Below are 230,686 nucleotides of genomic sequence, written 5' to 3' on the forward strand. Positions count from 1 at the left end.
CTGGGTGCTCTTGCGCGGGTTGGTGCCGAGGGCCTTGATACCGATGTCGAGCGTGCGCAGGATCGCGGAGTCGCGGACCGCGCCGTTGACGATGACCCCGGCCCAGCCGTTGTCGACACCGCGACCGGCGATGATGTCGCCGACGAGCGCGGTGTGGATGCTGCCACCGCCGTCGACGACGAGCACGCCGCCGTTGCCCGGCTCGGAGAGAGTCTGCTTGACGAGCAGGTTGTCCTGGAAGCAGCGGATGGTGGTGATGGGGCCGACGAACTCGGTGCGGCCGCCGAACTGGATGAACTGCGTGTCGCAGCTGCGGATGTCCGGGCCGATCTCGTCGGCGAGGTCTGCTGTGGCTGTGAAGGCAGGGGCGTCACTCATGGTGCGAGGATAAGCGGACGCGCTGCCCCGCACAGGGGGAGGCCCGATCAGGACGCGCGGCCGAAACGGCGCTCGTAGTCCTCTCGTTCGCGCGCGGCGCGGGCGCGTGCCTTCGCGCTGAGCAGCTCCGGATCGAGACCGTGCTGCTGGAGGCGGTGCCGTTGCCAGATGGGCATCAACGCCACCGAGAAGTAGACCCACGGCAGCAGCAGCAACAGCATCATCGCGATCGGGATCCACACCGGCCCCGGGATCAGCAGGAACAGCAGGAGCAGCGGGATGATCGGCAGATTCCATCGCAGCAGGTAGCGGCGTGTTCCGCCGGGGCCCAGGACGTCGTCGCGTACCCACTGCCGCATCTCGGGCGGTAGCGCGCGACCGAACATGTAGCCGATCCGCTGCAGAAAATTCGGTCGTGCACTACTCATCATGAGACCCAGGATAGGCCGTCACCCTTCGTAGAGGCCTGCCAGCCTGTCGGCGAAGTTGTCGACGACGACCTTCCTGCGCAACTTCATGCTCGGCGTCAGATCGCCCGATTCGATCGACAGTTCACGCTCGATGATCGTGAACTTCTTGATCTGCTCCCACCGATTGAGCTGCAGGTTCAGATCGTCGATGTAGCCGGAGACGAGTTCGTGGGTCTTGTCGTGCCGTGCGATGTCCTCGAACGACCCGCTCACACCGTTCTTGTTCGCCCATTCGCCGATGGATTCCGGATCGAGCGCCACCAGCGCCACGCAGTAGGGCCTGCCCTCGCCGTAGACGACGATCTCCGAGGCGTATGGGCACATGCCCTTGAAGGTCGCTGCCAGCGACGACGGGGCGACGTACTTGCCCTGCGACGTCTTGAACATGTCCTTCTTGCGGTCGGTGATGCGCAGATAGCCCTCGTCGTCGAGGCTGCCGATGTCGCCGGTGTGGAACCATCCGTCGTCGGAGAGCGACTCGGCGGTCGCGTCGGGCCGGTTGTGGTAGCCGGTCATCACACCGGGGCCGCGGACGAGCACCTCGCCGTCCTCCGCGATGCGGACCTCCGTGCCCGGGACGGGCCAGCCCACCGTGCCGATGCGGTTGGCGTAGGGACGGTTGACGAATGTCGCGGCAGAGGTTTCGGTGAGGCCGTAACCCTCGAGGACGGGGATGCCGACGGCGTCGAACCATTCGCCGACCTCGGGGTTGAGCGCCGCCGAACCGGAGATGAAGAACCGCAGGTGACCACCGAAGCGTTCGCGGATGGTGGAGAAGACCAGCTTGTCGGCGAGGCCGTGCTGCAGCTTGGCGAGCAGTCCGGGCGACCTGCCGGCCTGCTTCGCTTTCGAGACCTTCCGGCCCACGCCCACGGCCCAGTCGAAGATCTTCTTCTTGGCGCCGCCTTCCTCCTCCATCATTCCCTCGACGCGCGCGTGGGCCTTCTCGAAGATGCGAGGGGCCGCACCCATGAAGGTCGGGCGGACGACCGCGAGGTTCTCGACGATCTTGTCGACGCGCCCGTCCACCGCGGTGGGGAAGCCGATCTGCAGGGGGAGGGTGAGCAGCACCTTGCCGAAGACGTGCGACAGCGGCAGCCACAGATACTGCAGGTCGTCGGAGCTGAGCATGTGCAGCGCATCGATGGCGGCGGCCTCGTAGGTCCACGCCGAGTGCGGCAGGCGCACGCCCTTGGGCTTGCCGGTGGTGCCCGAGGTGTAGATGAGTGTGGCCAGGTGCTCGGCCCTGATGCTGTGGATGCGGTTGAGCACCGCTCCGGAGTCCTCGGCGAGCAGGCTGCGGCCCAGTTCGGCGAGCTCGTCGAAGTTGATGACCCAATCACCGTCGCCGGTGCCGTCGACGACCACGACCTTCGCCACGTCGGGCAGATCGCCGCGGTGGCTCACGAGCTTCTCGACCTGCCCGGCGTCCTCGGCGATGACGATGCGGCTGCCGGAGTCGGCGACGATGAACGCCACGTCGTCGGCGTGGGTGGTGGGGTAGACGGTGGTGGTCGCGGCGCCCGCGCACATGACGGCGAGGTCGGAGAGCACCCATTCGTACCGGGTGGACGATGCGAGGGCCACACGGTCCTCGGATTCGATGCCCAGGGAGATCAGGCCGGCCGCGAGCAGCCGCACCCGGTCTCCGGTCTGTTCCCAGGTGACCGAGGTCCAGCCGCCGGCCCCGTCGGGGAAGCGGAAGGCCTCGGCGTCGGGCGTGGTGGACACTCGGTCGAGCAACAGGCGGGCGACCGAGGGAGCCCGGTTGTCGATGACCGCTCGGTCGACCTTTTCCTCGGAGACGCGCGTTGTTGTCGTCATGCATCGAAGTCTAGGGAGCAGGACCGTGCTTCTGGCCAATATAAGTAGAAACTTATATAGTGGGGTCCATGCACGGGTTCGAGGTCCTCGCAGATCCGGTTCGCCGCCGCATTCTCGAACTGCTCGCGGGAGGCCCGCAGGCGGCCGGTGAGATCGCCGCGGCGATCGGCCGGGAGTTCTCCATCTCCCAGCCGGCGGTCTCGCAACATCTCAAGATCCTGCGCGACCAGCGGTTCGCAGCTGTCCACAAGGACGGCACCCGCCGCTACTACGAACTCGATCCCGCGGTCCTCGTCGAACTCGAGGACTGGCTGGCGGGTCTGCATCCCCCGGTCTTCGCGGCTCTGGACGCGCTGGAGACCGAGATCGCGCGCGGCAAGCGTGAGCGGCGGAGCTGCGACGCCGTCCCGCCCGCGCTCCCTGCTTCCGACGAGAGAAGGAAATCCTCATGAAGAACGTGATCACGAGCAACGAGACGAGTCGCCGCACGGTCGGGCGTCGCACCGTCGAGGGCCGCGAGGCCAAGGTCGTCACGATCTCGCGCAGCTACCGCACGAGCGCCGAGGACCTGTGGGAGGCGTGCACCGACCCGCGGCGCATCCCCCGCTGGTTCCTGCCCGTCGAGGGCGACCTCGAGGTCGGTGGCCGGTACCAGCTCCAGGGCAACGCCGGTGGCGAGGTCCTCACCTGCGAACCGCCCCGGACGTTCACGGCCACCTGGGAATTCGCGGGTCAGGTGAGTTGGATCGAGGTGTCGGTCCTGCCCGAACCGGGAGACCGTGCGCGCCTGGAACTGACACACATCGCCCGTCCCGACGAGCACTGGGAGCAGTACGGACCCGGCGCGGTCGGTATCGGTTGGGATCAGGCCCTTCTCGGACTCGGCCTGCACATCGAATCGGGAGAGGCGGTGGATCCGAAGGAATTCGAGACGTGGTCGATGTCCGAGGAAGGTCTGCAGTTCGTCCGCGACAGCAGCGCGGCCTGGTGCGAGGCCGACATCGCCGCGGGCGAGGACCCCGAACAGGCACGCGCCGCCGCCGAGCGGACGAGTGCGTTCTACACGGGCGGATAGAACGGACTCGGGCTGCGTCTCCGACGCACGTGGGTCAGGCGGGGGCTCCGACGCCGACCACGTCGAGGTCGTGGCCGATGACCAGGCGCCCGTCGAATCCGGCGCCGCATCCTTCCCAAGTGGAATCGGGGCGATTGCCCGGGACCATGTGCGAGAGCACCAAGGTTCCCACGCCGGCTTCCTGGGCGATCGGACCGAGATCCTCGATGAGGGTGTGGGATTGGATGAGGTGCTGGTAGAGCCCTTCCTGAGCATCCGTGCGGGGTTCGGGGAACAACGATTCCGGCCAGGCGGGGTCGATCACCTCATGCACCAGAACGTCCGCTCCCCGTGCGAGTTTCACGAGATTGGGGGTGGGGCCGGTGTCCCCGGAGAAGACGATCGACCCGTCGTCGCTGTCGAAACGGTAGGCGAGAGCGGGAAAGACGGGAGCGTGGTCGACCAGGATCGCGGACACCCGGACGCGGTCGTCCTCGAAGAAGGTGAACGGTTCCATGTCCGGGCAGGGATTACCGTTCGGATCGGCGAGATACTGCGCCGGTACCGGAACGTCGAAGGCCTCCCACAAGGCGTCGGGGGCGGGCTTACGGTTGTCGAACAGGCGGTCGTTGAAGTCGGTGGCGAACGCCTGCACGAGCAGGTCGGTCATCTCCCGGGTGCCCGGTGTGGGATTGCCCGGTGCCACGGGTTCCGGTGCGGGGCCCTCCCCGAACAGGGGTGGAAGTACTCCGCGATTGCCCGGGCCGTAGACGGGGATTTTCTCCACGTGCTGCAGTCCGTTGTAGATCCCCTCGGTGAGGATGTTGTTGAGGTCGACAACGTGATCGGAATGGAGATGCGTCAGGAAGATGCCGCCCAGCGCGTCGAGGGGGCCGTCGAGGTCGGTGGCGAAGTTGGGTCCGAGTTCCGCCCCGCGTAGGCGTCGCATGACACCGTGACCGGCGTCGACGAGGTAGTACCGGTCTCCAACCACGACGGCGGAGGAGATGCCTTCGCGTTCGCTCCCGGGCCAGTAGGGAGGACCACCCGAGGTGCCGAGCAGGACCAGGCGTGTCCGTTGCCCTCGATACGGCTCCGGCGCGAACCGGCGATCGGGTGTCGGAGCCGCAACGGCGGTGTCGGCACCGGGACTGCATGCGGTGGCCGCCACGGCCGTCGCGCCGACGGCGAAACTGGCCAACAACTTTCGCCGGGATACCCCGGCCGTGTGCAGTCGTCCCAGAACATCACACATGTGCACGCTCCCCTCCGGCCGCGTTGCCGCGAACCGTTCCGCGATCGAATGTGACGCAGACCATATGGGTGGGGTGTGTGGGTGTCGATCCGGTGAGCGCGGTCGCGATCCGGTGAGCGCGGTCGGGCCGAACGGTCCTCGATGTTCGTGCTCAGCAGACCGTGTTCAGTCGTCCGAGCGCCGCCGCTGCTGGGCGTTCGCGTGTGCGGCAGCCGAACGCAGCACCTGCGGCGTGCGTCGCGCCGCTCGGAGAACGGCGCGGTCGAAGGGGTTGAGCGAGACCCGCTTCCGTGGTGCCTGCAGGGACGGACGGCCGCCGGTCAGGGCGAAGAGGCGGACCTTGCCCGGCACACCGGCGAGCCGATGCGATCCCCTGTCGGCGAACTGCAGTCCCGACCCACCGGCCAGCTCACGCACGTGGCTCGAGACGAGCACCTCGCCGGGACGGGCCGCCGCGCCGATGCGCGCTCCCACGTGCACCGTCAGGCCGGTGACGTCCGTCCCGGTCGGCTCGACGGTGCCGGCGTGCACCCCGGCGCGCACCTCGAACCCGAGGCGGCGGGCCTCCGCGACGATCCGCGCCGCGCACTGCACGGCGGCCACGGGTCCGTCGAACAGGCTGAAGGTGCCGTCCCCGACGGTGCTCACCAGTTGCCCGCCCATTTCGGTCACGGCGAACCGCACGTCGCGTTCGTGACGTGCGAGCAGTGCCCGGTAGGAGGTGTCGCCGATGCGTGCGAGGAGCTTGGTCGACCCGACGATGTCGGTGAACAGGGTCGCCGCGAAGCGCCGGCCGGCGTCGACGGGTGGGACGGACCCGCGGACGAGTTCCTCGACCATCGTCTGGACCTGCGACCACGCTTCGCCGAGCGCGGCGCCACGCGGTGACGGCCGGGTGATCACGAGCTCTCCGTGAGGCACCAGATCGGCCAGATGTCTCGCCGGACCCACCGGTATCGAACCCCCGGCGACCAGCACCACCTTCGTCGGGCACTGCACCGAGCCGAGGGCGTGCGAATAGTCGATCCGCAGGCTCGCCTCGAGGTGCGCGCTCATCGTGCTCGGCGACGCGGAGCACCGCTCGAGCATGGCCATCAACCGGCGGTTGTAGGGACTGTCGACGTGGCCGTCGGTCAACGGAACCGTGCGTCCCTCACCCCAGTGCCGGACGGCGTCGCGCCACAGCTCGACGAACTCGGCGATCTCGGCCTCCGTCCACCCGTGCGGTGGCCGGTCGTGGTCGAGCAGCGGTTCGCAGTACGGCGCGATCAGCATCAACGCATTGACCCGTTCGGGGGCGGTCGCCGCGACGAGCACCTGGGGGCCGCACGTGCTGTGGATCCCGACGAGGGTGGCGTGCCGGATCTGCTCGGCGTCCATGACGGCGAGGACGTCCTCGGCCTGCTGTTCGATCGTGGGCACGTGGTCGACGGGATCGGAGAGCCCGAAACCGCGGCGCTGGAAGTAGACGGCGCGCGAATAGGTGGCGAGTCGTTCGAAGAGCGAGTGCATGTACGGATCGGTCCACAACAGGTCCAGATGCATCTGGACCTCGAAGAACCACACGACGTCGGTCGGGCCCGTTCCGACCACCCCGTAGGCCAGATTGTGACCGTCGCGGGGCAGATACCGGGTCACCGGCGGATCCATCAGTCCAGACTATCGGGGTAAAAACTGAAGAGGCCGTGTTCCGACGAGGAGTGCGGCGGTGTAGAACTCGCGGAATCGGGCAATCCGGTCTCGAATCTGCGGGCGACGAGTTCTGTGGAGAAGGGATGAAACGATGACACGTTCGTCGGAAGCGGGTGATATCGGACGCCGTATGGCGCAGCTCGCGCGCGGTTTCTACCACCCCACCGATCTCGACGAGACCCTGCGCGGCGTGACGGCGGCCGCGGTCGAATTGGTGGAGGGGGCCGATTGCGCCGACATCCTCATCGTGACCGGCCGCAAGCAGTTCCGTTCCCTCGCCGCGACCTCGGAACTCGCCGAACACCTCGACGACGTCCAGGAGCAGTTCGGTGAGGGTCCGTGCCTCGATGCGAGCTTCAAGTACCTGGTGGTGCGCTCGGAAGATCTTCGATCGGAGACGCGCTGGCCGCGTTTCGCGAAGGCCGCGGTGGATGCGGGTGTACTCAGCACGTTGTCGTTCCAGTTGTATCTCGAGCAGGAGAGCATGGGTGCGCTGAACATGTTCTCCTTCGAGGCCGATGCCTTCGATCCGCTCGCGGAGGCGACCGCCGAGGTCCTGGCCGCCCACGCGGCGATGGCGATGAGTGCGGCGCGCAGCCAGGGACAGTTCGCCTCCGCCCTGGCGACCCGCGACATCATCGGACAGGCCAAGGGCATGATCATGGAACGTTTCGGCATCGACGCCGTCGCGGCCTTCGAACTTCTGCGCAGGCTCTCGCAGGACAGCAACGTCCCCCTCGCCGAGGTAGCCCAGGGAGTCGTCCAGGCAGGGCCCGAGCGGCACGACGATCGGGAGACCGGACTCGACTCCTCGTCTGTGTGACAGCGCACACCCCACCCGGGTAGGTTTGGTGAAACCGCAAGTACTACTCACCGGTAGGGGTGCATCATGCCAGCTCCGAGCGCTGCGACCTTCCAGCGTCTTGCCGACCTCATAGCCATCCCCGACGCCGCCGAGCGGACCACCCGCCCGGTCGTCGAGGCATTCACCGGACGGGAGCTGGCCACCGTGCCGGTCGGCACGGCCGAGGATACGAAGGCCGCGATCGACCGGGCCCGCACCGCGCAGGTGGCGTGGGCGAAGCTGCCCGTGGAGAAGCGTGCCGCGATCATGCACCGCTACCGCGAACTCGTGCTCTCCCGGCGCGAGCAGCTCATGGACATGGCGCAGGCCGAGACCGGCAAGTCCCGCGTCTCCGCACAGGAAGAGGTTCTCGACATCTCGATGACCGCGCGGTTCTACGCGCGCATCGCACCGAAGCTGCTGCGTCCCCGCAAGGCCACGGGCATGCTGCCGGTCCTGACGAAGACCACCGTCCTGCACCATCCCAAAGGTGTCGTCGGCGTGATCGCGCCGTGGAACTACCCGATGACGCTGGCGGTCTCGGATGCGATCCCCGCCCTGCTCGCCGGCAACAGTGTGGTGCTCAAGCCCGACAGTCAGACGCCCTACTGCGCGCTCGCGGTCGTCGAACTCCTCTACGAGGCCGGTGTTCCCCGCGACGTCTTCGCCGTGGTCACCGGTCCCGGCACCGTGGTGGGCACCGCGATCGTCGAGAACACCGATTACCTGATGTTCACGGGTTCGTCGGAGACGGGACGTCTGCTCGCCGAGCAGGCCGGCCGGCGCCTCATCGGGTTCTCCGCCGAACTCGGCGGCAAGAACCCCATGATCGTCACCTCGGGGGTGAACCTACGCGAGGTCACCGACGCCGCCGTGCGGGCATGCTTCTCGAACTCCGGGCAGCTGTGCATCTCGATCGAGCGGATCTACGTCGAGAAGTCGATCGCCCCCGAGTTCATCCGGATGTTCGGGGCGCGGGTACGCGAGATGTCGCTCGGTCCCGACTACGACTTCGGCACCGAGATGGGCTGCCTCATCAGCGAGAGCCAGGTCAAGACGGTGACCCGGCACATCGAGGACGCCGTCGCCAAGGGCGCGACCGTCGTCGCGGGCGGCAAGGCCCGGCCCGATCTCGGCCCGCTGTTCTTCGAACCCACCGTGCTCACCGACGTGCCCGAGGACGCCGAGTGCTACCGGAACGAGACGTTCGGCCCGGTGGTGTCGATCTATCCGGTGGAGAACGTCGAGGAGGCGATCCGCGAGGCCAACGACACCGAGTACGGACTCAACGCGTCGGTGTGGGGCGCGACGAAGGCGCAGGGCGAGGCCATCGCGGCGCGGGTGCGTGCCGGCACGGTGAACGTCGACGAGGGATACGCTCCGGCGTGGGGTAGCACCGACGCGCCGATGGGCGGCATGGGCATCTCCGGCATGGGACGCCGCCACGGCGCGGAGGGTTTGTACAAGTACACCGAGGCACAGACCATCGCGACGACGCGACTGCTCAATCTCGATGGCCCGCGCGGACTTCCGCGACGGATGTGGACGAAGATGCTCGCCCCCTTCGTCAAGTCGATGCAGTGGCTGCCGGGTCGTTAGGAACCGGATCGTTCTTCCGCACGATGGTGGTCGCGAGGGGCTTCTCGACGACGAGACACAGCAGGACCCCCGCGACCACCACGAGTGGCGCGATGTACAGGTAGATCGGGACGAGCGCGTCGTTGTACGCCTCGAGAACCGGTTGCCGGAGCGCGTCGGGTAGTGCCCGGACCGCGCCGGGGGTCAGCGAATCCGGATTGTCGATGCCGGTTCCCGACAGTCCACCGGCCAGGCGCGTGGCGAAGACACTGCCGACGACGGCGGAACCGAGGGTCGCGCCGATCTGCCGGAAGTAGTTGTTGCCCGCCGTCGCGGTGCCGACCTCCTCGACGGGGAAGGAATTCTGCACGACCAGCACGAGAAGCTGCATGGACGTGCCGAATCCGATGCCGAGCACGGCGAACCAGCAGCCCAGCACCCAGATCGGGGTGTCCGCGCCGAGGGTCGACAGGAGCACCAGACCGGCCGTGACGAAGACCGACCCGATGATCGGGATCCTTTTGTAGCGGCCGGTTCTCGTGACGTACCGTCCCGCGAGCGTCGACGTCAGGAACAACGTCCCCATCATGGGGAGCATCAGCAGACCGGCGGCGGTGGCGCTCACACCCGCGACCATCTGGAGGTAGGTGGGCATGTAGGCGGCCACGCCGAACAGTGCGACGCTCATGACGAATCCGGCTGCGGTGACGAGATCGAAGTTGCGGTCGCAGAACAGGTGCAGGCCGATCACGGGTTCGGCGGCACGTCGTTCCACCGCGACGAACAACACCACACCGGCTGCCGTAGCGGCGATCAGCGCGATCACGACCGGCGACGACCACGGATAGCGTGAACCGCCCCAGGTCGCGACGAGCACGAGAAGCGTCGTGACGATGGACAGCACGGCCATGCCGAGCACGTCGATCCGCCGGCCCGAACCGGAGACGCGGGGCAGGCGCAGGAAGACCAGCGCCGCGACGACGGCGACAGCACCGAGCGGCACGTTCATCCAGAACACCCACCGCCAACCGGGACCCTCGGTGAACCATCCGCCGAGCAACGGACCGGCCACCGACGACAGGGCGAAGACGCTGCTCATGATGCCGAGATACTTCCCGCGCTGACGAGCGGGGATCACATCGGCGATGGTGGCCTGCGACAGCACCATCAGGCCACCGCCACCGGCGCCCTGGACGGCCCGGCCGACGATGAGCCACGTGATGTCCCCGGCGAGAGCGCCGATCGTCGATCCGACGACGAAGATCGTCAACGCGGTGAGCAGCAGCGGTTTTCGTCCGAAGAGATCCCCAAGTTTGCCGTAGGCGGGCATTGTGATCGTCGACGCGAGGATGTAGGCGGTGATGACCCAGAGCATCCGGTCCACGCCGTGGAGTTCGCCGACGATGGTCGGCAGTGCGGGATTCAGGACGGTCTGATTGAGCGACGCGGCCAGCATGGCGAGCATGAGGCCGGCAAAGACGAAGGTGACCCGCGGGGTGCTCTGTTCCGGTGCGGGCGTGGCTCCTTCGGACTCGTCTCGGAGTGGGTCCGTCACGGTCGCGTGACCTCCCGGAACAACTGGCAGGTGCGACGCAGGACCGAGTCGGCGTCGGCCTCCGTCTTCCCGGGGGCGGTGAGCAGCGGGCGCAACGCGGAGCGCATGAGGGCACCGGCGACGGTGACGATCATGTCGGCGGTGTCGTGCACGGTGTTCCCGGGCGTCGGTCCGCCGTCCGCGAGACGGGCGGTGACGAGCTCGGCGACGACGGCCTCGACGTCGTCGATGTGCTGGAAGCGTCTGCGCGCGAGTTCGGGATGGCGGTCCATGAGCGCGATGTACTCGTCGTAACCGATCTCGCGTCGGCTCGCTGCCGTGCGGAAGACCGCGAGGAGCAGGAAGGCGACCTTCTCGACGAGGTCGTCGCCCGGTGCGAAGTCGAAACCGTCGGCGATGGCGTCGTCGATGACGGGGGAGGACAGGCCGAGGACGGCGTCCTCCTTCGATCGGAAGTAGTTGAAGAAGGTGCGCGGTGAGACCTCCGCCTGCTCGGCGATGGCCTCGACGGTGATGTCGGCCAGGCGGGTGTGGCGTGCTGCGGCGTCGGCTGCGGCCAGGTGGATCGCCGTCCACGTGCGGGCGCGTTTGCGTTCGCGGTGAGAGATCGTCACGGTGCGGACGGCGTCCGACGTAGCTGCAGTCATGAAGTTTTACAGTAGCGCAAATTCTCGAAATCATAAATTCTGTTCTCTAGAAAGAGAGTGTGATTCTCAATCCGGTTCCCCTTGTTCGACCGCGCATACTGATCGCCATGTCCTCGACCGGGATGGTGAACGGAGTGCTGGGGATACCGCTCACCACTCCCACGGCGACCGCGGTGTTCGCGATCCTCGCGGTCATCGGCCTGATCGTGTTGCTCGTCCGCCGCTACCGGGCGTGGTTCGTACGCGGAGTGCCCCTCGCAGTAGCGGCCGCCCTCGGTATGACGGCGGTGGCCGCGCTCCTGATCGAGAAGGTGTGGAAGCCCTTCCCGGATCGACTGCCATGGGCGGTGTACGGGTGGGCGGCAGTGGCACTGCTCGCCGTCTCCCTGCTGATCGGACGATGGTTCGTGCGACATCGCGACCGGGCCCGGCCACTCGTCGCGACGGCACTCGTGGTGTCGGCGGTTCTCGTCGTGATCTCCGCCGCGGGCCGGATCGACGCGGTCTACGACGCCTATCCCACCGTTCGGGCTGTACTCGGCATCAGCGACTACCGGACCGTCCCCTTCGACGATCCCTCCCTCCGGGCATCGCGGACCGCGCCGGTGGAGGGCTGGTCGGCCCCGGACGACCTGCCTGCGGCCGGTGCGGTCACCTCTGTGACGATTCCCGGAGCGGTCTCCGGATTCCGGGCGCGGGAAGCCCACGTCTACCTCCCGCCGGCCTACTTCTCGGATCCACGACCGGAACTTCCGGTGCTGGTACTGCTCGCCGGACAGCCCGGCAGTCCGGAGGACTGGCTCGTGGGCGGACATCTTTCGTCCACCATGGACGCCTATGCCGCGCAGCATCACGGCCTGGCGCCGGTCGTCGTGCTCGCGGACGGCACCGGAGGTCAGTTCGACAACCCCTTGTGCGTCGACTCGCATCTCGGCAACGTGGCGACCTATCTGGCTGTCGACGTTCCGGCATGGGTACGGGACGACCTGCAGGTCGACGACGATCCCCAGGCACGGGCCGTGGGCGGTCTCTCGTACGGCGGAACGTGCGCACTGCAACTCGCGACCACCCGGCCGGACGTCTACCCGACCTTCCTGGACATGTCGGGGCAGGCCGAGCCGACCACAGGTGACCGCGCTTCGACGATCCGGGACGTGTTCGGCGGTGATGCGGAAGCATTCGCGCGCAACAATCCTGCCGACCTGCTCGCACGCAATCGGTATCCCGATTCCGCCGGTGCTTTCGTGGTGGGACTCGACGATTCCGAATACCGTGCCGGGGTGGAACAACTCGTCTCCGCAGCGCGGGATGCGGGGATGGACGTCCACCTCACCGAACTGCCGGGGACCCACAGTTTCGCCCTGTGGGCCGCAGGGCTCGAGAAGGAGTTGCCATGGCTCGCACAACGGCTCGGGCTCGGCAACTGATGTCCCGCGCTGGGGCGGCGATACTCCGGGCACCCGTGTCGTGCGGATTGCTCGTGCTGATCTGGTTCCTGGCGGTCACCACCGGTTCGACGCAGAGCGGCCCGCCGCGCGCGACGGCATCCGAGGTGTCGCTGGGGATCCCGAACATCGCGGACGGACATCTGTGGACGCTGTGGACTTCGGGGCTGTTCGCCTCCGGTCTCGGTGAGTACGTGCTCGGAAGCATTGCGATCCTCGCCGTCGCGGTGCCGGTCGAACGTCGCATCGGCAGTCGCAGGTTCACACTCGCCGCGCTCGTCGCGCAGGGCCTGGGTGCGACACTCGCGTTGCTCGTGGCCCACGTCGCCTCGCTGGTGCCGAACGTGTGGGGACGGGAACTGCACACCCACCTCACCGAGGACCCGGTGGCCTGGGTGCTCGGCGTCCTGCTCGCCTCCACCGCTGCGATGGGCACCTTGTGGCGTCGCCGCATCCGGACCCTCCTGCTGGTGTTCCTGGTGACCGCAGCACTGTTCGCCGGGCACCTGCAGGACGTGAACAGGGTGACGGTCGCGCTGGTCGGGTTGCTCGCCGGCCCGCTCCTGTTCGGCCGCGGTGTGCGCCGTCCGATGCTCGGCGGCACCATCCGGGAACGCCGCACGCTCGTCGCACTCGTCGTCGCCGCGAGCGTGCTCGGCCCGGTCTTCGCGGCGTTCTCCCCGCATTCGATCGGTCCGCTGTCCGCGCTACGCGAACTGTTCGAGCAGGTTCCCTACAGTCCACGAGAACTGGTCGACGTGTGCGCGGATCCGGCGCTGCACGACGAGTGCCGGAAAGGGCAGCAGGCCCTGCGCCTGTCGGGAGTCGGCCCACTGGTGGCCAACCTCCTGCCGTCGATTCTGCTGCTGATCGGTGCCGAAGGGTTGCGTCGAGGACGGCGGGCGGCATGGTTGCTCTCGGTGGGAGGACACACCGTGCTGGTCGCCGTGGCTGCCGCGAGCACGATCGTCCGCGTGACCCAACAGGACGAGACCCGTTCGCTGCTGTACGGCATCCACCGCCACAGTTCTCTGTCCATGGAACTCGCACCGCTGCTCGCACTGGTCACCGTGCTCGCTGTGTTGCTGCTGACTCGCACCCTGTTCGATGTCCGCGCACCCCAGGGAACCTATCGCCGGGTATGGGCCACAACCGCGGTGGCCGCAGGCATCGCGCTCGTGACGTACGTGGTGGTGAGCACGCTGGCGGCCGACGGATTCGACCGTGATCCCGGCCTCGGCACTGTGCTCCGCGACGCACCTCGGCGGCTCCTTCCGCCGGTCTACCTCCAGCTCTTCGAACCTCCCGTCATGCCACTCGACACCGCGGCCACCCTGCTGTTCGAGTGGACCGGCGTGATCATCTGGGTCGCATTCTGCGTCCTGATGCTGCGCAGCTTCCTTGTTCCGCCCCTCGGGGTCGACCTCGGTACCGAGCAACGGGTGCGAGAACTTCTGCGCGATCCGGGCGGCGGATCACTGTCGTGGATGACGACCTGGGCTGGGAACCGGTACTGGTTCACCGGTGACGGCCGGCACGCCGTGGCATATCGGGTGCATTCGGGGGTCGCGTTGACCACGGCCGATCCGATCGGTGAGCGCTCATTGCTGACCGAGACGGTCGACGAGTTCGCGGCCTACTGTCTCGGCAACGGATGGACACCCTGCTTCTATACGGTGGGGGAGGAAATCGCCGTGATCGCCCGGGACCACGGTTGGACCTGCCTGCAGGTCGCCGAGGAGACCGTTGTGGATCTCGAGAATCTCGCCTTCAAGGGCAAGAAGTTCCAGGACATCCGCACTGCGCTCAATCGCGCCGCGAAGGAGGGGATCGAGGCGAGGTGGACGACCTTCGCCGCCGCGCCGCTGTCGGTGACCGAGCAGATCGTCGACATCTCCGAGGAGTGGGTGGCCGACAAGGGACTGCCGGAGATGGGGTTCACGCTCGGAGGGCTCGCCGAACTGCGGGACCCCGAAGTCCGGTTGCTGCTCGCGCTCGATGCGAACGAACACGTCCATGCCGTCACCTCGTGGATGCCGGTCTACCGGGGCGGGAAAGTCGTCGGTCTGACACTGGATTTCATGCGACGACGCTCCGACGGTTTCCGACCCTCGATGGAATTCCTCATCGCCTCTGCGGCACGCTCTGCCGGGGAACAGGGACTCGAATTCCTGAGCCTGTCGGGTGCGCCGCTGGCGAGCGCGAACAACGGCTCGTCCGGACTCGACCGCGGCGCCCTCGATGCTCTGCTCGACCTGCTCGGTCGCACCCTCGAACCGGTCTACGGTTTCCGGTCGCTGCTGGCGTTCAAGGCGAAGTTCCAGCCCCGCTACCGTCCGCTCTACATGGTGTTCCCGGACCCGGCGGCGCTACCGGCGATCGGGATCGCGGTCGGTCGTGCCTACCTTCCGCACATGTCGCTCGAAGAGGGCGGCCGGCTGGTCACTCACCTGTTGCGCCGATGATCACTCCTCGACCATGATCTCCGCGGCGTCGTCGTAGAAGCACACGTACCCCTCGATGGACTCCATTCCGGGGAACGGCTCGGGATACGACCATGCGACGTTGTCCGCGGGCGGCGTGCCGGAGAACGACCAGTACCGGGCGACGCCCTTGTAGGGGCAGCTCGTCCGCCACTCGGATTCCTCGAGCACCGAGAAATCGACGTCCTCGGGAGGGAGGTAGTAGCGGGTCGGGAGGCCGGTCTCGAACACGAGCACGGGGTTGCGGGTCTCGGCGACCACGACGTCGCCGATGGTCACCCGCACGTGCCGGGAGCTGCGCAGGGCGTCGACGCGGTGATAGGGGTCGCGTGGATGGGTGAACACTTCGGTCTCCTCCTCGAACCACCGTTCGCCCTCGTCGACATCGTCGCCCGGCCCCGTCTCGCCCCACCGGAACCACTGGAAGACGAGACGGTCGTCGAGACCGTCGACGTCGAGCTGGCAGACCGGTGAATAGGCCCGATGGTCGCGGACGACGATGTCGTACCACTGCCAGACGTCCTGCCGGGAGCGGCTCGGCGACAGGGAAGCCGCGATCAGGTCGAGCCGGACGTCCTCGCGAGGGAAGGCATAGAACGGAACGGGCTTGCCGGGTGCCCACACCAGCACGGCCCGGGTGCTGTCGACGACCGTCCGGCCGAACCACTCACCTCTGATCCGGCGATCGACGGGTTCGTAGAGGTAGTCGTCGGTCTCCGACGGCCGTCGGAGCACAGCGGTCTTGCGGGCAGCCATACCTCGACCGTATCGCGCCCGTCCAGGGACGGGACGAATCCGCAGACCCGACCCATCCGCTCGACGACCGGCTCCGAATACGGGGAGAGACGGCGTGAGGGCCGTCACCCGAACCGACCGACACGAACCACTACGCACGCCCACGCGGCTCGAGCGACGACCGGAGGAAGACCGATCATGCCCAACTACGAAGCCCGGCAGAACGAGAATCGGCACCCGCACCCGTCCGTAGGTTTCCTCCAGCTGTTCATGGAAGCGCGCACGCGCACGGAGCAGACGACCCCGCGCGCGCAGGGAGGCAAGGCGTGAGGTCCGTGAGCGGCTCCGTCGAGTCCGTCGTCGTGGTGGGCGCGGGCCTCGCGGGACTGTCCGCGGCGCTCCACCTCACCGGCGCCGGCAAGCGCGTCACCGTCCTCGAACGCGAGGACACGGTCGGTGGTCGCGTCGGTACGTACCCGGTGTTCGAGGACGGGCGGCATCTCTACGACATCGACAACGGTGCCAGTGTGCTGACGATGCCGAATCTCATCGCCGACGCGCTCGCGGCCGTCGGGGAATCCTTCGACTCGACCACCCCGGCGCTCGACCTCACCCCGCTCGCCCCCGGCTACCACGCGCGCTTCGCCGACGGCACCGCCCTGAACGTGTACTCCGATCCGGACGAGATGACCGCCGAGATCGCGCGCGTGTGCGGTCCCGAGGAGGCCGGCGGATACCGGCGGCTGCGCCGCTGGCTCGCGTCGATCTTCGACGCCGAGTTCGACCGCTACATCGACTCCAACTTCGATTCGCCGCTCGACCTCGTGTCGACACCTGCGGCACTGCGCGACACCGCCAACCTCGTCCGGCTCGGCGGCTTCGGCCGACTCGGATCGCGCGTGGGGTCGTTCATCAAGGACGAGCGGCTCCGGCGCATCTTCACCTTCCAGGCCCTGTACGCGGGCACAGCGCCGTCGACGGCCCTGGCGGTCTACGGCGCCATCGCCCACATGGACACCTCGCTCGGCGTCTACTTCCCGAAGGGCGGCATGTCCGCCATCGCCGCCGCGATGGTCGATGCGCTCGTCCGGGGCGGCGGCACCGTGCACACCGGGGTCGAGGTGTCGGAACTCCGCGTCGACGGGGGCCGCGCGAGGAGCGTGCGTTCTGCGGACGGCCGGGAGTTCGCCGCCGACGCCGTCGTCCTCACCGTGGACCTGCCCGTGGTCGACGACCTGCTGCTGCGCGCCGGGGTCCCGCCGCGCCGCCGCGCCCGCAGCGCCACCGTCGCGTCGCCCTCGGCCGTCGTCTTCCACGGCACGGTGCCCACCGACGTGACGCAGGACTGGCCTGATTCCCACCACACCATCGATTTCGGTGCCGAGTGGGCGGAAACCTTCGCGCGGATCACCGCGCCGCGCGGCCGCGGCCGGTTGATGGCCGATCCGTCCCTGCTCATCACGCGACCCGCCGTGACCGATCCGTCCCTGCGGGTCGTGCGCGGCGGTGTCGAGTGCGAACCCGTCTCGGTGCTGGCTCCGTGCCCGAATCTCGCTGCCGCACCCCTCGATTGGGGCCGACTCGGCAGGCCGTACATGCGGGAGATCCAGCAGGTCCTCGAGCGGCGCGGCTATCGGGGATTCGCGAGTTCCATGTGGGTCGACCACCTCGACACCCCGCAGACCTGGGCCGACAAGGGCATGCTCGACGGCAGCCCCTTCTCGGCGGCACACCTGTTCCGGCAGACCGGGCCCTTCCGCCGCCCCAACCTCGTGCACGGCGTCGACAATCTCGTCCTCGCCGGGTCGGGCACCACGCCGGGTGTCGGCGTCCCGACCGTGCTCATCTCCGGACGTCTTGCCGCAGAACGTATCTCCGGTGGTGTGACTGCCGGATCCACGACGATGTCGATTCCGATGGAAGCAGGTGCGGTTGCTCATGCGTGAACTCGACGGGATCGATCCCGATCTGCACGAGGCGTATCAGCTGTGCCGTGAGCTCAACCGGCGACACGGCAAGACCTACTTCCTCGCGACCCGCATCTTCCCGGCGTCCAAACGGGCCGGGGTGCACGCCCTCTATGGTTTCGCGCGGATGGTCGACGACATCGTCGACGTGAAACCGGTCGACGCGGCACCTGTTCTCGACGCGCTCGAACGCCGTCTGTCCGACGCGCTCAGGGGCAGGCCGCCGACCTACGACGAATTCGGTCTCGTGCTGCGGGCCCTCGTCGACACTACGCAGCGGTACGACATCCCGCACGAGTACTACTACGCCTTCCTGCGGTCGATGCGGATGGACATCCCCGGCACCGAACTGTTCCGGTCGCGGTACCGCACGATGGACGAACTGTCGGAGTACATGTACGGCTCGGCCGCCGTCATCGGGCTGCAGATGCTGCCCATCCTCGGCATCGAGGCCGAACGCGAACGGGCCGAGGCCCCCGCCGCCGCGCTCGGTGAGGCCTTCCAGCTCACCAACTTCATCCGCGACATGGGTGAGGACCTCGACCGCGACCGCATCTACCTGCCCACCGACATCCTCGCCGCCTTCGACGTGGACGAGGACCTGCTGTGGCACTGCCGCCGGACCGGGCAGCGCGACATACGGCTCGAACGCGCCCTCGCGCACCTGATCGCGCACACCCGCTCGCTCTACCGTGTGGCCGAACCGGGCATCGACCTCCTCGACCCCACGGTGCGCCCCGCGATGCGGACTGCCTTCGTCCTCTACGGCGACATCCTGCGGGCGGTGGAGGAGAGCGGATACCGGGTACTCCACCAGCGCGCACGCGTGTCGCGGCGCCGGCGCCTGTCGGTGGCGGCACCGCGGCTGGCCTCGGCCGGTTGGACCACGCTGCGTTCACGGTCGAGACTGGGGACGCCCACCGCGCCGCTCGGCCGGTGAGGCCCGCCCGGCCGAGCCGGCATTCGGACACGAATACAGAACAGGACAACACATGGAACAGGTCGTGCTGCTCGACGACGCAGGCCGCGCGGTCGGGATCGAACCGAAAGCCACGGTGCACACCACCGACACCCCACTGCACCTCGCCTTCTCGTCGTACGTCTTCGACCCCCACGGCAACGTTCTGCTCACCCGGCGCGCCCTGGACAAGTCGACCTTCCCCGGAGTCCTGACGAACAGCTGCTGCGGTCATCCGGCGCCCGACGAACCGCTCACCGCGGCCGTGCGCCGCCGGCTGCGTCAGGAACTCGGGCTCGACGTGCACGACATCGAGGTCGTCCTGCCGTCCTTCCGCTACCGCGCGGTGATGGACAACGGCATCGTCGAGAACGAGATCTGCCCCGTCTTCCGCGTGCTCTACGACGGGCCGGCGCCCACTCCTGAGCCGTCGGAGGTGCACGACACCGAATGGGTCGACTGGACGGAGTTCTCCGAGGACGTCGTCGAGGGACGCCGTGAGGTGTCGGTGTGGTGCCGCGAACAGGTGGAGCAGCTCCGCACGCTCGGCCCCGATCCGCTGCACTGGCCGGTGGCGTCCGCCGCGGATCTGCCGCACGCCGCGCCCGAGCGCCGATAGGGCCTCACCCGGCGACCGGGGCATTAACGTCGACCCTGTGATCGACCCGACCGTCCTGATCCGCACGATCATCGGCATCCTCGCTCTCGCCGTGATCTCGACGGCGGTGCTGTGGGCGTTCCGGGTCCCGCACCGATTCGCGCCCGTCGGTGCCATCGCCCGCGGCGCGGTGCAACTCGCGCTCATCAGCGTCGTGCTCTCCGGCGTCATCACCGACGCCCGGTGGGTCGCGGTGGTGCTCGTCGTGATGTTCACCGTCGCGTGGTGGACGGCCTGCCGGCGGATCGGGAACGAGTCCGTCGTGCGCGGGGCGACGGCCGTCGCGATGTCGACCGGCGTACTCGTCGCGGCGGGCATCGTCTTCGCGACCGGCGCGGTGGAGGCCACCCCGCGCTACGCGCTCGCGCTCGGCGGCATCATCATCGGCAACACCATGACCGTCGCGGCCCTCGCCGGTCGCCGCTTCCACGAAACCGTCGACGACCACTGGCCCGAGGTGGAGGGCTGGCTCGCACTCGGCGCGACCATGCGACAGGCGACACTCTCACCTGCACGCTTCGCCGTGCACGCGGCGATGATCCCGTCGACCGACCAGACGAAGACGACCGGTCTGGTGACTCTGCCCGGGGCGTTCGTCGGCGCGATCTTCGGCGGGTTGTCGCCGGTGGAGGCCGGACGGTTCCAGGTGGTCGTGCTCGCCGCGATCATGGCGACGGCCTCGATCACGTCCGTGCTGATGGCGCTCGGTCTCGGTCGCGCCCTGCGTCACCGTCCCGTGGTCGTTGCGTGAGACGGCGGTCTGCGGTGCGGGTGCCGACCGGAGTAGGAGTGGATACAACCGCTGCCGAGGGAAGGATCGTCGATGCTGCTCGTAGCCAACCGGGGTGAGATCGCGTTGCGTGTCGTCCGCACGGCCGGGGACCTCGGACTCGACACCGTCGCCGTCCACGCCGCGGACGACGCCGACGCTCCGCACGTCCGCGCCGCCACGCGAGCCGAGGCCCTGCCGGGGTCCGGTCCCTCGGTCTATCTCGACCCCGGGGCGATCGTCGGTGTCGCCCGGGCGACCGGGTGCACGCTGGTGCATCCCGGTTACGGATTCCTCAGCGAGAACGCCGCCTTCGCGCAGGCCTGTGCGGACGCCGGGCTCACCTTCGTCGGGCCGTCCCCGGAAGCACTGCGTGTCCTCGGCGACAAGCGGGCCGCCCGCTCGGTGGCGGAGGAACTCGGCATCCCGGTGACCGCTGCCGTCGAGGCGACGGATCCGGAGTCCGTGCGGGCCTTCCTGCGCGACCATCCGGGCGGGATCGTCGTCAAGGCGCTGTCGGGTGGTGGCGGTCGCGGCATGCGCGTGGTCCGCGATGCCGCCGATCTCGACGAGGCGCTCCGGCTCGCCGCCGCCGAAGCGCACGCCGCTTTCGACGACGACCGGCTGTACGCCGAGGCGCTCGTCGAGCGTGCCCGGCACGTCGAGGTGCAGGTCGTGGCTGCCGAGTCGGGGTCGGGTACCCGCGCCGTCGCGTTGGGCGACCGCGACTGCAGCGTGCAGCGCCGGCACCAGAAACTCGTGGAGATCGCACCCGCGCCCGACCTGCCCGACGCCCTGCGGGAGGCGCTGCACGGCGCGGCCGTCCGGCTGATCGGGAACGTCGGATGCCACGGGCTGTCCACCGTCGAATTCCTCGTCCACGATGCCGGTTTCGTGTTTCTCGAGGTCAACCCCCGGATCCAGGTGGAACACACCGTCACCGAGGAGGTGACGGGCGTCGATCTCGTCGCGACCCAGATCGCGATCGCTCGCGGGGCCGGATTCGACGAACTCGGCCTCCCCGCAGGAATCACCTTCGACGGCAACGGGATCGGTGGCCGTCCTGTGGTGGCGCAGGGCGTCGCGGTGCAGGTGCGCGTCAACGCTGAGACACCGCGCGCCGACGGCATCGCCCTGCCCACCGCCGGGACGCTCACCGCGTTCACGCCTCCCACCGGACCGGGCATCCGCGTCGACACCCACGGCCGACCCGGCCTCGAGGTGACCGGACGTTACGACTCCCTGCTCGCCAAGGTCGTCGCGTACGTGCGCTCCGGCGACCGCGCGGCCGTGCTGCGCAAGGCGTCGACGGCACTCGGCGAGTTCGTCGTCGACGGTGTGGACACCAACCGCGATCTCCTGCAGAAGATCCTGGACGACAAGGAGTTCCGGTCCGGCAACGTCCACACCACGTGGCTGGGGGAGCGGCTCGCGGATTTCGTCGACACCGCCACGACCGCGCCGGTGGAGTACACGGATCTGCGCGCCGACGAACACGCGGTGCACGCCGAGATGGTCGGCACGGTCGTGGAGGTCGCCCGCGCAGGCGACACCCTTCCGGCCGGTGCGCCGCTCGCCGTGCTCGATGCGATGAAGATGCAGCACGAGATCCGGGCACTCGGCAGCGCCGTGGTCGAACGTGTGCTCGTCGAGCCGGGCCGCACCGTCGACCCGGGCACGGTGCTCGCGGTGGTCCGCGTGCTCGACGCGGACACCGCGACGGACGACATCGCCGCGGTCGACCTCGACGCCGACCGTGCCGACCTCGACGAGATCCGCCGCAGGCACGAGACCACCACCGACGCGGCGCGGCCCGAGGTCGTGGCGAAGCGGCACGGGCGGGGCCGGCGCACTGCGCGCGAGAACATCGCCGACCTCGTCGACGGCGGCAGCTTCGTCGAATACGGGCCGCTCGTCCTCGCTGCGCAGCGCGGCCGCCGCAGCGAGGAGGACCTGATCGCGAACACTCCCGCGGACGGACTCGTCGGCGGCACCGCCCGGATCGGAGGGGCCGAGGTGGTCGTGATGTCCTACGACTACACCGTCCTCGCAGGTACCCAGGGCCGCAACAACCACCGCAAGACCGATCGGCTGCTCGAACTCGCCGCCCGGCGGCGGGTGCCGCTCGTGCTGTTCGCCGAGGGTGGTGGCGGGCGACCCGGGGACGTCGACGCCGGTTCCGGTGCGGGCCTCGACCTGCCCACCTTCCGCTCGATGGCGTCGCTGCGCGGACGCGTGCCCACCGTCGCGGTCGTCTCCGGCCGCTGCTTCGCGGGCAACGCCGCGCTCGCCGGGGTGTGCGACGTGCTCATCGCAACCCCCGACGCCAACATCGGCATGGGCGGCCCCGCGATGATCGAGGGCGGAGGACTCGGCGTGCACCGCCCCGAGGACATCGGGCCGATCGACGTGCAACGCCGCAACGGCGTCGTGCACGTCGCAGCGCGCGACGAGGCACACGCCGTGGATGTCGCCCGGCGATATCTCGCCTACTTCACCGCGCCGCACGAGGACCGGCAGGCACCCGACCCGCGTCTCGCGCGACATGTGGTGCCGGAGAACCGGCTCCGCGCCTACGACGTGCGGTCGGCGATCGACGCGATCGCCGACCTCGGATCGGTGCTCGAACTGCGCCCGGACTACGGCGTCGGCATGGTCACCGCTCTGATGCGCGTCGAGGGCGCCTCCTACGGTGTGCTCGCCAACAGCAGCGCCCACCTCGGCGGGGCGATCGACGCCGAAGCCGCCGACAAGGCCGCGGACTTCCTGGAACTGTGCGAATCACACCGGCGTCCCGTGGTAAGTCTGTGCGACACACCGGGATTCATGGTCGGACCGGAATCGGAGAAGGACGCCACCGTGCGCCGCTTCGGGCGCTTCTTCGTCGCCGGCGCACGCCTGACCGTCCCGTTCGGCATGATCATCCTCCGCAAGGGCTACGGCCTCGGCGCGATGGCGATGGCCGGCGGATCCTTCCACGCACCCGAATTCACCGTCGCGTGGCCGACGGGGGAGATCGGCGGAATGGGACTCGAAGGGGCCGTGCGTCTCGGATTCCGCAAGGAACTCGACGCCGCAGAGACACCCCGGGAACGCGAGGAGCTGTTCGACCGGCTCGTCGCCCTCGCCTACCAGCAGGGCAAGGCCCTGCAGGCGGCGACGAGCTTCGAACTCGACGACGTCATCGACCCCGCCGACAGCCGCGCCTGGATCGCGCGACTGGTGCAACCGCGGTGAAGCCGGGTATGCGACAGCCATGGTGACCTATCCCGGCGCGCAGGAGTACGTACCCGACAGCCGCGACCTCGCCGAACTCGCGGCCGCATCCGCGGGATGCCGGGGATGCGATCTCTACAAGGCCGCCGAGCGGACGGTCTTCGGCGCAGGGGTACGCGACGCGCGCATGCTGTTCGTCGGCGAACAACCGGGTAACGAGGAGGACCTCGCGGGAGAACCGTTCGTCGGGCCCGCAGGGCACCTGTTCGACAAGGCCCTCGAACGCGCGGGTATCGATCGAGGGACGGTGTACGTGACCAACGCGGTCAAGCATTTCCGCTTCGACCGATCCGCCAACGGCCGCAGACGCATCCACAAGAAACCGTCGGGTGGGCAGGTCGCGGCGTGCCGGCCGTGGCTCGAGGCCGAACTCGACGCCGTCCGCCCCGACGTGGTGGTGTGCCTCGGAGCCACGGCCGCGCAGTCGCTGCTCGGTAAGGACTTCAAGCTCACGCAGCACCGCGGGGAGGTCCTGCACCTTCCCGAGGAGCTGTGCGGGTCGTGCGATCCGGCGGTGGTCGTCACCGTGCACCCGTCGGCGGTGCTGCGGGCGAAATCGCAGCGCGACGACATGTTCCGCTCGTTCGTGCAGGACCTGGAACGCGCGGCGTCCTTGTGACGGTTCAGCCGGTGGTTGCGAGCCCGGCCGCGAGCCCGAGCGCCACCGACATCGCGCACACCTCGAGGACGGCGTTGCGCAGCGACTCCTCCTCCGGCAGGCGGTGCGCCGAGGCTGCGGGGAGCCAGTTGCGCCGCCAGTTCCACGCGAGCCCCAGCAGCGCGCACAGCACGATCGCCTTCGCGAGCACGACGCGTCCGTAGCCCGTGCCCAGAAGCGCGGAGACCGAACCGAGCCGCACCGCCGCGTCGACCATCCCCGTGATCACCAACGCCACGACGCACCGAAGGGCCAGCTGCGAATAGCGCGGCAGCAGTTCCGCCCATCCTCCGCGGCCCCGCACGGTGACGGCCAGCGCCACGAGCACCCCGAACCACACTGCGGCCGCGAGCACGTGCACGGCGTTGAACAGCGATCCCAGTGGTTGCTGCGCCATGTGGCCGGTGACCGGGCGGGCGATCAACGCGAGTGCCGCGGCGACGAGCACCGGGAGGGTGGACCACGACGCCGACCGGCGGTACGCCACCGCGGCGACGACGACGATCGCGGCAATGCACACCCATGCCGCCGCATCCACGCGTCCCGTGGTGGTGCCGACGAACTGCCCGAACCGCCCCACGTCCAGGTCCGCGGCGGGAACGTCGGCCGCGGTGGACGCGGCCCAGGCGAGGTCGACGCTCGCGAGCGCGAGCCAGACACCGCCGAGCGCGGCGATCGTCCGCCACAGCGTGTCGGAGGAGACGGCGGGACGGCGTTGCCGCTGCACCATGACGGCCAGGACCGCGAGTCCGAGCACGGTCGAGCCGACGCACAGCCCGATCGCCCGCACCGAACTCGAGGGAGCGGGCAGGGCGAGGGAACCGGCCACGGCGATGCCCGCGACGGTTCCGAAGGCAACGCCGGCAGCGGCCACGACGAGCCACTGCCGGCGTTCCGGGATCATGTGGGTCAGGCCTTCGGCTTGCGCAGCGCGAAAGCGAGACCTGCGGCGACCACGACGACACCTGCGACGACGAACCACCACACGGCAGGTCCGCTGCTGTCGCTCTCGCCCGACTCCGCGCCGGTCTCACCGGTCGCGGTGTCACCGGACGCCGCCTCGCCGGGCGTGCCGGTTCCCTCCTGGGTGAGCGTGAAGGTGCGGGTTCCGCTGACGGGATGCCCGTCGGCAGAGGTCACCCGGTAGGCGATCGTGTACTCGCCCACGGGGCCGAGACCGTCGAGTTCGACGGATGCGTTCGCACCCTCGATGATCGGGTCGCTCTTCGACCACAGGTTGCCGTCCGGCCCGACGACGGTCAGGGCCGCGAACTGCTCCTGCAGGTTCTCGTTGAACGTCACGGTCACCCGATCGGGTGCCTCGGCGATCTGCTCGCCGTCCTCGGGCGAGCTCGACAGCACCACCGAGTGGGCGGCCGCGGAACCGACGGACAGGGTCAGCGCCGCGATCAGCGCGGTGAGGAGAACGAGGATGCGCTTCATGCCCGCCGCCCCCGGATCACGGCGCCGAGACCGAGTGCGGCACCGAGCGCGCCCAGCACCAGACCGATACCGCCGAGCCAGCGCGCGGTGCTGTCGGTCGTCGTGCCCTCCGACGCCGCAGCGGTCTGCCCGGTGTCGGTGACGTGCGCGTCGCCGCTGCCGCCGTGCCCGTCGCCGCTACTCGTCGCGAGCGTCAGGCTGGGGGCGGGACGCTCGGGCTCCTCGTCGCCGGTCGTGATCTCGTCCCACGCCACGACCTCGCCGTCGCTGTAGGTCTGGATTGCGGGGAAGGCGACCTCGTCCTCCTGGGGCAGCGGCCCGACGGACAGGACGAACTGCTGGAACTGCCCCGGCCCGACCTGCACGTCCGGCTCGGCGGTCCACGTCACGGAGGTCGCGAGCTGCGACTCGGGATCCTTCTCGACGGTCGCCGTCCAGCCGGGCAGCGGCTCGGTGCGCGCCGAGCGCAGGCCCGGAAGCTCGACGGTGAGTGCCGTCGTGCCGGCGGTCTCGGACTCGGTGGGGACCCGGAAGGTCAGGACGGTGTAGCCGCCCTGCTCGGCTCCGGGTGCGACGACGGTGACGTGGGCCGAAGCGATGCCGGCGCCCGCGACCATCAGCGCAGCGGTTGCTGTCGCGCCCACGAGGGCGCGACGGGAGAACTCGAACATATGTGGTCTTTCTCGTGGTTGGAGGATCGATCGTCACAGCACAGCCGTGGCGAGCGGTGGTCCTCTCCGCGAGATGGCCGGGGGTGCACGTCCCCACACCAGCCGGTCGGTCGACGAGGTAGGGGCGAGCACGGCGGGTGCGGCGACCCACGGGCCGCGCAGCAGCACGACCCGCAGCGCGGTGCCGCATGCCGCGTACACGTGGGCCGCGGCGCTGAGCAGCACCGCGCACACCGCCACGGCCAGCGTGTGGGCGCCCAGCATGGACACCGACAGGTGCTCGTGGCCGGGCACCAGCACGGTGAGCGCGACGTGCGTGGCCGCCTGCCCCCCGGCGAGGAGCACGAGCGGAGACAGCGACGGCTGGTGCGCGCCGAGGATCCCGACGATCGCCGCGACCGCGACCAGCAATACCGCGACCGGTCCCGTCGGCACACCACCGCCGGCGGAGCCGTGGGCGGCCACCGCCAGCACCGCGGTGGCGATGCCCGCGGTGGTGCCGAGAACGGTCGGGTACCTGGTCACTGTCGGTCGTGCTCGTTCCTGATGTGCAGGCCGTGTCAGCGCACGCCGAGGCGTGCGAGAAGATCCGCTTCGATGCCGTCGAGTTCCGACGAGATCGCCGCATGCGCCGACTTCCGGCGCGCGGCCGGCATCTGCTCGGCCGTCTGCACGGCGGCGGTCAGATCGGTGAGGCGTTCGCGGGTCGCCGTGGCGAACTTCTGCGTCTCCGCGTCCTTGGGATTGCGCTGCTCGACCTTCGCGAGCGACTGCTCCGCACCCGCGATGCGGGCACTGAGCCGGGCACCGTGACCGGTGAACGAACCCAGTTCCTCGATCGGCACCCCGAGCTGCTGCGCGCGACGCGAGTCGAGCTGACCGCGCAGCGCCGTCACGGCCTGGTAGACGATCGGGACGAGCACCGGCGCGAGCAGACGCGCGACGCCGAGATAGCGGCGCACCTTCGCTGCGGTGAGGCCCTGATTCTCAGCGGCCTTCTTCTGTGCCTTGAGGGTCGCGATCTGTTCCTTCTCGACCTTGGCCTGCGACCTCACGAGTTCCTGGTCGAGCTTGACCTGCGACTTCGCGAGCTTCTTGTCGATCTTCGCCCGGGCCTTCGCTGCCCGCCGGTCGTTCTCGAGCCGATTCTTCGCGACCAGTCTGGCCTCGAGCTTCGCCTTGGTCCTCAGCGCCTTCGCTTCCGCCCTGCGAGTCGCGCGACGCTTCCGTGTGAACAACCCCATCGAACAGCACCCTCCATTCGGTACGACACGACGCTCCGGCGCCCCGCGTCAGCCTAACGTGACGGTGCTGCTGCGAGCCGTCGCCTGTGCAGGGAATACCCTGGAATGTCGTGGACGCAACCGGAGAACTACCGCGGCCCCCACGCGGAGTGTCACAGCGCACAGCCGTCTCCCTCGAGGCCGCTGCGCTGACGAGGTGCCGCCACCGGGTCTATCTCGACGCCACCTTCCCCGACGAACTCGCAGGTGCACCCGAGAATCCGGGTGCGCGGCAACGCCAGGAGGCGGCGGCTGCGCATCGCGAGGCGATCCGCCAGACGCTGTTCGACGCCGACCCGGACGGGTGGGCGCTCATCGCGCCGGAAGGACCGATGTCGCAGCGCGCCGAGCGCACACTCGACGCGTGCCGCGCGGGCGCCGACCGCATCTGGGGTGCGGTGCTGCCGAGCGAACCCGACACCGGACGCCGCGGCCGCTCGGAGATCCTGCTGCGCGATGCCGAACGCGGTGGCTACATCCCGGTGATCGTCGTCAACCACAAGGTCACCGATCCCGGACGTGGCGCGCTCACCACCGATCTGTTCGTGTGGGCACCCGCCGTCGACGAGACCCGCAAGGTGCGCAGTCAGGTGCGCGACCAGATGCGCCTCGCGCACCTGTACCGGATGCTCGAGCGTCACGGACTCGCGAGCCCTGCGAAGGTCGCCGGGGCGATCGGCTACGGCGGCGACTGCATCCTCGTGCACGATCTCGACCAGATCCTCGACGACTACGACGCCCGCCTGGCGGACCGTCTCGAGGTCGCGCGGGGTCTGGCTCCGACGGCGCCGTCGCAGATCGGCGAGTGCAAAACCTGCCCGTGGTGGGACCGCTGCCGCGCCGAGCTCACCGCCACCCGGGATGTGTCGCTCGTCGCGCCGGGGCAACGTGCCGTCGTGCTGCGCGAACTCGAGGTGCACACCATCGACGGGCTCGCCCGGTGGGAAGGGGAGGAACCCGAGGCGTGGCCGCAGGGTTCGTTCGAGGACGCGATCGTCACGGCGCGGGCGTGGATCGCCGGTGTGCCGCTCGTGCGTCGCTACCGGCACGTGCACGTCCACCGCGCCGACGTCGAGGTCGACATCGACATGGAGAGTTACCACGAGCACGGCGCCTATCTGTGGGGCACGCTCCTCAATTCGGGATCGTCCTCGGAGTACATCCCGTTCGCGACGTGGGAGCCCGTGCCGACCGACGACGAGGCACGCTCGTTCGCCGAGTTCTGGCGCTGGCTGTCGGACCAGCGGCGCGCGGCCGAACGTCGCGGGAAGACCTTTGCGGCCTACTGCTATTCGCGGTCGGCGGAGGACAAGTGGTTGTTGTCGTCGGCGCGGCGGTTCCACGGCTTCCCGGGTGTGCCGGAGCTCACGGAGGTCAAGGCGTTCATCGGTTCGAACGAGTGGGTCGACATCTTCCAGGCCGTCACCGACCAGTTCGTGTGCCCGAATGGCAAGGGGCTCAAGAAGATCGCGCCGATCGCGGGGCATCACTGGCGCGACGCCGAGGCCGGGGGTGAGGCGTCGATGAGCTGGTACCGCGAGGCCGTGGGCATGGCGGGCGAGCCCGATCCGGCGCAGCGTGTGCGGTTGCTCGAGTACAACGAGGACGACGTGATCGCCACGAAGGTCCTGCGCGAGTGGATGAGTGATCGCGCGGTGCTGGACATCCCGTTCATCGAGGACCTGTAGCGCAGGTCGTGCCCCGTGCATGGTTCCGGCGGCAAGCTGATGCCGGCACACGTGCCCCGGGGCGGCTCCGGACGCCGAGCTGCGCCGGCTGTCCCGATCCGCGACTCGTCGTCGTTCGTCGTCGGCGGCCTGTACCTGCACGGTTCGGCCGCGAAGATGCAACCCGACCCCGACCTGGTGAGATTCGACGGATCCGTGAGACTCACAGGCCTGCTCTGAGCCGGATCAGGGCGTCCACCACAGGCGCGCCGAACATCGGTGGATCGTTGTGTTCGAGACCGCCGAGCTCGACCCGCTCGTGCAACTGCCGGGCGGCATCGGCGACCGCCGCGCTCTGGGCAGGCGGGACGATGCTGTCGGCGGTGCCGTAGACGACCGTGATCGGCACGTCGATGCGGCCGACGAGATCGGCGACGGGGAACTCGTCCTTCAGTGCCGCGGCGGGGACGAACGGATAGTGGTGCCGGGCCACGGCGGCGAGATCGGTGAACGGCGAGCGCAGCAGCATCGCGGCGGGAGGGTTGTCGACGGCGAGCGCGGTGACCACGGCGCAGCCGAGGCTCTCTCCGAAGTACAGCAGCCGGGTGGGGTCGACGTCGTCGCGCGAACGGAGATAGCCGAGCGCCGCGCGGGCGTCGGCGGCGAGACCCTCCTCGGTGGGGGAGCCGGGATTGCCGCCGTACCCGCGGTAGTCGAACAGGAGCGTCGAGAAACCCGCCGCGGCGAGGTCGGCGGCGGTGTCGACGCGGCCGAGGCGGTTGCCGCCGTTACCGGGGGCGAGGAGGACGGTGAAGCCGGCTCCGGGTCCGTCGGGAGCGCGACCGGGCACGAACCAGGCGTCGAGCTCGAGACCGTCGGCGGTGGTGAGCACAACGTCCTCGGCGCCGGGCAGGACGGTCGCGGCGGACGGGGGAGCAGAGCTGTCGGGCAGGTAGATCAGGCGTCGTTGCAACGCCCAGCCGGCGACGCCGACGAGCGCGACGACGAGCACCACGGCGAGAACGATCCGCATGGGACCGGTCTAACGCACGTGCGCGTTCCCGGTGGCCGGAACCACCGGAAACGCGCACGGAAGGGACGTGATTACCGCGGCGCCATGCGCAGCGCACCGTCCATGCGGATGGTCTCGCCGTTGAGGTAGTCGTGCTCGACGATCATCTGCGCGAGCTGCGCATACTCGGCAGGCTGGGCGAGCCGCGACGGGAACGGCACACCGGCCTCGAGGCCCTTGCGGTACTCCTCGGTGACACCGGCGAGCATCGGGGTGTCGACGATGCCGGGGGCGATGGTGTTGACGCGGATGCCGAACTGCGCGAGGTCGCGTGCGGCGGGGACGGTCATGCCGTGCACGCCACCCTTCGACGCGGAGTACGCGATCTGGCCGATCTGGCCCTCGAACGCCGCCACCGAGGCGGTGTTGATGATGACGCCGCGCTGACCCGACTCGTCGACCGTCTCGGTCTTGGAGATCGCGTCGGCCGCGAGGCGCATGACGTTGAAGGTGCCGAGCAGGTTGACGGTGATGACCGTGCGGAACAGCTCGAGGTCGTGCGGGCCGTTCTTCGACAGGATGCGGCCGGCCCAGCCGACACCGGCGCAGTTGACGACGATGCGCAGCGGAACACCGGACTCGACGATGCGGTCGACGGCAGCCTGCACTTCGTCGCCGCTGGTCACATCGGTGGCGAGGAGCGTGACACCCGCGGGTGCGGCATCGCCGACGCGGTCGATGGACTGCTGCAGGTCGAGGCCGAAGACGGTCGCTCCGGCGTCGGCGAGGCGGCGTGCGGTTGCGGCGCCGAGACCGGATGCGGCACCGGTCACCAGTGCCGCGGATCCCTGAATCTCCACTGTTCGTATCTCCTGTCCCGTGTGAGTGTCGTTCGTCACGAACCCTAACCGGTGACGGCCGCGGGTTCCGCGGGGGTCGCGGTCCGGCGGCGCAGTGCGACGACTCCCATCGCCGCGGCCACGAGACACGCGACGGCACCGAGCAGCAGTCCGGCCCGACCACCCCACTGCTCGCACACCCATCCGGCGATGGGACCGCCGATGGCCGTGGAACCGAGGAAGGCGACCGACCACAGGGCCATCACCCGTCCGCGCATCGTCGGCGCGGAGGCGAGCTGCAGCGAACTGTTGGTGGTGGATGTGAACGTCACGCTCAGTGCACCGACGATCACCATGAGCACGATGAGCGTGGTCAGGTTCGGGGCCGCGGCGGCGACCGCCATGGCGATGCCGAACGCGAGGGAGGTGAGGATCAGCGGCCTGGTCCCGGTGCGGCCCCAGGTGGCGACGGCGAGCCCACCCACGACCGATCCCGCGCCCATCGCGGCGGTGAGGAAGCCGTAGGCCCCGGCACCGGCTGCGAAGGTGTGGTCGGCCAGGACCGGCAGGACCACCTGGAACTCGAAGGCCAGACATCCGACGAGCGCCATCATCAGCAGCGGGACGGCCAGGTCGGACGTGCGGCGGACGTAGGCGAAGCCCTCGCGCAGCTGTCCCTTGGCGCGGGCGGCGGCGGGGGAGCGCTGAAGCCGGGAGACGTCGAGTCGCAGCAGCGAGGTGACGACGGCGACGAAGCTCGCAGCATTGAGTAGGAAGCACACGCCGAGGCCGCCTGCGGCGATGACCAGGCCGGCGACGGCCGGGCCGATCATGCGCGAGCACGAGGCGAGGACCGACTGCAGGCTCACGGCGTTGCGCAGGTCCTCCGGGCCGACGAGTTCGAGCATGAACGACTGTCGCGCGGGGTTCTCGAAACACTGGTTGAGGCCGAGCGCGACCGCCAGGACGTAGACGTGCCACAGGGCGATGGTGTCGGTGACGACGAGCAGCCCCAGGATCAGGGCCTGCACACCCATGAGGGTCTGCAACCCGATCATGAGCCGGCGCTTGTCGGAACGGTCGGCGACCACCCCGCCATAGGGACCGAGCAGCAGCATCGGCACGGTCTGCAGCGCGAGCACGATGCCGATGGCGGTCGCGGAGCCGGTGAGCTGCAGGACGAGCCACGACTGCGCGACCGTCTGCATCCACGTGCCGATGAGCGAGACGGCCTGGCCGCTGATGTAGAGGCGGAAGTTGGGGCCGCGCAGGGCCGCGAAGGTCTGTCCTCTGAGGTCGGCGAGCATCGTCACGGGCGACCCCCCTCGGCGGAGGGGCGCGGTGAATCGGCGACGCGCTGCGAGAGTGCCTCCAGGGCGGGCAGTGCGTCGTGCAGAGCTTCGAGGTGCCGGTCGTTCAGTTCGGCGAGGTGACGGGCGAACAGGGCGGTGCGGCGGCCGCGCAGTTCTGCCGACAGTGCGGCACCGGCGGGAGTGATGTGGACGCGGACGACGCGCTTGTCGTCGGCGTCGGGGGACCGGGTGAGCAACCCGGCGTCTTCGAGTTTGCCCACCATGCGCGAACACATGGTGGGGTTGAGCCCTTCGATCTCCGCGAGTTCGCGGACTCCGATCGTCTCGTGGCGGGCGACGGTCGTGAGGAGAGTCGACTGCGAACGCGTCAGCCCTTCCTCCGAGGCGAACATGCCCATGCGGCGGGAGATCCGTCCGATCGCGATACGCAGACGGTGGACGTCTTCCGCGTCGAACGGAGGAGTTTCGGATCGAGGGGTGCTGTCCGTGAGTTCAGACATGGAACCACCTCCGAATTTATTTGCCTATCGGCAAGCATACTCCTGTCCGAAGCGGAAAGACACTGTTCGGAAGGGTGATCAGGAACGCATGAAGGCCGGGGAATCGTCCTCGGCGACACGGCGGGAGCGGCGGCGTACGACCACCATCGCGGCGACGGACAGCAGCAGGGCCACCGCGCCGGCGATCGGTCCCACGGCACCGGTCTCCGGGAACAGCCCGTCGCCGAGCATCCACGCGCCGAAGCCGAAGAACAACGCGGCGGCGCCGTAACGGATGGCGTTGTCGGGAAGGTGCCGGCCGAGCACGGCACCGATGACGATGGCCAGCGCGTCGGCGGCGACCATGCCGACGGTGGACCCGATCCACACCCCGGCCCAGTTGTTGTCGGTCGCGAGCGTGATGGTCGCGAGCATCGTCTTGTCGCCGAGCTCGGCGAGGAGGAACGCGGAGGTCACGGCGAGGAAGGCGGAGCGCGCCACGCGTCCGGCCTTGGACTGCTCGTCGTCGTCGAGGGAGTCGCCGCGCAGCGTCCACGCGCCGAAGATCAGGAAGGCGATGCCGCCGACGATGGAGATGGCGGTCGCGGGGATCGCGACACCCAGATAGTGCCCGACGGCGACCGACACGAGGTGAACCGCGGTGGTCGCGAACAGGATCCCCGAGAGGACGACCCACCAGCGATACCGCAGGGCGAAGGTCATCGCCATGAGCTGGGATTTGTCGCCGAGTTCGGCGACGAAGATGACTGCGAAGGACAGGACGAGCGCGGACCACATACGCGTTTCCTCCTTTCGTATGGAGGAAACGGGGCTTCCTCCGGACGCCGGACGCACGGTGCGACCAGCGGCCGAAGGTCTCGCCCACCGGAGGATGATCCGGTCCGCGGGGCCGGGCAGTGCCGTTGTCGGGCGCCGCCAGTATGTCGACCCTGCGATTGGGGGCTACTCCCCTTCGCCGACGACAACGTTAGCCCGGCGAACCGAATTCTGTAAAGGCAATGCTAACTTTCGGAGAACCGAACTTCCGTTTTCAGGGCGCCCTCACGAAGCGAGCAGCATGGCCAGAATCGCGGTGTCGGGGTCGTTGCCCGGATCCACTCCCACCTTGCTGACCAGCGCCGTCACCGTCCCATCCGGTTCGGCCTCGACCCACGCGGCGCGATGCTCGAGCCCGAGATGGGGGATGCCGGGGAGCAGCACACAGCCCGAGGCGGCGCCGGCATTCTCCGGTAGTGACGGCGTCGTCTCCGATGGTGGATGCAGCATGATCAGCGCCGGCGGCTGATGTTCGGCGAACCGCCCGGGCTGCACGGCACGCTCGCCGAGCACCGGACCCTCGGCGACCACGAGGCCGACGGTTCCGGGCTCGGGGTCGTCGGGCAGTTCTTCCTTGACCCCGAACACCGTCGAGGTGGGCAGCAGTCCCGGCAGTGACGCGATCCGCACCGTCATCGCCAGCACCTGGGCCCATTCACGGGTGGTCGCGGGCCATCTGCCCGAGACGACGAAGCCTCGAAGCGAACCGGCGGACTGGAATGCGGACAGCTCGATGCGGCTGTGTTCCTCGGCGTTCATCCCACTCCTCCCTCTCGGTCGGTAAGGGGAGAATGCCCGTTTTCTCCGTTGGCACACAAGAGGTGTCGAGTGCCAGCACTTCCGCTACACCTTTTGCCATCGGCTACAGCAATTCGCTGCGGCGGATGGCGATTCCTGTAGCGGATAGGAAAGACCAGGCCCGGAGACGACGAAGGGCGCCGGTCTCCCGGCGCCCTCGCTGTCGGTCTCGCGACCTGTGACCGATCCGTACTAGACGATCAGGCCCGAGGTGGCGGTGCGAGCGCGCTCGAAGCGAGCCTGCACGTCGGCCCAGTTGACGATGTTCCAGAAGGCCTTGACGTAATCGGCCTTGACGTTCTGGTACTGCAGGTAGAAGGCGTGCTCCCACATGTCGAGCATGAGCAGCGGGGTCAGGCCGATCGGGATGTTGCCCTGCTGGTCGTACAGCTGGACGATGATCAGACGCTGTCCGATCGAATCCCAGGCGAGGATCGACCAGCCGGAGCCCTGGATGGAGTTCGCGTTCGCGGAGAAGTGATCGCGGAACTTGTCGAACGAGCCGAAGGCGTCGTCGATCGCAGCAGCGAGCTCACCCTCGGGCTTGTCGCCACCCTCGGGGGAGAGGTTGTTCCAGAAGACGGAGTGGTTGGTGTGACCACCCAGGTGGAAGGCGAGGTCCTTCTCGAGCTTGGTCGCCTGGGCCGCCATGGTGCCGTTCTCGCGGGCCTCGGCCAGCTTCTCGAGAGCGGTGTTCGCACCGGCGACGTAGGTGGCGTGGTGCTTCGAGTGGTGCAGCTCCATGATCTTCGCCGAGATGTGCGGCTCGAGCGCTGCGTAGTCGTAGGGCAAGTCCGGAAGTGTGTATTCAGCCACGAAGGGTCCCTTCTTCACCGGGCCGTCCGGCCCGTGCAGTTATTCCGTACCTTTTCGGGTTTCCACCCAAGTCCATAACTACACCGTCCGCAACATTGGCCGTAATGCGGACACGATCGGACCCCGACTGTGTCGGAGAGCACCCGAAACCGTCCCTGCCTCCGGAAACGGCCCTCACCAGCGGGAACAGCCGGAGAACGGGACCATCGGCAACAGCTGCGTGAACGGGACCTTAACATTGGCGCGTGTTTCGGCCCTTCCTGAACGAACCGACACGCGGGGCCGATGCACCGCGTGTGGATCTGCCGGGCGTCGATGTCGTCCGGTTCGTCGCGGTCGCGGCCGTGCTCTACTCCCACATCGCCTTCTACCTGATCGACGACCTCGGGACGGGCTGGTGGGGCATCGACCTCACCTACGAGGTGCTCGTCAAGGGCGCCGGTCTCAACCAGCACCTGTCGTCCGTCGGGGTGACGGCGTTCATGATGCTCACGGGCATGCTCGTCACCCGGTCCGCGATCCGCCAGGACCGACGGAAGTTCCTCATCGCCCGGGCCGCGCGGCTCCTGCCGGCGTTCTGGGTGGCGATCCTCGCCGCGGTCGTGCTCGTGTGGCTCGGCATCAACGGCACCTTCAGCGGCCACACCACGGTGTCGGTCTCCGAGGCGTTCCTGTCCTTCTTCCTCGGTGCGTTCTTCCTGAAACCGCAGGTGATCGTGCTCGGCGTTGTGTGGACGCTCGCCGCGCAGATCTCGTTCTATCTGTGGTGCGTGGCGGGACGGTCGCTGCTACGGACGGCGCCGGTGGCGGTGCCGATGCTCGGCGCCGTGCTGTGCATGCTGGTGCTCCTCTACAACCTGTACGTGCCCGAGCCGTACACGGTGCCGTTCCTGTCGAAGATCGCGTCGACGCTGCCGACCCTGTTCCTCGGGCAGATCGTGTACTTCGGCTGGGCCGGACTGATCTCGCTGCGCGCCCTGCTGGCGGCGATGTTCGCGCAGATCGCGGTGATCGTGATGGCCACGGACATCAACGTCTACTGGTCGGGCAGCCGCTATCTGTGGACGGTGACGGTGGTCTTCGCGGCGGTCGTGCTGGTCGCGCGGTACGACGGGCGCCTCGCGCGCTCGACCGTCGTCTCCTGGGTCGCGACCCGCAGCTACTGCATCTACCTGACCCACACCCTCGTGATGTACCGGATCTACGAGAACACCGTGGGCCTCGTCGGCACGACCGCGGCGATCGTGCTGCTACTGATCGGCTGCGGTCTCGTCGCCGAGGTGCTGTACCGCAGCGTCGAGGTACCGGCTGCGCACTGGATCAAGAGCCGCTGGCTCGCGCCGAAGCAGGTCGCTTCCGACGAACGGACTGCCGCTCCGACCCGCGCGTAGCATCGGGTCATGTCCTGGTTCGACGAGATCCTCGCCCGTGCAGGTTCGAAGTCGCAGATGGTGACGCGCGAGGACGCGCTCCCCGGTCGCGCCGAACCGCTGCCCGTCCCCGAGACCCACTACGTCAACGGCAACCGCATCGTTCCCCCCTTCCCCGAGGGCCTGCAGGCCGCAGTCGTCGGCATGGGTTGCTTCTGGGGCGCCGAGAAGGAGTTCTGGCAACTCGACGGCGTCTACTCGACCGCGGTCGGCTATTCCGGCGGCTACACGCCCAACCCCACCTACGAGGAGGTGTGTTCCGGCCGGACCGGGCACACCGAGGTGGTGCTCGTCGTCTTCGACCCGAAGGTGATCGGCTACGAACACATCCTGCAGCAGTTCTGGGAGAACCACGACCCCACCCAGGGCATGCGGCAGGGCAACGACCACGGCACCCAGTACCGCTCGGCGATCTACACCCACGACGAGACGCAGATCGAGGTCGCCGAGGCCACGGCCGAAGCGTTCGGCAAGCGACTGGCCGACGCCGGATACGGGCAGATCACCACGGAGATCGCCCCGCTCACGCAGTTCTACTACGCGGAGGACTACCACCAGCAGTACCTCGCGAAGAACCCCAACGGCTACTGCCCCGTCCACGCCACAGGCGTGAGTTGCCCGGTGGGCCTCGGCGCCTGAAAGAGCGTCGGGCCTCAGGGGCCGACGGTGTCGCGCACCACATCTCCGCTCGCAGCGCGAGTGTGAGATGCGTTGGCGTTCCTTGAACTTCCCCGAAAGCGGACGCATCCTGGAAAAAGGGATCATTCCAGAGGGGGAAAGGGACGGCTTGCCGACATGACGACCAGAGCGGGGTATCTGCGGCGCACACGGCGAAGTCTGCGCAGGCGGGACCCGCTCGTGCGTCGCACCGACAAGCTCGAGGCGCGCTGCTTCACCCTCATGATCGCCGTGATGGCGCTCCTGATCCCCGTCGCGGTGTGGGTGTCCGCCACCATGTGGAGCTCCCAGCTCGAACTCTCCGAGAAGCAGAATGCCGAACGCGTCAGCGTCACGGCCGTCCTCGACGCCGACGCCCTGAGCGACTCCGCCGGATGGGGCGAGACCGTGAAGATCTCCTCGGCCCCCGCGACCTGGGGTTGGGGCGACGAGACGCGTCACGCTCTCGTCCAGGTCGACAGTCTCGCGACCGCGGGCAGCGAGGTGCCGGTCTGGGTCGACGCGAGCACGGGCGAATACACGCAGGCCCCGCTGACCAGTTCCGCCGCGAAGTTCACCGCCGTGCTGTCCGGGGTGTCGCTGTGGACGTTCTCGTCCGCCGCCGCGACCGGCCTGTTCGCCCTCGCGCACTGGCGTCTCGAGGTGCGGCGCAGCCGCGAGTGGAGCCGGGACATCGAAGCGTTCCTCGGCTCCACCAGCAGCCACTGACCCACTGGAGGCGCGTCAGAGATCCGCGACGGCGGGCATGACCTCGTCCGCCACCAGTTCGAGGTGCTCGAGATCGGCGAGATCGAGGACCTGCAGGTAGATGCGCTGCGTCCCGGCCTCGGCGAAGGTGCGGATCTTCTCGATCAACTCCTGCGGGGTACCCGCGAGTCCGTTCTCCCGCAGTTCGTCGACCTCACGGCCGATCCGTGCCGCGCGACGCGCGATCTCGTCCTCGTCCCGGCCGCAGCACAGCACGAGTGCGTTCGAGTAGGTCAGTTCCTCGGGGTCGCGTCCGGCGTCCCGGCAGGCCGAGCGCACCCGCTCGAACAGAACCTTCGTCTCGTCCAGCGACTTGAACGGCACGTTGAACTCGTCGGCGTAGCGCGCCGCCAGTGCCGGCGTGCGCTTCTTGCCCGCGCCGCCCATGACGATCGGCGGGTGGGGACGCTGGTACGGCTTCGGCAGCGCCGGGGAGTTCTCGATCCGCACGTGCTCGCCCTCGTACGAGAACGTCTCGCCCTCAGGGGTGTCCCACAGGCCGGTGATGACCGCGAGGGACTCCTCGAAGCGGTCGAACCGCTCCTTCAGCGTGGGGAAGGGGATGCCGTAGGCGAGGTGCTCCTCCTCGAACCAGCCGGCTCCGAAGCCGAAGTCGACGCGTCCGCCACTCATGGCGTCGACCTGCGCGACGGAGATCGCGAGCGGGCCGGGGTACCGGAAGGTCGCCGAGGTGACGAGCGTGCCGAGGCGGATCGTCGACGTGTCGCGGGCGAGACCGGCCAGGGTGATCCATGCGTCCGTCGGTCCGGGCAGGCCCTCGGCGTTCATGGCCAGATAGTGGTCGGAGCGGAAGAACGCGCCGTAGCCGAGTCGTTCCGCGGTCTGCGCGACGGCGAGGAGGTCGTCGTAGGTGGCGCCCTGCTGGGGTTCGGTGAAGATGCGTAATTCCATGACTCGATCATTTCAGCGCCGGAACCCGCACGGGGGATCGGCGGGCGCCTGTCCACTGTGAGATGTCTCGAGTGTGATTCCCCATGCGTGGATAGACCTGTTGATGAACCTGTGGAAACTGTGGATAACTCCAGCGGATGGGGTTGATGGGGAGTGTTGTGGAGGACCCACCGGCCCCACCTGCGCAACAAGATCGGTACGACCACACCCACATCCGTTCACGCCGCGTGCCACTATTGAGACGTGAGCTTTTCCGACGTGCCCACCGTGTCGGTCGACCTGGTACCCGAACTCGGCGACGAGGTCGTCCTCCTCGACGTCCGCGAGGACGACGAATGGGAACTCGGACACGCCCCCGGCGCGCTGCACATTCCGCTCGCCGACGTGCCCGCCCGCATCGAGGAACTCGACCCCGACGCCGAGATCTACGTGATCTGCAGGCAGGGCGGCCGCTCTCTCGGAGCGGTCGAGTACCTGGCCCGCATCGGGTACGACACCTTCCAGGTCGCCGGCGGCATGGTGGCGTGGCAGAAGCACGGACTCCCGCTCGTCTCCGAGCGCGACGAACCGGCAAAGATCTATTGATGTCGGCCTATCAGATCTGTGTGCGCTGTGAGAATCGCTGGCCGGTGACCTATCAGCCGCGGCAGTGGTGCCCGGCCTGCCGCGGTGTGCTGCTCTCACCCGTCGCCCCCGACGGGTCGGTTCCTCCGTCGCGCCGCAACTTTCGCTGGGTCGCGCGGCCGGCGGGTGGCCCTCCGACGACCGAACCGGCGTCGCCTCCGCGCGGGCGTCCGTCGGCCGAGACCCCGTCCTATCGCGAGATGCCCCGCTGGGGACTGCTCGATCCGCTCCCGGACGAGGACGTCGAACCGGATCGCGCCGAGACCGCCGCCGACCTCGCACCGACGCTGCTCGTCGGCACCGCCGTCGTCTTCGGTCTCGCGGCGGTCGCCGAGGCCGTCCGGTACGGAGTGTTGCTGTACAACCGCACCCGTCTCGTCGACCCGCTCGTGCTCGCGGTGTCGGACGCCGCGGTGTGGGCGACCCAGGTGGTCGGGCCGGTCGTGGCGCTGGCCGCGGCGGTCGCATCCGGGTTGCGGTTGATCGACCTGCGCCGGCGCATCTACGCCGAGCGTGGTCTCGCCGAGTCGCGGTCGCCGCTGTCCATCCTCGCGGGGCTGGTCGTTCCGGGCCTCAACCTCGCGATGCCCGGTGTCTTCCTCACCGAGATCGCCGACCGCGACCCGCGGTTGCTCCGCGCGATCCGCACCTGGTGGGTGCTGTGGGTGGTCAACGGCGTGCTCATGGTGGCGCTGCTCGCGTGGCGCCAGCGCGACACCCTGCAGGCCCGTGCCGACGGCGTCCTGCTCACCGCCGTCCTCGCGGCGCTCGGGGCGGTCGTCGCGCTGTCGACCCTGCACGTCCTGCGCCTGTTCGACGACGCCGACCTGTGGGGACGGCCGCTGCGCCGTCGCCGCTTCACCCATGCGACCGGTCCGGCCTCGTCGCCGATCGCGCCCATCGTCCCCGCCGCCGTGCGCGAACGGGAAGAGGCCCGCGAGGACCAGGACGACCCTCCGGAGGAGCCGGCCGGCGAACGAGCGGACGACGAGGAGCGCGCCGAGGCGGTGGCGCCGTGACCCGCAGCGCGCATCCCCGGGTCGTCGCGCATCGCGGTGCGTCCGCCGCGCTCCCGGAACACACGATCGGTGCCTACGAACTCGCGTTGAAGGAAGGCGCCGACGGCGTCGAATGCGACGTGCGGCTCACCCGCGACGGTCACCTCGTGTGCGTGCACGACCGCACGATCGACCGGACGTCGAACGGCACCGGTGTCGTCAGCGAGATGACCCTCGACGAGCTCGCGCAGTACGACTACGGACGTCCCGGCGAGCCCGCCGACCTGCTCACGCTGCGGCAACTGCTCGAACTCGTCATGGACTTCACGAGCGTCCCGGTGAAGGTCTTCGTCGAGACCAAGCATCCCGTCCGCTACGGCGGTCTCGTGGAGAGCAAACTGCTCGCTGAACTGGCCCGCTTCGGTCTCGCGACCCCGGCCTCCGCCGATTTCTCCCGGGTGGTGGTGATGTCGTTCGCGGCGGGGGCCGTCTGGCGCATCCGCCGGGCCGCGCCGCTGCTGCCCACCGTGCTGCTGGGGGAGACCTCGCGCTACCTGCGCGGCAGTGCCGCGACCACCGTCGGCGCGACCGCTGTCGGCCCGTCGATCGCGACGCTGCGCGAGCACCGCGATCTCGTCGACCGGGCCGCGCTGTCGGGCCGGGCCACCTACTGCTGGACCGTCGACGACCCCGCCGACGTCGAGCTGTGCCGTGAGCTGGGCGTCGAGTGGGTCGCCACCAACCATCCCGGGCGCACCAAGCTGCAGCTCGACGCCGCCTTCGATCGGTGAGCACCCCCACCTCGTCCCGCGACCTCGACATCGCGACACGGGTCGCCGTGTAGTTTGACGCCGTGGCCAAGAAGAGCAAGAGAAACAGCGGACCCAAGCCCGGCAGCAACCGCGCCGCGAAGCTCGAGCAGCGCCGGCTCGAGCGGGAAGCAGCGGCCGCCGCGACGTCCCGGCCCTTCGAAGGACTCGCCTTCGAATGCGATCTCGTGGCACTGCGCGAGTTCGTGCCGTCGGCCCTCGCGGAGCTGCCCGCGGCCGAGGACGGCCGTCGCGTCGTGGGTGCGACCATCCTTCCCGGTGGGGTCGCGGCCCTGGTCCGCGAGGAGAACGGTGCGCCGGTCGCGTACGTCGGCCTGCAGCTCGCCGCCGGCTTCGGACCGGACCCGGCGGGTGAACTGGCCGCGGCCCTGCACTGGGCGCACACGGCCGAGCCGGGCTCGTCGCTGCAGGTCGCGAGCGTCGACGACGACACCCCGCCGCTGGCCGAGCTGATCGACCCGGCAGCCGTGCCGGCGATCACCGTCCACAACGACTTCGACTGGTGGATCCCGGCCGGTGTCGAACCGAGCGCCGAGATCGCGCACACCGTCAAGCACGCGAACGAAGCCGTGCTGCCGTCGGCGCGTCTCGAGGGCGACGGTCTCCGCGGCGCGTGGTGGGTCGATCCGGGCGAGAAGGCGCACCTGCGCTGGGTGCGCCCCGAGGACGAGGACGCGCTGATGGCGGCGTTGTCGCGCGTGCACGCGGCGGGCGGTCTGCACCTCGGTGAGGGATCGCGGTTCGCCGGTTCGTTCCGCACCCACGGCCTGCTGGTGCCGGTCTTCGACCTCGACCGCGAGAAGCACCCCGACGAGTGGGTCGCCCCGACGATCGAGTTCGGGCAGCGTCTCGACGAGGCCCTGGCCGTGGACGAGCCGCTCACCGCCGCCGAGCGCCGGTCGCGCGACGGCCTGCGCAGCCGCCAGGTCACCCTGCGCTGACCTGCTCACGACAGCACGAAGGCCACCTCCTACGGGAGGTGGCCTTCGTCGTTCCGGGTGGGCTGTCCCCGGATGGAGGAACGATCAGATGGCGCCGCCGGCGGCGAGCGGGGCGTTGCCGCGCGGCTCGCGCACCTTCGAGTTGAGCTCGCGGGCCACGAAGTCCTCGAGGTTGAAGAGGTTGGAACCGGCACGGTCGGCCACGGTCAACAGGGTCGTCATCGTCGCGACCTCCTCGACCTGCTCCTGCAGGAACCACTGCATGAACTGCTCGCCGAGGTAGTCGCCCTCGTCGCGCGCGGTGCGGGCGAGCTCGACGATCTGGTCGGTGACCTTCTTCTCCTGGGCGAGGGCCAGCGCGATCGGCTCGCGAGCATCCTCGAACATCGACTGCACCGCGTCGACGCCGGTGAGGTCGACGGCCATGTCGCGGTCCAGGAAGTACTGGACGATCATCATGGCGTGGTTGCGCTCCTCGACGGCCTGCGCGTAGAAGTGCTTCGCCAGCTGCGGGAGATCGGTGTTGTCGTAGAAGACCGCGATGGCGATGTACTGATGCGACGCCGTGAACTCGTAACGGATCTGGTCGTGCAGCAGCGTGTGGAACTTGGTCTTGGTCATGTCGCCCATCGTCGTCATGATCACGACGTTAGTGCAGGTCAACGCGTTTTTCATCCAAGTGTTGGCTACCCTTCCACAAGGCAGCATCGGCTACCCTACGGAAGATTCGGACAGCCTTCCCCAAGATCGACGACGATTCGCGGCGTCCGTCAGGGGGCCGGAGCGAGCAGTTCCGGCGGGATCGGGTCGCCCTCCGAGATGGCTCCGAAGAACGGCACGGCGCGCTCACGATCCCACAGCAGGACGTTGCCGATGCCGTAGACGTCGTCGAATCCGCCCACCGGAACCGTCGTGGTGACCGTCTCGCCGCGCATCGCCCACGCGAGTCGCGCGAGGTTCCACAGATGGTCGCCGTCGTCGACCCGCAGTGACCCGGCCGCACCCGACATCAGCGACCACGCCCGGAAGGGGTTCAGGAAGGTGCCGGGGCTCGTGGCCTTGCTCAGCAGTGCCGACAGGAACAGGCGCTGGTTGTTCATCCGGTCCAGGTCGGCGAGCGGGGTGGCGCGCGTACGCACGAAGCCCAGGGCCTGCGCCCCGTCGAGCTCCTGGCATCCCGGTTCGAGCCTGAGCCCGGCGAGCGGGTCGTCGATCGGATAGGGCACGCAGATGTCGACCCCGCCGACCGCGTCGACGATCGACGCGAACCCGCCGAAGCCGATCTCGGCGTAGTGGTCGATGTGCACGCCCGTGGCGCCCTCGACCGTCTGCACGAGCAGCTGCGGCCCACCCAGCGCGAACGACGCGTTGAGCTTGTCCTGGCCGAAGCCCGGGACGCTCACGTAGGAGTCGCGGGGCAGGGAGACCATCGTGGTGGCGCCGCCACCGGGCGGGATGTGGACGAGGAGCACCGTGTCGGTGCGGTCGGCGCCGACCTCCCCGCCGGTCGCGAGTTCCTGTTCCTGCTCGGGGGTGAGGCCCACCCGGCTGTCGGAACCGACGAGCAGCCAGTTCGTGCCGGGGGTGTCGCCGACACGGCCGTCGTAATCGGCGAGCGCATCGACGCGCGCGAGTTTGCCGTCGAGGTAGACCATGCTCGCGCCCATCGCGACGACGAGCACGACCAGGACGATCGCGAGTCGCCGCAGAATGCGCCGGGCACCCAACGGGCGGCGCGGTGCGGGTCGGGAGGGCGGTGCCGCAGGGCGCCGCGGGGGTGCGGGCGGTGGGGTGTTCCCGCGCGGAGGACGCCGGTTCGGGGCGGGTTCGGCGAACCGTTCGGGTCGCTGCGTCGGCGCCCAGTCGCGTCGTTGCTGCTTCGGAGGCGGTTGCTGCCGGTCCTGCCGCGGAGCCTGCGCGGGTCGGTAGTTCGGCGCGGGCGCTTGCGACCACGCCTGCGGTGACTGCGGCCGTCCGTCGCGCCTCAGCACCTGGGTGCCCTCGGGGGACGGTGGGGGACCGCCGCGGCGCCGCGGAGGCGGTCCGGCGGGTCGCTGTGGGGGTACTCCTGTCTGCTGGTTCGGCAGTACTGCCCGCCGGGGAGGAGGGCCCTGCGGGGGAGGTCCCTGCGGAGGCCGCGGCCGGTTCCGAGGGTCGCGAGGGTCGCCGTTCACCCGGACAACTCTACGTTCAGGGCAGCCAGGACACGTGGCCCCTCAGTGCTTGGTAGCCGACGAAGGCGACGGTGTCGATGAGTGCGTGGGCGATCACGAGCGGCCACAACCGGCCGGTGCGCTGCCAGTAGCGTCCGAAGACCAGGCCCATGACGACGTTGCCGAACCCGCCGCCGATGCCCTGGTAGAGGTGGTAGCTGCCGCGCAGCAGGGCGGAGGCGAGCAACGACGAATTCTCCGACCAGCCGAGCTGCCGCAGGCGAGTGAGGAGATAGGCGACGACCAGGATCTCCTCCGCGCCGGAGTTGGCGATCGCCCACAGCACCTCGGTGGGCAGTCGCCACCAGTAGTCCTCGAGCAGGCTCGGCGCGACCGTCAGATTCAGGCCGGCGGCGCGCGCCACCAGGTACAACGCCAGGCCGGGGAGCCCGATCAGCGCGGCCAGCCCCACGCCGGGCAGCAGGTCCCGGCGCAGACGGGGCCGGGCGAGACCCGCGAGTCGCGGTCCGACGCCGCTGCGCCAGAGCAGGTACAGACCGAGGGCGCCCCAGGCGAGCAGACGCACGATGCCGAGGAGCTGACGGGCGAGATCGATGAACCCCTGCGACGAGCGCGGCGTGTTGAGGGCGACGGTCTGATCCGACAGTGGTTCCGGTGCCAGCGCCGCCTCGGCCAGCGACAGGATCGACGAGATCCCGCTCAGGCCGAAGGTGACGAGCAGGACGATGGTGATCTCGATCCACAGCGCGCGGCGCTCGGTGGGGTCGAGGGGCGGCTCGGGGTTGCGGGAGGCGGGCCGCAGCCAGTCGCGGAGGGTCGTCACCGGAGCGATTGTGCCGGACCCCGCGTGGCCGGTCCTTTCGCTGCGGGGAGGCGATCCCACCGGCTCGCGGTGATGTGTCCAATTTGACAGCAGTCCTTGTGACCCATCACACTTCACAACGCCCGACCGATCGATCGCTCGGGTGCGGATAGGGGCCCTGTGGGCCGAGGGGAATCTGCGACCCGGAAGTAGGGACATGAACATCGAAACACCTGAGAAGAATTCTGTTGCAACAACTTCGGTGACTCTCGCATCGAAGAAGAAGTCTCTTCTCGCCAGCTCCGTGGGCAACATCCTCGAGTGGTACGAGTGGAGCGCCTACGCGGTGTTCGCTCCGTTCATCGCCGCAGCGATGTTCAACAGCGACAATCCGGTCTCGGCACTGCTGTCCACACTCGCGGTCTTCGCCGTCGGATTCCTGATGCGACCGCTCGGTGGCATCGTGTTCGGCCGCATCGCCGACAAACGCGGCCGCAAGTTCGTGCTCGTCACGACCATGCTCATGATGGCCGGTGGCAGCCTCGTCATCGGGCTCATGCCCACCTACTCGTCGATCGGCGTGTGGGCGTCGGTGCTCCTGCTGCTCGCCCGTGTGGTGCAGGGCTTCGCGCACGGTGGCGAGTCGGCGACCGCCTACTCGTACGTCAGCGAGATCGCGCCGCCGCATCGCCGCGGCATGTGGGGCAGCGTCGCCTTCGTCGCGATCTTCGGCGGTTCCGTGCTCGCGTACACGATCGGCGGAGCGGTCACCTCGACACTCTCCGAGAGCGCCGTGGGTGAGTGGGGATGGCGCGTGCCGTTCCTCCTCGGCTTCTTCCTGGCGCTGTTCGCCCTCTACCTGCGACGCAGCATGGAGGAGAGCGAGGTCTTCGACCAGCAGGAGACCCGGGTCGACGAACCGCGCATCCCGCGCAAGGTGGTCGTGCGTGCGATCCTGCTGATGATCGGCATGACCTCGGGGGTCACGGCGGCGCACTACACGTGGACCTCGTACGTCTCGACGTACGCGATCACGCAGAAGGGCATGGACGCCGACACCGCCTACTGGATGCTCGTCATCGCCCAGGTCATCGCGCTGGTGTCGCTGCCCTTCTGGGGTCTGCTCTCCGACCGGATCGGCCGGCGCCCGATGCTCGGCGGCTTCGCGGTCCTCATGTTCGCGCTGCAGATCCCGCTGACGTCGATGATCACGTCGGCCGGGTGGACGCTGCTCGTGTCGACCACCCTCGCCCTGCTCATCGTGTCGATCCCGGGCGCGATCCTGTCGTGCACCCTCTCGGAGAGCTTCCCGACCCGCCTGCGTACTCAGGCCATCGGCTTCGCGTACTCCTTCTCGGTGGCGGTCTTCGGTGGCACCGCGCCCTACCTGAACCAGCTGCTCACCGGCTGGGACATCGGCTGGGTCTTCGGGGTCTACATCATGGTGCTGTGCGTCGCGACCGGCGTCGCCGCCCTGATCATGAAGGAAACGAAGGGTATCGACCTGCAGAAGGTCTGATCGATACAGCCCTGCAGAAGGTCTGATCGATACAGCCCTGCAGAAGGTCCGACCCTTCCAGTTCCGAATCCTGCCGCCGCGTACCGCTCAGGTGCGCGGCGGCAGTCCGTTGCGGAAGGGGCAGCCGACGAGCAGGCGCAGCGCGCGGCTCAGGGCGGCGGGATCGTCGACCGGTTCGTGGAAGGGGATCCGCACGTCGTGGTCGTCGCCTTCGGACTCGACGCGCAGGCGCAGTCCGTAACGGTCGAGACCGAGGGGGCGGATCCGTCCGCCGCGGTGCGCGGGCGGGATGCGTCGCGCGATCTGCCGCACGATGTCGGCGTGGTCCTCTTCGAGGTGCTGGAGCCACCCGGTCTCGAGAGCGGCGAACGGGTCGGGGGCGGCGTCGAGGACCTCGGTGACGTCGACGGCCTCGGCCCCGGTGGTGTCGGCGGCGACGACGGAGTCGAGCGTCAGGCACAGCAGTTCGGAGCGGTGTCCGACGTCGAGGAGTTCGGGGTGCGGAAGGATCTCCGCGATCTCGGCGGCGAGCCGGCGCGGATGCTCCACGGGACGCAGGGTGCCGCTGAGCCAGATGAGCGAACGGACCGGATTGCGCAGGGCGATCGGGGAGTGGTCGGTGAGCTCGAGCATGGCGGGGATGCCTGCGCTGCCGGCCTGCCAGGCGAGTGCGACGGGGAGGCTGTCCTCGGCGACGACCACCGCGACCTGCCCGTCGTCGAGGAGGTGATGAACCGAGGTGGGGAGCGGGTCGCAGCCGTCGATCGCGAGCTGCGTCGTGTCGGCGCGGATGAGGGCGGTGCGTACGCGTTCGGCCGTGGTCGGCGCGGGGATGACGGATGTGGTGGTCTGCATGCCAACCCTCCTTGTCGATGTAGGTGAGGCAAACCTAAGTCATTGTGATCGCGGTCGCAAGTGGTCCGTCGGTAGCCTGGATCGGTGCCGATCCCACTTCCCCTCGGAATGCCGCCGTCCCGCGACGAGCCCCGCGGACTGCTCGACGCGCTGCTCACGCACCGGCACGACAGCCTCACCGACGCCCTCGACACGGCCGGCCGCATGCTCGCCCCACCGGTCGTCCCGGCCGCTGCCGTCACCGGATCACCGACCCGCGAGCTCGTCGTCGAACTCGACGCCTCGGCCGAACTGCCCTCGCCCGCCGGGTGGCGTCCGGTCCGGTACCAGGTCGACTGCGCGGCCGAGGAACTCGAGGACGTTCTCGCGATCACCGCGCCGGCGCCCCTGGTCGTCTATCCGCACGTGCCCGACGCCGTGCTCGCCGACGCCGCCCGCGCTCTCACCGAGGCCGGCCACATCCCCGGCCTGACCGCAGGTCGCGGGGCCGACGCCGTCGCCGACTTCCTCTCCGTCCTCGCCCACGCCGACACCGGCTACGCCGCCCGTGCGACCGGCACCGACGAGGTCGTCGCCCTGCTCGCCGCCACCGTCGCGGCGCTGAGCGGTTTCGACGTCCGCGAAGCCCTCGCGACTCCCGACGTGGCGCGGCTCCGGCGGCTCGTGCCGGAGGCCGCCGCGGCCGTGCGGGAGATCCTGCTGGTCGTCGAGGTCGACGACACCGACGCCGTCGTCCGGGAGCTCGAAGCGCTCGACCTCACCACCGGCTGACACGGAGCCACCGCTCGGGTGTGGTTCACGCAGAGTCCGCTTTCCGGTCACGACCGATGCGTAACCTCGTACACGTGCCACGTATCGCCTATTTCGGACCGTCGGGAACGTTCACCGAGATGGCCCTCGACCGCTTCGAGAGCCTCGGTGCACTCGACGTGCTCGGCGACGAGTCCGCCGACGTCGAGCGCGTCTCGGCCGCCAGCCCGCCCGCTGCCCTGCAGCTCCTGCGCGACGGGAAGGTCGACGGTGCCGTCGTCCCCATCGAGAGCTCGGTCGAGGGTTCGGTGCCACCCACCATGGATGCCCTCGCTCTCGGGCCGCGCCTGCAGATCGTGTCCGAGGTCGAGCTCGACATCGCGTTCACGGTGGTCACCCGCGAAGGGATCACCCGCGATCGGGTCCGCACGATCGGCGCCTATCCAGTAGCCGCAGCGCAGGTGCGTCGCTGGATCGAGGACCACCTGCCCGACGCCGAGGTCGTGACCGCGGCCTCGAACGCGGGAGCCGCCGAGGACGTCGCGTCCGGCAAGGTCGACGCAGCGGTGTCCACCGCGCTCGCCGGACAGCGGCTCGGCCTGTCCGTGCTCGCCGACAAGGTCGCCGATTTCGAGGGCGCCCGCACCCGCTTCGTGCTCATCACGCCGCCGCGTCCGGTGCCGAAACGCACCGGTGTCGACCGCACCTCGGTCGTGCTGCAGCTCCCCAACGAGCCCGGCTCGCTGGTGCGCGCTATCACCGAGTTCTCCACGCGCGGAATCGATCTGTCGCGCATCGAGTCCCGGCCGACACGCAGGGAATACGGCACCTACTTCTTCCACTTGGACTGTGTGGGTCACATCGACGACGCGCTGGTCGCCGAGGCGCTGCAGGGACTGCACCGCTTCGCGCAGGTGCGCTTCCTCGGATCGTGGCCCGCTGTGTCCGAACACGGTGTCCCCCCCGTGTCGGACGACGAGGATGCGCGGTGGCTCGACCGACTGCGGCGCGGAGAGGACTGAGGGTGAGCGGCAGATTGATCCTGGCCCGGCACGGCCAGACGGTGGCGAACGTCGCCCGGAGGCTCGACACGAAACTCCCGGGTGCGGAGCTCACCGAGCTCGGCGTCGAACAGGCCCGCACGCTCGGGAAGAATCTCGTCGAGCGCGGGCCGTCGCTGCTCGTCGCGTCGCAGGCACTCCGTGCTCGGCAGACGGCCGAGCACGCGGCACCGGCGGTGTCGCTCGAGACGGTCGTCCACGAGGGCGTGCACGAGGTGCAGGTCGGCGAGCTCGAGGACCGCAGCGACGAGGAGTCGCACAAGCTGTTCATGAAGGTCTACGAGGAGTGGCACAACGGCGACCTGCGGGCGCGGGTCCCGGGTGGTGAGTCGGCGCTCGACGTGCTCGACCGGTACCTGCCCGTCCTCGAGTCGCTGCGCAGCGACTATCTCGACGCCGGTTCGGGCGACGTCGTGGTCGTCAGTCACGGCGCCGCCATCCGGCTCGTCGCCGCCTATCTCGGCAAGGTGCCGGCGGGTTTCGCCATCACCAACCACCTGGCCAACACCGAGACGGTCGAACTGGTGCCGGTGGCCGGTGGTGGATGGGAGTGCGCGCGCTGGGGTACCTTCTTCGCACCCTTCCACGACACCGCGCGTGGCGGTGCCGATGACCCCATGGGGTGATGCCGATGACCCCATGGTGTGATGCCGACGACCCAACGGAATGATGCCGTCCACCTTCCGATCTTTCGAGCGCAAAACATACGGGTATCCTCGGGTCGTCCGTATGAAGTAGCGATCGGTAGGTAGGTGCGGTTTCATGGGTGCTTCGAGCGACGAGACCGACACCCTCACCAACGGTGAGGCCATCCCGGACTGGCGCATCCTCGAACCGATGCAGCTCAGTCCCATCCTCACCGCTGCCCTCGACGCCTTCTACGAGACCGGTTTCCACGGCACTTCGGTGCGGGAGATCGCGCGCCGCGTCGGCGTCACCGTTCCGGCGCTCTACTACCACCACGAGAACAAGGAAGGGCTGCTCATCGCCCTTCTCGAACTCTCGACCAGCGACGTCCTCTCCCGTGCCCACGCCGCCGCCGAGGACGCCGACGGCGACCCGGTCCGCAGGCTGTCCAATGTCATCGAGGCGATCGTGCTGCGCATGACCCTGCGGGCCCGCCTCGCCGCGCTCGAAGGCGAGGCCCGCTACCTGAGCCCCGAGAACCGCCAGCGCTACCGCGCGGTGCGCAAGGGCGTCGAGCAGTTGGTGCGGAAGATCGTCGAGGAGGGTGTCGCCGCGGGCGTGTTCGACGTGGACGATCCCGCCGAGACCACGCGCGCCCTGCTCGGCATGTGCCAGTCGATCCCGCGCTGGTACCACGCGGAGGGCACGCTCAGCCCCGAGGCCGTCGCGCAGAAGTACGTCGGTATCGCGCTCAAGACCGTCGGGGTCTGACGGCCCGGAGTCGGTGTCGATCGAAGTTCAGCGTCGGTCGAAGTTCAGCGTCGGTCGAACCAGGTGACCTGTGTGCCGTTGCTGAACTCCTCCCGTGCGGTGACGTCGAATCGGGTGGGGACGAAGTTGCCCGACAGTGCCGGGATACCGTCGCCCGCGAGCACCGGATAGCTCTTGAACACCAGCCGGTCGATCTCGTCGACGAGCTGCCCCGCGATGTTGCCGCCGCCGCAGAGCCAGATATCCATTCCCTCTTCGGCTTTCAGCGCGCGGACGAGCTCGACCGGATCGGTGTCGACGATCCGGACCTGCGGGTCGTCGACCGGCGCGAGGGTGCGGGACACGACGTACTGCGTCATGTGGCTGTACGGGCTCGTGAGGCCCAGCGAGAGGCCGGGTTCGTAGGCGCCGCGCCCCATGATCACCGTGTCCCATTCCTTGTTCGGTGTGTCGACCGGCATGCCGACCTGTTCGCGGAAGGTCGTGGGAACGGCTTCCGGGTATCTCGCGCTCATCGCCGCTGTCATGTCGTCGCAGATCGGATAGAAGTCGTACTCCCCGTTCGGCCCGGCAATGTAGCCGTCGAGGGTCACTGCCACGTAGTAGACGAGCTTTCGCATGGTGGACCACCATTCGTAGTACTATGAGTGAAGTGGTTTGAACGTAGTACTACATATGGAGTGGTGTCAAGTGGTTCGGACGAATCCGGAACGGCGACAGGCCTTGTTGGATGCCTCGATCGAGGTGCTGGCGCGCGACGGCGCGCGCGGGCTCACCTTCCGCGCGGTGGACAAGGAGGCCGGGGTCCCGACGGGGACGGCGTCGAACTACTTCGCCAACCGCGACGACCTGCTCGTGCAGGTGGGTCACCGCTACTACGAGCGGCTCCTGCCCGCCGACGAGGTCATGGCGCAGTCGCAGGCGCCGCAGACCCGCGAATCCATGATCGAGCTGATGACGGAGGTCGTCGACCGGCTCGTCCGGTTCCGCGCCGGCTATCTCGCGCTCCTCGAACTACGCCTCGAAGCCACCCGGCGGCCCGAACTGCAGGCCCTGCTCACCGAGCGGGTGCGCGCCGACCTGGATTTCAACATCGCCAACTACCGGCACTCCGGCCTGCCGGGCGGTGAGGACGCCGTCGTGCTGCTCTATCTCGCGTTGAACTGGCTGGTGCTCGACCGGCTCACCCTCCCCGGGATCGTCGACGAGGACCGTGTCGCCGAACTGGTGCGGGCGGCCGTCGAACGCGTGATCCCCGACGCCTGAAACGACTTCGGTGGATCCGACCCCGCTCAGCGGGGCCGGATCCACCGAGATCACCGACCGTTCAGCGACGGAAGTTCGCGGTGCGCTTCTCCTGGAAGGCCGTCACACCTTCGGTGAAGTCGGCGCTGCCGAGCAGGACGAGCTGCCCTTCGCGCTCGCGGGCGAAGGCATGATCGAGCTCGGTGAGCGTCGCGTCGTTGATCGCATTCTTCGTCGAAGCGAAGGCGGTCGACGGACCGTCGGCGAGTCGCTGCACGAGAGTCTCCACCGCACCGTCGAATTCGTCGTCCGCGTAGACGTCCGCAATGAGTCCGGAGGCCAGCGCTTCACCGGCCGGAAGTCGCTCGGCGAGCAGAGCCATCTTCAGTGCCCGCGCGCGACCGATCGACGCGGCGACGAGCGCGGACGCCCCGCCGTCCGGCATCAGCCCGACCCGGGTGAAGGCCAGCAGGAAGTATCCCGACTCCTTCGCGACGGTGAGATCGCATGCGAGAGCCAGTGATACGCCCACGCCCGCGGCCGCACCGTTGACCGCTCCGACGACCGGCCGGGGGAGCGCCCGGATCGCGGCAACCGCACGGTTGGCGGCGTCGATCGTGTCGGCGGAAGGCGGAGCGCTCAGGTCGCGACCGGAAAGGTCGGCGCCGGAACAGAACGCGCGACCGACGCCGGTGAGCACCGCGACCCGGACGGAGGCATCGTCGGCGTACTTCTCGAAGGCATCGGCAATCGCGTCGAGCGTCTCGGTCTTCACGGCGTTCATCCGCGAGGGACGGTTCAGGGTGACGCGCAGGACGCCGTCGTCGACGGTCGTGTCGACACCGGGCAGGTCGTCGGTCATTACTGTTCTCCTAGGGTCGGGACGTCAGGTCGAGCGCGACCTTGCCGGTTGCGGAACGGTTCTCGAGCGAACGCAGTGCCGCCGGAGCCTCGTCGAGGGGATGGAGGGTGGGCTCGGGAACGACGAGCGTCCCGTCGCGCAGCAGCGGTTCGAGTGCGGCCCACTGCCGCGCCGGGTAACCGGGGTCGGTGCGGAGATACTCGCCCCACCCCGCGCCGACTACCGAGATGTTCTTGAGCAGAAGACGATTGACCTTCACGGTGGGGATGCTGCCGCCGGTGAAACCGAGAACGACGGCACGCCCGCCCGGCGCGAGGCTGCGCAGGCTGTCGGTGAACCGGTCGCCGCCCACGGGATCGAGCACGATGTCCACTCCGCGCCCACCGGTGAGTTCGAGGACGCGGTCCTTGAAACCCTCGGCGGGGACGGTGTGGGTCGCGCGGTTGGCCTTGGCCACTGCGGCCTTCTCCTCGCTGCTCACCACCGCGATCGTCTCGAGGCCGAGCGCCGCCGCGACCTGCAGTGACGCCACTCCGAGACCGCCCGCCGCACCGTGGACGAGGACGGTCTCGCCCGCCCGGTACCGGGCGCGCTCGTCGAGCGCGAAGTGCGCGGTGAAGTAGTTCATGAGCATCCCGGCACCCGCGGTCAGCGACACGCTGTCGGGCAGCGGGAAGACCAGCTCGCGCGGCAGTGCGACGGTCTGCTGCCACGATCCGGCGATGGACAGCACGGCGACGCGCTGTCCGGCGGTGAGGCCGCTGCCCTCGGGTGCGGTGCGGACGATGCCCGCTCCTTCGGCGCCGAGCACGCACGGCAGCGGTCGGACCATCTGGTAGCCGCCGGTCGTCTGCAGCAGGTCGGGAAAGGACACGCCGGCGGCGTGCAGGTCGACGAGGACGAGCGAATCGCCTGCCTCGGGTTCGGGGATGTCGGTCACGCGGACGGCGTCGGGGCCGGCGTGTTCGGTCAATTGCGCTGCGCGCACGGGCGTCTCCTCGACTCGGGTCGTGATCCATCACTATCAGAGTCGCTTAGCGTGCGCTAGCTCTCAGAGACCATTGACCGAGCGCTAAGTCCGTGGTAGAGCTTTTAGCGATCGATAAGTACGCCGCTGGGAACGTCTCCGGCCCGCACGCTGCACTTTCGAAAGGATCGTCATGAGCAACGCTGTCATCGTCGACGTCGTCCGTACCGCTGTCGGTAAGGGCAAGCCGGGTGGCGCCCTGTCCGGCACCCACCCCGTCGAACTCCTCGCCCACGTCCTGCGTTCGCTCGTCGAGCGCAACGGCATCGACCCCGCGCAGGTCGACGACGTGATCGGCGGCTGCGTCGCCCAGGTCGGCGAGCAGTCCCTCAACATCTCGCGCACCGCGTTGCTCGCCGCCGGCTTCCCCGATTCGGTGCCCGCGACCACCATCGACCGCCAGTGCGGGTCGAGCCAGCAGGCCGCGCACTTCGCCGCGCAGGGTGTCATCGCCGGCGCCTACGACATGGTCATCGCGTGCGGTGTCGAGTCGATGAGCCGCATCCCGATGGGCACCGCCACCCTCGGCAAGGACACCCACGGCCCGAGCATCCGTGCCCGCTACCCCGAGGGCCTGGTCAATCAGGGCATCTCGGCCGAACTCATCGCCGCGAAGTGGAAGTTCGACCGCGACGCCCTCGACGCCTACTCCGCGCAGTCGCACCAGCGTGCCGCTGCCGCCTACGAGGCCGGATACTTCGACAAGGAGATCGTCCCGATCACCGTCGAGAACGCCGCGGGCGAGCAGGTGCAGCACACCGTCGACGAGACGCTGCGTGCCTCCACCACCGCCGAGGGCCTCGCCGGCCTCAAGCCCTCCTTCTACACCGAGGAGTACGCCGCCCGGTTCCCCGAGGCGCAGTGGGTCATCACCCCCGGCAACTCGTCGCCGCTCACCGACGGTGCGTCGGCCGCGCTCATCATGAGCGAGGAGATGGCGACCAAGCTGGGCCTGACCCCGCGCGCCCGCTTCCACTCGTTCTCCGTCGCCGGCGACGACCCGGTCTTCATGCTCACCGCCCCGATCCCGGCCACGCAGAAGGTGCTCGCCCGCGCGGGTCTGGGCATCGACGACATCGACGCCTACGAGGTCAACGAGGCGTTCGCGCCCGTGCCGCTCGCCTGGGCGCACGAACTCGGTGCCGACCCGGCCAAGCTCAACCCGTGGGGTGGCGCGATCGCACTCGGCCACGCACTCGGCTCGTCGGGCACCCGTCTGCTGTCGACCCTCGTCAACCATCTCGAGGCCACCGGCGGTCGCTACGGCCTGCAGACCATGTGCGAGGGCGCGGGCATGGCCAACGCGACCATCATCGAACGTCTCTGACATCTCTGACGTCTCGAACATCTCCGAACCGCAACCACTCTCGAAAGGGTAATCAATGATCGTCAACGACAGCGTCGCCGTCGTCACCGGTGGTGCCTCCGGCCTCGGTCTCGCCACCGTCAAGGCCCTGCTGAACGACGGCGCGCAGATCGTCATCATCGATCTGCCGTCGTCCAACGGTGAGACCATCGCCAAGGAACTCGGCGACCGCGTCCGCTTCGTCGCCGCCGACGTCACCGACGAGGCCGCCGTCACCGAGGCCCTCGACGTCGCCGAGTCGCTCGGACCCGTGCGTGTCGCGGTGAACTGCGCCGGCATCGGCAACGCGATCAAGACCGTCAGCAAGAAGGGTGCCTTCCCGCTCGACGCGTTCAAGAAGGTCGTCGACGTCAACCTGTTCGGCACGTTCAACGTCATCCGTCTCGCCGCCGAGCGCATCGCGAAGACCGAGCCGATCGACGGCGAGCGCGGCGTCATCATCAACACCGCCTCCGTCGCCGCCTTCGACGGCCAGATCGGCCAGGCCGCCTACTCGGCGTCCAAGGGCGGTGTCGTCGGCATGACCCTGCCGATCGCCCGCGACCTCGCGTCGCTGCTCATCCGCGTCGTCACCATCGCACCGGGCCTGTTCAAGACCCCGCTGCTCGGCTCGCTGCCGGAGGAGGCCCAGGCCTCGCTCGGCGCGCAGGTGCCGCACCCGGCCCGCCTCGGCGATCCGTCCGAGTACGGTGCCCTCGCCGCGCACATCGTCTCGAACCCGATGCTCAACGGCGAGGTCATCCGCCTCGACGGCGCGATCCGCATGGCCCCGCGCTGACCCGAGCACCGACTGTGAGAGGAGGGGGTCGATGACCCCGGCATACGAGGCCGAGGAATCCGACACGCCCCACGCGGACGTGCAGTCCGCCGACTGGCGCGAGTTCCAGCCTCTGGGGCTCGACCCCATCCTCGAACACGCCCTGGAAGCGTTCAGCGAGAACGGTTTCCACGGCACCACCGTCCGCGACCTGGCCCGCCGGGTCGGCGTGACGGTGCCCGCGCTGTACTACCACTACGAGAACAAGGAAGCCGTTCTCGTCACGCTGCTCGACGCCGCCGTCCTCGACCTCATCGGCCGTGTCTCGGCCGCGGTCGCGGACGGCGGCGACGACCCGGTCGCCCGCTTCGTCAACGCCGTCGAGGCGATCGTGCTGAACATGACCCACCGCGCACAGCGTTCGGGCCTGGATTCCGAAGTGCGCCACATCTCCCCGGAGAACCGCCGGACCTACGCCGCGACCCGCAAGCGTCTCGAGCTGATGATGCTCGACCTGGTGCGCGAGGGCGTCGACCAGCGGGTGTTCGACGTCGACGACGTCGAGGAGGCCGTGCGCGCTCTCCTCGGGATGTTCCAGTCCATCGTCCGCTGGTACCAGCTCGGTGGTCCCCTCACTCCCGCTCAGGTTGCCCAGCGGTACATCGTGATCGCACTGCGGGTCGTGGGCCACCCGGCCGCCTGAGAGTCTTTCGAACCACCTCCACGCAAGGAGTCCATGCCGTGCTGACCACCGCCTTCACCGAAACCTTCGGCGTCCGCCATCCCATCGTGCAGGGAGGGATGCAGTGGGTCGGCCGCGCCGAACTCGTCGCTGCGGTCGCCAATGCCGGCGCGCTCGGAATGATCACCGCTCTGACGCAACCGACCCCCGAGGATCTCGCGAAGGAGATCGAGCGCACCCGCGAGCTCACCGACCAGCCGTTCGGCGTCAACCTCACGATCCTGCCGGCGATCAACCCGCCGCCCTACGAGGAGTACCGCCAGGTCATCATCGACTCCGGTGTGAAGATCGTGGAGACGGCCGGATCGAATCCCGCGCCGCACCTGCCCGACTTCCACGCCGCCGGAATCAAGGTGCTGCACAAGTGCACCAGCGTCCGGCACGCCGTCAAGGCGCAGGACATCGGTGTCGACGGCATCAGCATCGACGGCTTCGAATGCGCCGGCCACCCCGGTGAGGACGACGTCCCCGGCCTCGTGCTCATCGCCGCCGCCGCAGAGAAGATCACCATCCCGATGATCGCGTCCGGCGGCTTCGGCGACGGTCGCGGTCTCGTCGCCGCCCTGGCTCTCGGCGCCGATGGCATCAACATGGGTACCCGGTTCATGTGCACCGAGGAATCTCCGATCCACCAGAACATCAAGGAAGCGATCGTCGCGGCGAACGAGACCGACACCGAACTGATCTTCCGTCCGCTGCGCAACACTGCCCGCGTGGCGAGCAACACCGTCAGCCGTGAGGTCGTCGAAATCCTCGACCGCGGTGGACAGTTCGAGGACGTGCGTGAACTCGTCGCCGGTGCCCGCGGCCGTCTGGTCTACGAGAACGGTGATCCCGAGGCGGGAATCTGGACCGTCGGCACGGTGCAGGGCATCATCCACGACATTCCCCCCGCGGGCGAACTCGTCGAGCGCATCGTCGCCGACGCCGAAAGCCTCATCGCAGAGCGACTCACCGGCATGATGTCGCGCGTGAACGCCTGACCCTTTAGGAGAACCCCTTGAAGCGCACCCATTTCGACGACGATCACGAGGCGTACCGGGAGACCGTTCGCGAGTTCCTCGCCCGCGAGATCGAACCGAACTACGAGAAGTGGGAAGACGAACGGCTCGTCGACCGCTCGGCATGGATCGCCGCCGGTAAGTCCGGCATCGTCGGTCTGGGAGCGCCGGAGGAATTCGGTGGCTCGGGCGTGACCGACTACCGGTTCCGTCACGTCGTGCAGGAGGAGATCGCACGCACCGGAACGACCTCGTTCGGCGCCGGACTCGCACTGCAGGACGACATCACGATCCCGTACATCGTGCACCTCGGCACGGAGGAGCAGAAGGCCCGCTGGCTGCCGAAGATGGCCACCGGTGAGCGTATCGGCGCGATCGCGATGACCGAGCCCGGAGCCGGATCCGACCTGCAGGGCGTGAAGACCACCGCCGTACGCGACGGTGACGAGTGGGTGATCAACGGCCAGAAGACGTTCATCACCAACGGAATCCACTCCGATCTCGTCATCGTGGTGTGCCGCACCGACCCGAACGCGGGGTCGAAAGGTTTCTCGCTCATCGTCGTCGAGCGCGACACCCCCGGTTTCAGCAGAGGCCGCAAGCTCCACAAGGTCGGTCTCGCCGCGCAGGACACCGCCGAACTCGTCTTCGAGGACGCCCGTGTCCCCGCCGAGAACCTGCTCGGCACCGAGGGTCGCGGCTTCGTGCACCTGATGGAGAACCTGCCCCTCGAACGCATCGGTATCGCCGTCAGCGCGATCACCTCGGCGCGGGCCGCCTACGAGTGGACCGTGCAGTACGTCTTCGAGCGCAAGGCATTCGGCAAGCCCATCGGCGACCTGCAGAACACCCGCTTCGCGCTCGCCGAGATGCTCACCGAGATCGAGATCACCGAGTCGCACGTCGACCGGTGCGTACTCGCCCTCAACGCCGGGGAGCTCACACCGGTGGATGCGTCGAAGGCCAAGTGGTGGGCGACCGAACTGCAGAAGCGCGTCGTCGACCGCTGCGTGCAGCTGCACGGCGGGTACGGCTACATGATGGAGTACCCGATCGGGCGCGCCTACGTCGATGCACGCATCCAGACGATCTACGGTGGCACCACGGAGATCATGAAGGAGATCATCGGCCGCGACATCGCCGCCGGGTACGCGTAATCGTTTCAGGGAAGAGGGATTCGATGTTCGACCTCACAGGTAAGCGCGCTCTCGTCACGGGTGGTTCCGCGGGGATCGGTCTCGGCATGGCCCGGGGGCTCGCCCGTGCCGGCGCCGACGTCACCCTGTGGGGCCGGAGCGAGGACAAGCTCGCGAAGGCCGCGGCCGACATCGGGAGGTTCGCCGGCCGCGTGGCCACCCGCGCGGTCGACGTCTCCGACGAGCAGGCCGTGACCGACGGTGTCGCGGCGCTCGTCGACGACTTCGGTGGGCTCGACATCGTGGTGGTCAACGCCGGCATCGGGTCGTCGCTGCAGAAGTTCCACGAGTCGACGACCGAGCGGTACCGCGCCGTCATGGCGACGAACGTCGACGGCGCGTTCTTCACGATGCGGGAGACCTCGCGTGTGCTCGTCGAGCAGGGCGCCGGGGGTTCGATGATCGTCACGTCGAGCCTCGGTGCACTGCAGGGCGCCGGACGCAACCAGCCGTACGCGGCGAGCAAGGCCGCGGTGCTCGCGCTTGCGAACGGCTGTGCCGTCGAGTTCGCGCGTCACCGGATCCGGGTCAACAGCGTGCTGCCGGGCTGGATCGCCACCGACATGACCGGTCCGCTGCAGGAGTCCGACGTCTTCAACTCGAACGTCATCGGCCGCGTGCCGCTCGGCCGGTGGGGCACCCCGGAGGATTTCGAAGGCATCGCCGTCTATCTCGCGAGCGATGCGTCGTCCTTCCAGACGGGCAGCACGACGCTCATCGACGGTGGTTACAGCATGTTCTGACCGGTCCTAGGATGGTCCGGTGAACCAGCATCCCGCGATTCGTGACCGTGTGATCAGAGTGAGCGCCGTCGTTCTCCGCAACGCCGCCGGTGAGGTGCTCACCGTGCGGAAGCGGAACACGTCGCGGTTCATGCTGCCCGGAGGCAAGCCGGATCCGGGGGAGACCCCGGCCGAGACCGCCGTGCGCGAGTGCGCCGAGGAACTGGGCGCCGAACTGGATCTGTCGTCGTTGCGTCTCGTCGGGGTCTTCGACGCCGAGGCCGCCAACGAGCCCGGTTACCGGCTCGAAGGAACCGTCTACGAACACCCGCTCGTGGAGGTCGCCGGTGCCGCCGCGGAGATCGCGGAGACGCGCTGGCTCGACCCGGCCGTCCTTCCGCTCCCCGGCGATCTCGCGCCGCTGCTCGAGCACCACGTCCTTCCCGCTCTCGCGTCGGCCTCCCGATAATCCTGTTTTCACAGAGGTATTGCGCAGTTCTCATCCATGGGGAAATGTGGTGAGGGCAGTCACATCGCATATCACGGAAGGTCTCCCATGGCGCTCACCGCTCTGCTCGAACTCGAATTCAAGGCCGACTCCCTCGACGACGCGAAGAAGGTCATGACCCGCGTGCTCGACGAGACGCGACATTTCGACGGATGCGACGGCATCGAGATCCTCGTGGATCAGAAGAACGAGGCCCGCTGGGTGGTCGTGGAGAAGTGGCGCTCGGCCGAGCACGACGCCGCCTACCGCAAGTTCCGCGCCGGCGAGGGCGCCATCACCGACCTCGGACCCCTCCTGGCGGGAGCACCGAAGCTCGAGCACTTCACCACCCTCTGAGTCCCCACCGGAGCGCGGGCGGAGTCGGTCGTCACCCGGCGGAACGCGGACGGTAGGGTGACCCCCGGGGCGGACGTGTGCCGTTTGCCTCGAAGTGACATCGACTGTGGAGGTAACCGGGCATGTTGGAACTCTTCGGCGTCATCGTCGTGTGGCTCACCGTGGCCGTCGTCGCTGTCGGAACCGTCATCATGTTCGTCGTTTCGACGCTCAGCCCGCACTTCGGTCAGCGCAAGGCCAAGGGACCCCGCCTCGACAAGGCGACCGCGGCCCGCAACAAGTAGCACCCGGTACCGATCGCGAAGAGCGCCTCAGCCCCAGCCCAGCTGGTGGAGGCGCTCTTCGTCGATTCCGAAATAGTGCGCGATCTCGTGGACGACGGTGACGAGTACCTCGTGCACGACGTCGTCGTCGCTCTCGCAGATGTCGAGGATCGCGTCGCGGTAGATCGTGATCGTGTCCGGTAGCGATCCCGCGTAGTGGCTGTCGCGCTCGGTCAGCGCGACGCCCTGATACAGACCCAGCAGGTCGGGTTCTTCCTCGTGGCGCGGCTCGACGAGGACCACGACGTTGTCGATCGCCCGCGCGAGTTCGCGGGGGATCTCGTCGAGCGCTTCCGAGACGAGCTCTTCGAAGTGCTCGTCCTCCATGTGTACCGGCACGTCACGACCCCGGCAGGGGAACGGCGCCCGGCAACGGCGTCGGCAGCGACCGGCCTTCCGGCACGGGCGGCGGCGGCACGGGCGGCTGGCCGTCGATGAGGATGTCGCCCTTGGCGCTGCCGGTGATCGACGAGAAGCCGCCACCCTCGACCTGCTTGCCGATCGAGCAGTTCACCTTGCGGCTGCCCGCGAGCCAGCTGTCGTAGTCGAGGTTGTCCCAGAACAGCGTGAGGGTCTTGTTGCGCAGGGCCTCGGGGTCGCCGAGGTACTCGTTGACCAGGCGCGTGCAGGTCTCCTCGAGATAGCCGTCCTGGTCCTCGATGCTCGGCAGCCCGCCGGGGAACTGCCCACCGAGGTCGACGACCGCGACGACCTCGAAGGCGTGCGGCTTGGAACACTCCACCGGGTCGGCAGGCACACCGTTGTTGATGCCGATGCAGACACCGACGTCCCAGGCCCGCGACTGGTCCTGATCGGCGACCCGGCCCTTGATGGGCAGCAGGTTGCCGGTGGTCGACGAGAACTGCAGACCGCACCGCAGCGTGCGCTCGCCGGCCGCCCAGCCCGCCTCGCCGGGGTTGATGAGGCCGATGCTGAACTTGCCGTGCGGGTCGAACCGGCCGTCGAGATAGTCCATCGCGGCGGGTGCGCACTGCTCGTCGCGCAGCTCGGTGAAACGCGTGACCGACGGGAAGCGTGATCCCGGTCCCCATTCGGTGCCGGGATACAGGCTCAGGTCGATGTCGGCGACCACCTCGAACAGATGCGTCTCGGCGCAGTCGACCTTCGTGAGGTCGCTCGCGTCGAGAGCACTCCAGGTCAGGCAATCGCCGGCGGTGGCAGTACCGAACGCTTCCCCCGCGACCGCGCCGGTCGTGCTGATGCCGGCGCCGGCGCTGTCGTCCCCGCCGTCGGCGCCCTGGAACCCCGCGACGACGAACGTCGCGATCGCCGCCAGGACGGCACCGGCCGCGACGAGCACGAGGGCGCGTCGGGTCAACCGCGCCGAGGGCGGGCGCCGGTCGGGCTTGGGCTTGTTGTCTTCGGCCATCACTTCCATCATGCCTGTTCGAGTGGACGCAGGTAGTTTCGGCTCATGGCCGACGACCCGATCGATCCCGAGATTCTCGAGATCGCCAAGCAGACCTTCGATGCCGCCCGCCAGGGAGACGTCGAGACCCTCACCGCGTACGTCGATGCCGGGGTACCGGTGAACCTCACCAACGAGACCGGCGACACGCTGCTCATGCTGGCGTCCTACCACGGTCATGCCGACGCCGTACAGGCCCTGGTCGAGCGAGGAGCCGACGTGAACCGGCTCAACGACCGCGGCCAGTCGCCTCTCGCGGGCGCGGTCTTCAAGGGCGTCGAGGCAGTGGTGCGGGTGCTCGCCGAGGCCGGCGCCGACCCGCGTCACGGGCACCCCACCGCGGAGGACACAGCGAAGATGTTCGGGCGCGACGACTACCTGGAACTCTGGCAGCGGTAGGCTTCGATTCCGTGATCGACCTCAAGTTCCTCCGCGAGAATCCCGACGCCGTCCGCGAGTCGCAGCGTATGCGGGGGGAGGACCCGGGCCTCGTCGACGTGCTGCTCGAGGCCGACGCCTCCCGTCGCGCCGCGGTCCTCGCCGGCGACAACGCACGCGCCGAGCAGAAGGCCCTGGGCAAGAAGGTCGGCAAGGCGTCCCCCGAGGAGCGCCCCGCGCTGCTCGACGGTGCCAAGGAGCTGGCCGCGAAGGTCAAGGAACTCGAGGCCGAGCAGCACGCCGCGCAGGAGGCCTTCGATCGCGCGCACCTCGCGATCTCCAACGTCGTGCAGGACGGCGTGCCCGCCGGCGGTGAGGACGACTTCGTCACGCTCGAGACCGTCGGCGAGCTGCCCACCTTCGACTTCGAGCCGAAGGACCACCTCGCGCTCGGCGAGTCGCTCGGGCTCATCGACATGGAGCGCGGCGCCAAGGTCTCCGGTGCCCGGTTCTACTTCCTCACCGGTTACGGCGCGCTGCTCCAGCTGGGTCTGCTGCAGCTCGCCGCCCAGAAGGCCACCGCGAACGGGTTCACGATGATGATCCCGCCCGTACTCGTGCGTCCCGAGATCATGCAGGGCACCGGCTTCCTCGGCCGGCACGCCGACGAGGTGTACCGGCTCGAGGAGGACGACCTCTACCTCGTGGGCACCTCCGAGGTGCCGCTCGCGGGCTACCACTCGGGCGAGATCCTCGACCTGTCGAAGGGGCCGAAGCGCTATGCGGGCTGGTCGTCGTGCTTCCGTCGCGAGGCGGGCAGCTACGGCAAGGACACCCGCGGCATCATCCGCGTGCACCAGTTCGACAAGGTCGAGATGTTCGTCTACTGCCGGCCCGAGGAGGCCGCGGCGGAGCACGAGCGTCTGCTGGCCTGGGAGCGCGACATGCTCGCCGCCATCGACGTGCCGTACCGCGTCATCGACGTCGCCGCCGGCGATCTCGGGTCGTCGGCGTCCCGCAAGTTCGACTGCGAGGCCTGGGTGCCCACGCAGGAGCGCTACCGTGAACTCACGTCGACGTCGAACTGCACGACCTTCCAGGGGCGCCGCCTGAACGTCCGGTACCGCGACGAGAACGGCAAGCCGCAGACCGCCGCGACCCTCAACGGCACGCTCGCGACCACCCGCTGGCTCGTCGCGCTGCTCGAGAACCACCAGCAAGCCGACGGTTCGGTGAAGGTGCCCGAGGCTCTCGTCCCGTTCGTGGGACGCGAGGTGCTCGAACCCGCCGGCTGATCCTCTCCACGTCGTAGGACGGCTTCCCGCCACGCCGATTGCCGTGGCGGGAAGCCGTACTCGTACCCCGACCCCTCCTGCAGAGGACCCGCGACTCCGCGGGTCCTCGTTTTTGTTTCGGACTCGAAAACAAGTCTCCTCTCGTATTACGAGATAGTGTCACGCATTGCAGATCGCTGATAGCCGTCCTAGCTTCGAATCGACCAATCAGGATCGATCGGACGGAGTCGGATGCGCACACGATCGGTATCGATGCTTCTCGCCCTCGCCGGCACCGGAACCCTTCTGATCGCCTGGGCTCTCGCTGTGGCAAGCGGTTTCGTGTCCCGCGATTCGGTTCCCTATCCGTGGGAGGTGGCATCCCGGATCCCCGGGCTCGCCACAGATACCGAATTCCTGACCGGTCTCGGTGACACGATCTGGTCGTGGTTCGCGGCACTCGTCCTCGCGTCCCTCGCCGCGATCGTCTGTGGAACCGTTATCGGCACAGTCCGCCTGCTCTCGGCGCCCGCGATGATCGTGGTCGATGCATTTCGGTCCATCCCCGCCACCGCACTCATCCCGATCGCCATCCTCCTCTTCGGCCTCGGAATCGAGATGAAGGTCGCGGTCGCCGGCTTCGCCACCTTCTGGATCGTGCTGATCAACACGGTGTACGGTGTCGCCACCGTCGAGCCGATGCGCCTGGACGCCGCTCGTTCGATGCGGTGGAGCTGGATGCGGACCCGCATGCTCGTCACCCTGCCGAGTGCGCTGCCGTCCATCGTCACCGGGATCCGTATCGCCTCGGGCACAACGCTCGTCGTGATTCTCAGCACCGAGTTGCTCGGTGCGAAGTCCGGGGTGGGGACGCTGCTCGTGCAGTACCAGCAGGCGCTCCGGACGGACATCATGTTCGCGGGGACGCTGATCGTCGGAGTACTCGGTGTCGCTCTCTACTCGGCGGTGACCCACATCGAAAGGAAGGCCCTGACGTGGGTGTATCAGTGACCGACGTCGCCATCGTCCGCGATGCGACCGACGCCCGGGACGCAAACATGTCCAGGACTCGGCCACGCTTTCCGGCCGTTCGGATCCGGCGCGCGATGAACTCGCTCACCCGATTCTGGCTCCTCGCACTGGTCTTGATCCTGTGGGAGCTTCTGGCGCAGGCGAGTTCGAATGTATTCTTCCCGCCCCCGTCCCGAATCGCGGAGCAGTTCGTCGAAGACTGGCTCGCACCGACCCCGTCGACGGCCTTCCTCTCGGAGCACTTCTATGCCACGGCGGTGGTCAGTCTGAAGCGTCTCGCCGTCGGCTGGGTGCTCGCGGCCGTGGTCGGAATCGCCGTGGGCGTACTCCTCGCGCGCAGCACCGTCGCCGCCCGGATGTACGGCCCTGTGGTCCGATTCTGGCTCGCCGTCCCGAATGCGATCCTCATTCCGATCGCAGTGAAGGTCTTCGGGGTCACCGACGCCATGAACATCTTCATGATCGCCTTCGGAACGGTGTGGCTGATCATCGTCAGCACGGCCGATGGTGTTTCTACGGTGGACAATTCGTATCTGCGGAGCGCTAGGAGTCTCCATCTGCGCGGCGTGGAGTTGTACTCGAAGGTCGTCATTCCTGCGGCACTTCCGCGTATCACGGCCGGTCTGCGAGTCAGTATCGGTATCGGTCTGATCCTCATGATCGTATCCGAATTCTTCGCCACGACAGCAGGTCTCGGGTACGAGGTCCAGCTGAGTCAGCAGACCTTCCAGTACACACGCATGTGGTCGGCCTTCGTCCTGATCGCCGTGATCGGACTTGCAACGAATGCGGCGTTCGCAGTGGTCGAGCGCCGAATCCTGCACTGGCAGCGACGAGAAGGGTTGAAAGGACAATGATCGAACTCGAAACACGGATCGATCCGAACGGACACCGCGACATTGCGCTCGAGGCGATCAATCTCACGAAGTCGTACGGGGGAGGGGAAACCCGCAAACTCATCCTCGAACCGACCTCGCTGGTGCTGCACGAGAACGAACTCGTCTCCATCGTCGGCCCCTCGGGCTGTGGAAAATCCACCCTCCTCATGATGGTGGCCGGACTGCTCGCGCCGACCGACGGTTCGGTCCTTGTGAACGACAAGGAGATCGACGGACCGCCGATGGGGCTGGCCGTCGTCTTCCAGGACTACAGCCGGTCGCTGTTCCCCTGGATGACCGTGCGCAAGAATCTCAGGGCCGCCACCTACGCCTACGGTCTGTCCCGGGCGGAGACCGACGATCGGATCGATCATGCATTGAAGGCCGTCGGTCTCCCCGGTGCGGCCGACATGTATCCCTGGCAGATGTCCGGTGGAATGCAGCAGCGCGTTGCAATCGCACGGGCGCTCGTGGTGGAACCGAAGGTCATGCTCATGGACGAGCCCTTCGCCGCCGTCGACGCACAGACGCGGGCGGATCTCGAGGACCTGGTGCTGCAGCTGCGGGACGAATACGGCATGGCCGTCGCGTTCGTCACCCACGACATCGACGAGGCCGTCTACATCGGTGACCGTGTCGTCGTCCTGGCTGCCAACCCCGGTCGTATCGTCGCGGACATCGTCGTGGATCTCCCGTCCGAACGCGACCAGGTGGAAACCAAACAGCTGGCACGTTTCGCAGAGTTGCGCAGCGAGGTGTTCCGCATGGTGATGAGACCGAGAACCGACGGCTGACGTCGTGAATCACTCCGGTCGGCCGTCGACGTCGCCGCCGACCGTATCGCTTCTCGCCTTTTCTCGAACAGGAGAACCATATGCACATCCGTCCCCACTTGCTCTCGGGTACCGCCGCGCTGTCCGTCTGCGCCGCGGTGCTGACCGGATGTTCGAGCAACTCGGACGCAGCGGTCGTCGAGGCCACGGAGAACGGTCTCGTACCTCTGCGAGTCACCACTCTCGGACTCTGCAACGAGGCTCTGCCCTGGGGCGTCGAAGAGGGGGTGTTCGCCGAGCACGGGATCGATCTCGAACTGATCAACGTCCAGAGCGGCGCCGCCGGAATCTCGGCTCTGCAGGCCGGTGAGGTCGATATTGCCTTCGTGAACTCGTACAGCGCCATGCAGGCAGTGGCGCAGGGAATCGATCTCGTCGTGGCATCGGGTGGTGATCAGTCCACCGATGATGCGAACGCCGTCGTTGTCTCGTCGGGGGCGGGGGTAACTGAGCCGAAGCAACTCCAGGGGAAGAAGGTCGGCGTCAACCAGATCGGTGGACTGGGACACATCCTCACACAGGCGTGGATCGAAGCGGATGCCGGCGAGGCATCGACCACCGAATTCGTCGCACTGCCTTTCCCGGACCTGCTGCCCGGTGTGGTCGCGGGATCCGTCGACGGGGCGCAGGTGACCGCAGCACAAGCGGTGGCCGGCGAATCGGACGGCACCACGGTGTCGCTCGGTAACCCCTTCTTCGACGGAATCGGCAGTATCCCCACCACCGTCTACGCCTCCACCGGAGGCTTCGCGGAGGTGAACGCCGACACCCTGGCGTCCTTCGCCGACGCGATGACGGAACTCGCGGACCTGGCGAACGATCCGGCGAACGACGAACAACGGTGGGCGTACACCGCGGAGTTCTGCAAGTCCACGCCGGAAACACTGGCACAGACACCCGAGCCGGAGTTCGTAGGCCGAGTCGGCATCGCGTCCTTCGAATCCCTCGTATCCCTACTCGTCGCCCGTGACTCGCTCACGGATATCGACCTCGACAGTTTCGTCCCGGAAGGAGTTCGGCAGTGAGTCACGTCCTGAGTCCCGTGGAGGGACCCGCAGCATGGAGAGGTGATGTGCTGGGGCAGACCGACAGCTGGATCCATCACTTCACGGAGGAGGAACTCGACGAACTGGAAACCGTCGGAAAACGTTTCCTCCGTGACGACCCCGATCTTCGTTTCGTCTCCCGCGAGGATTATCCGCTACCGGTCTGCTCCGAGACCATCGCCGCGTGGGGGAACGAGCTCGATTACGGGCGAGGCTTCCTGCTGGCGCGCGGTCTGCGGGTCGAGGAGTATTCGCACGCCCTGTCGGCCTCCATTTACTTTCTGCTCGGGCTGTACCTGGGAACTCCGATGCGCCAGAACCAACTCGGTGATCTGATCGACCATATCCGGGCGACATCGAACAAGACCCAGGACGATCCCACCTCGCTGAGTTCGCGCATCCGCAGCCGGCTCGGCTACCACTCGGACTCGTCGGATGTCGTCGCTCTGATGTGCCTGCACCCGTCGATGGAGGGGGGTGCGAGCAGCCTGGTCAGCGGAATGACCATCTACAACGAAGTGCTCAGGGAGCGGCCGGATCTGGCGCCACTGATGTTCGAGAAGTGGTACTGGGACTGGTACAAACAGGACCACGACGCTCCTGCTCCCGTCTACGATTCGCCGATGTGCGCATACGAGGACGGCGTCTTCAGTTTCTACGGGGGCAATCGGATCCTCTACACCGCTCAGGACTATCCCGAGGTCCCCCGATTGACGCCGGAACAGATCGAACTGCTCGAACTGCTGGAGGACATCGCGGCCCGTCCCGGAATAGCTCTGCACATGGACTTCCGGCAGGGCGACATCCAGTGGCTGCTCAACTACTCGGCGCTGCATGCCCGTACGAATTTCGTCGATTTCCCGGAGCCCGATCGCCGCCGCCATCTCATGCGGTTGTGGTTGCAGCGCAAGTCCGGTCGTCCCGTTCCGGAAGGCTTCGGACGACACGTCGTCCGCGCGAGACACCATGTCGAGCCCGACGACGAGGTGACCGGAAAGTTCAGCATCCACACCGCGTCCATCCAGCGGCACGACTGGGGGCTGTAGACCTCCTCTGCAGGAAAGGATTCGATCATCGAGCGACGTCCGGCGTCGCGGTACCCGCAGGTTCGGTATCGCGACGCCGGACGTCTCTGCGTGTCGTCCATGTCGAATCCGGTTGTTGCTGTGTGATTTCCGCTGTCCGTTCGATGTCGTGGCGGCCAGGTTAACTCTGGAAGACGGCCCGCTGTCACGATTGACATGATGCTGTCCCGCATACCAATATCGATCTATGGTGCAGGTCGATCTGCAGTCCTCTTCTTCCTCCGATCCGGAGCTCCCGCGGTACCGTTGGGTCGTTCTCGCCACCGGAGTCTTTGCTCAGGCGTCGGCAGCGACAGTGCTGCAGGGCATGCCGAGTCTCGCTCCGGCCCTGCGTGCGCGGTTCGGGTTGTCGTTGGCGCAACTGGGCATGGTGCTCGCAGCGAGCACCGTCGGTCTGCTCATCGCCCTGGTGCCGTGGGGTGCACTCGCAGATCGGATCGGTGAACGACTGGTCATGACGCTCGGACTCGTCGCGACAGGCGGGGCGCTCGTCGCTGCAGCTGTTGCTCAGAGTGTCGTGGGACTGTCCGCCGCGCTGATCGCTGCGGGAGCTGCCTGTGCGAGCGTCAACGCGGCCAGTGGTCGAGCGGTGCTGATGTGGTTCTCGCAGAGGGAACGGGGGCTGGCGATGGGGGCGAGGCAGACGGCGATACCCGTCGGTGCCGGCCTGGCCGCGCTGGGGCTTCCTGCCGCAGAACGCGCCTGGGGACTCGATGGTGCGTTCGTCGCTGCAGCGGTGGCGGTGCTCATGGGTGCGGCGGCGGCCGGGGTGTTCATCAGGGAACCTCGGGTGCACGAGACGGTGGTCGCGCGGTCGGTGTCCTCCTCGGATCCCGGTGGGGTCCGGTCCGTGGCCTGGTTGTGCGCTGTGTCGCTACTGCTCGTGGTGCCTCAGCTCGCTGTCGTCTCCTTCATGGTCGTCTACCTTGTCGACGAGCATGCGATGGCTCCCGGTACGGCTGCTGCACTGCTCGCGGTGGTTCAGTTCGGCGGTGGTGCACTGCGGATCGGCCTGGGCGCATGGTCGGATCGCTCCGGCCGCCGTCTGCCCCCTTTGATGGTTGTCTCGGCAGTGACGAGTGCACTGTTCGCCGTGTTGGCGGTGGGAGCATGGCTCGGCGGACCGATCGTGATCCCGATCCTGATGATCGCCGGCCTGGCCGGGGTCGGATGGAACGGGTTGGCCTTCACCGCGGTGGGAGAGGCGGCCGATCCTCGCCGTATCGGACTCGTCCTGGGCATCCAGAATACCGCTGTCGCAGCGGGAATGGTTCTCACCCCACCCGTACTCGGAGCCGTCGTCGAATCGGCGGACTGGCCGTTCTCGTTCGTCGTGGCGGGAGTGGCGGCGGCGTCGGCGGCGACGATCCTTGCGGTCCTGGTGCGCGGCGGCGCGCGGCGGAGGTTACGTATGTGAATCGAGTCCGTTAAACCCCTCGTCCTGTGTTGACGGTATCCCCTCGGTTGGATAACCATCTCGTAGTACGAGATGTCGTCTTGCAATGAACAGCAACGTGATTGGGAGCGCTCATGACTGCAATTCTGCCTGGGGTGGGTGCGGCCCCGGACGCCGACCGATTGGAGGTCGGCAATTCCCTCGTGGTCCAGGACTGGGAAGCCTTCACCTTCCGGGTCCACAGGCGCGCCTACCGGGACGAGGAGATCTTCACGCGGGAGCGGGAGAAGATCTGGGGCCGGACCTGGCTGTACCTCGGTCACGAGAGTGAGATTCCCGAACCGGGAGACTTCAAGACCCGCAACCTGGGTGGGCGTCCCCTGATCTTCGTCCGTGACAGTAACGGCACCGTGCAGGTCTATCTGAATGCGTGTCCGCACCGTGGGACGATCCTCTGCAGGGAGCCGGAGGGAAGGGCGAAGAACTTCCAGTGCTTCTACCACGCCTGGACCTTCCGCAATTCCGGTGAACTCGCCGCGCTTCCGGACAAGGATGCCTATCCGCAGGGCAGTGCATTCGTGGAATCGCTTTCGTTGAGGCGGGTTCCGCGCCTGGGTATCCACGAGGGCTTCGTCTTCGTCGCCTTCACCGAGGACGTCCCCGACCTGCTCGACCATCTGGGCGCTGCAGCCGACTACATGTCGATGACAGCGTCCATCGGCCCCGAGGGCATGACGACACTGCCGGGCGTCCAGAAGTACAGCGTGAAGGGGAACTGGAAACTCGCCGTCGAGAATGCCATGGACGGCTACCATTTCGCTCCCACGCACAACACCTTCGTCGGTTATCTCCGTGAAACGGGCTTCGCCGTCACCGATCACGATCAGCACGCTCACGACCTCGGTAATGGACACGGTCTGCTCGTCCTCACCGGCCACAACGGCCGGATCGGCATGGTCTGGGAGCCCCGATTCGGAGAAACTGAGAAGGAGCGGATCGTCGATAAGCGGGCGGAGATGGAAGCCCGCCTCGGCACGGAGCGAGCTGCACAGATCGCGGACGCGTCCAAGATCCTCTTCGTCTTCCCCAATCTGCTGTTGTTCGATCTGGAGGCACTGACCATCCGCCAGCTCGAACCTGTGAGTGCAGGACAGACCGACGTGCGGGCATGGCAGTTCGTCGAGATCGGGGAACCGGACGAGGTGCGGGCACTACGTCTGAAGACGATGGCCAGCTTCGTCGGTCCCGGCGGCCTCGCGACACCCGACGACATCGAGGCGTACGAAGCCGTCCAGCGCGGCATCGTCGCGACCGCGGACGTCTCCGCATATGCCGAATTCGGTGACAGCGATCTGGATTGGAGCGACATGTCGCGCGGTATGGCCGACGATCTCAGGGGGCCCACGGGTCGCTCGGTCGACGAAGGCGCGATGCGCAGTTTCTGGCGCCACTGGAGCCGGCGCATCGGCCCGGTCGCGGGCACGGATACCGGCAATGCGGAAGGAACCACGGCATGACTCTCATGGAAACGACTCCCGGAACGGCACAATCCCCCGATGACGGCAGCACGCGTGCCGTATCGCGCGCCGAGGTGGAGGACTTCCTCATCGCCGAAGCCGCGCTTCTCGACGAGTGGATGCTCGATCGGTGGCTCGAGTTGTTCGTCCCGGGTGCCTCGATGCAGATCCCCACGACCGACCAATGGGCGCTGGGCCCCGATTCCGCAGGCTATTTCGTCGCAGACGACTGGGATCTGCTCCAGGCGCGCGTCAAACGTCTCAAGAGCAGGAAGGCGCACGCGGAGAACCCGCATTCGCGCACCACCCGGCTCGTCGGGAACGTGAGAGTGCTCGAACAGTCGGGTGACTCCGTGCGTGTCGCAGCGAACTTCGTCATCCACAGGTTCCGTGACGGACACGGTTTCACCTATGCGGGTCGCTACGACCACACCTTGGAGGTCGGCGAATCCGGGTTGCGATTCCTGCTCCGTCGTGCCGTCCTGACCAACGAGGCGATGGCTCCCGGAGCACGGCTCAGTTTCATCGTCTGATCCCGCCCGCACGATCCGGGCCGCACAGGCCGTCGACGACAACGGGGGTTCCCGGAGACACATCTCCGGGAACCCCCGTCGTTCACGTCCAGGCGGGGAAGTCCTTCTTGCGGATCAGGCAGTGCACGCCCTTGACGTCGTCGACGACCTGGCTCACGGCGAGATCGGCGGCGGCACTGAGATAGAGGTACGCGACCGACGGCGGAACCTCCGCCACCTCACCGAGGATCCGGATGGCCTCACGGACGCACTTCTTCACCGCTTCGTCCAGATCCCGGTCCATGCCGATTGCGATCCAATGCTCCGAGGTCTCACCGAACGGCCCGCTCAGAGCTCCTGTCGATGCAAAGGCCTCGTCCGGGGTGAGAACGGTGAGCCGTACCGTCGTGCGCAGGGATGCCTCCAGCGCCGTCAGGGAGACCTCACCGTTGCCCTGCGCGAAGTGCGGATCGCCCATGTAGTAGCCGGCTCCGTCGACCTGCACGGGAAGATAGAGGACCGAACCACCGGCGAGATCCCGCACGTCCATGTTCCCCCCGTGCGCACCCGGCGGGATCGTGTTCAGTGCTTCCTCGGTAGCTGCCGTGACACCGGACAATCCCATGAACGGCGCGATAGGGAACGAGGCGCTACCGCTGTTCCACTCCATGGTGGCTCGTGCGCTCACGAGGTCGACGGTGCAGAACTGACTGATGATCGGAACCGCTTCACCGGTGGTGTCGTCGGCAGGACGTTCACCTGCGAGACAACCGAGACCGTGACGGCTGGACACGACCCCGTAGGGAACGCGTGGCGTCAGTTCGAGGTATTCGACCTTGAGGATGTCGCCGGGCTGCGCCCCTTCGACATGGACCGGACCGGTGACGACGTGAGGGCCGTCCGGACCGCGGGTGTGGACCACGTCGGATGCAGCGAGGTCCACGAGGTCCGTCAGCACGTCGTCGCGTGCGACGCCACGTTGGCCGAAGTAGGTAAGGGGATCACGCCCCTGGTCCTCCATGAGGCCCTCGTGGGAGATGGTGTCGAAGGTGACGGTCTCGCCGGAGGCGATGGTGAGGACGGGTTTACGGGAGGGGGTGGGCAGTCTGCCCCAGGTCAGTGCTCCGCCCTCCGCGGGGACGTAGTGCTGTCCGGGGATCGGACCGGTATGGGGCTGCAGAACGGTCACGGGGAAGACCTTTCGGGTGGCCGCCACGATATGCGGACGGATTGCCGAATCGGACGGCAGGATACGGATTTTCGATTCAGACGCTAGGCTCCGAGAGTTCCGCCCACGTTACGAGCGTGTTGAATTATGAAACGTTGTCTCGTATAGCTTGACGCTCGCTGTTCCTGTTCCTAGGGTTCGACAACAAGGGCGACCGAGTGCCCTTGGAAGGAAGGCGAATTCGGTGATTGGGAAAACGCAGCGAAAGCCGGGTCCGTCGGGGGCGGCCTTCATACGCCTGTCCGTGCCGGACATGGAATCCACCATCGAGTTTCTCGAGTACCACGTCGGTTTCGCACTCGAGGAGCATGACGAGACGCACGCCTACCTTCGTGTCGGCACCGAGCATCACAGCCTCGAGCTGGTCCACGATCCTTCCCTCACGACGTTCCGGTACGACGGGGTGGGCTTCACGGTGGAAGACGAGGCCGTCCTGTCGGACCTGGAGGAACGCGTCCGCGCCGCCGGCCACGAGGTCCTTCCGCTCACCGAAGGCATGAAGGGCCTCTGCCAGCAGGGGTTCGCGGTGGTCGACCCGAACGGCACCGTCGTCGAATTGTTCACGGGCTTCCTCGAATATGCGGAGACCCCGTGGCCGGACCTCCGTCCCCAGCGCTTCGTGCATCCCTTCGTGGTCACCGACCGCTACGAGGAGACCCTGAACTTCTATATGAACGTCCTGGGATTCCTGGCTTCGGACTACGTCGAGGACTTCACCGCGTTCCTGCGTTGCGAGGATCGCTACCACCACAGCCTCGCCGTCCGCCGAGCGGACCGGTACGCACTCGAACACGCGTGCTTCATCATGGGTGATCTCGACGGAGTGATGCGACGCCGGGCTCGTGCCCAGCACAAGCGGGTGCGTATCCTCGGCGATGTCGTGAACCATTCGGCATCCACATCCATCGCCTTCTATCTCTACGACGAGCGGCACGGACCCCGCTGGGAACTGTGCGACGGGCACCGGGTCTTCACGCCGGAGGAACACGAGACGCACAGGCCGCGTCGGCTGAAGCGGGATCCCCGCAACATCGATGTGTGGCGCGCCGCTTCCGACGACCGCACCTGGGCACACTGACATCGGCGGCCACGACGAACCCGCCGTCGACCGTGCGGAGCTCCTCGACGTTCTGAGACTCCTGACCGGACGACCGGCCCCTCACGGCGAGGAACTCGCGTCGGCACACGCGGTGCAGGACTGGATCGCGGAGCATCTTCCGGAGGTGCCGGCCGTGGTCGACCCGGCAGGAACCACCGCAAATCTCGTCTGCAGTGTCGGCTCGGGTCCGGAATTGGTGCTGTACTCGCACCTCGACACCTCGTTGACCGGGCACGGTGACCGGGACGGTGGGGTCACGGGACACGACGACGACGCTCCGCTCGGACTGGAGGAGAACGGAGATCTCGTCTCCGGTTTCGGGGTCGGGGTGACACGAGGACCCGCGTCCGCTGCCGTCGCCGCGTTCGCGGCCGCCGTACGTGCCACGGCCGACCGGCAACGACGAGGTCGCCTGACGCTGTTGCTCGCCGGTGGAGGCACGCATCGGGACGGAACCGGTGAACACGGATCCGGTGTCCGCAGATTTCTGAAGGGCAGACCGCGTCCCGCTGCGGCGATCGTCGCCAAAGGAGGGCCGGACGGTGTGCTCTACGACGAGCCGGGAGCCGTCTACCTGCGGGTCCGGGTCGGGACCCGCCGCAGCGTCGTACTCGCCCGTGAGCACGCGACACCACCCGGCGGACTCGTCGTGCATGCCGGCACGGTGATCGCGGCCATCGAACGGTGGCGCGCCGAGGTGGTCCTCGCTCCCGGCGCGGCCACCGGTCCGACCGCACGCGAAGCAGGTATCGGTGCACTGCACAGTGGTTCTCCGGAGAAACCGGATCTGTTGCCTGCCGTCCTCGATGTACATCTCTACCTGGTCACCCTGCCGGGAGACGATGTCGCCGAACTCGTCGATGCCCTGCGCAGGGTCCTACACGACGATCTTGCGGCGTGCCCTTTGGCCGAGTGCACCGTCGAGGTCACCGCTGGGCCACATCAGCGAGGCGCAGGGACGCCACCGACGACCCTGATCGCTGTGCGGACACGGGCGGCATGGACGCGTCACAGTGGAGGAAGGATGCCGCCCGAGGTGCTCGCGTGGAGGGGGTCGACCGACGGTACCGTGTTCCGCGAGCATGGCATCGCTACGGTTCGTACGGGTCCGGCTGCAGCACCTGATCCGGCGGATTCCGACCGGGACTCGGTCGCCGCCGGAGAACTGGTGCGCTATGCGCGAATCTACGCTCAGGTCGGTGCGCACTGGCTCACCGATCCCGACAGGGAGGGATAGACCGTGGGAGACGAGGACAAGGGCGCACCAGCGATCCAGGCGGTCGAGCGCGCAGCAGGGATCCTGGCCGCCTTCTCGGGTGCGCGACCGCGCCTGACACTGAACGAGATCACCGCCGTGCTCGGGACGAGCAAGGCTACCGCGCACCGGTACACGAAAGCATTACGGGCGGTGAACCTCCTGCGATTCGACCCGGCCGAGAGCGTGTACACCCTCGGTCCTCAGGTGCTCGCACTTGCGGCCGCAGCGCGGGCCGGTCTACCGGTGGTGCGTATCGCGGAACCGTTCATGGACCAGCTCCTGCGCGACATTCAGGAGACCGTCGTCCTCTCGGTCTGGGACGGCGAGAGTCCGATCGTGGTCGCTGCAGCGGACCACACGGATGCGATCGCGCGGATCACCGTCAACGTGGGGACGAGACTCTCACCCACGGCGACCGCTCAGGGCCGGGTCTTCTGCGCGCTCCTTCCCGAGGACGAGGTGCCGATGCTGCGGCGGGAGATGAAGGCGAATCCGGACTTCGCCCGCGAACTGTCCGCTATCCGAGAGACCGGGATATCGTTGAAATCGCCTGTTGTCAACGGTATTCGGACGCTGGCAGCGCCTGTCTTCCAGGGTGGGAGAGTGGTGGCGGCGCTGGCGGTGCTGTCCATCGCCGTACCTGGAGAGGTCGACATCGACCTGCAGGCACGCGAACTGCTGAAGACCGCGGAGAACCTGTCGGCAGAACTCGGCCGCGTCTGACGGGGAGGACGCCGTCTGTTGCGCGGACGACGTTCTGCCGACAGGTGACGTCCTCATCGATCGGAGGAGTGCCCCGGTGTCGTCGACAGCGACGAATCGATCAGCGGGGCAATGTTGTTCACCGCTGCCGCCGCTTCTCCGAAACCGACGCTCATCAATCTCACCTTGCCGGGATACTCACTGATGTCACCGGCCGAGTAGACGCGCGGAAGCGAGGTCTGCTGATGGCGGTCGACGAGTATCCGCCGGCGTTCCTGGGCCAACCCCCACGTGTCGAGAGGGCCGAGATCGGCGATGAATCCGAGGGCTGCGACCACACTGCCGGCGGAGAGAGTGATCGGATCGGCGCCGCGTTCACGGACGGTGACCGAGTCGATGCGCTCCTCGCCGCCGATCGCGACCACTTCGTGTGGGGTGAGAATCCGGACGCTCGACTTCTGCAACGTTGCGACACTGCGTTCGTGGGCGCGGAACACCGGACGCCGATGGACGAGTGTGACCGACGCAGCGACGGGTTCGAGACTGAGGGCCCAGTCGATTGCGGAATCGCCGCCGCCGACGACCACGACGTCCTCGCCGGCGAGATCGTCCGGTCGCGGGACGAAGTACCGGAGCCCGCGCCCCAGGTAGTCCGATCCGACGGGGAGCTCGCGAGGAATGAAGCTTCCCACTCCACCGGTGAGCAGCAATGCCTTGGCTTCGATGCGGTGCCCGAGATCGGTGGTGACGACGATTCCGTCGTCGACGTGTTCGAGAGTGGTGGCCGTGTGACCGAGGAGCAGAACCGGTTCGGCCGACATTGCCTGTGCGCGGAGTCGTTCGACCAGTTCGCGGCCTTTCACCGAGGGGAAACCGGCAATGTCGTAGATCGGCTTCTCCGGGTACATGGCCGCGACCTGTCCGCCCACCTCGGGCAGGGAATCCACGAGAGCGACGCTCATCCCGCGGAAACCGGCATAGTAGGTGGCATAGAGTCCCGCGGGCCCTGCTCCGACGACGAGCAGGTCGGTAACGGTCGTGTTCGCCGTCGCCCCGACGGTGTGAGCGGGGTCAGTCATCGGACCAGGACGCGACGACGGGATGGTCCACTCCGACACGCCCGATCTTCCGGGCGCCTCCGGGAGAGCCGATGGACGAGAAGAACTCTGCGTTGATCTCTACGAACGCGCGGCGTTCGTCCGGTACGTCCTCCTCGTGGAAGATCGAGATCACCGGGCATGCCGGTTCGCAACGTCCGCATTCGACACACTCGTCGGGGTGGATGTACATCATCCTGTCGCCCTCGTAGATGCAGTCCACCGGACATTCCTCCATGCACGACTTGTCGGTCTCGTCGATGCACGAACTGGTGATGACGTAGGCCATGTTGCCCCTTCGTCTCGTATTGCAAGTTGCTCTGTCGTAATACGAGATGGTTTCTGGGTGCGGAACGTCTGTCAATCGGTGCGCGGCAGTCTTCACGGGAGTTCACGAAGTCGTAACGGTTGCGTAGATCGACCGAGCGCGCAGCGCATTCGGGCGAATCGAGTCCGCATCCACGCCTGTCGTGTGCTGTCGACGCATGCAGACGGAGCACCGAAATGAAAATATACTCCAGGTTGGTTTTATGGGCAGAAATCGGTCTATAGGTAGAAAAATGTCGCTACTATTGAGCAATGAAGAAGGTTTTGGTGGTCTACGGAACTCGTCCCGAGGCGATCAAGATGGCGCCGGTCGTCACCGCTCTGCAGAGATCGGAAGTACTCGAACCCGTTGTCGCAGTGACCGGCCAGCACCGCGAGATGCTGGACCAGGTCAACACCCTGTTCGGTATCGAACCGAGCCACGACCTCGACATCCTCACCCAACGGCAGGGGCTGGAGGCCATCACGGCCAAGGCCCTCGGTGGGGTGTCGGATGTGATAGCCCGGGAGGAACCCGGTGCGGTTCTCGTCCAAGGAGATACGACGACCTGCTTCGCCGCGGCCCTCGCGGCGTTCTACTGCAAGGTGCCGCTCGTGCACCTCGAGGCCGGACTCCGGACGGGGGATCGCTACAACCCCTTCCCCGAAGAACTCAACCGGCGCCTGACCTCGCAACTGGCGTCGCTGCACCTGGCACCCACCCCCACCTCCCGCGCCAATCTCCTGGCGGACGGGATCGATCCCGGCGACATCGTCGTCACCGGCAATACGGTGATCGACGCGCTCTACACGGTGACCTCGCAGCAACCCTCGCTCGACAACCCGGATCTCGCTCCGCTGCTGGATCGTCCGATGGTTCTCGTCACGGCACATCGACGCGAGTCCTGGGGCGAGCCGATGGCGTGCTCGGCGCGGGCCATCGCCCGTCTGGCCCGCGCGTTCCCGCACATGACCTTCCTGCTGCCGGCACATCTCAATCCGATCGTGCGGGAGGTCCTCCTCCCGCCCCTCGCCGATCTGGACAACGTGGTCGTGACGAATCCGCTGTCCTACAGCGACTTCGCACTCGCGATGGCGGCGTCGACGATCGTGCTGACCGACAGTGGCGGTGTGCAGGAAGAGGCACCGAGCCTCGGCAAGCCCGTCCTCGTGATGCGGGAGACCACCGAGCGGCCGGAAGCCGTCACGGCGGGAACCGTCCGGCTGGTGGGAACGGACGAGGAGCTCATCGTCGAATGGGTCACCCGGCTGCTCACCCAGCCCGCGGCCTACGACGAGATGGCCCGCGCGGTCAATCCGTACGGCGACGGGAGCGCCGCCCGGCGTTCGGTGGCGGCGATCGAGCACTTCTTCGGCCTCGGACCTCGCCCCTCGGAGTTCGCGCCCGTCGAGGCGGTCGGCTCCTACTGACAGGTCCGGATACCGCGTAGTCCGAAAGGAATACGGCCGGCAGGTGCGAGAACACCTACCGGCCGTATTTTCGCGGGTGCCGTATTCTCGTGGGTTCAGCGCCACACCCCGCGGGTGTCGTACACGACCTTGCCCGCCAGGAGGCTGCGCGACAGCGACCGGAACTGATCGTGGTCCACGAGCTCGACGACGATGTCCGCCGCGGCGATGGCGTCCCGGCACCGCGCGGTGCGCACGCTCTCGTATCCGAGGAGGGTGTCGGGAACCTCGTGCACGAACGGATCGGCGAGCAGGAGTTCGATGTCGGGCAGCGCCTTGGCGATGAGCTCGACGACGTGCAGGGCCGGACTCTCCCGGATGTCGTCGACGTTGGCCTTGAACGTCAACCCCAGACACGCGACCGTCGGATTCTTGAAACGCGAACAGGTTTCGATGACCTGCTGGGCCACGTAGTTCGGCTTGGAATCGTTGATCTCGCGTGCGGTACGGATCAACTTCGCCGAACCCGGCGACGCGCCGACGATGAACCACGGATCGACCGCGATGCAGTGCCCGCCGACACCGGGGCCGGGAGAGAGGATGTTCACCCGGGGATGGCGATTCGCCAGCCGGATGACCTCCCAGACGTCCAGTTCGAGTTCGTCCGAGACGTACGACAACTCGTTGGCGAAGGCGATGTTGATGTCGCGGTAGGCGTTCTCGACCAGTTTCGCCATCTCGGCGCTCGCGGCGTCGGTCAGGCAGATCTCACCCTGGCAGAAGACGCGGTAGATCGAGGCGGCGCGCTCGGCGCACAGCGGCGTGATCCCACCGACCACGCGGTCGTTCGTGATCATCTCGATCATGATGCGGCCCGGGAGCACCCGTTCGGGGCAGTGGGCGACGTGGATGTCCGGCAGACCCTCGTCGGCGTGGGGGAGATGGAGATCGGGTCGCAGTTCGGACAACCACCGGCTGACGCTCTCGGTGGTACCGGGCGGTGAGGTGGATTCGAGCACCACGATCTCCCCGCCGCGCAACTGGGGGGCGATCTGCTCGGTCGCCCGCCGCACGTACGACAGGTCGGCGGTGTGATCGGCGTTGAACGGTGTCGGCACGGCGATGATGTACGCGTCGGCGAGGGGAACCGTGTCGGTCGCGCTCAACGTCCCCATGGCCACGGCGCCGGCGAGGCTCACCGCGAGATCGGGTTCGGCGAACGGCACCTCGCCCCGCGAGACGGCCGACACGATACGGGGATCGATGTCCACGCCGATGACGTCGATGTCGCGGGTCGCGAGGACGACGGCCGTCGGCAGGCCGATGTAGCCGAGTCCTACGACGGCGACGGTGCCGCTGAATGTGTCAGCCATGATGCTTCCTCGGGGTCGGGAGTTTCTCGGGACGCGGATAGGGCGGGGTGGTGCGGAAACGCTCGCGGGCGAGCAGGATCAGGAACGCGGTGTTGGTCGTGAGATAGCGCCGCCACATCCGGCGCGGTTCCTGCAGGAGGCGGTAGGCCCACTCCATGCCGGCGCGCTGCCACCGCTCGGGTGCGCGCTTGGTGATCCCGGCGAGGACGTCGAACGAGCCACCCACACCGTGACGTATCGGGACGTCCAGCACGTCCTCCCAGCGCCGCAGGAAGTTCTCCTTGCGAGGAGAGGGCATGCCGAGGAACAGCATGTCCGCGCGGGACTCGCGGATGGCCCGGGCGATCGACTCCTCCTCGGATTCGTCGAAGTAGCCGTGGTGGGCACCGGCCATGCGGAGGCCGGGATACTTCGTGGTGAGGACGTCGACGAGGGCGTCGAGCACCGACTGCTCCGCGCCGAGCAGATAGACGGAGCGGTGTTCGGTGTCGGCCGTCGCGAGCAGCGAGGTGAACAGGTCGATTCCGGCGACGCGTTCGGGCAGCGGATACCCGAGGAGATTGCCCGCCCACACGACCGCCTGACCGTCGGCGAGGAGTATGTCGCACTCGAGCAGGGATTCGCGCAGGGCCGCGTCCTTGCGGAGGCGAACGGTCTTCGCGGCGTTGACGACTCCGACGGTCATCGGTTCTCGACGCTCGAGGGCGTCGCGGCACCGTGCCACGGCCTCGTCCATCGTGACGGCGTCGAGCGGCATCCCGAACAGGGTCGCCGACGTGCGGGTGCCGGTGGTGGGGTCGGCGGTCATCGGGTTCCTCCGAATTCGTTGCGCTGCAGCCACGCGTAGAGCATCCAGCCGAGTTCGTACGGGCGGCATTCGTAGTCCACGACTCCGGCGGGAAGGAGCCGATCGAGTCCCGGCAGTTCCGAACCCGGACGCAGGGCGGTGGCCGCGGCAGCCAGCGATCTCGCGGCCTTGCGCGGTTCACGCCGACCGACCTTGCGCCAGACGACGTCCTGGGACTCGCAGACGAGATCTGCCAGCGCCTCGGGATGGCTCTGCAGCCAGTCGATCCCGAGTTCGATTGCGGCGGTGTGGTCGTCGCCGCCGGCTGTGGCGAGATCGAACAGCACCATCGGCGCCATCGCGTGCTGGTGGACACTGTAGACGGGGAAGCGCTCGACCACGCTGTGCCCACGCGAGTCGTAGTGCCACCACCACTGACCGGCCTCGCCCTGCAGCGCGCAGATCCGGGTGGCGCACGCGTTCGCCGCGGCGAGCGCGACGTCGTCGTCCGTCGCCGCGGCCGTCCGGGCGAGTGCCTGGAGGGGATAGACCTGGTCGGCGAAGGACCCGATGTGCCGGCGCAGTCTGCTGCCCGTGCCCACGGGAATCATGTGGGGGAAGAGACCACCGGGACCCTGCGCGGCGAGGATCCGTCGCTTCAGCGTCTGCACGAGACCACCGGAATCGAATTGTGTGCGCGCGGCGAGTGCGGCAGTGAGGGCCCAGGACGCGTCGACCGTCGCCAGGGGGCTGCCGCTCTCGCACCGGCCCCGGAGTTCTTCGTAGAGCGCGGAATCGACCGAGCCGGTGATCTCGGCGCAGGCCCACACCGCGAGCGCGAGGGCGCCGGTGTCACGGTGGCCGAGGGCCCGGATCCCCGTCCGACGGGCGAGCTCGGCGGCCGTGTCCCCGTGGAGCACACTGCGCTGCACGTGTTCGGGCAGCAGGTGCAGTCCGAGGGCGGCGATCGAGGTGTAGCGCGTGCTCCGCCCCTCGAGCCGGAGTTCGGTACCGAACGATGTCCTCGTGCCGCGTGCGGTCTGGGGGAAGCCGTCCCCGTCGTACATCCGGGTGAGCCCGCGTACGGCGAGATCGGTCAACTGGATGACGCGTACGGCCGTCTTCGGTCGGGTGCCGCTCCGGGGCGGTACGTGGTCGCTACCGCTCTGCGGCGGTACAGGGTCGCTGCCGCTCTGCGGGGGTGCGTGATCTTTGTGCAGTCCTGCCGCAATCTTCATGGGGACTCCTTCGCGGGACGAATGCCGTGTCCGTGGAGTGGATGAAAGTCTGTGAATGGCGGAAATAACTGATGCAAGGATAGCTACTGAGCTAGAAAAAGTCCTAGAGTTTGTTTAAGCCTTGTTGGCGGACTTCGGATGTGTTTTAGTGGGAACCACGATCGAAATTTCGGACCCATCGACATTCCTCTGCGGGGTCTGCCGTCAGCCTGGGCTCCGTCGCCGAAGACAAGGTGTTGATCATGAAAGTGCTTCTGTCTCCCGTCGTTTGCGCACCCGGCCGCAGCACCGAGGGGGTGTGGGAGTCGTGATCGAACTGATGCCGCGCAACGTCCGCGAGGTCGCGCTGTTCGGCGCCCACTGCGACGACATCGCCATGGGGGTCGGCGGAACACTGCTGACCCTGTCGGCGGCGTGCCCGAACCTGCGCGTGCGTGCCTTCGTCCTCTCCGGCGGCGACACCCCGCGAGAGATCGAGGAGAACCACGCGCTCCGGGCCCTGTGTCCCGGAGCGGACGTGATGGTCCGCGTGCTGGACATCCCGGACGGGCGTGCCCCGGGGTACTGGGAGGGGATCAAGATCGCACTCCAGTCCTTCCGCTACCACACCGAACCCGACGTGGTGTTCGCTCCGCAGCGCGCCGACGCGCATCAGGACCATCGGTTGCTCGCCGAGATGGTGCCGACGGTCTTCCGCGACCATCTGGTCCTCGGCTACGAGATCCTCAAGTGGGAGGCGGACACGCCGTCCACCTCCGTGTACCACCCGCTCACGAGGGATGTCGCGGCGGAGAAGGCGCGTGTGCTGCTCAAGCACTATCCGTCGCAGACCGATCACGACTGGTTCGACGAGGAGTCGTTCCTGGGCCTGTCCCGTCTCCGCGGGGTGCAGTGCCGGTACCCGCACGCCGAGGCGTTCGTCCTGGAGAAGGCGGTCGTCCGGTTCGGCGGGCAGGGCGCCTGAGCATTCACCACAACACGTCGGCCGGGTTCTCCGAGGAGGGGAGCCCGGCCAACAGGTCCTTCCAGCTGCCGGCAGCGGCATCACGTGCGCTGATCGTCGTCACCGGCAGTGGCCAGACGATGCCGAGATCCGCGTCGTCGTGTGCCACCGCGAGATCCTCACGCGGATCGTGCGGCCGGTCGATGCGGTAACAGACGTCGGTGACGTCGGCCAGCGCCTGGAAACCGTGCAGGAATCCCGGCGGTACGAACAGGTGGGCGAACTCGACGTCGTCGAGCAGGAATGCCTGTGAGCGGCCGAAAGTGGGCGATCCGGGACGGATGTCGACCAGCACGTCGTGGATCGCTCCATGTGCACAGCGCACCAGTTTCGCCTCCCCGTCCCCGGAGCGGCCGTGCATGCCGCGCACGACGCCCCGGACAGAGCGGGACTGTGAGTCCTGCACGAAGTCGGATGCCCGGACGGCCGGCGAATCGGGACGGCTCCGGAGGTAGGCGTCGAATTCGGTCGCGTCGAACGTGCGGGTGAACAGGCCTCGCTCGTCATGGAACGGTTCGGGGCGGAGAACGAGAACACCGGCCAGGTCGGTGGTGTCGATACGCATCGCAGGTCTCCCTCGTGTCTACGGGATGGGAAAGTGCGTCAGACCGGCGCGTTCAGACGGACGGCCACCCGCCCGGCCGCGCTCGTCAGTCGTTGTTTCGCCGGGTACAACATCCGGACCGGGCCGGGAGCCACCGTGACGGACGCGAGCGCGACAGCGGCACGCAGGGAACGCCGGTGGGTGAAGGCGTCACGGGCCGCGATCCGGGCGGCGGGCAGATCGTTGCGGAGGAAGGCGGACCGGGCCCGACGCAGTGCCTGGTCGTAGCGGAGCCTGCGCACCGTCTCGTCCAGGGCCTCGTGCTCCTCGGGGGTCGTCGCCAACGCCGCGCCCGCCTGGAACGACCGGATCAGCTGCCGTTCGAAGGTCGAGACGGTGGCCTCGTCCCGCGAATCGGAGTCGCCGCGCAGGCGGTACCGGGCGAGCCGGTCGGGCAGCATCTGCACCTCGAAACGGTCGGCGAGGCGGAGCCAGACGATCACCGATTCGTCGACGTCCTCGATGCCCGACGCGTAGGCGTTCACCGCGGACCACGCCTCACGGCGGATCGCCGCCGTGTAGTAGGGGACCTCGCCGCCGAGGACGTCGAGCAGTGAGAGGCGTCCGCGCCCCCGCCGGTTCCCGCCGGCCCCGATCGACCGCATGTACCCGGTGGGCAGCAGTCCCTCGGCATCGGTGAACAGGTGGGCGTCCACCGCCACGGCGTCGATCTCCGGCCGGGCGTCGAGCACGGCACCGACCCGCGTGCAGAAGCCCGGCATCAGGTGGTCGTCGCTGTCGAGGACGCACAGGTACCGTCCGCGCGCCGCCTTCGCCGCCGCAGCGATCCCGCCCGCGTAGCCGCGATTCTCCTGGCGCACCAGAATGATCCGCGGGTCGTTCAGATACCGCCCGACCACGCGGGCCATGTCGTCCGACATGCCGTTGTCGACGATCACATGTTCCCAGTCGTCCCGTTTCTGCGCGAAGACGGATTCGATCGTCTCGGCGACGTAGTCCTCGGTGCGGTAGGCGGTGGTGAGGAAGCTGAAGGTCGGTTCCATGTTCGAACTCCTCGGAGAAACTGTGGGGAGCAGGCGGGTGATCAGGAAACGGGGTCGGCGACGTCCTCGCGCCGCACGTGTCCGGGCGGGTCGCCGCTCGGCAGGACGGTGTGGAGGTGGGCGCCGTCCTCGTCGTGCCACCGGACGGTGATCGCGTCGTCGCGCAGGGCGACGGCGAGTCCCGACAACGCCGGTTCTCCGGCGCTGCCCGGCGTCAATGTCGTCACCAGCGCGACCGGAGTCTGCGCGTGCACGACACTGCCGACGAGCCATGCGGGGACGCGGGATTCGAGCCGGTGCGACCACCAGCCCAGATTCGTGTCGGTGTCGCCGCGGATCTCGCTGCGGATCGGTTCTCCGGAGGACGCGGCGTAGGCGAGCTGCAGGGCGGGTGCGTCCTCTCGGAGGGCGAGATGGCCGCACCCGGCGGGTCGGACGTCGAGGGAGGGGTGCAGTGGCCAGGCTGTGCGGAACTCGTGGTGGCCGGCACCGGTGAACAGGTCCACCACCACCGCGGTGACACGGTCGGGCGGTGCGATGAGCCACCTGCGGTGTACGACGGGTTCGTCGAGTCGGAGGTAGCCGTCGTGCTCGGCGTCCACGAAGCCGGCTGCGGTGTCCACGGAATGCGTGTGCACCCGTGCGTGCTGCCGCCAGAGGAAGGCGCCGCCGATGACGGATTGGTCGAGTCCGTCCACCGAGGCGGTCGGGTGGGCTCGTGTGCCCCGATGTGCGGACCGCCAGTCGGGATGGCCGTAGTAGCTCGTCACACCCGGATGTCCCACGAGTTCGTGGCCGTCGGCACTCAGGGTGACCGCGAGTGCGTCGGCGTGGCCGTGCGCTGCGATCGACAGGTACCCGAGGGGGCCGACGTCCATCGTGATCCGGCGTCGCCCGGAGCGCAGCACCACGAGGCCGCCGTCGGGCGCGTGGAAGCTGCCGAAGGGTTCGCCACGAAGCACGTCCTCGGTGGCTTTCGTGGGGGCGTCGAGCCATCCGGCGGCCGGCGATCGAGTGCCGGCCCGTATCGCATCGGGTATGCCGAGGGCGGCCCCCACGAGACCGAGATGATCGCGGACGGTGCGCACGGGCGACGCGTCGAGGCGCAGGGCGAACCCTTCGTCGTCGTCCCCGTAACGCGGTGCCGGGTCGTGGTCTCCGACCACCGCCGCGAGGTACCGGGCGCTGCGCGTGATCGCGTTCGTGAGCAGGACGGGCGCGTATCCGTCGCGTCGCCGGAGCATCTCGGCGACGAGGAGCAGCAGTTCGGCGGTGAACATCTGATAGCCCACGGCCTGTTCGGCACCGCTGCCGTCGGGCAGGATCTGCCGGTCGGCCTCCGCGCACAACGCGGTGACGGCATCACGCTCCCATCGCGGAGAGGGCCGTAGATCGGGGAACAACAGTGCCACAGTGGCGAGGCCCGCGAGTTCACCGATCAGGTGATTGTTCGCCGAGCTGTACAACGAGCGTTCGGCCCAGCACCGGCGGGCGCTCTCCGCGAGCATGCACACGACGGCGCGAAAACGGGCGACGGTGAGACGCGGACTGTGCCGCAGCCCCTGCAGCGCGACGGCCACCGAGATCGCGCGGATGCCCGCCTCGAACGCTCCGCGCCAGGCGATGCCGCGTCCGGGGGGATTGGCGGCGATCCACGAGTCCAGCTGGTCGAACGCCTCGGCGGCGTAGCGATCGTCGCCGGTCAGGAGCCAGGCCTGCGCCATCCACGGAAGGTGCTGCAGCCGGTTCAGTTCCCAGATCCATTTCGGGTCGCCGGCCGCGGTGCGGTGATCGATGCGGTGACCGGGCAGCGCCGGCCAGTCGATCCCGCCGAGGGGGTCGTGATTCCAGTCGATCTCGGGCCCGAGTGCCGCCTCCGGATAGCCGAAGTAGGCAAAGCGGTGATCGAGAACCCGATCCGCGGCGACGAGCGTGGCGGTGGCGATCTCGGTTCCGGCGAGGGTGTCGGCCTGTTCGTGGCCGAGGAGCACGGGACGGCCCTCGGCTGCACGGAAACGGTCGAGGGTGCCACACCAGTCGAGGTCGGGTCCGACGAGCTGCGCGTCGGTGAACGATCGGGACGGAAGTCGTTGTCCGACCACGCGGCGGACCCGCCATTCGATCTCGGCGGGTTCCATCGCGCGGAGCCGATGTGCGTACCAGGTGAGTCGTTGCACGGGACCTCCGTTACGAGGTGGTTGCACGGGACCTCCGTTACGAGGTGATCGACAGGGGATCGGCACGGTGCGAATCCTCACCGTAGCAAAATCAAAGTCTGTAGATTGCCGCTTAATCAGACTACAGGTATGTTTAGCGCGAGCGCATCCGAACCGAAGGTGGGCCCATGGCACCTCCGAAGAAACTCGTCGCCGTCCAGCACCGCGTGCGGCGTATGCATCCACTCGCCGCCCCGATGAGCCGTGAACTCCGCAGGATCGCCGCGGCGGGCCCCGACGAGATCCGCGCCTTCCAGGAAGGTCGGCTCCGTGCGATGACGCGATGGGCGGCCGTCGCCTCGCCGTTCTACCGGCAGTGGTTCCGCCGCGAGAAGGTGGACCCGCGTGAGATCCGCACCCTCGACGACCTGCGGCGCCTGCCCGTCCTCCGCCGCAACGACCTGATGGACCGTCCCGAGACGTTCCGGGCCTATCCCGCGCGCGCGATGTGGGAGGCCCATTCGAGCGGAACGTCGGGCCGGGCCGTCACCGTCTACCGGACCCCGGGCTCGTCGGTCTACGAGATGCGGGTGCTCGAGCGGCAGTGGAGTTGGTTCGGCCTGCCGCGTGCCCCTCGCCGGGTGACGCTGGGCGGCAGCGACTTCGCCGCCGACCGTTCCGGAAACCCGACCGAGATCGTCCCCGGCGCACGACAGCTGCTGGTGTCGAGTTACCGGCTCACCCCCGACGATCTGCCCACGATCGTGTGGGACATCCGCAGGTTCGGTCCCGACGCGATCGACGGCTGGCCGTCGAGCATCTGTCTGCTCGCGGAACTGCTGTACGAGCAGGGGGAGCAACTCCCGGTCCGCGCCGTCCTCACGTCCTCCGAGACGATGCGGTCCGCCCAGCGCGCCCTGATCCGCGAGGTCTTCCGAGGCCCGATCGTCGATCACTACGGTCAGACGGAGCGCGTCGCGATGGCGGGCACGTGCGAGGCGGGCACGATGCATATCTTCCCCGACTACGGCATCGTCGAACTCGAACCCGTCCCCGGCGTCTCGGACAGATGGGAGATCATCGGAACACCCTTGCACAACTGGGGTTTCCCGATCTTCCGTTACCGGACGGGCGATCTGGTCGGACCGGCACCGGAAGACGGGTGCGCGTGCGGTCGGGCATTCCCCACCCTCGGAGCGCTCGACGGTCGGGTCGAGGACGCGTTCACCGCCGCGGACGGCAGGCCGCTTCCGTTGCCGTCCACCGTGATCGACAACGTCACCGGTGTCCGCGAAGCGCAGATCGCGCAACTTGCTCCCGGGCGGTTCGAGATCCGGATGGTTCCGGGCGTGGGCTTCGACGCCGAGCGTGTCGAGCAACAGTACAGACGCAATGTCGAGCGGTTGTTCGGCCCGGGACAGGAACTCCGCGTGGTGACCCTGGATGCCGTGCCGCGCACCGCCTCCGGAAAACTCAAGACGGCCGTGGTGGAGGGCGGGGGAGACCGTGCCGTTCCGGCGGCCGTGGCCGAGGCCTTCGCCGGCTATCGCCTGGGTCCGGGAGAGTGAGGCGTCATCCCGTGTACAGGAGAACGGGGCGCCGCCGCGGACCCGGAGGATCCCGGCACCGCTACCGATCCGGAGGATCGAAGGGCCGTACGGTGTCCCGCATCCTGCTCGTCGTGCTGGTGACGACGTCGTCGCTGTCCTGCGCGGCGCCCACCGCGCGCGACACCACCGCGAATGCGGCGTCGACAGCGATGTCCCTGCCGGGTATGCCCGCGACCGGTGAGCCGACCTTCCCGAGAACCGCCACCTACTATCTCGACCAGGATCGCCTCCCTCCGATGGAGGAGCTCGCCCGATACGATCTCGTGGTTCTCGATCACGAATGGGCGCATCGTGTTCCGGAGTCGTACTTCGACGGGCTCCGGTCACGGAACCCGCGTGTCCGTCTGCTCGCGTACATGAACCTCGTCGACCTTCCGGGAGCGTTGGGATCGCCGGGATACTGGGCCGATCGGTACGCCCTGTGGCAGTTCGACGGCCCGAACAGCAGCGCCTTCCCGGAGGAATGGCTCGCCACCACGGCATCGGGAGAGCCGGTCAGCGAATGGCCCCGGACGACGATGACCAACCTCACCGACGTGGCCCCGCGGATCGACGGCAGGATCTATGCCGAGTACGCCGCGGAGTGGGTCGCCGATCAGGTCTGGTCGACCGGGATCTGGGACGGTGTCCTCCTCGACGTCTGGGGGGATCGGATCTACTCGGCCGATGCGGACGCGTGGGACATCGACGGCGACGGTGTGGACGAACCGGATTCGCAGATCTACGGCCCCGACGGGCCGTGGGCGCGGGGACTCACCGTGGCCGAGCGGATCATGCGGGAGCGTATGCCCGACGCGATCATCGTCGCGAACGGCGATCGCAGCCCGGTCGACGGCCTGCTCGACGGGCGGGCCTGGGAGAGCTTCGCGGATCCGATGGTCGAGCGCGATCCGGGCATGGACCTCGACCGCTATCTCGAGACGAGTGCCGGAGGGGGACATCGATCACCGGGAGTGTGGATGACGATCGACCGCCTGGGAACGGGCCGGAGTGTGGCCGACACCTATCGACGAGCGCGCTTCTTTCTCACGGCCACGCTCCTGGGAGACGGTTACTGGGCGCCGATGCTCCTGCACTACGGCAGTACCGCCTACTACGACGAGATGGACGGGGCGGGACTCGGCCCCGGTTATCTGGGCCTGCCCGTCTCCGACGCCGGTCTGCAGGGCGACGCGGGACGGACCGTGCTCCGCCGGGACTTCGAGAACGGGATCGTCCTCGTGAACAGCGGGGACAATGCCGAACACGTGTACCTCGAGGGCCCCTACCGTCACCTGCAGGGGACGCAGGACCCGAGCGTCAACGACGGCAGCGTCACCGACGAGGTGGTGCTCGAACCGCTGGACGGCCTCATCCTCCTGCGGACGGACTGACCCGGTCGATCTGCCCGTCAGTTCGACCGGCCCGTCAGTTCGGTGAGCAGGGCCTCGAACGACCGTGCGGTCCGGGAGATCCGGTACTCGCGTTCCGCGCGTTCGCGGCCGTTCGCGCCGAGGCGGCGCGCGAGTGACCGGTCGGCGGCCAGCACGCACAGTCGTTCCGCGAGTGCCGCGGCGTCTCCGACCGGGACGAGGAAGCCGTCGGTCCCGTCGGTGACCATGTCGGGCAGGCAGCCGCATTCGGTGGCCACCACCGGAAGACCGGCGGCCATGGCCTCGATGACCGTGATGGGTGCACCTTCGTGGACGGACGACAGCGCCGACACGTCCAGTCCCGGCAGCAGTGCTCGGACGTCGCGGCGCACACCCGTGAACACGGTCCGGCCGGAGATACCGAGATCGCCGGCGAGCGAGCGTAGTTCGGATTCTCTCTCGCCACCTCCGATGACCAGCAGTCGCAGTTCGGGACGGGTGTGTGCGGCGATTCGTACCGCTTCGAACAGCACCTGGTGTGCCTTCTGATGGCTCAGCCGCGCGACGATACCGACGGCGAAGGCGTCAGGGGACAGCCCGAGTGCCGTGCGTGCCCGGTCGCGGTCCTCCTCGGTGGGTGGATCGCCGAGGTCGATCCCGTTGGTGATGACCACTTCTCGTGTGCGCGACCACGGCCGGCGGGCGACTCCCTCCTCGCGGCGCAGATAGTCGCCCTGGCGCGGTCCCAGCAGCACGAGGGCGTCGGAAAGGAAGAGGGTGGACACGGCCCACCGGGGAAGGCACCGCTTGCCGATGCTCGTCAGATCCATGTCGTGTGCGGCAACGAGATTCGCGGGTGTCCGGGCGAGTCGCGCGGCCGGCCTGCCGAGTGCCAGGGCAGCGTGGTGGTGGTGTGTCACGAGCACGGCGTCGGTGCGGTCGGTACGCAGCATGCGCACGAGCCGCGTCAACCGGCGCGGGTCGTAACGGCCGGATCGGGGGACGACCTCCACCTCGAATCCCGCGCGCCGGTACTCCTCGGCGAGCGGGCCGGCTTCGCGCAGGCACACCAGACGGGGGCGCACGACCGACGGATCGAGGTGCCGGAACACCTCGAGCATGAGGACCTCGACGCCCCCGACGAACGTCTGGTCCAGCACGAGCGTGAGGCGGACGGGATCCGTCCGATCGGCTCGCTCCGCCGGCCGTGCGGGTCGCACGATTCGAGACCGTGCGGGGCGCACGATTCCGGACCGTGCGGCTTCCACGAGGGCGGTCTGGGCGCCCTCGACACTTCGGAGGAGTGTGAACTCCGATTCCACGCGTTCCCGCGCGGCTCGCCCCATCTTGCGGGCGAGTTCGGGATCGTCGAGCAGTTCGAGCATTCCGTCGGCGAGTGCTCGTTCGTCGCGGGCAGGCACGAGTCGGCCGGTGACCCCGTCGACCAGCATCTCGGGGACGCCGCCGACGGCCGTGCACACCGCGGGGCGGCCGGAGGCCATGGCTTCGAGCAGGGCCATGGGGAAGCACTCGATGCTGTACGACGACAGGACGACGAGATCCAGTGCGTGGAGGATGCGGGGGATGTCGCTGCGCGCACCGGTGAAGACGACATTCGCGCGCAGACCGGCGGCGTCGGAGATCGCTTCGAGGTCCTCGCGGCACGGACCGTCGCCGATGACGAGGAAACGGACATCGGGTCGCAGGTCGACGACCCGCCGTGCGGCGCGGAGAAAACAGGCGTGGTCCTTCTCCGGACGCAGTGCCGCCACGATCCCGACGGTGGGAGCATCCGCGGGCACGCCGAGTTCGGGCAGCACGCTGCGATCGTCGGTGGTGTCGTACAGCGACGGATCGACCCCGTTGTACACGACGGTGATCTTCTCGGGTGGGTAGCCGAGATCGTCGGTCATGAATGCGCGCTGGGCTTCGGCCACACCGAAATAGGAGTCCGTGAGCGGATCGAGGCACCGGTCGATCTGTCGCCGGAGCCGGCCGCGGGGTTCGGGATCACCGCAGTGGTGGACCCACACCACGACGTGCGGAACCCGGGCGAGGAAGGCCGCAACCCGTCCCAGCGTCTCGGCGTTGTATCCCCGCGTGATCACGATGTCGGGACGGAACCGGCGCATCTCCCGCACCAGATCGACCAGGGCGCGCACCATCTGCCGCTTGGTCCTGCGCAGCGCCGTTGCGGGAATCGACGATTCGACCAGGTCGGAGAACAGCGCGCCGGGTTCTCCGATGCAGACGGCACACGAGGTGAAGCGCCGGGGGTCGAGTCGTGGGAGCAGGGTGGTGACGTGCCGTTCGGCGCCGCCCACACCGAGATCCGGCACGACATACATCAGTCGCAGCGGACGGGACATCTGCCGACCTCCCTGTAGAGGATGTCGAAACGCCGTGACACGACGTCGACGTCGAATTCCGTGCACACCCGGCGCCAGGCGCCGGCGCCGAGACGGGCCCGCTCCGCGTCGTCGGTGACGACCTTCCGGAGGGCGGCGGCGAGGGCGTCGGGATCATCGGGTGGGACGAGGATTCCCGAATCGGCGTCGACGAGATCAGGTATCCCGCCGACCGGACTGGCCACCACACACAATCCGGCCGCCATGGCTTCGAGGATCGCCATCGGTTGACCTTCGTTCCGGGACGGCAGCACGAGGATCCGGCTGTCCCGGAGCAGTCCGGAAACCTTCTCGGGTGCCGTCCATCCCGCGATGGTGACGGTGTCGTCGATACCGAGTTCGGCGACCTGCTGTGCGGCCGCGTCCACGGCACCGTCACCCGCGATCGTCAGATGCGCGCCGGAGACCGCTCCTTCGTGCGCGAGTCGCGCCCATGCCTCGAGCAGGACGAAGGTGCCCTTGCGTTCACCGACCTCGCCGAGGAAGAGCACGTTCACGGGTCGCCCGTCCGGCAGTTGGGAAACGGGCGTCCGGGGCCGGACGGCATTGGGCACGACGACGATCCGGGCGCGGGGCGCTATCTCCTGCAGGCGGCACGCCCACCTCTCCCCGAGTGCGATCACCGCGTCGGCCTCGGTGAGGGTCGCACGGATGACGGCCCGGGCGGGCTTGGGGCACAGGGAGTAGAAGCGGTGGAACTCGGCGCCGTGGACGTGGAGGATCACCGGGATGCGGGCGGCGCGTGCGATCCATGCCAGCGTGGCCTTCCGGACGAAGCTTCCGTACGAGGCGGTGTGGAGGTGTACGACGTCGGGTCGCCTCCGGATCACCGTGTAGGTGAACGAGACCAGCCCGACGGCGAAGGCGACGATCCGGAGGGGGATCGAACCGTTGCGATGGGTGCCGATGTGTTCGATGTGCCAGTCGCTCCACAGATCGGTTCCCTGCATCGTGCGGACGAACGAGGCGACACCGCCTCGGGTCGATGTGCTGGTGGAGACCCACAGCGCCCGTGGGGCATTCATGACGAGACCTCCTCCGGGGATCTCTCGGGATCCCGCTTCCGCGGGACGAACCGGTCGGACCATCCGATCGCCACACCGGCGATGAGCAGTGCCATCGCATTGGTGACATCGAAATTGCGGAGTTCGGCGGTGAACCCGGTGACGAGCAGGCACAGCACGGCGAGGACGGCCGCGATCGCGAGCGGTTGCCCGGTGAGCCGACCCGGTGGCAACCTGCGGTAGGCGCGGACGAGTTGGACGACGAGCAGCACGAGCACCGTGATCCACAACAGACCACCGACGATGCCGAGTTCGGCGAAGATCCCCAGTTCCGTGAAGTGGGCGTCGATACCGAATCCGCCCTCCCACGGGATGCTCGGTCCCCACGCCCGGTGGAAGAAGGTGTTGACGGACACGAAACGCGCGACACCCCACCCGGTGAGCGGTTCCTCGCGGATCGCCCAGAAGGCCGTCGCCATAGCGTTGAGCCGGTCGTGGATCTCGCTCGTCGAACCCACGCCGCCGGCCTTCCGGTCGGCGCTGGTGAAGGTCGACCAGTTCATCGCGACCGCGACCACCATCGCCGTGGCCGTCAGGGCGAAGGCGCGGCGGAAGCCGCGGGCGCACAGCAGTCCGACGAGGACGACGATCCCGAACGCCAGCCACACCGCGCGTGTGTAGGTGAGGAAGACGCCGTAGGCGCAGGCCACGGCGATCACGGCGGCGAGGCGCCGGAGCCAGACGGGTTCGGATCTCTGCGAGGCCAGGACGACCGTGACGATGAATCCGAAGATGAGGATCGTCCCGTTGCCGACGGGCTGATTGGTGACACCCACCGCGCGGCCCGGCCAGTGCTCGTTCTCGAGCATGTAGCGCGGCCACACCAGAGCGGTCGGGCCTTTGAGCTGGAAGATGCTCATCATCGCCGAGAACGCCGCGATGGCGGTGACGGTCCAGAGCATGCCCCGCACCGCACGCTCCCGGTCGAAACTCAGGCGTCCCATGACGAAGACGGCGAACGGGATGACCGTGCCGATGATGATGAAGCGGGACACCGAGGTGGGTTGACTCGTCAGGGGAACCACCGCGGGGAAGCGGTGCGAGGCGAACATCGACCAGAAGTTCCACAGGACGAACAGGCCCATGAAGATCTCGAGCATGCCCAGCTGCCGGATGCGATCGGGGCGCACGGTGATCCAGAGCCCGAACGACCCCAGCGCGACCGCGAAGAGGAAGACGAACAGATCGACGGGCAGCATGGGGATCTCGGGTGTGGGGAGCCGGAAGAACATTGCGACGATCAGCACGAGCACCGCGGTGGCCGGGTGGTAGACCGCCGCGGCGATGACGGCCAGTCCCACCGCCCCGGGCAGGATCAGCGCAAGCAGTTCGCCCGGGAGGACGAATGCGGCCAGGGCCGCGGCGACGAGCAGGCCCGCAGCCGTGGCGGCCGTGAGCGCCGCGCGTCCGAACCGGGCTCCCGACGATCGGATGCCCGGCCGGACGGTTCCTGCGGTGGTCATGGTGTTGCACCCGGCTTGCCGGACAGCAGTGTCGCGGCGTCCCGGTCGGGATGGTGGCCGTTGGACGAGATCGCCGTCGTGTCGGGGCCGAGGCTGTCGATCCGTTCGTAGCGCACCGTGGCGAGGGACTCGCCCCGCTTGTCGCGGCGGAAGAGACGGCGGACGAGCGAGCGTCCGGTGCGGGGGTCGACGAGGACCGCGCCGAGCAGTTCGGCGTCGGCGAGCAGTTCGACAGCCTCGCGGGTGGGACCGACCCGTCCCGAGCGCCGATCCAGGACGAGCACGGTGCGGTCGCTCACGACACACGCAGAGTGGGCGAAGGGGTCCTCGGTGAGCGGCGGGACCTCGACGATCACGAGGTCGGCATCGGCCCGGAGCCGTCGCAGGAGGTGGGTGAACCGTTCGCGGTTGAGCGGGGCGTCCGGGTCGTCGAGGAGATCCCGGACGAGTGCCGTGCGTACCGTGACGGCATCGTCGGCCGCGGTGCGTTCCTGCACCGTGACGGTGTGCATGTCGGCGTGGAGCAGGACGACGCGCTCGCCCTCACCGGCCCAGAACTCGGCGATCGCCCGTGCCACCTGGCCGGTCGCCGGTGTCCGGGTGGGCGAGGCGACGGCCAGGGTCCCCGGCCGCGGTACCTGGCGATGTCCGGCGCGGGTCGCGAGGCGGACGAAGCCGAGATGCCGGGCGCGGCCCTTGCGCCGGCTTCCCCCGCGAGGGATCTCGACGACCGGATTCACTCCCGTCCTCGTGTGCACGTCGTGGGAGGTGCCGAGGGTGGGGGAGAACAAGGCGGCGAGAACTGCGGCGACGGAGCCGAGGACGAGGCCGCCGAGGAGTCCGACCAGCACGTTGCGGGACATGCTCGGTTCGGACATCGCGATGCCGGCGTCGGGCTGCAGGATCTGGAGCTGGTTGGTCGAGTCGCCCTGCAACTGCTGGATCAGCGTCTCGAGCTCGATGATCCGCTGGGTGGTGTAGGCGGGATCCGCACCTTCGGTGAGCAGTCTGCGCCGCTCGTCCAGCTGGCTGCGGAGTGCATCGAGGGAGGCGTCCTTCTCGGCCCGCCGCACCGCGTCGACGTCCCACCGGAAGTTCGTGGCCAGGGCCAGGGCGGCGTCCTTGGCTCCCACATCGGTACCGGCCGTTGCCTCGACGAAGATCATCGAGCTCGCGGCGGCGGTGCGTGCCTCGAAGGTCGTGCCCGGCGGGAGGTCGGTCGAATCCCGAAGTCGCGCTTGGTAGGCGGGATCATTGAACAGATCGATGTAGCCCCGCACCATGACGGCGTCCTCCTCGGGGACACGTCCCGGCGAGGAGACGATCAGCACCGTCCGGCCGGTGTAGCTCGGCTCGGCGGTGTAGGTGCTCACGGCCGACGCGATCACGGCTCCGAGCGTGATGAGAAGGACGAGGGGCCAGAAGTGGCGGATGCGCTGAAGTTGGATCCCGACGGTCGTCGCCGTGTCGAGCGTATCGGCGTCGGTCGTGGTGTTCGTGTGTGTCATGGGGTACCCCAGGTCCTCGGGAGACGACGCTTCAAAACAATCTCAGAGTATCTTTTTACACGATAGAGCAGAGTTCTAGTTTGTTAAATCCCAAGTTTGGTGGATTATGGATTCGAACCGTACCCATGAGCCTGATTCTGAGTATGCTTCGCTACACCGCACCGCCGGGGACTCCCGGACCCTCTCTCATCGAGGATCGGATCATCGGATGATCGACAATCATTTCGGACTGCACTCGGACGAACCGGCCGCGCGGCCGGTCCGCATTCTCATCGAGAGCAGCGAGTACTGGCTTCGCAACAACGGCGACCTGGCGATGCTCGAGGTCACGATCACGCGCCTGCGTCGCAGATGGCCCGACGCGCAGATCGGCGTGCTCACCGACGTCCCGCTCCTGCTCCGCGCCTACCACCCGACGGCGAAGGGGATCACCGTCCTCTCGACCGACCCCTGGGCCGAGCCGACGGTCGCCGAGGACTTCTTCGCTGCACTGGGACCGCACATCGTCGGCCCGATCGCCCTCGGCATGGTCCGCTTCCGGGTGTGGTTCCCGCAGAAGGCACGCGGACTGCGCCGGCGGCTCGAGCGGCTCGTCCGCACGCGTCTCCCGTCCGAACAGGCCGTGGAAGCGCCCGTCTCCGCCAGTGAGGCGGCCGCTCGCCGGCCGGTGCACCCGGGCAGCGCGGCCGCCGTCGAGAAGGCCTCCCTCCTGCTCGTGCTCGGAGGCGGCTACATCACCGATTCCGATGCCGCCCAGGCCCACCGTGTCTTCACCCTCATCGAGCACGCCTGCGACCACGGTGTTCCCGTCACCATGGTCGGCCAGGGCCTCGGACCGCTCGACGACCCCCTCCTGCAGAAACGCGCGGCCGAGGTGATGCCGCGCGTCGACTTCGTCTCCCTGCGGGAGAACCTTCGCGGCCCGGCCATCCTCGAACGGGCCGGTGTGCCGGACGATCGAATCCTCGTCACCGGCGACGACGCGATCGAACTCGCCTACACCGAATGCGACACCGGCCCCGGAACCGACATCGGCGTGTGCCTGCGTCTCGCCGCCTACGCACCCGTCTCGGAGATCGCCCGCGACACCGTCCGCAGGGTCGTGCAGGCCGTGGCCACCGAGTACTCCTCGACGCTGGTGCCGCTGATCATCGCGGAATACCGCTCCCAGGACCGTCGTTCGACATTGCCCATCGTGCGCGGAGCGGACTCGGTGGCCGAACCGCCACCCCGGTACACCTCACCTGGACAGCTCGTCGAACAGGTGTCGAGGTGCCGCGTCCTCGTGACCGGCGCCTACCACCTCGCGGTGTTCGCGCTCTCGCGGGGAATCCCCGTGGTCGCCCTGTCGTCGACCCGCTACTACGACGACAAGTTCCGTGGCCTCGAGGACATGTTCGGCGGTGGCCTCACCCTGCTGCACCTCGACGATCCCGCGCTCGGAACCAAACTCGCAGATGCGATGCGCACCTCCTGGCAACAGGCGGACGAGGTCCGCGGTCGTCTGCGTGCCCGTGCCCGGGAGCAGATCCGCCTGGGACACGTGGCCTTCGAACACGTCTTCGCGCTCGCCGAACGGGCGCGGGTCGAGAACCACTGAGACCACTGGGATCACCGAGCAGTACAGGTCGGAAGGATGTCGCCGGAGTGAGCAGCACGACCCCCGAAGAGACGGACCCTGCGGGCCGGACGGTGGAGACCGGCCCCTCCGGGCGGTCGCTGATGTCCTCGATCGGACGGGTGGCCGGCGCGTCGACCGTCGCCTTGCTCTTCTGCGAACTGGTCTCGCTCGCTCAGACCGTCGCCCTCGCACGCCTGCTCACCCCGGCCGAGATCGGCATCTTCGTCGCGGGAACGGTTCTCACGACCTTCTTCGGCACATTCGTCGAAGGCGGACTGCGGTCGGGACTCATCCAGCGCGACACCGACGTCGCCGACGCGGCCGAGACCGTCTTCCGCGTGACCCTGCTGGCCGGGATCGTCATGAGCATCGGCGCGCTCGTGGCCGCACCCGTGATCGCGGCGATCTTCGACAACACCACCGCGGGGCTGGTCGCCGCCGCGACTTCCGGAGTACTGCTGGTCTATTCGGTCGCCAACGTGCCGGAAGCCATGCTGCAACGCGAGTTCAGCGTCAAGAGGCGGCTGATCGTCGGTCCCGCCGTCGCCGTCAGCTACGCAACGGTCGCGGTGTCGACGGCCGCTCTCGGCTGGGGTGTGTGGAGCATGGTGGCCGGCACCTACGTCTCGTACATCACCCTGGTGGTGTCGGTCTGGTCGATCACCAGCTGGCGGCCGGGTCGCGGTCGCGCCTCGTTCGCCCTCTGGCGCGAACTCGCCCGATACGGAGCACCTCTCGTGTTCGGAATGATCGGCTCGCGCGTACAGGCGGCGACGGAGGCGGTGGTGGTCGGCCGAGGACTCAGCGCCTCCGACCTCGGCTTCTTCCGGTACGGCCAGCGGATCGCCCGGATCCCGGCGATGGCGATCATCGAGATCGGCTCGGTCGCACTGTTTCCTGCCTTTTCACGGATCGCCAAGGACCCAGGCAGGCTCGTCTCGGCCTATCTGCGCGCCCTGCAGTGGGCGACCATCGGTGCCGCCGCGTGTTCCGGATTGATGATCGCCGCCGGCACACCCGCCGTCGTCGTCGTGCTGGGGGAGCCGTGGCGCGGAGCCGGACCGGTGGTCGTCGCCCTGGCCGGTCTCAGCCTCGGCAAGGCGTTCATCTGCGTGAGCGAGGAGATCATCAAGGGATGCGGCCGGACGGGCCTGCTGAACTGGTACACACTCACCGAGGTCGGTGTGGGTCTGGTGCTCCTGCTCGTGTTCGTCGGATTCTTCGGCCTCGTCGGAGCAGCACTGTCCGTGTCGATCACGGCCATCGTCGTGGGGATCGTCGTCATGGCCCTCGCGAAGAGATGCATCCCGGTGTCGCTCTCGCAGCTCGCGGGTGCGATTCTTCCCCCGCTGCCCGCCGCGGCAGTCGCGACGGTAGTGCTTTGGTTGTTCGAACACCATCTCGCACAGAGCGATACGCACCCCACCCTCGTCGCCGTCGCCTTGCTGGCACTCGACGCACTCGTCTTCGCAGCCGCCTATCTTCTGGCGCTCGGCGTGTTCGCGAGATCCGCCACGACCGACCTGGTCGGCACGGTCGGCCGACTTGCCGCAACCGCCGTCAGGACGAGGAGGGATACCCGTGTCGATTCCTAGAACCCATCCCGAGAAACACGGCTCCGCCGAGCTCGCCGCGGTCGCGCGGTCCGGGGAGGTGGTCCGGCTCCGGCCCCCGCGGTTCTCGGACCATCGGGAGTGGCGCCGGATCCGGCTGCGCGACCGGGCCATCATCGAACCGTTCTGGGCGGCCAGTGAGCTGTCCTGGGAGGCGCGGCACACCCAGGAGGAATGGGTGCAGGAGTGCCTGCACCTGCGATCCTGCCGCCGATCGCGCGGTTTCGTGATCGAGGTCGACGGGCGTTTCGCCGGACAGGTCAACCTGTTCGGCATCGATCACGTGAGCCGCTCCGCGGAGCTGGGTATCTGGATGGACTCGGCGGTGGGTGGCCGGGTCATCGGGCACCTGGCGATATCGATTTTGATGGACCACGCGTTCACCGCCCTGGGGCTGTACCGGCTCACCGCGCCGATCTGTGTCGACAACCTCCCGGCCGCCCGCGGCGCGGACCGGCTCGGGTTCGTCCGGGAGGCGACGATGAAGAAGTCCTTCGCGGCAGGGGGCCGTCGCAAGGACCACATCCTGTTCGCCATGACGGCCGATCGGGTGCCCGGCGAGGGACTGACCGCGCAGTGGTCCGATCCCTCGGTTCCCCTCGTCCTGCCGGTGTGCTCCGTCGACCGGCGCATCTCGCCGAGAAGTCTCGCGACCGGCTGCCGCTTCGTGCTCGGTACCGCGAAACGGCTGGCCCCCGGACGAGCAGCGCTGCAAGCGGCACCTGCTCACGTCGGTGGGCTGATCCTGCGACCGGTCCACGCCCTGTCCGCTCCTCTGTTGCGACAACACCGCCGGGAGGAGGACGCCGTCCTGGAAGGGATGTGGCAACCGAGCTCACCGTGGGCGGGCTGGTCGGGGCACGCCTTCGGATACCGCGTGGAGAAGGACGGCCGGCACCTCGGCACGGTCGGTTTCGAACCGATCGATCTCGTCCGGCACGACGCCACACTGCGTGTGGACGCGACCGGCGACGACAGTCACCGGGCGCTCCTGCAGGCAGCGGGATGGCTGCTCGACCGGGCGTTCGGGGTGCTGAACATCGAGCGGGTACAGACCGGGGTCGATTCCTGCAACGCGGTGGCAGCCGGTTTCGCGAAGGCGCTCGGGCTCACCCTCGAAGGACGGATGCGAGGCATCACCACACACGACGACCGGCTGCGTGATCTCGACCTGTGGGCCAAGGTCGCGGACGGCAGCGCAGACAGCGAGACATACAAACTCGATCACGCAACCCCCGCGGGAGAATGACGATGACCGAATCCGTCGACCTATCAGCAAAATTCGACAGATCCGCCCACCTCCAGCGGCGCCTCCACGAACTCGTGCCCGGAGGTGCCCACACCTATGCCCGCGGCCCGGACCAGTATCCCGAACACATGACGCCGATCCTCACCCACGGGGACGGCGCACACGTGTGGGACGTCGACGAGAACCGCTACGTCGAATACGGGATGGGACTGCGGTCGGTGACGCTGGGACACGGCTACCGCCCGGTCGTCGAGGCCGTCACCGAAGCCGTACGGAGAGGGACGAATTTCAGCCGTCCCACCCTCCTCGAAGTCGAAGCGGCCGAGGACTTCCTGTCGCTCGTGCCCGGCGCCGACATGGTCAAGTTCGCCAAGAACGGATCCGACGCCACCACCGCGGCGGTCCGTCTCGCGCGCGCCGTCACCGGGCGCGATCACATCGCGGTCTGCGACCACCCCTTCTTCTCCGTCGACGACTGGTTCATCGGAACCACGCCGATGAGCGCGGGCATCCCGGAGAGTTCGCGATCGCTCACGTTGCGCTTCCGCTACAACGACCTCGCATCGCTCGACGCTGCCCTCACGTCGCATCCGGTGGCGTGCGTAGTCCTCGAAGCGGCCACTGCTACAACAGAACCCGCATCCGGATTCCTCGAGGGAGTGCGCCGGCTGTGCGATCGCCACGGTGCGCTCATGGTGCTCGACGAGATGATCACCGGGTTCCGCTGGTCGGAGCACGGGGCGCAGTCGGTCTACGACGTGCGGCCCGACCTGTCGTGCTGGGGCAAGGCGATGGGGAACGGATTCCCCATCTCCGCGCTCGCCGGTCGCCGCGAGTACATGGAACTCGGCGGACTCGGGACCGACGCCGAACGGGTCTTCCTGCTCTCGACCACCCACGGACCGGAAGCGGCGTCGCTCGCAGCCTTCCGTGCAGTGGTACGTGCGTACGGGACCGAGCGGCCGATCGAACGGATGGAGGCTGCCGGAACGCGTCTGGCCACCGCGGTGAACGCGCTCTCGGCGGAGATGGGACTCGACGAGTACGTCCGGGTCGAGGGCAGACCGTCCTGCCTGGTGTTCTCGACGCGAGGACCCGACGGGACGCCCTCGCAGGAGTACCGGACGCTGTTCCTCGCGGAACTGCTCGACCGCGGGGTCCTGGGCCAGTCGTTCGTCGTGTCGGCGGCCCACACCGACGACGACATCGACCTCACCGTCGCCGCGGTGGAAGCGGCGCTCGTGGTGTACCGGAAGGCGATCGACGCCGGGAGCGTCCGGGGTCTCCTGCGCGGACGGCCGGTGGCGCCTGCGCTCCGCCGCTTCGCTGCCCCGCGCCGACTGCCGTAGCGGTCGGTGCAGGAAACGGTCAGCGCAGGATCAGGCAGGTGGTCGAGCCCGTCGCGAGCAGGCGGCCCTCCGAGTCACGGGCCTCGCCGCGCGCCGTCGCCGTGCGCCGTCCGGTGTGCTCGCAGAAGCCCTGCACACGGATGACACCCTTCCCGGTCTGCACCGGGCGGACGTAGCGGACCTGCAGGTCGAGGGTCGTGTACCCGACCCCGGCCTCGAGGGTGCTCGACACGCAGAAGCCCATCGCGGTGTCGAAGAGGGTGGCGAGCACACCGCCGTGGATGCTGCCCACCGCGTTGGCGTGGAACTCCTGCGGCTCGAGGGTGACCTCGGCGAAACCCTCGCCGGCATCGGTGACGGTGAAACCGAGCGTGCGGGAGGTGGGGTGGTGCGGGATCGTCCCGTCCATCAGCCCGCGCAGGAAGTCGAGTCCGTGCATGTCGCGGTTGGCCGCCGACGTCGGTGCCGGGTCCTCCCACGTGTAGGTACGCTGCCGCTGCTGTTGCTCGTCCGTGCTCACGATGACCGACCGTATCCCACCTCCGGAGGGGTGACATGTGGAGCCGGGCGTGCCATTCTCGTTGCATGCGCCGTCGATGTTGATCCGACCCGATGACCTCGCTGTCCGCGCGGGTGGTCGCGTACGCGTCCGTCCGTGAGTTCGTGCCGCTCTACGGCCTGTACGCGTTGCTGTTCGAGGATCACGGTCTCGACACCCGTTCCATCTCGTCGCTGTTCGTCCTGTGGTCGGTGGTCGCCTTCGTCTCCGAGGTGCCGTCGGGCGCGTGGGCCGACACCGTCTCCCGTCGCGGTCTGCTGTTCGGCAGCGGAGCCCTGCTCACCGCCGCGTTCACGATGTGGCTGGTGTGGCCCGGTTACTGGGGGTTCGCGCTCGGCTTCGTCCTGTGGGGCATCAGCGAGTCGATGAAATCCGGCACCTTCGAGGCCCTCGTCTACGACGAACTCGCCGCGCGCGGGTGCGAACACCGGTACGCGGCGATCATGGGATACGCCAACGCGGGTGAGATGACGTGCGTCTTCGTCGCGATCCTCACGGCGGCACCGCTGTTCGAACTCGGCGGTTACGCCCTGGTGGGCTGGGTGTCGGTCGCGATCACCGTCGTCGACATCGCGCTCGTGGGAACGCTTCCCGCCGCACCGAAGGTGGAGGAGGCCGACGAGATCGCCGGCAGCGGCGACACCGTCCTCGTCCGCTACATGTCGTCGCTGCGGGCCGGCACGTCCGAGATCCGCACCGACCGGGCCGTGCGACGATCGGTCGTCCTCGCGGCCGCCCTGCTCGCCTGTCTCGCCTTCGACGAGTACTTCGCTCTCCTCGCACGCGAATCGGGAGCGGAGACCGGATTCGTGCCGGTGCTGGTCGCGCTGACGGCCGTCGGACAGGTGGTCGGTGCCGCGACCGCCGGACGGACTGCGGCGATGAGCGGCCGCACCATGGGTGCCGTCGTGATCGTCGGATCGGCACTGATCGCCGGTGGTGCACTCGCCGGAGGGATCGCCGGATTCACGGCGATCGGTGTGGGTTACGGCGCGCTGCACAACACAGCGATCGTCGCCGAGGCGCGCCTGCAGGACACGATGTCCGGTCGCGCCCGGGCGACCGTCTCCTCCGTCGTCGGCCTGACGAGCGAGGTGCTGTCGGTGGCGATCTTCGCTGCCTACGCGCTCGGCTCGCTGTGGTTGCCGATGGCGGTGCTGGTCGCGGTGACGGTGCTCCCGCTGGTCGGGCTGGGCGTGGTCGCGCCGAGACTGTTGCCCGCAGCGCGCTCGGCTCCATTCTCCGGCCCATGAGGGTCGGGGAGCAGTTCGGCCACGAGGGCGGGAAGCCGCTCTCGCCACTGAACCCAGTCGTGGCCGCCGGCGAACCGCGCGGAACGGACGGGATGCCCGGCACGGCCGAGACGGCTCACAGCCGAGTCGATCTCGTCGAGCATCATCCATTCGAGTGAGCCGGCCTCGCAGAAGATGGGCACCCTGCCACCACGATCGGCCTCGGCGATCGTCGGAACGTCGCGCCCCCGGTCGTCGTGCCACCACATCGACGGTGAGAGACACGCCGCACCGGCGACGATGTCCGGGCGTGTCAATGCGAAGAACATCGACGCGAGACCACCGTAGGAGCAACCGCCGACGATCACCTGCTCGTCGACGAGGGCGAGCAGTTCGTCCCGGAAGCGCGGGTTGGCGGTCAGATCGGAGGCACGGACGTTGCGTGCCGGACCGTCGGCACCGACGTGCTCGACGGCCACGACACGTGCCGGTGAGGCGGTGCCGTCGAAGGCGGCGAGTACTCCGTGGGCGAGGATCTCGTCGCCGTCGAACAGCAGTACCGTGCCCCGTCCCGGTAGAGGCGGAAGATATGTGTGTACGCGGCGCGGGGTTCCGTCGAGCACGACGATCGAGGTGTGAAGATCTCCCGCAGGCGGCTCTCCCGTCCGGAAGCGTTGTGGTGGTGCATCGGGAGCTGCACCTTCTCGGGTCCCGGTTGCATTGCGACGGAACCGGATCCACCATTCGCGTTCGTTCTCTCCGTCCTCCGGTCCGTCGATCGGGCCGGCCGACGGAATGAAAGCGTAGGAACCACGCCAAGCGCTGGGTACCCGGACCGAATGCGTCCACGACCGACCGTCCGGATCGCGCCGCATCGTGCCCTCGGCGATGCGGCTGCGGTCGGTCACGCAGTTGACGTCGAGAAACACCTCGGCGGTGAAGGGCGGCATCCGGTCTGCGCTCACCGTGAAGGTCGCGATCCAGCCGTCGTCGTCGGCGGTGAACACCGGCGTACCGTCCCCGATCACGCGCGAGCGGTAGGCAGCCTCGGGAGGCGTGACGGCACTGCGATCCGGGGCGGGCAGCCGTTTCCGAGGAGATGGGGTAGGCACGCCGGTGTCGTCGGTCATGGCGTCAGGCGTCGCCGCGGACCGCAGCGGCGATCTTCTCGGGCAACTGCTCACCGAGCCACGCCATGCTCAGCAGGCTCGTCGAGCGGAAGGCGCGCCACTCCTCGTCGGTGGGCACGTAGTGACGACCCTCCCGAACGACGTCCAACGACGCGAAGACCGGCATGGCGGAGTAGCTTTCGCGGAACGACTCGTCCGGGAAATAGCCGATGAACACGTCCGCTTCGAACAGGTCGAAGTTCTCCGGGCTGATCTGGTTGTCCTTGCCCTGCGCGACGTACTGCTCGGTGGCAGGGGACGGTACGAGTCCGAGGTCACCGAAGAGCTGGCTCGTCGCCGAATCCGGCCCGGTCAGCAATCCGGCCCGGTCGGTGGAATGCAGGAGGGATACGACGTAGGTCGCGCCGTCGAGTTCGGGATGCTGCTCCTTGGCGGACGCCAATTCGGTCTCGACCGCTTCGATGCGCGCGTCGATCTCGTCGCGGACCCCGAACAGTTCGGCGACACGCTGCGTCTGCTGCGTCCAACTGTCGGCCTTCTTCTCGTCTGCACGCGCAAGGGTGGGGGCGACCGCCGAAAGCTGCTCGTACACCGAGTTCTCCAGCTCGATTCCCGTGGCGAGGATGAGGTCGGGTTCGTAGGAGGCGATCTCTTCGACGGGCACCTCGGTGAACTCGAGCAAGGGTGGGACAGTGCCTCCGAGTTCGGTGACCGCATCCTCGGTCCACGGCATGACGGGTCGGACCACCGAAGCGGTCATGGCCACCGGCACCACTCCGGCCGCCAGAGCGGCGTCGTTGTCGGAAACCGACAGGGTGACGACGCGTTCGGGTGTCTCGTCGAGCGTGACCTCGCCGAACCGGTCGGCGACACTGACGGTTCGGTTCTCTCCCGGAGGCTCGGTGGAGCCTGCGGGATCGGACGAACCCGAGCAGGCGACGGTCAGGGCCAAGGGGACGGCCAGTAGCGGCACGACACGACGGAGCGACTTCAAGACTCACCTTCCACAACGTAAGGGCTAGGTAAGCCTAAACTAATTAACTCGCGGGTTGTGCCGTCATCGTTGTCACAACTTGCTGCTGCGCAGTTCGTGCCCCTTCGAGGTCTTGCAGCGGCCCGATTCGAGATCCCACTGCCAGCCGTGCAGGTTGCAGGTCAGCGTGGTGCCGTCGACGACACCGAACTTCGACAGGTCCGCCTTCAGATGCGGGCAGCGACGCTGGATCTCGTAGCCGCCCAACTCGATCGACGCCGAGTCGTCGTGCGCCTCGGCGAACCAGCCGTCGGCGTACGCGATGCGCTCGTCGGTCAGGCACTTGAAGAAGGTGTAGAGGAACTCGTTGTAGCCGCCGATGCGCCAGGCCGTGAACCGGGTGGACAGGAAGATCGTGTTGACCCAGTCGGGCTCGTCGTCGCGCAGAACCGTGCGCACGAGCTCGGGGGCGATGCGGAAACCGTAGCGGTACTTGCCTTCTCCCTCGATGGGTTCGCGCACGACGCGCTTGGGGAAGTCGAGCACCACGGTCTCGTCGCCCATCACAAGACCCACCGGATAGCCGATGCCGTCGCAGATGAGATCGGACTGCGCCATGATCGGCTCGAACTTCGCCTTGAGCGCGGACAGCAGCGGCTCACCCTCGGCGGGAGCCCAGGTCGCCTTCTGCGCCGCGATCACCGGAGCGAAACGCTGCGCCATGTCCTCGATGTAGGCGGCCTTGTTCGTGAAGATCGCCTCGACTTGCTCGTCGGGGATCGGGTGCGTGAGCGTCATGTGCTCGCTGCCCTTCAGATCCACCACCGAACCCGGGATCATGAGCAGGCCGCCCTCGCGGCCGTGGATGCGCAGCTGCTCGAGGAAGACCTGCTGGTCGGGGAAGATGTTGCCCTCGTCGCCGTGGTCGTCGTTGAGGTCGCGCAGGTCGTCGTCGAGGAAGACCGGCGGACCGGCAGACGGCACGATCCACGTCGCGTCGACCTGGTCGATGTAACTGCGGCAACGGTCCATGCCGCGCTGGCGCTTCTGCTTGCCGAAGTTGGCCTTGGTCTTCTTCGGGATGTCGTAGACCATCGGGTACCAGATGGCGCCCGAGTACTGCAGCAGATGGATGTCGATCTTCCCGAACGCCTCGTGCATGACGTCCATGTCGATCGGCCGCGCGTCGTTCATGTTGAACACGGTCGACTCACCGTCGGAGACGATCAGGCCCGAGTCGCCGATCGGTCCGTCGGCCGGCGCGCGCAGCGCGATGATCATGATGTCGAGATCGCCCTCGGGACCACTTACCGTGTGCTTCACGGAATCGGTGGTCTCGAAGAACTTCGTGAAGCCGAGATTCTCGAGCTCGCGACGCAGGTCCGGCACCGGATAATCGGGCAACAGGACGGTCGCGTCCTTGTTGACGTGCTTGCTCAGCGTGTCGGGATCGAAGTGATCCTTGTGCAGATGCGAGACGTACAGGTAGTCGACGTTGCCGAGAGCGTCCCAGTCGAGACCGGTGTTGTCCGGGAAGGGCACCCACGAGGCGAAGTACGCGGGCGTGACCCACGGATCGCACAGGATGGACCCCGCTTCGGTCTGGATGTGGAAACCGGCGTGTCCGACGCTGGTGATCTGCACTTCGTACCCTCCTGACGTGCTGACCGACGCCTACCAGGGTAGGCGCCGCCAGTCGGTCCACTGCGCCCAGGCAGTACCCGTTGCTACCCGTCGTGAGCAGGACCACCAGGTCACGGGGTGTACCGGCCTCGACGATCGGAATCGTCACACTCGTGTACACCTCCGAGATCGGGGTGACGGAGGCGGCCGCGGCATCGAAGGATTCGAGGTCGCCGCGCACAGCATCGCCTTTCGACGATGATCACGGTCGTTCCTCCACCGGGCCCCGCTAGGCTGACCGGCGTGGAACCCTTCTATCGGACCATCATCGGTGTCGCCCGCACGCTCTTCGCAGCGCAAGGGCTGAAATTCGCGATCACCGGGGCGGAGAACATCCCGGCGACGGGTGGTGCGGTCATCGCGATCAACCACACCGGCTACATGGACTTCACCTACGCCGGGATCCCCGCCCGGGTCACCAAGCGGTACATCCGCTTCATGGCGAAGAAGGAAGTCTTCGACCACAAGATCTCCGGCCCCATGATGCGCGCGATGAAGCACATCCCCGTCGACCGCGGCGACGCCGGCGAGTCCTACCGTCTCGCCGTCGAGGCGCTGCGTGCCGGGCAGCTCGTGGGTGTGTTCCCGGAGGAGACGATCAGCCGCAGCTTCGAGCTCAAGGCGTTCCGGTCCGGCGCGGCGCGGATGGCGAACGAAGCCGGTGTCCCCGTGGTCCCCATGGTCATCTGGGGGTCGCAGAGGGTGTGGACGAAGGGCCACCCCAAGCGGCTCGGACGTACGAACACCCCGATCACCATCGAGGTGGGCGCCCCCATCCAACCGTTCGAGCCGGCAGCGGAGATGACCGCGCAGCTCCACGCGACCATGGAAAAGATGCTCCACCGGGTCCAGGACGGTTACACCCACGAGGCCGGCGCCTACTGGGTGCCCCGCCGGCTGGGCGGATCCGCGCCGACCCTCGAGGAGGCGACCGCCCTGGACGAGGCCGCGGCCGCCGAGCGCCGCGCGCGGAAGGCACGCGAACGTGCCGCCCGTGAAGGTGCTGCCGGTAGCGGCAACGACGACGCAGGCGGCGACCGCGGTACTTCGGCACAATGACGGAGTGAACGCAGAGTCGAGTCGAGAGCCGTATCGGGACCACATCACGGACGCGTCGCGTCCCGGATTGGTGGCCACGGACGTGGACGGCACCCTGATCGACGACACCGAGAAGGTGTCCGATCGGACCCGCGCCGCGGTGCATGCGGTGGTCGACTCCGGTGTTCCGTTCGTTCTGGCCACCGGCCGCCCGCCGCGCTGGATCGCGCCGGTGGTCGAGGAACTGGGCTACGCGCCGATGGCGGTGTGCGCGAACGGTGCCGTGCTCTACGACAGTTCCACCGACCGTGTGCTCAGCGCCGCGGTGCTCGAGGTCGACGAACTGGCGTGGCTCGCCGAGGTTGCCTCGTCGGTGCTTCCCGGTTGCGGTCTGGCCGCGGAGCGGGTGGGGGAGCGGGCCCACGACGCGGCGACGCCGCAGTTCGTCAGCGCTCCCGGTTACGAACACGCCTGGCTGAATCCGGACAACACCGAACTCGCCGAGCACGAGGTGATCGGTGAGCCCGCCATCAAATTGCTCGTCCGGCTCCCCGGCGCGACCAGCCGGGAGATGGCGGAGGCTCTCGTGCCGAAACTGCACGGGCTGGTCGACGTGACCTATTCGACGACCCACGGGCTCATCGAGATCTCCGCGGCGGGGGTCACGAAGGCGTCCGGTCTCCAGGAGATGGCCCGGATGCTCGGTGTCTCCCACGAGAATCTCGTGGCCTTCGGCGACATGCCCAACGACATCCCGATGCTGTCGATGGCGCGTCACGGCGTGGCGATGGAGAACGCGCATCCGGACGCGAAGTCGGTCGCAGACGAAGTCACCGCCACCAACGTCGAGGACGGGGTGGCCCGCGTTCTCGAACGGTGGTGGCGGTGACTCGTTCCTACCGGTGCGCTGCGGGTCAGCCCGCGGGCGCCGGTGCGGGTGCCGGTTCCGGCGCAGGTGCCGGTTCGGGTCCGGGTTCGGGCGCAGGAGCACCCTCGGGTGCGGGTCCTGCGACGTCGGCCGGCTGATCCTGCATCGCCTGGTCGTAGGCGTCGTCGTAGGCGCGCAGCACCTTGGTGACGACACCCGTGACCTCGTTGAAGATCAGCGAGCCGAACTCGAAGTCCGAACGCCAACCGTCCGGCACCCGGTACTCGTCGCTGGTGGGCAACCCCAGCTCACCAGCGTCGAGTCCGTTCTTCTCCCACGCCTTGTAGATCTCGCCGAGTACCGTCCACGTGCCGCCGTTCGGTGACGTGTAGATGGCACCGTTGACGAAATTCACTCGTTCGAAACCGCTCTTGACCGCGGGAAGGATCGAGGTCACCGCCTGACCGAGCCGTCCGAGTTCGCCGCCCTCGGCGAGCCACTTCTGGACCAGCGGGTGACCGCTGAGGCGGATCAGTTCGTCGACGACACCTTCGGCGGTGTCGGCCGAGCCCGAGGCGAGCGCTCCGACGTTGACGTCCGGCACGTTCGGCGACGGGTTCGACGGTGACGGATTCGAGGGCTGCGGGTTCGACGGCTTCGGGTTCGAGGGCTGCGGGTTCGACGGTTGCGGGCTGCCACCGCCACCCTTCGCCGCGGCTGCGGCGATGTCGCGGATCTTCCCCATCTGCGCGTAACCGGCGTCGCCCGGGCAACTGGTGTTGCCCACGTCGCGGTGCGCGAAGATGATCGGCAGGTCGACCGCCGTGCCGCGCGGGTACGGAGTGAACGACGTGCCCTCGGAGTACATGGTGGTGCGACCCTTGGGGTCGAGCCCCGCCCGTGCCAGTCGCCAGCCGAGGAACTTGCCGACCGACTCCACTGCGGCCTGCGGCGGGGCCTGGGTCGAGAAGTCGCCCATCATCGCGATGCCGTGGGTGTTCTCGTTGAAACCACCCGAGTGGGCGCCCTGCACGTTGCGCTCGAGACCACCGGCGCGACCCTCGAAGATCTGGCCGTACTTGTCGACGAGCGTGTTGTATCCGATGTCGCACCAGCCGAGCGTGCGTGCGTGGTACGCGTAGATCGCGCGCACGATCTCGGCCGATTCGGCCTTCGAGTAGTTGTTGCTGCCCGCGGTGTGGTGCACGGTCGCGCCCCCGAGGGAGTCGTCGTAGGTCGGGGTCTGGCAGCGCATCGACTCGTCGGCGCCCCACTGCTGGCGGGTGATCACCTTCAGGCCGGAGTTGCCGAGCGGGCTCGCGATGTCCTCGAGTCGCGCGTCCGCCTCGCTGCTGCCGGGCGAGATGAGCACGGCACTGACCGCTTCGGCGGCTGCCTGCAGCGGGTTCTCGCGCAGCGGCTTGGACGAGGACGCGGGCACGTATCCGAGGTCGGGCGCATCGGCTGCGGGTGCAGCGACCGGCGCGGGTGCCTCGTCGACGGGGACCGGGGCCTCCACCGGTGCTGCAGGAGCGGGAGCTCCGGGCGCCGGTGCCTCAGGGGCGGGTGCCTCGGGAGCGGGAGCAGGAGCTTCGGGCGCCGGCGGGGCCTCCGCGCCGGCAAGATTCGGTTCGGGGCCGGGACGCGGCGTCAGCAGCACCTGCACCGCACGCGTGGCACCGACGTAGATCGGCTCCGTGCCCGTGCGTCCTTCGGCGGTGGCGTCGTCGGCGCGCGTCTCGATCGGCTCGGTCGCGGTCCAGGGACCCCAGCTGCCGTCGTCCTTCTGCGCGCGGATGAGCGCGTCGGTGGCGGCGACGTCCTCGGCGGCGAGCGCGACGAGGCTGAACGGGGTGTCGCGGGTGAGTTCCTTGACGGTCGCACCGACGCGCTGGACGAGTCCGCCGTTCGGGTCGGGAGCAGTCGTGATCTGCGGGAGGCCGTCGACGATCTCCTTCAGGCTGAGGTCCGGCAGGTTGAGACCGGTCAGTTCCTCGAGCGGGATGATCAGGTCGGGCACCGAGGCGAGCACGACTTCCGCGATATCGGGTGCCACTGCCTCGACGGTGTCGTTGGCATTCCGGATCTCGGGAGCGGTGCTGGTCAGCCCGGTGACGGCGAAGGGCGTCGCGACGGCCAGGGCGGCGACGGCACCCAGGACGATCGACGGCTTGGGGCGGCGATGCGGCACTGTTTGCTACTCCCTGTCGTTGGTGCTCCAGCGGACGGTTCCGACTTCGAATCGTCCCTTACGTGTCGCTTCCGTAGTCCGGTTCGGACACGAAAGTTCTGTAACTCGTGATTCTTGTGTTGCTTCTGTGACATTTGTTGCCTAGCTCCGTCACTCTTGTCACACTAGACGCAGCAAACCTTAAGCCTCAACCTGAGCTTGAGGATCGGTCGAAATTGTCCGATATCGCGGATCACGAGTTCGCGCCCAGAGCGACAACGAGGGAGCAATGTCATGTCACGACAGTCCATCGGGCGCAGAGGCAAGATCCGGAGGCGGCGCATCATCCTCGGCAGGCCGTTGCGCAACGGATGGCGTCCCTCCGTCGCCCGTGCTGCCGCGATCGGGGTCGCTCCCGCGCTGCTCGTCGGAGCCGGCGTCGGCGCGCTCGTCCAGAGCAACCAGTCGGCACCGGGTGTCGTGCAAGCGGTTTCGGCCGACACGCCCTTCACGTTCAGCGGCTTCGGTCACGGCCACGGTCGCGGCATGGGGCAGTGGGGTGCCTACGGCTACGCCCAGGACGGATGGACCGCCGAACGGATCATCGGCCATTACTACGGCGGCACCGAACTCGGCACGGTCGACGACGCGATGATCGCGGTCCGTCTCATGGCGCGCGACGACCACACCCTCGACGTCTACTCCGACACCGGCATGATCGTCGCCGGTAAGCAGCTCGCGCCCGGCGAGGCCGCGCACCTGACACCCACCCCGGACGGCGGTGCGAACGTCGTCGTCACCGAGGGCTGCAGCGGCGACGTGCTGTGGCAAGCCGCCACCGACCTGCCGTGGGTCGACCCGATCGACCTCGCCGAGGACCGTCCCGTGAACGAGCACCTCACCATGTGCTCGGACGACAAGACCTACCGCGGTGCCCTCGGTGTGGTGCTCGACGGCACCGCCCCGCGCACCGTCAACCGCCTCCACGTCGAGGACTACCTGCGCAGCGTGGTCCCCGCCGAGGCGCTGCCCGCCTGGGCCGACACCGGTGGTGCCGAGGCGCTGCGGGCGCAGGCCATCGCCGCGCGGTCCTACGCCCTCGCCGAGAAGCGTCACGAGAAGTGGCAGACCTGCGACACCACGGACTGTCAGGTCTACGGCGGGTCGGGCGTCGAGGATCCGCGCACGGACGACGGTGTGCGCACCACCCGCGGAACCGTCCTGATGAAGGACGGCGAGGTCGTGCGCAGCGAGTTCTCCGCCTCCACCGGTGGCTACTCGGCCGGCGGCACCTTCCCGCCCGTCGAGGACGAGGGCGACAAGGTCGCCCCGAACCGCGAATGGGCCAAGACCTTCACCGCGGCCGAGATCGGCAGCAAGTTCGGCGTCGGCGACCTCCAGGCCTTCGAGGTGCTCTCCCGCAACAATCTCGGACCCGAGGGTGGTCGAGTGACCCGGGTCCGTGTGGTCGGCTCCGACCGCACCATCGAGACCACGGGTGCCGAGGCACGGACCAAGCTGGGACTGCGTTCCGACTGGTTCACCGTCAAGGAAGGCATCGACGAGGACGCCCCGGAGATCACTCCGGCGCCCGAACCCGGCCCCGAGACCGGCACCGATCCCTTCGGCAGCGGCACCGGCACCTCACCCATCGAGCAGGCTTATCTGGACCTCGGCGGCGTCGACAGCGTGCTCGGCTCGCCCATCGGCCCCGAGCTGATGCTGCCCGACGAGATCGGTAAGTTCCGGATCTTCACCGGCGGCGCGATCGTGTGGACACCGGACCTCGGTGCGCAGGTGATCGATGCGAGCTTCCTCGAGGACTGGTTCCCCAGCACGGGTAGCGCCGAGTAACCCGACGGCACACCTCGACCGGCCGGTCGCCCGAACAGGGCGGCCGGCCGGTGGCGTTCCGGCACCGCGACGACGAGTGTTGACGTTGACGCAACGTCAAGATGCACGCTGGTCGTAGCCGGAAAGAAGGAGGTGGGCACGTGCGGGAATGGTCGATCCAGCAACTGGCACGCGCCGCCGGTGTCACCAGCCGCACCCTGCGGCACTACGGCGACGTGGGGGTGCTGCGTCCGAGTCGCACCGGCAGCAACGGCATGCGGTTCTACGACGAGGACGCACTCGTGCGTCTCCAGCGCATCCTGCTGCTCCGCGATCTGGGGCTGGCCCTGCCCGCCATCCGCGACGTGCTCGGCGGTCACGACGACACCGCGAACGCACTGCGTACCCACCTCGACCTGCTCGAACACGAGCGCCGGCAGTTGGACCGTCGTATCGCGGCGGTGCGCACCACCTTGGCGAAGACGGAGAGAGGGGAGGAACTCGTGGCAGACGAAGTGTTCGACGGGTTCGACCACACGCAGTACCGGGACGAAGTGATCGAACGGTGGGGCAAGGACGCCTACGACTCGGGCGACCGTTGGTGGCGGGGCATGGACGACGCCGCCAGGCACGACTGGATGAGGCAGGTCGAGCAACTGAACCACGACTGGATCGCGGCGGCCCGGGCCGGGCTCGACCCGGCCGGACCCGAGGCGCAGGACCTCGCACGGCGGCATGTCGCCTGGTTGTCGTCGGTTCCGGGCACCCCGGGATGCGGCACTGCGGAGGGCAGTCCGCGCGAGTACGTGCTCGGTCTCGCCGACATGTACGTCGAGGACGAGCGTTTCGCAGCGAACTACGGAGGACGGGAGGGCGCCGAATTCGTCCGTGACGCGCTCACCTACTACATGTGAGTGTGACGGCCCTCTCGGCCCGCCCGGACCGAGAGGGCACCTCCGCGACGGAGTCGCATACCCTGGTCTCCCGTGACTGCTGCATCAGCGCCCCAGCCCTCCACCGGTGAGTACGACCTGATCGTCGTCGGCTCCGGATTCTTCGGACTGACGATCGCCGAGCGCGCGGCCACGCAGCTCGGCAAGCGAGTGCTCGTGATCGAGCGTCGCCACCACCTCGGTGGCAACGCGTACTCCGAGCCCGAGCCGGAAACCGGGATCGAGATCCACAAGTACGGTGCCCACCTGTTCCACACCTCCAACAAGAGGGTGTGGGACTACGTGAACCAGTTCACCGATTTCACCGGCTACCAGCACCGCGTGTTCGCGATGCACAAGGGCCAGGCCTACCAGTTCCCGATGGGTCTCGGACTGGTGTCGCAGTTCTTCGGCCGGTACTTCAGCCCCGACGAGGCACGCGCCCTCATCAAGGAGCAGGCCGCCGAGATCGACACCGCCGAGGCGAAGAACCTCGAGGAGAAGGCCATCTCCCTGATCGGCCGCCCCCTCTACGAGGCGTTCGTCCGCGACTACACGGCCAAGCAGTGGCAGACCGACCCCAAGGAACTGCCCGCCGGCAACATCGCCCGGCTGCCCGTCCGCTACACCTTCGACAACCGCTACTTCAACGACACCTACGAGGGCCTGCCGGTCGACGGTTACACGGCGTGGCTCGAGAACATGGCGAAGGACGAGCGGATCGAGGTCCGGCTCGACACCGACTGGTTCGCGGTGCGCGACGAGATCCGGGCGGCCAGCCCCGACGCTCCCGTCGTCTACACCGGCCCGCTCGACCGCTACTTCGACTACTCCGAGGGGCGCCTCGGATGGCGCACCCTCGACTTCGAGACCGAGGTGCTGCCCACGGGTGACTTCCAGGGCACCCCGGTCATGAACTACAACGACGCCGACGTGCCCTACACCCGGATCCACGAGTTCCGGCACTTCCACCCCGAGCGCGACACCTACCCGGCCGACAAGACGGTCATCATGCGGGAGTACTCGCGGTTCGCCGAGAACGACGACGAGCCGTACTACCCGATCAACACCTCGGAGGACCGCGAGAAGCTGGGCGCCTACCGCGCCCTCGCGAAGCAGGAAGCGGCCGAGAACAAGGTGCTCTTCGGTGGCCGTCTCGGCACCTACCAGTACCTCGACATGCACATGGCGATCGCCAGCGCGCTGTCGATGTTCGACAACGTCCTGGCCCCGCACTTCGAATCGGGAGCGCCCATCGCCGGGGACGCCTCGTGAGCGCCGCGAAGCACGCCGCTGCCGCGACCGCCGGCAAGCACGAGGCGGCCGTGAGTGCTTTCGCTGCGGAGCAGGACGACCTGCTCGGGCGGTCGCTGCTGCAGCGCATCATCCTGCCGCGACCGGGCGAGCCGCTCGACGTGCGCACCCTCTACCTCGAGGAGTCGCCCACCAACGCGCGTCGCGCCCACGCGACGAGCCGGACGACGCTGGCGATCGGCGCGGAGTCCGAGGTGTCGCTGTGCACCTACTTCAACGCCTTCCCGGCGAGCTACTGGCGTCGCTGGAGCACGCTCGGTTCGGTGGTGCTGCGTCTCGAGCTCACTGGCCACGGCCGCGTCGACCTGTACCGCAGCAAGGCCGACTCGAGCCGCATCCACGTCACCGGCCGTGAGTTCCGCGGCGACGGGGTGGTCGTCGAGATCGACACCGACCTCGGTCCGTTCGAGGACGGTGGCTGGCTGTGGTTCGACGTCACCACCGACAGCGACGTCACCCTGCACGCCGCCGGCTGGTACGCACCCGTCGAGGCGCCCGGACGCGGCTCGGTCGCCGTGGGTATCCCGACCTTCAACCGTCCCGCCGACTGCGTGAAGGCGCTGCGTGCGCTCGCGTCCGACCCGCTGGTGATGGACGTCGTCGACGCCGTCATCATCCCGGACCAGGGCACCCGCAAGGTGAAGGACGAGGCCGACTTCGCGGAGGCCGCCGAACCCTTCGGTGATCGCCTCGTCATCCACGACCAGGGCAACCTCGGTGGCTCGGGTGGTTACAGCCGCATCATGTACGAGGCGCTGAAGACCACCTCCAGTCCCTACATCCTGTTCATGGACGACGACATCGAGATCGAGCCCGACTCGATCCTGCGCGCCCTCGCCCTGTCGCGGTTCGCGCGGACCCCGATGCTCGTCGGCGGGCAGATGCTCAACCTGCAGGAACGCAGCCACCTGCACACCATGGGTGAGGTCATCCACCGCGCGAACTTCATGTGGGGTGCCGCCCCGAACGTCGAGTACGACCACGACTTCTCCACCAAGCCGCTGCGCGACCGGGAGAACTCGAAGCTGCTGCACCGCCGCATCGACGTCGACTTCAACGGCTGGTGGATGTGCATGATCCCGCGCGTCGTCGCGGAGGAGATCGGTCAGCCCCTGCCGCTGTTCATCAAGTGGGACGACGCCGAGTACGGCCTGCGGGCCCGCGAGGCCGGCTACCCGACGGTGACGATGCCGGGCGCCGCGATCTGGCACATGGCGTGGAGCGACAAGGACGACGCCATCGACTGGCAGGCGTACTTCCACCTGCGCAACCGGCTCGTCGTGGCCGCGCTGCACCAGCACGGCGACCCCAAGGCGATGGTGCTCGACACCATCAAGGCCACGATCAAGCACCTCGTGTGCCTCGAGTACTCGACGGTCGCGATCCAGAACAAGGCCATCGAGGACTTCCTCGCCGGCCCGGAGAACCTGTTCGACCTGCTGCCGCGCGCCCTCGGTGAGGTGCACGCGCTGCGGAAGAACTTCCCCGACGCGGTGGTGCTGCCGTCGTCGACCGAACTGCCGATGGCATCCGGCGCCGAGGTCGGCGCCGTGGGACTGCCCGAGGGTGCGGTCGCGAAGGTCAAGCGTCTGGCCAAGGGCGCGCTGCACAATCTGCGTCCCGAGAACCGCGAGCACCACGAGCGGCCCCAGCTGAACGTGCCGACCATCGACGCGCGGTGGTTCCTGCTCTCGCAGGTCGACGGCGTGACGGTCACCACGGCGGACGGTCGGGGTGTCGTCTACCGTAAGCGCGATCGTGCGCAGGCCCAGGCTCTGCTCACGGAGGCGCTCCGGTTGCGACGCGAACTCGCGCGCCGGTTCCCCGAGATGAAGAAGCGGTACCGGGACGCGGTTCCCGCCCTGACCAGCAAGGAGGAGTGGGAGCGTGTCTTCGGTATCGGCAACTGACAGCAGCGCTGCGTCCACGGCCGCAGACGGTGTGACCGCAGACAGTGTGACCGCAGACGGTGTGGCCGCACGTCATTGGAGAAGTACCGACACCGAGGTCCGGATCCTGCAGACCGTCCAGGCGACCGCAGGTGCGGTGCCCGCCGCGACGAAGATCGCCCGCGGCATGTCGCACTTCGGTGAGCACGCTCTCGGCTGGATCGCGATCGGCGCCGCCGGCGCCCTCGTCGACCGCCCCCGTCGCCGCAAGTGGGCGAGTGTGGCGGTCGGTGCGTTCGGTGCCCACGCGGCGTCCGTCGTCATCAAGCGGGTCGTGCGCCGTCCGCGGCCGGTGGACCCGACGGTGCAGGTCAACGTGTCCACGCCGAGCCGGCTGAGCTTCCCGTCGTCGCATGTGACGTCCACGACTGCGGCGGCCGTGCTGCTCGCCCGCACCACCGGGCTACCCTTTCCCGCGGTGCTCGTGCCGCCCATGATGCTGTCCCGCCTGGTGCTGGGCGTGCACTATCCGACGGATGTGCTGGCGGGTGCGGCACTCGGTGCGGCGTCCGCGGCCGTCGTGGCGCGGGCAGAGACGAAGTGGGGAGATCGATGAGCGAGGAACCGGCGCCCGTCAAGGAGGCGCCCAAGAGCCTGGGCGCCGGGATCGTCAAGGCGGTCCGTCCCCGACAGTGGGTGAAGAACGTCCTGGTGCTCGCGGCCCCGATGGCGGCCGGCTCGGTCACCCAGGTCGACGTGCTGCTGCCCGTCGCGCTCGCCTTCGTCGTCTTCTGCATGGCCGCCTCGGGCATCTACCTCGTCAACGACGCGATGGACGTCGAGGCCGACCGTGCACACCCCACCAAGCGTTTCCGGCCCATCGCGGCCGGTGTGCTCCCGGTGCGACTCGCGTACATCCTCGCGACGGTGCTGCTCGTCGGCTCGATCGCGCTGTCGTTCATCGCGAACTGGCAGCTCGCCGTCGTCATGGCGGTGTACATCGGCATCCAGCTCGCGTACTGCTTCGGGCTCAAGCACCAGGCCGTGCTCGACATCTGCATCGTCTCGTCGGGCTTCTTGATCCGTGCCATCGCCGGTGGTGTGGCCGCCGAGATCCCGCTGTCGCAGTGGTTCCTGCTGATCATGGCGTTCGGGTCGCTGTTCATGGCGGCCGGCAAGCGGTACGCCGAGCTGCGCCTCGCGACCCGCACCGGCGCGAAGATCCGCAAGTCGCTCGAGTACTACACCGAGACCTACCTGCGGTTCGTGTGGACGGTCGCGGCGACGGCGGTCGTGCTCTGCTACGGCCTGTGGGCGTTCGAGCAGGACAACGTGGCCGGTTCCAACTGGTACGCGATCTCGATGATCCCGTTCGTCGTCGCCATCCTGCGCTACGCGGTCGACGTCGACGGCGGTGAAGCCGGCGAACCCGAGGAGATCGCCCTGAAGGACCGGGTGCTGCAGTTGCTCGCAGTGGTGTGGATCCTGGTGGTCGGCGGTGCTGTCTACCTCTTCTGACGTCGTGCGCGGCGTCCACGACACCGAGGCCGGACCGTCCAGTACGGTCCGGCCCGTTCGGCGTGACCGCCTCGCCGGCGGTGTGTTCGCCGCCGGTGTGGTCGTCTCCGCGTTCCTGATGTTCTGGGGAGCGTGGGAGCGGCGCTGGATCGCCGACGACGGTCTCATCGTCCTGCGGACCGTGCGCAACCTCCTCGCCGGCAACGGGCCGGTCTTCAACGCGGGGGAGCGTGTGGAGGCCAACACCTCCACCGCGTGGACGTACATCGTCTACGCGGGCGGATGGCTCACCGGCCTCCGCCTCGAATACGTGGTGCTCACGATCGCGCTCGTGTTGTCGACGGGCGCGATCGTCCTCGCCATGTTCGGTGCCGCACGCCTGTACCGGTGGCGCCTGCGCGCCACCACGGGCACCGTGCTGCTCCTTCCCGCCGGTGTCCTCGTCTACATCGCGGTGCCCCCGGCCCGCGACTTCGCCACCTCGGGCCTCGAGTCCTGCCTGGTGATCTGCTGGCTCGGCCTGCTGTGGCTGCTCATGGCCCGGTGGGCGACCCCCACGCCGGGAGGGGACGGATCGCTCCCGGGTACGGGGCAGATCCTCGCCACGGCGTTCGTCGCCGGACTCGGCCCGCTCGTGCGACCCGAACTCGCGCTGGTCGCGGTGCTCGCGCTCGCGATGCTGTTCCTCGCGCCCGGCCTCGACCTGCGCATCCGGGTCGCGATGGTCGCGGTCGCCGGGGTGATCCCGGTCGGCTACCAGATCTGGCGCATGGGCTACTACGGACTTCCCTATCCCAACACCGCGGTCGCCAAGGACGCCGGTGGCGCCAAGTGGTCGCAGGGCCTCGAATATCTCGGCAACCTCGTCTCGCCGTACCTGCTGTGGCTGCCGCTGCTGTTCCTCGCGGTCCTCGCCGCGCTCGTCCTCGCGACCAGCCGTGACGCCGTGGGCCTCACCGCAGCGGTGGCGCGTCCCGATCCGCGCGACGTGCGGGCCACACTGACCTGGGCGCAGAAACTGTTGCGCACGCCGACCGCCGTCGTCGTGCTGTTCCTCGGCTCCGGTGTGCTGCTCGCGCTGTACTCGCTGCGTGTGGGCGGCGACTTCATGCACGGCCGCGTCCTCCTGCCGCCGCTGTTCTGCCTGCTCCTGCCCGTCGCCGTCGTCCCGCTGCGGATCCCGGACCGGGCGGAGCTCGGCAACAACCGGCCGACGCAGGTCGCGGGTGCGCTGGCCGTGCTGTGGCTGGGCACCGTCGTGTGGACGGCCGCCGCGGCCAACACGACCGGCATGACCGAGGGCGCCGTGGTGGGCCGATCCGGCATCGTCGACGAGCGAGCCTTCTACGCCCTCAACACCGGGCATCTGCATCCCATCCTGGCCGAGGACTACCTCGACTACCCGCGCATGCGGGCCATGGTCGAGGCCATCGCGAACACCCCGAACGGTGGGCTGCTGCTGCCGACCCCCTCCTTCGACGCGTGGGACGTCGTGCCGCCACCCGAGCCCATCCCACCGGGCGGTGCCGGGCACACGGTGTTCTTCCTGAACCTGGGCATGACCAGCATGAACACGGGTCTGGACGTGCGGGTCGTCGACCAGATGGGCCTGGCCTACCCGCTCGCCGCGCACACCGAGCGTCTCGAGGACGGCCGGATCGGCCATGACAAGATCCTGTTCCCCGACTGGGTAGTCGCCGATTCGGGCATGGTCGACGTCCATCCGTGGATGCCGGGCTATCTCGACGAGGACTGGGTCGCGATGGCGAAGACCGCGCTGACCTGTCCCGAGACCCGGGAGATGATCGACTCCTCGAGCGCCGAACTCACGTGGGCACTGTTCAAGAGGAACCTGCGCAACGCGTTCGACTACGCCTCGTACCGGATCGAACGGGTGCCGAAGTACGAGATCCAGCGTTGTGACCTGCCTATGCCACCGCCGCGGGGGTGACGGCCGGACACCGAGATCAACTTGGCCCGCTTCGACTGTCTCGATAGGATCACGGCGCATCACGGATGGGTAACTTTCCGGCAGCGCGTGCTTGACCTACAGGTCAAGAGGTGCCCAAGAGCTGTTGAAACCAGGGTTTGTCAGAGATCACGCGGTCCTTTACAGTTTTGACCGCAGTGTGACTTGGGGCGGCCTTCCGCGGTCGTCATCGCCGGAATCCGGGGGACGCGAACGCGGACGCCGCAGACGAGAAAGAGAGCATTGTTCATGCGTTTTGTCCCGAGGTTGAGGCAGGGCCTTCGACGGCGACTGCTCGGCACCGCCGCCGCAGCTCTGGTCCTCCCCGTGGCTGCCGGCCTCGTCGGAACCACCGCCGCCGTCGCCGCGCCGGCGCAGGGAGCGTCGGTCTCGCACCGCGCGCCTGCAGGGGGCTTCGAAGAGGTCTTCGTCGAGTCCGACATGGGCCCGATCAAGGTTCAGATCCAGTGGGCCGCGCGCGGTGGCGACGCGGCGCTCTACATGCTCGACGGCCTTCGCGCTCGGGACGACGCGAACGCCTGGACGTTCGAGACGAACGCCCTGCAGCAGTTCGCGAACGACAACGTCAGCCTGATCATGCCGGTCGGCGGACAGTCGAGCTTTTACACCGACTGGTACGCGCCGTCCAACCTGAACGGCCAGGACATCACCTACAAGTGGGAGACGTTCCTGACGGAGCAGCTGCCCGACTACCTCGCCACCCGTGGCGTCTCGCGCAACAACAACGGCATCCTCGGCCTGTCGATGGGTGGCTCCGCCGCCCTGACCCTGGCCGCCTACCACCGCGACCAGTTCAAGTTCGCGTCGTCGCTGTCCGGCTACCTGAACCTGTCGGCTCCCGGCATGCGTGAGGCCATCCGCGTGGCGATGCTCGACGCCGGCCGCTTCAACGTCGACTCGATGTGGGGCCCGCCGTGGAGCCCGGCCTGGCTGCGCAACGACCCGTTCGTCTTCGCTCCGAAGCTCGAGGGTCTGTCGCTGTACATCTCGGCCGCCAGCGGTCTGCCCGGTGAGCACGACAACCCGCAGGGCTTCGTCGGCTACTACAACACCGCCAACGGCATGGCGCTCGAGGCGCTGTCCCTCGCCCAGACCCGCGCGTTCCAGATCAAGCTGGCCACGCTCGGCATCCCGGCCACCTTCGACTTCCCGGCGCGCGGCACGCACGCATGGAAGTACTGGGAGGATCAGCTGTGGAAGGCACGCCCGCAGATCCTCGAGGCGCTGAACGCGTTCTGATCTCCGGTACGCACTGCTGGCAACGACGCCGCCCGCTCACCCTCCGGTGAGTGGGCGGCGTCGTAACTTTCTGCAACAATTTTCTCACCTGTCACAGCGCGGCACCCGCGATTCCGAGTGCCGCCGGTGTAGAAACAACATCCGGGACTCCGGTATCCCGAGTCGGCACACCCAGCCGGGGCGCCCTGCCACTGCCGCCGTCGCGGTCCACCCGAAGCCGCACTTCGGCAGGAAATCCGGCAACGCAGAAAGTGAGCGATGCAGATGCGAACTGAGCTCGAGCACGGTGAGCGACGGACGGGGCCGAGCAGGAGAGCGGCTCGCGTTGCGGGTGCGCGGAGCAGAAGATCCCGTGCGCTCGCACTGATCGCCGCAGCCCTCGTCGCGCCCGTCGCCGCAGGTCTGACCACTGTCTCGGTGGCCACAGCCGATCCGCTCATCGCCCAGTCCGGCCCGACGAGCACCGCCGGTGCGACCGTCCGCTCCGTCGACTGGCTCACCGATCGTCGTGTCGCCCTGTGGATCGATTCGCCGTCGATGGGGACGCCGATCCAGGTGCAGCTGCTGCTCGCGCGCGACTGGAACAGCAAGCCCGACGCGAAGTTCCCGTCGGTGTTCATGCTCGACGGCATGCGCGCGCGCGACGACGAGAACGGGTGGACGCTCGAGACCGACGCGGAAGCCTTCTTCGCCGACAAGAACGTCAACGTCGTGCTGCCGGTGGGTGGCCAGTCGAGCTTCTACTCCGACTGGATCGACCAGAACAACGGACAGAACTACAAGTGGGAGACCTTCCTGACGAAGGAACTTCCCCCACTCCTCGAGCGCGACTGGCGTACCACCGACAAGCGTGGCGTCGTCGGGCTGTCGATGGGCGGTACCGCCGCGATGTTCCTGCCCGCCCGCAATCCGGGCTTCGCGCAGTTCGCGGCGTCGCTGTCCGGCATCCTCACCACGACCACCCTCGGCATGCCCGAGGCCATCCACTACGCGATGCAGGACGCCGGCGGTTTCGATTCCGAGGCGATGTGGGGTGCGCCCGGCTCCGAGGGCTGGGAGTCGCACGATCCGTACCTGCTCGCCGACAAGCTCAAGGGTGTGAGCCTGTACGTCTCGAGCGGCAGCGGCACCACCGGCCCGTACGACGATCCGTCGGGCATCCCCGGTGTCAGCACCAACTACGCCGGCATGGGCCTCGAGATCCTCTCGCGCCTCACTTCGCAGGCGTTCGCGACGAAGCTCAAGAAGCAGGGCATCCCCGCGCAGATCGTGTACCGGCCGTCGGGCACCCACACGTGGAAGTACTGGGAGTTCGAACTGCACCAGTTGTGGCCGCAGCTCGCCAACACCCTCGGGGTCGGTGTCGAGAAGCCCGAGTGCAATCCGACCGGTGCCTTCGGTGACGTCGCGAACGCGAACGCCTGGCTCGGTGACTGCCTCACCTCCGAATACGACGTCGCAGGCGGCAAGGTGCAGGACTTCCGCTTCGGCCGTGTCTTCTCGTCCGACGGCACGACGGTGCCGGTCGCGGGTGCGATCGGCGGCGCCTACCAGGGTGTCGGCGGTCCGGCCGGGCAGCTCGGCTATCCGACCACCGAGGAACGCGTAGCTCCCGACGGACGCGGACGGTTCAACCACTTCCGGAACGGCGCGATCTACTGGACGCCCGAGCACGGCGCCCACGCGGTCCGCGGCAAGATCTTCGAGGAATGGAAGAACCAGGGCTGGGAGGGCGGCCCCCTCGGCTACCCGATCCTCGACGAGGCGGCGACCCCCGACGGTCGCGGCGCGGTCCAGGGCTTCGAAATCGGCGCCATGTACTGGAGCGAGGACACCGGTGCCCACGGGGTACAGGGCATGATCCTCGACAAGTACTCCCAGCTCGGCTACGAGACGGGTGTCCTGGGCTACCCGACGACCAGTGAGCAGCCCGCCGGGCGCGACGGTCGCTTCAACGAATTCCAGCACGGCCACATCTACTGGAGCCCGCTCACCGGCGCCTGGCCGGTCCGCGGCAAGATCCTCGAGGCATGGCTCGCCGAGAAGGGTGCCGAAGGACGTCTGGGTCTGCCGATCAGCGACGAGTTCCCGGCCGCCGACGGCAAGGGTGTCCAGCAGAACTTCCAGAACGGCTTCATCACGCTCGACGGCGACGAGGTGAAGCTGCAGCCGTAACCGAACGACAGCAGGGTCGGCCCGTGTGAACCGGGGGAGGCGGGACGCTCCTACCGGCCGCACGGGCCGCTCTGTAGCCTGGGGCGCATCTGACCAAGTTCGACCGACATCCCGGATGTGAGGACCCCACCACATGCCTTCACGGACCCGCTCGCGCTCGACCCGAGTCCTCGGCGCCCTCGCCGCGGCACTGACCGCCACGGCCGTTCTCTCCGCATGCGGAAGCGACGACTCCACCGCGACGAACACGCCGACCACGTCTGCCGCCACGGAGACCTCGACGTCGACATCGACCTCCGCGGCCGAGACGTCCCCCGGCGCCGCCGGGGCCGAGACCACGGGCGAGACCGAGACGAGCGAGGCGTCCCCGGCTCCGTCCTCGCCCGCTGCCGGAGACGACGATGCCGGAGAGGACACGGGAGCCGGCACGGGCGCGGCACCCGCTCCCACGCCCGGCGCACAGGCCTTCCTCGACGGCCTCCGCGCCGAGGGTGTCGAGCCCAGCGACGAGACCGGCGCGGTGAACATCGCCGACTACATCTGCAGCGCCCAGGCGCAGGGCGGGTCGCCGGAGGAGATCAAGGTGTTCGTGACCGCGCTCGTGGGTAGTGATGCTGCAGCCGGTGGTGTCGAATTGTCGGAGGAGCAGGCCTCCTCGACGGCCGACACGTACATCGCCGTCGCCGGCGAGACGTACTGCAACTAGGGAACGCGGGGACAGCACGAATGGTCAGGACGAAGCAGCGTCGCGGACGCAGGATCGTGGTCGTGGGGGCGCTGCTCGTCCTGGCGATCGTGCTGGTGCTCTGGTACATGCTCGCGGGGCGGCTGGACATCCCGTCACCGATTCCCACCCCGCCGGGGCCGGAGGAGCCGCAGTCGCAGCCGGCCTCGTGCCCCGACGTGCAGGTCGTCGCGGTGCCGGGCACCTGGGAGTCCGCGGTGGGCGACGATCCGTACGCCCCGGCCGCGAACCCGTACTCGCTCATGCTCAACGTGACGAGGCCGTTGCAGGAGCGTTTCGACGCCCAGCGCGCCGACGTCTACACGGTGCCGTACGTCGCGCAGTTCTCGAACCCCATCGCGATCCCGCCGGACGGCCAGCAGTCCTACAACAACAGCCGCAGCGAGGGATTCGCGGCCACCACCGACATCCTCGCGCGACGCTCGGCCGAGTGCCCGCTGACCACCTACGTGCTCACCGGCTTCTCGCAGGGCGCTGTGATCGTGGGCGACGTCGCCGCGCAGATCGGTGCCGGCAACGGCCCGGTCCCCGCCGACCGGGTGCTCGGTGTCGCGCTCGTCGCCGACGGTCGCCGCGACGGGGTCTCGGGCACCGACATCGGTGCGCCCGTCGCCGGAGTGGGCGCCGAACTGTCGCTCGACGGCCTGCGGTTGCCGGGGATCACGATGACCGGCGCGCGTCCCGGTGGCTTCGGGGAGCTCGACGACCGCACGATCCAGATCTGCGCACCCACCGACAGCATCTGCGACGCGCCGCCGAACGCGCTGAATCCCGCCAACTGGATGTCGGCCGCTCCGCGTCTGCTCGAGTACGTCAACAACCCGATCCACGCGATGTACAACACTTACGTCGTGGACGAGAACGGCACGACCGCGACGCAGTGGATCGCGAACTGGGCGGCGGAGAAGATCGACGCCGCACCGGAACCCGCAGAAGAATGAGGTGCGGCCGTCGCTACACGCGGGGGCGGTTCGGGTCCGAGTGAACCCTCCCACATATTACTCGCCGGTAGTGTCCGATCTCACCACCCGGTACACTCGAAAGACGGGCTGCCTTTAGACTCATCCCTCGGCTGCGTGCCCGGCCGTCCGGGATCGTGGCGCACGACGACTGCCACAGGAGAAGAGGTTCATGGTGCCAGCGACGGCACGGCGAACGGCCGGCGCCCTCCGGGGGCGTAGCGACGGCCCGCGACCGGGAATGATCCTTGTCACGAGCTCTCGCGTCGGTCGGGCGTACGTACCGGGGCGCCGATCCTGGGCAGCAGAGGACGGCGGGTTGCATCGTCGGCTGGTGCCGGCGTCGAAAAACCGTCGCACACAATCGGATCGTGTGCTCTTCTCCTTCGACGGGCGCGGAATGTGTGTGTGAAGACGACCATGTCGTATCTTTGTGTTTCCCGTGTGCGAGGGGAAGCGTTCCTCCCGGCGACCGCACTTTGCGAGGGTGCGCGTGATGCCGATCTGTAACATATTCGTGATCTGGGGTCGATGGACACGTTCGAGGAACGGACCGCCGGAAGCCGTGGGGGGCGGTATCGGTACGACGATCCGCCGGCGCGGAGGAAAAGTTAGTGGCGCAACCATGTCGAGTGGTTGTGGGATCGCTTCGACAGGGAGAAGGAATTGAGCGTCGGGTTCGAAGAGTTCATCGATGAGAACGGGCGGATCAGGCTGCCGGAAGGGCAGACCCTGCTCGATCACCTCGAGGGGAACTTCGCTTCAAACGGTGACGACCTCGCCTACCGGTACATCGACTACTCGCGGGAACGCGACGGCGAGGTGCACGAGCTGACCTGGGATCAGTTCGGTGTGCGCATCAAGGCCATCGCCGCGCGCCTGCAGCAGGTCACCGCTCCCGGCGACCGTGTCGCGATCCTCGCTCCGCAGGGCCTCGACTACGTCGTGTCCTTCTTCGCCGCGATCTACGCCGGTACCATCGCCGTGCCGCTGTTCGATCCCGATGAGCCCGGCCACACCGATCGTCTGCACGCCGTTCTCGGCGACTGCACCCCCAGCGCGATCCTCACCGCCACCTCGTCCGCGGCCGGCGTGCGGCAGTTCTTCCGCCCGCTCCCCGCTGCGCAGCGTCCCCGCGTGATCGCCGTCGACGCCATCCCCGACTCGGTCGCCGAGTCCTGGAACCGGCCGCCCATCGGCACCGACGACATCGCGTACCTGCAGTACACCTCCGGCTCGACCCGCGTTCCCGCCGGCGTCGAGATCACCCACCGCTCGGTGCTCACCAACGTCATCCAGATGGCCGACTCGATCGAGCTCAACGAGTCGTCGCGCGGCGTGACCTGGCTGCCGCTGTTCCACGACATGGGCCTGCTCACGGTGATCCTGCCCGCGGTCGGCGGCAAGTACATCACCATCATGAGCCCGCGCGCCTTCGTGGCCCGGCCGAGCCGCTGGATCCGCGAGCTCGCCGCCGTCTCCGACGGTGCCGGCACCTTCGCCGCCGCCCCGAACTTCGCGTTCGAGCATGCTGCGGCACGCGCGGTCCCCAAGCCCGGCGAAGAACTCGACCTGAGCAACGTCATCGGCCTGATCAACGGCAGCGAGCCGGTCACCACGTCGTCGATGCGCAAGTTCAACGAGGCCTTCGGCCCCTACGGTCTGCCCCGCACGGCGATCAAGCCGTCCTACGGCATGGCCGAGGCCACCCTGTTCGTCTCCTCCACCCGTCACAGCGACGAGGCGAAGGTCATCTACGTCGACCGCACCGCACTCAACGCGGGCCGGGTCGTGCGCGTCGAGCCCGACGCCGAGAACGCCATCCCGCAGGTCTCCTGCGGTTACGTCGCGCGCAGCCAGTGGGCCGCGATCGTCGACGCCGAGACCGGCACCGAGATGCCCGACGAGCAGGTCGGCGAGATCTGGCTGCACGGCGAGAACATGGGCATCGGCTACTGGGGTCGCAAGGAAGAGACCGACAACACCTTCCACAACCGCATCACCAAGCGCCTGGCCGAGGGCAGCCACGCCGAGGGCACCCCGGACGACAGCAAGTGGCTGCGCACCGGCGACTACGGCGTCTACATCGACGGTGAGCTCTACATCACCGGTCGCGTCAAGGACCTCGTGATCGTCGACGGCCGCAACCACTACCCGCAGGACCTCGAGTTCTCGGCGCAGGAGGCCAGCTCCGCGCTGCGCCCCGGCTTCGTCGCAGCCTTCGCGGTGCCGGCCAACCAGCTGCCGCGCGAGGTGTTCGACAACGACGCCTCCGGCCTGCAGTTCGATGCCGACGATTCGTCGGAGCAGCTCGTGATCGTCGCCGAGCGCGCTCCCGGCGCCGGCAAGGCCGATCCGCAGCCGATCGCCGACGCGGTGCGTGCCGCGATCTCGTCCCGGCACGGTGTCACCGCCCGCGACGTGCTGCTCGTGCCGGCCGGTTCCATCCCCCGTACGTCCAGCGGAAAGATCGCGCGTCGGGCGTGCAAGACCGCATATGTCGAGGGAACGCTGCGCGGTGGTTACCAGCAGCAGGCCTTCCCGGACAGCGTGTAAGAACGAATGTCCTCTTTCCCGGGTAGCGTGGTGGGTTGATGTCTGACACTGAAATGACGGTTGCGCAGCTGCGCGAATGGCTGCGCAACTGGATCGCCGACGCGACCGGACAGCCGGTCTCCCAGATCTCGGACGATCGTCCGATGGAGGAGTTCGGACTGTCCTCCCGGGACGCCGTCGCCATGGCGGGCGAGATCGAGGAACTCCTCGGTGTCACCCTCAACGCGACGATCGCCTACCAGCACCCGACGATCGCGTCGCTCGCGACGCGCATCATCGAAGGTGAGCCCGAGGCACCCGCCGAGGACGACTCCGCCCTGTACACGGTCGGTGCCGCGGCGGGTTCGAAGGACGTCGCCATCGTCGGTCTGTCCACCCGTTTGCCGGGCCACGTCGACACCCCCGAACAGATGTGGGAGCTGCTCGCGTCCGGACGCGACGGCATCTCCGATCTGCCCGAGGGCCGCTGGTCGGAGTTCGAGAACGACCCCGCCGTGTGGGAGTCGATCCGCAACGCCAACACCAGGGGCGGCTACCTCGACGACGTGAAGGGCTTCGACGCCGAGTTCTTCGCGATGTCGCCGCGCGAGGTCGAGATGGTCGACCCGCAGCAGCGCCTCGCGCTGGAGCTGACCTGGGAAGCACTCGAGCATGCGCACATCCCGCCGAGCGACCTCAAGGGCGGCTCGGTCGGTGTGTTCATCGGCAGCTCGGCCAGCGACTACATGCTCCTCGCGGTCGGCGATCCGTCCGCAGCGCATCCCTACGCGCTCACCGGCACCTCCACCGCGGTCATCGCCAACCGCGTGTCGTACTTCTACGACTTCCACGGCCCGTCCGTCACGCTCGACACGGCGTGCTCGTCGTCGCTGGTCGCCGTGCACCAGGCCGTGCGCGCACTGCGCAACGGCGAAGCCGACGTCGCCCTCGCCGGTGGCGTCAACATGCTGCTCGCCCCGGCCGGCACCCTCGGCTTCGACGAACTCGGCGTCATGGCACCCGACGGCCGCATCAAGGCGTTTTCCGCCGACGCCGACGGCATGATCCGCGCCGAGGGTGGCGGTCTCGTCGTGCTCAAGCGTCTCGAGGACGCCGAGCGCGACGGCGACGACATCCTCGCGGTGATCGCCGGTTCGGCCGTCAACCAGGACGGCCGCTCCAACGGTCTGGCCGCTCCCAACCCCGAAGCGCAGGTCGACGTGCTGCGCCGCGCCTACCGCGACGCGCAGATCCTGCCGTCCGGTGTCGACTACATCGAGGCGCACGGCACCGGCACGGTGCTCGGCGACCCGATCGAGGCCGACGCGCTCGGCCGTGTCGTCGGTCGTGGGCGTGAGGACGACAAGCCGGTCCTGCTCGGTTCGGCCAAGACCAACTTCGGTCACCTCGAGTCCGCCGCCGGTGCGGCCGGTCTCATCAAGGTCGTTCTCGCGATGCAGAACGATCAGCTTCCGCCGACGCTCAACTACACCGCGCCCAACCCGTACATCCCGTTCGACAGCGCGCACCTGAAGGTCATCCCCGAGGGTGCGAAGTGGCCGCGCTACACCGGTCGCGCTGTCGCCGGTGTGTCCGGATTCGGTTTCGGTGGCACGAACGCGCACGTCGTCGTGCGCGAGTACACCGGCCCCGAGGGGCTCGAAGCGTCCGAGGCCGAGGTCGAGGTCCTGCCGGAGGAGATTCCCGCCGCCGCGGAGACCACCGAGCAGGCCCGTGAGCTGCCCGTCCTGCTCGCCGTCTCCGCTGCGATGCCGTCGCGTCGCCGCCGTGCCGCCGCAGATCTTGCCGACTGGCTCGAGACCGAGAAGGGCAGCACGACGCCGCTCGCCGACGTCGCCCGCACGCTCGCTCGTCGCAACCACGGCCGGTCCCGCGCGATCGTCGTGGCGAGCAACCACGGTGAGGCGATCGCCGGTCTGCGTGCCGTCGCCGCCGGCAAGCCCGCGCAGGGCGTGTTCACCGCCGACGCTCCCGCCTCCAAGGGCGCGGTGTGGGTGCTGTCCGGCTTCGGTGCCCAGCACCGCAAGATGGCCAAGCAGCTGTACCTGGAGAACCCGGTCTTCGCGGCGGCCGTCGACGAGGTCGACGAGCTGATCTACGACGAGTCGGGCTACTCCATGAAGGAGAAGTTCCTCGACGACGCGCAGGACTACGACGTCGAGACCGCGCAGGTCGGCATCTTCACGATCCAGATCGGTCTCGCCGCGCTGCTGCGCCACCACGGCGCCGAGCCCGCCGCGGTCGTCGGTCACTCGATGGGTGAGGCCGCCGGTGCCTACATCTCGGGCGGACTCTCGCTCGAGGACGCCGTGCGCGTCATCTGCTCGCGCTCGCGTCTGATGGGTGAGGCCGAATCCGGCCTGACCGGCGACGACATCCGCCTCATGGCGCTCGTCGAGTACAGCGCCGCCGAGATCACCGACGTGCTGCCCGACTTCCCGCAGCTCGAGGTCTGCGTCTATGCGGCGCCGACGCACACCGTCATCGGTGGCCCGCAGGAACAGGTCAACGCGATCGTCGCGCGTGCCGAGGCCGAGGAGAAGTTCGCCCGGGTCCTGCAGACCAAGGGTGCGAGCCACACCTCGCAGGTCGATCCGATCCTCGGCGAGCTCGCGGCCGAGCTCGCCGGCATCGAACCGCACCGCCTGAAGGTCGACCTGTACTCGTCGGTCGACCAGGAGACGCTCTACCGCGCAGGTCACGACGGCATCCACGACGTCGAGTACTGGACCAAGGGCATGCGCCACAGCGTGTACTTCACGCAGGCGATCCGGCAGGCCCTGTCCGACGGGCACACCACCTTCGTCGAGCTCAACGCCAACCCCGCGACGCTCATGTCGGTCGCGGCGACGGCCTTCGACGCCGGTGTGCAGGACGGCCAGTTCATCCAGACGCTCAAGCGCAAGGAGGACGAGTCCCTCGGGGTGCTGACCGCCCTCGCGCAGCTGTACGTGCACGGGCAGTCGGTCGACCTGAAGACCCTGCTGCCGGAAGGCGGCTACGTCGACCTGCCGCGCACCGCCTTCATCCGCAAGCCGTACTGGGTCGAAGCCAACATCGGCACCTCCGGCAACGGCCGCGCGCCCGGCGCCCGCGTCGCACTCCCGGACGGCCGCTACGTCTGGGAGGTGCAGGCCTCCGCCGTCACCGACGCCGCCGAGCTGGTCGTCGCGGCGGCCTCGCAGGTGCTGTCGGATGTCACGCTCACCGCGTCCATCCCGCACACCGGCGTCCCCGCGACCGGCACCCTCACCACGACGCTCACCCGGCACCCGGGCGGCGCGTCGCTGCAGGTGCACGCGAACGCCGGCGACGCTTTCACGCTCGTCCACGAGGGTGTCGTCACCTCCGGTGAGCCGCTGCCCGCGCCCGTCGCGGTGGCCGCGAAGCCGGCCGTGCAGGCCGAGGAGATGCCCGAGGTCGTCGAGTCGTTCGGCGACAAGTGGGATCCGAGCGGATCGCAGAGCCTCGACGACCGCCTGACGCTGATCGTCGCCGAGTCCATGGGCTACGCGCCCGAGGATCTGCCGGCCGAGATCCCGCTCATCGAGCTGGGCCTCGACTCGCTCATGGCGGTCCGCATCAAGAACCGCGTCGAGTACGAGTTCGACATCCCGCAGCTGCAGCTGTCGGCGGTCAAGGACGCGAGCCTGCGCGACGTCGCGAAGTACCTGCGGTACGCCGTGGAGAACCGCGAGGAGGTTGCGCAGCTCGCCGAGCAGCAGGCCGCCGAGAAGGCAGCCGAGCGCGCCGCCGCTGCGAACGGGGACGAGCTTCCCCAGGCCGCCGAGCAGGTCGAGCTTCCCGAGCGCGAGGACACCACCGCGGTCGGCGAGGCCGAGCAGATCCTCGCCGAGGCCGACGAGCAGACCGCGGCCGAGAAGGCCGAGCCCGAGCAGGAGTCGAGCGGGGTCGACGTGCCGCCGCGCGACGCCGCGGAACGGTTGACCTTCGCCTCCTGGGCCGTGGTCACGGGCAAGTCGGCCAAGGGCATCTTCAATCCGCTGCCGAGGCTCGAGCGTGATGTCGCCGAGAAGCTCGCGGCACGGCTGACCGAGCGGGCCGAGGGCGAGATCACCGTCGACGACGTGCTCGCCGCCTCGACCGTCGAGCAGCTCGCCGAGACCGTCCGTCAGCATCTCGAATCCGCCGATCGCATCGACGGACTCGTGCGCACGCTGCGGCCCCGCGCGGAGGGATCGGACGCCGTGCCGGTCTTCGTCTTCCACCCGGCGGGTGGTTCGACGGTCGCGTACGAGCCGCTGCTGCGCCGCCTGCCCGCGCACACCCCGGTGTTCGGTTTCGAGCGCACCGAGGGCCCCATCGACACCCGCGCCCAGGCGTACCTGCCGCTCATCGAGGAGATCCAGGGCGACGGCCCGTACGTGCTGTGCGGCTGGTCGCTCGGCGGTGTCCTCGCCTACGCGGTGGCCCGTCTGCTCCGCGAGAAGGGCAAGGACGTGCGTCTTGTCGGCCTCATCGACACCGTCATGGCCGGTGAGAAGGTCGAGGACACGCCCGACGAGATCCGTAAGCGCTGGCAGCGCTACTCGGCGTTCGCGAAGAAGACCTACGGGATCGACGCGCCGCTGCCCTACGACCTCCTGGCCGAGGCCGGCAGCGACGAGGAGCAGATCGGCATCCTGATGGGGCTGCTCGAGCTGAGCGGGGCGCAGATCCCCGGCGGCATCATCGAGCACCAGCGCACGTCGTGGCTCGACAACCGCGCCATCCAGACCGCGGAACTCGCGCCCTACGGCGGCAAGGTCGTGCTGTACATGGCCGACAAGTACCACGACGACGCGATCGATCTCGAGCCGGCCTTCGGCACCCGCCGACCCGATGGGGGTTGGGGCGAGGTCGTCGAAGATCTCGAGGTCGTACACGTCGGCGGCGATCACCTGCAGATCGTCGACGAACCGTACATCTCGAAGGTGGGGGAAGACCTGACCCGCAAGCTGGCCGACATCGAGGCCTCGAGGAGCTGAACGAACAAGTGAGCACCACGGCACAGAAGCTGGCCGAGCTGCGCGAGAAGCTGGAGATCGCGAAGGAGCCTGCCGGCGAACTCGCGATCGCCAAGCGCGCGAAGAAGGGCATCCCGAGCGCTCGCGAGCGCATCGACATGCTGCTCGACAGGGGCAGCTTCGTCGAGATCGGCGCGCTGATGAAGACGCCCGGCCGCGACGATGCGATGTACGGCGACGCCGTCGTCGTCGGGCACGGCACGGTCGACGGCCGCCCGGTCGCGGTGTTCTCCCACGACCAGACCGTCTTCGGCGGCAGCGTCGGTGAGATGTTCGGCCGCAAGGTCGCCGCGGTCCTCGACTTCGCCCTCAAGATCGGTTGCCCGGTCGTCGGCATCAACGACTCCGGTGGTGCCCGCGTGCAGGACGCCGTCACCTCGCTCGCCTGGTACGGCGAGATCGGCAAGCGCCACGAGCCACTGTCGGGTCTGTGCCCGCAGATCTCGGTGATCGTCGGCAACTGCGCCGGTGGTGCGGTCTACGCGCCGATCAACACCGACGTCGTGGTCGCCACCGAGGGCTCGCACATGTTCGTCACCGGCCCCGACGTCATCAAGGCCGTCACCGGTGAGAGCGTGAGCCTCGAGGAACTCGGCGGTGCCCGTCAGCAGGCCGAGTACGGCAACGTGCACCACGTCGCGCCCGACGAGAAGGCCGCCTTCGAGTGGGTGCGGCAGTACCTGAGCTACATGCCGTCCAACGCGCAGGAGAAGCCGCCGGTCATCAATCCCGGTCTCGAACCGGAGGTCACCCCCGACGATCTCGAACTCGACACGTTCATGCCCGACGCCGACAACTCCGGCTACGACATGCACGACATCCTGCTGAAGATCTTCGACGACGGCGAGTTCCTCGAGGTCCGCTCGCAGACCGCGCCGAACATCATCACCGGCTACGCGCGCGTCGACGGTCACGCTGTGGGTGTCGTGGCGAACCAGCCGCTGTACCTGTCGGGTGCGCTCGACGCGGCCGCTGCAGACAAGGCCGCGCACTTCGTGCGTGTCTGCGACGCCTACGACATCCCGCTCGTGTTCGTCGTCGACACCCCGGGCTTCCTGCCCGGTGTCGAGCAGGAGAAGATCGGCGTCATCAAGCGTGGCGGCCGCTTCCTGTTCTCGTATGTCGAGGCGTCGGTCCCGAAGGTGACCGTCGTGGTGCGCAAGGCCTACGGCGGCGGCTACGCCGTGATGGGTTCGAAGCAGCTCGGCGCCGACATCAACTTCGCGTGGCCCACCGCGCGTATCGCCGTGATGGGTGCCGAGTCGGCTGTCGCGGTGATCGGCCGTCGGCAGATCGAGGCCGCGGGGGAGAACGCTCCGGCGGTGCGTCAGCAGCTCATCAACTTCTACAACGAGCACGTCGCGACGCCGTACATTGCGGCCGAGCGCGGATACGTCGACGCGGTGATCGAGCCGTCGACGACCCGCCTCGAGATCCGCAAGGCGCTCACTCTCCTTCGCGACAAGGAAGTGTTCAAGAACCCGCGGAAGCATCACCTGCTGCCGCTGTAGAACAGCCGGAGAACCCGCGCCGACGGGGTCTGTGCACTAGGACGTGCGCAGGCCCCGTCGCGCGTATCCGGCGATCTGCTCGACCTCTGCGTCGGCGTCGAAGGTGGACGCGTCCCGCCACAACAGATGCTCCATCACCGCGAGCAGTAGGATCGAGGTGGTGAGCGAATCCCGTTGCGGGTCGGCCGATCCCAGATCGGCGATGGGGCCGGCGAGTACCTCCGCGACCGCCTTCTCCAGATCCTCGCGCACCTTCGGTGCATGCGACCGCCCGCCGGCGGAGGATACGACGTTGCGGGTGGCGGCGGCGATCTCGGGATCGACGGCCTGGTTCAGGACGGCCGCGATGCCGGCACGCAGGGCGGCCTCGGGGTCGGCGGCCTTGTCGATCTTGTGGCGCAGATACCGGACGAGGCGGTGTCCGCCCTCCTCGACGACGGCGTCGACGAAATCGCCCTTGCTCTTGAAGTAGCGGTAGAAGGCGTCGTTGGAGAGCCCCGCGGCGGCCACGATGTCGGCGACGCGCGCAGGTTCGCCCCGGGTGAGCAGTTCGCGTCCGCACCGGATCAGGGTGTCGACGTCGCGGCTCGCGGCCTCCTGTCGGGGCGTCAGGCTTCGCTTCACGGCCTCGGAGGCGCGGGGCGACAGGGCCGACCCGGCTGAATTCTCGGTGGTCACCCGCTCATTCTAGATAACCGAAACCCGATTCTGGGATGCTCCGACCCGGACGCGGCCGGAAGATCAGGGAACCGTCCAGCTGCCGACACCGGGCAAGTACGTGAAGCCCGGGGCGGTCACACCACGGCGACGATGCGACCGGTCCCCGTCACTCGTAGACGCGCATCGGCGCGGGCTTCCACAGACCCGACCTCGTCACCTCGGTGGTGGTCAGTTCGGCCGGCTGCGCATTCGGGTAGAAGCGCACGTACCGCTCCACCGAACCCCAATCGCGACCCCAGTCGTTCTCCAGGTAGGTGGGCACCTGCTCGGGTCGCGCCAGGACCTCCGCGAAGCCGAGCGGGCCACCGTTGTCGGCGGACTGCCAGGTGTCGGTCGACGACACCGCGAGCGGACGGTCGGGGAGGACCCGGTAGTTCGGCATCTCGGCGACACCGGCCCAGTGGTCGAACGGCCGCTGGCACGGGAACTGCAGACCCACGGCCCAGTCCAGCAGGAGCGGCTGCTCGGAACCGAGCTGGGCGTCGAGCCGCTCGAGGGTCGGGACGCGCGGCGGCGTGAACGCCAGCCACTGATCGCCGGTGAGATTGGGATCGTTGGCGACGATGCGGACGGCGTCGACATCGTCGGGCAGGTCGGCGAGCGGCACACGCAGGTTCCGCCACGACGGTGCGGGGCCGATGTCGCGAGGCAGGTAGGTGCCCTTCGCCTCGACGCTGCCGTCGGCCTGGCGGGTGCCGTACTCGACGAGCAGCGACTGGCCGTAGGTCAGTGCACCGGTGTCGTCGTACGACCAGATACGACCGGCCGCGGAGATGATCACCAGCGGCATCTCGTCGGTGATCTCGGGCAAGGCGTACCAGCTCGACGTGAGCGCGGCGGGTTCCTGCACACCCTCCTGGTAGCTGCCGAGCACCGGGGTGACGGCCGGGTCGAGCCCGAAGGGCAGGCGCACGGTGCTGCCGTTGACGGTCTGCGCACCGGAGCCACCCGTGGTGCCGCCGCCCGCGCCGGTCTCGAAGGTCGGGCCGACACTCTGGTTGTCGGTGTTGCCCTGGCCCGGTTTGACCTCGACGTAGTCGGCGGTCAGGTCGGACGGCACGCCGTCGGGAGTGAAACCGCGCGGCGCCGCACCGGCGAGCGGGTCGTCGTTCGCCGGCGGGTTGGCGGGATCGATGATCGGTTCGAGACGTCCCTCGTTGGGGTCGGCCTCGACGAGCACGTCGTTCGCAAGACCGCAGGTCTGCCCGGCGACCGCCCCGATGTTGGAACGGGCGAGCGAGTACGCCGGGTACTGCGACACCGCTCCCTTGAGCAGCGACAGCACCTCGAACAGCACCATCACCGCGGCGACGACCGTGAGCGGCGCAGCCGCGAGGGCACGGATCCGCCGGCCCTTCTTCGTCTCGGGCGACTCCGGTGGCGGTGCGTACCCCTCGCGGAGGTACTGCCACGCGACGAGCACGAGGGCGAGACCGAACAGGATCAGGAACAGCGAGCTGGACTGGTAGCCGCTCAGCGAGACGGTCTTGTCGAACCACGGCACGCCGTAGCTCGAGACGTACCACCAGCCGTTGATGCCGGCGAACGACACCGCCAGGACGAACAGCAGTCCGGCGAGGAAGATCGTGCGGTTGCGCCGCGACCGCAATGCGCTCGCGGAGACCACGACGGCCGTGACCGTCGCGAGCGATCCGGCGATGCCCGCGTACGCCCCGAAGTGGTGGGTCCACTTCGTGGGGTTGAACATCATGAAGAAGATCGTGCCGAAGACGATGCCGAGCAGACGCCAGGTCGGGCTCACGGCGACGCCGGGGATCCGGCGGCGGCGCAGCAGCACGAACAACGTCGTGAACAGGCACAGCAGCATCGTGAGGAACGCGAAGCGGCGCGGCAGCGACCCGTCGACGGTCTGCACCATCAGGTAGTAGTAGCGGAGGAAGTCGTTCCACCACTCCTCGTTGGGTCCGATGATGGTGCGCACGCGGGTCGCCTCGAGGACCGCGGCGAGGGTCTGGTCGGAGAACACCACGACGAGCACGAGCAACCCGGCGGCACCGATCGGTGCGAGCAGTGGCAGGGTGCCCACCTCGCGGTGGCGGCGCACGATGATCCGCGTCATCGGCCGGATACCGGCGATGAGGGCGGCCACACACATCAGGCCGGTCGGTGCCGCGGCGAGCGTGAACGCGCCGATGATCACCGCGGTCGCGGCGGGCAGCAGACGACCGGTCGCGATGGCGCGCTCGATCGAGCACCAGGTCAGCAGCGCACCGAGAGCGACGATCGGCTCGGGCCGCAGACCGTTGTTGTAGGGGAGCCAGAAGGCGAGGAAGACCAGTCCGCCGGTCCACAGTGCGATGCGGTTGTGCCGCACGGCCCGGCCGAGACGCGGCACCACCTCACGGCTGATGACCATCCAGCACAGGATTCCGGCGATCAGTGCCGGGATGCGCATCCACGGGCTGGCCGTGGAGATCTTCGCGAACGCCGCCAGCACGTCGTAGTACCAGCCGAAGGGCGCTTCGGGGACACCGAACCAGCGGAAGTAGTTGGCCATGTAGCCGGAGTTCTCCGACACCCGGGCCATGGTCAGCAGGTAACCGTCGTCCGAGGTGTTCGCGCCGAAGAAGTGCCAGCCGACGAGCGTGAGGACCACGACGACGTCGACGCCGGTGAACTTCCACCAGCGGGCAGGCAGGAAGCGGCGGTGACCGCGACCGTCCGTGCCGTCGAGCTTGGCCAGCGCGCCGAGCGCGAGTGCCGTCGACAGCACCGCCAGGACCATCGCGAGGGACTTGACCAGCGTCGGCGACGACGTGAACCGGGAATCGACATCGACGATGACGTCGAGGCCGGGAACCGCGGTGGGCAGGTCGCTGAACACGCCCACGACGAGCGGCCGCAGGTCGCCGGTGAGCTCACCGGACCGCGGGTTGCCGTTCTCGTCCGAGAGGCCGACGAACTCGGCGGTGGTGCGTTCGGAGTCGGAGAAGATCTGCAGTTCGCTGCACGCACCCGACTCGACGTCGGCGCGCGGCGCGGTCGCGACCACCACGTTGCGGTCGAGCACGTCGACGTTCTCGGCGCCGACCCGCACGAACATCGCGTTGAGCGCCGCGTCCTGCCCGTTGGTGGGGGCCGTCGCGAGCAGCATCCCGCCGTCGCCGGGCATCTCCGCGACGGCACTGCACGGCACGGTGGCCCGGAACTGGAGGGGAACCTGCGACATCAACGGCAGTTCGACGTCGGTCGCCGCCGCGTCCTGCGGCCACGACATCGTCGCCTCGGTCACGCGGACCGGGAGGAACGGTGTGGCCAGCGCCAAGATCATGCCGAGCAACCCGGCGACGACGGCGACGAGTCGCGCGGTCCGGTACCGAGTGCGAAGGTCCTCGCCCATCGACCGTGGGGCGGTCGGAGCGGGCGCGGGTGAGGTCGTCACGTCGTCGGGCACGGGAGTCGATGGTATCCGGCGACGTGGTGTGACGGCACTCGCCCTTACTCGAGCAGGACCGGGACCCCGTCACGGATGCGGCCCGGCGACCACAGGCCGGAGCGGGTCGTCACGTCGGTGGTGACCTCCGCTGGGGAGGCATCCGGGTCGATCGGACGGTACTGCTCGAGCGATCCCCAGTCGCGATCCCAGTCGTGGTTCAGATAGGTGGGGACGGCCTCGGCGTTCAGCAGAAGCGGGATCCAGCCGAGCGGTCCGCCGCCGATGTCGTCCTGCCAGCCGTTCGTCGCGTCGGCCCCGACACGGTCCGGCAGGATGCGGTACTCGGGGACCTCGGCGACACCGTTGCGGTGCCCGAAGGGTCGCTGGCACGGGAAGGCGAGACCCACCGACCAGTCGATGAGGACCGGGGCGTCGGATCCGACGACCTCCTGCAGGGTCTGCATGCGCGGCATCCGCGGCGGCGTGACCGCGACCCACTGGTCGGGGGAGAGGTCACCGTCGTCGACGACGATCCGCACGGCGTCGGCGTCGGCCGGGATCGCGTCACTCGGCACGCGCAGGTTGCGCCAGGACGGCGACGGGCCGATGTCGATCGGGGCGAGCGTCGCCAGCGGCGTCACGTCGTCCCCGGACGACGAACCGAACTCCAGCAGCACGTCCTGACCCGGGGTGATGACACCGTCCGGGTCGACATAGCGGACGCGTCCCGCCGCGGTCACGACCAGCAGCGGCGTCTCGTCGGTGCGCTCCGGCAGCGCGTACCAGCCGGATTCGAGCTCGGCCGACTGCTGCACGCCCGAGCGGTAGCTACCGAGGACGGGCGTGGTCTGCGGGTCGAGGCCGAAGGGCAGCTTCACGGTGCTGCCGTTGATGCCCTCGTCGCTGGTGCGACCGCCCTCGGTGCCGGCGCTGGTGGAGGTGGTGGTGCCGCCTTCCTCACTGTCGACGGTGTTGGCGCCACCGGTCGTGGTGGTCTCCGCGTCGGCGGTGAGGTCGAGGGCCACGCCGTTCGGGGTGAAACCGACGGCTGTGCCCGCACCCAGGGCCTCGCCCGCATCACCGTCGAGAGGCTGCAGCATCGTCGCGTTCGGGTCGGACTCGACGAGCACCTCGTTGGCGAGTCCGCAGGAGTTGCCCGTGAGGGCCGCCGCGTTCGACTTGGCGATCGAATAGGCCGGGTACTGCGAGACCGCGCCCTTGAGCAGCGACAGCACCTCGAACAGCACCACCGCCGCCGCGACCAGCGTCAGCGGCGCCGACGCCAGAGTGCGCACCCTGCCGTTGCGGTCGGGCCGCGGCGTCGTGAACGGCTCGCGCAGGTGGAACCACGCGGCGAGGAGCAGGGCGAGCACCGTCAGGCCCAGCAGTGCCGTGGAGAAGGCGTAACCGGAGATCGACGGCGGCTTGTCCCACCACGGGATGCCGTAGCTCGAGACGTACCACCAGCCGTTCGAACCCGTGAAGGCCATCGCCAGGACGAACAGCACCCCGGCGGTGAACAGCGCCCGGTTGCGGGCCGATCGGATGCCCACCGAGCCCACCCCGATCGCGGCGAGCGCAGCCACCGACGCGGCCAGGCCCGCGTACACACCGAAGTGGTGCGTCCACTTCGTCGGCGTGAGCATCATGAGCAGCAACGACGCGAAGACGATGCCGAGGATGCGGCGCGACGGTCCGATCGCGGTGCCCGGGATGCGGCCCTTGCGCAGGATCAGCATGACGCACACGACCAGGCACAACAGCATCACGAACACGCCGAACCGGCGAGCCAGCGAACCGTCGGGGGAGACGGTGAGCAGCGCGTCCCAGCGCAGCCGCTCGTCGAACCACGGCACGTTCGGGCCCACGGCCGAACGCACGCGGGTCGCTTCGAGGACCGACGCGAGGGTCTGGTCGGCGAAGACCGCGATGAGCACGACGGTGCCCGACGCGAGGATCGGCGCGAGGGGCGCGACGACACCGACGAGATGCCGACGCGCGACCAGCACCTTCACCAGCGGGCGCATCCCCGCGACGAGCGCGGCCACCGCGATCAGACCGGTCGGGCCGGCGGCGAGCGAGAAGGCCGCGATGAGGACCGCGATCGCGGCCGGCAACATGCGGCCGGTCGCGATGGCGCGTTCGATCGAACACCAGGTCAGCAGTGCACCGACCGCGATGATCGGCTCGGGGCGCAGACCGTTGTTGTAGGGGAGCCAGAACGCGAGGAAGACCAGCCCGGCCGTCCACAGCGACACCCGGCTGTGCCGGACGGCGACACCGAGCCGGGGGATGACCTCACGGCTGATGACCATCCAGCACAGGATCGCCGCGATCAGCGTGGGTACGCGCATCCACACGCTCGCCGTCGACACCTGCGCGAACACGACGAGCACGTCGTAGAACCAGCCGAACGGCGCCTCGGGCACACCGAACCAGCGGAAGTAGTTCGCCATGTATCCGGCGTCGCCGGACACTCGCGCCATATTGAGGATGTAGCCGTCGTCCGAGGTGTTCGCGCCGAGGACGTGCCAGAGCAGCAGAGTGGCCACGACGATCGCGTCCACAAGGGTGAACCGCCACCAGCGGGCCGGCAGGAACCGGCGCGCGCGGCGCCCGTCGATCCCGTCCAGGCGATGCAGGGCGACGAGGGAGACCAGCGTCGCGAGCGCGCACACGATCATCGCGAGGAGCTTGAGCACCGTGGGGGTCGAGGTGAACCGCGAGTCGAGCTCGGCGCGCACCGACAACCGTTCCGTGGAGTCGTCACCGCCGGGTTCGAAGGCGCCCGCGGGGCCGGTGAGGTCGCTGAAGACACCGACCATCTGCGGTCGCTCGTCGCCTTCGAGCTCGATCGCGACCGGCGGGTCGGAGCCCACGATCTCGGCGGCGGTGCGTTCGGAGTTCGATGCGACGGTCACCGCCGTGCACGGTTCGTCGAGCGGCGCCGAGACGAGCACCGAGTTGCGCAGGACGGCCTCGACGGTGCCGGGGGCGCCGTCCTCACCGGGTACCGCGCGGATCACCAGGCCCTCCGCCGTGGCGTCGGGGGAGCCGGACGGGATGGTCGAGACGAGCGTGCCGCCGTCGGAACCGAGCTGCGCTGCTGCCGCGCACGGCACGCTGGCCCGCAGCGTGAGCGGGGCGTAGGTGACGAGCGGCGCCTCGACACTGTCGATGCTGCCGTTCTGCGGCCATTGCAGTTCGCCGGTCTCCTGCCGGACCGGCAGGAACGGAAGGGTCAGAGCCAGCACGAACCCGAGCAGTCCCGACACGATCGCGACGATCCGCGCTGTGCGGACGCGCGATGTCGGGTCGGACGAATCGGTTTTCCCGGGCGAAGCGGTATCGGCTGGCACAAGCGTCGATGCTAGGCGAGTCCCGTCACGGTCCGGGCTCGTGCCGCTCTGCTCGCACTACTCGTGGGTACTCCGCGGTTCTGTCCGACCACGTCCGGAGCCGTACCTCCCGCCACTAGCATCGCTGTCTATGAAGACCTCCACCCCGATCGGGCGCGCTCTGCGCGCGGCGGGCACCGGGGAGGTCTGCGACGACTCGACCACGCGCGCGCTGTACTCGTCCGACGCCTCTCTCTATCGCGTCCCACCACAGGCCGTGGTGCGCGCCCGATCGATCGACGACATCGCCACGACCCTCGACGTGTGCCGGCGCGAGGGTGTCCCCCTCACCTCCCGCGGCACCGGCACCTCCCTCGCGGGCAACGCCGTCGGACCCGGCGTCGTCATCGACTTCTCGCGTCACCTGAACCGGGTGCTCTCCGTCGACCCCGAGACGCGGACCGCGCGGGTGCAACCGGGTGTCGTGCAGGCCGAGCTCCAGCGCGCCGCGGCACCGCACGGTCTGCGCTTCGGCCCCGATCCGTCCACCCACAACCGATGCACGATCGGCGGGATGATCGGCAACAACGCGTGCGGGGCGCGGGCGCTCGGCTACGGCCGCACGTCCGACAATGTCGTCGCGCTCGAGGTGCTCACCGGCACCGGGCACCCGCTGTCGCTGCCCGGCGAGGACCCGACGCTCGAGCCGCTGCGGAAGATCGTCGCGCGCGATCTCGCAACCATCCGTACCGAATTCGGTCGCTTCGGCCGGCAGGTATCGGGTTACGCACTCGAGCATCTGTTGCCGGAGAACGGATTCGACGTCCGAAAGCTGTTCGTCGGCAGCGAGGGCACCCTCGGGATCACGACCGAGGCGACGGTGCAGTTGATCGCCGATCCTGCCGTCCGCACGATGGTCGTACTCGGCTATCCCGACATCGTCGCCGCCGGCAACGCCGCGCACGGACTGCTCGGCTTCCGGCCCACGGCGTGCGAAGGACTCGACTCGCGGATCGTCGACATCGTCCGGCACCGGCGCGGGCCGGAAGCAGTACCGCCCCTGCCGTCGGGTGCGGCGTGGCTGTTCGTCGAACTGGCGGGTGACGACGCCGACGAAGTGCGCGACCGGGCGAAGGCGCTCGCGCACGCCGCAGCCGCGACCGACGTCCTGCACGTCGAGGACCAGGCGCGGGCCGCCGCGTTGTGGCGCATCCGGGAGGAGGGGGCAGGCCTGTCGGCGAGAAGTCCGAAGGGACTGCCCGCGCACGCGGGATGGGAGGACGCCGCCGTCCCCGCCCACCGCGTCGGCGACTATCTCCGCGACTTCGAGGAACTGCTCGCCGGATACGACGTCACCGGCTATCCCTACGGGCACTTCGCCGACGGATGCATCCACATCCGCCTCGACATCCCGCTCGAGGTTCCCGGCCTGTTTCGCGAATTCCTCTTCGAAGCAGGCAAACTCGTCGCCGAGTACGGCGGGTCGATGTCGGGGGAGCACGGCGACGGCCGGGCCCGGAGCGAACTGCTGCCCCTGATGTACTCGCCCGACGCGCTCGCGCTGTTCGGCGCCGTGAAGTCGGTCTTCGACCCGGAGAACATCCTCAACCCCGGAGTGCTCGTCGACCCGCGACCCGTCGACGTCGACCTCCGCGTCCCGGCCGCACGGAAGGTTCGTGAGGGTCTGGCCTTCCGTTATCTCGAGGACGGCGGCGACTTCACACAGGCCGTGCATCGGTGCACCGGGATCGGCAAGTGCCGCGCCGACAACACCGGCACCGGCGGGGTGATGTGCCCGTCCTTCCTCGCGACCCGCGAGGAGAAGGACTCCACCCGCGGACGAGCCCGGGCACTGCAGGAGATGCTCAACGGTCACCTCGTCGACGAGTCGTGGCAGTCGCCGGAGGTGCACGAAGCGCTCGAGCTGTGCCTGTCGTGCAAAGGATGCCTGTCGGACTGCCCGACCGGGGTCGACATGGCGACCCTCAAATCCGAAGTGTTGCACCAGACCTACCGGGGACGGCGACGGCCCGCCAGCCACTACGGTCTCGGCAGACTGCCGCAGTGGGCGGCGATCGCCTCCCGCGCGCCGCGTGCCGTCAACGCTCTGGCCCGGATCCCGGGCGTCGCCCCGCTCGGCTTGACCGTCGCCGGTCTCGATCGACGCCGCCACGTTCCGGCGTTCGCTCCTCGCACCTTCCGGAAGTGGTTCGCCGACACCCTCCCGCAACGATCCCGCACGGGCGACCCGGTGTTGCTGTTCGTCGACACCTTCACCGAGTACTTCACCCCGGAGATCGGAGCCGCCGCCGTGCGTGTCCTCGAGACCGCCGGATACAGCGTGCACATTACCGACGAACCCCGTTGTTGCGGGCTGACGTGGATCACCACCGGCCAGCTCGATCAGGCCCGGAAGATCGTGGGCCGCACCGTCGCCGAACTCTTCCGCAGCGGCATGCCGATCGTCGGGCTCGAACCGTCGTGCACCGCCGTCCTGCGCTCCGACGTGGTCGAACTGCTCGGGTCCGCGCCCGCACGTCTCGTGGCCGACAGCACCACGACCCTCGCCGAACTCCTCGCCGACTGGGAACCGCCGTCGCTGGACGGAACACGGATCATCGCGCAACCCCACTGTCACCACCACGCCGTCATGGGCTGGGGTGCGGACGCCGCCCTGCTGCGACGCGCCGGTGCCGACGTGCAGCGACTCGCCGGCTGCTGCGGCCTGGCCGGAAACTTCGGGGTCGAACGCGGGCACTACGAGGTGTCGGTGGCGGTCGCGCGGACCCAACTGCTACCGGCGGTCGAGGCGGCATCCGACGACGCGGTGATCCTCGCCGATGGGTACTCGTGCCGTACCCAGCTCAGCGACCTCACGACGCGGCGCGGCACGCACCTGGCCGAGTTGCTGGCCTCACGACTGCCGTAGGTGCGGCGGGCTCATCATCTGCGGCGTCGTCCTCTGGTGCGTTCGCTGCGGGTGGGTCGTGGCCCGAGTTCGTAGGGGATCTTCAGGATGTGGCGGGTTTTGGCGTCGATATCGCAGTTGCCGGAGGCGACGGAGTGGAGGATGCCGTTGTAAACGAGGTCCCACAGGTCGGGGTTGCGCTGGATCTCGCTGATCTTGAACGAATGGATTTCGTTGCCGTGGGCGTCTTTCAAACGGAGAACACGGCTGTAGCCGTCTGCGGAGAACTGGATGCGAGTGAGGTGGTAGGTGTCGACCCAGCTGCTGCGCCATTGCACCCAACTGGCACCGGCTGCGGTCCAATGGTTTCCCTTGCCGAAGAACAACAATAGTGAACTTCCGGGGATGATGACCCACATGATCCACCAGTGGATCCAGCGAAAGTCTCCATTGATGACGGTGAGGTACACGACCAAGATTGCCGCTATGAGGAATGCGCCGATGTATCGGTCGCGCACGGTGGGCTGGAGCCATTCGAGAACGGGGCCGAGATGCTCGGGTGTTTTCGGCGGCTTACGGGGATGTTTGTCGGTCGGTGTGTATTCGGTTCCGTGGTGGATGCGTGGCGCGCGAGGGGGACGAGGTTGGCCGTTGACCACATCGGGCATCGGAGGAAGATCGGTTGCGTTCATTTCTGACCTCAGAACAGATTGCCCACCCAGCGTGCCGCAGAGCCGGCAGCACCGGAGATGTCGTCCCAGTGTTCGATCACTTCGCCGACGCCGAACGCGACACCGACTCCTGCGCCCACGGCGAGCAACGTGACGGGACCGCCGGCTGCGCTCGCGAGTATCAATTCGGTCGCTACGGTTCCTGCGACGAACCCTCCGACATCCTTTGCGATGGCCTTTACCGCTTCTCCAGTTGTCTCGGCATTCATCACGTCACTTGCGGTCTGGCCGGCGGTGAGGGCTAGTCCTAGATAAGGAACTTTCGAGCCCACACCCGCCAGGGTCGATCCTTTGGGAAAGAGGTCGCCGAGATCACCGCCGACACTCTGGACGAACTTGTTGTCACCGATCCCCGCAAGCAGTCGAGAATTCTCCGCAGCGAACCTCGCTGCATCGTCCGCCCCGCCTTGGAAGGCCCGAACAGCCCTGGCCGCTGTCGCTTCCGGGTACGGATCACCCAACCGCGCCGCTTCCGCAGCAAGCTCACGCAGCCGAGCGAGGGTTGCGCCTCGTGTCTCGGATAGCTCTCCCCATTTCGACAACTCGGAGACTGTCGTCGCTATGTATCCGCCCACGGTATGAGCCAAGAGCCATTCCCACTGGGCTTCTGCGTCCTTCAGAATCGTCGTCGGCCCGCGCAAGGCTTCCGCGAGTGCGTTGTGCGCTGCGGTTTCGACTGCGCGACCGTCCGCAACGAGCCCCGCAGCCGTCTCGTAGGCCGCGATCTGCTTCGCCCGAAGTGTGTGGAGCGCAATGTCGTACGAGTTCGGATCGGCGTCGAGTGGCTCACCGATCCCGACGCCGAACTCCACGGGAATGCCGGCTTCCGCCGCTGTCTCCTCGGCCTGCGACATGCGTGACCGGGCGGTGGCGAGTCCGTCGGCGAATGCGCGGAGGGCAGCGGCGATCACGTCGATCTGGTCTGCAGCCTCGGTCGTCCCGGTGATGATGCGGTCGAGGGTCGTGCGGAACGCATCTCCCGCAGGGCTTCCGAACTCGAATTCGGACTCTGTACGGCCGTCGCGGGCCGACTTCAGTCGGTCGTTCACACCCGTGACAAGGGCAGCGAGCGAATCCGCACATGCGTAGCAGGAGGTGGGGTCGCCGAAGACTCGGGTGTCGAGACTCATCCCTCACCGGCCTTCGCGATCTCCTGAGCAGTGTGCGACTCGGCGTCCTGGTAGGCGCGCAGACTGTCCTGGGTGGCGTCTGCTGCACTGGCCAGCGACCGGACCGCCGCGTCCAGGACGGAAGCAATCGACCCGAGAGCGTCGACGAGCAGCGGAGTGGCGGCACCCGCGTCGGGTATCGGTGCGGGATCGGGTCCGAGCTCGTCGATTCCCATCGCTCCGGTCGCCAGGAGTTTCGCGACGGCGTCGAGGTCGCCGATGTCGATGCTCACCGGGACCACCTCCTTCCGAGCGGGTCCTCGAACGGACGGTCTTCGTCCTCGACCGGGGGTGGTTGTCGGCCGTCGAGCAGGACCACGTCGTACCGGGTGGTCCGATGGATCTCCTGTAGTCCTCTGCTGTCGACACCCATCCACGGCTGCTGCGGTCCACAACAGCGGACCAGTTCCTCGAGTGAGGTGTAGGCGGGCAACGCCAACCGGTCGTCGGACAGGGTGCGCATCTCGAGCCGGACCTGCCCGGAGCTGTCGCGGCGTCGGATCGGCACATACAGAACGTCGCTCATCGAATCCCCCGATTCCGTCGTACCCCCCGTACGACTCGCCGAGACCTTACCGCAGCGGCGATGAGTTTCCGGCTCCTGCCCGGTCGGTATCTGCGACAGCACCGCTACCTACCAGGAGGTCGTCATGAACACCTTCACCCCATCCACCACCGGCACCCGCAACGACACCGCCGCGGCACCCTCACGCACCGCTCGCATCGCAGGCCTGATCGTCAGCGGCCTCGTCGTCCTGTTCCTGCTGTGGGACTCGATCATCCACATCGCCAACGTCTCGCAGGTGCAGGAGGCCATGGCCGATCTCGGATTCGATCCGAGCCTCAACCGCGTGTTCGGCGTGGTCCTGCTGATCTGCCTGATCGCCTACGTCCTGCCGCCCACCGCGATCCTCGGTGCCGTTCTGCTCACCGGTTACCTCGGTGGTGCCGTCGCGACGAATCTGCTCACCGAGCAGCCGATCGTCAGCACGACCCTCTTCCCGATCTACACCGGCATCTTCGTCTGGGGTGGATTGTGGTTGCGGGACATCGGGGTTCGCCGCATCATGCCGATTCGCCTGCCGCGGTGACGACGACGAACGGTCCCACCTCGGTCACGGTGAATCGGGGATCGTCGAACAGTTCCTTGGGGAAGGTCACCGTGTACCGCCGCACATTGGGATCGTTCGGGTAGACGTCCTCGGCCAGACGCAGCGTGTAGCCCTCGGCGCCCTGTCGGAAGACGACGGCGTCGGGGGCTCGCCACGGCAACTCCTCCCACGCGGCGAGCAGTTCGTCGGCGGAGGAGAGTTCCGACCACTCCTCGATCGCTGCGGCACGCGCGGAGAATTCCGCCAGCGGGTTGGCGTAGTGCGAGGTCAGGGCCTGGAAGCCGAAGTACGGGTAGTAGGCGAGGAAGGATGTGTCGGCCGTGAGGACCACATGGTCGTCACGCTCGCCGCCCAACTGGGACAGCAGGACGTCGTCCACCTCGGCGTAGTAGGACGCGGCACCGGCGGGTCGCTGGTCGGCGCGTTCACCGGCCCCGTCGGTGTCGGTGTAGGCGACGGTGATCTCACCCCCGAGCACCTGCGGGATGTTCTGGGTGAACGCCAGCGCACCGAGAGCGCCCACCGCCACGAGAACCCTGCGCACGCGCGGATTCTCGCTGGTCGCCAGGCTGATCCACCGCGAGAAGTCGACGAAGGCGAATGCGCCTGCCGCAGCGAGCAGTACGAGCAGGATCACCTCGAGACGGAACGCGAGCAGGGTGTTGCCCACGGCGGTCAACGCCATCGACGCGAGGTACCACAGGTAGACCGCGATCACGCCCAGCCCGAGCGCCTGCGCCCGATGCGACGACGACGCGCGGCCCACGAGCCACACGGTGCCCAGCAACGACAACAGTCCGATCAGGGACATGTGGAACATCGGCAACGGCAGTCGCGCACCGCCATCGGGGAGATAGTGCGTTGCGGTACCGGACTCGGACGGAGGATTACCGCCCAGCACGTCGAACACGAACGGCGCCCACACGATCAACGCGACGAGCATCGCGATCACCGCGATCACCACGAGACGCACGAGCACCGGAAGGACCGCCCGCCACGACCCGGTGGCGCGACGCGCGAGGTACGCCGCGACGACGGCCATCACCGTCACCGCGAACGCCGCGATTCCGAGATAGAGGGTGTAGAAGGTCGCGGCGAGACCGAGGAACAGGCCCGTCCCCACGACGGCGCCCCAGCCCTGTCGCACCCGGCCACCGCGCGTAGCGGGCAGGAAACCGCCCCAGGCCAGCACCAACGTCGGCGCGACCAGCACAGCGATCACCGCTCCGTAGGGTTCCGGCGAACCGTAGGCCAGTACGACGAGCGTCGTCGCGGTGGCGGCGAGCACCGCCAGGTCGGAGCGGACCAGTTCGGACCACAACACCAGGGCGACGACCGCCGCGACCGCCAGCGAACCGATCGCATACGGCTTGAACGCTTCCCAGCCGTCCATGCCCAGCACATTCGCGACACGGCCACCGATCCAGAACCACCCGGCCGGATAGAACGACGGCAGATCGGCGTAGTTCATGTCGCGCAACGCCGCGCTGTCCGTCAGCCGCGTGAGGAACTGGGTGCGGAACTCCTGGTCGACGGAGATGCCGTGCAGATAGAGGCGGGTCGCGGCGAGCGGCATCCCGAGGGTCGCGGTCACCAGGCCGGACAGCGCCGCCCACGACAACACCCGCGCCCCCGTCACCCATCTGCGGCGACGCAACAGATAGATCGAGAGGCCGAGCACGGCGAGTGCCGCGAACTGCATCACGGTGGTGACGGCCTGCGTCACATTCGACGAATTGAACGCCGGCCACTGCACGCGGTCGAAGGCGAACAGCCCCACCGCCGCGACGAGTGCTGCGACGAGCGCTGCGCAGACGAACTGCGCGAGCGTCGAGACGGCACGGCGTAACGGGGCTACTGCTACAGGAGTGTCGGCGAGCACCCCACGAGCATAGAGATGCGTCCGCGAGACGAGTGGTGGCCCGATTCGCGCCGCAAAAACGCCGCCGTCCACCGGTCGGGACCTTCATCCTGGAAGTTGCGTCGGGAAACCGGGCCGTCGGTACGGCCCGGGGAATCCGAACGAAAGGCTCAGATCATGACAGGTAAAGCGGTTCGTGCGGCCCTTGCAACGCTCGCGACGGCACCTCTCCTCGTCTTCGGGGCGGCGCAGGCCTCGGCGTATCCGGTGATCGCACCGGGCGAGCCCGGCGGCCCGATCGACGGCCGGTTGTACGACCACCACGGCGTCGATCCCTACCAGTGCATCGTCCTCGGGACTCCGGGTGTCGGCTACGCGACGAACGAGGCGGGACAGGACGGCACCGTGAACGGCGTCTTCGTGAACGAAGGGTCGATCAACCACTGGTGCTACGGGCCGCCCGGGATGATCCACAGCGGAACCGGATACGTCCGGTAAACCCTGAACAAGACGACTGCCCCGCCGGAACGGGTCCGGCGGGGCAGCGGGTGCACGTCTGTCAGATCGGCAGCTTGCGGAAGATCGCGCGCGGCAGGTGACGCAGCACGATCATCACGAACCGGAAGGTGCCCGGTGCCCAGACGATCTCCTTGCCGCGATCGGAGGCCGCGACCGCGAGCTTCGCGACGTCCTCCTTGTTCACGGTGAGCGGCGCCTCGTCGACGTGCGCGCTGAACTGCGTGCGCACCTGGCCGGGGCGCACGACGGTCACGCGCGGACCGAACGGACGCAGCGCCTCACCGAGACCGAGATAGAAACCGTCGAGGCCGGCCTTGGTGGAGCCGTAGACGAAGTTGGCGCGCTTCACGCGCTCGCCGGCGACCGACGACATCGCAATGATGCGGCCGAAGCCCTGCGCCTTCATCCTGTCGCCCACCAGCACACCCACGGAGACCGCGGCCGTGTAGTTGACCTCCGCGACCCGCACGGCCTTGCTCTGGTTCTGCCACAGCTCCTCGGCGTCGGCGTCCAGACCGAAGGCGACGATCGCGATGTCGACGTCGCCGTCCTTCCATGCCTGGTCGATGACGGCCGGGTGGCTCGCGGTGTCGAGCGCGTCGAAGTCGATCAGGTCGACCTGCGTCGCACCCGCGGCCTTCGCCTGGGCGACGGCGTCCTCACGACGCGGGTCGCCGGGCAGAGCCGCGAGGATCACGCGAGCCGGTGCCTTGCGCAGGTACTCCTCGACGATGGCCAGGCCGATCTCGGAGGTGCCACCGAGCAGCAGCAGGGTCTGGGGGTTGCCGACGGCGTTGATCATCAGTGGAGTTCCAACCTTCTGGACATATCGGAGGCGAAGACGTTCGTGGGGTCGACGGAGCGGCGCACCTTCAGCCACTCGTCGATCCGCGGATACATGGCGTGGAAGGTCTCCGCGTCGGTCCGCGAATCCTTCGCGGTGTAGAGACGACCACCGAACTCGAGGACCCGCTTGTCGAGTTCGCGCACGAACTCGTTCAGACCCGCCTTGATCGGGAAGTCGACGCAGATGTTCCACCCCTTCATGGGGAAGCTCAGCGGCGCCTTGTTGCCCTCACCGAACAGCTTGAAGACGTTGAGGAACGAGTAGTGCCCCGACTTCTGGATGTCGACGATGATGCGCTTGAACTCGTCGACGGACTCCGGCGGCACCACGAACTGGTACTGCAGGAAACCCTTCGATCCGTAGGCGCGGTTCCACTCACCGAACATGTCGAGCGGGTGATAGAACTGCGTCAGGTTCTGGACCTTGCCGGTGTAGTTGCCCGACTTGCGGTACCAGACCTCACCCACCGCCGAGAAGGTGTACTTGTTCGCCAGACCGTTCGGGAAGACGTCCGGGAAGGTCAGCAGCGTCGGCGCGTCGAACTTCAGCGGGTCCTTCTGCAGCTTCTTCGGCAGCTGATCGAGCTTGGCGAGCGAACCGCGGGAGATCGCGGCGCGACCGAGCTTCGGCAGCGGAGCCACTGCGTCGAACCAGGCGCTCGAATAGTCGTAGTTCTCCTCCGAGCCGTCGCTGTGCACGGCGATCGTCTCGTCGAGCGTCGAGGTGACCACACCGTCGGCGATGAAGTACGCCGTCTCGGTCGGGGTCATCTCGATGGTCGCGCGGAGGATGATGCCCGTCAGACCCATGCCGCCGACGGTCGCCCAGAACAGCTTGGAATTGCGTCCGGTGGGCGTGCACGTGCGGACCTGGCCGTCGGCCGTGAGCAGGTCGATCGACTTCACGTGGTTGCCGAAGCTGCCCGCGCTGTGATGGTTCTTGCCGTGGATGTCGGAGCCGATCGCACCACCGATCGTCACCTGCCGGGTGCCCGGCAGAACCGGGACCCACAGGCCGAACGGCAGGGCGGCGCGCATGAGCTGGTCGAGGTCGACGCCGCCGTCCACCACCACACGCCGCGAGTCGCGGTCGATGCTGTGGATCTTGTTCAGCGCCGTCATGTCGACGACGAGCCCGCCGGCGTTCTGCGCCGGGTCGCCGTAGGAGCGCCCGAGCCCGCGTGCGATGACACCGCGACGCAGGTGCGACGGCTTCGACTCGTTGTCTTCCGCGACCCGCGCGACCGCCTTGGCGATCACTTCGACGTCGGGAGTGGACAGCACCTCTGCGGTGGTCGGCGCGGTGCGCCCCCAGCCGGTCAGGGTGCGGGTCTGGGTGGGGAGCGGCTCGCTCGCCTGCTCCGTAGCTGTCGTGGACATCGGGGTAAAGGCTACCCGTGTGTCCTGGTCACCCGGCAAGATGCTGTTCCTCACGGGCGTTACCCTCGTCTGCGTGCCGGAATCCCACGACCATGTGCAGCCGCTGCCGGAGCACCACGCCCCACTGGCTCCCGAACTGCCGTTGACCGATTCGACGGCCGACGAGGCGCTGGACCTGAAGACGCAGCTCACGCGGTTCGTCCTGACCGGCGGTTTCTCGGCGATCGTCGACTACGGCCTGTACGTCCTGCTCATGGCACTGGGCGTCACCCGCGACGTCGCGAAGGCCCTGTCGTTCGTGGCCGGTACCACCACCGCCTACCTGATCAATCGCCGCTGGACCTTCAAGGCCCCGCCGAGCCGCGTCCGCTTCGCGGCAGTGGTGGTCCTCTACGCAGTGACGTTCGCCGCACAGGTCGGCATCAACCGCGTACTCAACGAAGCCCTCGGCGACGAGTGGTGGGTCACGCCCTTCGCCTTCGTCGTCGCCCAGGGCACCGCGACGGTGATCAACTTCGTCGTCCAGCGGGTCGTGATCTTCCGCCTCCGCTGATTCGGGTGGATCCGACCCCGCTCAGCGGGGTTCAACCCACCGAAGTCCGATTCAGGGCCTGACGAATCTGCCGCACCACCTCGTCGGGTTCCTGGGTGATCGCGTGCCAGGTGAAGCGCAGCACGTGCCAGCCGGCGTTGATCAGGACGTTCTGCCTCTCGGCGTCGCGGCGGTGTCGCTCGGCGTCGCGGTGCCAGGCCCACCCGTCGATCTCGATCGCGACCCGCTCGGCGTCGAACACCACGTCGATCTCGAAGCCGCAGCTCATCGCATGTGCCCGCCAGCCGGTGAACCCCGCCCCACGGAGCAGTCGGTGGAAGATGCGTTCGGCCTGGGAGTGGCCGCCTTCGCGAGCCGAACACAACAGATGAGCGGCGCGGGGTGCGCCGTGACGCCCGAGATTCCTTCGATGTGCCTGCTCGAGTGCGGGTAGCGAGGTGTGACGCTGCAGCGCGCGGTCCATGAGCACCGAACCCGTAGGCAGTTCGACGGCGGCTTCGAGCACCGTGAGTGGCAGCGCGGTGACGGGTAGACCGCGCACTACGACGACGTCGCGTCGCTGGAGGTCGCGTCGGCGTACCCGCACCCCGTGGCGTCGGGCGAGGGTGCGCTTCTGTGGCACGGTCACGTAGCGGAGAGAAGGAGCGCGGTCGAGCAGTCCGTACCACCATGCCGCGCTCGGTCCCCACGCCGCCGCTTCCGGACCTGCCGCGTAGACGGCTGTCCGTAGCGCCACGGCCGGCGTGCGTTCCCGGTCGGCACGAAGGTAGACGCCGCGTGCGAGCGCGAGCCAGTCGCGGTTCTCGACCCGTCGGTCGACAGCGGAAGCGCTCATTCCGCAGTCCAGTGCTTGCGCTCGGGTGATGACGCCGTCCTGAGCGGCCATGATGCGGTACGCGTTTCGCAGGTTCATATCCGGTTCGACGCAGTGATCGCCGTTCCGGTTCCGCACCGATCGATTTGTGTGGATCCAGCCCCGGAAACCGGGGTCGAATCCACACAAATCGTCAGAAGTTCGGGAGATGGCCCGCTTCGCGGGCGTCGGCCAGGGTGGGTGCCGCCTGATCCTTCGCCGACAGTTCGTAGGTCAGCGGGGTGCCGTCAGGTCCTGTTGTGGGCCAGTCGATCCCGATCTCCGGATCGAGGGGGTGCACCTCGTGCTCCCGGTCGGGGTTGTAGCCCGTCGAGCACAGGTAGACGACGGTCGAGTTGTCCTCGAGTGCAAGGAAGCCGTGGCCGAGGCCCTCGGACAGGAAGATCGCGCGTCGGTCCTTCGTGTCGAGCAGCACCGAATCCCACTGCCCGAAGGTCGGCGACCCCACCCGCAGATCGACGACGACGTCGAGCACCGACCCCGACACGCACGTGACATACTTCGCCTGTCCGGGAGGGACATCCGCGTAGTGGATGCCGCGCAGCACCCCGGCGGCGGAGACCGAGCAGTTCGCCTGCGCCAACTCCAGGGGACGGCCGGCGGCGTCGGTGAAACTCTCCTGCTTGAACCATTCGAGGAACACGCCCCGGTCGTCGCCGAACTGTTTCGGCGTGACCTCCCACGCCCCGGCGATCGTCAGTTCCCGGTACTGCAACCTAGCGGTCCTTTCCTCGTTCGAGCAGATCCAGCAGGTAGCTGCCGTAGCCCGACTTCACCAGCGGCTCGGCCGCGGCGCGCAGTTGCTCGTCGTCGATGAACCCGAGACGCCACGCCACCTCCTCGGGTGCGCCGATCTTCAGGCCCTGACGTTGTTCGATGGTGCGCACGTAGTTCGACGCGTCGAGCAGCGAGTCGAAGGTGCCGGTGTCGAGCCAGGCGGTGCCGCGCGGCAATACCTCGACCTGCAGTTTCCCCGCTTCCAAGTAGGTGCGGTTGACGTCGGTGATCTCCAGCTCGCCGCGCGCCGACGGCTTCAGCGAGCGGGCGATCTCGACGACGTCGTTGTCGTAGAAGTACAGCCCGGGCACCGCGAAGTTCGACTTCGGGTCGTCGGGTTTCTCCTCGAGTGACAGGGCGCGACCGGTGGAGTCGAACTCGATCACCCCGTAGGCCGACGGGTCGGACACCCGGTACGCGAACACCGCGCCACCGTCGATGTGGGCGAAGCGCTTGAGCTGCGTGCCGAGGCCGGGACCGTAGAAGATGTTGTCGCCGAGGATCAATGCGACCGGCTCGGTTCCGATGTGGTCGGCGCCGAGCACGAAGGCCTGCGCCAGACCGTCGGGTGAGGGTTGGATCGTGTAGGTGATGTTCACGCCGAACTGCGAGCCGTCGCCGAGCAACCAACGGAACTGCTCGGCGTCGTGCGGGGTGGTGATCATGAGGATGTCGCGGATCCCGGCGAGCATGAGCGTCGAGAGCGGGTAGTAGATCATCGGCTTGTCGTAGACGGGCACGAGCTGCTTGCTCACGCCCTGGGTGATCGGATGCAGACGCGAGCCCGTCCCACCCGCGAGGATGATTCCGCGCATGTCGGACAGTCTCGCATGAGTAGGCTTGCCCCAATGAGGCTGCTCGTCACCGGTGGCGCCGGTTTCATCGGCGCGAACTTCGTCCATCAGACCGTCGCGGAACGACCCGACACTCAGGTCACCGTGCTCGACAAGCTCACTTACGCCGGCAACCGCGCCTCCCTGGACCCGGTCGCCGACACGATCACCTTCGTCCAGGGCGATGTCGCCGACGCCGACCTCGTCGACCGGCTCGTCGCCGACACCGATCTGGTGGTGCACTTCGCCGCCGAGTCCCACAACGACAACTCGCTGGCGAACCCGGCGCCGTTCGTGCAGACCAATCTCGTGGGCACCTTCACGCTGCTCGAGGCGGTCCGCAAGTACGACGTGCGCTATCACCACATCTCCACCGACGAGGTGTACGGCGACCTCGCCCTCGACGACCCCGCTCGCTTCACCGAGGCCACCGCCTACAACCCGTCGAGCCCCTACTCGTCGACCAAGGCGGGTTCGGATCTGCTGGTACGCGCCTGGGTGCGCTCGTTCGGCGTCCGCGCGACCATCTCGAACTGCTCGAACAACTACGGTCCGTATCAGCACGTGGAGAAGTTCATCCCCCGCCAGATCACCAACGTGCTCACCGGCGTGCGCCCCAAGCTCTACGGCACCGGCACCAACGTGCGGGACTGGATCCACGTCGACGACCACAACAGTGCCGTGTGGACGATCATCGAACACGGGCAGCTCGGGGAGACCTATCTGATCGGAGCGGACGGGGAGACCGACAACCGCACCGTCGTCGAAACCGTCCTCGAGCTGTGCGGCAAGGACCGCAGCGAGTTCGATTTCGTCACCGACCGCCCCGGCCACGACCTGCGCTACGCCATCGACGCGACCCGCCTGCGCACCGAACTGGGCTGGCAGCCCCGCTACCGCGACTTCCGTGAAGGCCTGGCCGCGACCGTCGACTGGTACCGCGCCAACGAGCAGTGGTGGACGCCACAGAAGCATGCCACCGAGGCCGCCTACAGCCGGACCGAGCGCGTTCTGGGCGGATAACCTGCGCCGTTCGGGGTGATCCCGGCACAATTCGCGAATGGGTCGAAACACTGGTGCACGACGCACACAACCGTGGAGCTCCTGTTTCCGCTGCTACTGTCGCATCGAAAACAGCGGATCGACCACGAGCGGGGAGTAGCCCGATGGAGCAGGCAGCTGCCGGCGACACAAGCACGATCGGACATGACGCGGACACGCTGGACGAGGTTCTCACCGAGCCGGTGCGTCGCGACCGGTTGATCGTCCAGCGCGGCGTCTTCGCATCCCTGTCGCCGCGCGTGCCGGAGAAGATGTACGTCCACACGAAGGGCGACGCGGCGTCCGATCGCTACGGGCTGCAGCTCGCCGACGGCGCGACCGCCCACACCAACACCTACTTCGGGCGTTTCCCCGCGACGTTCTGGCAGCGCTGGACCGACGTGAAGACCGTCAACCTGCAGCTCACCTACGGCTGCTCCGGTACCGCGAAGTTCACCGTGTGGGCGTCCGACGCCCGTGGACGCGAGCGGATCGTGACGGTCGAGACGGTGTCGGGTTCGGGCGAGCTCGACCTCGAGCTGCCGATCGAGCGGTTCGTCGACGGCGGTGCGATGTGGTTCGCCGTCGACGCCAGCAACGGATCGGTGCTCGTCTCCGACGCGCGCTGGACGGTCGCCGCACCCGAGCGCCTGCGACCCGCCGCCGTCGTCATCTGCACGTTCAACCGCGCCGACGACTGCACCGTCACCGTCGGCACCCTCGCCTCGGACGACGGGGCGATGGCCGACATCGAAGCGGTGTGCATCGTCGACCAGGGCACCGACCAGGTGCGCTCGCGTTCGGCGTTCGCCGAGGTCGCCGACAAGCTCGGCGACAAGCTCATCTACCTGACCCAGCCGAATCTCGGTGGTGCGGGTGGTTTCTCGCGAGGCATGTACGAGATCACCGGCTCGGCCAAGGCCGAGCACGCCAACGTCATCGTCATGGACGACGACATCCTGTGCGAACCCGAATCGGTGTTGCGTCTCAACGCTTTCGCGAACATGACGGTGCAGCCGACGATCGTCGGTGCCCAGATGTTGTCGTTGAGCAACCCGCAGGTCCTGCACGTCTCGGCCGAGCGTGAGGTGCTCGACGAGATCACCGCCGGCGCACTGACTCCGGGCGCGCGCATGGGTATCGATCTCGTGAAGAAGAAGCAGGACATGCGTTTCGACGCCGGCTGGAACGGCTGGTGGACCTGCCTGCTGCCGGCCGAGATCATCGCCGACTGCGGCCTGCCCATCCCGTTGTTCTTCCAGTGGGACGACATCGAATACGGCATCCGTGCCCGCTACGCGGGGCATCCGACGGTCACCCTGCCCAATGCGGGTGTGTGGCACGCCGATTTCTACCTCAAGGACTACGACGACTGGGCGCGCTACTTCAGCATCCGCAACGGTCTGATCGTCTCGTCCATCTATGGGCGCTTCGACGGGAACGACATGTCGAAGTACCTGTTCCGCAAGATCAGTGAGCTCATCGTCTCGATGCAGTACGGTCTCGCCGCGACCTTCATCAAGGCGGCGGAGGACTTCCTCGCCGGACCGGACTTCCTCTACGACGGCGGCCAGTCGGTGCTGAAGGAACTGCGCGAACTGCGCGACCGCTATCCCGAGACGAAGCCGCTGCCGGCCGCGCAGGTGGGCAAGGAATCCGACCCGCACACGCAGATGTCGGTGTGGCAGTTCGAGCCCGACAAGAAGCGCGAGGGGCTGGTGCTGCTCAAGCGTGCCGTGCAGCAGTTCGCCGGTAAGGTCGACCGCCGGACGGTCACCGTGCCCGCGCACTTCGCCGCCTGGTGGCACGTGTCGCTGTTCGACAAGGCCGTCGTCACCGACGCCTCGCAGAACGCCGTGCGGGTGCGTCACCGCGACAAGGACACCGCTGTCGAACTCGCGAAGCAGACCGCGAAGGTGTGCTGGCAGCTCCGCAAGGAAGCGCCCCGGATGAAGACGGTCTGGCAGGAAGCGCTGCCCAAGCTCACGAGCCGCGAGAACTGGGCGCGCCTGTACGGCATCGACGGGTAGACCGTGCGGGCATGGTCGTTTCCCGTGCTCATCGGGGTTGCGACCGTGCTCGTCGCAGGGGCGTTCTCGTGGGTGCCCTCGCTGTGGTGGGACGAGGCCGCGACCATCTCGAGCGCCGACCGGTCCGTCGAGGGGATGCTCCGCGTCCACACCCGGATCGACGCCGTCCACGGCCTGCACAATCTCCTGCTGCACTACTGGTTCTCGCTGGTGGGCGTCGACGAGTTCACCGCCCGTCTGCCCGGTGTGCTCGCGCTCGGGGCGGGTGCCGCAGCCGTCACCGCGACCGGCCAGGTGCTGGCGGGTCGTCGCGTGGGGATCGCCGCCGGGGTGCTGTTCGCGCTGTCGCCGCGGGTGACCTGGGCGGCCACCGAAGCGCGGTCCTATGCCTTTGCTGCGGCGCTGGTCGCGGTGTTGTCGCTGCTGGTCGCGCTCGGCTGCGCGACCGGCCGTCGACGCTGGTGGGCCCTGTACGCCGTCGTCCTGCCGGTCGCGACGGTGATGTTCGTGTACTCCGCGACGGTCGTCGTCGCGCATGCCGTCACCGTGCTGGTCCGGGGTCGTGGGCGCGGTGCGTTCCTGTTGTCCGCAGGGGTTGGCGCGGCCTTGTCGACGCCGTTCGTCCTGCTCGCCTACTCGCAGGCCGAGCAGGTCGCGTGGATTCCCCCGCTCGACTCGATGATCGTCCGCACGATCGCCCTCGACCAGTGGTTCCCGCAGGCCCCGTGGACGGCTGCGTTGCTCGCCGCGATCACCGTCGCCGGGGTGATCGTCGCGGTCCGTCGTGGTGTGGAGCCGGGGGAGCGCACCCTGCTCTGGCTCGCGGTACCGGGCTTCGCCGTGCCGATGGTGCTGCTGCTCGGCTACTCGCTGCTCGAGGACAACGTGTACCTCGAGCGCTATCTGTCGTTCACGGTTCCCGCGATGGTGCTCTCGGTGGGCTGGGCCGCCGCCCGTGTCGCGACCCGCTGGTGGTCGATGCTGATCGTCCTGACCGCGGTCGCCGTCAGTGTCGCGCCGGCCTACGTGCAGCAGCGACAGTCGTTCGGCAAGCCCGGTGGGATGGACTACAGCGTGATCGCCGACCGGCTCGTCGAACGCTCCGAACCCGGCGACTGTGTGGCCTTCGAACCGCGCGTCTCGTGGGCACCGACGTCACTGCGCGCCGTCGTCGACGCCCGGCCCGACGCGGTGGAAGGGCTCGACGACGTGGGGCTCGGGTACGACGCCGTCGACCGCGTGAACCTGTGGTCGACCGACGCCCCGCCACCGGAACTCGCCCGACGCGCGGCGACCCGGTGCGAGGTGCTGTGGGTGATCGCCGACGGCGAGCGCGAGACCGGCTTCCGGGTGTGGCACCCGAACAACGTGTGGTGGCGGTTCGAACCACACCGGTTCACCGAGACGGACACCTACCGGGAGCTCGAGGCCGTCGGTTTCCGGATCACCGACAGGGAGCCGATCCACCGTTCACAGCTCGTCCGGCTCGAACCGACTCAGACCCAGTAGGCGACGCGCGAGCGGTAGTTGCGCAGCGCGAGCAGGGCGATACCCCAGCCGACGACGGTGATGATCAGGACGATGACCCAGTGGTAGAGCTGCTGGTCGCCGCCGAGCAGCGGGGTCCGCACGATGTCGAGGAAGTGGTAGAGCGGGTTGATCTCCGCGATCCGCGCCCGACCCTCGTTGCCGGTGCCCTCGAGCGTCTTCTCCGTCCAGATGATCGGCGTCATGAAGAACAGCAGCTGGACGATGCTGCCGAGCAGCGGCGCGATGTCGCGGTAGCGCGTGGCGAGGATGCCGAACACCAGCGACACCCACACCGCGTTGATCGCGATCAACGCCAGCGCCGGGATGGCGAGGAAGGCCGTCCAGTACAGCTGACGTGGGAAGAAGATGAAGATACCGATGTAGATGACGATGTTGTGCGCGAACAGGATCATCTGCCGCCACACCAGCCGGTAGACGTGCACACTCAACGGCGTCGGCAACTGCTTGATCAGGCCCTCGTTGGACATGAACACGTCCGCGCCCTCGAGGATCGACCCCTGGATCAGGTTCCAGATGATGAAGCCGAGCGCGACGTACGGCAGGAACTCCGGGACGTCGAGGTTGAACAGCGTGCCGTAGAGCACACCCATCGCGATCGCCGACACACCCGTGGCGATCGTGATCCAGAACGGACCGAGCACCGACCGGCGGTAGCGCTGCTTGATGTCCTGCCAGCCGAGCAGCAACCACAGTTCGCGGTGGTTGAAGCCTTCGCGCAGATCCTTGAACGCGCGCCGGAACGAGCGTGAGGACGACTCGATGGGTTCGTCGTCGACGGTGAGGGCATCAGACACGGGTCCCGAGCCTACCCGCGGCGCAAATGCGGCCTGCCGGGGCGCGGGGTGATCGGGACTCCCGACGGATGCGCAGGTCCTGTCGATCTTGCACGATTTTCTCGACGAGAACCGCACGCCCGTGTCGATTGCGGTCCGGTGCGGTATCCGGACCGTGGTACCACCGATCCGACCACCGAGGAGACGTCATGACGCTTGCTCTGCAGGGCTTGGACGAGATCCGCGCGGACCAGGAGAACTTCTACCGCGACCTGCACGCCCACCCGGAGTTGTCGCACCAGGAGTCGCGCACTGCCGCCGAGGTCGCCGCGCGGTTACGGGCCGCCGGGTGCGAGGTGCACACCGGTGTGGGTGGCACGGGTGTCGTCGGGGTCCTACAGCGAGGTGACGGGCCCGGCGTGCTGCTGCGCGCCGACATGGATGCCCTGCCGGTTCGGGAGGAGACCGGTCTGGACTACGCCAGTTCCGTGACCGCGACCGGCGCGGACGGCAACGCGACGCCTGTCATGCACGCCTGCGGGCACGACATGCACGTCGTGTGCCTCGTCGGCGCGGTGGAACTGTTGTCCCGCGCCGGCGAGTGGTGTGGGCGGCTGGTCGCGGTGTTCCAACCGGGGGAGGAGGTCGCCGACGGCGCCCGGCGCATGGTCGACGACGGGCTCGCCGGGATCGTCGGGAAGGTCGACGTGGCATTGTGCCAGCACGTCCTGGCCTTCCCGGCCGGGCTCGTGGGCACGCGCAGCGGGCCGACCCTCTCGGCCGCCGACAGCATGCGCATCACCGTTCACGGCCGGGGCGCGCACGGGTCGATGCCGCAGGCCTCCGTCGACCCGGTGGTACTCGCCGCGATGATCGTCGTCCGGTTGCAGACGATCATCGCGCGGGAGACCCGGCCCGGTGAGCCTGCGGTACTGACCGTCGGCAGTATTCAGGCCGGGACGAAGAGCAACGTCATTCCGGACAAGGCGACGATCCTGCTCAACCTCCGCACCTACGACGAGGACACCCGCCATGCGATCCTCACCGCTGTGAAGCGGATCGTCGTCGCCGAGTGCGACGCCTCCCGTTCGCCGCGACCACCCGAGTTCGAACTGTTCGACCAGTACCCCATGACGGACAACGGCCCCGTGGTCACCGAGCGGGTCGCGGCGGCGTTCGCCGAACACTTCGGGGACGACGCGGGTGAACTTCCGTTGCAGACGGCCAGTGAGGACTTCAGCGTCATTCCCCGCGCGCTCGGCATTCCGTACACGTACTGGGGGATAGGTGGCACCGATCCCGAGCTCTACCGTCAGGCCGAAGTCGAGGGGCGCATCGCCGACGACGTGCCGGTCAACCACTCGTCGAAGTTCGCTCCGCTGCTGCAGCCCACCCTCGACGCCGGGACGGCTGCTCTGACCGTCGCTGCGCGGGCGTTCCTGGGGACTGCATGACGGACGGAGACGCGTGACTACCCAGAGCACGTTGCTGCTCGTACTCGATCTGCTCGGCACCTTCGCCTTCGCTGTCAACGGCGCCTTCACCGCCGTGCGGGTCGCGAGGATCGACATCGTCGGCGTGGTGACGCTCGGAATGGTGACCGCGCTCGGCGGCGGGATCATCCGCGACATCCTGATCGACGACCTTCCGCCCGCGACGTTCAGCGACTGGCGCTATCTCGCGGTGGCCGCTGCCGGAAGCCTTCTCGCTCTCTTCGGCCGTAAGCTGGAGCGATTGTCCAAGCCGATCACCGTGTTCGACGCCGCAGGCTTGAGTCTGTTCGCCGTCACCGGTGCGGGTAAGGCCCTCGATTTCGGGTTGGGCCCGGTGCAGGCGATCATCCTGGGCACGATCACCGGGGTCGGGGGCGGCACGGTGCGCGACGTGTTGATCCGGCGGGTTCCGGTCGTGTTGAACAGCGAGCTGTATGCCATTCCTGCGTTGGTGGCCGCGACCGTCCTCGTCGTCTGCGAGAGTCTCGAGGTGCCCACGCTGCCCGCAGCGCTCGGGGCTGCGGCGTTGTGCTTCGTCATCCGAATGGTCGGGGTCCGTTACGATCTCGACGCGCCGCGTCCGCGGGGGTTCGACGACCCCGACCCACCGAAACCGGCCTGACCGAAACCGGTGTTGTTGTCGATTTTCGATGCGTTCTCGCAAACAACGCCGGACTCGATCGGCCGTACGTCAGTCTCCGTCGCCGTCCGCAACCATCTGGCCCGAGTCGCCCGGCCACTCGTACAGTTCCGCCGCCGGCTGTATCTGCGCCCACCACGCCGACGAGATCCTCGTGTACGTCGGCAACGGGAAGAACTCGTACTGGGCGACCGTCGCGCACATCGACGTGCAGGACGGTGTGCTGACCGTCGACGGTGAGACCCGGTACAGCAGGTTCGGAAGCGAACGCATGCCCGGACTCGACTCGTCCGGCACCTGGGTGCGCTCGCCGAAGAGCGGACCGACCGGACGCAGCAAGAAGCGAAACGGCGGCCTCGCTCTGGATCGCTACGCCGGGACGTGCCCGAAATAGCCGGTCGGCTGCCGACCACGCCGTTCTCTCCCTCCCCGACGAACCGCCACCACCGCCCACCTGAGGAAAGGAGGTTGTATGTCCTCTTTGTGGCGTCGCACTGCGCGATATGAGGGGAGAATGGCGGCGGGAAGTACCGGAGATGGGAGTGACGGGGCATGAGGGCGACAGCCGAGTCGGGAGAGGTGTGGTCGGCGGAGCGCCTGTTCGCGGGACCGGGAGAAAGCCAGGAACGCTTTCGGAAGACCGATTGGTCGGCTACGCCCCTGGGGCCGGTGGAGTCGTGGCCCGCGGAGCTGCGCATGGCGGTGCGGACGGTGCTGCCGTCCGAGGTGCCGATGCTCCTGTGGTGGGGACCGCAGCTGGTGCAACTCTTCAACGACGCGATCATCCCCGTCCTCGGTGACAAGTACCCCGCGGCGGTCGCCCAGCCGGCACCCGAGTGCTGGCACGAGGTGTGGGACGAGGTCGGAGCCCGCGTCGAACGGGCGATGGCGGGTACGGCGACCTTCGCCGAAGAGGAACTGCTGTTCATGCAGCGCCACGGCTACGAGGAGGAGACCTACTGGACCTTCTCCTACAGCCCGATCCGCGACGAGTCCGGCGAGGTGGCAGGGGTGTTCGTCGCGACCACCGATGTCACCTCGCGGGTGCTCGGTGAGCGTCGTCTGGAGGCCCTGAGCCGTCTCGGCACGGTGGCGATCACCGATTCGGGAATGTCGGTGATCGAGACGTGCCGGAACGCGTTGGACGCGCTCGCGCCCAGTCATCAGGACATTCCGCTGGCCGCGCTGTTCCTCGACAGTCGGGTGGTGGATCCCGATGATCCGCAACCGAACTGGAAGCAGCTCGCCGCAATCGGAACGAAGCCCGGCTTCTCTGGTTCCCTGCTCGGACCGGATGAGGACCAGCTGCTGTCGAAGGCCGCCAGGGCCTCCGAACCCTTCGTCGTCTCCGGCGTCGCCGAGCGTTCCCCGAATCTGCTCGACCCGCAGCGAACCCTCGGAGACCATCCGATCGGCACCATCCTCCTCGTGCCGTTGACGGCGTCGGGACACGACTTCCCGCTCGGTGTCCTCGCCGTCGGACTGAGTCCGTACCGGGTGTTCGACGCCGCGTACTCCACCTTCGTCGAACTCGTCGCCACCAAGATCTCGGGACTGCTGCGTGATGCGTCGGCGATGGATGCCGAGCGTCGCCGGGCCGATGCGTTCGCGGCGCTCGACGCTGCCAAGACCCGGTTCCTCGAATCGATCAGCCACGAGTTCCGCACACCGCTCACACTGCTCCTCGGCCCGTTGCAGAGCATGCTCGACGAGGCCACGACGCTGACGGACGCGCAGCGACAGTCGCTGGAGGTCTCTCAGCGCGCCGCGATCCGGTTGCGGCGACTCGTCGACGCGTTGCTCGAAGCGACGCGTGCCGAGACCGACCCGTCGCGAAAGCCCCTGAGGCCGACCGATCCGGCGGCGCTCACGGCCGAATGTGTGGACCTGTTCACCGACGCGGCTCAACGTGCGGGCCTGGACCTGCGCAGCCGGATCGCCGACGCGGCGGCCGAGCAGACCCGGCTCGATCCCCAGACGTGGGCCCATATCGTGCTGAACCTGCTCTCGAACGCGATCAAGTACACCCCCTCGGGATCGATCGATGTGGATCTGGACGTCGAGGACGATCTGCTGGTCCTGAAGGTCGCCGACACCGGTCTCGGCATTCCGGAATCGGAGCTCGGTCGCATCTTCGAACGGTTCCATCGCGTCGAGAGCGTCGGGGGACGCAGTCAGGAAGGCATCGGGCTGGGTCTGTCCCTCGTCTCGGACTGGGTCCACACGCTCGGCGGAAGTGTGACCGTGTCCAGTGAGCTCGGGCACGGCAGCACCTTCACCGTGTCCGTTCCCCGCGTCCTCGACCCGACCTCGGAGTCGCCGGCGGGAACCGTCCCGGGGGATCTGAGCGCCATGTACATCGGCGAAGCGCAACAGTGGGACAGGGTCGCTTTCGACGAGGACGAATCGTCCACGCAGGGAGAGGATGTGGAATCGTTGCCACGGATCCTCGTGATCGAGGACAACGCGGACATGCGTGACTATCTGACGCAGTTGTTGCGTCGCCAGAGCTGGCACGTGGATGCGGTGGGGGACAGCGATGCCGCCCTCGAGCGGATCCGATCGCGACCGCCGCATCTCGTCCTCAGCGACATCATGCTCCCCGGTCGGGACGGGGTGGAGCTGCTCGGGGAGATCCGCCGCGACCCGGCGACCTCCCGTTTGCCGGTCATCCTCCTGACGGCACGGGCCGGCGCGGAGGCCACGATCGGCGGTCTGCGTACCGGCGCCGACGATTACATCACCAAACCGTTCCATCCCGACGAGCTCATCGCCCGTGTGCGCGTGAATCTCGAATTGTCGTGGCTGCGTGAGCAGATGCTCGCCGCGCGGGAGCGTGAGTCCGACCAGTTGAAGACGGCCCTGGAGACCCGGTCGACACTGAGCAAGGCCGTCGGACTGATGATGGCCACGTTCAAGTGCGACGCCGACGCGGCGTTCGACAAACTCGTCGCCTTCTCCCAGCACCGCAACGTCAAGGTGCGTGAGATCGCCGAGCAGATCGTCGGTGACTACACCGCCTCGCTCAGCAATTCGTCGGGGTAGTGCTCTGCGCCTTCGGTTCCGCCGCTGCTACTGCAGACCGTGAGCGCGGTGACGGATCAGGCCCCCGCGTACAGCTTGTCGATCTCCTCCGCGTACTTCGCATCGATGGGCTTGCGCTTGAGCTTCATCGTCGGGGTCAGCTCGTCGCCGGAGGGTTCCCAGATCGTCGGCAGCACCGTGTACTTCTTGATCTGCTCGACCCGCGACAACTTGCTGTTCGCCTCCTCGACCGATTTCGCGATCGACTCGAGGACCACCGGATGCCGGGAGAGCTCCTCGTGGGTTCCGCTGAGACCGTGTTGTTCGGCGAAAACGGCCAGGGCATCGGGATCGAGCGCGAGCAGCGCGACGTTGTAGGGGCGGTCGTTGCCGATGGCGACGGCGCCACCGAGCATCGGGCAAGCGGCCCGCAGGGCGCCTTCGATATTGGCGGGCGACATGTTCTTCCCCGCCGCGTTGACGATGATCTCCTTCTTCCGGTCGATCAACCGCACGTATCCGTCCGCATCGATCTCACCGATGTCGCCGGTGTGCAGCCAGCCGTCGGAATCGATTGCATCCGAAGTCTTCTCGGGGTCGTTGCGGTAGCCCTTCATCAACAGCGGACCCGAGACGAGCAGTTCGCCGTCCTCGGCGATCCTGAGCTGCGCACACGGCACGGCCTGCCCGACGGTGCCGATGCGGATGGCGCCCGGCCGGTTCATCGTGACCACGCACGAGGTCTCCGACATACCCCACACCTCGGAGCACGGAATGCCGAGGGCGAGAACGAACTCGAGGACCTCCGGCGAGATCGCGGCGGCACCGGTGACAGCGGCCCGGACCTGATCGAGGCCGAGCTTGCCGCGGATCGCGGACAGCACCAGCCTGTCGGCCACCGCGTGCTGCACCTCGAGGGTGCGGGGGACCGGTTTGCCGTCGGACTGCAGCCGGGCACGCTTGCGTCCGACGTCGATCGCCCACAACGCGAGTTTCTTCTTGATCGGGCTCGATTCCTCGGCGAGGGTCTTGTCGATCGCGGCCTTGAGCTTGTACCAGACCTGGGGGACGGCGCCGAAGAGCGTCGGCCGCAGGCTCGGCAGCACGGTGATGGCCTGCTTGAGGTCGTCGAGCGTGGTGATCTGCATGCCGCTGTACAGGCTCGAGTAGTGCGAGCCCCAGCGGTTGGCGATGTGCGCGTCGGGCAGATACGACAGAATCCGGTCGTCCGGGCCGGTGGGCAGATACGAGCTCGTCGCCTCGAGTTCGGCGAGCAGGTTCGCGTGGGTGAGTTCGACACCCTTCGGCGGCCCGGTGGTGCCGGAGGTGTAGATGAGGGTCAGCAGGTCGGGCGGTTGCACGGCCTTCCACGAGGCCTCGAAGTCGAAGGACGGATCGGCGGCGGCCTCGAGGTCGTCGAGGGAGATGGTGCCTTCCGGTTTGCCGTCGATGCACACCAGGTGCTCGACCTTCGTGTCACCGAGCGCCTGCCGCAGAACGGGGACGAACTGTTCCTCGGCGATCATCACGCGGTTGCCGGCGTTGCCGAGCACGTACGAGATCTGTTCGGCGGTCAACGAGTTGTAGATCGAGAACGGCACCGCGCCGAGGTGGATCGCGGCGGTGTCGAGAAGGTGGAATTCGGGCCGGTTGGTGAGCATGAGACCGACGGTGTCCCCGCGGCTCACGCCGAGTCCGGCCAGCCCGGCGGCGAGGCGTTCGACGCGCTGCGCGTACTGACGCCAGGTGTAGGAGACGGAGTCGTCGGGGGTGCGCAGCGCGACCTTGTCGGGGTACGCCGCGGCGGTGGTCTGGAAGGCTTCGCAGAGGGTCGACGGTGAGGTGGCACGAGGGGTCATCACTGGCTCCCGAGGTCGAGTGTGGCGAAAGTGTAGGACGAAGTGCGTACATCCGTGGTCGGATTTGCCGGATTGTTGCGCCGGAATCGAGCGGTGATGCAGGCAAGTGTTTGTTCCTGCCCACCCCGGGTACCGCCGGGGACATGACCACCGTGGATCGCATCGCGGATCCGTGGGGTTCGCGCACACCCTATGGACCCGGGCAACGCTGGCCCACCCGCGTCGACACCTATCTCGCCGACGGACTGACCGAGGACGATGTCGACAGGTGGGTGCAGTCGGCGACCATCCTGCATTCCAACGGCGACGGCCTCGACATCGCCGTCAAGGACGGACGCATGGTGGGGGTGCGCGGACGCGCCGTCGACCGGGTGAACCACGGCCGGGTCGACCCCAAGGACCTGTTCGGCTGGCAGGCGAACCACTCGGAGGACCGGCTCACCACGCCGTTGATCCGGCGCGACGGCAAGCTCGTCGAGACCGACTGGGACACCGCGATGGATGCCGTCGCCGGTCGCACGAAGCAGCTGCTCGACGAGCGCGGCCCCAGCTCGGTCGGCTTCTACACCACCGGGCAGTTGTTCCTGGAGGAGTACTACACCCTCGCGCTCATCGGGCACGGTGGCATCGGCACCAACCACATGGACGGCAACACGAGGCTGTGCACGGCGACGGCGGCAGCCGCCCTCAAACAGTCCTTCGGGTGCGACGGCCAGCCCGGCTCCTACACCGACATCGACCATGCCGACGTCATCGCGCTCTACGGACACAACATGGCCGAGACACAGACGGTGACATGGACGCGGATCCTCGATCGGCTCGCCGGACCGAATCCACCGGCCGTGATCTGTGTGGATCCGCGGCGGACGCCGGTCGCGCGGGCCGCGACGGTGCACCTCGCTCCGCGCCCGGGCACCAATGTCGTCCTCATGAACGGGCTGTTGCACGAGATCCTGCGACGCGGGTGGATCGACGAGAAGTACATCGAGGACCACACCGTCGGATTCGACGAGCTGCGCAGCCGGCTCGCCGACTACTCCCTCGAGAAGGCCGCCGAGATCTGCGACGTCCCCATCGAGGACCTGCGGGAGGCCGCTCGACTGCTCGGCACGGCGGAGCGGCTGCTCTCGACGGTCCTGCAGGGCTTCTATCAGTCCCATCAGGCCACCGCGGCCGCCGTTCAGGTGAACAACATCCATCTCGTGCGCGGCATGCTCGGCAGGCCCGGTTGCGGAGTTCTCCAGATGAACGGGCAGCCCACCGCGCAGAACACCCGTGAATGCGGAGCCGACGGTGACCTGCCGGCCTTCCGGAACTGGGCCAACGAGGCGCACGTCGAGGACCTCGCCCGGGTGTGGAACATCGACCCGATGCGGATCCCGCACTACACCGCGCCCACCCACCTCATGCAGATGATGCGGTATGTCGAGGACGGCTCGATCCGCTTCCTCTACGTGAGCGGGACGAACCCGGCCGTGTCCCTGCCGGAGCTGCGCCGGGTGCGCGAGATCCTCTCCCAGGACAGGCTTTTCCTCGTGGTGCAGGACATCTTCCTGTCGGAGACCGCGCAACTCGCCGACGTCGTCCTGCCCGCTGCGACCTGGGGTGAGAAGACCGGGACGTTCACCAACACCGACCGCACCGTGCACCTGTCGGAGAAGGCCGTCGAACCACCCGGGCAGGCCAGGCCCGATCTCGACATCTTCGCCGACTACGCGCGCCGGCTCGACCTGCGGGACAAGGACGGCGACCCGCTCGTGAAGTGGTCCACGCCCGAGGAGGCGTTCGAGGCGTGGAAGGAGTGCACGGCCGGGCGGCCCTGTGACTACACGGGCATCACCTACGAGAAACTCCGTGGCGGAAGCGGAATCCAGTGGCCGTGCAACGCCGACGCCCCCGACGGGACCGAACGTCTCTACGAGGGCGGAAAGTTCTGGGCCGCACCGGACTACTGCGAGAACTACGGACGCGACATGGTCACCGGAGCGCCGGTCGAACCCACCGAGTACCGGGCGCTGAACCCCTTCGGCAAGGCGATCATCAAGGCGGGTGAGTATCTTCCCCCGCACGAGACGGTCTCCGACGAGTATCCGTATCTGCTCACCACCGGCCGCACGCTCTACCACTTCCACACCCGCACGAAGACCGGTCGTGCCCCGCAACTGCAACGCGCGGCACCGGAGGTGTGGGTGGAGATGTCGGCGGGCGATGCCGAGCGGCACGGCTGGTCGGAGGGCGACCTGCTGCGGGTCGACACCCCGCGCGGGCACGTCACCGCTCGGCTGCGGATCAGCGGGATCCGGACCGGGGTGCTGTTCCTGCCGTTCCACTACGGATACTGGGACACCCCGGCCGGTCACGAACCGGCGCTCGAGGGGCGCGCGGCCAACGAACTGACCTTCACCGACTGGGATCCGGCGTCGAAGCAACCCCTGTTCAAGTCGGGCGCCGCGCGCGTCGAACGGATCGCCGTCGCCGACGACGGGCCTTCCGCGGCACCGACCACCACCGCCTCGGCGCCGGTCTCCGGCGCCGTGCCCGCCACCTCGGGTGGACCGGACGCCGAGATCACCGAGACGCTCGACGACGGAGGGCCGCGATGAACAAGGTCTCCCTGGCGATCCGCGAACTGCACCGATCGGAGAACGACCTGGCGACCGAACTGCTGCGCACCGCGGACCGGCACAAGGTCGACCACGAGATCTTCCACGTGGCGCGTGACATCGCCGGCTGGTCGCAGCAGCACGTGCGCGAACTCGCCCGCGTCGGCCACGACTACGACCTCGACTTCGACGACGAGCCCCGGGGCGTCCACGAGGTGCTCGCGGAGGTGCGGCGGAAGGGAAGCGAGATGCTCGGACGCCGGCACGCCCCGAGCGTCCTGTTGTTGCGGGATCTGCGCACCGTGCACCGCATGGCGGCAGGTGTCTCGCTCGACTGGGAGATCCTCGCCCAGACAGCGCAGGCCCTGAGCGATCGCGAACTGCTCGCCCTCTCCGAACGCTGCCATCCCCAGACCTTGCGTCAACTGCGCTGGGCGAACGCGAAACTCAAGGAGATCGCAGCGCAGACGGTCGTCACCGACTGAGCGGCGGCACCGTCAGGGCCGTTCGAACCTCTCCTCGCGCCCGAGTCTGCGCAACCGGATCCACTCGCGCAGACCGGCCGGGTCGCGGCGCGTGATCAGGAAGTACCAACCGAAGCGCACCCATTCCTGGGGCAGCAACCGGCGCAGTCCCGGCTGCGACAGCAGGTAGCCGCGGTTGCGGTAGGTGAAGAACCGCTTGGTGTCGTTGTCCGGATACTGCGTGTGCATCCGGCCACCGAGAATCGGCTTGAATTCGTCGGCACCATCCGGGTGCAGGTAGGCCGTCTGCAAGCAGGTACCGAACGGCAGTCCCGACCGGACGAGACGGCGGTGCACCTCGACCTCGTCGCCACGGACGAACAGACGCAGGTCGGGCACGCCCACCGCGTCGATCGCCGCGGCCGTGAAGAGCGCGCCGTTGAACAGCGAGGCGATACCGGGCAGCAGGTCCTCGTCGCCGAGTTCGTGCCGCCACCGCCGCCACACCACACCGCGGCGCAGCGGGAAGGCGAGGCGATCGGGCTGCGCGATGTCGCACACGACCGGCGACACCTCGGCCAGGCCGTTGCGCTGCGCGCAGTCGAGCAGCGTCGCGAGTACGTCCGGTCCCTCGGGGCGGCCGTCGTCGTCGGCGAGCCACACCCGGTCGGCTCCCAGCGACAGCGCGTACAGGATGCCGAGGGCGAAGCCGCCCGCGCCACCGAGATTGTGCTTCGAACCGAGATAGCTCGTGGGCAGGTCCACCGCGTCGACGAGCTCGCGCACCGCGTCCTCGTCGCCGTTGTCGACCACCACGAGATGGTCGAGCGGACGGGACTGCGAGGCAAGAACTTTCAGCGAGTCCGCCAGCAGCTCACGACGGCGGTGCGTGACGACGACGCCGATGATCCGTTCGTCAGCCACCGTTCGAACCCGTCGAGGCCGCGGCGTCGTGGCCGGACTTCGCGATCCGCTCACGCTCGAGCTCGTGGAGGATCGTGCGCACGTGATCGCCGGCCTCGTCGCCCTCGTAGGCGCGCACCACGTGCTCGATGTCGCCCTGCTCACGGATCCGACCGTGGTCGATCCACATCGCCTGGTCGCACAGCTGGGCGAGGAACTCGTTCGAGTGGCTGGCGAACACGAGGATGCCCGAGCGCGCGACGAGATCCTGCAGACGCACGCGCGCCTTCTTCATGAACTCCGCGTCGACCGCGCCGATGCCCTCGTCGAGCAGCAGGATCTCGGGATCGATGCTGGTGACCACGCCGAGCGCGACACGCACCCGCATACCGGTCGAGTAGGTGCGCAGCGGCATGTTGAGGTAGTCGCCGAGCTCGGTGAAGTCCGCGATCTCGTCGACCTTGGCCAGCATCTGCTTGCGGCTCATCCCGAGGAACATGCCGCGGATGATGATGTTCTCGTAGCCGGAGATCTCCGGGTCCATGCCGACGCCGAGGTCGAACACCGGCGCGACGCGACCCTTCACCCGGGCGTGGCCGCGCGTGGGCTCGTAGATCCCCGAGAGCAGACGCAGCAGCGTGGACTTGCCGGCACCGTTGTGGCCGACGAGGCCGACGCGGTCGCCTTCCTTCAGCGACATCGTGATGTCGCGCAGAGCCTCGACGACCACGACATCGGAGTTGTTGCGGCCGATCGCTCCGCCCGCCTTACCCAGGAAGGCCTTCTTCAAGGACCGGGTCTTGGCGTCGAAGATGGGAAAGTCGACGCACGCGCCGCGCGTTTCGATGCTGACCCGACTCACGATGCTGCTCCAGACGCTGACACGGGACCCGAGCGTACCCGTCGCGCCGATACCCGAGTCCCGGGGCGTACCCGGCGGGACTACAGGTACTGGCCGGTTCCGGGGTGGGTCTGACCGGGAAGTGATTGATCGTTCTGGCCGCGACCGCCCTGCGCGACGCCGGGAGGAAGCGCACCCTGACGCATCTGCTCGAGCTGGGCACGAGCCGCCATCTGCTGAGCGAACAGCGCCGTCTGGATGCCGTGGAACAGACCTTCGAGCCAACCGACGAGCTGGGCCTGCGCGATGCGCAGCTCGGCGTCGGAGGGCACCGCGTCCTCACCGAAGGGCAGCGCGAGCCGCTCGAGTTCCTCCCGCAGATCGGGGGCGAGACCCTGACCGAGTTCGCGGATGGACGACAGATGGATGTCCTTGAGCCGGGTGCGGCTGGCGTCGTCGAGCGGCGCGGCCTTCACCTCTTCGAGGAGCTGTTTGATCATGGTGCCGATCCGCATGACCTTCGCCGGCTGCTCGACCATGTCGGCCAGGGATTCGCCGCCGTTCTCGGACTTCTCCTCCTCCGGCCGGCCGTCGGCCTCCACGCGGGCCGCCTCCTCGCGGGAGACACGGATGGGCCGGCCGTCGGGGCCGATCACGAGAACCTGGTCGTTGTCCGGATGCGTCATGGCTCCATTCTCCCTTTCCCACCCCGGGTGTGCCCGGTTGCCCGAAGGTCCCGGAGCGCCGGGTACCCCGAGCGAGCCTACCGAGAGGGCAACACCGGATGCAGGCACGGCGCGTCCCGATTGACATCGGGACCTAGAGTGTCTGCCATGGCTTACGACGTTGCCCGGATCCGGGGGTTGATCCCCTCGCTCGGGGACGGGTGGATCCATCTCGATCCACGGGCCGGTATGCAGATCCCCGATGTGGTGTCGCGCACCGTGTCCACCGCCTTCCGCAACTCGGCCGCATCGGCGACCGGACGGCACCTGTCGTCGCGTCGCAGCGCCGCGATCCTCCAGGAGGCGCGCGTCGCGGTCGCGGAACTCGTGGGGGCCGACCCGGACGGGGTCGTCCTGGGGCCGAGCCACGCGGTGTTGCTCGCCTGGCTCGCCGAAGCACTCAGTTCCCGCCTCGGGCTCGGCACCGGCATGGTCCTCTCACGGCTCGACGACGAGGCGAACATCGCTCCCTGGTTGCGGGTCGCGAGCCGCTACGGCGCGCAGGTGCGCTGGGCCGAGGTCGAGATCGAGACGTGCGAGCTGCCCACCTGGCAATACGAGGAACTCATCACGCCCACCACCCGGCTCGTCGCGCTCACCGCGGCGTCGTCCATCGTCGGCACCGCGCCCGACGTGCGGGTCGTCGCGGATCTCGTCCACGAGGTCGGTGGGCTCATGGTCGTCGACGCCGCCGGCGCCGCCCCCTACGCCCACGTCGACATCGACGATCTCGGCGCCGACATCCTCACCGTGGATATCGCCGCGTGGGGCGGACCGCAGATCGGTGCGCTGGTCTTCTCCGACCCCTCGCATCTCGAACGGGTCCCGGCGATGTCGCTGAATCCGCACGCGCGCGGTGCCGAACGCCTCGAGGTGGGCGGTCACCAGTTCGGGCTGCTCGCCGGTATCCCCGCGTCCATCGACTTCATGGCCTCGCTGGACGACGATGCCACCGGTTCGCGCCGCGAGCGTCTCGACGTCTCGATCAGCTCGATGCAGAACTACCAGGATGTGCTGTTCGACCGTCTGATGCGACAGCTCGACAGTCTCACCGGCGTGATCGTGCTCGGCCGCGCGTCGAGCCGCGTCCCCACTCTCAGCTTCACCGTCGACGGGGTCCCGGCCGAGAAGGTCGCCGCGCATCTCGCCGACCGCCGCATCGCGACGGTGGCGAGCACCCGCGGATCGAGCCGGCTCCTCGACTCCCTCGGCGTCAGCGACGAAGGGGGAGCGGTGAGCATCGGCCTCGCCCCCTACACCACGAGCTTCGAGGTCGATCAGCTCGTCCGCGAGCTCCGCAACCTCTAGTTCCGCGCGATCCTCAACACGACCTTCCCGACGGTCTCGGGGCTGTCGAGCAGTTCGTGTGCCTGTGCTGCCTCGGTGATCGGCAGCTCGGCGTGCACGACGGGATGGACCTTCGCCTCCTCGATGAGCGGCCACAGATCGGCGCGCACGGAGTCGATGATCTCGCTCTTGCCCGACGGACCCGAGTCCGGACGGCCGCGCAGACCGGTCGCGATGACGTGACCGCGCTTGGCAAGCAACTTACCGAGGTGCAGTTCGCCCTTCGTGCCGCCCTGCATGCCGATGACGACGAGCCGTCCGTCCGGAGCGAGGACGTCGATGTTCCGGGACAGGTACTTCGCACCCATGTTGTCGAGCACCACGTCGGCGCCACCGAAGGTATTGCGCACCTCGGAGACGAAGTCCTGTTCGCGGTAGTCGATCGCCAGGTCGGCGCCGAGTTCGCGACAGCGGTCCAGCTTGCCGGCCGAGGCCGTCACCGCCACCTTCGCGCCGAGCGCCTTGCCCACCTGGATGGCGTGTGTACCGATGCCGCCACCGCCACCGTGGACGAGCAGGACGTCGCCGCGCTTCAGTCCGGCCGCCATCACGACGTTCGACCACACCGTGCACGCGATCTCGGGAAGCGACGCGGCGATCGCGATATCGATGCCCTTCGGGACGGGCAGCAGCTGGGAAGCGGGGACCGCGACCTTCTCGGCGTAGCCGCCGCCGGTGAGCAGGGCGCAGACCTTGTCGCCGATGTTCCAGCCCGTCACACCCTCGCCGAGTTCGGAGATCACTCCGGAGCATTCGAGGCCCAGGATGTCGCTCGCCCCCGGGGGTGGCGGGTAGAGGCCGCGCCGTTGCAGCAGGTCGGCGCGGTTGACCGCGGTCGCCGCGACATCGAGAAGTACGTGCCCGGGAGGCAGGTCCGGGTCGGGCTGCTCGGTCCACCGGAGAACTTCTGGACCACCGGGTTCGGTGGCGACGATTGCATACATGTGTTCGACGCTATCGCGTGCGGCGCAGTGAGGGGACGGTCACTCCGCTCACCGCGCGCTCACCTGCTCGAAACTACCGTGCGGTAACCGGATCGGGCCGTCGGCATTACACTCCCGGCGTGACCAGCGAACGAGACGAACCCAAGTGGTTGACGGCAAAGGAGCAGGAGGCCTGGCGGCTCTACATGGACGGCAACAACCGTCTCATGAGCGCCCTGAGTCGGTCCCTCAACGATCGACACGACCTGTCGCTGGCGGAATATCGGATCCTGGTCATGCTCTCCGAAGCCCCCGACGGCGCCCTGCGCATGAGCGACCTCGCCGACGGTGTGCTGTCCTCGCGCAGCCGTCTCACCCATCAGATCCGGCGGATGGAGCAGGAAAAGATGGTCGTGCGCAGCTCGTGCCCCGACGACGGTCGCGGTGTGCTCGCCACCATCACCGAGGAGGGCCGACGGCGTCTGGCGGAGGCCGCCCCCACCCACGTCGACGACGTGCGCAACTACCTCATCGACCTGCTGTCGGCCGACGAACTCGACATGCTGGCGCGGGTCTTCGCGCGCGTCGAGCACACTCTGGCCGACCGCTGAGGTCGCGAATCGGTTAGGCCCTGCTTGCGCGGAGCGGTTAGGATCTGCCACGGAAGCGTGGCAGAGCGGCCGAATGCACTCGCCTTGAAAGCGAGCTTGGGTAACACCAACGGGGGTTCAAATCCCTCCGCTTCCGCAGAAGAAGAGGTTCCGGCACCCGACAGGGAGTCGGAACCTCTTCTCGTTTCTACCGCCGGGTCGCGACCATCTTCTCCTCGAGGATCCAGGTGGAACGCCAGGCGCCGATCCCGGGGAGTGGATCGCGATCTGTCAGCTCGGTCCGGCGGCCACTGCTCGTTCCACGGCCGCGGCCGCACCGTCGTGCCACGGTTCACCGTGGCCGACGAGGACGTGCTTCGCGCCGGTGCCGGCGATGGCCGCCAGCGAGGCGAGGGCGGTCCTGCTGTCGGCGGTCGCCGCACCCGAGACGATCTGCGGACCGTGCCTGCCCGTGTACGGATCGAGGGTGACGATGGCGTCGCCGACGATCACGGTGTCGCGGTCCGGGAGATGCAGCGCGCAGTGCCCGTAAGTGTGGCCGGGGGTGTGCAGGGGGACGGGGCGGCCCGGCAGGTCGAGCGGTTCGGAGTCGTGGAAGAGCGTCACGTCGTCGACCCCGCGCACCCACAGCGCACCGGCCACGGTCATCCGGGCGAGCACGGGGATGCAGGCGGGATATCGGGCGGGATAGAGCAGCCGGTTGCGTTCGTGCTGGTAGCGATAGGGGTGGGCGGCGAGGAACTTCTCGTCGCGATGCGCCCACACCGGCACCCGCCACCGTTCACGCAGCCGCTTCGCCGACCCGACGTGATCGAAGTGGGCGTGCGTGAGGACGACTCCCTGCACGTCGTCGATTCGACGACCGATGCGTGAGATCGCCTCTTCGATGCGCCCGGCGGTCGCGGGCAGTCCCGTGTCGACGACGGTCACTCCGGTGTCGTCCTCGATCAGGTAGACGTTGACGTCGGCGTGCGCGAGGCGATGCACACCCGGTGCGACATCCGTGTGGAGCATGGCGGCCCTTCGCTCGGGGGGACGTGCAGGTTCAGCTGTGTCCGTCGATCTCGTCGGCGATGAAGGCGGCCCACGACCGCACCTCGTCCTCGCCTGCGGACGGACCGAACGACCGGTAGTCGAGCGCGGCGAGTTCGGACACCAGATCCGGTGTGTCCTCGGCGGTTTCGTCGCCCACCGCGAACAGCCATACGAGCTGCTGACTCAGCCCGGAGGCCCGCGACGACAACAGTTCGACGGTGTCGGGCGAGTACTCGCCGGCGTCGACCTCGCCTCCGAAGACGACGCCCTCGAACTCCTCCGACCGCTCGAGATCGGAGGTGTCACCGACGGTGACGTCGATGTCCCGCTCTCCGAGGGCGTCGGCGACGAGTCGGGCGATCTTCTGGGTCGGACCTTCGGGACTGTCCGTGACGACGAGAACGGTCATTGTGTCTCCAGCATGTTCGGCGACTCGGGTTCACTGGTGCGTTCCCGGTCCCCGTGGGGCGGAAACATGCCCCCGGCCGTGTCAGTGGGAGCCGCCGAGCGCCCGCACCCCCGGCGCCCCCGAGCGGCGGACGAACTCGGAGTCGGCGAGGCGTTCGTCCGCACCGAGATCCAGCGACAGGTCGACGGTCGCGGCGAGCCGGTACGGCTTGCTCTCGATCACGTCCCCGATCGCGCGTCGCAGTCGCGACACCTCGGCGCGGACCGACACGGCATGGTCGTCGTCCCCGTAGAGGGCCCGGCTGAGCGCTGCGACCGTCATGCCCTCCGGGCCGCGCTCGTGCAGCAACAGCAGGATCTCGGCCTGACGTGCGGTGACGATGCTGCGCCACGAGTCGTCGTCCCCGAACACCTCCACCGTGGGCGACGACGACACGTGCAGCACCATCCGCATGCGCGACGACGAGGCCGCGCCGCGGATCAACCAGCCGTGCGAAAGACGCTCGGGCACACACAGTCCCATACCGGGAACGGTCAGCGGGCGTGCGTGCCGCGGAACCGCGACCCGCTCGGCGGCGATACCGGAGGCGTGCGCGACCCAGCCGTCCTCGTCGACGAGCAGCACCGGTCCCCGCGTCGACGACAGCAGCGGAGCGGCCTCGGTGCGCAGCCGTTCGAGTCGCACCTCGTGCCGCCGCCACAGTTGCGCTTCGGCGAGCCGGACGGCGGTGTCGACGAGGGCGATGATGGCCGGGTGCAGGGTCAGCGCGGGACCGCTGACGTCGACGATGCCCAGCAGGTCGCCGCGGATCGGATCGTGGATCGGCGCGGCGGTGCAGTACCAGGGATGCTGGGTCGTCTCGAAGTGCTCACCCGAGAACAACTGCACGGGCGCGGCCTCCGCGAGCGCCGTGCCGATGGCGTTGGTGCCGACCGTCGACTCGGTCCACACCGTCCCCTCCTGGAAACCGAGGGCGTCGGCGCGCGAACGGATCGGTGCCGAACCGCTGCGCCAGAGGATCACGCCGTCGGCGTCGGTCACCACCAGCAGCAGATGCGAGGCGTCGGCGACGGGTGTGATGACCTGTTCGAGATCGCCGATCACCGCGGAGAGGGTGGACGCGCGGCGACGTCGCTCGACCTCCGCGACGGGCAGCCGGCTGCGTTCGTTGGTGCCGGTGGGATCGAGGCCCGCGTCGAGTACGCGCTGCCACGAACGGGACACGAGCGGACGGGGTCGCATGGGTGACCGGGCGCCGCCGATGACCGCGTCGTGCATCCGCGTCAACTCGCGCGCGTAGCGCGACAGGTCGGTGCCGGGCGCGATCGCGCTGAACGTGGTCACGGTCTCCTCTTCGTCGTCGTCCTCGGAGCATAGGTGGCAAATGTGTGCTGCGCCACAAATCGGGCGCCGTGCAACGTGACGCAACGCTTGTGGGGGAGCGGTCACGGGGAGTGTCCTGGATCACATCACCACGGGAAAGGACTCACCATGACCGACACCCTCGACAAGCCCACGACCTCCGGCACCGCGACGCCCGACGAACGCGTCGACGCCTGGTTGCAGGCTTTCGAAACCGCCCTCGCGCAGCGCGACGTCGACGTCGCTGCGGGCCTGTTCGGCACCGATTCCTTCTGGCGCGACCTGGTCGCCTTCACCTGGAACCTCAAGACCGTCGAGGGACGCGAGGGCGTCTCGGACATGCTGCACGCGCGACTCGACGACACCGACCCGAGCGGCTTCCGCACCACCGAACCGGCGAGCGACGACGACGGCGTGCTCAGCGCCTGGATCGCGTTCGAGACCGCGGTCGGTCGCGGCGTCGGCCATCTGCGTCTGAAGCGCGACGAGGAGAGCGGCGAGGACCGCGCCTTCACGTTGCTGACCACGATGCAGGAACTGAAGGGCTACGAGGAGAACAAGGGCACGCGTCGTCCCCGCGGCACGAAGCACGGTGCGGACAAGCACCGCGTCACGTGGTCGGAGCAGCGCGAGATCGAGGAACGCGAACTCGGTTACACGCGTCAGCCCTACGTCGTGATCATCGGTGGTGGTCAGGGCGGTATCGCGCTCGGTGCGCGCATGCGTCAGCTCGGTGTTCCCGCGATCGTGCTCGACAAGTACGACCGTCCCGGCGACCAGTGGCGCGGACGCTACAAGTCGCTGTGTCTGCACGACCCCGTCTGGTACGACCATCTGCCGTACATGCCCTTCCCCGACAACTGGCCGGTCTTCGCGCCCAAGGACAAGATCGCGGACTGGCTCGAGATGTACACGAAGGTGATGGAGGTTCCCTACTGGTCGAAGTCGGAGTGCACCTCGGCGAGCTACGACGAGGAGACGGGCGAATGGACCGTCGATGTCGTGCGCGACGGCGAACCGGTGGTCCTCCGGCCCAAGCAGCTCGTCATTGCGACCGGCATGTCGGGTAAGCCGAACATCCCCGACTTCCCCGGGATGGACCTGTTCCGCGGCGAACAGCACCACTCCAGCGCCCACCCGGGCCCGGACGCCTATGCCGGCAAGAAGGCCGTCGTGATCGGTGCCAACAACAGTGCGCACGACATCTGCGGTGCCCTCTGGGAGGTCGGCGCCGACGTCACCATGGTGCAGCGCTCGTCCACGCACATCGTCCGATCCGATTCGCTGATGGACCTCGGCCTCGGCGACCTGTACTCCGAGCGGGCCCTCGCCGCCGGTGTCACGACCCAGAAGGCCGACCTGACCTTCGCGTCCCTGCCGTACCGGATCATGCACGAGTTCCAGATCCCGATCTACGAGAAGATCCGCGAACGCGACGCCGAGTTCTACGACCGGCTGGAGAAGGCGGGCTTCCAGCACGACTGGGGTGACGACGGTTCGGGTCTGTTCATGAAGTACCTGCGTCGCGCATCCGGCTACTACATCGACGTCGGCGCCTCGGAACTCGTCGCGAACGGCGACATCAAGCTCGCCCACGGCAATGTCCGCGAACTCACCGAGACGTCGGTGATCCTCGAGGACGGCACCGAACTCGAGGCCGATCTCGTCGTCTATGCGACCGGCTACGGCTCGATGAACGGCTGGGTCGCCGACCTGATCTCACAGGAGGTCGCCGACAAGGTGGGCAAGTGCTGGGGCCTGGGCTCCGACACCACCAAGGACCCCGGTCCCTGGGAGGGTGAGCAGCGCAACATGTGGAAGCCCACGCAGCAGGACGGCCTGTGGTTCCACGGCGGCAACCTGCACCAGTCGCGGCACTACTCGCTCTACCTGGCGCTGCAGCTCAAGGCGCGCTACGAGGGCATCCCGACCCCGGTCTACGGACTGCAGGAGGTGCACCACCTCCGCTGACCGAGACAGCTCCCACCGTGTCGCTCCCGCCCCCGGCGGGGGCGACGCGGCCGTACATCCTCCTATTCGTCACGAATCGGAGGGTGAGTATTAGGGTCGCGTGCAGGTCCGCTTGACCGGGTACAGGTAGTGACTGTGAGATCACTGCAGGTCGTCGGGGGACGGGGAGTTCGATGGTGAAGAGACTTGCGGCGGCTGTGGCGGTGGCCCTGATGATGCCGGTCTCCGGCACAGTGATGGCCCATGCCCGACCGGCCCATGCCCAACCGCCCCAGATGCAACCGGCGTCGGCCAGGATCGACCACGTCGAGCGCGTCGGCGACCGGCAGACGAAGCTGTTCGTCCACTCGGCCGCGATGAATCGGATCGTGCCGGTGCAGGTGCTGCACCCGGCCTCGGCGGGGCCGCGCCCCACCCTCTACCTGCTCGACGGCGTCAGCGCCGGCGAGGAGTCCGAGTTCCGTGAGAGCACGTGGACGCAACGCACCGACATCGAGGAGTTCTTCGCCGACAAGAACACCAACGTCGTCCTTCCCGTCGGTGGCACCGCGAGCTACTACACCGACTGGAACAATCCCGACCCCGTCCTCGGTGTCAACAAGTGGGAGACCTTCCTGACCGAGGAACTACCCCCGCTGATCGACGCCGAATTCGACGGCAACGGCACCAACGCCGTCGCGGGACTGTCGATGGGTGCCACCGGCGCGATGTCCCTGATCACCCGCAATCCCGACCTCTACCAGGGGGTCGCGGCGCTCAGCGGTTGCTACGACACCTCCAGCGACCGCTCCCGCGACACCGTCCGCGGGACCGTCGCGTACAAGGGCGGCAACCCCGACAACATGTGGGGACCGCCCGAGGACGCCCGGTGGGAGGAGCACGACTCCTACCTGCTCGCCGAGAAGCTGCGCGGCAAGGAGGTCTTCCTCAGCACCGGCAACGGCCTGCTCGGCCCGCACGATCTCGGCGCCGGCCAGGACGTGCTCACCGTCGGCGCGCCGCTCGAGATCGGCACCTTCGTGTGCACCGTCACCTACGACCGTCGCCTCCGCGAACTCGGCATCCCCGCGCAGGTCGTCTACCGCCCGTGGGGCACGCATTCGTGGGGTTACTGGCAGGACGACATCAAGGCCGCCTGGCCGACCCTCGCCGACGCCCTCGGACTCCGCTGACCGCGCATCGACGGCACCGTCTCAGTGCAGGCGGATGCGGTCGACCGCCGGCGGCTCCACGCGTGAGCGGGTCGCCAGATAGCTGTTGAGGGCGTCGAGATCCTTGCCCGCGCCGACCAGCCCGTGCGCTTCCGTGCACACGGTGAAACCGTCGCCGCCGCCGGCCAGGAAGTTGTTCATCACGACCTTGTACACGCGCTCGGGGTCCACGGCCTCGCCGTCGATCGTGATCGAGCGGATCCGTTCGCCGCGCGGCGCCAGGCGGTCGAGTGTGTAGGTCAGATTGTGCGAGGGGGCCAGGATGCGTTCGATCTCCGAGCCGACCGGGCTGTCCTGGAACTGCTGCTCGAGCAACGCGTCGAGTTGGGCTCCGGTGAGGTCGAGTACCTGCAGCATGTTCCCGAAGGGCTGCACGGCGTAGGTCTCCCGGTAGGAGACGGTGCCGTCGCCGGCGAGGAGGTCGCCGCGGAGTCCGCCGGGGTTCATCAGGGCGATCTGCGCCCCGAGATGTCGCGTCGCGGCGAGTTGCGCGTCGGCCACCAGATTGCCCAGCGCCGATTCTCCGCTCGGGCTCTTGCTGCGCGTGACGTCGCCGCCGATACGGGCGATGGACCGGTTCGCGACCTCCGCCGACTTCTCGACCGCCCGGTCGACGAACTCGAGGGTGGTCGGATCCGGGTCGATGTCGTGCGTGACGACCTGCGTGAAGACGACGGTCCGGTCGCGCAGCACCTCGCGGCTCTGCCGGTCGATGACGAGATCGGCGACCGACAGGATGCGCCCGTGCGAAGCGCCCTGCACGACGGTGCGCGGTTTGCCCGCGGGATCGGTGTAGGTGCAGTTGAAGTGCCGGTCGCCGTCGGAGGTGATGATGAGGTCCACCTCGGGGGAGACGGACGTCGCGATCGCCGCCGCCCCGCCGTCCCCGCTCGGGCACGGATCGTCGCCGTCGATGGCTCCGATGTCGCCCTTGTAGAGCACGACGATCGAGCGGACGCCGAGCGCGCCGAGGATGTCGGCGGTGCGGTTGACGGCGGCGATCTCGTCCTCGAACCGCAGTCCCGCGATGGCGTCGGGCCGGATCATGTCGGGGGTGTTGCTCGGCACGACGCCGATGACCCCGACGGGCAGCCCGTCGACGTAGTCGATGCTGTAGGGGAGTGCGGCCGGTGTGCCGTTCGTCGTGGTGAGGTTGGCGCCGAGGATCGGGAAGTTCGCGCCGTCGAACGGCTCGGTGTAGAGGCACCCTTCCTTCGGGTGACAACCGCCGTCCCGGAGCCGCTCGAATTCGGCGTAGCCGCGGTCGAGTTCGTGGTTGCCGAGGGTCGCGGCGGTGAGGTCGAGTTCGTCGAGCAGGGCGATGGTCGGCTCGTCGTGGAACAGACCCGACTCGAGCGGCGACGAACCCCACGTGTCGCCCACGGCGTAGAGCACGGAGTTGTCGGCCTGCTCCCGGAGCTGGCGGACGTAGGCGGCGAGATAGGCCGCACCGCCCGCGGGGACCGAGACGTCATCCGACCGGACGACCTCGCCGTGCAGTCCCTGCGGGGGCAGCAGATTTCCGTGCAGGTCGCCGAATGCGATCACCCGGAGCGGGACGGTGTTCGAGGGGACGGTGCTCGACGGTGCAGCGCCGGCAGGTGCCGCACCACCGAAGGCGACCAGTGAGCCGACGACTGCGCAGGCCGACAGGGCGCGCCGCACCTTGCCTGCCCCCATGCAGTTCCTCCGACCCCGGCCCGATCCGACCGCCCGAGTCTGTCAGGGCCGGATCACGCCACCGATACCCAGCCATAACGGTTGGGTCTCGTCACAGGATCAGCCGATGCCGGCGAGTGCCCGTCCCTGCCCGGTCGCGAAGTCGAGGAACAGATCGTTCTCGTGCGGGTCGCCGATCGTCACCCGGGTGCCCTCGCCCGTGAAGTTGCGCAGGACCACGCCTGCCTCCGCTGCGGCCTCGGAGAACGCGGCGGAGCGTTCACCCAGCGGCAGCCAGAGGAAGTTCGCGGCACTCGCGGGCACCTCGTAGCCGGCCTCGACAAGCGCCGCGTGGACCCGTTCCCGCTCGGCGACGACGCCCTCGGTGCGCGCGAGCAACTCGGTCGCGGCGGCGAGCGAGGCCACGGCGGCCGTCTGGGCGAGCGAGTTGACGGAGAACGGGGTGTGGACCTTGCTCAGCGCCGTCACGACGGACGGGTCGGCGACCGCGTATCCGACACGGATGCCGGCGAGACCGTAGGCCTTGGAGAAGGTACGGAGTACGACGACGTTGCTGCGACCCTCCGCGAGCTCGAGACCGTCGGCCAGATCCTCACCGGGCTCGGGGCGGACGTACTCGAAGTACGCCTCGTCGAGGGCGACGACGATGTGCTCGGGGACGGCGTCGAGGAACTGTGCGAGCTCCTCCGTGCCCAGCAGCGACCCGGTGGGGTTGTTGGGATTGCACACGAAGATCAGCCGCGTGCGGTCGGTGATCGCGGCGAGCATGGCCTTCAGGTCGTGACCGTGGTCCGCGGTGTTCGGGACGCGAACGGCGGTCGCGCCGGCGACGGCCGCGATGATCGGGTACGCCTCGAACGACCGCCACGCGAAGATCACCTCGTCGCCCGCATCGCACGTGATCTGCACGAGCTCCTGGCACAGGCTCACCGATCCACAGCCCACGGCGATCCGCTCGGTCGGGACGCCGAGTCGCTCCGACAGTGCCGCGACGAGCTCGGTCGCGCCGTTGTCGGGGTAGCGGTTGAGGCCTGCGGCAGCGTCGGCGATCGCCTCCCGGACGCTGGGGAGCGGGCCGATGGTGGTCTCGTTGCTGGCGAGCTTCACCGCACCGGGGAACGAGCGGCCCGGAACGTAGGCGGGGATCGATTCGAGGTCGGGGCGGGTCCGTGGAGTCACGAGCCGATTATGCTCCTCGTCGTGGGACCGCCTGTCGGCAGGATGGGGGAGACCGTCCATCTACACGCCTCTGACCAGGCGTTTTGCGTTTCCCCTCGGGGCATGTGTAATGTTTCGATCCGGCGGTTCGAGAGCATCGAATCCCCGAGGAGGCGTGCCAGAGCGGCCGAATGGGACTCACTGCTAATGAGTTGTCCCCCTTACCGGGGACCGGAGGTTCAAATCCTCTCGCCTCCGCCAGTTGGTGTAGCGTCACCAACGACAATTGAATACACATGCGCCCGTAGCTCAACGGATAGAGCATCTGACTACGGATCAGAAGGTTAGGGGTTCGAATCCCTTCGGGCGCACACACGAAAACCCTCACCGGTACTTCCGGTGAGGGTTTTCTCGTATCTGGTTACGGAGTCGCCACGACACAGAATCGACACGGCTTGCTGACCGGCTTCAGCGACATCTTTGTGGCTATCTTCACTCCGCAAGGGACGTCACGTGACTTCCCCCGGACTACAGGAGGGTGTGTGCAAGATCGGCCCTGGTCCAACAAACAGATGGAGATTCTTGCCCAGTGCCTCCGTGACAATGTCGCGACACCGGAGGGCGCTCCCGACTACGACGACGTCATGATCTGGTACGACGAGTTGGCGGCAGAGGTTCACGGCATCGTCCATGCTCTGCCGTGGAAGACGATCTTGCCTCATTCACATTCCGAGGTGGACATCACTTACCGAGCGAAGACGATCGACACGCTCCGTGACAAGCTGGTCCGCCTTTCCTCTGGACCTTTGACCAACATCGTTGATATCGCCGGCGTCCGAGTGGACGCCGAGATGACGCTGCATGAGCAGGACAGAGTCGCTGCTGCCATCGCTCGGGCCTTCGGGATGGACCCTGAAAAGGCAGTGAAAGATCTACGGGTCGAGCACCACAACGGGTACCGCGCCGTTCACGTCCATCTGAAGCTTCGGCGTGCGATGGCCGAGGTTCAAGTTCGTACACAACTCCAGAGCAAGTGGGCGAACACGTACGAACGGTTGGGCGACTTGGCCGGCCGAAGTATCAGATATGAGCGAGTCACGGGGTCTGGTGGTTGGAGTGGGATTGCCTCGAAGCTTCAGGGGATCTCCTCGAATCAGATCCGGCTGATCGAAGAGGCGAAGGACAAGATTGCTGAGATGTCTCCTGATTCCGGCTATGTATGGAACAGTCTTGACGATCTGCCCGAAGAGGTTCGCGAGATCGGGTACAAGGTGCTGGAAGACGAAGCCGAACTCTCTACTATGCTCGACGATGTAGAGCAGCTGCTTCGAGACGCACAGCGGAAGGGGATGGAACAGTGACGGCTTTCGTGATCGAGTACAACCGGAAGACTGCCGACCGGACGGTTACGTCATTCCCCGGCGTCGAGGGACGACGTGCTGCTATGCGTCGGCGTCTCGAGCTCGAGAAGTCTCGAACGGACAAAGATGTGGAGATTGTTTCGCTGGTGAGCGACTCCCTCGAGACGCTTCGTCGCACGCACTCCAGGTACTTTCAGGGCCGGGAACTGGCTGCAAACGCCTGACAGGCCAGGGTTCGATCCCTTCGGGCACACAGACCAAACCCTCATCGATCCTGTCGGTGAGGGTTTTCTCGTTCGAGGATTGCTGTTTCCGGTTGCGCTCACGTGAGCTTCGTGATGATCCTCTCGGCGAAGTCCTCGATCGGCGCGCGGTACTGCTCGGCGGTGCCGAGGAGGTGATCGTGGTCGCCCGAGTGGGTGGCCTCCCAGTTCGCCCACGGCGAGACCATGACGCCGGTGATGCCGATCTTCTCCGCCCGTCGGTACAGCTCCACGGACGGCTCGTCGCGCAGGCCGACGATGAAGTCGAAGGGCTCGTTCTCGCGTCCGTACTCGCGGCGGTAGCCGTTGATGCGATCGATCCACTGCTCGGCGACGTCGATCGTGTAGGCGGTGCCGACCCAGCCGTCGCAATAGCGCGCGGCACGTCGGAGCGCCGGTCCGGATTCACCACCGCACAGGATCGGCACCGGGCTCGGTGGGTGGGGTTCGATGGTCATCTCGGGGATGTCGTAGTACTCGCCTCGGAACGAGACCCATCCGCCCTTCCACAGTTCGCGGAGCGCCCGGATCATCTCGTTCAGCCGGGGTCCGCGGTTGTCGAAGTCCTGGCCGAGCAGTTCGAACTCCTCGCGCATCCATCCCGCGGACAGTCCGATGGAGACGCGACCACCGGCGATCGTGGCGGCGGTGCCCACCTGCTTGGCGACCTCGAGGATCGGCCGGGACGGCGCGATGTAGACGTTGTTGCCGAAGTGCAGGTTCTTCGTCACGGCGGCCATCGCACCGATGAGCACCCAGGCGTCGGGCCATTCGGTCTCCGGCGACCAGAACGGCTTGCCGCTCTCGTGCCCGGGATAGACGGTCTTCATCTCCTTCGGGTAGATCAGATGGTCCGAGACGAGCAGGCCGTGGAATCCGGCGTCGTCGAGCATGCGGGCGACGGCCGGCATCTCCGCGGTCTTCATGAATGCTGTCCCGCTCCAGAACTTCACTCGAATGTCCTCCGAAGTTTCGATGCTCGCCGACGTGCAAGAGTGATGTTTACATTCTCAAGAACAAGGTTCTACCAGAGTGTGTGACCGCAGTCACGAGGTGAAACGCCACCGTTCCGGTTCGTGCGCTACGAGTGAACGTTCCGTCTACGTTTCGAGTGGACGCTCCACCCGGAGTCGGGGACTCGATCGATCGCCTCCCCGGTCGGAGATCCTGCCGGTACCACAGGTGAAATCCGTCTATTGACGAGCCCGCTGGGGCGGAAGTAGATTTCGTACCACTCTCGAAAAGTTAACGACAATTCGCACGACGGTCCGGCAACGGCGGTCGCGCTCTGCGGGGAGAAGACATGGAACTTGCGTGGTCAGAGGCCGACGCCGCCTTCAGAGACGAGGTGCGATCGTTTCTCGAGGAGAAGCTGACGCCCGAACTGCGGCGGGCCGGCCGACTCGCGACGAGCGTGTACTCCGACCACGAGGCGAGCATGGAGTGGCAGCGCATCCTCCATGAGCGTGGTTGGGCGGCGCCGGCCTGGCCGGTCGAGTACGGCGGATGCGACTGGACGCAGACGCAGCACTACATCTTCAGCCGCGAGTCGATCCTCGCGGGCGCCCCGAACCTGTCGCCGATGGGCATCCGCATGGTCGCGCACGCGATCGTCGCCTACGGCACCGAGGAGCAGAAGAGCTACTTCCTGCCCCGGATCCTCACGGGCGAGGTCTTCTTCTGTCAGGGTTACTCCGAGCCCGAGGCCGGCTCCGACCTCGCGTCGCTCAGCATGGCGGCGGTCGACGACGGCGACGACCTGATCGTCACCGGCAGCAAGATCTGGACCACGCACGCCACCGAGGCGAACTGGATGTTCGCGCTCGTGCGCACGTCGAAGACCGGCCGCAAGCAGCAGGGCATCACCTTCCTGCTCATCGACATGACCTCGCCCGGCATCGAGATCCGCCCTCTGGTCATGACGTCCGGTGAGGAAGTGCAGAACCAGGTCTTCTTCGACGGTGTGCGTGTCCCGAAGAAGAACGTCCTCGGGAAGATCGACGACGGCTGGACCGTCGCGAAATACCTGCTCGTCTTCGAACGTGGGGGAGCGGCGGCAGCGCCGGCCCTGCAGGTCATGGCTGAGCGGATCGCCGAGGCGGCCGCCGAACAGCCCGGTCCGTCGGGTGGCAGGCTCATCGACGATCCGGCGTTCTCCGCCAAGCTCGCCGAGGCGCGTATCCGCACCGAAGTGCTCGAGATCCTCGAATACCGCACTCTCGCAGCGCTGTCCGCGGGCAAGAACCCCGGTCCTGCATCGTCGATGCTCAAGATCCTGGGCACCGAACTCAGCCAGACGATCACCCAGCTGACCCTCGAGGCAGCCGGTCCACGCGGTCGGGTCTACCAGCCGCACATCACCGCGCCCGGTGGTCCGGTGGCCGACTACGTGCCGCCCGCCGACGGTTACGTCAGCGGTGAGGAGTGGCAGGCCGTCGCGCCGCTGCGTTACTTCAACGACCGTGCCGGGTCGATCTACGCCGGCAGCAACGAGATCCAGCGAAATATTCTCGCCAAAGCAGCATTGGGGCTCTGATGGACTTCGGTTTGAGCAAGGAGCAGGAGCTCCTTCGTGATTCGGTCACCAAGTTCCTCGCCGGTCGCTACGACCTGGCGCAAAGCCGGAAGGTCGCGACCATCGGCGATGGTTGGCAACCGGAGGTGTGGCGGGCATTCGCCGAGGATCTCGGAATCCTCGGAGCCACGCTTCCGGAAGAGGTGGGGGGGATGGGCGGCGGACCGGTCGAATTGATGGTGGTGTCCGAGGCACTCGGGCACGCACTCGTCATCGAACCGTACGTCGACACGGTCGTCCTCGGGGGCGGGCTGCTCGGTCGTGCAGGGGTCGATCGAGCCCGGTCCGTCCTCGAGGCGATCGCTGCCGGTGAAGCCGTCACGGCGTTCGCCGCGACCGAACCCACCTCCGGATACGTCTTCCACGACGTGTCCACCACCGCGCGTCGCGAGGGCGACGAGTGGGTCGTCGACGGTGAGAAGATCGTCGTCACCAGCGCTCCGCTCGCGACGCACCTGCTCGTCACCGCCCGCACGTCGGGCGAGCGCACCGACACCGACGGCATCTCGCTGTTCCTCGTCGACTTCGACCCCGCGAACCCACCGGCCGGCGTGGAGATCCACTCCTACCGCACGATCGACGACCGACGCGCTTCCGACATCGTCTTCTCGGGTCTGCGACTGCCCGCCGACTCGCTGCTCGGCGAGGAGGGCAGCGCATGGCCGTCCGTCTCGCGCGGCGTCGACGAGGCGACCGCCGCCGTGTCCTCCGAAGCCGTGGGTCTGATGCGCAAGGTGCTCGCCGACACCGTCGAGTACGCCAAGCAGCGCCAGCAGTTCGGTCAGCCCATCGGCAGCTTCCAGGCGCTCCAGCACCGCATGGTCGATATGTACATGGAGGTCGAGCAGGCGGTGTCCGCCGCCTACCTGGCCGTTCTTCATCTCGACAGCGACGACGCCACGCGGGCACGCGCGGTCTCGGCCGCGAAGGCGACGATCAGCCGTGCGGCACGCTTCGTCGGCCAGAACGCCGTCCAACTCCACGGCGGCATGGGTATGACGGAGGAGCTCGCCGTCGGGCACTACTTCAAGCGACTGACCGCGATCGAGTACGAGTTCGGCACCGCCGAACAGCACGTCGCCAGGTACGCCCAGCTCACGAAGGGCTGATCGGATCGGTGCCAGGGCCGGTGCGGGGGATCACCCCTGCGCCGGCCCTACATCCGTTTCCGGCGGAGCCGACAGAGCATCCTCCACGCGCGTCGCGGCGACGACGGGATCCTCGTGCTCCCACACCCGCACCACCGTCCAGCCCGCGGCCTGCAGACGCGCGTCGGTGTCCCGGTCGCGCTGCACGTTGGCGGCGAGCTTGGCCGCCCACCACTCGGCGTTGTTCTTCGGGAACGTCGCGTGCTGCGGGCAGCTGTGCCAGAAGCATCCGTCCACGTAGACCGCGACCCGACGACGAGGGAAGACGAGGTCGGCCCGGCGTCGCATACCCGGCAGAGGAGCGCGGTCGACGAAGAACCGCCGCCCCCGGCGATGCAGTTCCTTACGTAACGCCACTTCGGGAACGGTGTCGCGTCGGCGTTGCCGGCTCATCCGCGCACTCGTACGCGGATCCGTCCCGGGCCGATCCGACGACACCATCACAGTGGCTTTCAGGCCGCCACTCGCGGAAAGCCACCCATGCGTTCGAGGTGGTTCTCGACGTCCTCGAGGAATCCGGGCAGGAAGCGCAGGTTGCCGGAGCGTGCGCGTCGGAGGAATCCTGCCGTTGCCCGCGCCGACAGCAGACGGGCGTCGAGGAGGAAACCGCCGAGGTCCTCGTAGGGAGCCTGGACGGGCCACTGCGACTCGTGCACGCGGAACGCCTGTCCGCGGGCACCCCACGCGGCGGTCGGCCACGTGTCGCCCGGAAGCAGCGGGGTCTCGTGGTCGGAGCTGTATGCGATGGGGTTGTTCAGACGGTGGCCCACCCACGACGCCATCCGCACGCTGACCGCATTGCCGACCAGACGCCACCGGTGTCCGGCACGGACGCCGGGCGCCTCGACGGCAGGAGCCGTCCAATCGGCGTCGAAGCCTTGGAGCCTCTCCGCGTCGGTCAGGCCGGGGGTGACGATCTCACCGGACGGCAGTCGCACGGCCGGAGGGCTGGCGATACCGAGCGTCGAACCGCCCTTGAGCGTGGGCACGGCGTTGACTGCCCATCCGAGACCGCGCACACCCTCGGTCCAGTAGAAGCCGCAGGGGAACAGATCGGGATTGCCCTCCATGGGCATGCCGGCGTCCTGGCCGAACAACACCGTGCGGGGATCGTCGGTACGAGAGGCGACCATCAGGACGCGGTGCCGACGCTGGGGGAGACCGAAGGCGCGGGCATCGACGACGCGGTAGGCCCACATGTAGCCGAGCTCCTCGAGGGCGTCGGTGATGTGGCGCATCGCTGCACCCCGGCCGAGCTGCAGCATGAAGGGAACGTTCTCGACGACGAGCCAGCGCGGGCCGTTCTTACGCTTCACGAGACGGAACACTTCGTCCACGAGTCCGGACTTCGAACCCGTGATGCCGGCCGTGCGTCCGGCCTGAGAGAGGTCCTGGCACGGGAAGCCTGCGGCGACCAGTTCCGTATCGCGGGGGAGAGAGCGGAGACGCGTGACGTCCGGATGGAGCGGAACGTCGGGGAAGCGCGTACGTAGTACTGCCTGAGCACCCGGCTCGATCTCGCAGAGGAGTTCGGTGTTCCACCCGTGTCGCCCGAGTCCGAGCTCCAGACCGCCGATACCGGCGAACAACCCCACCATGTTCCCCGTCGACGTCACGGCACCCTTCCTCGCTCAGCTCAACGGTGAACGTTACTCGAGAAGTAGGACGATCCGTGAGCGGACGCGACGAGCACCACGATGGAGGGGTCGTCCTACCCCTCCCGTGAGGGGCTCCATGCTACCGAAACCGCCCTTGACCTGGCGATTTGGTGTTCTCGGAGATGTTCGCGTAACTTATTCCAGGTCAGAGCGACACGGACACCGACCCGGGCCGAGAGGAACGGGACAACGAGGTTGGACGAAGGCGCCTGCGAATTTGATGGCCACGAACCTTCTGGTAAGGTTTCGAGCCGCCCCTGGTTCCGAAAACCACACGGACTTGCGTTCGTGAGGATGAGGAAGTAGGCTGGAACAGTTGCCTCAGAGCGGGTCGGACGTCAGTCCGGAGCGTGATGATGTGCGCGTGTTCTTTGAGAACTCAACAGTGTGCCGATGAATGTCAGTGCCAAATAATATTTGGTGCGACCACTTCACTTTTTGTGGGTGGTTGTTGCTGGACATCGCATTCTTCCGTCTGCGGTGGTCCAGTGTTTTATAGCTAGTTTGAGTTTGTATGCTAGTGATTTGACTCGATGTCTTTGACTGATTACCTCGCTTCGGTGGGGAATCTTGAGTCTTCAACGGAGAGTTTGATCCTGGCTCAGGACGAACGCTGGCGGCGTGCTTAACACATGCAAGTCGAACGATGAAGCCCAGCTTGCTGGGTGGATTAGTGGCGAACGGGTGAGTAACACGTGGGTGATCTGCCCTGCACTCTGGGATAAGCCTGGGAAACTGGGTCTAATACCGGATATGACCTCGGGATGCATGTCCTGGGGTGGAAAGTTTTTCGGTGCAGGATGAGCCCGCGGCCTATCAGCTTGTTGGTGGGGTAATGGCCTACCAAGGCGACGACGGGTAGCCGGCCTGAGAGGGCGACCGGCCACACTGGGACTGAGACACGGCCCAGACTCCTACGGGAGGCAGCAGTGGGGAATATTGCACAATGGGCGCAAGCCTGATGCAGCGACGCCGCGTGAGGGATGACGGCCTTCGGGTTGTAAACCTCTTTCACCCATGACGAAGCGCAAGTGACGGTAGTGGGAGAAGAAGCACCGGCCAACTACGTGCCAGCAGCCGCGGTAATACGTAGGGTGCGAGCGTTGTCCGGAATTACTGGGCGTAAAGAGCTCGTAGGCGGTTTGTCGCGTCGTCTGTGAAATCCCGCAGCTCAACTGCGGGCTTGCAGGCGATACGGGCAGACTCGAGTACTGCAGGGGAGACTGGAATTCCTGGTGTAGCGGTGAAATGCGCAGATATCAGGAGGAACACCGGTGGCGAAGGCGGGTCTCTGGGCAGTAACTGACGCTGAGGAGCGAAAGCGTGGGTAGCGAACAGGATTAGATACCCTGGTAGTCCACGCCGTAAACGGTGGGCGCTAGGTGTGGGTTTCCTTCCACGGGATCCGTGCCGTAGCCAACGCATTAAGCGCCCCGCCTGGGGAGTACGGCCGCAAGGCTAAAACTCAAAGGAATTGACGGGGGCCCGCACAAGCGGCGGAGCATGTGGATTAATTCGATGCAACGCGAAGAACCTTACCTGGGTTTGACATGTACCGGACGACTGCAGAGATGTGGTTTCCCTTGTGGCCGGTAGACAGGTGGTGCATGGCTGTCGTCAGCTCGTGTCGTGAGATGTTGGGTTAAGTCCCGCAACGAGCGCAACCCTTGTCCTGTGTTGCCAGCACGTGATGGTGGGGACTCGCAGGAGACTGCCGGGGTCAACTCGGAGGAAGGTGGGGACGACGTCAAGTCATCATGCCCCTTATGTCCAGGGCTTCACACATGCTACAATGGTCGGTACAGAGGGCTGCGATACCGTGAGGTGGAGCGAATCCCTTAAAGCCGGTCTCAGTTCGGATCGGGGTCTGCAACTCGACCCCGTGAAGTCGGAGTCGCTAGTAATCGCAGATCAGCAACGCTGCGGTGAATACGTTCCCGGGCCTTGTACACACCGCCCGTCACGTCATGAAAGTCGGTAACACCCGAAGCCGGTGGCCTAACCCCTTGTGGGAGGGAGCCGTCGAAGGTGGGATCGGCGATTGGGACGAAGTCGTAACAAGGTAGCCGTACCGGAAGGTGCGGCTGGATCACCTCCTTTCTAAGGAGCAACTCCTGTCTCGGACCAGCACAGTGGTGTTGGGGGAGCAGGCAGAGGCCGATTGTCCCCGATCGTGGGACACGGTTGCTCATGGGTGGAACGCTGACAATCGCTCTCCAGCACGGATTCTTCACAGGAAGAATTCGGGGAGCTATATCGGTGCACTGTTGGGTCCTGAGAGAACACGCGATGTGTTTGATCAGCGACGATGATCCGCGAAACAAGAAAATCAGTTTTCTTGCGGTAGGGGTTGTTGTGTGTTGTTTGAGAACTGCACAGTGGACGCGAGCATCTTTGTTGTAAGTGTTTATGAGCGTACGGTGGATGCCTTGGCACCAGGAGCCGATGAAGGACGTGGGAGGCTGCGATATGCCTCGGGGAGCTGTCAACCGAGCTGTGATCCGAGGATTTCCGAATGGGGAAACCCAGCACGAGTGATGTCGTGTTACCCGCATCTGAATATATAGGGTGTGTGGAGGGAACGTGGGGAAGTGAAACATCTCAGTACCCACAGGAAGAGAAAACAACATGTGATTCCGTGAGTAGTGGCGAGCGAAAGCGGATGAGGCTAAACCGAGTACATGTGATACCTGGCAGGGGTTGTGTATTCGGGGTTGTGGGGTTCGTTGTGTCGGCGCTGCCATGCCGGCCGACAGTGAGAAATCGTCGTGTTAGTCGAAGTGGTCTGGAACGGCCTGTCGTAGAGGGTGAGAATCCCGTAGACGAAAACACGGCGACTGTCGATGCGAATACCCGAGTAGCACCGGGCCCGTGAAATCCGGTGTGAATCTGTCGGGACCACCCGATAAGCCTGAATACTCCCTGGTGACCGATAGCGGACTAGTACCGTGAGGGAAAGGTGAAAAGTACCCCGGGAGGGGAGTGAAATAGTACCTGAAACCGTGCGCTTACAATCCGTCAGAGCCTTCGAGTGACTTGTCACTGGGGGTGATGGCGTGCCTTTTGAAGAATGAGCCTGCGAGTTAGTGGCATGTCGCGAGGTTAACCCGTGTGGGGTAGTCGTAGCGAAAGCGAGTCCGAATAGGGCGTGTGTAGTGGCATGTTCTAGACCCGAAGCGGAGTGATCTACCCATGGCCAGGGTGAAGCGATGGTAAGACGTCGTGGAGGCCCGAACCCACTTAGGTTGAAAACTGAGGGGATGAGTTGTGGGTAGGGGTGAAAGGCCAATCAAACTCCGTGATAGCTGGTTCTCCCCGAAATGCATTTAGGTGCAGCGTCGCGTGTTTCTCACCGGAGGTAGAGCTACTGGATGGTCTAGGGGGCCCACAAGCTTACCGAAATCAGCCAAACTCCGAATGCCGGTGAGTGAGAGCGCGGCAGTGAGACTGCGGGGGATAAGCTTCGTAGTCGAGAGGGAAACAGCCCAGATCGCCGGCTAAGGCCCCTAAGCGTGTACTAAGTGGAAAAGGATGTGGGATCGCTGAGACAACCAGGAGGTTGGCTTAGAAGCAGCCACCCTTGAAAGAGTGCGTAATAGCTCACTGGTCAAGTGGTTCTGCGCCGACAATGTAGCGGGGCTCAAGTACACCGCCGAAGCCGCGGCACTCACACAACACCCCGGAAGGGTTACGACTTTTCCGGCAGTGGTGTGGGTGGGTAGGGGAGCGTCGTGCAGCCGTAGAAGCGCCGGAGTGATCCAGGTGTGGAGGCTGCGCGAGTGAGAATGCAGGCATGAGTAGCGAAAGACGAGTGAGAAACTCGTCCGCCGGATGACCAAGGGTTCCTGGGCCAGGTTAATCCGCCCAGGGTGAGTCGGGACCTAAGGCGAGGCCGACAGGCGTAGTCGATGGACAACGGGTTGATATTCCCGTACCCGTGTATCCGCGCCCAATGGCGAATCAGTTGTGCTAACCGTCCAAAAGTCTCCACTGTTCCTTCGGGAACTGTGGGGATGGCTGCACGGGACCCTGATTGTAGTAGTCAAGCGATGGGGTGACGCAGGAAGGTAGCTGGGCCAGGTGATGGAATACCTGGTGTAAGCCGGTAGGGCGTGACATAGGCAAATCCGTGTCACATACAGCCTGAGAGGTGATGCGTACCCGTTGAGGGGAATTCAGTGATCCTATGCTGCCGAGAAAAGCCTCTAGTGAGTTGGTACACGGCCCGTACCCCAAACCGACACAGGTGGTCAGGTAGAGAATACCGAGGCGATCGAGAGAACTGTGGTTAAGGAACTCGGCAAAATGCCCCCGTAACTTCGGGAGAAGGGGGACCACGCTCGGTGACCGGACTTGCTCCGTGAGCTGGGGGTGGTCGCAGAGACCAGAGAGAAGCGACTGTTTACTAAAAACACAGGTCCGTGCGAAGTCGTAAGACGATGTATACGGACTGACGCCTGCCCGGTGCTGGAAGGTTAAGAGGACCGGTTAGCCATTTCGGTGGCGAAGCTGAGAATTTAAGCCCCAGTAAACGGCGGTGGTAACTATAACCATCCTAAGGTAGCGAAATTCCTTGTCGGGTAAGTTCCGACCTGCACGAATGGCGTAACGACTTCTCTGCTGTCTCGACCACAGACTCGGCGAAATTGCATTACGAGTAAAGATGCTCGTTACGCGCGGCAGGACGAAAAGACCCCGGGACCTTCACTATAGCTTGGTATTGGTGTTCGGTTCGGTTTGTGTAGGATAGGTGGGAGACTGTGAAGCTCATACGCCAGTATGGGTGGAGTCGTTGTTGAAATACCACTCTGATCGTATTGGACCTCTAACCTCGGACCATGATCTGGTTCAGGGACAGTGCCTGGTGGGTAGTTTAACTGGGGCGGTTGCCTCCCAAAATGTAACGGAGGCGCCCAAAGGTTCCCTCAGCCTGGTTGGCAATCAGGTGTCGAGTGCAAGTGCACAAGGGAGCTTGACTGTGAGACTGACAGGTCGAGCAGGGACGAAAGTCGGGACTAGTGATCCGGCACCGGCATGTGGAAGCGGTGTCGCTCAACGGATAAAAGGTACCCGGGGATAACAGGCTGATCTTCCCCAAGAGTCCATATCGACGGGATGGTTTGGCACCTCGATGTCGGCTCGTCGCATCCTGGGGCTGGAGTAGGTCCCAAGGGTTGGGCTGTTCGCCCATTAAAGCGGCACGCGAGCTGGGTTTAGAACGTCGTGAGACAGTTCGGTCTCTATCCGCCGCGCGCGTTAGAAACTTGAGGAAGGCTGTCCCTAGTACGAGAGGACCGGGACGGACGAACCTCTGGTGTGCCAGTTGTCCCGCCAGGGGCATGGCTGGTTGGCTACGTTCGGAAGGGATAACCGCTGAAAGCATCTAAGCGGGAAGCCTGTTCCAAGATGAGGTTTCTCACCCCCTCGAGGGGGTAAGGCCCCCGGCAGACCACCGGGTTGATAGGCCGGAACTGGAAGCCCAGCAATGGGTGGAGGTGACCGGTACTAATAGGCCGAGGACTTACCACGAAGATGTTACGCGTCCACTGTGCGGTATCTGAAACAACACACACATCAGATATCGAAGCCCGACACGGGTTTTCGATACTCCTGATGCGTGGAATATTGTTTCATAGAGTTACGGCGGCCATAGCGACAGGGAAACGCCCGGTCCCATTCCGAACCCGGAAGCTAAGCCTGTCTGCGCCGATGGTACTGCACTCGACAGGGTGTGGGAGAGTAGGACACCGCCGAACACCCGTTCCGAAAGGGGACCCACATTGTGGGTCCCCTTTCGTGTTTTCGTATGCAGAAAATGTGCCGGCCCAACGGTTTTCGAGAACCGACACGAGCTGCTCCCCGGTCCGCAGACGAACCGAGGAGCAGCCGGAGAATCAGGGGCGCGGTGCCTTCGGGCGCGCGACCGGCCGCGGCAGAGCACGCGTCAGACGCGGAGCCCAACCGTGCGACGGCCAACGCTTGAGACCCAGCCGGTCCGGCGTGACGCGAGTGTTGACGAACTTTCCCTCGAGCTCTTCGTCGGCCTCCCCGACGAACCGGTAGAGGATCGTGCCGCCGTTCTCCTCCGTGCGAGCGGCCGCTTCCCACCCGGTGGCGCGATAGACCGCCCGGACGATGTTGTCTGCGACGACGATGATCGGCAGACCGTCGATCCCACGCGCTGCCGACCCGGCCGGCCACGGCTTGGACGCGAGTTCGCGCACCGCCGCCGGCGACGCCTTCTTCGCCTCGTTGACCCGCAGCACGACGCACGGCGTCGGCAGTTCGGGAGCGGGCGAGGCCGAGTACTGACGAACGAGCTCGGCGATCGGGATGGCGGCGCGGTCGGCTTCCGACTCCTCGGTTGCGCCCGCCAGGTTGGTGAGTACGCATTCGCCGCGGTGCGGTTCGGTCAGTCCCAGCGCTGCGATGACCGCTTCGGCCGTCACTGCGGCGGTATGGTCGGCGTCGGTCTTCGGGTTCAGCGCGTCGGCGACGATGAAGTGCTCCACCGCGTAGCCGGACTCGTAGACGGTTCGGATGCGCCGCAGAGCCGCCTCGGTCTCGGGGGTGGCCAGCGGTGTCTTCTCGCCGGCCTCGGTCAGCTTCGAGGTCTCTCCGAGCGCCGTCCAGACGAGGGTGAAGATGCGATTTCCGCGTCCGGCGCCGACGTAGAAGATGCTCCGGTCGCGAGGATCGAGCAGGGTGTAGACGTAGGCGCCGAGCTGGTCGCAGATGTTCTTCGGAAGCAGTTTCGGGCTGGGGGCGCGGTCTTCGACATGGTTCACGAGGGCACGCAGGACGGTCAGGCGCAGCGCCACGGGGACCTTCCCGGCGGACCCGCCGAACAGTTCGCGGTTGGCTGCATCCACGGAACCGAAGGTGCGTCCGATGTGACGGCTGAGGGCGCCGAGCGCGTGGGTGAACTCCGCAAGTCTCTGGCGTGGATCGTCCGCTGTATCCGGCAACTCGTTGCTGGTCAGGAACATCTGGATCTCGGGAGATTCCAGCAGAGTTTGGGCAATGTTCGGAGGAACTGTCCACACTGTGCGCATAGAGCGACTCTAGGCCACACACAAGATTGGCGAGTCGCTCCGCGCAGGCGCCGCGCCGCCGAATCCGGAGGAAGAACCCGAGGAGAACCCGAGCCGGATAAGCTCGCGTGCCATGACAGCGGTGCGGACCCGTTCCCGTTCTCGATTGTTGCGGGACACCGCGTCGTCCGCGCAGGTCGAAGCACTTCTCATCATCGCCGTCGCGACCATCCTCGTCACCCGTCTGTACCTGCACCTGACGGGCTATCCGCAGGTCGGCGGGTCGGTCCTGCATATCGCTCACGTGCTGTGGGGCGGTCTGCTCATGGTCGCCGCGTTGATGGTCTCGTTGACCTTCATCGGCCGGGCGCCCGACCGCATCGCGGTGCTGCTCGGAGGAATCGGGTTCGGCCTGTTCCTCGACGAGGTCGGCAAGTTCGTCACGAAGACCAACGACTACTTCTACCGACCCTCGGTGGCGATCATGTACGTGGTGGTCGTGCTGCTGCTCGTCGTCAATCGAGCGGTGCACCTCCGTCGCGGGCCGTCGCCCGACGAGTATCTCGCCAACGCCGCGCTCACGGCGACGGACGGGCTCACCCACGGCCTGACCCCGACCGACCGCGACCAGGCGCGAGTGCAGCTCGAACGCGCACGTGAGGGTGGAGTCGACCCCGAGGTCGTCGAACAGATCGATCTCCTGCTCGCCCGGTGCCGGGAGGTACCGTCGCGCTTCTCGTGGGTGGCGCTCCGGCTGCCGGAGCGACTGCGGGGTGAACGCAGTGTCCGCGTCGCGGCAGCCCTGCTCACCATTTTCTCCGTCGGCATTCTCCTCAATGCAGCCGCCACTTTGGAGGAGGATCTCGCCGCCCGGACGAGCAACGTGGTGACCGTGATCCAGCTCGTCGGCTCCGGCGTCACCGTCCTGCTGTGCGTGGTGGGATCGGTGGGCTTGTGGCGCCGGCGAAGGTGGGCGATCCGTGCACTCCGGACGGCCGCGTTGATCACCGTCTTCTTCGTCGACGTGCTGGAGTTCGCCGTCCAGGAGTTCGGGGCGCTGCTCAACGTCGCCGTGGGCGCCGCCGCGCTGTCGGTGTTCTCACACCACCTGCGGCAGATGTCCCGGCACGAGGCGCTGCCGGACACGGCGTGAGCAGATGAGCCCGCCGCAACCGTGTGGTGGACGAATCACGGCACCGCTGCCCACCGTGTGCGCTTCGTCGCATACCGTATAGACCGTGAGCACCCCAGCCTCTGACGCCACCGGTTCCGCGTCGACGTGGCCCGCGCTACTCACGTGGCGTGCGGCCGATGTGTCTCGGATGGAGTCGGTACGAGTACAGCTCTCCGGCCGCCGTATCAAGGCGTCCGGTCGCATCGTGGGTGCGGAGAGCACCGACCATCCGGCCTTCAGCGCGTCGTACGACCTGGTGACGGACGAGAACGGTGTCACCCGCCGATTGTCGGTGCGCACCACCCTCGCTTCGGGTGAGCGGCACATGTCCCTCACCCGGTCCGAAGAGGGCATCTGGATGTCCGACAACGGCATCGACCATCAGCGGTCCACCTTCGGTGGGGCACTCGACGTCGATGTGGTGTTCAGTCCGTTCTTCAACGCCCTGCCCATCCGCCGGCACGACCTGCAGGCCGGAGCCGACGACGTGGAGGTGCCCGTCGTCTACGTCAACCTCATCGATCTCAGCATCGAGGAGGCCACGGTCGTCTACAGCAGTGCGTCCGACGGCATCCACGTGCTGTCGCCGCGTTCTTCGTCGTCGGTGACCGTCGACGAGGACGGCTTCGTCCTCGAGTACCGAGGACTCGCCTCCCGCATCTAGGGCTGTCCCGACGCCTCCACCGCCATGGCCACGGCGAACGCGGCCGATTCGGCAGGGTGGCTGCCGTGCCCGTGCGTGCCGCCGGTGAGGCCGACGATCTGGAGTCCGACCGGCGACGACCCACCGTCCGGGGCCGGCACCGAGACGGCCGGGACACCGAGGACGCTGAACGGGATGCACATCTGCAGCAGCGGTGCGCGCAGCTCGACGGGATCGCTCGTCAGCGGCGCCGAACGCACGCCGGTGGTGACGGTGATCAGCGCGTCGAGCTTGTCCACGGTGCGGAGGCGGTGCACGACGTCGTGACGCAGTCGCGCGACCGCCCGGGCCGCGTGGATGTACTCGTAGGCCGGCCGGTCGCGTTGCGCGGCGAGCAGAGCGGCCGTCGGAGGCTGGTAGCGGTCGGGATCGGCTTCGAACCAGGAGCGATGTGTCTCGTACGCTTCCGATCCGGTGACCACGGGATACAGCTCGAGCATCTCGTCGGTCTCGGGCAGTTCCACGTCGACGACGCGGACGCCCAGATCCGTGAGGGTGCGGCACGCCGTCTCGACGGCCTCGTCGAAGACGGACGACAGATCCCAGATGCCACCCCGCAGGCGTCCGATGCGCAGTTCGGAGACCGGGGTGCGCAGGTGCGCGATGCCCGGCACGGCGCCCCACGCGAGCGAGGCGTCCAGGGCATCGGCGGCGAGCAGACCGACATGGTCGAAGGTCGTCGACAGCGGGAACACGCCCTGCTCGGGAAGAGCACCGAAGCCCGGCTTGAATCCGACGATCCCGCACAGCGCCGCCGGGGTGCGGACGCTGCAGCCGGTGTCGGTTCCCAGCGCGACGGGCACGACGCCCCTCGCGACCAGCACTGCGGAGCCCGACGACGAACCACCGCTGATCAGATCCGGGTTGTGGGGGTGGGAGGCCGCTCCGGACGCATTGATCAACCCGGTGGGCCCGTAGGCGAACTCGTGGAGGTGGGTCTTCGCCACCACGATGGCTCCGGCTTCGCGGAGCTTCTCGATGACACGAGCGTCGCGCCGGGCCGGGGAAGCGTCGGCGAGGACCGCGCTGCCGCAGCGGGTGGGGAACCCGGCGACGTCGATGTTGTCCTTCACCGCGACCGCGACGCCGTGCAGGGGGCCGATCCAGTTCCCGGCGGCGATCTGCTCGTCGGCGAGGGCTGCGGCTTCGAGCGCTGCTTCGTCGTTGCGGGCGGCGACGGCGTTCTCCCAGGGGGTCCCGGCGAGGGCGTCGAGTTCGGCGAGAACCGAGCGGACGTGCTCGGTCGGGGTCGTCTTGCCGGTGGTCAGCGCCGAGGCGATGTCGCGGAGGTTCATCGCGTCCACACCCCACCGCGTCGTCCGGCCTCGCGGAATGCCTCGACCCAGCCGTCGTCGCCGGGCTGAATGCCGACGATCGGGTCGCGGCGGCGCTGTTCGTAGCGGGTCCGCGCCGCATGACCGGCGCGGGTGAGTTCGGAGGTGCTGCGGTCGGCCAGCTGCTCCCGGGCCGTCCCCAGCACCTCGAGCGTCTCGTCCAGCGCGACCAGCAGGGCCTCGGCGTTGCCCTCACACATCGCGTCCACCAGGGCCGGTGCCGTCGCCGCGACCCGCGTGCCGTCCCGGAACGAGCCGGCAGCGAGACCGAGCGCGAGATCGCCACCTCCGGCGCCCGACAGGGCCAATGCTTCGGCAAGGAGATGGGGGAGGTGGGAGACCCGCGCGACCGCCGCGTCGTGCTCCCGGGACTCGGCGGGCACGACGACGGAGCCACAGTCGAGCGCGAGGTCGGCGACCTGCCGCCACACCTCGGGATCGGTGCCGTCGTCGACGGTCACCACCCACACCGCATCGCGGAACAGGTCGGCGGTCCCAGCGGTCCAGCCGGACTCCGCCGTACCCGCCATGGGGTGTCCACCCACGAAACGTCGCGACAGGCCGTGAGCGGCGACGACAGCGGCCACTTCCGCCTTGATGCTCACCACGTCGGTGAGTGCGACGTCGGGGGCGTGCTCGGCCACCGCCTCGAGGATGCTGCCCACCGCCGGCATCGGCACCGCGATCACCACCAGGGCGTCGGTGTCGGCGGCGCGACGCAGCGTGGCCGAGAGGTCGGTGGACGCGTCGAAGCCGTCGGCGACGGCGGCCTCCACGGCCTGCGACGACCTGTTGTAACCCCACGCCTGCCTTCCGGTCGCCGCGGCGGCACGCAGCAGCGAACCACCGATCAGACCGAGGCCGAGGACACAGACGGGCGGGGAAGAGACGGCTGAGGACACCTCATCAGGTTGGCATATCCCGTGCTGGGCTTCATTCACCGGACGTGGCCGACTACCGTTGCGCCCATGGCTGCACAGCGTGTAGGGAACAAGAGCCCTTCCGTGACCCAGAGCGGGAACACCGCCGGGAATTCGAGCGACGACCTCGACGGCTTCGCCGTCGCCGTGACGCGGGAGGAAGGTCGTTGGAAGTGCCGGGCGTTGTCCGGTGCCGCACTGACGAGTCTCGATACCGCAGTGACCGAGTTGCGGGAGCTGAGAAGCTCCGGCGCAGTGTTCGGTCTGCTGAACGTGGACGACGAGTTCTTCATCATCGTGCGTCCCGCACCTGCGGGAACGAGGTTGCTGCTGTCCGACGCGACGATGGCCGTCGACTACGACATCGCCGCCGACGTCCTCGATGCGCTGAACATCGAGATCCCCGACATCGATCCCGACGAACTCGACGACATCGAGCCGTGGGAGGAGGGCGACCTCGGCATCCTGGCCGACATGGGCCTGCCCGAGCCGGTGCTCTCGGTGATCCTGTCGGAGACCGACCTGTATCCCGACGAGCAGCTCGACGAGATCGCGCAGCGGCTCGGTTTCGACGACGTCCTGGGTAACACCCTGGACAAGCTCCGTTAGATGGGGCTGCGCGACGACGAGGCATTGATCCGGGTCGCGCTGGAGGCCGCCGCTGCCGCGCCCGCCGGTGATGTACCGGTGGGCGCGGTGGTGTTCGGGCCGGACGGCACCGAGATCGCGCGGGCGGCGAACTCCCGCGAGGCCACCGGCGACCCCACCGCGCACGCCGAGGTGCTCGCTCTGCGCGCGGCAGCGCAGGTCTACGGCGACGGATGGCGTCTCGAGGGCGCAACCCTCGCCGTGACCCTCGAGCCCTGCACGATGTGCGCGGGTGCGCTGGTGCTCTCCCGGGTGTCGCGGGTGGTCTTCGGGGCGTGGGAACCGAAGACGGGTGCCGTCGGGTCGCTGTGGGACGTGGTGCGCGACCGGCGCCTCACACACCGCCCCGAAGTGCGCGGCGGTGTGCTCGAAGCGGAGTGCGCGTCGGTGCTCGAAGCGTTCTTCCGGGAACACCGAGGTCCAGCAGCGGAGCTGTGACCAGGCGATTTCGGGATGAGGCATGCAATCCGCTAGAGTCGTCAGCGGTGGCGTGACCGAGCGGCCGAAGGAGCGCGCCTCGAAAGCGCGTGACGGGTAACCCCCGTCCGTGGGTTCAAATCCCACCGCCACCGCCAGAAGCCCCTCACCTGTTCAGGCAGGTGAGGGGCTTTTCTCATGTCTGGAGGTCGACGCCGGGAGCTCCGAATCATTCGCTACGGCTTTTGCCATCCGCTGCGGCAATTGCGGTAGCGGATAGCGAAAGCTGTAGCGAATGACTGGGAGAGGCGACGAGGTGCGCCTGAGGGAGTGTGGGTCGGGCTGCCTGCGTCCGCCCAGGTCTTCCGATAGGTTCGCGCCTGCATGCTCGCAATCGGAAGGGGGAACAGTGGCTCGCGCCAGCTCGACGCTCGTCGGACCTGCCGAATCCGACGTCCCACCGGCCGTTCTCGTGCACGGGGTGCTGGCTTGGGGAGACGACGAGACCTACGGATTCGGTCGGCAACGGCCCTTGGGGGCGTCACGTCGGCTGATCCTGATGGACCGTCGCGGGCACGGTAACTCGCCGGATCTCGACGGGGCCCATCGCACCGACTACGAGGTGGATGCCGCCGACATCGTCGAACTGCTCGGTGACGGTGCCCATCTCGTCGGACATTCGTACGGTGCGGTCGCAGCGATGCTCGCGGCGGCGGAACGGCCGGACCTGGTGCGTTCGTTGTGCCTGATCCAGCCCGGGTGCCTGAAGGTCGCGGAGAGCGAACCGGTCGTCGCCGAGAACCTCGCCCGCGCCCGCGCGTCCCAGGCAGCGCTCCCGCCCGAGCTCACTGCGGAGGACTATCTGCGTCTCACCACGGAGAGCGTCGGCATGCCACCGGCGGAACCCACCCCGAAGCGGCTACGCGCAGCGGCGACGTCGATGCGGGAGAGGCCTTGCTGGGACGCCGACATCCCCCTCGAGCCGCTCGCGGCGGCGCCGTGGCCGAAGCTCGTCGTCATCGGTGACTGGGCGGGCGCACCCGACGAGTACAAGCGACTGGCGGGAGATCCGCTGACGATCACGGCGCGGGTCGTCGCAAACCGGATCGATGGAGAACTACTCGAGGTTCCCGGCTTCTACCCGCACGTCCAGCAGCCGGAAACTGTCAACGAGGCGCTCGACGAACTGTGGAGCCGGACCGACGCCCGTTGACGAGAGGTCGGCCGACAGCGTCGGCGACCATCACGGCGAACATCCACAACCCCGCCGCGACGCCGGCGACCGCTGCAACGGCCGAGGCTGCGAAACCGCCCGCCAGACCGACGATTCCGATCACCAGCATTCCCCAGCCCATGACCCGGAACATCGCGCGGCCGAAGGCCCGTGCGAACGGAACGAAATGCGCACCGACGACACAGACCACCCACGCGACCGTCAGTTCCGAACGATCGAGCGACGCGAGAAGACGTGCGCCACCGACGATCAGCACGACCATGGCCACGACCGACACGAAGTAGATCGTCGACGCCTGCTTCGAGGGCGGCTCCAACTGCTCGAAACTCCGCGGCCGAACGAGCACGGCCCACGCGAAAACAACGATGGCGCAGACCCACCCGGCCGCGACGATCCAGACCCACGGTGTTCCCAGAGCGGCACCGTTCACGAGCATGAAGGCCGACGCACCACCCGCGCCGATCAACGCTCCCCACACCTCGGGACGATAGGTCGCTCGGTAACCCCTCGCCGTTCCCGGTCCGAATCGCTCCGCAGGCGGTGTCGTGCGCATCCAGTTCCCCCAACTCCGAGTCGACCACCGATCCGCCTGTGGACGCTAGCGGATGGGTGGCCGGTCGTCGTCAGAGTTCGCGCCAACTCCCGTCGTTCATGTCGTGTCCGTGCGCGGCCATCAACATGAGGCCACCGTCGACGGGGATCGAGCGCCCCGTCAGGTACGACGAGCGTGGGGACGCGAGGAAGGCGACGACGGAGGCGACCTCGTTGACGTGCCCGGGACGTCCGGTGGGGTTGCCCGGTCGCTCCTCGTGGAAAGCCTCGGATTCGTCCATGCCGGTCATGGGCGTGGAAATCTCACCGGGAGCCACCGAGTTGACCGTGATGCCGTAGCGGGCCCATTCGAGGGCGAGGCACTGCGTGAGCATGCCGAGCCCGGCCTTCGCCGTGCAGTAGGCGGAGGCCCCGTAGCGGGGGATGTGTTCGTGGACGCTCGTGATGTTGACGATGCGTCCACCGCGACCGGAGTCGATCATGTGTCGCGCGGCGCGCTGGGAGCACAGGAACGGGCCGTCGAGGTCGGTGGAGAGCATCTCCCGCCACCGTTCGAAGGACAGGTCGAGCACCTCGTCGCGGTGTCCGGTGCCGGCGTTGTTGACGAGCACCCCGAGACCGCCGAGTTTCCCGGCGAGTTCGTCGATCACGTCGGCGGTGTCCGGGCTGGTCAGGTCCTGCCGGGCCACGAAACATCGCTGTCCGCGCTGTTCGACCGCGGCACGGGTGTCCTCGGCCCCGGCCTCGTCGGTGTGGAAGGTGATGCCGACGTCGAACCCCTCGGCGGCGAGCAGTTCGGCGGTCGCCTTGCCCATGCCGGAGTCGGCGCCGGTGACGATGGCGAGTCTGTCGTGAGCTGGAGTGGTCATGCGTCGTGGTTACCCATGAGCGCCCGCGGCACACTGCGAACCCACGGCAGACTGGGGCCCATGCGTCTGCTGCTGCTCGCCGACACCCACGTACCGACGCGCGCCCGCGACCTGCCGCCGCAGGTGTGGGACGAGGTGGATCGTGCGGACGTGGTGATCCACGCGGGCGACTGGATGGACGTGGCGCTGCTCGACGCGCTGGAAGAGCGGTCCCGGCAGCTGGTCGCGTGCTGGGGCAACAACGACGGTCCGCTCCTGCGGGAACGGCTGCCGGAGGTCGCGCGGGTGACCCTCGACGGTGTGCGCGTCGCGGTGGTGCACGAGACCGGGGCGTCGACCGGGCGCGACAAGCGGATGGCCGCGGCCTACTCCGACACCGACGTCCTCGTCTTCGGCCACTCGCACATCCCCTGGGACACGACCGCGCCGAGCGGGTTGCGCCTGCTCAACCCGGGTTCACCCACCGACCGGCGTCGGCAGCCGTACTGCACCTACATGACCGCGACGATCGACGCCGGCGTGCTCCGCGACGTCGAACTGCATCGGCTTCCGAAGAAGGGCTGACACCGGGACGCTCAGCCCAGCCGGTCGGCAAGGATTGTGGCACCCGGCCCGGTCAGCTCGCGCGCGATCCCTCGTCGTCCCGCCATGGTCATGAGCACTGCTTCTCCCGGACCTGCGGCTTCGGGACCCCGTCCCCGCGACCAGCCGAGGTCGGTCGTGACGAGCCGCACGCCGCGGGCCTTCCAGAATCCACGCAGAGGTAACGCGGTGACGGCGAACGGCAACGCGACACGCAGACGCTCGGCAGGCACCGTGCGGGCGAGGCCGAGTGGTCGTCGGATGTCCTGGTGGTGGATGAGGGCGTCGACGAGACCGACGCGACCACCCAGCGCTGCGGTGGATCCCTGCGGATCGAGGTGGTTCCGCAGAAACCGGACGAGTTCGTCGGGTCCGAGGTCCGCATAGTCGGCGAGTGCGGCCTCGTTGAGTTTCCACGGGCGGAATCGGGTGGCCGCCAGTCGTCGCACCAGGTCGCGAGGTCCGTGCTCCTCGTAGCTGATCATGTGGGCGACGACGTCCCGCACCGTCCACCCCTCACAGAGGCTCGGGTGTTCCCACTGTTCCGGCGACAGTGTCTCCAGGAGATCGGCGAGGTCGGCGCGCTCGTCGTGGGCCATCGCCAGGACGGACCCGGTCATGGCCACAAGGTAGGCGATTCGAGGGAGGTTGTGTTCGTTTTTTCGCGAACGGACGCACACAACCTCCCCGAACTCAGTCGCCCGGGCCGATCAATTTCCGCACGACCTTCAGGAGTTCGTCGACATCCTCGGGCGGCGTCGTGCTCGTCTCGCCCGACATGGCGGCACCGTAGTAGAGGCCGTCGCCGATGAGTGCCACCGCGCGTGCTGCCGCGGGGTCGGTGACCTCCTCCGCGAGGGCGTCGAACCAACCCTGGTGGATGTGGCGCAGTGCCTGCTGGGCGCGCGGGTTCGCGGTCTGGCTCAGGCGGGTCAGGGCGACGATGGCCCGGTCGATCGGGGTGTCGGCGAAGACCGAGGTGCGGATGTAGTACGCCGCCGGCCCTTCGGGAGCCGCACACATGCGTTCGACGTCCTCGGCGCCGAGCGCTTCGACGTGCTCGGCGAGACCTTCGACCAGAGCATCCTTCGACGGGAAGTGGTAGAGCAGGCCACCTTTCGAGACGCCGGCGGCCGCGGCGACGGCCTCGAGGGTCGCGGCCCGTTCGCCCTGCTCGAGCAGGATCGTCACGAAGGCGTCGAGAAGTTTGGCGCGGGCGGCTGGGGCGGGTGGCACGGCCCGATCGTACGACGTCGTTACTGTACCGTCCAGCTGGTACAGTAACGAGGGTTCGATTCCTCTCTCGCGAAAGTTCGATATCCGTGGCGACATCTGTGCCTGTTTCGGAACCCATCGTGAGGAAGGCGGCTCCTCGGGACTGGGTCGCCCTCGCGGTGCTCATGCTCCCCGTGCTGCTCGTGTCGGTGGACAACACCGTCCTTGCGTTCGCGCTGCCCGGGATCTCGTCCGCACTGCAGCCCACCGCCGCACAACAGCTGTGGATCATCGACATCTATCCGCTGGTGCTCGCGGGCCTGCTGGTGGCGATGGGCAGCCTCGGCGACCGCATCGGACGGCGCCGGTTGCTGCTTATCGGCGCGACCGGCTTCGCCGCCGTCTCGGTGGCCGCGGCCTATGCGCCCTCCGCGGAACTGCTCGTGACGGCACGCGGCGTGCTCGGCTTCTTCGGGGCCATGCTCATGCCGTCGACGCTGTCGTTGCTGCGCAACATCTTCCTCGACGCCGGCCAACGTCGCCTCGCCATCGCGATCTGGGCCTCGTGCTTCGCAGCGGGTGCCGCGCTGGGGCCGATCGTGGGCGGGTTCCTCCTCGAACATGCCTGGTGGGGTTCGGTCTTCCTGCTGGCGGTGCCGGTACTGATTCCGCTGCTCGTGCTCGCGCCGATGTTCGTTCCCGAGTCGAAGGACCCGAATCCGGGCCGCATCGACGTCGTCAGTATCGCACTGTCGATGCTGGCCCTCGCCCCGATCGTCTTCGCTGTCAAGAAGATCGCCGACAGCGGCATCGGTGCCGTCGTCATCGTCCCGGCCGTGGTCGGGGTGGTCGCGCTCGTCGCCTTCGTGCGCCGGCAGCTGCGTCGCCCGAATCCGATGCTCGACGTCCGTCTGTTTCGCGTACCCACCTTCTCCGGTGCCGTCGCGGTGAACCTGCTGTCCGTCGTCTCCCTCGTGGGCTTCCTGTTCTTCGTGTCCCAGCATCTGCAACTCGTGATCGGACAGAGCCCGATGGAGGCCGGACTGAGCCTGGTCCCGGGACTGGCGGTGATGGTCGTGGCCGGGATGTCGGTGGTCGTGCTCGTGCGGTGGGTGCAGCCGTCGTCGATCATCGTCTGCGCGCTCCTGCTCTCGGCGACCGGCTACGCGCTGGTGTTCCTGCTGGCCTCACCGTCGGCGCTCGCACCGATCATCGTGGCGTTCGCGGTGCTCGGCGCGGGTATCGGAGCGGCGGAGACGTTGTCGAACGACCTCATCGTCTCCAGCGTCCCGCCGGCGAAGGCCGGTGCCGCGTCGGCGGTGTCGGAGACGGCCTACGAGATGGGTGCCGTGCTCGGTACGGCGATCCTCGGGTCGGTGCTCTCCGCGTCCTACAGCGCGCACCTGCTGCTCCCTGCCGGGCTGAGCTCGGAGCAGGCGCAGGCCGCCCGCGAGACACTCGGTGGTGCCCACGCCGTGGCCGAGACCCTGCCCGTCGACCGGGCCGACGCGTTGCTCGCTGCCGCGGGATCGGCGTTCGACAGCGGCGTCACCATCACCTCGGGGATCGGCGTGGTGCTCATGATCGCCTCCGCCGGAATCGCGTGGTTCACGCTGCGCCCGTGCCGTGACGTAGCACCCCACACGGAATCCGAGATCGTTTAAATTTGCAGAATGCGGAAACTGGTGTGGGCGCTCGTCGCCGTCGTGGTCGTGGCGCTGCTCGGCTTCTTCGTTGCCCCATGGGTCTACGGGACGTTCATCGCCGAGGACGACGCACCTGCCGCGTCCGTCTCGACCGAGGGTGCCGAAGCCGCGACCGGCGAGCTCGACGGGGAGTGGACCGTCGTCGAGGGTGCCGAACCCAACCGCACCGCCGCCGGTTACACCGTGCACGAGATCCTGCGTGGTGCCGACGTCACCGTGGTCGGCAGCACCGATCAGGTCTCCGGTTCGGCGACCGTCACCGACGGCACCCTCGAGGCCGCCGAGGTCGTCGTGCAGGTCGAGGGCATCACCACCGACAGCGGCCAGCGCGACAACCAGTTCCGCACCCGGGTCATGGACACCGCGACGCACCCGACGGCGACGTTCGCGCTCACCGAGCCGGTGGACCTGTCGACCCTGCCCGACGACGGCAGCATCGGTACCGTCACCGCGACCGGCACGCTCACTCTGCGCGGTGCCGAACGACCCGTGACCGTCGACGTCGACGTCCTGCGCACGGGCGAGCGACTCGTGGCGTCGGGCAGCATCCCCACCACCTGGACCGACTACGGCGTGGAGCCGCCGAACCTCGGATTCGTGACGGTCGACGGCGCGGGCAGCGTCGACTTCCTCGTCACGCTCGAGCAGAACTGACGTTCTCGGTCTCCTCCGCGTGGGTCTGCTTCGGCGCCCAGCCGGGCGGGCCGAAGGCGTAACCGAGCTTGTCGCGGAACGTCCCGGCCGTACGCCAGTCGCGGGCGATCGCCCGGTACTCGTGCGTCTGCAGGTCCCAGATGTTGTACGTGCCGACAGGCTTGGTGAGCCCGTAGGTGGGACGGTGGTCCTCGGCCTTGAAGGTTCCGAACATCCGGTCCCAGATGATGAGGATGCCGGCGTAGTTGCGGTCGAGATAGTCGGGATCGGAGCCGTGGTGCACCCGATGGTGCGACGGCGTGTTGAACACGAACTCGATCGGGCGGGGGAGCTTGCCGACCCGCTCGGTGTGCACGAAGAACTGGTAGACGAGGCTGACGGAGAAGCCGACGAAGACCATCCACGGCGGGATGCCGATCAGGGGGAGCGGCAGCCACATGATGATCTCGCCGCTGTTGTTCCACTTCTGGCGCAGCGCGGTCGCGTAGTTGAAGTACTCGCTCGAGTGGTGCGCCTGGTGGGTCGCCCAGACCAGGCGGACACGGTGCGCCATCCGGTGGTACCAGTACCAGAGGACGTCGATGCCGACGAGCAGGATCACCCACGTGTACCAGGCGTCGGCGGGCAGGTGCCAGGGCGCGACGTAGACCCACAGGGCCGAGTATCCGACGAGGGCCAGTACCTTCCAGGCGGCGCTCGTGACGATGGAGACCAGACCCATCGAGATGCTCGCGCGCGCGTCCCGCTTCTCGTAGCCGCCGCGCGGCGGATGGGCGCGTCCGTCGGGGCCCGGTTCGACGTGTTCGAGGGTGCGGGCCGCGATCCATTCGAGGATCAGGAAGGTGAGGAAGGCGGGAATCGCCAGGGTCACCGGATCGTGGAGGGGGTCGAGCAGCGACCCCCACGATTCCTGCAGGGTTTCCCACATCGCAACGACCTCCGATAGCTGTGAACAACCGTCCACGTTACCGCTGGTGTGGCATGGATCACCAGAGCCCTGCCGTGCGACCCGGGTCGCGACTCGCGTCCGCACGATTCCGGGTGGTCCGGTATTGCTGGTAGGAATTGACCCGTCCCGTCGAGACGGGCCGGTCGACGACATCAGGCAGCGCGAGAGGCATGGCATGCACATCACCGCGAGGGTCGACTACGCCGTGCGGACCCTGCTCGAACTCGCGGCGATCGAGGACGGTCGCCTGACGAAGGCGGAGACCCTCGCGACGGCGCAGAACATCCCGCACAAATTCCTCGAGGCGGTTCTCGCCGACCTGCGTCGTGGCGGGCTGGTGAACAGCCGGCGGGGACCGGAGGGCGGTTACTGGCTCGCGCGACCCGCGGCCGAGATCTCCATCGCCGACATCATCCGCACGGTCGAGGGGCCGTTGGCGTCGGTGCGCGGCGAGCGGCCCGAGGACGTCGTCTACAGCGGGGCCGCCGAACGACTGCAGGACGTGTGGATCGCCGTGCGTGTGAACCTGCGCGCCGTGCTCGAAGAGGTGTCGCTCGCGGACGTCGTCACGGGAGGCCTCCCCGGTTTCGTGGAGGATCTCACGAAGGATCCGGGGGCCTGGGAGCGTCGCCGGGTGTGAAACCCGCGATAGGCCGGGATCGCCTGTGGGCGATGTCATAACTTTGCACAACTCTGCAAACTTACAGAGCTCTGCAAAATCGGTACCTTGGATGAAGTGACCATCACTCCCGGCCTGCGCGACCGCAAGAAGGCAGCCACTCGCGCGGCTCTCGCGACCGCCGCGGCCGAACTGGCCCGCGAACACGGTCTGTCCGCCGTGACGGCCGATGCGATCGCAGCGCGCGCGGACGTCTCGACCCGCACCTTCCACAACTACTTCGCCAGTAAGGAAGACGCCGTCCTCGCCTATCTCGAGACCCGGGTCGAGGAGTGGATCGACCTGCTGCGCGATCGTCCCGCCGACGAGGACATCATGGACTCGCTGCTCACGGTGGCCCTGGACGTCGTGCAGAACCCTGCCTGGCCGTTCGACGAAATCGTCGCGTGCATCACCCTGCTCGAGGAGAGCAATGTGCTGCTGTCCCGGCAGATCGAGGTCGAGCGGCGCTCGTCGCAGTTGCTCGTCGAGATCATCGCCGAACGCACCGGCACCGACCCCGACGCCGATCTGTATCCCTCGCTGCTGAACTACGCCGCCATGGGCGCCGTGCGCGCGGCCATGGAGACACACGCGACCGGGACGACGGACAGGTCGGTCGAAGAGCTGATCCGCGAGGCGTTCGACCAGCTCCGACGCGGATTCTCCTGACCCCGGACCTCTGCCCGTTCCGACCATCCGACCCCACCAGGATCTTCCGACATAGAAAGGGTGCCCCGTGGCGACCTACCTGTACCGGCTGGGCAAGTTCGCCCACAGACGGAAGGGCGCAGTGCTGTCCTTCTGGATCGCGCTGCTCGTGCTCTTCGGGGTCGGTGCAGCGACTCTGTCCGGGCCCACCACTGACGCGTTCACGCTTCCGGGCACCCCCGCGCAGAAGACCCAGGACCTCATGGCCGAGCGGTTCCCCTCGACCGAGGATCCGATGAACGGGCTCAGCGCGCGGTACGTCTTCGCCGCGCCCGACGGGCAGACGCTCGACGACCCGGGGAACCTGGCCGCCGTCGACGAGGTCCTCGCCGCAGTCCGTGGCATCGACCGCGTCTCACCGCCCGCCAAGGTCGATCCCGCCACCGCCTCGCCGGAGGAACAGGCCGGCGCACTGGTGAACCCGGTCCTCGCCGACGCCGGTCTCGTCGAACAGATGAAGGCCGTCGCCGCGCAGCAGGGCACCCCCGAAGAGACTGCGCTGTCCGACGCCCAGGCCCTGTCGCCGCTGAGCGCCGACCGCACCGTCGGCTTCGTCACCGTCCCGTTCGAGGGCGAGATCACCGACGTCGACCAGGCCCTGCGCGACCAGATCTTCGACGCCGCCGAGATCGGCCGTGACGCCGGCCTGACCGTCGAGGTCAGCGGTACGGCCGCCGCCGAGATGACCATGCCCGGTGGCACCGCCGAGCTCATCGGCATCGGCATCGCCGCCATCGTGCTCACCCTGACCTTCGGTTCGCTCGTCGCCGCCGGACTTCCGCTGATCACCGCACTCGTCGGTGTCGGCATCGGCAGCCTCGGCATCACCATCGCCACGGGCTTCGCCGACCTCAGCTCGATGACCCCGACGCTGGCGATCATGATCGGCCTGGCCGTGGCGATCGACTACTCCCTGTTCATCGTGTCCCGGTTCCGGCACGAACTCACCGCCACCTCGGATCGCGGCGAGGCCGCCGGACGCGCCGTGGGCACCGCCGGTTCCGCGGTCGTCTTCGCGGGCCTGACGGTCATCATCGCCCTCATGGCGCTGAGCGTCGTGGGCATCCCGTTCCTGTCGGTGATGGGTTACGCCGCCGCGTTCACGGTGCTCATGGCCGTGCTCATCGCCGTGTCGCTGCTGCCCGCCGTGCTCGGACTGTTCGGTGAGAAGGCCTTCGCCGGCCGGATCCCGTTCCTGAACAAGCGCGAGCACGGAGAGGACAACCCCGGCGCGGGTGCCAAGTTCGTGGGCGTCCTCACGCGCCGCCCGCTGATCCCGCTCGTCGGCGGCGTGGTCGTCCTCGGCGCTCTCGCCCTGCCTGCCACCGGCCTGCAGCTGGCGCTGCCCTCGGAGGCCACCGCGGATCCCGCCACCAGCGCCCGTAAGGCTTACGAACTGGTCGACGACGGCTTCGGTCCCGGCCGCAACGGTCCGCTGGTGGTCGTCGCCGACGCCCGCGACGCCGAGGTGGAGCCGCCGGTCGCCTTCGGCGCCGTGGTGGGGGCCCTGTACGAGCACGACGAGGTCGTCAACGCCCAGATCGTCGCGGTGAACGAGGCCGGCGACACCGCCCAGATCCTCGTCACCCCGCGCAGCGGCCCGACCGATCCCGCGACGATGGACCTCGTCCAGAGCATCCGCGACGGTGAGACCGAGCTGAACGAGGAGTTCGGCCTGTCCTACGGCGTGACCGGCCAGACCGCGCTCGAGGGCGACGTCTCCGACAGCCTCCAGAGCGCACTGGCTCCGTACCTCGCGGTCGTCGTCGGCCTCGCCTTCATCCTGCTGATGCTGGTGTTCCGCTCGATCCTGGTGCCGCTCACCGCGACCCTCGGCTTCCTGCTCAGCGTCCTGGCGACCTTCGGTGCCACCGTCGCGGTCTTCCAGGAGGGCTGGGGCGGCCTGATCGCCAACCCGCAGCCCATCGTGAGCTTCATGCCGATCATCCTCATCGGCGTCGTCTTCGGTCTCGCGATGGACTACCAGGTGTTCCTGGTGACGCGTATGCGTGAGGACTACGTGCACGGCGCGAGCGCACTCGAGGCCGTCCGCAGCGGTTTCGCGCACGGCGCCCGCGTGGTGAGCGCAGCGGCGATCATCATGATCTCGGTGTTCGCGGCGTTCATCGCCGAACCGGACTCGCTGATCAAGTCGATCGGTTTCGCACTCGCGGCGGCGGTCTTCTTCGACGCCTTCATCGTCCGCATGGTCATCATCCCGTCGGTGATGGCGCTGCTCGGCGACAAGGCGTGGTGGCTGCCGAAGTGGCTCGACCGGATCCTTCCGAACGTCGACGTCGAGGGCGAGAAGCTCACTCGCGAGCTCGGTGCCACCGAGCCCGCACCGGAATCCGCACGAGTATGACGAACCCCCGGGCGGCCACGCACCGACGCGGTGCGTGGCCGCCCGGGGTGAGACGGTCGGCGGTGCCGAAGTGGTTCGTGAAGATTGCTGCAAGGAGTCGCAGGTAGCGTAATGCCCATGTTGCTACGGCTGTTGCGCCGCTTCACGGCGCCCTATCGGGGTGCCCTCGCGGGGGTCGTACTCCTGCAGCTGGTCGCGACCGGGGGCATGTTGCTGCTCCCGAGTCTCAACGCCGACATCATCGACAACGGCGTGGCGACCGGGGACATCGACTACATCATCCGGACCGGTCTGCTGATGCTCGTCATCAGCGCCGTCGAGGTCGGCGCCGCGACCGGTGCCGTCTACTTCGCGGCGCGTGCCGCGATGGGCTTCGGCCGCGACGTGCGGCTCGAGCTCGTCCGGAATGTGGGGCGGTTCTCGGCGCGCGAGTTCGGGACGTTCGGTGCCCCGTCGCTGATCACCCGCAACACCAACGACGTGCAGCAGGTCCAGATGCTCGTGCTGATGACCTGCACCATCGTCGTGACCTCCCCGATCATGGGGATCGGTGGCGTCATCATGGCGATCCGCCAGGACCCCGGCACCTCGCTCGTGCTGGTCGTCGCCGTCCCGGTCCTGATCTTCACCATGGTCACGCTCATCGCGCTCATGCTGCCCGGCTTCCGGGTCATGCAGAAGCGCATCGACTCTGTGAACCGGGTGCTGCGCGAGCAGATCACCGGCATCCGCGTGATCAGGGCATTCGTGCGCGACGAGACCGAGAAGGCCCGCTTCGACGGCGCCAACGACGACCTCACCGCCACCGCCCTGCGCGTCGGCCGCGTGAACTCCGTGCTGTACCCGGCGGTGCTGCTGATCTCGAACGTGAGCACCGTCGGCGTCCTGTGGGTGGGCGCCCACCGCATCGACTCCGGTGCGATGCAGGTCGGCTCCATCACCGCGATGATCACCTACATCGCCCAGATCCTCATGGCTGTGCTCATGACGTCGTTCGTCGCGATCATGGCTCCGCGCGCCGCGGTCTGTGCCGAGCGCATCCTCGACGTGCTCGACACCGAACCGACGGTGTCCTCGCCCGCCGAACCCGTCCGCGAACTGCCGCCCCGCGTCACTCTCGAACTGCGCAATGCCGGATTCTCCTATCCCGGCGCCGACGCTCCCGTGCTCAGCGGGGTGTCGTTCCGCGCCGACCCCGGTTCCACCACCGCGATCATCGGCGGCACCGGATCGGGCAAGAGCACCCTGATGCGACTCGTACCGCGGCTGATCGACGTCACCGCCGGGCAGGTGCTCGTCGCGGGTATCGACGTCCGGGCACTCGACACCGATGTGCTGCGCTCGCGCATCGCCGTCGTGCCGCAGAAGGCCTACCTGTTCTCCGGCACCATCGCCGACAACCTCCGGTACGGACGCGCCGACGCCACCGACGACGAACTGTGGCACGCCCTCGAGGTCGCGCAGGCCGCCGACTTCGTCCACAAGACCGAGGACGGACTGAACACCGTCCTCTCCCAGGGCGGCACGACCGTCTCCGGCGGACAGCGGCAGCGACTCGCGATCGCCCGCGCCCTCGTCCGCCGGCCCGCCATCTACCTGTTCGACGACGCCTTCTCCGCACTCGACCCGGCGACCGACTCCCGTCTGCGCGCGGCGCTCGAACCCGAGACGCGCGACGCGTGCGTGCTCATCGTCGCGCAGCGGGTCTCCACCGTGCAGGACGCCGACCGCATCGTCGTCCTCGACAACGGCGTCATGGTCGATTCCGGGACGCATCTCGGACTGCTCGGCCGGTGCCGGACGTACTCGGAGATCGTCGAGTCGCAGAGGATGGCCACGGTATGACGACTCCGGAAGCCGCGGCACCGTCGCGTCTGCGCACCATCCGCCGGGTGCTCGGCCTGCTCCACCCGCACCGCTACGCCGTCTACTCGGTGCTGCTCTCCGCCTTCCTCGGCGTCGTGAGCATGTCGGTGGCGCCCTTCGTGCTCGGTCGCGGCACCGACGTCATCTTCGACGGGGTGGTGGGCATGCAGCTCCCCGCCGGACAGACCAAGGACGAAGCCGTCGCCGGTCTGCGCGCCGAGGGCCGCGATCAGTTCGCCGACATGGTCTCGGGGATGGACGTGGTCCCCGGCCTCGGTATCGACTTCTCGGCCCTCGGCCGGATCCTCGTCATCGTCCTCGCGCTGTACCTGCTCTCGTCCGGTCTGATCTGGGTCGCCGCCTACGGCCTCAACGAGATCGTGCAGCGCGTCGTGCGCGACATGCGGTCGCGGATCGAACGCAAGATCCACCGGTTGCCGCTGCGGTACTTCGACACGCATTCGCGCGGCGACCTGCTCAGCCGCGTCACCAACGACATCGACAACGTCGCGGCGGGCATGCAGGAGTCCATCTCCCAGCTCGTCCTCGCGGTGCTGACCCTGCTCGGTCTCGTGGTGATGATGCTGTTCATCTCGCCGATGCTCGCGCTCGTCGCGATCCTGACCGTCCCGGCGTCGGTCGTGGCGACGGCGGTGATCGCGCGACGCTCGCGCAAGCACTTCCTCGCGCAGTGGGAGACGACCGGCAAGCTCAACGGGCAGATCGAGGAGGCCTTCACCGGGCACGAACTCATCACCGCCTACGGCCGGACCGCGGAGGTGCAGCGACGCTTCACCGACACCAACGAGTCGCTGTACCAGGCCTCCTACCGTGCACAGTTCGTGTCCGGCCTGGTGATGCCGTTCGTGACCTTCCTCGGCAACGTCGGCTACGTCGTCATCGCGGTGCTCGGTGGTCTGCGGATCGCGTCGGGCACCGCGACGCTCGGCGAGATCCAGGCGATGATCCAGTACTCGCGTCAGCTCGTGCAGCCGCTCGCGCAGATCGGCGCGATGGTCAACCTGCTGCAGTCGGCGTCGGCGTCGGCCGAGCGAGTGTTCGCGGTGCTCGACGAACCGGAGGAAGAACCGGAGGTCGCGGCGCCGACGATGCCGTGGAGCCGGCACGGACTCGTCGAGTTCGAGAACGTCGCCTTCTCGTACACCCCCGACCGGCCGCTCATCGAGAACCTGTCGCTGCGGGCCGAACCGGGCCAGATGATCGCGATCGTCGGACCCACGGGCGCCGGCAAGACCACCCTCATCAACCTGATCCTGCGCTTCTACGAGGTCGACGCGGGCCGGATCCTCGTCGACGGTGTGGACATCCGTTCGATGTCCCGCGACGAACTGCGCTCGCGCATCGGCATCGTCCTGCAGGACACCTGGCTGTTCGGCGGCACCATCCGCGAGAACATCGCCTACGGCAATCCGTACGCGACCGAGAACCAGATCATGTCCGCGGCCAGGATGAGCTACGTCGATCGTTTCGTGCGGGCCCTGCCCGACGGCTACGACACGATCATCGACGAGGAGAACGACGGCAACCTCAGCGCCGGCGAGCGTCAGCTCATCACGATCGCGCGGGCGTTCGTGTCCAAGCCGTCGATCCTCATCCTCGACGAGGCGACGAGTTCGGTCGACACCCGCACCGAACTGCTCGTCCAGCAGGCCACCGCGCGGTTGCGCGACGACCGCACCAGCTTCGTCATCGCCCACCGCCTGTCGACCATCCGCAACGCCGACCGCATCGTGGTGATGGAGGACGGACGGATCGTCGAACAGGGCACGCACGAGGGGCTGCTCGAGGCGGCCGGTGCGTACGCGAGGCTGTACGACGCGCAGTTCAAGGCACTCGTGGAGTGAACACGGGAGACTTCGGCGCGGCCTGATACAAACCATTCCGTCCTCGCGGGCGGGGCGGGACACTTCTGGCCATGACGGGGGTGCGGACAACGGCGGTACGGTCGACTCTCGATCTCGTGCGTTCTGCGCGACCGGGGGTCTTCCAGGTCGACGAGACCACACCGGCGGGGTGGATCATGCAGCACCTACGACGTGGGGGACCGGCGACGCGCACGATGCTCGCCGACTTCACGGGCCTGTCGGCGTCGACGGTCAACCGGGCGGTGACGTCGTTGCTCGATCACGGGTTGCTGCGCGACCGTCCCGATCTCGCTCCGCGGGGGCGGGTGGGACGGCCGCACGTGCCGGTGGAGGTGGACACCGAACGGGGCTTCCTCGCCGGTATCCATCTGGGGGAGCGGGAGACCCGGGTGGTCTCCGGCGACCTGCTCGGACGGGAGCTGCACCGGACGACCTTCGCGACCCCGGCGTCGGCGTTCGATGTCTTCGCCGCGATCGGTGCGGCGCTGCGGGTGCACGAGTCGCAGCTGCACGGCAGGCAGCCGCTGTGGGCCGGCCTCGCGGTGGGTGGTCTGTACGACGAGCACCGAGGGGCGCTCGACCACCCGCGGCTGGGCTGGTGCGAAGCGCCCGTGGACGTGTTGTTCCGGGCGATCGTGCCCACGCCGTACACGGTCGTTCCGTACGTGGAGGCGGTCGCGGAGGTCGAATACCGCCGGTTCGAGAGTGCCTTCCGGCGACGACCCGAGAGCTGGCTGTATCTGTGTGCGGAGGAATCGATCTCGATGGCGTGGCTCGTGGACGGCCTCGCACGGTCCTCGGCCGACGACATCGAATCGTTCTGTGCTGTACTCGAACCGGGGAGCGCCGATGGCACCGACCCGTCGCCGAACCGGGCGGTGCTCCTCGGCCGTGCGGTCGCGCTGGTGCGCGACGTCGTGAATCCCGATGTGGTGACCGTCGGTGGTGAGGCGCTCACCGGGCACGGATCGGATCGTGAGGACGTGTCCGACGGTTACCGGCAGCGGTCGTCGTACAACGATGTGCCGCTGCGGTTCTCGGAACCCGACGACGATCTGCGGTCGGCGGCGGCGCTCGGTGCGGCGTCGCGGGTGATGTACGTCGACCCGATCGGCGCGATGCAGGCGCGGTGAGACGAGAGCGTCGGTGACCCGTTCGAGTCGGATACGTGGTCCGATCGACAGGCGCTCGATATCCCGAACGGGCCACCGACGCGAGGTTTACTGCGGTCGAACTCTAGGGACGCGCGACGACCGGCATGGTCAGCTCGCCGATCGCCGGGATGGTGAGCACGACGGTGTCGCCGGGGACGATCTGTGCGACGCCCTCGGGGGTGCCGGTGGCGATGATGTCACCGGGCTGCAGGGTGATCACCTGCGAGTACTCCGAGATCAGCTTGGCGATGCCCCAGATGAGGAAGGACGTGTTGGACTTCTGCCGCATCTCGCCGTTCACGGTGAGCCAGAAGTCGAGGTTCTCCGGGTCCTCCACCTCGTCGGCGGTGAGGATGTAGGGGCCGATCGGGGTGAAGGTGTCCATGGACTTGCGCCACGACCGGTCCTCGTCGCCGCGCAGCGTGATGTCGAGCAGCGGGGTGTACCCGAAGACGTAGTCGAGTGCCTCCTCGACGGAGACCCGCTTCGCCTCCTTCGAGATGATGATGCCGACCTCGGCCTCGTGGTCGAAACGCCGGTCCTCGTAGGGGAGTTCGATCGCGCCGTCCGGTCCGACGATGGACGTGACGGCCTTGAGGAAGCCCTTGCGGACCGAGACGTCGAGGATCTTGCGATCGGTGTAGACGCCCTTGTCCCCACCCATCTCCTGCTGGTGCTTGTGGTAGTTGACCGGCGCGGCGAACAGGTTGCGCGGCTGGGGTTGCGGTGCGCGGACGGTCACCGAGTCGAGTGTCTGCCCGCCGCCGGAGGCGACGCGGGACGAGACGTCGGCGGAGACGGTCGACCAGGCGCGGATGAGCGCGTTCGTGCGCTCACGCGGTTCGGTGTGCTCGGGGACGAGATCGGTGATGTCGACGAGGGTGCCGTCGGTGGCCTCGACGCCGAGTCGGTAGTCGTTGTAGACGTAGAGCTTCATGATTCCTACTCGCTGGGTCGGATGCGGCCGATTCCGAGCGCATCGATGGCGGGCTTGTCGGTGTACGAGAACAGGATTGCGTCCTCGCCGGTCGGATTGTGGTGGGAGTGCTCGTACCACAACGGAATTGCGATGGTGTCGCCCTTGGTCCAGTCGATACGCCGGCCGTCGACGATCGAGTATCCGGATCCGCGGACCACGTGGTAGACGGTCGAGTGGGTGTGCCGATGGGCACGGGTGTCGACGCCCGGGCGGATCAGCTGGAGGTAGGCGCCGATGGTGGTCATCACCGGTCCGCCCGTGATCGGGTTGCGGTACTCGACGATGATGTCGTCGAAGGGATCACCTTCGCGCGTACGCAGGTACTCGATGGTCTCGAGTGCATCGGCGAGCTTGTACACCAGTGGCTGCTCGACCTTTTCGGGTTCACCCCAGGGCTTGGCGAACAGTCCGTTGCCGTAGGCGGCGGGGAGCGGTGCGTCCACCTCCTGGCATTCGGGGTCCTCTTCGATGATGTACTGGTTCAGCCGCGACATCAGCGGGGAGTCGAGCCCGTCGAGCCAGATCATCGGGCCCTCGCCCGTGTGGCCGTGCTCGTGCCAGTGCCCGTTGGGGGTCAGCAGGAAGTCGCCCTCGTCCATCGGGACGCGCTGGCCGTTGACGACGGTGTAGGCGCCGTCGCCCTCGACGATGAAGCGCAGTGCGGACGGCGTGTGGCGGTGTGCCGGGGCGATCTCCCCCGGCAGCACCAATTGCAGTGCGGACCAGAGGGTGTCGGTGGCTCCGGTGCGCTGGTGCGGGAGGCAGCCGGGGTTGCGGAAACCGAGGACGCGGCGGAGTGCGTCCTCGAGCGGGACGATCTCGCCGGCCTCGACCATCAACCGCCGCGCCTGCTCGTAGCGCCAGATGTGCGGCACCAGAGTGGTTTTCGCTTCCGGGCCCAGATTGCCCATGAGCTGCCAGAGCGGGGAGTAGTGGTTGTCCGCGAGTTCGGCGTAGAAGTCGTCGTGCACCGTCTCGTCGGACCGGGTGGTGTCGACACTCATCGCACGATCCTCTCTGTTCTGCAATGCGGAGATTGATTCCTCGATACAGAATTAATACGGGATTTGGGGTGGTTGGTCAAGGAATAACTGCGAATCGTTCTGTTATAAAGAATCATGGCCACTGACTCTGCGCGTCGGGACGCACCGGCATATCCTGTCGGTTCGGTCGACAAGGCTCTCCGACTGCTCCTCGTGGTCGCCGAGCGACCCGACGGACTGCGGGTGGGCGATGCCGCCGCCCTGCTGGGTATCGCCCCGTCCACCGCGCACCGCTTGCTGCAGATGCTGGCGCACTACGGCTTCGCCGAACAGGATCCCGAGTCCAAGATGTACCGGGCCGGTCCCACCATGGAGCGGCTGTCGAACTTCCGCGGCCGGGTCATCGACCTGGCCCGGCCGATCCTGGAGCGGCTCGTGGCCCTCACCCAGGAGACGGTGCACCTCGCCACCCTCGACGGGGATCGGGCTCTGACGCTGCTCTCGGTGGAGAGCCCCCATCTGCTGCGCGTGGGTGACCGGTCGGGTCATTCGCAGCCGGCGTATTCGAGCGCCATGGGTAAGGCGCTGCTCGCCGGGATGGGCGGGGACATCGAGCCTCATCTGCCGAACGGCCTGCAACAGTCCGAACGGCAGACCCTGCTGTCCCAGCTCGAGGTGATCCGGGAGCGGGGTTACGCCGCACAGGACGGCGAGGTCGAGTCGGGTGTCAGCGCGGTGGCCGTCTCGGTGGGTGCCGCCTCCGCCGGGATCTCCGGTGCGGGCACCCCTGCCGCCGGGTTCTCCGGTGCAAGCACCTCCGGCTTCGCCATCGGTATCACCTTCCCGACCGGGCGGATCGGCGTCGACCGCTGGGGCGAGGTGCTCGCCGCAGCCCGGAAGGCGGCCGACGAACTCGCCGACACCCTGGCCGGTTCCGGGCGGTAGCCCCGTCGCCGGCCGGATGGACGCCCGGCCGGCGACGATGCAGGTCAGTACGGGTAGTTGCGGGTGTCGCCGGCCACCGACAGCGGCATGAACATCCAGTCGAGGTTCTCGTAGTCCGTGGGGTTGTGGTCCTTGAAGGAGTAGTTGCGCAGCGCGCGCCCGACCCCGTCGATGTGGAACAGCTCGCCTGCGACCCGGGCGAGGCGCTGGATGTTGCCGGTGTGCGGCACCCGTCGTGCCTCGAAGGTCTTGAACGCGGCCTCGACGTTCGGCTCGGTCACGAGCGCATCGACCATCGCGAGCGAGTCGTCCAGTGACTGGGCGCCACCCTGGGCGAGGTACTGGAGCATCGGGTGGGCGGCGTCGCCGATGAGGCTCACCGCGCCCGAGGTCCAGGTGGTGACCGGCTCCCGGTCGTACATCGGCCAGCGGATCTCGCGGTTGAGGTACTTCCCGGCCTCACGGACCTTGTCGCAGCACAGGCCGAAGCGGGCGTCGAGCTCCTCCTCGGTTCCCCAGTTCTCGTGGTCGGGGGAGTAGAAGTCCGAGCGGAAGACGGCGACGTTGTTGTAGAGCTTGCCACCGCGCAGCGGGTACTGGATCAGGTGCATGTGCGGGCCCAGCCAGCACAGCACCATCGGGGTCTCCACGGCGTCGGCCGGCACCATCTCGATCGGCACGGTGCCGCGGTAGGCGACGTACTCGGAGGGAACGGGCTCGTCCTCGACGATCAGCGGGCGGATCGACGAGCGCAGTCCGTCGGCGCCGACCACGGCGTCGGCGATGTACTCGGTGCCGTCGGCGCAGACCACCTTCGCGCGGCCGTCGGGCAGGTTCTCGGCGCGGAGGACCTCGCGGTTCGTCTCCAGGGTGACGAGATCGCTCGCGCGGCAGCCTTCGAGGAGCGCGCCGTGCAGGTCGGCCCGGTGCGTGACGACGTAGGGGTAGCCGTAGTGTTCGACGAACTCGGGTCCGAGATCGACGGTGCCGATCTCCTCGCCCGTCACGGCGTCCATGTACCGCTTCTTCTGCGGGAGGACGGCGTCCTTCATGATCGCGTCCATCACGCCGAGGCTGTCGAGGACGGCCATGGCGTTCGGGGCCAGCTGGATGCCGGCGCCGACCTCGCCGAACTCGGGGGCGCGCTCGATCACGTGCGCCGGGCGGCCCTTGCGGGCGAGGCCGAGGGCCGTGGCGAGGCCTGCGATGCCGCCGCCGACGATGAGCAGGGGGACGTCGATGATTTCTGCCGAGGTGCTCATAGGGCAACCTTTCCGGTGATCACAGAGATGTTCTGTATCGAGGAATTCAATTCTGCATGACAGATTAGGTTCGCGGGAATGGCTGGTCAACCCTCGACCGCTCGATTCCTGCGATTCCGAAAACGATCTATCACTGAGTGACAGTCGGCGTTGTTCGGCCGCTCCGGACGGCCCTACTCTCACGGCTACCGTCCGTCGGGAGTTCCCGACCACCGATTTCCACGAACCATTTCACTGGGTGATAGATGGGCTTCTGCGTCTCCTGGACGTCGGATTGGCTGTCATCACACCCACGACATGCAGGAGAGGTCGCCGTGACCGCAATCGAATCGTCCGCCTTCAGTCTCACGGAAGAACAGCGCGCCATCCGTAGCGCCATCGACGAGCTGTGCGAGCCGTTCGACAACGACTACTGGCGTGCCTGCGACGCCGCCGGTGAATACCCGGAGAAGTTCGTCGACACGCTCTACGAGACCGGCTGGATGGGCATGCTCGTCCCCGAGGAGTACGGCGGAGGCGGAGCCGACATCCGCGATGCCGCAGTCGTTCTCGAGCAGCTCGAACGCAACGGCTGCCACGCCGGTGCGGCGCGCGCCGGCATGTACACCATGGGCGCCCTGCTCCGTCACGGCAACGACGAGCAGAAGCAGCGCTTCCTGCCGAAGATCGCCTCCGGCGAACTGCGTCTGCAGTCCTTCGGCATCACCGAGCCCGACGCCGGCTCCGACACCACTCGCATCCGCACCTTCGCCCAGCGCGAGGGCGACGAGTACGTCGTCAACGGCAACAAGATCTTCATCTCCCGCATCCAGCACTCCGACCTGCTGCTTCTGCTCACCCGGACCAAGAAGCGCGAGGATGCCTCCAAGCCGTCCGACGGCTTCACCGTGCTGCTCGTCGACCTGCGCAAGGCGATCGAGGACGGCACCATCCGGGCCACCCCGATCAAGACCATGGTCAACCACGAGACCAACGAGCTCGCCATCGAGAACCTGCGCGTGCCGGTCGAGAACCGGATCGGCGAGGAGCACAAGGGCTTCAAGGTCATCCTGTCCGGCATGAACTCCGAGCGCATCATCGTCACCTCGGAGTACATCGGTGCCGGCTTCCACCTCATCGACCGCGCCGTCCAGTACGCCAACGAGCGGCACGTCTTCGGCCGCCCGATCGGCATGAACCAGGGCGTCCAGTTCCCCATCGCCCAGGCCTACGCGAACCTGCAGGCCGCCTCGCTCATGCGCTGGCGCGCCGCCGAGATGTACGCCGCCGGCGAGAACCCCCGCTTCGAGGTCAACGGCGCGAAACTGCTCGCCTCGCAGGCACTCTGGCAGGCAGCACAGGCCGCCTTCGACACCTTCGGCGGATACGCCGCGGCCGAGGAGTACGGCATCGAGCGCAAGTGGCGCGAGGCCCGCCTCCCCTCCACCGCGCCGATCTCCAACAACATCGTCCTCGCCGGCATCGCGCACGCCACGCTCGGCCTGCCGAAGTCGTACTAGGAGAAGCACGATGGGTGCACCCATGCCGCTGCGGACCGACACCGACGGACTGACGTCGGTGCTGGCCGCCTTCGCCGCGGGCGGCGAGATCGCCCGCGACGAACACGAGGAACTTCTCGGCCGCATCCTGGTCGACACCGTCGGCTCGGCTCTCGCCTCCGCGCACGAGCCCGCCGAACGGATCCTGCAGAACTGGGCCGCGGCCGAGGGAACCTCGGGCCGGGCAACGGTATGGACGACGGGCCGCACGGCGAGCGCTGCCACCGCAGCGCTGCTCAACGGCACCGCCGGGCACCAGCTCGACTACGACGACATCTCGCCGAGCATGCCCATCCACCCCAGCACGGTGATCGTTCCCGCGCTGCTCGCCGTCGCCGAGCAGCGCGGGGCCGACACCCGCCGGCTGGTGCAGGCGTACGACGTCGGTGCCGCCGTCTTCCGCGCGGTGGCGGACCTGCTCCCGCAGCACGTCCACTACGCCCGGGGCTGGCACACCACCTCCACGGTGGGCCGGCTCGCCGCCGTCGCGGCCGTCGCGCGCCTGGTGGAGATGTCGTCCGAGCACGCGGCGCACGCCCTGGGCATCGTGGCCTCGATGGCCGCGGGCTCACGCCCCAATTTCGGATCGATGACCAAGCCGCTGCACGCCGGCCTCGCCGCCCGCGACGCCGTCACGGCCGTCGATCTCGCCGAGGCGGGCTTCACCGCCAATCCGCGTGAACTCGAAGCGGACGCCGGATTCTTCGACCGCTACGGCGATCCCGAACTGGCACCGCTCGGCGATCCGGACGAGACCCTCGCCGAACGCCTCGAGTACTGGCTGGACGCGTGGCCCAGCGACTGGGGCATCAAGAGGTATCCCGCCTGCTACGGCACGCACCGCAGCATCGACGCAAGCCTGGCACTGCGCGAGCGCATCGCCGGCGCCCCGATCCGCGAGGTCCGGATCACCGTGCATCCGAGGGGAACCCGCGCGCTCGTGGCCTTCCCTCCGGTCTCGGCCACGGCCGCGAAGTTCAGCGCCGAGTACGCCGTCTCGGTCGCACTGCAGCGCGGAGCCGTCGTCCTGGCCGACTTCACCGAGGACGCGTTCGCCGAACCCGAGACCATCCGCCTGATGAACGCGGTGAGCATCACCGAGAGCGCCGAACCTCCCGCCGGCGCACCGACCTTCTCGGGTGGGTACTCGGTGGTCGAGGTGCTCACGCAGGACGGTGCACGACACGCCGAACGCGTCGACATCACCCGCGGCGACGGACGCAACCCGCTGAGCGACGAGGAACTACGAGACAAGTTCGACGACTGCTGCGCCACCGGCGGACTCACCGCCGAAGCGGCATCGACCCTGCACTCCGCGCTCGTCGCATCGGCGCGCGGCGGAGCCCTGCAGCAGGTCGCCGCGGCCCTGGCGCCGGAATACCGTACGGAAGGACGACTGGCATGACCGCCACACAGCGCTCGCACCCGAGGGTGGAGATCATCGAGGAAGGCATGCGCGAGGGCATGCAGATCGAGAGTGCGAACATCCCGGTCGAGGACAAGATCCGGCTGCTGGACGCACTCTCGGCCACGGGCCTGAAGACCATCGTGGTCGGCTCGTTCGTCTCACCCAAGTGGGTGCCGCAGATGGCGGAGATCGAGAAGATCGTCGAGGGATTCACCCCGGTCGACGGAGTGCGCTACACCGCCCTGGCACTCAACCAGAAGGGTGTCGAGCGGCGCGCGTCGTTCGCTCCGAAGATCACCCCGCCGGACCCGCGCATCGGACAGTCCAAGATCCACCTCGACGACGTCTTCGTCCAGCGCAACACCGCACGGTCGATGCAGGACGAGATCGACGCGCTCGACGGTGTCATCGCCCGCGCTGTCGAACGCGGTGCGCAGGAGGCCCAGGTCTCCGTCAACGCGTGCTGGGGATCGAACTGGACCGGTGAGATCGGCGAGGACCGCCGCATGGAGATCCTGCAGTTGCAGATCGACAAGTGGACCGCCGCAGGCGTTCCCGTCACGCGCGTCCACCTCGGTGATCCGATGAGCTGGAACACCCCCGCCGCCATGCGTTCCCAGATCCGCCGGATTCTTGCGACCTGGCCCGAGATCTGGCACTTCCAGGTGCACCTGCACAACGCGCGCGGCATGGCGCCGCTGAGCGCCTACGCCGCCTTCTGCGAACTCGACGAGCGCCACACCCTCGTCGTCGACACCGCCATCGGCGGACTCGGCGGCTGCCCCTACTGCGGCAACGGCCGGCTCACCCGCATGATCCCCACCGAGGACTT

The 230,686-nt window shown here is 67.8% G+C and carries 198 protein-coding genes, 4 tRNA genes, 3 rRNA genes and 1 pseudogene (2 of these 206 cut by a window edge); 120 read left to right on the forward strand and 86 right to left on the reverse strand.

Going from position 1 to position 230,686, the window contains the following annotated elements; all coding sequences use genetic code 11:
• The 3 genes in view from rraA to C6Y44_RS00530 are tightly spaced (at most 47 nt apart) and all read right to left on the reverse strand, a layout consistent with a single transcriptional unit that may run on beyond the window.
• On the reverse strand, positions 1–378 hold the 5' portion of the coding sequence (rraA, locus tag C6Y44_RS00520; RefSeq protein ID WP_016695034.1) for a ribonuclease E activity regulator RraA. It extends 111 nt beyond the left edge of the window; the window shows 378 of its 489 coding nt (coding positions 1–378); its start codon is at positions 376–378; the stop codon falls past the left edge of the window.
• A gap of 47 nt (positions 379–425) precedes the next feature.
• Positions 426–809, reverse strand: coding sequence for a DUF5313 family protein (locus C6Y44_RS00525; protein ID WP_120281009.1), 384 nt, complete (start codon positions 807–809; stop codon positions 426–428).
• An 18-nt stretch (positions 810–827) separates the two neighbouring features.
• Positions 828–2,672 (reverse strand): AMP-dependent synthetase/ligase, encoded by a 1,845-nt coding sequence (locus C6Y44_RS00530; protein ID WP_159417055.1) that lies wholly within the window; start codon positions 2,670–2,672, stop codon positions 828–830.
• Between the two features lie 68 nt (positions 2,673–2,740).
• Between C6Y44_RS00530 and C6Y44_RS00535 the strand changes: the two genes are divergently transcribed.
• Positions 2,741–3,124: an ArsR/SmtB family transcription factor gene (locus C6Y44_RS00535; protein ID WP_159417054.1), complete on the forward strand. Its 384-nt coding sequence runs from the start codon at positions 2,741–2,743 to the stop codon at positions 3,122–3,124.
• Positions 3,121–3,747: an SRPBCC family protein gene (locus C6Y44_RS00540; protein WP_159417053.1), complete on the forward strand. Its 627-nt coding sequence runs from the start codon at positions 3,121–3,123 to the stop codon at positions 3,745–3,747. Before C6Y44_RS00535 ends, C6Y44_RS00540 begins: the two co-directional genes overlap by 4 nt.
• A 34-nt stretch (positions 3,748–3,781) precedes the next feature.
• Here the strand turns inward: C6Y44_RS00540 and C6Y44_RS00545 are convergent, their stop codons facing one another.
• Together C6Y44_RS00545 and C6Y44_RS00550 are read right to left on the reverse strand one after the other, a co-directional pair.
• Entirely contained in the window at positions 3,782–4,981 is a 1,200-nt protein-coding gene (locus C6Y44_RS00545; protein WP_225623683.1) for an MBL fold metallo-hydrolase, read from the reverse strand.
• Between the two features lie 165 nt (positions 4,982–5,146).
• Positions 5,147–6,631 (reverse strand): adenylate/guanylate cyclase domain-containing protein, encoded by a 1,485-nt coding sequence (locus tag C6Y44_RS00550; RefSeq protein WP_192378604.1) that lies wholly within the window; start codon positions 6,629–6,631, stop codon positions 5,147–5,149.
• A 133-nt stretch (positions 6,632–6,764) separates the two neighbouring features.
• Here C6Y44_RS00550 and C6Y44_RS00555 point away from each other — a divergent pair, with 133 nt between their 5' ends.
• Both C6Y44_RS00555 and C6Y44_RS00560 read left to right on the forward strand, forming a co-directional pair.
• The gene (locus tag C6Y44_RS00555) at positions 6,765–7,496 is read left to right on the forward strand and encodes a GAF and ANTAR domain-containing protein (protein WP_159417050.1); all 732 of its coding nucleotides are present in this window, start codon (positions 6,765–6,767) and stop codon (positions 7,494–7,496) included.
• Between the two features lie 66 nt (positions 7,497–7,562).
• Positions 7,563–9,116: a succinic semialdehyde dehydrogenase gene (locus C6Y44_RS00560; RefSeq protein ID WP_159417049.1), complete on the forward strand. Its 1,554-nt coding sequence runs from the start codon at positions 7,563–7,565 to the stop codon at positions 9,114–9,116.
• Here C6Y44_RS00560 and C6Y44_RS00565 read toward each other — a convergent pair.
• Together C6Y44_RS00565 and C6Y44_RS00570 are read right to left on the reverse strand one after the other, a co-directional pair.
• The gene (locus tag C6Y44_RS00565; protein ID WP_159417048.1) at positions 9,085–10,650 is read right to left on the reverse strand and encodes an MDR family MFS transporter; all 1,566 of its coding nucleotides are present in this window, start codon (positions 10,648–10,650) and stop codon (positions 9,085–9,087) included. The genes C6Y44_RS00560 and C6Y44_RS00565 overlap by 32 nt on opposite strands.
• On the reverse strand, positions 10,647–11,297 hold the full coding sequence (locus tag C6Y44_RS00570; protein WP_159417047.1) for a TetR/AcrR family transcriptional regulator: 651 nt from the start codon (positions 11,295–11,297) through the stop codon (positions 10,647–10,649). The genes C6Y44_RS00565 and C6Y44_RS00570 overlap by 4 nt, the downstream gene beginning before the upstream one ends.
• A gap of 107 nt (positions 11,298–11,404) precedes the next feature.
• Between C6Y44_RS00570 and C6Y44_RS00575 the strand changes: the two genes are divergently transcribed.
• Together C6Y44_RS00575 and C6Y44_RS00580 are read left to right on the forward strand one after the other, a co-directional pair.
• Positions 11,405–12,724, forward strand: a complete 1,320-nt coding sequence (locus tag C6Y44_RS00575) for an alpha/beta hydrolase (protein ID WP_159417046.1) — start codon at positions 11,405–11,407, stop codon at positions 12,722–12,724.
• Positions 12,691–15,207 carry a DUF2156 domain-containing protein gene (locus tag C6Y44_RS00580; protein ID WP_225623684.1) on the forward strand — a complete coding sequence of 839 codons (2,517 nt, stop codon included), beginning with the start codon at positions 12,691–12,693 and terminating at the stop codon, positions 15,205–15,207. The genes C6Y44_RS00575 and C6Y44_RS00580 overlap by 34 nt, the downstream gene beginning before the upstream one ends.
• On the opposite strand, the gene C6Y44_RS00585 is transcribed toward C6Y44_RS00580, so the two are convergent.
• Positions 15,208–15,981 carry a DUF427 domain-containing protein gene (locus C6Y44_RS00585; RefSeq protein WP_159417045.1) on the reverse strand — a complete coding sequence of 258 codons (774 nt, stop codon included), beginning with the start codon at positions 15,979–15,981 and terminating at the stop codon, positions 15,208–15,210.
• A gap of 177 nt (positions 15,982–16,158) precedes the next feature.
• On the opposite strand from C6Y44_RS00585, the gene C6Y44_RS28320 reads away from it, so the two are divergent.
• From C6Y44_RS28320 to C6Y44_RS00615, 7 genes are all read left to right on the forward strand, one after another.
• On the forward strand, positions 16,159–16,290 hold the full coding sequence (locus C6Y44_RS28320; RefSeq protein WP_257785283.1) for a hypothetical protein: 132 nt from the start codon (positions 16,159–16,161) through the stop codon (positions 16,288–16,290).
• A complete protein-coding gene (gene crtI / locus C6Y44_RS00590; protein ID WP_159417044.1) occupies positions 16,287–17,906 on the forward strand; it encodes a phytoene desaturase family protein in 1,620 nt (539 codons plus the stop codon). Before C6Y44_RS28320 ends, crtI begins: the two co-directional genes overlap by 4 nt.
• Positions 17,899–18,867 (forward strand): phytoene/squalene synthase family protein, encoded by a 969-nt coding sequence (locus tag C6Y44_RS00595; RefSeq protein ID WP_159417043.1) that lies wholly within the window; start codon positions 17,899–17,901, stop codon positions 18,865–18,867. The genes crtI and C6Y44_RS00595 overlap by 8 nt, the downstream gene beginning before the upstream one ends.
• A 52-nt stretch (positions 18,868–18,919) precedes the next feature.
• Positions 18,920–19,504 (forward strand): isopentenyl-diphosphate Delta-isomerase, encoded by a 585-nt coding sequence (idi, locus tag C6Y44_RS00600; protein ID WP_033097875.1) that lies wholly within the window; start codon positions 18,920–18,922, stop codon positions 19,502–19,504.
• A 37-nt stretch (positions 19,505–19,541) separates the two neighbouring features.
• Positions 19,542–20,294: an ABC transporter permease gene (locus C6Y44_RS00605; RefSeq protein WP_033097874.1), complete on the forward strand. Its 753-nt coding sequence runs from the start codon at positions 19,542–19,544 to the stop codon at positions 20,292–20,294.
• 72 nt (positions 20,295–20,366) lie between these two features.
• A complete protein-coding gene (locus C6Y44_RS00610; RefSeq protein WP_159417042.1) occupies positions 20,367–23,549 on the forward strand; it encodes an acetyl-CoA carboxylase family protein in 3,183 nt (1,060 codons plus the stop codon).
• A gap of 19 nt (positions 23,550–23,568) precedes the next feature.
• Entirely contained in the window at positions 23,569–24,207 is a 639-nt protein-coding gene (locus C6Y44_RS00615; RefSeq protein WP_016695399.1) for a UdgX family uracil-DNA binding protein, read from the forward strand.
• A gap of 4 nt (positions 24,208–24,211) precedes the next feature.
• On the opposite strand, the gene C6Y44_RS00620 is transcribed toward C6Y44_RS00615, so the two are convergent.
• From C6Y44_RS00620 to C6Y44_RS00640, 5 genes are read right to left on the reverse strand one after another with little or no spacing between them, the layout of a single operon-like run.
• Positions 24,212–25,150 (reverse strand): copper resistance D family protein, encoded by a 939-nt coding sequence (locus C6Y44_RS00620; RefSeq protein WP_159417041.1) that lies wholly within the window; start codon positions 25,148–25,150, stop codon positions 24,212–24,214.
• A gap of 5 nt (positions 25,151–25,155) precedes the next feature.
• Entirely contained in the window at positions 25,156–25,689 is a 534-nt protein-coding gene (locus tag C6Y44_RS00625; RefSeq protein WP_006553373.1) for a copper resistance CopC family protein, read from the reverse strand.
• Positions 25,686–26,360, reverse strand: coding sequence for a YcnI family copper-binding membrane protein (locus C6Y44_RS00630; protein WP_159417040.1), 675 nt, complete (start codon positions 26,358–26,360; stop codon positions 25,686–25,688). The genes C6Y44_RS00625 and C6Y44_RS00630 overlap by 4 nt, the downstream gene beginning before the upstream one ends.
• A gap of 33 nt (positions 26,361–26,393) precedes the next feature.
• On the reverse strand, positions 26,394–26,885 hold the full coding sequence (locus tag C6Y44_RS00635; RefSeq protein WP_159417039.1) for a hypothetical protein: 492 nt from the start codon (positions 26,883–26,885) through the stop codon (positions 26,394–26,396).
• A 35-nt stretch (positions 26,886–26,920) separates the two neighbouring features.
• On the reverse strand, positions 26,921–27,604 hold the full coding sequence (locus C6Y44_RS00640; RefSeq protein ID WP_088896852.1) for a DUF6474 family protein: 684 nt from the start codon (positions 27,602–27,604) through the stop codon (positions 26,921–26,923).
• A gap of 149 nt (positions 27,605–27,753) precedes the next feature.
• Between C6Y44_RS00640 and C6Y44_RS00645 the strand changes: the two genes are divergently transcribed.
• Both C6Y44_RS00645 and C6Y44_RS00650 read left to right on the forward strand, forming a co-directional pair.
• Positions 27,754–29,331, forward strand: coding sequence for a TM0106 family RecB-like putative nuclease (locus tag C6Y44_RS00645; RefSeq protein WP_159419078.1), 1,578 nt, complete (start codon positions 27,754–27,756; stop codon positions 29,329–29,331).
• 15 nt (positions 29,332–29,346) lie between these two features.
• A complete protein-coding gene (locus C6Y44_RS00650; RefSeq protein WP_225623685.1) occupies positions 29,347–29,550 on the forward strand; it encodes a hypothetical protein in 204 nt (67 codons plus the stop codon).
• On the opposite strand, the gene C6Y44_RS00655 is transcribed toward C6Y44_RS00650, so the two are convergent.
• The 7 genes from C6Y44_RS00655 to C6Y44_RS00685 form a co-directional block, all read right to left on the reverse strand.
• On the reverse strand, positions 29,534–30,343 hold the full coding sequence (locus C6Y44_RS00655) for an alpha/beta hydrolase (protein WP_159417038.1): 810 nt from the start codon (positions 30,341–30,343) through the stop codon (positions 29,534–29,536). The two genes, C6Y44_RS00650 and C6Y44_RS00655, sit on opposite strands and share 17 nt — an antisense overlap.
• 71 nt (positions 30,344–30,414) lie before the next feature.
• On the reverse strand, positions 30,415–31,182 hold the full coding sequence (locus C6Y44_RS00660; protein WP_120281029.1) for an SDR family NAD(P)-dependent oxidoreductase: 768 nt from the start codon (positions 31,180–31,182) through the stop codon (positions 30,415–30,417).
• Positions 31,183–31,226: 44 nt separating this feature from the next.
• Positions 31,227–32,474, reverse strand: a complete 1,248-nt coding sequence (locus C6Y44_RS00665) for an MFS transporter (protein ID WP_174246956.1) — start codon at positions 32,472–32,474, stop codon at positions 31,227–31,229.
• On the reverse strand, positions 32,471–32,974 hold the full coding sequence (locus tag C6Y44_RS00670) for a MarR family winged helix-turn-helix transcriptional regulator (RefSeq protein WP_174246955.1): 504 nt from the start codon (positions 32,972–32,974) through the stop codon (positions 32,471–32,473). The genes C6Y44_RS00665 and C6Y44_RS00670 overlap by 4 nt, the downstream gene beginning before the upstream one ends.
• Positions 32,975–33,052: 78 nt before the next feature.
• Complete coding sequence (locus C6Y44_RS00675) at positions 33,053–33,751, reverse strand: TMEM165/GDT1 family protein (RefSeq protein ID WP_159417037.1); 699 nt, start codon at positions 33,749–33,751, stop codon at positions 33,053–33,055.
• 264 nt (positions 33,752–34,015) lie between these two features.
• Positions 34,016–34,549, reverse strand: a complete 534-nt coding sequence (locus tag C6Y44_RS00680; protein ID WP_024102643.1) for a hypothetical protein — start codon at positions 34,547–34,549, stop codon at positions 34,016–34,018.
• Between the two features lie 231 nt (positions 34,550–34,780).
• Positions 34,781–35,404, reverse strand: coding sequence for a superoxide dismutase (locus tag C6Y44_RS00685; protein WP_006553395.1), 624 nt, complete (start codon positions 35,402–35,404; stop codon positions 34,781–34,783).
• Positions 35,405–35,700: 296 nt separating this feature from the next.
• Here C6Y44_RS00685 and C6Y44_RS00690 point away from each other — a divergent pair, with 296 nt between their 5' ends.
• From C6Y44_RS00690 to C6Y44_RS00700, 3 genes are all read left to right on the forward strand, one after another.
• Positions 35,701–36,795: an acyltransferase family protein gene (locus tag C6Y44_RS00690; protein WP_120281032.1), complete on the forward strand. Its 1,095-nt coding sequence runs from the start codon at positions 35,701–35,703 to the stop codon at positions 36,793–36,795.
• A gap of 9 nt (positions 36,796–36,804) precedes the next feature.
• Positions 36,805–37,473, forward strand: a complete 669-nt coding sequence (gene msrA, locus C6Y44_RS00695; RefSeq protein WP_006553397.1) for a peptide-methionine (S)-S-oxide reductase MsrA — start codon at positions 36,805–36,807, stop codon at positions 37,471–37,473.
• A 156-nt stretch (positions 37,474–37,629) separates the two neighbouring features.
• Entirely contained in the window at positions 37,630–38,220 is a 591-nt protein-coding gene (locus C6Y44_RS00700) for an Rv1733c family protein (protein WP_225623686.1), read from the forward strand.
• A 15-nt stretch (positions 38,221–38,235) separates the two neighbouring features.
• Here C6Y44_RS00700 and C6Y44_RS00705 read toward each other — a convergent pair whose 3' ends face one another.
• A complete protein-coding gene (locus tag C6Y44_RS00705; RefSeq protein WP_159417036.1) occupies positions 38,236–39,171 on the reverse strand; it encodes an LLM class F420-dependent oxidoreductase in 936 nt (311 codons plus the stop codon).
• Positions 39,172–39,429: 258 nt separating this feature from the next.
• Between C6Y44_RS00705 and C6Y44_RS00710 the strand changes: the two genes are divergently transcribed.
• From C6Y44_RS00710 to C6Y44_RS00725, 4 genes are all read left to right on the forward strand, one after another.
• Positions 39,430–39,756 carry a rhodanese-like domain-containing protein gene (locus C6Y44_RS00710; RefSeq protein ID WP_059382076.1) on the forward strand — a complete coding sequence of 109 codons (327 nt, stop codon included), beginning with the start codon at positions 39,430–39,432 and terminating at the stop codon, positions 39,754–39,756.
• Positions 39,756–40,814 carry a DUF4328 domain-containing protein gene (locus C6Y44_RS00715; RefSeq protein WP_192378605.1) on the forward strand — a complete coding sequence of 353 codons (1,059 nt, stop codon included), beginning with the start codon at positions 39,756–39,758 and terminating at the stop codon, positions 40,812–40,814. The genes C6Y44_RS00710 and C6Y44_RS00715 overlap by 1 nt, the downstream gene beginning before the upstream one ends.
• Positions 40,811–41,584 carry a glycerophosphodiester phosphodiesterase gene (locus C6Y44_RS00720; protein WP_016694581.1) on the forward strand — a complete coding sequence of 258 codons (774 nt, stop codon included), beginning with the start codon at positions 40,811–40,813 and terminating at the stop codon, positions 41,582–41,584. The genes C6Y44_RS00715 and C6Y44_RS00720 overlap by 4 nt, the downstream gene beginning before the upstream one ends.
• 62 nt (positions 41,585–41,646) lie before the next feature.
• Entirely contained in the window at positions 41,647–42,564 is a 918-nt protein-coding gene (locus C6Y44_RS00725) for a DUF5926 family protein (RefSeq protein ID WP_159417034.1), read from the forward strand.
• Positions 42,565–42,648: 84 nt separating this feature from the next.
• Here the strand turns inward: C6Y44_RS00725 and C6Y44_RS00730 are convergent, their stop codons facing one another.
• The 3 genes from C6Y44_RS00730 to C6Y44_RS00740 form a co-directional block, all read right to left on the reverse strand.
• Positions 42,649–43,194 (reverse strand): ferritin, encoded by a 546-nt coding sequence (locus C6Y44_RS00730; protein ID WP_230789963.1) that lies wholly within the window; start codon positions 43,192–43,194, stop codon positions 42,649–42,651.
• 140 nt (positions 43,195–43,334) lie between these two features.
• Positions 43,335–44,555 (reverse strand): LCP family protein, encoded by a 1,221-nt coding sequence (locus C6Y44_RS00735; RefSeq protein WP_225623687.1) that lies wholly within the window; start codon positions 44,553–44,555, stop codon positions 43,335–43,337.
• Positions 44,556–44,754: 199 nt separating this feature from the next.
• On the reverse strand, positions 44,755–45,561 hold the full coding sequence (locus C6Y44_RS00740; RefSeq protein WP_159417033.1) for a CPBP family intramembrane glutamic endopeptidase: 807 nt from the start codon (positions 45,559–45,561) through the stop codon (positions 44,755–44,757).
• A gap of 196 nt (positions 45,562–45,757) precedes the next feature.
• Between C6Y44_RS00740 and C6Y44_RS00745 the strand changes: the two genes are divergently transcribed.
• Positions 45,758–47,059 (forward strand): MFS transporter, encoded by a 1,302-nt coding sequence (locus tag C6Y44_RS00745; RefSeq protein WP_159417032.1) that lies wholly within the window; start codon positions 45,758–45,760, stop codon positions 47,057–47,059.
• 87 nt (positions 47,060–47,146) lie between these two features.
• On the opposite strand, the gene C6Y44_RS00750 is transcribed toward C6Y44_RS00745, so the two are convergent.
• On the reverse strand, positions 47,147–47,914 hold the full coding sequence (locus C6Y44_RS00750; RefSeq protein ID WP_159417031.1) for a DUF2470 domain-containing protein: 768 nt from the start codon (positions 47,912–47,914) through the stop codon (positions 47,147–47,149).
• Positions 47,915–48,022: 108 nt separating this feature from the next.
• On the opposite strand from C6Y44_RS00750, the gene C6Y44_RS00755 reads away from it, so the two are divergent.
• From C6Y44_RS00755 to C6Y44_RS00770, 4 genes are all read left to right on the forward strand, one after another.
• Entirely contained in the window at positions 48,023–48,685 is a 663-nt protein-coding gene (locus C6Y44_RS00755) for a hypothetical protein (RefSeq protein ID WP_159419076.1), read from the forward strand.
• A 74-nt stretch (positions 48,686–48,759) separates the two neighbouring features.
• Positions 48,760–49,686, forward strand: coding sequence for a prephenate dehydratase (gene pheA, locus C6Y44_RS00760; RefSeq protein ID WP_159417030.1), 927 nt, complete (start codon positions 48,760–48,762; stop codon positions 49,684–49,686).
• A gap of 2 nt (positions 49,687–49,688) precedes the next feature.
• Entirely contained in the window at positions 49,689–50,351 is a 663-nt protein-coding gene (locus tag C6Y44_RS00765) for a histidine phosphatase family protein (RefSeq protein WP_174246954.1), read from the forward strand.
• A 136-nt stretch (positions 50,352–50,487) separates the two neighbouring features.
• Positions 50,488–51,123, forward strand: a complete 636-nt coding sequence (locus C6Y44_RS00770) for a TetR/AcrR family transcriptional regulator (protein ID WP_159417029.1) — start codon at positions 50,488–50,490, stop codon at positions 51,121–51,123.
• Between the two features lie 44 nt (positions 51,124–51,167).
• On the opposite strand, the gene C6Y44_RS00775 is transcribed toward C6Y44_RS00770, so the two are convergent.
• On the reverse strand, positions 51,168–51,743 hold the full coding sequence (locus C6Y44_RS00775) for a dihydrofolate reductase family protein (protein ID WP_159417028.1): 576 nt from the start codon (positions 51,741–51,743) through the stop codon (positions 51,168–51,170).
• A 70-nt stretch (positions 51,744–51,813) separates the two neighbouring features.
• On the opposite strand from C6Y44_RS00775, the gene C6Y44_RS00780 reads away from it, so the two are divergent.
• Positions 51,814–52,389 carry a TetR/AcrR family transcriptional regulator gene (locus C6Y44_RS00780; RefSeq protein WP_159417027.1) on the forward strand — a complete coding sequence of 192 codons (576 nt, stop codon included), beginning with the start codon at positions 51,814–51,816 and terminating at the stop codon, positions 52,387–52,389.
• Positions 52,390–52,450: 61 nt separating this feature from the next.
• Here C6Y44_RS00780 and C6Y44_RS00785 read toward each other — a convergent pair whose 3' ends face one another.
• Both C6Y44_RS00785 and C6Y44_RS00790 read right to left on the reverse strand, forming a co-directional pair.
• Positions 52,451–53,230 carry an enoyl-CoA hydratase gene (locus C6Y44_RS00785; RefSeq protein WP_159417026.1) on the reverse strand — a complete coding sequence of 260 codons (780 nt, stop codon included), beginning with the start codon at positions 53,228–53,230 and terminating at the stop codon, positions 52,451–52,453.
• A 10-nt stretch (positions 53,231–53,240) separates the two neighbouring features.
• Positions 53,241–54,218, reverse strand: a complete 978-nt coding sequence (locus C6Y44_RS00790) for an NADPH:quinone oxidoreductase family protein (protein WP_159417025.1) — start codon at positions 54,216–54,218, stop codon at positions 53,241–53,243.
• 172 nt (positions 54,219–54,390) lie between these two features.
• Between C6Y44_RS00790 and C6Y44_RS00795 the strand changes: the two genes are divergently transcribed.
• The 9 genes from C6Y44_RS00795 (at position 54,391) to C6Y44_RS00835 (ending at position 61,169) form a co-directional block, all read left to right on the forward strand.
• Positions 54,391–55,584, forward strand: coding sequence for a thiolase family protein (locus C6Y44_RS00795; RefSeq protein WP_159417024.1), 1,194 nt, complete (start codon positions 54,391–54,393; stop codon positions 55,582–55,584).
• A 55-nt stretch (positions 55,585–55,639) separates the two neighbouring features.
• Positions 55,640–56,401, forward strand: coding sequence for a 3-hydroxyacyl-CoA dehydrogenase (locus tag C6Y44_RS00800; RefSeq protein WP_016691832.1), 762 nt, complete (start codon positions 55,640–55,642; stop codon positions 56,399–56,401).
• 31 nt (positions 56,402–56,432) lie between these two features.
• A complete protein-coding gene (locus C6Y44_RS00805; RefSeq protein WP_159417023.1) occupies positions 56,433–57,083 on the forward strand; it encodes a TetR/AcrR family transcriptional regulator in 651 nt (216 codons plus the stop codon).
• A 38-nt stretch (positions 57,084–57,121) separates the two neighbouring features.
• Complete coding sequence (locus C6Y44_RS00810) at positions 57,122–58,105, forward strand: NAD(P)H-dependent flavin oxidoreductase (RefSeq protein WP_120281049.1); 984 nt, start codon at positions 57,122–57,124, stop codon at positions 58,103–58,105.
• Between the two features lie 17 nt (positions 58,106–58,122).
• Positions 58,123–59,280 (forward strand): acyl-CoA dehydrogenase family protein, encoded by a 1,158-nt coding sequence (locus C6Y44_RS00815; RefSeq protein WP_120281050.1) that lies wholly within the window; start codon positions 58,123–58,125, stop codon positions 59,278–59,280.
• A 23-nt stretch (positions 59,281–59,303) separates the two neighbouring features.
• Positions 59,304–60,062 carry an SDR family NAD(P)-dependent oxidoreductase gene (locus C6Y44_RS00820; protein ID WP_159417022.1) on the forward strand — a complete coding sequence of 253 codons (759 nt, stop codon included), beginning with the start codon at positions 59,304–59,306 and terminating at the stop codon, positions 60,060–60,062.
• Between the two features lie 49 nt (positions 60,063–60,111).
• Positions 60,112–60,510 carry an NUDIX hydrolase gene (locus C6Y44_RS00825; protein WP_174247096.1) on the forward strand — a complete coding sequence of 133 codons (399 nt, stop codon included), beginning with the start codon at positions 60,112–60,114 and terminating at the stop codon, positions 60,508–60,510.
• An 87-nt stretch (positions 60,511–60,597) separates the two neighbouring features.
• The gene (locus tag C6Y44_RS00830; RefSeq protein WP_159417021.1) at positions 60,598–60,885 is read left to right on the forward strand and encodes a putative quinol monooxygenase; all 288 of its coding nucleotides are present in this window, start codon (positions 60,598–60,600) and stop codon (positions 60,883–60,885) included.
• Between the two features lie 122 nt (positions 60,886–61,007).
• Entirely contained in the window at positions 61,008–61,169 is a 162-nt protein-coding gene (locus tag C6Y44_RS00835; protein WP_016933301.1) for a hypothetical protein, read from the forward strand.
• Between the two features lie 27 nt (positions 61,170–61,196).
• Here the strand turns inward: C6Y44_RS00835 and C6Y44_RS00840 are convergent, their stop codons facing one another.
• Together C6Y44_RS00840 and C6Y44_RS00845 are read right to left on the reverse strand one after the other, a co-directional pair.
• The gene (locus tag C6Y44_RS00840; protein ID WP_033097890.1) at positions 61,197–61,535 is read right to left on the reverse strand and encodes a metallopeptidase family protein; all 339 of its coding nucleotides are present in this window, start codon (positions 61,533–61,535) and stop codon (positions 61,197–61,199) included.
• 13 nt (positions 61,536–61,548) lie between these two features.
• A complete protein-coding gene (locus C6Y44_RS00845; RefSeq protein ID WP_106201619.1) occupies positions 61,549–62,607 on the reverse strand; it encodes a septum formation family protein in 1,059 nt (352 codons plus the stop codon).
• Positions 62,608–62,643: 36 nt separating this feature from the next.
• On the opposite strand from C6Y44_RS00845, the gene C6Y44_RS00850 reads away from it, so the two are divergent.
• From C6Y44_RS00850 to C6Y44_RS00895, 10 genes are all read left to right on the forward strand, one after another.
• The gene (locus C6Y44_RS00850) at positions 62,644–63,036 is read left to right on the forward strand and encodes an ankyrin repeat domain-containing protein (protein WP_060652296.1); all 393 of its coding nucleotides are present in this window, start codon (positions 62,644–62,646) and stop codon (positions 63,034–63,036) included.
• Positions 63,037–63,047: 11 nt separating this feature from the next.
• Positions 63,048–64,310 (forward strand): serine--tRNA ligase, encoded by a 1,263-nt coding sequence (serS, locus tag C6Y44_RS00855; RefSeq protein ID WP_120281052.1) that lies wholly within the window; start codon positions 63,048–63,050, stop codon positions 64,308–64,310.
• Positions 64,311–64,541: 231 nt separating this feature from the next.
• A complete protein-coding gene (locus C6Y44_RS00860; RefSeq protein ID WP_159417020.1) occupies positions 64,542–65,300 on the forward strand; it encodes an ABC transporter permease in 759 nt (252 codons plus the stop codon).
• Positions 65,285–66,178, forward strand: coding sequence for an ABC transporter permease (locus C6Y44_RS00865; RefSeq protein WP_192378606.1), 894 nt, complete (start codon positions 65,285–65,287; stop codon positions 66,176–66,178). Before C6Y44_RS00860 ends, C6Y44_RS00865 begins: the two co-directional genes overlap by 16 nt.
• Positions 66,175–66,993, forward strand: a complete 819-nt coding sequence (locus C6Y44_RS00870; RefSeq protein WP_192378607.1) for an ABC transporter ATP-binding protein — start codon at positions 66,175–66,177, stop codon at positions 66,991–66,993. The genes C6Y44_RS00865 and C6Y44_RS00870 overlap by 4 nt, the downstream gene beginning before the upstream one ends.
• 80 nt (positions 66,994–67,073) lie before the next feature.
• The gene (locus C6Y44_RS00875) at positions 67,074–68,057 is read left to right on the forward strand and encodes an ABC transporter substrate-binding protein (protein WP_192378608.1); all 984 of its coding nucleotides are present in this window, start codon (positions 67,074–67,076) and stop codon (positions 68,055–68,057) included.
• A gap of 47 nt (positions 68,058–68,104) precedes the next feature.
• Positions 68,105–69,124 carry a TauD/TfdA family dioxygenase gene (locus C6Y44_RS00880; protein ID WP_216850663.1) on the forward strand — a complete coding sequence of 340 codons (1,020 nt, stop codon included), beginning with the start codon at positions 68,105–68,107 and terminating at the stop codon, positions 69,122–69,124.
• A 226-nt stretch (positions 69,125–69,350) separates the two neighbouring features.
• Positions 69,351–70,580, forward strand: a complete 1,230-nt coding sequence (locus C6Y44_RS00885; protein ID WP_159417015.1) for an MFS transporter — start codon at positions 69,351–69,353, stop codon at positions 70,578–70,580.
• 113 nt (positions 70,581–70,693) lie between these two features.
• Positions 70,694–72,076, forward strand: coding sequence for an aromatic ring-hydroxylating oxygenase subunit alpha (locus C6Y44_RS00890; protein ID WP_159417014.1), 1,383 nt, complete (start codon positions 70,694–70,696; stop codon positions 72,074–72,076).
• Complete coding sequence (locus C6Y44_RS00895) at positions 72,073–72,609, forward strand: aromatic-ring-hydroxylating dioxygenase subunit beta (protein ID WP_159417013.1); 537 nt, start codon at positions 72,073–72,075, stop codon at positions 72,607–72,609. The genes C6Y44_RS00890 and C6Y44_RS00895 overlap by 4 nt, the downstream gene beginning before the upstream one ends.
• Positions 72,610–72,691: 82 nt before the next feature.
• Here the strand turns inward: C6Y44_RS00895 and C6Y44_RS00900 are convergent, their stop codons facing one another.
• On the reverse strand, positions 72,692–73,777 hold the full coding sequence (locus C6Y44_RS00900) for an acetamidase/formamidase family protein (protein ID WP_159417012.1): 1,086 nt from the start codon (positions 73,775–73,777) through the stop codon (positions 72,692–72,694).
• Between the two features lie 283 nt (positions 73,778–74,060).
• Here C6Y44_RS00900 and C6Y44_RS00905 point away from each other — a divergent pair, with 283 nt between their 5' ends.
• The 3 genes from C6Y44_RS00905 to C6Y44_RS00915 all read left to right on the forward strand — a co-directional run bounded on the left by C6Y44_RS00905 (position 74,061) and on the right by C6Y44_RS00915 (position 76,896).
• Positions 74,061–74,894: a VOC family protein gene (locus C6Y44_RS00905; protein ID WP_225623688.1), complete on the forward strand. Its 834-nt coding sequence runs from the start codon at positions 74,061–74,063 to the stop codon at positions 74,892–74,894.
• A 112-nt stretch (positions 74,895–75,006) separates the two neighbouring features.
• Positions 75,007–76,152, forward strand: coding sequence for a zinc-binding metallopeptidase family protein (locus C6Y44_RS00910; protein WP_192378609.1), 1,146 nt, complete (start codon positions 75,007–75,009; stop codon positions 76,150–76,152).
• A gap of 3 nt (positions 76,153–76,155) precedes the next feature.
• Positions 76,156–76,896 carry an IclR family transcriptional regulator gene (locus C6Y44_RS00915; protein WP_159417009.1) on the forward strand — a complete coding sequence of 247 codons (741 nt, stop codon included), beginning with the start codon at positions 76,156–76,158 and terminating at the stop codon, positions 76,894–76,896.
• Positions 76,897–76,949: 53 nt separating this feature from the next.
• Here C6Y44_RS00915 and C6Y44_RS00920 read toward each other — a convergent pair whose 3' ends face one another.
• Together C6Y44_RS00920 and fdxA are read right to left on the reverse strand one after the other, a co-directional pair.
• Complete coding sequence (locus C6Y44_RS00920; protein WP_159417008.1) at positions 76,950–77,954, reverse strand: NAD(P)/FAD-dependent oxidoreductase; 1,005 nt, start codon at positions 77,952–77,954, stop codon at positions 76,950–76,952.
• Positions 77,947–78,261 carry a ferredoxin gene (fdxA, locus tag C6Y44_RS00925; protein WP_159417007.1) on the reverse strand — a complete coding sequence of 105 codons (315 nt, stop codon included), beginning with the start codon at positions 78,259–78,261 and terminating at the stop codon, positions 77,947–77,949. The genes C6Y44_RS00920 and fdxA overlap by 8 nt, the downstream gene beginning before the upstream one ends.
• A gap of 290 nt (positions 78,262–78,551) precedes the next feature.
• Here fdxA and wecB point away from each other — a divergent pair, with 290 nt between their 5' ends.
• Positions 78,552–79,709: a non-hydrolyzing UDP-N-acetylglucosamine 2-epimerase gene (gene wecB / locus C6Y44_RS00930; RefSeq protein WP_159417006.1), complete on the forward strand. Its 1,158-nt coding sequence runs from the start codon at positions 78,552–78,554 to the stop codon at positions 79,707–79,709.
• Between the two features lie 95 nt (positions 79,710–79,804).
• Here the strand turns inward: wecB and wecC are convergent, their stop codons facing one another.
• From wecC to C6Y44_RS00945, 3 genes are read right to left on the reverse strand one after another with little or no spacing between them, the layout of a single operon-like run.
• Positions 79,805–81,061 carry a UDP-N-acetyl-D-mannosamine dehydrogenase gene (wecC, locus tag C6Y44_RS00935; protein WP_120281054.1) on the reverse strand — a complete coding sequence of 419 codons (1,257 nt, stop codon included), beginning with the start codon at positions 81,059–81,061 and terminating at the stop codon, positions 79,805–79,807.
• Entirely contained in the window at positions 81,054–81,869 is an 816-nt protein-coding gene (locus tag C6Y44_RS00940) for a WecB/TagA/CpsF family glycosyltransferase (RefSeq protein WP_120281055.1), read from the reverse strand. Before C6Y44_RS00940 ends, wecC begins: the two co-directional genes overlap by 8 nt.
• Positions 81,866–83,086, reverse strand: a complete 1,221-nt coding sequence (locus tag C6Y44_RS00945; protein ID WP_192378610.1) for a hypothetical protein — start codon at positions 83,084–83,086, stop codon at positions 81,866–81,868. The genes C6Y44_RS00940 and C6Y44_RS00945 overlap by 4 nt, the downstream gene beginning before the upstream one ends.
• A 319-nt stretch (positions 83,087–83,405) precedes the next feature.
• Between C6Y44_RS00945 and C6Y44_RS00950 the strand changes: the two genes are divergently transcribed.
• The gene (locus tag C6Y44_RS00950) at positions 83,406–84,050 is read left to right on the forward strand and encodes a PIG-L deacetylase family protein (protein WP_106201618.1); all 645 of its coding nucleotides are present in this window, start codon (positions 83,406–83,408) and stop codon (positions 84,048–84,050) included.
• A 4-nt stretch (positions 84,051–84,054) separates the two neighbouring features.
• On the opposite strand, the gene C6Y44_RS00955 is transcribed toward C6Y44_RS00950, so the two are convergent.
• From C6Y44_RS00955 to C6Y44_RS00965, 3 genes are read right to left on the reverse strand one after another with little or no spacing between them, the layout of a single operon-like run.
• Positions 84,055–84,654 (reverse strand): dTDP-4-dehydrorhamnose 3,5-epimerase family protein, encoded by a 600-nt coding sequence (locus C6Y44_RS00955; RefSeq protein WP_159417004.1) that lies wholly within the window; start codon positions 84,652–84,654, stop codon positions 84,055–84,057.
• Between the two features lie 38 nt (positions 84,655–84,692).
• Complete coding sequence (locus C6Y44_RS00960; protein WP_106200802.1) at positions 84,693–85,697, reverse strand: glycosyltransferase family A protein; 1,005 nt, start codon at positions 85,695–85,697, stop codon at positions 84,693–84,695.
• A gap of 41 nt (positions 85,698–85,738) precedes the next feature.
• Positions 85,739–87,874, reverse strand: a complete 2,136-nt coding sequence (locus tag C6Y44_RS00965; RefSeq protein ID WP_225623689.1) for a heparinase II/III family protein — start codon at positions 87,872–87,874, stop codon at positions 85,739–85,741.
• A 167-nt stretch (positions 87,875–88,041) separates the two neighbouring features.
• Between C6Y44_RS00965 and C6Y44_RS00970 the strand changes: the two genes are divergently transcribed.
• Together C6Y44_RS00970 and C6Y44_RS00975 are read left to right on the forward strand one after the other, a co-directional pair.
• On the forward strand, positions 88,042–89,421 hold the full coding sequence (locus C6Y44_RS00970) for a phenylacetate--CoA ligase family protein (RefSeq protein ID WP_192378611.1): 1,380 nt from the start codon (positions 88,042–88,044) through the stop codon (positions 89,419–89,421).
• A gap of 92 nt (positions 89,422–89,513) precedes the next feature.
• Positions 89,514–90,836 carry a putative glycoside hydrolase gene (locus C6Y44_RS00975; protein WP_225623690.1) on the forward strand — a complete coding sequence of 441 codons (1,323 nt, stop codon included), beginning with the start codon at positions 89,514–89,516 and terminating at the stop codon, positions 90,834–90,836.
• A 17-nt stretch (positions 90,837–90,853) separates the two neighbouring features.
• On the opposite strand, the gene C6Y44_RS00980 is transcribed toward C6Y44_RS00975, so the two are convergent.
• The 4 genes from C6Y44_RS00980 to C6Y44_RS00995 are packed head-to-tail and all read right to left on the reverse strand — an operon-like array spanning position 90,854 to position 97,258.
• Positions 90,854–93,184 (reverse strand): glycosyltransferase, encoded by a 2,331-nt coding sequence (locus C6Y44_RS00980; protein ID WP_225623691.1) that lies wholly within the window; start codon positions 93,182–93,184, stop codon positions 90,854–90,856.
• Positions 93,163–94,248 carry a glycosyltransferase family 4 protein gene (locus C6Y44_RS00985; RefSeq protein WP_159417003.1) on the reverse strand — a complete coding sequence of 362 codons (1,086 nt, stop codon included), beginning with the start codon at positions 94,246–94,248 and terminating at the stop codon, positions 93,163–93,165. Before C6Y44_RS00985 ends, C6Y44_RS00980 begins: the two co-directional genes overlap by 22 nt.
• On the reverse strand, positions 94,245–95,750 hold the full coding sequence (locus C6Y44_RS00990; protein WP_159417002.1) for an O-antigen ligase family protein: 1,506 nt from the start codon (positions 95,748–95,750) through the stop codon (positions 94,245–94,247). The genes C6Y44_RS00985 and C6Y44_RS00990 overlap by 4 nt, the downstream gene beginning before the upstream one ends.
• Complete coding sequence (locus C6Y44_RS00995; protein ID WP_159417001.1) at positions 95,747–97,258, reverse strand: P-loop NTPase family protein; 1,512 nt, start codon at positions 97,256–97,258, stop codon at positions 95,747–95,749. Before C6Y44_RS00995 ends, C6Y44_RS00990 begins: the two co-directional genes overlap by 4 nt.
• Positions 97,259–97,466: 208 nt before the next feature.
• Between C6Y44_RS00995 and C6Y44_RS01000 the strand changes: the two genes are divergently transcribed.
• From C6Y44_RS01000 to C6Y44_RS01015, 4 genes are read left to right on the forward strand one after another with little or no spacing between them, the layout of a single operon-like run.
• Positions 97,467–98,858, forward strand: coding sequence for a polysaccharide pyruvyl transferase family protein (locus C6Y44_RS01000; protein WP_106200799.1), 1,392 nt, complete (start codon positions 97,467–97,469; stop codon positions 98,856–98,858).
• Positions 98,859–98,905: 47 nt separating this feature from the next.
• Positions 98,906–100,474 carry an oligosaccharide flippase family protein gene (locus tag C6Y44_RS01005; protein WP_159417000.1) on the forward strand — a complete coding sequence of 523 codons (1,569 nt, stop codon included), beginning with the start codon at positions 98,906–98,908 and terminating at the stop codon, positions 100,472–100,474.
• Positions 100,461–101,741: a GNAT family N-acetyltransferase gene (locus C6Y44_RS01010; protein ID WP_159416999.1), complete on the forward strand. Its 1,281-nt coding sequence runs from the start codon at positions 100,461–100,463 to the stop codon at positions 101,739–101,741. The genes C6Y44_RS01005 and C6Y44_RS01010 overlap by 14 nt, the downstream gene beginning before the upstream one ends.
• Before the next feature lie 2 nt (positions 101,742–101,743).
• Positions 101,744–103,090: a glutamate-1-semialdehyde 2,1-aminomutase gene (locus C6Y44_RS01015; protein WP_159416998.1), complete on the forward strand. Its 1,347-nt coding sequence runs from the start codon at positions 101,744–101,746 to the stop codon at positions 103,088–103,090.
• A gap of 19 nt (positions 103,091–103,109) precedes the next feature.
• Here C6Y44_RS01015 and C6Y44_RS01020 read toward each other — a convergent pair whose 3' ends face one another.
• Positions 103,110–103,610, reverse strand: a complete 501-nt coding sequence (locus tag C6Y44_RS01020; protein ID WP_006553428.1) for a PaaI family thioesterase — start codon at positions 103,608–103,610, stop codon at positions 103,110–103,112.
• Between the two features lie 92 nt (positions 103,611–103,702).
• Between C6Y44_RS01020 and C6Y44_RS28040 the strand changes: the two genes are divergently transcribed.
• Positions 103,703–104,902: an MFS transporter gene (locus C6Y44_RS28040; RefSeq protein ID WP_159416997.1), complete on the forward strand. Its 1,200-nt coding sequence runs from the start codon at positions 103,703–103,705 to the stop codon at positions 104,900–104,902.
• Positions 104,903–104,931: 29 nt separating this feature from the next.
• Here C6Y44_RS28040 and C6Y44_RS01025 read toward each other — a convergent pair.
• The 3 genes and pseudogenes from C6Y44_RS01025 to C6Y44_RS01035 all read right to left on the reverse strand — a co-directional run.
• Positions 104,932–106,011, reverse strand: a pseudogene (locus C6Y44_RS01025) (enterochelin esterase domain-containing protein); the annotation flags it as partial.
• A gap of 4 nt (positions 106,012–106,015) precedes the next feature.
• Positions 106,016–107,005 (reverse strand): ABC transporter substrate-binding protein, encoded by a 990-nt coding sequence (locus tag C6Y44_RS01030; protein WP_159416995.1) that lies wholly within the window; start codon positions 107,003–107,005, stop codon positions 106,016–106,018.
• A 72-nt stretch (positions 107,006–107,077) separates the two neighbouring features.
• Positions 107,078–108,628, reverse strand: coding sequence for a Rieske 2Fe-2S domain-containing protein (locus tag C6Y44_RS01035; protein ID WP_159416994.1), 1,551 nt, complete (start codon positions 108,626–108,628; stop codon positions 107,078–107,080).
• 282 nt (positions 108,629–108,910) lie between these two features.
• On the opposite strand from C6Y44_RS01035, the gene C6Y44_RS01040 reads away from it, so the two are divergent.
• Both C6Y44_RS01040 and C6Y44_RS01045 read left to right on the forward strand, forming a co-directional pair.
• Complete coding sequence (locus C6Y44_RS01040) at positions 108,911–109,726, forward strand: lysophospholipid acyltransferase family protein (RefSeq protein ID WP_159416993.1); 816 nt, start codon at positions 108,911–108,913, stop codon at positions 109,724–109,726.
• A gap of 4 nt (positions 109,727–109,730) precedes the next feature.
• Positions 109,731–110,594 (forward strand): HAD family hydrolase, encoded by an 864-nt coding sequence (locus tag C6Y44_RS01045; protein ID WP_404817782.1) that lies wholly within the window; start codon positions 109,731–109,733, stop codon positions 110,592–110,594.
• A 25-nt stretch (positions 110,595–110,619) separates the two neighbouring features.
• Here C6Y44_RS01045 and C6Y44_RS01050 read toward each other — a convergent pair whose 3' ends face one another.
• A complete protein-coding gene (locus C6Y44_RS01050; RefSeq protein ID WP_159416992.1) occupies positions 110,620–112,764 on the reverse strand; it encodes an N-acetylmuramoyl-L-alanine amidase in 2,145 nt (714 codons plus the stop codon).
• A gap of 273 nt (positions 112,765–113,037) precedes the next feature.
• Between C6Y44_RS01050 and C6Y44_RS01055 the strand changes: the two genes are divergently transcribed.
• The 14 genes from C6Y44_RS01055 (at position 113,038) to C6Y44_RS01120 (ending at position 136,431) form a co-directional block, all read left to right on the forward strand.
• The gene (locus C6Y44_RS01055; protein ID WP_159416991.1) at positions 113,038–114,597 is read left to right on the forward strand and encodes a SpoIID/LytB domain-containing protein; all 1,560 of its coding nucleotides are present in this window, start codon (positions 113,038–113,040) and stop codon (positions 114,595–114,597) included.
• 140 nt (positions 114,598–114,737) lie between these two features.
• Positions 114,738–115,490, forward strand: a complete 753-nt coding sequence (locus tag C6Y44_RS01060; protein WP_159416990.1) for a MerR family transcriptional regulator — start codon at positions 114,738–114,740, stop codon at positions 115,488–115,490.
• A gap of 72 nt (positions 115,491–115,562) precedes the next feature.
• Positions 115,563–116,783: a UDP-galactopyranose mutase gene (gene glf, locus C6Y44_RS01065; protein WP_120281074.1), complete on the forward strand. Its 1,221-nt coding sequence runs from the start codon at positions 115,563–115,565 to the stop codon at positions 116,781–116,783.
• Positions 116,784–116,833: 50 nt separating this feature from the next.
• Positions 116,834–118,732 carry a glycosyltransferase gene (locus tag C6Y44_RS01070; protein ID WP_159419069.1) on the forward strand — a complete coding sequence of 633 codons (1,899 nt, stop codon included), beginning with the start codon at positions 116,834–116,836 and terminating at the stop codon, positions 118,730–118,732.
• A 61-nt stretch (positions 118,733–118,793) separates the two neighbouring features.
• Positions 118,794–119,327, forward strand: a complete 534-nt coding sequence (locus C6Y44_RS01075) for a phosphatase PAP2 family protein (protein WP_192378863.1) — start codon at positions 118,794–118,796, stop codon at positions 119,325–119,327.
• Entirely contained in the window at positions 119,324–120,229 is a 906-nt protein-coding gene (locus C6Y44_RS01080; RefSeq protein WP_060652272.1) for a decaprenyl-phosphate phosphoribosyltransferase, read from the forward strand. The genes C6Y44_RS01075 and C6Y44_RS01080 overlap by 4 nt, the downstream gene beginning before the upstream one ends.
• 4 nt (positions 120,230–120,233) lie before the next feature.
• A complete protein-coding gene (gene zomB, locus C6Y44_RS01085) occupies positions 120,234–122,180 on the forward strand; it encodes a flagellar motor control protein ZomB (protein WP_159416989.1) in 1,947 nt (648 codons plus the stop codon).
• 267 nt (positions 122,181–122,447) lie between these two features.
• A complete protein-coding gene (locus C6Y44_RS01090; RefSeq protein WP_159416988.1) occupies positions 122,448–123,458 on the forward strand; it encodes an alpha/beta hydrolase in 1,011 nt (336 codons plus the stop codon).
• Between the two features lie 258 nt (positions 123,459–123,716).
• The gene (locus tag C6Y44_RS01095) at positions 123,717–125,633 is read left to right on the forward strand and encodes an alpha/beta hydrolase-fold protein (protein ID WP_159416987.1); all 1,917 of its coding nucleotides are present in this window, start codon (positions 123,717–123,719) and stop codon (positions 125,631–125,633) included.
• A gap of 133 nt (positions 125,634–125,766) precedes the next feature.
• Complete coding sequence (locus C6Y44_RS01100) at positions 125,767–126,339, forward strand: DUF732 domain-containing protein (protein WP_120281078.1); 573 nt, start codon at positions 125,767–125,769, stop codon at positions 126,337–126,339.
• Positions 126,340–126,359: 20 nt separating this feature from the next.
• Entirely contained in the window at positions 126,360–127,319 is a 960-nt protein-coding gene (locus C6Y44_RS01105) for a cutinase family protein (RefSeq protein WP_006553445.1), read from the forward strand.
• Positions 127,320–128,003: 684 nt separating this feature from the next.
• Entirely contained in the window at positions 128,004–129,893 is a 1,890-nt protein-coding gene (gene fadD32, locus C6Y44_RS01110; RefSeq protein ID WP_060652455.1) for a long-chain-fatty-acid--AMP ligase FadD32, read from the forward strand.
• 53 nt (positions 129,894–129,946) lie between these two features.
• The gene (pks13, locus tag C6Y44_RS01115; protein WP_159419068.1) at positions 129,947–134,881 is read left to right on the forward strand and encodes a polyketide synthase Pks13; all 4,935 of its coding nucleotides are present in this window, start codon (positions 129,947–129,949) and stop codon (positions 134,879–134,881) included.
• An 8-nt stretch (positions 134,882–134,889) separates the two neighbouring features.
• On the forward strand, positions 134,890–136,431 hold the full coding sequence (locus C6Y44_RS01120) for an acyl-CoA carboxylase subunit beta (RefSeq protein WP_159416986.1): 1,542 nt from the start codon (positions 134,890–134,892) through the stop codon (positions 136,429–136,431).
• Between the two features lie 36 nt (positions 136,432–136,467).
• On the opposite strand, the gene C6Y44_RS01125 is transcribed toward C6Y44_RS01120, so the two are convergent.
• The 3 genes from C6Y44_RS01125 to C6Y44_RS01135 all read right to left on the reverse strand — a co-directional run bounded on the left by C6Y44_RS01125 (position 136,468) and on the right by C6Y44_RS01135 (position 143,907).
• Positions 136,468–137,109 carry a TetR/AcrR family transcriptional regulator gene (locus tag C6Y44_RS01125; RefSeq protein WP_216850662.1) on the reverse strand — a complete coding sequence of 214 codons (642 nt, stop codon included), beginning with the start codon at positions 137,107–137,109 and terminating at the stop codon, positions 136,468–136,470.
• A gap of 148 nt (positions 137,110–137,257) precedes the next feature.
• On the reverse strand, positions 137,258–140,566 hold the full coding sequence (locus C6Y44_RS01130; RefSeq protein WP_159416985.1) for an arabinosyltransferase domain-containing protein: 3,309 nt from the start codon (positions 140,564–140,566) through the stop codon (positions 137,258–137,260).
• 44 nt (positions 140,567–140,610) lie between these two features.
• Positions 140,611–143,907, reverse strand: a complete 3,297-nt coding sequence (locus tag C6Y44_RS01135) for an arabinosyltransferase domain-containing protein (RefSeq protein WP_159416984.1) — start codon at positions 143,905–143,907, stop codon at positions 140,611–140,613.
• 130 nt (positions 143,908–144,037) lie between these two features.
• On the opposite strand from C6Y44_RS01135, the gene C6Y44_RS01140 reads away from it, so the two are divergent.
• Complete coding sequence (locus C6Y44_RS01140; RefSeq protein WP_159416983.1) at positions 144,038–146,815, forward strand: FAD-binding and (Fe-S)-binding domain-containing protein; 2,778 nt, start codon at positions 144,038–144,040, stop codon at positions 146,813–146,815.
• 14 nt (positions 146,816–146,829) lie between these two features.
• Here C6Y44_RS01140 and C6Y44_RS01145 read toward each other — a convergent pair whose 3' ends face one another.
• From C6Y44_RS01145 to C6Y44_RS01160, 4 genes are read right to left on the reverse strand one after another with little or no spacing between them, the layout of a single operon-like run.
• On the reverse strand, positions 146,830–147,486 hold the full coding sequence (locus C6Y44_RS01145) for a hypothetical protein (protein WP_159416982.1): 657 nt from the start codon (positions 147,484–147,486) through the stop codon (positions 146,830–146,832).
• An 8-nt stretch (positions 147,487–147,494) separates the two neighbouring features.
• Complete coding sequence (locus C6Y44_RS01150; protein ID WP_159416981.1) at positions 147,495–148,655, reverse strand: hypothetical protein; 1,161 nt, start codon at positions 148,653–148,655, stop codon at positions 147,495–147,497.
• A complete protein-coding gene (locus tag C6Y44_RS01155; RefSeq protein ID WP_192378612.1) occupies positions 148,652–148,927 on the reverse strand; it encodes a hypothetical protein in 276 nt (91 codons plus the stop codon). Before C6Y44_RS01155 ends, C6Y44_RS01150 begins: the two co-directional genes overlap by 4 nt.
• Complete coding sequence (locus C6Y44_RS01160) at positions 148,924–149,220, reverse strand: SAV_915 family protein (protein ID WP_159416979.1); 297 nt, start codon at positions 149,218–149,220, stop codon at positions 148,924–148,926. The genes C6Y44_RS01155 and C6Y44_RS01160 overlap by 4 nt, the downstream gene beginning before the upstream one ends.
• Positions 149,221–149,344: 124 nt before the next feature.
• Between C6Y44_RS01160 and C6Y44_RS01165 the strand changes: the two genes are divergently transcribed.
• Entirely contained in the window at positions 149,345–149,785 is a 441-nt protein-coding gene (locus C6Y44_RS01165; RefSeq protein ID WP_159416978.1) for a DoxX family protein, read from the forward strand.
• Here the strand turns inward: C6Y44_RS01165 and C6Y44_RS01170 are convergent.
• Positions 149,760–151,688 carry a galactan 5-O-arabinofuranosyltransferase gene (locus C6Y44_RS01170; RefSeq protein ID WP_159416977.1) on the reverse strand — a complete coding sequence of 643 codons (1,929 nt, stop codon included), beginning with the start codon at positions 151,686–151,688 and terminating at the stop codon, positions 149,760–149,762. The two genes, C6Y44_RS01165 and C6Y44_RS01170, sit on opposite strands and share 26 nt — an antisense overlap.
• Positions 151,689–151,844: 156 nt before the next feature.
• On the opposite strand from C6Y44_RS01170, the gene C6Y44_RS01175 reads away from it, so the two are divergent.
• On the forward strand, positions 151,845–152,165 hold the full coding sequence (locus C6Y44_RS01175) for a hypothetical protein (protein ID WP_159416976.1): 321 nt from the start codon (positions 151,845–151,847) through the stop codon (positions 152,163–152,165).
• A gap of 61 nt (positions 152,166–152,226) precedes the next feature.
• On the opposite strand, the gene C6Y44_RS01180 is transcribed toward C6Y44_RS01175, so the two are convergent.
• Positions 152,227–152,988 carry a decaprenylphospho-beta-D-erythro-pentofuranosid-2-ulose 2-reductase gene (locus tag C6Y44_RS01180; protein ID WP_016692644.1) on the reverse strand — a complete coding sequence of 254 codons (762 nt, stop codon included), beginning with the start codon at positions 152,986–152,988 and terminating at the stop codon, positions 152,227–152,229.
• Entirely contained in the window at positions 152,988–154,412 is a 1,425-nt protein-coding gene (locus C6Y44_RS01185) for an FAD-binding oxidoreductase (protein WP_120281092.1), read from the reverse strand. The genes C6Y44_RS01180 and C6Y44_RS01185 overlap by 1 nt, the downstream gene beginning before the upstream one ends.
• A 19-nt stretch (positions 154,413–154,431) precedes the next feature.
• Here C6Y44_RS01185 and C6Y44_RS01190 point away from each other — a divergent pair, with 19 nt between their 5' ends.
• Positions 154,432–154,965, forward strand: coding sequence for a GtrA family protein (locus C6Y44_RS01190; protein ID WP_016692646.1), 534 nt, complete (start codon positions 154,432–154,434; stop codon positions 154,963–154,965).
• Positions 154,966–154,996: 31 nt separating this feature from the next.
• Here the strand turns inward: C6Y44_RS01190 and C6Y44_RS01195 are convergent, their stop codons facing one another.
• The 3 genes from C6Y44_RS01195 to rfbA form a co-directional block, all read right to left on the reverse strand.
• Positions 154,997–155,878 (reverse strand): DUF559 domain-containing protein, encoded by an 882-nt coding sequence (locus C6Y44_RS01195; RefSeq protein WP_159416975.1) that lies wholly within the window; start codon positions 155,876–155,878, stop codon positions 154,997–154,999.
• Between the two features lie 94 nt (positions 155,879–155,972).
• A complete protein-coding gene (rfbC, locus tag C6Y44_RS01200) occupies positions 155,973–156,554 on the reverse strand; it encodes a dTDP-4-dehydrorhamnose 3,5-epimerase (protein ID WP_159416974.1) in 582 nt (193 codons plus the stop codon).
• Position 156,555: 1 nt separating this feature from the next.
• On the reverse strand, positions 156,556–157,431 hold the full coding sequence (gene rfbA, locus C6Y44_RS01205) for a glucose-1-phosphate thymidylyltransferase RfbA (protein WP_120281096.1): 876 nt from the start codon (positions 157,429–157,431) through the stop codon (positions 156,556–156,558).
• A 33-nt stretch (positions 157,432–157,464) separates the two neighbouring features.
• Here rfbA and rfbB point away from each other — a divergent pair, with 33 nt between their 5' ends.
• The 3 genes from rfbB to C6Y44_RS01220 all read left to right on the forward strand — a co-directional run bounded on the left by rfbB (position 157,465) and on the right by C6Y44_RS01220 (position 162,029).
• Positions 157,465–158,472, forward strand: coding sequence for a dTDP-glucose 4,6-dehydratase (rfbB, locus tag C6Y44_RS01210; protein WP_159416973.1), 1,008 nt, complete (start codon positions 157,465–157,467; stop codon positions 158,470–158,472).
• 143 nt (positions 158,473–158,615) lie between these two features.
• Positions 158,616–160,520, forward strand: a complete 1,905-nt coding sequence (locus tag C6Y44_RS01215; RefSeq protein ID WP_016692651.1) for a glycosyltransferase — start codon at positions 158,616–158,618, stop codon at positions 160,518–160,520.
• A 24-nt stretch (positions 160,521–160,544) separates the two neighbouring features.
• Positions 160,545–162,029 carry a glycosyltransferase family 39 protein gene (locus tag C6Y44_RS01220; RefSeq protein WP_225623693.1) on the forward strand — a complete coding sequence of 495 codons (1,485 nt, stop codon included), beginning with the start codon at positions 160,545–160,547 and terminating at the stop codon, positions 162,027–162,029.
• On the opposite strand, the gene wzm is transcribed toward C6Y44_RS01220, so the two are convergent.
• Complete coding sequence (wzm, locus tag C6Y44_RS01225; protein ID WP_016692653.1) at positions 162,017–162,865, reverse strand: galactan export ABC transporter permease subunit Wzm/RfbD; 849 nt, start codon at positions 162,863–162,865, stop codon at positions 162,017–162,019. The genes C6Y44_RS01220 and wzm overlap by 13 nt on opposite strands.
• A 188-nt stretch (positions 162,866–163,053) precedes the next feature.
• Between wzm and C6Y44_RS01230 the strand changes: the two genes are divergently transcribed.
• The 4 genes from C6Y44_RS01230 to C6Y44_RS01245 all read left to right on the forward strand — a co-directional run bounded on the left by C6Y44_RS01230 (position 163,054) and on the right by C6Y44_RS01245 (position 168,022).
• Positions 163,054–164,298, forward strand: coding sequence for an amidohydrolase (locus tag C6Y44_RS01230; protein ID WP_159416971.1), 1,245 nt, complete (start codon positions 163,054–163,056; stop codon positions 164,296–164,298).
• Positions 164,299–164,311: 13 nt separating this feature from the next.
• Positions 164,312–164,959, forward strand: coding sequence for a trimeric intracellular cation channel family protein (locus C6Y44_RS01235; protein ID WP_120281100.1), 648 nt, complete (start codon positions 164,312–164,314; stop codon positions 164,957–164,959).
• Between the two features lie 28 nt (positions 164,960–164,987).
• Positions 164,988–165,371 (forward strand): hypothetical protein, encoded by a 384-nt coding sequence (locus tag C6Y44_RS01240; protein ID WP_026061222.1) that lies wholly within the window; start codon positions 164,988–164,990, stop codon positions 165,369–165,371.
• A 158-nt stretch (positions 165,372–165,529) separates the two neighbouring features.
• Positions 165,530–168,022: a response regulator gene (locus C6Y44_RS01245; RefSeq protein WP_225623694.1), complete on the forward strand. Its 2,493-nt coding sequence runs from the start codon at positions 165,530–165,532 to the stop codon at positions 168,020–168,022.
• Positions 168,023–168,078: 56 nt separating this feature from the next.
• Here the strand turns inward: C6Y44_RS01245 and C6Y44_RS01250 are convergent, their stop codons facing one another.
• Positions 168,079–169,860, reverse strand: coding sequence for an AMP-dependent synthetase/ligase (locus C6Y44_RS01250; protein WP_159416970.1), 1,782 nt, complete (start codon positions 169,858–169,860; stop codon positions 168,079–168,081).
• A 143-nt stretch (positions 169,861–170,003) separates the two neighbouring features.
• Between C6Y44_RS01250 and C6Y44_RS01255 the strand changes: the two genes are divergently transcribed.
• Positions 170,004–172,463: a molybdopterin oxidoreductase family protein gene (locus C6Y44_RS01255; protein WP_159416969.1), complete on the forward strand. Its 2,460-nt coding sequence runs from the start codon at positions 170,004–170,006 to the stop codon at positions 172,461–172,463.
• On the forward strand, positions 172,460–172,948 hold the full coding sequence (locus C6Y44_RS01260) for a hypothetical protein (RefSeq protein WP_159416968.1): 489 nt from the start codon (positions 172,460–172,462) through the stop codon (positions 172,946–172,948). Before C6Y44_RS01255 ends, C6Y44_RS01260 begins: the two co-directional genes overlap by 4 nt.
• A 12-nt stretch (positions 172,949–172,960) precedes the next feature.
• Here C6Y44_RS01260 and glfT1 read toward each other — a convergent pair whose 3' ends face one another.
• The 3 genes from glfT1 to C6Y44_RS01275 form a co-directional block, all read right to left on the reverse strand.
• Positions 172,961–173,851, reverse strand: a complete 891-nt coding sequence (gene glfT1 / locus C6Y44_RS01265; RefSeq protein ID WP_016692663.1) for a galactofuranosyltransferase GlfT1 — start codon at positions 173,849–173,851, stop codon at positions 172,961–172,963.
• On the reverse strand, positions 173,844–174,695 hold the full coding sequence (wzt, locus tag C6Y44_RS01270) for a galactan export ABC transporter ATP-binding subunit Wzt/RfbE (protein ID WP_159419065.1): 852 nt from the start codon (positions 174,693–174,695) through the stop codon (positions 173,844–173,846). Before wzt ends, glfT1 begins: the two co-directional genes overlap by 8 nt.
• 77 nt (positions 174,696–174,772) lie before the next feature.
• Positions 174,773–175,357 carry a bacterial proteasome activator family protein gene (locus C6Y44_RS01275; RefSeq protein WP_120281103.1) on the reverse strand — a complete coding sequence of 195 codons (585 nt, stop codon included), beginning with the start codon at positions 175,355–175,357 and terminating at the stop codon, positions 174,773–174,775.
• Between the two features lie 147 nt (positions 175,358–175,504).
• Here C6Y44_RS01275 and C6Y44_RS01280 point away from each other — a divergent pair, with 147 nt between their 5' ends.
• On the forward strand, positions 175,505–176,704 hold the full coding sequence (locus tag C6Y44_RS01280) for a cysteine desulfurase-like protein (RefSeq protein WP_159416967.1): 1,200 nt from the start codon (positions 175,505–175,507) through the stop codon (positions 176,702–176,704).
• Here C6Y44_RS01280 and C6Y44_RS01285 read toward each other — a convergent pair.
• Positions 176,701–177,687, reverse strand: a complete 987-nt coding sequence (locus tag C6Y44_RS01285) for an NAD(P)H-quinone oxidoreductase (RefSeq protein ID WP_159416966.1) — start codon at positions 177,685–177,687, stop codon at positions 176,701–176,703. The genes C6Y44_RS01280 and C6Y44_RS01285 overlap by 4 nt on opposite strands.
• Positions 177,688–177,806: 119 nt before the next feature.
• Between C6Y44_RS01285 and C6Y44_RS01290 the strand changes: the two genes are divergently transcribed.
• On the forward strand, positions 177,807–178,277 hold the full coding sequence (locus C6Y44_RS01290) for a MarR family winged helix-turn-helix transcriptional regulator (protein ID WP_060652229.1): 471 nt from the start codon (positions 177,807–177,809) through the stop codon (positions 178,275–178,277).
• A gap of 51 nt (positions 178,278–178,328) precedes the next feature.
• A tRNA-Ser gene (locus C6Y44_RS01295) sits at positions 178,329–178,413 on the forward strand.
• A 134-nt stretch (positions 178,414–178,547) separates the two neighbouring features.
• Here the strand turns inward: C6Y44_RS01295 and C6Y44_RS01300 are convergent.
• The 3 genes from C6Y44_RS01300 to C6Y44_RS01310 all read right to left on the reverse strand — a co-directional run bounded on the left by C6Y44_RS01300 (position 178,548) and on the right by C6Y44_RS01310 (position 181,065).
• Positions 178,548–179,291 carry an MBL fold metallo-hydrolase gene (locus tag C6Y44_RS01300; RefSeq protein ID WP_159416965.1) on the reverse strand — a complete coding sequence of 248 codons (744 nt, stop codon included), beginning with the start codon at positions 179,289–179,291 and terminating at the stop codon, positions 178,548–178,550.
• A 31-nt stretch (positions 179,292–179,322) separates the two neighbouring features.
• Positions 179,323–179,721 (reverse strand): flavodoxin domain-containing protein, encoded by a 399-nt coding sequence (locus tag C6Y44_RS01305; protein WP_159416964.1) that lies wholly within the window; start codon positions 179,719–179,721, stop codon positions 179,323–179,325.
• 81 nt (positions 179,722–179,802) lie between these two features.
• Positions 179,803–181,065: a helix-turn-helix domain-containing protein gene (locus tag C6Y44_RS01310; RefSeq protein WP_159416963.1), complete on the reverse strand. Its 1,263-nt coding sequence runs from the start codon at positions 181,063–181,065 to the stop codon at positions 179,803–179,805.
• Between the two features lie 147 nt (positions 181,066–181,212).
• Between C6Y44_RS01310 and C6Y44_RS01315 the strand changes: the two genes are divergently transcribed.
• The gene (locus C6Y44_RS01315; RefSeq protein ID WP_159416962.1) at positions 181,213–183,054 is read left to right on the forward strand and encodes a flavin-containing monooxygenase; all 1,842 of its coding nucleotides are present in this window, start codon (positions 181,213–181,215) and stop codon (positions 183,052–183,054) included.
• A 173-nt stretch (positions 183,055–183,227) separates the two neighbouring features.
• Positions 183,228–184,226, forward strand: coding sequence for an alpha/beta hydrolase (locus tag C6Y44_RS01320; RefSeq protein WP_159416961.1), 999 nt, complete (start codon positions 183,228–183,230; stop codon positions 184,224–184,226).
• 21 nt (positions 184,227–184,247) lie between these two features.
• Here the strand turns inward: C6Y44_RS01320 and C6Y44_RS01325 are convergent, their stop codons facing one another.
• On the reverse strand, positions 184,248–185,945 hold the full coding sequence (locus tag C6Y44_RS01325) for a bifunctional metallophosphatase/5'-nucleotidase (RefSeq protein WP_120281111.1): 1,698 nt from the start codon (positions 185,943–185,945) through the stop codon (positions 184,248–184,250).
• Between the two features lie 99 nt (positions 185,946–186,044).
• Positions 186,045–187,124 carry a histidinol-phosphate transaminase gene (gene hisC, locus C6Y44_RS01330; RefSeq protein ID WP_120281112.1) on the reverse strand — a complete coding sequence of 360 codons (1,080 nt, stop codon included), beginning with the start codon at positions 187,122–187,124 and terminating at the stop codon, positions 186,045–186,047.
• A 148-nt stretch (positions 187,125–187,272) separates the two neighbouring features.
• On the opposite strand from hisC, the gene C6Y44_RS01335 reads away from it, so the two are divergent.
• The 3 genes from C6Y44_RS01335 to C6Y44_RS01345 all read left to right on the forward strand — a co-directional run bounded on the left by C6Y44_RS01335 (position 187,273) and on the right by C6Y44_RS01345 (position 188,464).
• A tRNA-Ser gene (locus C6Y44_RS01335) sits at positions 187,273–187,364 on the forward strand.
• A gap of 37 nt (positions 187,365–187,401) precedes the next feature.
• Positions 187,402–187,474, forward strand: a tRNA-Arg gene (locus C6Y44_RS01340).
• A gap of 171 nt (positions 187,475–187,645) precedes the next feature.
• Positions 187,646–188,464, forward strand: coding sequence for a RelA/SpoT domain-containing protein (locus C6Y44_RS01345; protein ID WP_120281113.1), 819 nt, complete (start codon positions 187,646–187,648; stop codon positions 188,462–188,464).
• A gap of 322 nt (positions 188,465–188,786) precedes the next feature.
• On the opposite strand, the gene C6Y44_RS01350 is transcribed toward C6Y44_RS01345, so the two are convergent.
• Positions 188,787–189,680, reverse strand: a complete 894-nt coding sequence (locus C6Y44_RS01350; RefSeq protein WP_159416960.1) for a TIGR03619 family F420-dependent LLM class oxidoreductase — start codon at positions 189,678–189,680, stop codon at positions 188,787–188,789.
• A gap of 350 nt (positions 189,681–190,030) precedes the next feature.
• Between C6Y44_RS01350 and C6Y44_RS01355 the strand changes: the two genes are divergently transcribed.
• Entirely contained in the window at positions 190,031–191,263 is a 1,233-nt protein-coding gene (locus C6Y44_RS01355; RefSeq protein ID WP_120281115.1) for an acyl-CoA dehydrogenase family protein, read from the forward strand.
• On the forward strand, positions 191,263–192,411 hold the full coding sequence (locus C6Y44_RS01360; protein ID WP_192378613.1) for an acyl-CoA dehydrogenase family protein: 1,149 nt from the start codon (positions 191,263–191,265) through the stop codon (positions 192,409–192,411). The genes C6Y44_RS01355 and C6Y44_RS01360 overlap by 1 nt, the downstream gene beginning before the upstream one ends.
• A 30-nt stretch (positions 192,412–192,441) precedes the next feature.
• Here the strand turns inward: C6Y44_RS01360 and C6Y44_RS01365 are convergent, their stop codons facing one another.
• Positions 192,442–192,891 carry a very short patch repair endonuclease gene (locus tag C6Y44_RS01365; protein ID WP_159416958.1) on the reverse strand — a complete coding sequence of 150 codons (450 nt, stop codon included), beginning with the start codon at positions 192,889–192,891 and terminating at the stop codon, positions 192,442–192,444.
• 11 nt (positions 192,892–192,902) lie between these two features.
• Complete coding sequence (locus tag C6Y44_RS01370) at positions 192,903–194,048, reverse strand: DNA cytosine methyltransferase (protein ID WP_024102730.1); 1,146 nt, start codon at positions 194,046–194,048, stop codon at positions 192,903–192,905.
• 638 nt (positions 194,049–194,686) lie between these two features.
• Here C6Y44_RS01370 and C6Y44_RS01375 point away from each other — a divergent pair.
• The 3 genes from C6Y44_RS01375 to rrf all read left to right on the forward strand — a co-directional run bounded on the left by C6Y44_RS01375 (position 194,687) and on the right by rrf (position 199,864).
• Positions 194,687–196,208, forward strand: a 16S ribosomal RNA gene (locus C6Y44_RS01375).
• Positions 196,209–196,505: 297 nt separating this feature from the next.
• Positions 196,506–199,637: ribosomal RNA gene (locus C6Y44_RS01380) — 23S ribosomal RNA — on the forward strand.
• Between the two features lie 110 nt (positions 199,638–199,747).
• Positions 199,748–199,864, forward strand: a 5S ribosomal RNA gene (gene rrf / locus C6Y44_RS01385).
• Together the 16S, 23S and 5S rRNA genes form the textbook arrangement of a ribosomal RNA operon.
• A 138-nt stretch (positions 199,865–200,002) precedes the next feature.
• On the opposite strand, the gene C6Y44_RS01390 is transcribed toward rrf, so the two are convergent.
• Entirely contained in the window at positions 200,003–201,163 is a 1,161-nt protein-coding gene (locus C6Y44_RS01390; RefSeq protein WP_159416957.1) for a GIY-YIG nuclease family protein, read from the reverse strand.
• Positions 201,164–201,275: 112 nt separating this feature from the next.
• Between C6Y44_RS01390 and C6Y44_RS01395 the strand changes: the two genes are divergently transcribed.
• Both C6Y44_RS01395 and C6Y44_RS01400 read left to right on the forward strand, forming a co-directional pair.
• Complete coding sequence (locus C6Y44_RS01395) at positions 201,276–202,295, forward strand: hypothetical protein (RefSeq protein ID WP_159416956.1); 1,020 nt, start codon at positions 201,276–201,278, stop codon at positions 202,293–202,295.
• An 85-nt stretch (positions 202,296–202,380) separates the two neighbouring features.
• On the forward strand, positions 202,381–202,980 hold the full coding sequence (locus tag C6Y44_RS01400) for a putative glycolipid-binding domain-containing protein (protein ID WP_080597685.1): 600 nt from the start codon (positions 202,381–202,383) through the stop codon (positions 202,978–202,980).
• Here the strand turns inward: C6Y44_RS01400 and C6Y44_RS01405 are convergent.
• Positions 202,977–204,323 (reverse strand): amidase, encoded by a 1,347-nt coding sequence (locus C6Y44_RS01405; RefSeq protein ID WP_159416955.1) that lies wholly within the window; start codon positions 204,321–204,323, stop codon positions 202,977–202,979. The genes C6Y44_RS01400 and C6Y44_RS01405 overlap by 4 nt on opposite strands.
• Entirely contained in the window at positions 204,311–205,273 is a 963-nt protein-coding gene (locus tag C6Y44_RS01410) for a prephenate dehydrogenase (protein WP_026061281.1), read from the reverse strand. Before C6Y44_RS01410 ends, C6Y44_RS01405 begins: the two co-directional genes overlap by 13 nt.
• Positions 205,274–205,321: 48 nt before the next feature.
• Between C6Y44_RS01410 and C6Y44_RS01415 the strand changes: the two genes are divergently transcribed.
• The 4 genes from C6Y44_RS01415 to C6Y44_RS01430 all read left to right on the forward strand — a co-directional run bounded on the left by C6Y44_RS01415 (position 205,322) and on the right by C6Y44_RS01430 (position 207,551).
• Positions 205,322–205,882, forward strand: coding sequence for a tRNA adenosine deaminase-associated protein (locus C6Y44_RS01415; RefSeq protein ID WP_202400029.1), 561 nt, complete (start codon positions 205,322–205,324; stop codon positions 205,880–205,882).
• The gene (locus tag C6Y44_RS01420) at positions 205,883–206,359 is read left to right on the forward strand and encodes a nucleoside deaminase (protein WP_159416954.1); all 477 of its coding nucleotides are present in this window, start codon (positions 205,883–205,885) and stop codon (positions 206,357–206,359) included. It abuts the gene before it with no gap.
• A 46-nt stretch (positions 206,360–206,405) separates the two neighbouring features.
• A tRNA-Ser gene (locus C6Y44_RS01425) sits at positions 206,406–206,496 on the forward strand.
• 251 nt (positions 206,497–206,747) lie between these two features.
• Complete coding sequence (locus C6Y44_RS01430) at positions 206,748–207,551, forward strand: alpha/beta fold hydrolase (RefSeq protein WP_159416953.1); 804 nt, start codon at positions 206,748–206,750, stop codon at positions 207,549–207,551.
• Here the strand turns inward: C6Y44_RS01430 and C6Y44_RS01435 are convergent.
• Complete coding sequence (locus C6Y44_RS01435; protein ID WP_159416952.1) at positions 207,505–208,050, reverse strand: hypothetical protein; 546 nt, start codon at positions 208,048–208,050, stop codon at positions 207,505–207,507. The two genes, C6Y44_RS01430 and C6Y44_RS01435, sit on opposite strands and share 47 nt — an antisense overlap.
• 145 nt (positions 208,051–208,195) lie before the next feature.
• Positions 208,196–208,993 (reverse strand): SDR family oxidoreductase, encoded by a 798-nt coding sequence (locus tag C6Y44_RS01440; protein WP_159416951.1) that lies wholly within the window; start codon positions 208,991–208,993, stop codon positions 208,196–208,198.
• 60 nt (positions 208,994–209,053) lie between these two features.
• Here C6Y44_RS01440 and C6Y44_RS01445 point away from each other — a divergent pair, with 60 nt between their 5' ends.
• Positions 209,054–209,557 (forward strand): metallophosphoesterase family protein, encoded by a 504-nt coding sequence (locus C6Y44_RS01445; protein WP_159416950.1) that lies wholly within the window; start codon positions 209,054–209,056, stop codon positions 209,555–209,557.
• An 11-nt stretch (positions 209,558–209,568) separates the two neighbouring features.
• Here C6Y44_RS01445 and C6Y44_RS01450 read toward each other — a convergent pair whose 3' ends face one another.
• Together C6Y44_RS01450 and C6Y44_RS01455 are read right to left on the reverse strand one after the other, a co-directional pair.
• Positions 209,569–210,195 carry a maleylpyruvate isomerase family mycothiol-dependent enzyme gene (locus C6Y44_RS01450; RefSeq protein ID WP_159416949.1) on the reverse strand — a complete coding sequence of 209 codons (627 nt, stop codon included), beginning with the start codon at positions 210,193–210,195 and terminating at the stop codon, positions 209,569–209,571.
• A 73-nt stretch (positions 210,196–210,268) separates the two neighbouring features.
• Positions 210,269–210,811, reverse strand: coding sequence for a TetR family transcriptional regulator (locus C6Y44_RS01455; protein WP_159416948.1), 543 nt, complete (start codon positions 210,809–210,811; stop codon positions 210,269–210,271).
• Positions 210,812–210,975: 164 nt separating this feature from the next.
• Between C6Y44_RS01455 and C6Y44_RS01460 the strand changes: the two genes are divergently transcribed.
• Positions 210,976–212,454, forward strand: coding sequence for an MFS transporter (locus tag C6Y44_RS01460; RefSeq protein WP_225623798.1), 1,479 nt, complete (start codon positions 210,976–210,978; stop codon positions 212,452–212,454).
• A gap of 9 nt (positions 212,455–212,463) precedes the next feature.
• The gene (locus tag C6Y44_RS01465; RefSeq protein ID WP_159416946.1) at positions 212,464–213,150 is read left to right on the forward strand and encodes a YceI family protein; all 687 of its coding nucleotides are present in this window, start codon (positions 212,464–212,466) and stop codon (positions 213,148–213,150) included.
• Here the strand turns inward: C6Y44_RS01465 and C6Y44_RS01470 are convergent.
• The gene (locus tag C6Y44_RS01470) at positions 213,131–214,078 is read right to left on the reverse strand and encodes a sterol desaturase family protein (RefSeq protein WP_159416945.1); all 948 of its coding nucleotides are present in this window, start codon (positions 214,076–214,078) and stop codon (positions 213,131–213,133) included. The genes C6Y44_RS01465 and C6Y44_RS01470 overlap by 20 nt on opposite strands.
• A gap of 196 nt (positions 214,079–214,274) precedes the next feature.
• Between C6Y44_RS01470 and C6Y44_RS01475 the strand changes: the two genes are divergently transcribed.
• The 6 genes from C6Y44_RS01475 to C6Y44_RS01500 all read left to right on the forward strand — a co-directional run bounded on the left by C6Y44_RS01475 (position 214,275) and on the right by C6Y44_RS01500 (position 222,718).
• Positions 214,275–214,739, forward strand: a complete 465-nt coding sequence (locus C6Y44_RS01475; protein WP_159416944.1) for an RrF2 family transcriptional regulator — start codon at positions 214,275–214,277, stop codon at positions 214,737–214,739.
• 96 nt (positions 214,740–214,835) lie between these two features.
• A complete protein-coding gene (locus tag C6Y44_RS01480) occupies positions 214,836–215,429 on the forward strand; it encodes an acyl-CoA-like ligand-binding transcription factor (RefSeq protein ID WP_159416943.1) in 594 nt (197 codons plus the stop codon).
• A 67-nt stretch (positions 215,430–215,496) separates the two neighbouring features.
• The gene (locus C6Y44_RS01485; protein ID WP_159416942.1) at positions 215,497–217,833 is read left to right on the forward strand and encodes an MMPL family transporter; all 2,337 of its coding nucleotides are present in this window, start codon (positions 215,497–215,499) and stop codon (positions 217,831–217,833) included.
• Positions 217,834–217,950: 117 nt separating this feature from the next.
• Positions 217,951–219,678, forward strand: a complete 1,728-nt coding sequence (locus C6Y44_RS01490; protein ID WP_159416941.1) for an ABC transporter ATP-binding protein — start codon at positions 217,951–217,953, stop codon at positions 219,676–219,678.
• Entirely contained in the window at positions 219,675–221,564 is a 1,890-nt protein-coding gene (locus tag C6Y44_RS01495) for an ABC transporter ATP-binding protein (RefSeq protein WP_016690972.1), read from the forward strand. Before C6Y44_RS01490 ends, C6Y44_RS01495 begins: the two co-directional genes overlap by 4 nt.
• A 116-nt stretch (positions 221,565–221,680) precedes the next feature.
• Entirely contained in the window at positions 221,681–222,718 is a 1,038-nt protein-coding gene (locus C6Y44_RS01500; RefSeq protein ID WP_174246951.1) for a MarR family transcriptional regulator, read from the forward strand.
• Between the two features lie 103 nt (positions 222,719–222,821).
• Here C6Y44_RS01500 and C6Y44_RS01505 read toward each other — a convergent pair whose 3' ends face one another.
• Together C6Y44_RS01505 and C6Y44_RS01510 are read right to left on the reverse strand one after the other, a co-directional pair.
• A complete protein-coding gene (locus C6Y44_RS01505; protein ID WP_016690974.1) occupies positions 222,822–223,676 on the reverse strand; it encodes a fumarylacetoacetate hydrolase family protein in 855 nt (284 codons plus the stop codon).
• Positions 223,677–223,681: 5 nt separating this feature from the next.
• Entirely contained in the window at positions 223,682–224,722 is a 1,041-nt protein-coding gene (locus tag C6Y44_RS01510) for a cupin domain-containing protein (protein ID WP_016690975.1), read from the reverse strand.
• Positions 224,723–224,836: 114 nt separating this feature from the next.
• Between C6Y44_RS01510 and C6Y44_RS01515 the strand changes: the two genes are divergently transcribed.
• Positions 224,837–225,646, forward strand: a complete 810-nt coding sequence (locus tag C6Y44_RS01515; protein WP_159416940.1) for an IclR family transcriptional regulator — start codon at positions 224,837–224,839, stop codon at positions 225,644–225,646.
• 44 nt (positions 225,647–225,690) lie between these two features.
• Here C6Y44_RS01515 and C6Y44_RS01520 read toward each other — a convergent pair whose 3' ends face one another.
• Positions 225,691–226,908, reverse strand: a complete 1,218-nt coding sequence (locus tag C6Y44_RS01520) for an FAD-dependent monooxygenase (RefSeq protein ID WP_016690977.1) — start codon at positions 226,906–226,908, stop codon at positions 225,691–225,693.
• A 314-nt stretch (positions 226,909–227,222) separates the two neighbouring features.
• Here C6Y44_RS01520 and C6Y44_RS01525 point away from each other — a divergent pair, with 314 nt between their 5' ends.
• The 3 genes in view from C6Y44_RS01525 to C6Y44_RS01535 are tightly spaced (at most 10 nt apart) and all read left to right on the forward strand, a layout consistent with a single transcriptional unit that may run on beyond the window.
• Positions 227,223–228,407: an acyl-CoA dehydrogenase family protein gene (locus C6Y44_RS01525; RefSeq protein ID WP_016690978.1), complete on the forward strand. Its 1,185-nt coding sequence runs from the start codon at positions 227,223–227,225 to the stop codon at positions 228,405–228,407.
• A 10-nt stretch (positions 228,408–228,417) separates the two neighbouring features.
• A complete protein-coding gene (locus C6Y44_RS01530) occupies positions 228,418–229,851 on the forward strand; it encodes an MmgE/PrpD family protein (protein ID WP_120281138.1) in 1,434 nt (477 codons plus the stop codon).
• Positions 229,848–230,686, forward strand: partial view of a beta/alpha barrel domain-containing protein gene (locus C6Y44_RS01535; RefSeq protein WP_016690980.1) — the 5' portion only. 328 nt of this gene lie beyond the right edge of the window; only the first 839 of its 1,167 coding nucleotides appear in the window; the start codon lies at positions 229,848–229,850; the stop codon falls past the right edge of the window. The genes C6Y44_RS01530 and C6Y44_RS01535 overlap by 4 nt, the downstream gene beginning before the upstream one ends.

The organism is Rhodococcus rhodochrous (genome assembly GCF_014854695.1).
Lineage (GTDB): Bacteria > Actinomycetota > Actinomycetes > Mycobacteriales > Mycobacteriaceae > Rhodococcus.

Excerpts from the sequence above, each read along its gene's own strand:
- C6Y44_RS00525 (WP_120281009.1), bottom strand. The coding sequence starts at position 809 with ATGATGAGTAGTGCACGACCGAATTTTCTGCAGCGGATCGGCTACATG.
- C6Y44_RS00530 (WP_159417055.1), bottom strand. The coding sequence starts at position 2,672 with ATGACGACAACAACGCGCGTCTCCGAGGAAAAGGTCGACCGAGCGGTC.
- C6Y44_RS00535 (WP_159417054.1), top strand. The coding sequence starts at position 2,741 with ATGCACGGGTTCGAGGTCCTCGCAGATCCGGTTCGCCGCCGCATTCTC.
- C6Y44_RS00540 (WP_159417053.1), top strand. The coding sequence starts at position 3,121 with ATGAAGAACGTGATCACGAGCAACGAGACGAGTCGCCGCACGGTCGGG.
- C6Y44_RS00545 (WP_225623683.1), bottom strand. The coding sequence starts at position 4,981 with ATGTGTGATGTTCTGGGACGACTGCACACGGCCGGGGTATCCCGGCGA.
- C6Y44_RS00550 (WP_192378604.1), bottom strand. The coding sequence starts at position 6,631 with ATGGATCCGCCGGTGACCCGGTATCTGCCCCGCGACGGTCACAATCTG.
- C6Y44_RS00555 (WP_159417050.1), top strand. The coding sequence starts at position 6,765 with ATGACACGTTCGTCGGAAGCGGGTGATATCGGACGCCGTATGGCGCAG.
- C6Y44_RS00560 (WP_159417049.1), top strand. The coding sequence starts at position 7,563 with ATGCCAGCTCCGAGCGCTGCGACCTTCCAGCGTCTTGCCGACCTCATA.
- C6Y44_RS00570 (WP_159417047.1), bottom strand. The coding sequence starts at position 11,297 with ATGACTGCAGCTACGTCGGACGCCGTCCGCACCGTGACGATCTCTCAC.
- C6Y44_RS00575 (WP_159417046.1), top strand. The coding sequence starts at position 11,405 with ATGTCCTCGACCGGGATGGTGAACGGAGTGCTGGGGATACCGCTCACC.
- C6Y44_RS00580 (WP_225623684.1), top strand. The coding sequence starts at position 12,691 with ATGGCTCGCACAACGGCTCGGGCTCGGCAACTGATGTCCCGCGCTGGG.
- C6Y44_RS00585 (WP_159417045.1), bottom strand. The coding sequence starts at position 15,981 with ATGGCTGCCCGCAAGACCGCTGTGCTCCGACGGCCGTCGGAGACCGAC.
- C6Y44_RS28320 (WP_257785283.1), top strand. The coding sequence starts at position 16,159 with ATGCCCAACTACGAAGCCCGGCAGAACGAGAATCGGCACCCGCACCCG.
- C6Y44_RS00595 (WP_159417043.1), top strand. The coding sequence starts at position 17,899 with ATGCGTGAACTCGACGGGATCGATCCCGATCTGCACGAGGCGTATCAG.
- idi (WP_033097875.1), top strand. The coding sequence starts at position 18,920 with ATGGAACAGGTCGTGCTGCTCGACGACGCAGGCCGCGCGGTCGGGATC.
- C6Y44_RS00610 (WP_159417042.1), top strand. The coding sequence starts at position 20,367 with ATGCTGCTCGTAGCCAACCGGGGTGAGATCGCGTTGCGTGTCGTCCGC.
- C6Y44_RS00615 (WP_016695399.1), top strand. The coding sequence starts at position 23,569 with ATGGTGACCTATCCCGGCGCGCAGGAGTACGTACCCGACAGCCGCGAC.
- C6Y44_RS00620 (WP_159417041.1), bottom strand. The coding sequence starts at position 25,150 with ATGATCCCGGAACGCCGGCAGTGGCTCGTCGTGGCCGCTGCCGGCGTT.
- C6Y44_RS00625 (WP_006553373.1), bottom strand. The coding sequence starts at position 25,689 with ATGAAGCGCATCCTCGTTCTCCTCACCGCGCTGATCGCGGCGCTGACC.
- C6Y44_RS00630 (WP_159417040.1), bottom strand. The coding sequence starts at position 26,360 with ATGTTCGAGTTCTCCCGTCGCGCCCTCGTGGGCGCGACAGCAACCGCT.
- C6Y44_RS00640 (WP_088896852.1), bottom strand. The coding sequence starts at position 27,604 with ATGGGGTTGTTCACACGGAAGCGTCGCGCGACTCGCAGGGCGGAAGCG.
- C6Y44_RS00655 (WP_159417038.1), bottom strand. The coding sequence starts at position 30,343 with ATGCGGATCGTTCTCGCCGTGGTGCTCGTCGTCGCGCTCGTCGGCGTC.
- C6Y44_RS00670 (WP_174246955.1), bottom strand. The coding sequence starts at position 32,974 with ATGTCTGAACTCACGGACAGCACCCCTCGATCCGAAACTCCTCCGTTC.
- C6Y44_RS00675 (WP_159417037.1), bottom strand. The coding sequence starts at position 33,751 with ATGTGGTCCGCGCTCGTCCTGTCCTTCGCAGTCATCTTCGTCGCCGAA.
- C6Y44_RS00680 (WP_024102643.1), bottom strand. The coding sequence starts at position 34,549 with ATGAACGCCGAGGAACACAGCCGCATCGAGCTGTCCGCATTCCAGTCC.
- msrA (WP_006553397.1), top strand. The coding sequence starts at position 36,805 with ATGTCCTGGTTCGACGAGATCCTCGCCCGTGCAGGTTCGAAGTCGCAG.
- C6Y44_RS00700 (WP_225623686.1), top strand. The coding sequence starts at position 37,630 with ATGACGACCAGAGCGGGGTATCTGCGGCGCACACGGCGAAGTCTGCGC.
- C6Y44_RS00705 (WP_159417036.1), bottom strand. The coding sequence starts at position 39,171 with ATGGAATTACGCATCTTCACCGAACCCCAGCAGGGCGCCACCTACGAC.
- C6Y44_RS00715 (WP_192378605.1), top strand. The coding sequence starts at position 39,756 with ATGTCGGCCTATCAGATCTGTGTGCGCTGTGAGAATCGCTGGCCGGTG.
- C6Y44_RS00730 (WP_230789963.1), bottom strand. The coding sequence starts at position 43,194 with ATGGGCGACATGACCAAGACCAAGTTCCACACGCTGCTGCACGACCAG.
- C6Y44_RS00745 (WP_159417032.1), top strand. The coding sequence starts at position 45,758 with ATGAACATCGAAACACCTGAGAAGAATTCTGTTGCAACAACTTCGGTG.
- C6Y44_RS00750 (WP_159417031.1), bottom strand. The coding sequence starts at position 47,914 with ATGCAGACCACCACATCCGTCATCCCCGCGCCGACCACGGCCGAACGC.
- C6Y44_RS00755 (WP_159419076.1), top strand. The coding sequence starts at position 48,023 with ATGCCGCCGTCCCGCGACGAGCCCCGCGGACTGCTCGACGCGCTGCTC.
- C6Y44_RS00770 (WP_159417029.1), top strand. The coding sequence starts at position 50,488 with ATGGGTGCTTCGAGCGACGAGACCGACACCCTCACCAACGGTGAGGCC.
- C6Y44_RS00775 (WP_159417028.1), bottom strand. The coding sequence starts at position 51,743 with ATGCGAAAGCTCGTCTACTACGTGGCAGTGACCCTCGACGGCTACATT.
- C6Y44_RS00785 (WP_159417026.1), bottom strand. The coding sequence starts at position 53,230 with ATGACCGACGACCTGCCCGGTGTCGACACGACCGTCGACGACGGCGTC.
- C6Y44_RS00795 (WP_159417024.1), top strand. The coding sequence starts at position 54,391 with ATGAGCAACGCTGTCATCGTCGACGTCGTCCGTACCGCTGTCGGTAAG.
- C6Y44_RS00800 (WP_016691832.1), top strand. The coding sequence starts at position 55,640 with ATGATCGTCAACGACAGCGTCGCCGTCGTCACCGGTGGTGCCTCCGGC.
- C6Y44_RS00805 (WP_159417023.1), top strand. The coding sequence starts at position 56,433 with ATGACCCCGGCATACGAGGCCGAGGAATCCGACACGCCCCACGCGGAC.
- C6Y44_RS00820 (WP_159417022.1), top strand. The coding sequence starts at position 59,304 with ATGTTCGACCTCACAGGTAAGCGCGCTCTCGTCACGGGTGGTTCCGCG.
- C6Y44_RS00830 (WP_159417021.1), top strand. The coding sequence starts at position 60,598 with ATGGCGCTCACCGCTCTGCTCGAACTCGAATTCAAGGCCGACTCCCTC.
- C6Y44_RS00835 (WP_016933301.1), top strand. The coding sequence starts at position 61,008 with ATGTTGGAACTCTTCGGCGTCATCGTCGTGTGGCTCACCGTGGCCGTC.
- C6Y44_RS00840 (WP_033097890.1), bottom strand. The coding sequence starts at position 61,535 with ATGGAGGACGAGCACTTCGAAGAGCTCGTCTCGGAAGCGCTCGACGAG.
- C6Y44_RS00845 (WP_106201619.1), bottom strand. The coding sequence starts at position 62,607 with ATGGAAGTGATGGCCGAAGACAACAAGCCCAAGCCCGACCGGCGCCCG.
- C6Y44_RS00850 (WP_060652296.1), top strand. The coding sequence starts at position 62,644 with ATGGCCGACGACCCGATCGATCCCGAGATTCTCGAGATCGCCAAGCAG.
- C6Y44_RS00860 (WP_159417020.1), top strand. The coding sequence starts at position 64,542 with ATGCGCACACGATCGGTATCGATGCTTCTCGCCCTCGCCGGCACCGGA.
- C6Y44_RS00870 (WP_192378607.1), top strand. The coding sequence starts at position 66,175 with ATGATCGAACTCGAAACACGGATCGATCCGAACGGACACCGCGACATT.
- C6Y44_RS00875 (WP_192378608.1), top strand. The coding sequence starts at position 67,074 with ATGCACATCCGTCCCCACTTGCTCTCGGGTACCGCCGCGCTGTCCGTC.
- C6Y44_RS00885 (WP_159417015.1), top strand. The coding sequence starts at position 69,351 with ATGGTGCAGGTCGATCTGCAGTCCTCTTCTTCCTCCGATCCGGAGCTC.
- C6Y44_RS00890 (WP_159417014.1), top strand. The coding sequence starts at position 70,694 with ATGACTGCAATTCTGCCTGGGGTGGGTGCGGCCCCGGACGCCGACCGA.
- C6Y44_RS00895 (WP_159417013.1), top strand. The coding sequence starts at position 72,073 with ATGACTCTCATGGAAACGACTCCCGGAACGGCACAATCCCCCGATGAC.
- C6Y44_RS00920 (WP_159417008.1), bottom strand. The coding sequence starts at position 77,954 with ATGACTGACCCCGCTCACACCGTCGGGGCGACGGCGAACACGACCGTT.
- fdxA (WP_159417007.1), bottom strand. The coding sequence starts at position 78,261 with ATGGCCTACGTCATCACCAGTTCGTGCATCGACGAGACCGACAAGTCG.
- wecB (WP_159417006.1), top strand. The coding sequence starts at position 78,552 with ATGAAGAAGGTTTTGGTGGTCTACGGAACTCGTCCCGAGGCGATCAAG.
- wecC (WP_120281054.1), bottom strand. The coding sequence starts at position 81,061 with ATGGCTGACACATTCAGCGGCACCGTCGCCGTCGTAGGACTCGGCTAC.
- C6Y44_RS00940 (WP_120281055.1), bottom strand. The coding sequence starts at position 81,869 with ATGACCGCCGACCCCACCACCGGCACCCGCACGTCGGCGACCCTGTTC.
- C6Y44_RS00945 (WP_192378610.1), bottom strand. The coding sequence starts at position 83,086 with ATGAAGATTGCGGCAGGACTGCACAAAGATCACGCACCCCCGCAGAGC.
- C6Y44_RS00950 (WP_106201618.1), top strand. The coding sequence starts at position 83,406 with ATGCCGCGCAACGTCCGCGAGGTCGCGCTGTTCGGCGCCCACTGCGAC.
- C6Y44_RS00955 (WP_159417004.1), bottom strand. The coding sequence starts at position 84,654 with ATGCGTATCGACACCACCGACCTGGCCGGTGTTCTCGTTCTCCGCCCC.
- C6Y44_RS00960 (WP_106200802.1), bottom strand. The coding sequence starts at position 85,697 with ATGGAACCGACCTTCAGCTTCCTCACCACCGCCTACCGCACCGAGGAC.
- C6Y44_RS00970 (WP_192378611.1), top strand. The coding sequence starts at position 88,042 with ATGGCACCTCCGAAGAAACTCGTCGCCGTCCAGCACCGCGTGCGGCGT.
- C6Y44_RS00980 (WP_225623691.1), bottom strand. The coding sequence starts at position 93,184 with ATGTCCCGTCCGCTGCGACTGATGTATGTCGTGCCGGATCTCGGTGTG.
- C6Y44_RS00985 (WP_159417003.1), bottom strand. The coding sequence starts at position 94,248 with ATGAATGCCCCACGGGCGCTGTGGGTCTCCACCAGCACATCGACCCGA.
- C6Y44_RS00990 (WP_159417002.1), bottom strand. The coding sequence starts at position 95,750 with ATGACCACCGCAGGAACCGTCCGGCCGGGCATCCGATCGTCGGGAGCC.
- C6Y44_RS00995 (WP_159417001.1), bottom strand. The coding sequence starts at position 97,258 with ATGACACACACGAACACCACGACCGACGCCGATACGCTCGACACGGCG.
- C6Y44_RS01000 (WP_106200799.1), top strand. The coding sequence starts at position 97,467 with ATGATCGACAATCATTTCGGACTGCACTCGGACGAACCGGCCGCGCGG.
- C6Y44_RS01015 (WP_159416998.1), top strand. The coding sequence starts at position 101,744 with ATGACCGAATCCGTCGACCTATCAGCAAAATTCGACAGATCCGCCCAC.
- C6Y44_RS28040 (WP_159416997.1), top strand. The coding sequence starts at position 103,703 with ATGACCTCGCTGTCCGCGCGGGTGGTCGCGTACGCGTCCGTCCGTGAG.
- C6Y44_RS01055 (WP_159416991.1), top strand. The coding sequence starts at position 113,038 with ATGTCACGACAGTCCATCGGGCGCAGAGGCAAGATCCGGAGGCGGCGC.
- C6Y44_RS01080 (WP_060652272.1), top strand. The coding sequence starts at position 119,324 with ATGAGCGAGGAACCGGCGCCCGTCAAGGAGGCGCCCAAGAGCCTGGGC.
- C6Y44_RS01090 (WP_159416988.1), top strand. The coding sequence starts at position 122,448 with ATGCGTTTTGTCCCGAGGTTGAGGCAGGGCCTTCGACGGCGACTGCTC.
- C6Y44_RS01095 (WP_159416987.1), top strand. The coding sequence starts at position 123,717 with ATGCAGATGCGAACTGAGCTCGAGCACGGTGAGCGACGGACGGGGCCG.
- C6Y44_RS01100 (WP_120281078.1), top strand. The coding sequence starts at position 125,767 with ATGCCTTCACGGACCCGCTCGCGCTCGACCCGAGTCCTCGGCGCCCTC.
- C6Y44_RS01105 (WP_006553445.1), top strand. The coding sequence starts at position 126,360 with ATGGTCAGGACGAAGCAGCGTCGCGGACGCAGGATCGTGGTCGTGGGG.
- pks13 (WP_159419068.1), top strand. The coding sequence starts at position 129,947 with ATGACGGTTGCGCAGCTGCGCGAATGGCTGCGCAACTGGATCGCCGAC.
- C6Y44_RS01140 (WP_159416983.1), top strand. The coding sequence starts at position 144,038 with ATGAAGACCTCCACCCCGATCGGGCGCGCTCTGCGCGCGGCGGGCACC.
- C6Y44_RS01145 (WP_159416982.1), bottom strand. The coding sequence starts at position 147,486 with ATGAACGCAACCGATCTTCCTCCGATGCCCGATGTGGTCAACGGCCAA.
- C6Y44_RS01150 (WP_159416981.1), bottom strand. The coding sequence starts at position 148,655 with ATGAGTCTCGACACCCGAGTCTTCGGCGACCCCACCTCCTGCTACGCA.
- C6Y44_RS01160 (WP_159416979.1), bottom strand. The coding sequence starts at position 149,220 with ATGAGCGACGTTCTGTATGTGCCGATCCGACGCCGCGACAGCTCCGGG.
- C6Y44_RS01165 (WP_159416978.1), top strand. The coding sequence starts at position 149,345 with ATGAACACCTTCACCCCATCCACCACCGGCACCCGCAACGACACCGCC.
- C6Y44_RS01175 (WP_159416976.1), top strand. The coding sequence starts at position 151,845 with ATGACAGGTAAAGCGGTTCGTGCGGCCCTTGCAACGCTCGCGACGGCA.
- C6Y44_RS01180 (WP_016692644.1), bottom strand. The coding sequence starts at position 152,988 with ATGATCAACGCCGTCGGCAACCCCCAGACCCTGCTGCTGCTCGGTGGC.
- C6Y44_RS01185 (WP_120281092.1), bottom strand. The coding sequence starts at position 154,412 with ATGTCCACGACAGCTACGGAGCAGGCGAGCGAGCCGCTCCCCACCCAG.
- C6Y44_RS01195 (WP_159416975.1), bottom strand. The coding sequence starts at position 155,878 with ATGAACCTGCGAAACGCGTACCGCATCATGGCCGCTCAGGACGGCGTC.
- rfbA (WP_120281096.1), bottom strand. The coding sequence starts at position 157,431 with ATGCGCGGAATCATCCTCGCGGGTGGGACGGGCTCGCGTCTGCATCCG.
- rfbB (WP_159416973.1), top strand. The coding sequence starts at position 157,465 with ATGAGGCTGCTCGTCACCGGTGGCGCCGGTTTCATCGGCGCGAACTTC.
- C6Y44_RS01215 (WP_016692651.1), top strand. The coding sequence starts at position 158,616 with ATGGAGCAGGCAGCTGCCGGCGACACAAGCACGATCGGACATGACGCG.
- C6Y44_RS01230 (WP_159416971.1), top strand. The coding sequence starts at position 163,054 with ATGACGCTTGCTCTGCAGGGCTTGGACGAGATCCGCGCGGACCAGGAG.
- C6Y44_RS01240 (WP_026061222.1), top strand. The coding sequence starts at position 164,988 with ATGCGTTCTCGCAAACAACGCCGGACTCGATCGGCCGTACGTCAGTCT.
- C6Y44_RS01245 (WP_225623694.1), top strand. The coding sequence starts at position 165,530 with ATGAGGGCGACAGCCGAGTCGGGAGAGGTGTGGTCGGCGGAGCGCCTG.
- C6Y44_RS01250 (WP_159416970.1), bottom strand. The coding sequence starts at position 169,860 with ATGACCCCTCGTGCCACCTCACCGTCGACCCTCTGCGAAGCCTTCCAG.
- C6Y44_RS01255 (WP_159416969.1), top strand. The coding sequence starts at position 170,004 with ATGACCACCGTGGATCGCATCGCGGATCCGTGGGGTTCGCGCACACCC.
- C6Y44_RS01260 (WP_159416968.1), top strand. The coding sequence starts at position 172,460 with ATGAACAAGGTCTCCCTGGCGATCCGCGAACTGCACCGATCGGAGAAC.
- C6Y44_RS01275 (WP_120281103.1), bottom strand. The coding sequence starts at position 175,357 with ATGACGCATCCGGACAACGACCAGGTTCTCGTGATCGGCCCCGACGGC.
- C6Y44_RS01280 (WP_159416967.1), top strand. The coding sequence starts at position 175,505 with ATGGCTTACGACGTTGCCCGGATCCGGGGGTTGATCCCCTCGCTCGGG.
- C6Y44_RS01285 (WP_159416966.1), bottom strand. The coding sequence starts at position 177,687 with ATGTATGCAATCGTCGCCACCGAACCCGGTGGTCCAGAAGTTCTCCGG.
- C6Y44_RS01300 (WP_159416965.1), bottom strand. The coding sequence starts at position 179,291 with ATGCTCCACACGGATGTCGCACCGGGTGTGCATCGCCTCGCGCACGCC.
- C6Y44_RS01305 (WP_159416964.1), bottom strand. The coding sequence starts at position 179,721 with ATGACCGTTCTCGTCGTCACGGACAGTCCCGAAGGTCCGACCCAGAAG.
- C6Y44_RS01315 (WP_159416962.1), top strand. The coding sequence starts at position 181,213 with ATGACCGACACCCTCGACAAGCCCACGACCTCCGGCACCGCGACGCCC.
- C6Y44_RS01320 (WP_159416961.1), top strand. The coding sequence starts at position 183,228 with ATGGTGAAGAGACTTGCGGCGGCTGTGGCGGTGGCCCTGATGATGCCG.
- C6Y44_RS01325 (WP_120281111.1), bottom strand. The coding sequence starts at position 185,945 with ATGGGGGCAGGCAAGGTGCGGCGCGCCCTGTCGGCCTGCGCAGTCGTC.
- C6Y44_RS01355 (WP_120281115.1), top strand. The coding sequence starts at position 190,031 with ATGGAACTTGCGTGGTCAGAGGCCGACGCCGCCTTCAGAGACGAGGTG.
- C6Y44_RS01360 (WP_192378613.1), top strand. The coding sequence starts at position 191,263 with ATGGACTTCGGTTTGAGCAAGGAGCAGGAGCTCCTTCGTGATTCGGTC.
- C6Y44_RS01365 (WP_159416958.1), bottom strand. The coding sequence starts at position 192,891 with ATGGTGTCGTCGGATCGGCCCGGGACGGATCCGCGTACGAGTGCGCGG.
- C6Y44_RS01370 (WP_024102730.1), bottom strand. The coding sequence starts at position 194,048 with ATGGTGGGGTTGTTCGCCGGTATCGGCGGTCTGGAGCTCGGACTCGGG.
- C6Y44_RS01390 (WP_159416957.1), bottom strand. The coding sequence starts at position 201,163 with ATGCGCACAGTGTGGACAGTTCCTCCGAACATTGCCCAAACTCTGCTG.
- C6Y44_RS01395 (WP_159416956.1), top strand. The coding sequence starts at position 201,276 with ATGACAGCGGTGCGGACCCGTTCCCGTTCTCGATTGTTGCGGGACACC.
- C6Y44_RS01415 (WP_202400029.1), top strand. The coding sequence starts at position 205,322 with ATGGCTGCACAGCGTGTAGGGAACAAGAGCCCTTCCGTGACCCAGAGC.
- C6Y44_RS01420 (WP_159416954.1), top strand. The coding sequence starts at position 205,883 with ATGGGGCTGCGCGACGACGAGGCATTGATCCGGGTCGCGCTGGAGGCC.
- C6Y44_RS01440 (WP_159416951.1), bottom strand. The coding sequence starts at position 208,993 with ATGACCACTCCAGCTCACGACAGACTCGCCATCGTCACCGGCGCCGAC.
- C6Y44_RS01445 (WP_159416950.1), top strand. The coding sequence starts at position 209,054 with ATGCGTCTGCTGCTGCTCGCCGACACCCACGTACCGACGCGCGCCCGC.
- C6Y44_RS01450 (WP_159416949.1), bottom strand. The coding sequence starts at position 210,195 with ATGACCGGGTCCGTCCTGGCGATGGCCCACGACGAGCGCGCCGACCTC.
- C6Y44_RS01460 (WP_225623798.1), top strand. The coding sequence starts at position 210,976 with ATGCTCCCCGTGCTGCTCGTGTCGGTGGACAACACCGTCCTTGCGTTC.
- C6Y44_RS01465 (WP_159416946.1), top strand. The coding sequence starts at position 212,464 with ATGCGGAAACTGGTGTGGGCGCTCGTCGCCGTCGTGGTCGTGGCGCTG.
- C6Y44_RS01470 (WP_159416945.1), bottom strand. The coding sequence starts at position 214,078 with ATGTGGGAAACCCTGCAGGAATCGTGGGGGTCGCTGCTCGACCCCCTC.
- C6Y44_RS01475 (WP_159416944.1), top strand. The coding sequence starts at position 214,275 with ATGCACATCACCGCGAGGGTCGACTACGCCGTGCGGACCCTGCTCGAA.
- C6Y44_RS01490 (WP_159416941.1), top strand. The coding sequence starts at position 217,951 with ATGTTGCTACGGCTGTTGCGCCGCTTCACGGCGCCCTATCGGGGTGCC.
- C6Y44_RS01495 (WP_016690972.1), top strand. The coding sequence starts at position 219,675 with ATGACGACTCCGGAAGCCGCGGCACCGTCGCGTCTGCGCACCATCCGC.
- C6Y44_RS01505 (WP_016690974.1), bottom strand. The coding sequence starts at position 223,676 with ATGAAGCTCTACGTCTACAACGACTACCGACTCGGCGTCGAGGCCACC.
- C6Y44_RS01510 (WP_016690975.1), bottom strand. The coding sequence starts at position 224,722 with ATGAGTGTCGACACCACCCGGTCCGACGAGACGGTGCACGACGACTTC.
- C6Y44_RS01515 (WP_159416940.1), top strand. The coding sequence starts at position 224,837 with ATGGCCACTGACTCTGCGCGTCGGGACGCACCGGCATATCCTGTCGGT.
- C6Y44_RS01520 (WP_016690977.1), bottom strand. The coding sequence starts at position 226,908 with ATGAGCACCTCGGCAGAAATCATCGACGTCCCCCTGCTCATCGTCGGC.
- C6Y44_RS01530 (WP_120281138.1), top strand. The coding sequence starts at position 228,418 with ATGGGTGCACCCATGCCGCTGCGGACCGACACCGACGGACTGACGTCG.